The sequence below is a fragment of the Roseivirga sp. genome (assembly GCF_034669765.1).
Taxonomy (GTDB): domain Bacteria; phylum Bacteroidota; class Bacteroidia; order Cytophagales; family Cyclobacteriaceae; genus Roseivirga.
In genome coordinates, this window is sequence record NZ_JAXMOQ010000003.1 from 403,701 (window position 1) to 571,627 (window position 167,927).

Annotated in this window: 151 protein-coding genes and 2 tRNA genes (1 of these 153 only partly in view); 77 read left to right on the forward strand and 76 right to left on the reverse strand. The window is 39.6% G+C overall.

Annotated elements, in window-relative coordinates; translation table 11 throughout:
- Positions 1-1,951, reverse strand: the 5' portion of a protein-coding gene (locus tag VOI17_RS07935) for an ABC transporter permease (RefSeq protein WP_323756711.1). Its footprint begins 464 nt before the window's first position; the window shows 1,951 of its 2,415 coding nt (coding positions 1-1,951); it begins with the start codon at positions 1,949-1,951; the stop codon falls past the left edge of the window.
- An 89-nt stretch (positions 1,952-2,040) separates the two neighbouring features.
- The gene (locus tag VOI17_RS07940; RefSeq protein WP_323756712.1) at positions 2,041-3,216 is read right to left on the reverse strand and encodes an alanine racemase; all 1,176 of its coding nucleotides are present in this window, start codon (positions 3,214-3,216) and stop codon (positions 2,041-2,043) included.
- On the opposite strand from VOI17_RS07940, the gene VOI17_RS07945 reads away from it, so the two are divergent.
- The 5 genes from VOI17_RS07945 (at position 3,185) to VOI17_RS07965 (ending at position 5,835) form a co-directional block, all read left to right on the forward strand.
- Complete coding sequence (locus VOI17_RS07945) at positions 3,185-4,036, forward strand: DUF4349 domain-containing protein (protein ID WP_323756713.1); 852 nt, start codon at positions 3,185-3,187, stop codon at positions 4,034-4,036. The two genes, VOI17_RS07940 and VOI17_RS07945, sit on opposite strands and share 32 nt — an antisense overlap.
- A 188-nt stretch (positions 4,037-4,224) precedes the next feature.
- A complete protein-coding gene (locus VOI17_RS07950; protein ID WP_323756714.1) occupies positions 4,225-5,076 on the forward strand; it encodes an SPFH domain-containing protein in 852 nt (283 codons plus the stop codon).
- A 56-nt stretch (positions 5,077-5,132) separates the two neighbouring features.
- The gene (locus VOI17_RS07955; RefSeq protein ID WP_323756715.1) at positions 5,133-5,279 is read left to right on the forward strand and encodes a hypothetical protein; all 147 of its coding nucleotides are present in this window, start codon (positions 5,133-5,135) and stop codon (positions 5,277-5,279) included.
- A gap of 5 nt (positions 5,280-5,284) precedes the next feature.
- Positions 5,285-5,455, forward strand: a complete 171-nt coding sequence (locus VOI17_RS07960; protein WP_323756716.1) for an Arc family DNA binding domain-containing protein — start codon at positions 5,285-5,287, stop codon at positions 5,453-5,455.
- Positions 5,455-5,835, forward strand: coding sequence for an SdpI family protein (locus tag VOI17_RS07965; protein ID WP_323756717.1), 381 nt, complete (start codon positions 5,455-5,457; stop codon positions 5,833-5,835). Before VOI17_RS07960 ends, VOI17_RS07965 begins: the two co-directional genes overlap by 1 nt.
- A 12-nt stretch (positions 5,836-5,847) precedes the next feature.
- Here VOI17_RS07965 and VOI17_RS07970 read toward each other — a convergent pair whose 3' ends face one another.
- Positions 5,848-7,581, reverse strand: coding sequence for an ArnT family glycosyltransferase (locus VOI17_RS07970; protein WP_323756718.1), 1,734 nt, complete (start codon positions 7,579-7,581; stop codon positions 5,848-5,850).
- A gap of 82 nt (positions 7,582-7,663) precedes the next feature.
- Between VOI17_RS07970 and VOI17_RS07975 the strand changes: the two genes are divergently transcribed.
- From VOI17_RS07975 to VOI17_RS07985, 3 genes are all read left to right on the forward strand, one after another.
- Complete coding sequence (locus VOI17_RS07975; RefSeq protein WP_323756719.1) at positions 7,664-8,050, forward strand: GtrA family protein; 387 nt, start codon at positions 7,664-7,666, stop codon at positions 8,048-8,050.
- Between the two features lie 17 nt (positions 8,051-8,067).
- Positions 8,068-8,607 carry a hypothetical protein gene (locus VOI17_RS07980; RefSeq protein ID WP_323756720.1) on the forward strand — a complete coding sequence of 180 codons (540 nt, stop codon included), beginning with the start codon at positions 8,068-8,070 and terminating at the stop codon, positions 8,605-8,607.
- Positions 8,608-8,743: 136 nt separating this feature from the next.
- On the forward strand, positions 8,744-9,379 hold the full coding sequence (locus VOI17_RS07985; RefSeq protein WP_323756721.1) for a peroxiredoxin: 636 nt from the start codon (positions 8,744-8,746) through the stop codon (positions 9,377-9,379).
- Positions 9,380-9,495: 116 nt separating this feature from the next.
- Here VOI17_RS07985 and VOI17_RS07990 read toward each other — a convergent pair whose 3' ends face one another.
- On the reverse strand, positions 9,496-10,203 hold the full coding sequence (locus tag VOI17_RS07990; RefSeq protein WP_323756722.1) for a DUF4197 domain-containing protein: 708 nt from the start codon (positions 10,201-10,203) through the stop codon (positions 9,496-9,498).
- Between the two features lie 243 nt (positions 10,204-10,446).
- Here VOI17_RS07990 and VOI17_RS07995 point away from each other — a divergent pair, with 243 nt between their 5' ends.
- From VOI17_RS07995 to VOI17_RS08020, 6 genes are all read left to right on the forward strand, one after another.
- Positions 10,447-10,686, forward strand: a complete 240-nt coding sequence (locus VOI17_RS07995; protein WP_323756723.1) for a DUF1059 domain-containing protein — start codon at positions 10,447-10,449, stop codon at positions 10,684-10,686.
- An 18-nt stretch (positions 10,687-10,704) separates the two neighbouring features.
- Positions 10,705-11,049 carry a TfoX/Sxy family protein gene (locus tag VOI17_RS08000; RefSeq protein ID WP_323756724.1) on the forward strand — a complete coding sequence of 115 codons (345 nt, stop codon included), beginning with the start codon at positions 10,705-10,707 and terminating at the stop codon, positions 11,047-11,049.
- 98 nt (positions 11,050-11,147) lie between these two features.
- The gene (locus VOI17_RS08005; RefSeq protein WP_323756725.1) at positions 11,148-11,768 is read left to right on the forward strand and encodes a class I SAM-dependent methyltransferase; all 621 of its coding nucleotides are present in this window, start codon (positions 11,148-11,150) and stop codon (positions 11,766-11,768) included.
- Positions 11,769-11,828: 60 nt separating this feature from the next.
- Positions 11,829-12,206 (forward strand): ester cyclase, encoded by a 378-nt coding sequence (locus VOI17_RS08010; protein WP_323756726.1) that lies wholly within the window; start codon positions 11,829-11,831, stop codon positions 12,204-12,206.
- A 399-nt stretch (positions 12,207-12,605) separates the two neighbouring features.
- Positions 12,606-13,496 carry a J domain-containing protein gene (locus tag VOI17_RS08015; RefSeq protein WP_323756727.1) on the forward strand — a complete coding sequence of 297 codons (891 nt, stop codon included), beginning with the start codon at positions 12,606-12,608 and terminating at the stop codon, positions 13,494-13,496.
- Positions 13,493-13,786 (forward strand): chaperone modulator CbpM, encoded by a 294-nt coding sequence (locus tag VOI17_RS08020; RefSeq protein WP_323756728.1) that lies wholly within the window; start codon positions 13,493-13,495, stop codon positions 13,784-13,786. The genes VOI17_RS08015 and VOI17_RS08020 overlap by 4 nt, the downstream gene beginning before the upstream one ends.
- A gap of 6 nt (positions 13,787-13,792) precedes the next feature.
- Here VOI17_RS08020 and rapA read toward each other — a convergent pair whose 3' ends face one another.
- Positions 13,793-16,618, reverse strand: coding sequence for an RNA polymerase-associated protein RapA (gene rapA, locus VOI17_RS08025; protein WP_323756729.1), 2,826 nt, complete (start codon positions 16,616-16,618; stop codon positions 13,793-13,795).
- Between the two features lie 543 nt (positions 16,619-17,161).
- On the opposite strand from rapA, the gene VOI17_RS08030 reads away from it, so the two are divergent.
- From VOI17_RS08030 to VOI17_RS08040, 3 genes are all read left to right on the forward strand, one after another.
- Positions 17,162-17,350 carry a hypothetical protein gene (locus tag VOI17_RS08030; protein WP_323756730.1) on the forward strand — a complete coding sequence of 63 codons (189 nt, stop codon included), beginning with the start codon at positions 17,162-17,164 and terminating at the stop codon, positions 17,348-17,350.
- Positions 17,338-17,643 (forward strand): type II toxin-antitoxin system RelE/ParE family toxin, encoded by a 306-nt coding sequence (locus VOI17_RS08035; RefSeq protein WP_323756731.1) that lies wholly within the window; start codon positions 17,338-17,340, stop codon positions 17,641-17,643. Before VOI17_RS08030 ends, VOI17_RS08035 begins: the two co-directional genes overlap by 13 nt.
- Before the next feature lie 205 nt (positions 17,644-17,848).
- Positions 17,849-18,346, forward strand: coding sequence for a peptide deformylase (locus tag VOI17_RS08040; protein ID WP_323756732.1), 498 nt, complete (start codon positions 17,849-17,851; stop codon positions 18,344-18,346).
- Positions 18,347-18,466: 120 nt separating this feature from the next.
- On the opposite strand, the gene VOI17_RS08045 is transcribed toward VOI17_RS08040, so the two are convergent.
- Together VOI17_RS08045 and VOI17_RS08050 are read right to left on the reverse strand one after the other, a co-directional pair.
- A complete protein-coding gene (locus tag VOI17_RS08045; protein WP_323756733.1) occupies positions 18,467-20,860 on the reverse strand; it encodes an ABC transporter permease in 2,394 nt (797 codons plus the stop codon).
- A 445-nt stretch (positions 20,861-21,305) separates the two neighbouring features.
- Positions 21,306-22,169: a winged helix-turn-helix domain-containing protein gene (locus VOI17_RS08050; RefSeq protein WP_323756734.1), complete on the reverse strand. Its 864-nt coding sequence runs from the start codon at positions 22,167-22,169 to the stop codon at positions 21,306-21,308.
- A 196-nt stretch (positions 22,170-22,365) separates the two neighbouring features.
- Between VOI17_RS08050 and VOI17_RS08055 the strand changes: the two genes are divergently transcribed.
- Both VOI17_RS08055 and VOI17_RS08060 read left to right on the forward strand, forming a co-directional pair.
- Entirely contained in the window at positions 22,366-22,980 is a 615-nt protein-coding gene (locus VOI17_RS08055) for a hypothetical protein (protein ID WP_323756735.1), read from the forward strand.
- Positions 22,981-23,166: 186 nt separating this feature from the next.
- Positions 23,167-23,676 carry a hypothetical protein gene (locus VOI17_RS08060; RefSeq protein ID WP_323756736.1) on the forward strand — a complete coding sequence of 170 codons (510 nt, stop codon included), beginning with the start codon at positions 23,167-23,169 and terminating at the stop codon, positions 23,674-23,676.
- A 310-nt stretch (positions 23,677-23,986) separates the two neighbouring features.
- Here the strand turns inward: VOI17_RS08060 and VOI17_RS08065 are convergent, their stop codons facing one another.
- Positions 23,987-24,232: a hypothetical protein gene (locus VOI17_RS08065; protein ID WP_062592837.1), complete on the reverse strand. Its 246-nt coding sequence runs from the start codon at positions 24,230-24,232 to the stop codon at positions 23,987-23,989.
- Between the two features lie 129 nt (positions 24,233-24,361).
- Here VOI17_RS08065 and VOI17_RS08070 point away from each other — a divergent pair, with 129 nt between their 5' ends.
- On the forward strand, positions 24,362-27,328 hold the full coding sequence (locus VOI17_RS08070) for a leucine--tRNA ligase (RefSeq protein ID WP_323756737.1): 2,967 nt from the start codon (positions 24,362-24,364) through the stop codon (positions 27,326-27,328).
- 292 nt (positions 27,329-27,620) lie between these two features.
- On the opposite strand, the gene VOI17_RS08075 is transcribed toward VOI17_RS08070, so the two are convergent.
- Positions 27,621-28,505 carry an alpha/beta hydrolase gene (locus VOI17_RS08075; RefSeq protein ID WP_323756738.1) on the reverse strand — a complete coding sequence of 295 codons (885 nt, stop codon included), beginning with the start codon at positions 28,503-28,505 and terminating at the stop codon, positions 27,621-27,623.
- 73 nt (positions 28,506-28,578) lie between these two features.
- Positions 28,579-30,741 (reverse strand): glutamine synthetase III, encoded by a 2,163-nt coding sequence (locus VOI17_RS08080; protein ID WP_323756739.1) that lies wholly within the window; start codon positions 30,739-30,741, stop codon positions 28,579-28,581.
- Positions 30,742-30,974: 233 nt separating this feature from the next.
- Here VOI17_RS08080 and mtaB point away from each other — a divergent pair, with 233 nt between their 5' ends.
- From mtaB to VOI17_RS08095, 3 genes are all read left to right on the forward strand, one after another.
- A complete protein-coding gene (gene mtaB, locus VOI17_RS08085) occupies positions 30,975-32,294 on the forward strand; it encodes a tRNA (N(6)-L-threonylcarbamoyladenosine(37)-C(2))-methylthiotransferase MtaB (protein ID WP_323756740.1) in 1,320 nt (439 codons plus the stop codon).
- A gap of 179 nt (positions 32,295-32,473) precedes the next feature.
- On the forward strand, positions 32,474-32,770 hold the full coding sequence (locus VOI17_RS08090) for a hypothetical protein (RefSeq protein WP_323756741.1): 297 nt from the start codon (positions 32,474-32,476) through the stop codon (positions 32,768-32,770).
- A gap of 129 nt (positions 32,771-32,899) precedes the next feature.
- On the forward strand, positions 32,900-33,379 hold the full coding sequence (locus VOI17_RS08095; protein ID WP_323756742.1) for a heme-binding domain-containing protein: 480 nt from the start codon (positions 32,900-32,902) through the stop codon (positions 33,377-33,379).
- A gap of 101 nt (positions 33,380-33,480) precedes the next feature.
- Here VOI17_RS08095 and VOI17_RS08100 read toward each other — a convergent pair whose 3' ends face one another.
- Positions 33,481-35,886, reverse strand: a complete 2,406-nt coding sequence (locus VOI17_RS08100) for an alpha-ketoacid dehydrogenase subunit alpha/beta (RefSeq protein ID WP_323756743.1) — start codon at positions 35,884-35,886, stop codon at positions 33,481-33,483.
- Positions 35,887-36,221: 335 nt separating this feature from the next.
- On the opposite strand from VOI17_RS08100, the gene ald reads away from it, so the two are divergent.
- Complete coding sequence (ald, locus tag VOI17_RS08105) at positions 36,222-37,337, forward strand: alanine dehydrogenase (RefSeq protein ID WP_323756744.1); 1,116 nt, start codon at positions 36,222-36,224, stop codon at positions 37,335-37,337.
- Positions 37,338-37,557: 220 nt separating this feature from the next.
- Positions 37,558-38,133 (forward strand): hypothetical protein, encoded by a 576-nt coding sequence (locus tag VOI17_RS08110; RefSeq protein ID WP_323756745.1) that lies wholly within the window; start codon positions 37,558-37,560, stop codon positions 38,131-38,133.
- Between the two features lie 174 nt (positions 38,134-38,307).
- Here VOI17_RS08110 and VOI17_RS08115 read toward each other — a convergent pair whose 3' ends face one another.
- The 4 genes from VOI17_RS08115 to VOI17_RS08130 form a co-directional block, all read right to left on the reverse strand.
- On the reverse strand, positions 38,308-39,219 hold the full coding sequence (locus VOI17_RS08115; RefSeq protein WP_323756746.1) for a DUF6607 family protein: 912 nt from the start codon (positions 39,217-39,219) through the stop codon (positions 38,308-38,310).
- 76 nt (positions 39,220-39,295) lie between these two features.
- The gene (locus VOI17_RS08120; RefSeq protein WP_323756747.1) at positions 39,296-40,387 is read right to left on the reverse strand and encodes an HmuY family protein; all 1,092 of its coding nucleotides are present in this window, start codon (positions 40,385-40,387) and stop codon (positions 39,296-39,298) included.
- Positions 40,384-42,657: a TonB-dependent receptor gene (locus VOI17_RS08125; RefSeq protein WP_323756748.1), complete on the reverse strand. Its 2,274-nt coding sequence runs from the start codon at positions 42,655-42,657 to the stop codon at positions 40,384-40,386. The genes VOI17_RS08120 and VOI17_RS08125 overlap by 4 nt, the downstream gene beginning before the upstream one ends.
- Positions 42,658-42,758: 101 nt before the next feature.
- Positions 42,759-43,391: a response regulator transcription factor gene (locus VOI17_RS08130; protein ID WP_323756749.1), complete on the reverse strand. Its 633-nt coding sequence runs from the start codon at positions 43,389-43,391 to the stop codon at positions 42,759-42,761.
- 191 nt (positions 43,392-43,582) lie between these two features.
- On the opposite strand from VOI17_RS08130, the gene VOI17_RS08135 reads away from it, so the two are divergent.
- The 10 genes from VOI17_RS08135 (at position 43,583) to VOI17_RS08180 (ending at position 53,040) form a co-directional block, all read left to right on the forward strand.
- Positions 43,583-44,872 (forward strand): aminopeptidase P N-terminal domain-containing protein, encoded by a 1,290-nt coding sequence (locus VOI17_RS08135; protein ID WP_323756750.1) that lies wholly within the window; start codon positions 43,583-43,585, stop codon positions 44,870-44,872.
- 6 nt (positions 44,873-44,878) lie between these two features.
- Complete coding sequence (locus VOI17_RS08140; protein ID WP_323756751.1) at positions 44,879-45,319, forward strand: GNAT family N-acetyltransferase; 441 nt, start codon at positions 44,879-44,881, stop codon at positions 45,317-45,319.
- Entirely contained in the window at positions 45,316-45,591 is a 276-nt protein-coding gene (locus VOI17_RS08145; RefSeq protein ID WP_323756752.1) for a hypothetical protein, read from the forward strand. The genes VOI17_RS08140 and VOI17_RS08145 overlap by 4 nt, the downstream gene beginning before the upstream one ends.
- Positions 45,592-45,600: 9 nt before the next feature.
- Positions 45,601-46,014 (forward strand): RidA family protein, encoded by a 414-nt coding sequence (locus tag VOI17_RS08150; protein ID WP_323756753.1) that lies wholly within the window; start codon positions 45,601-45,603, stop codon positions 46,012-46,014.
- Between the two features lie 91 nt (positions 46,015-46,105).
- Entirely contained in the window at positions 46,106-48,469 is a 2,364-nt protein-coding gene (locus tag VOI17_RS08155; protein WP_323756754.1) for a hypothetical protein, read from the forward strand.
- Between the two features lie 171 nt (positions 48,470-48,640).
- A complete protein-coding gene (locus VOI17_RS08160; protein ID WP_323756755.1) occupies positions 48,641-49,192 on the forward strand; it encodes a mechanosensitive ion channel family protein in 552 nt (183 codons plus the stop codon).
- Between the two features lie 95 nt (positions 49,193-49,287).
- Positions 49,288-49,662: a co-chaperone GroES family protein gene (locus VOI17_RS08165; protein WP_323756756.1), complete on the forward strand. Its 375-nt coding sequence runs from the start codon at positions 49,288-49,290 to the stop codon at positions 49,660-49,662.
- A 240-nt stretch (positions 49,663-49,902) separates the two neighbouring features.
- Positions 49,903-51,000 carry an acyl-CoA desaturase gene (locus VOI17_RS08170; protein WP_323756757.1) on the forward strand — a complete coding sequence of 366 codons (1,098 nt, stop codon included), beginning with the start codon at positions 49,903-49,905 and terminating at the stop codon, positions 50,998-51,000.
- Between the two features lie 9 nt (positions 51,001-51,009).
- Positions 51,010-51,978, forward strand: coding sequence for an alpha/beta hydrolase (locus VOI17_RS08175; RefSeq protein WP_323756758.1), 969 nt, complete (start codon positions 51,010-51,012; stop codon positions 51,976-51,978).
- 3 nt (positions 51,979-51,981) lie between these two features.
- Complete coding sequence (locus VOI17_RS08180; protein WP_323756759.1) at positions 51,982-53,040, forward strand: flavin monoamine oxidase family protein; 1,059 nt, start codon at positions 51,982-51,984, stop codon at positions 53,038-53,040.
- On the opposite strand, the gene hemB is transcribed toward VOI17_RS08180, so the two are convergent.
- From hemB to VOI17_RS08200, 4 genes are all read right to left on the reverse strand, one after another.
- Entirely contained in the window at positions 53,029-53,997 is a 969-nt protein-coding gene (gene hemB, locus VOI17_RS08185; RefSeq protein WP_323756760.1) for a porphobilinogen synthase, read from the reverse strand. The genes VOI17_RS08180 and hemB overlap by 12 nt on opposite strands.
- 273 nt (positions 53,998-54,270) lie before the next feature.
- Positions 54,271-54,609, reverse strand: a complete 339-nt coding sequence (locus VOI17_RS08190) for a DUF4870 domain-containing protein (RefSeq protein ID WP_323756761.1) — start codon at positions 54,607-54,609, stop codon at positions 54,271-54,273.
- A complete protein-coding gene (locus VOI17_RS08195) occupies positions 54,606-54,821 on the reverse strand; it encodes a helix-turn-helix transcriptional regulator (RefSeq protein WP_323756762.1) in 216 nt (71 codons plus the stop codon). Before VOI17_RS08195 ends, VOI17_RS08190 begins: the two co-directional genes overlap by 4 nt.
- Positions 54,821-55,465 (reverse strand): DUF2975 domain-containing protein, encoded by a 645-nt coding sequence (locus VOI17_RS08200; protein ID WP_323756763.1) that lies wholly within the window; start codon positions 55,463-55,465, stop codon positions 54,821-54,823. Before VOI17_RS08200 ends, VOI17_RS08195 begins: the two co-directional genes overlap by 1 nt.
- 276 nt (positions 55,466-55,741) lie before the next feature.
- Between VOI17_RS08200 and VOI17_RS08205 the strand changes: the two genes are divergently transcribed.
- The gene (locus VOI17_RS08205; RefSeq protein WP_323756764.1) at positions 55,742-58,708 is read left to right on the forward strand and encodes a TonB-dependent receptor; all 2,967 of its coding nucleotides are present in this window, start codon (positions 55,742-55,744) and stop codon (positions 58,706-58,708) included.
- Between the two features lie 103 nt (positions 58,709-58,811).
- Positions 58,812-61,532, forward strand: coding sequence for a TonB-dependent receptor (locus VOI17_RS08210; protein WP_323756765.1), 2,721 nt, complete (start codon positions 58,812-58,814; stop codon positions 61,530-61,532).
- A 9-nt stretch (positions 61,533-61,541) separates the two neighbouring features.
- On the opposite strand, the gene VOI17_RS08215 is transcribed toward VOI17_RS08210, so the two are convergent.
- The 18 genes from VOI17_RS08215 to rocD all read right to left on the reverse strand — a co-directional run bounded on the left by VOI17_RS08215 (position 61,542) and on the right by rocD (position 85,431).
- Positions 61,542-61,697, reverse strand: coding sequence for a hypothetical protein (locus VOI17_RS08215; RefSeq protein WP_323756766.1), 156 nt, complete (start codon positions 61,695-61,697; stop codon positions 61,542-61,544).
- Between the two features lie 101 nt (positions 61,698-61,798).
- Positions 61,799-62,557, reverse strand: a complete 759-nt coding sequence (locus VOI17_RS08220; RefSeq protein ID WP_323756767.1) for a hypothetical protein — start codon at positions 62,555-62,557, stop codon at positions 61,799-61,801.
- Position 62,558: 1 nt separating this feature from the next.
- Positions 62,559-62,948 carry a hypothetical protein gene (locus VOI17_RS08225; protein ID WP_323756768.1) on the reverse strand — a complete coding sequence of 130 codons (390 nt, stop codon included), beginning with the start codon at positions 62,946-62,948 and terminating at the stop codon, positions 62,559-62,561.
- 33 nt (positions 62,949-62,981) lie between these two features.
- Complete coding sequence (locus VOI17_RS08230) at positions 62,982-63,503, reverse strand: hypothetical protein (RefSeq protein WP_323756769.1); 522 nt, start codon at positions 63,501-63,503, stop codon at positions 62,982-62,984.
- Positions 63,504-63,825: 322 nt separating this feature from the next.
- Positions 63,826-64,764, reverse strand: a complete 939-nt coding sequence (locus VOI17_RS08235; protein WP_323756770.1) for a hypothetical protein — start codon at positions 64,762-64,764, stop codon at positions 63,826-63,828.
- Positions 64,765-64,822: 58 nt separating this feature from the next.
- The gene (locus VOI17_RS08240; protein ID WP_323756771.1) at positions 64,823-65,683 is read right to left on the reverse strand and encodes a hypothetical protein; all 861 of its coding nucleotides are present in this window, start codon (positions 65,681-65,683) and stop codon (positions 64,823-64,825) included.
- A gap of 3 nt (positions 65,684-65,686) precedes the next feature.
- Entirely contained in the window at positions 65,687-66,148 is a 462-nt protein-coding gene (locus VOI17_RS08245; RefSeq protein WP_323756772.1) for a hypothetical protein, read from the reverse strand.
- A gap of 100 nt (positions 66,149-66,248) precedes the next feature.
- Positions 66,249-69,143, reverse strand: a complete 2,895-nt coding sequence (locus VOI17_RS08250; protein ID WP_323756773.1) for a CHAT domain-containing protein — start codon at positions 69,141-69,143, stop codon at positions 66,249-66,251.
- Positions 69,144-69,180: 37 nt separating this feature from the next.
- Positions 69,181-69,855, reverse strand: coding sequence for a hypothetical protein (locus tag VOI17_RS08255; protein WP_323756774.1), 675 nt, complete (start codon positions 69,853-69,855; stop codon positions 69,181-69,183).
- Positions 69,856-69,877: 22 nt separating this feature from the next.
- Positions 69,878-71,446, reverse strand: coding sequence for a hypothetical protein (locus VOI17_RS08260; RefSeq protein ID WP_323756775.1), 1,569 nt, complete (start codon positions 71,444-71,446; stop codon positions 69,878-69,880).
- A gap of 257 nt (positions 71,447-71,703) precedes the next feature.
- Entirely contained in the window at positions 71,704-72,519 is an 816-nt protein-coding gene (locus VOI17_RS08265; protein ID WP_323756776.1) for a hypothetical protein, read from the reverse strand.
- Between the two features lie 15 nt (positions 72,520-72,534).
- Positions 72,535-74,172 carry a hypothetical protein gene (locus VOI17_RS08270; protein ID WP_323756777.1) on the reverse strand — a complete coding sequence of 546 codons (1,638 nt, stop codon included), beginning with the start codon at positions 74,170-74,172 and terminating at the stop codon, positions 72,535-72,537.
- A gap of 77 nt (positions 74,173-74,249) precedes the next feature.
- A complete protein-coding gene (locus VOI17_RS08275; RefSeq protein WP_323756778.1) occupies positions 74,250-75,884 on the reverse strand; it encodes a hypothetical protein in 1,635 nt (544 codons plus the stop codon).
- 125 nt (positions 75,885-76,009) lie between these two features.
- Entirely contained in the window at positions 76,010-78,964 is a 2,955-nt protein-coding gene (locus VOI17_RS08280) for a hypothetical protein (RefSeq protein ID WP_323756779.1), read from the reverse strand.
- 168 nt (positions 78,965-79,132) lie between these two features.
- Positions 79,133-79,750, reverse strand: coding sequence for a response regulator transcription factor (locus VOI17_RS08285; RefSeq protein WP_323756780.1), 618 nt, complete (start codon positions 79,748-79,750; stop codon positions 79,133-79,135).
- Positions 79,751-79,838: 88 nt separating this feature from the next.
- Complete coding sequence (locus VOI17_RS08290) at positions 79,839-81,785, reverse strand: sensor histidine kinase (RefSeq protein ID WP_323756781.1); 1,947 nt, start codon at positions 81,783-81,785, stop codon at positions 79,839-79,841.
- Between the two features lie 75 nt (positions 81,786-81,860).
- Entirely contained in the window at positions 81,861-84,002 is a 2,142-nt protein-coding gene (locus VOI17_RS08295; RefSeq protein WP_323756782.1) for a sensor histidine kinase, read from the reverse strand.
- A 193-nt stretch (positions 84,003-84,195) separates the two neighbouring features.
- On the reverse strand, positions 84,196-85,431 hold the full coding sequence (rocD, locus tag VOI17_RS08300) for an ornithine--oxo-acid transaminase (RefSeq protein ID WP_323756783.1): 1,236 nt from the start codon (positions 85,429-85,431) through the stop codon (positions 84,196-84,198).
- Between the two features lie 151 nt (positions 85,432-85,582).
- Here rocD and VOI17_RS08305 point away from each other — a divergent pair, with 151 nt between their 5' ends.
- The 13 genes from VOI17_RS08305 to VOI17_RS08365 all read left to right on the forward strand — a co-directional run bounded on the left by VOI17_RS08305 (position 85,583) and on the right by VOI17_RS08365 (position 96,824).
- Positions 85,583-85,669 carry a DUF5522 domain-containing protein gene (locus tag VOI17_RS08305; RefSeq protein WP_323756859.1) on the forward strand — a complete coding sequence of 29 codons (87 nt, stop codon included), beginning with the start codon at positions 85,583-85,585 and terminating at the stop codon, positions 85,667-85,669.
- Positions 85,666-86,202 carry a PH domain-containing protein gene (locus tag VOI17_RS08310; RefSeq protein ID WP_323756784.1) on the forward strand — a complete coding sequence of 179 codons (537 nt, stop codon included), beginning with the start codon at positions 85,666-85,668 and terminating at the stop codon, positions 86,200-86,202. The genes VOI17_RS08305 and VOI17_RS08310 overlap by 4 nt, the downstream gene beginning before the upstream one ends.
- Positions 86,183-87,691: a PH domain-containing protein gene (locus VOI17_RS08315; RefSeq protein ID WP_323756785.1), complete on the forward strand. Its 1,509-nt coding sequence runs from the start codon at positions 86,183-86,185 to the stop codon at positions 87,689-87,691. Before VOI17_RS08310 ends, VOI17_RS08315 begins: the two co-directional genes overlap by 20 nt.
- A gap of 132 nt (positions 87,692-87,823) precedes the next feature.
- Positions 87,824-89,188, forward strand: coding sequence for a DNA recombination protein RmuC (locus VOI17_RS08320; protein ID WP_323756786.1), 1,365 nt, complete (start codon positions 87,824-87,826; stop codon positions 89,186-89,188).
- 203 nt (positions 89,189-89,391) lie between these two features.
- Positions 89,392-89,631, forward strand: coding sequence for a 50S ribosomal protein L28 (gene rpmB / locus VOI17_RS08325; RefSeq protein ID WP_068414989.1), 240 nt, complete (start codon positions 89,392-89,394; stop codon positions 89,629-89,631).
- A gap of 69 nt (positions 89,632-89,700) precedes the next feature.
- Positions 89,701-91,131, forward strand: a complete 1,431-nt coding sequence (locus VOI17_RS08330; protein WP_323756787.1) for an aminopeptidase P N-terminal domain-containing protein — start codon at positions 89,701-89,703, stop codon at positions 91,129-91,131.
- Between the two features lie 293 nt (positions 91,132-91,424).
- Positions 91,425-91,607, forward strand: coding sequence for a 50S ribosomal protein L33 (gene rpmG, locus VOI17_RS08335; RefSeq protein ID WP_053224769.1), 183 nt, complete (start codon positions 91,425-91,427; stop codon positions 91,605-91,607).
- Positions 91,608-91,609: 2 nt separating this feature from the next.
- Positions 91,610-91,765 carry a DUF4295 domain-containing protein gene (locus VOI17_RS08340; protein WP_084362825.1) on the forward strand — a complete coding sequence of 52 codons (156 nt, stop codon included), beginning with the start codon at positions 91,610-91,612 and terminating at the stop codon, positions 91,763-91,765.
- A 73-nt stretch (positions 91,766-91,838) separates the two neighbouring features.
- Positions 91,839-92,792, forward strand: a complete 954-nt coding sequence (gene ftsY / locus VOI17_RS08345) for a signal recognition particle-docking protein FtsY (protein WP_323756788.1) — start codon at positions 91,839-91,841, stop codon at positions 92,790-92,792.
- Between the two features lie 179 nt (positions 92,793-92,971).
- Positions 92,972-93,232, forward strand: a complete 261-nt coding sequence (locus VOI17_RS08350) for a hypothetical protein (protein WP_062300302.1) — start codon at positions 92,972-92,974, stop codon at positions 93,230-93,232.
- A gap of 50 nt (positions 93,233-93,282) precedes the next feature.
- Positions 93,283-94,593, forward strand: coding sequence for a 30S ribosomal protein S12 methylthiotransferase RimO (gene rimO, locus VOI17_RS08355; RefSeq protein ID WP_323756789.1), 1,311 nt, complete (start codon positions 93,283-93,285; stop codon positions 94,591-94,593).
- An 82-nt stretch (positions 94,594-94,675) separates the two neighbouring features.
- Positions 94,676-96,262, forward strand: coding sequence for a bacillithiol biosynthesis cysteine-adding enzyme BshC (gene bshC, locus VOI17_RS08360; protein WP_323756790.1), 1,587 nt, complete (start codon positions 94,676-94,678; stop codon positions 96,260-96,262).
- Complete coding sequence (locus VOI17_RS08365) at positions 96,255-96,824, forward strand: 5-formyltetrahydrofolate cyclo-ligase (protein ID WP_323756791.1); 570 nt, start codon at positions 96,255-96,257, stop codon at positions 96,822-96,824. Before bshC ends, VOI17_RS08365 begins: the two co-directional genes overlap by 8 nt.
- Positions 96,825-96,886: 62 nt before the next feature.
- On the opposite strand, the gene VOI17_RS08370 is transcribed toward VOI17_RS08365, so the two are convergent.
- From VOI17_RS08370 to VOI17_RS08395, 6 genes are all read right to left on the reverse strand, one after another.
- Positions 96,887-99,859, reverse strand: a complete 2,973-nt coding sequence (locus VOI17_RS08370; protein ID WP_323756792.1) for a T9SS type A sorting domain-containing protein — start codon at positions 99,857-99,859, stop codon at positions 96,887-96,889.
- 124 nt (positions 99,860-99,983) lie between these two features.
- Entirely contained in the window at positions 99,984-104,285 is a 4,302-nt protein-coding gene (locus VOI17_RS08375) for a hypothetical protein (protein WP_323756793.1), read from the reverse strand.
- 6 nt (positions 104,286-104,291) lie between these two features.
- On the reverse strand, positions 104,292-104,729 hold the full coding sequence (locus VOI17_RS08380) for a hypothetical protein (RefSeq protein WP_323756794.1): 438 nt from the start codon (positions 104,727-104,729) through the stop codon (positions 104,292-104,294).
- Positions 104,730-104,809: 80 nt separating this feature from the next.
- The gene (gene mnmD / locus VOI17_RS08385) at positions 104,810-105,487 is read right to left on the reverse strand and encodes a tRNA (5-methylaminomethyl-2-thiouridine)(34)-methyltransferase MnmD (protein WP_323756795.1); all 678 of its coding nucleotides are present in this window, start codon (positions 105,485-105,487) and stop codon (positions 104,810-104,812) included.
- A complete protein-coding gene (gene ispF, locus VOI17_RS08390; protein WP_323756796.1) occupies positions 105,488-105,964 on the reverse strand; it encodes a 2-C-methyl-D-erythritol 2,4-cyclodiphosphate synthase in 477 nt (158 codons plus the stop codon). It abuts the gene before it with no gap.
- Complete coding sequence (locus tag VOI17_RS08395) at positions 105,961-107,205, reverse strand: pitrilysin family protein (RefSeq protein ID WP_323756797.1); 1,245 nt, start codon at positions 107,203-107,205, stop codon at positions 105,961-105,963. The genes ispF and VOI17_RS08395 overlap by 4 nt, the downstream gene beginning before the upstream one ends.
- 98 nt (positions 107,206-107,303) lie before the next feature.
- Here VOI17_RS08395 and VOI17_RS08400 point away from each other — a divergent pair, with 98 nt between their 5' ends.
- The 4 genes from VOI17_RS08400 (at position 107,304) to VOI17_RS08415 (ending at position 112,429) form a co-directional block, all read left to right on the forward strand.
- Positions 107,304-109,277: a dehydrogenase E1 component subunit alpha/beta gene (locus VOI17_RS08400; RefSeq protein WP_323756798.1), complete on the forward strand. Its 1,974-nt coding sequence runs from the start codon at positions 107,304-107,306 to the stop codon at positions 109,275-109,277.
- A 5-nt stretch (positions 109,278-109,282) separates the two neighbouring features.
- On the forward strand, positions 109,283-109,651 hold the full coding sequence (ytxJ, locus tag VOI17_RS08405; protein ID WP_323756799.1) for a bacillithiol system redox-active protein YtxJ: 369 nt from the start codon (positions 109,283-109,285) through the stop codon (positions 109,649-109,651).
- Positions 109,652-110,069: 418 nt separating this feature from the next.
- A complete protein-coding gene (locus VOI17_RS08410) occupies positions 110,070-111,473 on the forward strand; it encodes an AAA family ATPase (protein WP_323756800.1) in 1,404 nt (467 codons plus the stop codon).
- Between the two features lie 2 nt (positions 111,474-111,475).
- Entirely contained in the window at positions 111,476-112,429 is a 954-nt protein-coding gene (locus VOI17_RS08415) for a DUF4435 domain-containing protein (protein ID WP_323756801.1), read from the forward strand.
- 55 nt (positions 112,430-112,484) lie between these two features.
- Here the strand turns inward: VOI17_RS08415 and VOI17_RS08420 are convergent, their stop codons facing one another.
- On the reverse strand, positions 112,485-114,863 hold the full coding sequence (locus tag VOI17_RS08420) for an endonuclease MutS2 (protein WP_323756802.1): 2,379 nt from the start codon (positions 114,861-114,863) through the stop codon (positions 112,485-112,487).
- A gap of 20 nt (positions 114,864-114,883) precedes the next feature.
- Positions 114,884-115,228, reverse strand: coding sequence for a DUF4296 domain-containing protein (locus VOI17_RS08425; protein WP_323756803.1), 345 nt, complete (start codon positions 115,226-115,228; stop codon positions 114,884-114,886).
- A gap of 151 nt (positions 115,229-115,379) precedes the next feature.
- Here VOI17_RS08425 and VOI17_RS08430 point away from each other — a divergent pair, with 151 nt between their 5' ends.
- Genes VOI17_RS08430 through VOI17_RS08440 form a run of 3 tightly spaced genes read left to right on the forward strand, consistent with a single transcriptional unit; the run spans position 115,380 to position 118,192 of the window.
- The gene (locus tag VOI17_RS08430) at positions 115,380-116,258 is read left to right on the forward strand and encodes a DUF58 domain-containing protein (RefSeq protein WP_323756804.1); all 879 of its coding nucleotides are present in this window, start codon (positions 115,380-115,382) and stop codon (positions 116,256-116,258) included.
- On the forward strand, positions 116,251-117,150 hold the full coding sequence (locus VOI17_RS08435; RefSeq protein ID WP_323756805.1) for a hypothetical protein: 900 nt from the start codon (positions 116,251-116,253) through the stop codon (positions 117,148-117,150). Before VOI17_RS08430 ends, VOI17_RS08435 begins: the two co-directional genes overlap by 8 nt.
- The gene (locus VOI17_RS08440) at positions 117,143-118,192 is read left to right on the forward strand and encodes a vWA domain-containing protein (protein WP_323756806.1); all 1,050 of its coding nucleotides are present in this window, start codon (positions 117,143-117,145) and stop codon (positions 118,190-118,192) included. The genes VOI17_RS08435 and VOI17_RS08440 overlap by 8 nt, the downstream gene beginning before the upstream one ends.
- A 39-nt stretch (positions 118,193-118,231) precedes the next feature.
- Here VOI17_RS08440 and VOI17_RS08445 read toward each other — a convergent pair whose 3' ends face one another.
- The 3 genes from VOI17_RS08445 to VOI17_RS08455 are packed head-to-tail and all read right to left on the reverse strand — an operon-like array spanning position 118,232 to position 121,022.
- Complete coding sequence (locus VOI17_RS08445) at positions 118,232-118,828, reverse strand: DUF6992 family protein (RefSeq protein ID WP_323756807.1); 597 nt, start codon at positions 118,826-118,828, stop codon at positions 118,232-118,234.
- 2 nt (positions 118,829-118,830) lie between these two features.
- A complete protein-coding gene (locus VOI17_RS08450; RefSeq protein WP_323756808.1) occupies positions 118,831-119,469 on the reverse strand; it encodes a LysE family translocator in 639 nt (212 codons plus the stop codon).
- Entirely contained in the window at positions 119,469-121,022 is a 1,554-nt protein-coding gene (locus VOI17_RS08455; protein WP_323756809.1) for a GH3 family domain-containing protein, read from the reverse strand. Before VOI17_RS08455 ends, VOI17_RS08450 begins: the two co-directional genes overlap by 1 nt.
- Before the next feature lie 115 nt (positions 121,023-121,137).
- On the opposite strand from VOI17_RS08455, the gene VOI17_RS08460 reads away from it, so the two are divergent.
- Positions 121,138-121,812, forward strand: a complete 675-nt coding sequence (locus VOI17_RS08460) for a YggS family pyridoxal phosphate-dependent enzyme (protein WP_323756810.1) — start codon at positions 121,138-121,140, stop codon at positions 121,810-121,812.
- A gap of 2 nt (positions 121,813-121,814) precedes the next feature.
- Positions 121,815-122,192 carry a DUF423 domain-containing protein gene (locus VOI17_RS08465; protein WP_323756811.1) on the forward strand — a complete coding sequence of 126 codons (378 nt, stop codon included), beginning with the start codon at positions 121,815-121,817 and terminating at the stop codon, positions 122,190-122,192.
- 73 nt (positions 122,193-122,265) lie between these two features.
- On the opposite strand, the gene VOI17_RS08470 is transcribed toward VOI17_RS08465, so the two are convergent.
- Both VOI17_RS08470 and VOI17_RS08475 read right to left on the reverse strand, forming a co-directional pair.
- Positions 122,266-123,666, reverse strand: a complete 1,401-nt coding sequence (locus VOI17_RS08470) for an ATP-dependent DNA helicase (protein WP_323756812.1) — start codon at positions 123,664-123,666, stop codon at positions 122,266-122,268.
- A 28-nt stretch (positions 123,667-123,694) separates the two neighbouring features.
- Complete coding sequence (locus VOI17_RS08475) at positions 123,695-124,126, reverse strand: PaaI family thioesterase (RefSeq protein ID WP_323756813.1); 432 nt, start codon at positions 124,124-124,126, stop codon at positions 123,695-123,697.
- A gap of 38 nt (positions 124,127-124,164) precedes the next feature.
- Between VOI17_RS08475 and VOI17_RS08480 the strand changes: the two genes are divergently transcribed.
- From VOI17_RS08480 to coaD, 5 genes are all read left to right on the forward strand, one after another.
- Entirely contained in the window at positions 124,165-124,656 is a 492-nt protein-coding gene (locus VOI17_RS08480; protein ID WP_323756814.1) for an NUDIX hydrolase, read from the forward strand.
- A gap of 60 nt (positions 124,657-124,716) precedes the next feature.
- A complete protein-coding gene (locus tag VOI17_RS08485) occupies positions 124,717-126,309 on the forward strand; it encodes a TlpA disulfide reductase family protein (RefSeq protein WP_323756815.1) in 1,593 nt (530 codons plus the stop codon).
- 381 nt (positions 126,310-126,690) lie between these two features.
- On the forward strand, positions 126,691-127,269 hold the full coding sequence (locus VOI17_RS08490; RefSeq protein WP_323756816.1) for a hypothetical protein: 579 nt from the start codon (positions 126,691-126,693) through the stop codon (positions 127,267-127,269).
- 60 nt (positions 127,270-127,329) lie between these two features.
- Positions 127,330-128,154, forward strand: coding sequence for a DUF3822 family protein (locus VOI17_RS08495; protein WP_323756817.1), 825 nt, complete (start codon positions 127,330-127,332; stop codon positions 128,152-128,154).
- 17 nt (positions 128,155-128,171) lie between these two features.
- Complete coding sequence (gene coaD / locus VOI17_RS08500) at positions 128,172-128,627, forward strand: pantetheine-phosphate adenylyltransferase (protein ID WP_323756818.1); 456 nt, start codon at positions 128,172-128,174, stop codon at positions 128,625-128,627.
- On the opposite strand, the gene VOI17_RS08505 is transcribed toward coaD, so the two are convergent.
- The gene (locus VOI17_RS08505; RefSeq protein ID WP_323756819.1) at positions 128,624-129,307 is read right to left on the reverse strand and encodes an NUDIX hydrolase; all 684 of its coding nucleotides are present in this window, start codon (positions 129,305-129,307) and stop codon (positions 128,624-128,626) included. The two genes, coaD and VOI17_RS08505, sit on opposite strands and share 4 nt — an antisense overlap.
- 101 nt (positions 129,308-129,408) lie before the next feature.
- On the opposite strand from VOI17_RS08505, the gene pyrE reads away from it, so the two are divergent.
- The 7 genes from pyrE to VOI17_RS08540 all read left to right on the forward strand — a co-directional run bounded on the left by pyrE (position 129,409) and on the right by VOI17_RS08540 (position 137,360).
- Positions 129,409-130,059 carry an orotate phosphoribosyltransferase gene (pyrE, locus tag VOI17_RS08510; protein WP_323756820.1) on the forward strand — a complete coding sequence of 217 codons (651 nt, stop codon included), beginning with the start codon at positions 129,409-129,411 and terminating at the stop codon, positions 130,057-130,059.
- Positions 130,026-131,177, forward strand: a complete 1,152-nt coding sequence (locus VOI17_RS08515; protein WP_323756821.1) for a glycosyltransferase family 4 protein — start codon at positions 130,026-130,028, stop codon at positions 131,175-131,177. The genes pyrE and VOI17_RS08515 overlap by 34 nt, the downstream gene beginning before the upstream one ends.
- Before the next feature lie 215 nt (positions 131,178-131,392).
- Positions 131,393-133,663 carry an ATP-dependent helicase gene (locus VOI17_RS08520; protein WP_323756822.1) on the forward strand — a complete coding sequence of 757 codons (2,271 nt, stop codon included), beginning with the start codon at positions 131,393-131,395 and terminating at the stop codon, positions 133,661-133,663.
- 171 nt (positions 133,664-133,834) lie between these two features.
- Complete coding sequence (locus tag VOI17_RS08525; protein ID WP_323756823.1) at positions 133,835-134,473, forward strand: DUF4290 domain-containing protein; 639 nt, start codon at positions 133,835-133,837, stop codon at positions 134,471-134,473.
- Between the two features lie 3 nt (positions 134,474-134,476).
- Positions 134,477-135,781, forward strand: coding sequence for a UDP-N-acetylglucosamine 1-carboxyvinyltransferase (gene murA, locus VOI17_RS08530; protein WP_323756824.1), 1,305 nt, complete (start codon positions 134,477-134,479; stop codon positions 135,779-135,781).
- 67 nt (positions 135,782-135,848) lie between these two features.
- Positions 135,849-136,583, forward strand: a complete 735-nt coding sequence (locus VOI17_RS08535) for a VIT1/CCC1 transporter family protein (protein WP_323756825.1) — start codon at positions 135,849-135,851, stop codon at positions 136,581-136,583.
- Positions 136,584-136,655: 72 nt separating this feature from the next.
- The gene (locus VOI17_RS08540) at positions 136,656-137,360 is read left to right on the forward strand and encodes a hypothetical protein (RefSeq protein WP_323756826.1); all 705 of its coding nucleotides are present in this window, start codon (positions 136,656-136,658) and stop codon (positions 137,358-137,360) included.
- 41 nt (positions 137,361-137,401) lie between these two features.
- Here VOI17_RS08540 and VOI17_RS08545 read toward each other — a convergent pair whose 3' ends face one another.
- The 11 genes from VOI17_RS08545 to VOI17_RS08595 form a co-directional block, all read right to left on the reverse strand.
- Positions 137,402-138,661 (reverse strand): sulfate adenylyltransferase subunit 1, encoded by a 1,260-nt coding sequence (locus VOI17_RS08545; RefSeq protein ID WP_323756827.1) that lies wholly within the window; start codon positions 138,659-138,661, stop codon positions 137,402-137,404.
- A complete protein-coding gene (gene cysD / locus VOI17_RS08550) occupies positions 138,648-139,553 on the reverse strand; it encodes a sulfate adenylyltransferase subunit CysD (protein WP_323756828.1) in 906 nt (301 codons plus the stop codon). The genes VOI17_RS08545 and cysD overlap by 14 nt, the downstream gene beginning before the upstream one ends.
- Before the next feature lie 6 nt (positions 139,554-139,559).
- A complete protein-coding gene (locus VOI17_RS08555; protein WP_323756829.1) occupies positions 139,560-140,270 on the reverse strand; it encodes a phosphoadenylyl-sulfate reductase in 711 nt (236 codons plus the stop codon).
- A gap of 4 nt (positions 140,271-140,274) precedes the next feature.
- Complete coding sequence (locus VOI17_RS08560; protein ID WP_323756830.1) at positions 140,275-140,520, reverse strand: DUF2061 domain-containing protein; 246 nt, start codon at positions 140,518-140,520, stop codon at positions 140,275-140,277.
- Positions 140,521-140,602: 82 nt separating this feature from the next.
- The gene (locus VOI17_RS08565; protein WP_323756831.1) at positions 140,603-141,016 is read right to left on the reverse strand and encodes an Rrf2 family transcriptional regulator; all 414 of its coding nucleotides are present in this window, start codon (positions 141,014-141,016) and stop codon (positions 140,603-140,605) included.
- 95 nt (positions 141,017-141,111) lie between these two features.
- Positions 141,112-142,233, reverse strand: a complete 1,122-nt coding sequence (gene dnaN / locus VOI17_RS08570; protein ID WP_062594085.1) for a DNA polymerase III subunit beta — start codon at positions 142,231-142,233, stop codon at positions 141,112-141,114.
- Positions 142,234-142,408: 175 nt separating this feature from the next.
- Positions 142,409-143,707: an adenosylmethionine--8-amino-7-oxononanoate transaminase gene (bioA, locus tag VOI17_RS08575; RefSeq protein ID WP_323756832.1), complete on the reverse strand. Its 1,299-nt coding sequence runs from the start codon at positions 143,705-143,707 to the stop codon at positions 142,409-142,411.
- Positions 143,700-144,311 (reverse strand): dethiobiotin synthase, encoded by a 612-nt coding sequence (gene bioD / locus VOI17_RS08580; RefSeq protein WP_323756833.1) that lies wholly within the window; start codon positions 144,309-144,311, stop codon positions 143,700-143,702. The genes bioA and bioD overlap by 8 nt, the downstream gene beginning before the upstream one ends.
- A 22-nt stretch (positions 144,312-144,333) precedes the next feature.
- Positions 144,334-146,403 (reverse strand): ATP-binding protein, encoded by a 2,070-nt coding sequence (locus VOI17_RS08585; protein WP_323756834.1) that lies wholly within the window; start codon positions 146,401-146,403, stop codon positions 144,334-144,336.
- Between the two features lie 94 nt (positions 146,404-146,497).
- On the reverse strand, positions 146,498-146,728 hold the full coding sequence (locus VOI17_RS08590; protein ID WP_323756835.1) for a hypothetical protein: 231 nt from the start codon (positions 146,726-146,728) through the stop codon (positions 146,498-146,500).
- 9 nt (positions 146,729-146,737) lie between these two features.
- Positions 146,738-147,142 carry an OsmC family protein gene (locus VOI17_RS08595; protein ID WP_323756836.1) on the reverse strand — a complete coding sequence of 135 codons (405 nt, stop codon included), beginning with the start codon at positions 147,140-147,142 and terminating at the stop codon, positions 146,738-146,740.
- A 106-nt stretch (positions 147,143-147,248) separates the two neighbouring features.
- Here VOI17_RS08595 and VOI17_RS08600 point away from each other — a divergent pair, with 106 nt between their 5' ends.
- On the forward strand, positions 147,249-148,268 hold the full coding sequence (locus tag VOI17_RS08600) for a VWA domain-containing protein (protein WP_323756837.1): 1,020 nt from the start codon (positions 147,249-147,251) through the stop codon (positions 148,266-148,268).
- A 458-nt stretch (positions 148,269-148,726) separates the two neighbouring features.
- On the opposite strand, the gene VOI17_RS08605 is transcribed toward VOI17_RS08600, so the two are convergent.
- Both VOI17_RS08605 and VOI17_RS08610 read right to left on the reverse strand, forming a co-directional pair.
- Positions 148,727-149,644, reverse strand: a complete 918-nt coding sequence (locus tag VOI17_RS08605; protein ID WP_323756838.1) for a TIGR01777 family oxidoreductase — start codon at positions 149,642-149,644, stop codon at positions 148,727-148,729.
- A gap of 504 nt (positions 149,645-150,148) precedes the next feature.
- Positions 150,149-150,649 (reverse strand): transcriptional regulator, encoded by a 501-nt coding sequence (locus VOI17_RS08610; protein WP_323756839.1) that lies wholly within the window; start codon positions 150,647-150,649, stop codon positions 150,149-150,151.
- A 153-nt stretch (positions 150,650-150,802) separates the two neighbouring features.
- On the opposite strand from VOI17_RS08610, the gene VOI17_RS08615 reads away from it, so the two are divergent.
- Positions 150,803-151,378 carry a TMEM175 family protein gene (locus VOI17_RS08615; protein ID WP_323756840.1) on the forward strand — a complete coding sequence of 192 codons (576 nt, stop codon included), beginning with the start codon at positions 150,803-150,805 and terminating at the stop codon, positions 151,376-151,378.
- A gap of 39 nt (positions 151,379-151,417) precedes the next feature.
- The gene (locus VOI17_RS08620) at positions 151,418-151,951 is read left to right on the forward strand and encodes an NAD(P)H-dependent oxidoreductase (protein WP_323756841.1); all 534 of its coding nucleotides are present in this window, start codon (positions 151,418-151,420) and stop codon (positions 151,949-151,951) included.
- An 11-nt stretch (positions 151,952-151,962) separates the two neighbouring features.
- Here the strand turns inward: VOI17_RS08620 and VOI17_RS08625 are convergent, their stop codons facing one another.
- From VOI17_RS08625 to VOI17_RS08660, 8 genes are all read right to left on the reverse strand, one after another.
- The gene (locus VOI17_RS08625; protein WP_323756842.1) at positions 151,963-152,571 is read right to left on the reverse strand and encodes a DUF1684 domain-containing protein; all 609 of its coding nucleotides are present in this window, start codon (positions 152,569-152,571) and stop codon (positions 151,963-151,965) included.
- A gap of 87 nt (positions 152,572-152,658) precedes the next feature.
- Positions 152,659-153,177: a DUF4199 domain-containing protein gene (locus VOI17_RS08630; RefSeq protein WP_323756843.1), complete on the reverse strand. Its 519-nt coding sequence runs from the start codon at positions 153,175-153,177 to the stop codon at positions 152,659-152,661.
- Positions 153,178-153,302: 125 nt separating this feature from the next.
- A complete protein-coding gene (locus tag VOI17_RS08635) occupies positions 153,303-153,734 on the reverse strand; it encodes a response regulator transcription factor (protein ID WP_323756844.1) in 432 nt (143 codons plus the stop codon).
- A 3-nt stretch (positions 153,735-153,737) separates the two neighbouring features.
- Positions 153,738-154,991, reverse strand: coding sequence for an RNA polymerase sigma factor (locus VOI17_RS08640; protein WP_323756845.1), 1,254 nt, complete (start codon positions 154,989-154,991; stop codon positions 153,738-153,740).
- A 74-nt stretch (positions 154,992-155,065) separates the two neighbouring features.
- A complete protein-coding gene (locus VOI17_RS08645) occupies positions 155,066-156,061 on the reverse strand; it encodes an adenosine kinase (protein ID WP_323756846.1) in 996 nt (331 codons plus the stop codon).
- A 9-nt stretch (positions 156,062-156,070) separates the two neighbouring features.
- On the reverse strand, positions 156,071-157,240 hold the full coding sequence (locus VOI17_RS08650) for a hypothetical protein (protein ID WP_323756847.1): 1,170 nt from the start codon (positions 157,238-157,240) through the stop codon (positions 156,071-156,073).
- Between the two features lie 116 nt (positions 157,241-157,356).
- Positions 157,357-158,235, reverse strand: coding sequence for a glycerophosphodiester phosphodiesterase family protein (locus tag VOI17_RS08655; RefSeq protein ID WP_323756848.1), 879 nt, complete (start codon positions 158,233-158,235; stop codon positions 157,357-157,359).
- A 108-nt stretch (positions 158,236-158,343) separates the two neighbouring features.
- A complete protein-coding gene (locus tag VOI17_RS08660; protein ID WP_323756849.1) occupies positions 158,344-159,366 on the reverse strand; it encodes an alkaline phosphatase D family protein in 1,023 nt (340 codons plus the stop codon).
- A gap of 107 nt (positions 159,367-159,473) precedes the next feature.
- Here VOI17_RS08660 and VOI17_RS08665 point away from each other — a divergent pair, with 107 nt between their 5' ends.
- Positions 159,474-161,690, forward strand: a complete 2,217-nt coding sequence (locus VOI17_RS08665) for a M1 family metallopeptidase (RefSeq protein WP_323756850.1) — start codon at positions 159,474-159,476, stop codon at positions 161,688-161,690.
- 451 nt (positions 161,691-162,141) lie between these two features.
- Here VOI17_RS08665 and VOI17_RS08670 read toward each other — a convergent pair whose 3' ends face one another.
- Both VOI17_RS08670 and VOI17_RS08675 read right to left on the reverse strand, forming a co-directional pair.
- Positions 162,142-163,416 (reverse strand): MFS transporter, encoded by a 1,275-nt coding sequence (locus VOI17_RS08670; protein ID WP_323756851.1) that lies wholly within the window; start codon positions 163,414-163,416, stop codon positions 162,142-162,144.
- A gap of 26 nt (positions 163,417-163,442) precedes the next feature.
- Entirely contained in the window at positions 163,443-164,042 is a 600-nt protein-coding gene (locus VOI17_RS08675) for a TetR/AcrR family transcriptional regulator (protein ID WP_323756852.1), read from the reverse strand.
- Between the two features lie 215 nt (positions 164,043-164,257).
- Here VOI17_RS08675 and VOI17_RS08680 point away from each other — a divergent pair, with 215 nt between their 5' ends.
- Both VOI17_RS08680 and VOI17_RS08685 read left to right on the forward strand, forming a co-directional pair.
- Positions 164,258-164,590, forward strand: coding sequence for a PadR family transcriptional regulator (locus VOI17_RS08680; RefSeq protein WP_323756853.1), 333 nt, complete (start codon positions 164,258-164,260; stop codon positions 164,588-164,590).
- Between the two features lie 3 nt (positions 164,591-164,593).
- The gene (locus VOI17_RS08685) at positions 164,594-167,194 is read left to right on the forward strand and encodes an FtsX-like permease family protein (RefSeq protein ID WP_323756854.1); all 2,601 of its coding nucleotides are present in this window, start codon (positions 164,594-164,596) and stop codon (positions 167,192-167,194) included.
- Between the two features lie 127 nt (positions 167,195-167,321).
- Here VOI17_RS08685 and VOI17_RS08690 read toward each other — a convergent pair.
- Together VOI17_RS08690 and VOI17_RS08695 are read right to left on the reverse strand one after the other, a co-directional pair.
- A tRNA-Val gene (locus VOI17_RS08690) sits at positions 167,322-167,396 on the reverse strand.
- 134 nt (positions 167,397-167,530) lie between these two features.
- A tRNA-Val gene (locus tag VOI17_RS08695) sits at positions 167,531-167,617 on the reverse strand.
- Positions 167,618-167,927: the final 310 nt, after the last annotated feature.

Consider the following 167,927-nt stretch of genomic DNA (forward strand, 5'->3'; position numbering starts at 1 on the left):
CCCACTTAGCTTCGGCATCTTTCACTTGAGAACTGACGTTCTCGCTATTCAATTTAATGCTTAAATAGCCAGTGGTTTTACCCAAGCGCATAATTAAAGGCTCAATTCCGCTTTTTAAAGTTTCAAAATTGAAGTCTTCAATAATTCCAATCACATTATAGCGATCAAGTACTTCTGGATTTTCACCAAACGTACCCACAATCCGGCCATCAATTTCTTCAATCCCAAAATCCTTAGCTGCAGTTTCATTGATAACCATAGCGGTAGAATCCGTTCCATATTCTTTAGAAAAGAACCTTCCTTGTTTCATCTTCATACCAAACACATTGATATAATTTTCATCCACTCTCCAGTTTTGGCAAACCATTCCTCTGTCTTTATCAATTACACCATCAGGAAAAAAAACAGTAGAAGAACGATTGCTCGAAGTCGGTAAGTAACTAGAAAACGATGCTTGCTCTACATCAGGATTCTGCAAAATCATATTTCTAAATGCATCAGAATTATCACCTAACATATAAGCATTGTGGATCACTAAAACCCTATCTCTTTCAAACCCTAACTTCTTATTCTGAATAAAATTCAATTGGTTGAGAATACTGAAAGTAGCAATGATTAGTAGTATAGAAACGAAAAACTGAAAGCTCACCAAGGCTTTCCTCAAGCCGCCAGATTTCCCTCCAGTGCTCACATCTCCCTTTAATACTTTTGCTGGACTGAAAGCCGAAAGGAAAAATGCTGGGTATAGTCCCGCTAAAAACCCAACTAAAACTGACCCGATAGCCACAACTGGTAGGTTCGCAAGAAACTCTAAAACCATCTGTCTATCAGTGAAATCATTAAAGAACGGAATAACCACTACAGCCAACGAAAGCCCTAAAAGACCCGCTATAAAGGTAATCAGTACGGATTCAGAAATAAATTGGCCTATTAACTGAGATTTGAAAGAACCTAACACTTTTCTTACACCTACTTCTTTCGCTCTGTTGGCAGAACGTGCAGTAGATAGGTTCATAAAATTGATACAGGCAATTACAAGAATGAAGATAGCAATCGAAGTAAATATATAAACATAGGTAATATCACCCTCAGGTTCAAAACCACCATAATTATCTGACCTCAAGTGGATATCAGCTAAAGGCTGTAAAAAGTAATTGAAGTTATTGCCTCCAGCTTTAAACTGTTCAAAGCTCATATTGAGGTATTGCTGAAGCTCTAGCCCCATTTTCTGGACTGCTATTTCGTTAATTTTATCCTGAACGGAAGTGAGGTCCGCATTTTTATTAATCACCAAATAGGTGTCAAAATTCTGACTCAGCCATTCTTGATTGTTGTAATCTCCTTCTCTGGTAATAAAAGAGAGGATGAAATCGAAATGAAAGTGACTGTTGTCTGGAATATCTTCATATACCCCACTCACAATCCATTCTTCGTCATTATCCAGTTTTAACACTTTACCCATGGGGTCTTCTTCCCCAAAATATTTTTCGGCTTGGGTTTGGTTCAATACCAAATGGTTTGGCCTTGAAAGTGCTTCGTCAGGGTTACCTTGAATAAGATTTACAGAAAACACTTTAAAAAAAGTCTCATCTGCAAAAACCAAGTCATCTTCATTGAAAACTTTATCGCCATACTGTACCACCCAATCTCCCGTACTTCTAAATCGAAGGCGCTCTTCCACTTCTGGAATTTGCTCCTTAAATGTGGGGCCAGCTGGAGACGGGTTCTGAGAACCAGTGAAATCACGACCATTAAAACGGCCTTCAATAACGACTCTGTAAATCTGTTCTTGGTTTTCGAAGTGCTTATCGAAACTCTGTTCGTAGTTTACATAAGTCATGATTAACAGCACGCAGGAAATGCCAATGGCAAGTCCAGTGATGTTCAGAAATGAAAAGAATTTATCACGCAGAAGACTGCGGAATGCAATTTTGAGGTAATTTTTAAGCATGTGGTTGTTGTTTGAGTTGTTTGACCTGAGCCCGCTATCCAACAGATTCACAAACAAGACGATACCAATGACCCAATGGTTGCATCGACCTAAAAACTTTCTAAATGTTTAATTTCCTGACCATTAAGTGTAGTGTATGACTTCATTAGATTAGCGGTAAGACAGGAATGGATGGGAAGTACGCCCAATACATCACCTACTTCAATGGCTTCAAAAACTTCAGCAGAAGCCCTAAGTACTCCGTGCTCTTGAGAAAGAGACACCAGCTTTATTCCCTCCACAATGGGCGACCAACCCTCTTCTTCCAATACGACTACCTCTCCAAAAAATTTCTCTTCATTCGAATCAAAGAGATGATCTTTTGAAAAGTGAACGGCTCCACCATGAATAATGATTTCATTTCGACTTTCATTCTTGGCCACCACAGGACAGGCCATGGCCACAGCAATGTCACTTTCAGCGCAAACATCTAGATAGTTCATGACCAAATCGTAGAACACAAAATTACCAGGCCCAATTTCGTCCACCCCTTCCATATCTTCTACCAAAACGCAGCCAGGTGTATCTCCAACTCTAATTCTCAATGATTCTCCCGCAACACCCAATGTAGTTTTCACTGCCAGTATGTTTTTGATTACTCCCGCCCAAATGCCTTTAATCTCTTCTACCGAATTGGTGTGATAAGTATTCCCTGGGTGACAATATAAACCATAAAGATTCGTCATACTTCCTGCCTCAATCAATCCAACCAACTCCTTTACTTTGGCGATGTCTTCTGTAGAAACACCAGACCTTCCATAACCCGCATCCATTTCGATAAATAGGTTTGCTGGAGCAGTCAATTCTTCATTCAACCGATGAACAACCTCAGTGTTGACCACAAAAAGAGTGAGGTTGACATGTTGATCTAGCATCTTATTGATTGCTGGAATTTCATGCACATTAAAAGGAAAAGCAATGGTAATATTCTTCCAACCTGAACGAGCAAAAAATTCAGCCATCTTTACGGAAGAAACAGTGATACTTTCAATACCACAAGCCTTAAACCACTCACCTATTTCGGCAGATTGATGTGTTTTAAAGTGAGGAACCAGTTGCACATTCAAACGTTTGGCTTTGTCCACCATTTGCTGAATATTAATTTTGCACTGTTTTTCGTTGAGCAATAAGGTTGGTCTGGTAATTGCAATCATCGGGTTCGAACGATTAGAAACATTAAACATGAATACAGCCATGAAGAAACCACTTTTTTTACTGATGTCCATACTTATTTTAAGTAGTTGTGGCCCAAGTAACAGCGGCTACAACAGACAAGCACCTGATGATTCAGGAGTGCAAGTGGCAGAACAAGCGCCTCGGAGCGAGAGCATGAAGCTTTCTGCCGATAGTTATTCGGGCAGAGCGATGGCCACCTCGAATTTCGCGGAGCAAGACCAAACCTCAAAAATTATTACCACAGCCAACTTAAACATGGAAGTGGAAAGTTTAGAGAAATTCGAAGCCAGCTTAAGTGAGCTTCTGAATAAATACAAGGCCAATGTAACCAATCAGAGTCGAAATGATTCAGACAGAAGGTTAGATGCCTATTTTACTGTTCGTGTGCCAGAAGATCAGTTTGAAACGCTTTTCAACGAGCTTAAATCATTCGCTAAAAAAGTAGAACATCAGGCACTCAATCAGCAAGATGTGACTGAACAGTTTATCGATGTTGAAACCAGATTAAAGAACAGAAAGGCTTTGGAAGCTCGTTATTTGGAACTTTTGAAAAAGGCCAACAATGTGAATGACATGCTGAACATTGAAAGGCAATTGAACCAAGTGCGCTCTGAAATTGAATCTCAAGAAGGAAGGTTAAAATACCTTAACAGCCAAGTTGACATGAGCACTATTCAGCTGAATGCTTATGAAGTAAAACCTTATGTTTATGAGCCTGAAAATCAAGACAACTTTGGCCAACGCATTCTAAAATCCTTGGCCAATGGCTGGGCAGGCCTTATCAACGGAATCATGTGGATCATAGGTTTATGGCCATTATTTCTTGTCATTGGCTTAGTAGTATTGGTGATAAAAAAGAGGAAAGCGTAACAAATATTTTATCTATCAAGATTTTAAAAGTGGCCTTTGCCACTTTTTTTATGCCCAAAAATTGAAGTAGAGGCCACTTTCTAATAGTTAGAAAAAATATTTCAAACCTATTTTTCAGTTCTTCCGTAAAATGAGTTACTTTGATATTATATTGATATCACTTTAAATCAACTCAAAACACAAACATCATGAAAGAAGAAAAAACATTTGAACCAAGATCGGGTTTTCCCATGCTCCTTTTGAGCTTCCTGATTTTATTCGGTACCATAGCCGCGCTGGTCACTACGCATATGCCAATTTTTGCACTATTGTTCATCGTATTTTTCATCATGCTTTTGGGCTTTTTCATTATCAACCCAAATTCATCACGTGTAATGGTATTCTTTGGCGACTATCGCGGAACCGTTAAGAAAAACGGCTTTTTCTGGGCCAATCCATTCTATTCAAAAAAGAAAGTATCACTCAGAGCTTATAATTTTGATAGTGAAAGACTAAAAGTGAATGACAAACTCGGAAACCCTATTATGATTTCGGTGATCTTGGTTTGGCAGGTAAATAACACTTATAAAGCCATGTTTGAAGTAAATGATTACGAACATTTCGTTCGTGTTCAGTCAGATGCCGCAGTACGTAAATTGGGGGGAAGCTATGCTTATGACAATTTTGACAATGATGGCGAAATCACATTGAGAAGTGGTATGAACGAGGTTAATCACGACCTTGAGGAAGAGCTTCGCGAACGATTGGCCATGGCTGGAATTAATGTAATTGAAGCTAGAATCGGTTACTTGGCCTATGCCGAAGAAATTGCAAGTGCCATGTTGCAACGTCAACAAGCCACTGCAATAGTAGCAGCCAGACAGAAAATTGTTGAAGGTGCTGTGGGAATGGTAGAAATGGCCTTGGACGAACTAAATGCGAAAAGCATTGTAGAATTAGACGAAGAAAAGAAAGCCGCAATGGTGTCTAACTTAATGGTAGTACTTTGCTCTGATAGGGCCGTAACACCAGTAGTAAACACAGGAACACTAAATCATTAATTCATTCATTGATACCATAATTCATTCTCTCATTAATTCACTAAAACATTAATTCTATGGAATATAAAATCATATATAAAGGAGCATTCGAGAAAATGGAAAGCTTTGAAAAGAAGCTCAACGCAATGGCAACTTCAGGTTGGCGTGTGGTTACTTCGTACAGTAACGGTGCATACCTCATCTTGGGAAGATCTAAACATTAAAGCTTATGTCAAAGAAAAAGCCATTTGTACTACGACTAGACCCCGAGTTATTGGGTGCTGTTGAAAAGTGGGCTGCGGATGAATTTCGTAGTACAAATGGACAATTGGAATGGTTAATCAATAAGGCGTTGAAAGACGCTGGTAGACTTAAAAACAAACCAAAAACTGAAGAATAATGGAAGGACCCGAACTGCTCATCATACACCTAGTAGTAGCCTTTACCGTCATCCTCCCTGCAATACTGATGAAGCTAGCCGTCAGTGAATATCCAAACACTTTAATGGGCTATAGAACCCCAGCCTCATTAAGAAGCAAAGCAGCCTGGGATTTCGCACAAGCTTATAGCGCCAATCTCCTGCTCTGGTCTTCGGGCATAACATTGCTCGCCCAAGTGGTTACCTATATTATGCTTCCTGATGAAGCCTCAATACTCATTACATCAGGCGTAATGGTGGTAGGTATTGCCTTGGTGATAATTATGACAGAAAGCGGACTTAAAAAACGCTTCGACAAAAAGGGCAATCCAAAATCAAGCACTATTATTAGAGGAAACTAAAAGCAGGGGTGATTATTTAACAATCACCCGCTGTTTTCTACCGTTAATTGGCGCTTCAATTCCTTCCACCTGAATAGAAAAGCGTAAGTCGAACTTCCCTTCTATATCTGGCATTTTTACCTTTACAGTTTTGGTTAATTCTTCGCCAGGTGCAAGGCTTATTATTAAGGCTTCAAGTATATCGGTTGTTACGGGGTTAAGCCCTTTCAGAATATGTGCGTTGAGGTAAACAGCCCTTCCATTGACATCTGAAAAATCTACCGTATAGTCATAGTTGTTTTTCATGGTAATGTTAAAGGTCACTTCTTCACCAGAGGCAAACTCATCGTCTTCAAGTCCGTCAACTTCAACATTTACATTTCGGAACGATCTAAAATTCTCCACTACTCGGTAATGAATTCCCTTGCCAATAGAGGTAGTGAAAGTTTCATACTCCCCTTTTCGGTTATGTCTATCAATTAAGAAAATGGTTTTTCCCTGAAGGTTCTCTTCCAGCGGCCATAAATCGTGCTGTGTTTCTCTATAGTCAAATGTATTGTAGCAATGCACAATATCGCCCGTTAGGTAACTATACCGTGATGCACGCTCATAATGGTTGATAAATACAATCGGAAGACCTCCTGAAAGCTCTTCAACCTCTTCGGCCCAACCGTCCCAGCCATGAAGCACATCCCAACCCTCTGTCCATTTTGAAGGAAGAAAATCATACATCAAATAAATTCGTGCGGGGATAAAAAGCACCAATGAAATCACGCATAGTTTCATCATCCATTTTCTCCAATTTTCTCTACTAGTAATGTATTCATGCCCTAAAAGAATAAGTGGAATCATGACTACACTGGTCCAATGCTTGTGTACTTCTACCCTAAAAGCAGAAATCAAGAAGAAGATCAACACCCCAACAATATTGAACTTTAGGGCCCTGTGAAAAGCAGATTCGGTTTTATGTTTATAGGCAGCAGCAAATAGCATGACGCCAATTAAAGGCCCAAACACAAGTGGCTGAATGCTGATATAATAAAGGATTGTACCGAAGCTAAAGCCTAAATCTATACGATTGTAAAGATGAAATTTAATACTAGCGAAGTCGTGCATATACTGCCAATAGGTATGCGGCAGCATAAACACCACGGTTAAACCAACAATGGCCCAAAACGATTTCTTCTTAAAAAGTCCAAAATTGGAAAGCACCGTAAAGAACACAACCAACACTCCATGGTATTTGCTCATCATCACCAAAGCAATGTTCAAGGCAAGTAGCACTACGGTTTTCCAATTATCTTCTTTCAAATATTGTTTATAGAAATAGAAGAAGGTGGCTGTAAAAAACAAAAGAGGTACATCAGTTTTCACCAATAACCCACCCAAATGCACGGGTAACAAACCAAGCATCATCCATACAAAAAGCTTATCATCCTTGATTTCCAGCGTTCTGCGTAGTACAATGATGGTAAGAATATTGGTAATCAACATCCCCATTCTCAAACCCATATCATTGGGGATAAGCCAATAACCAGGTGCTGTCACTACGCCCACCATTGGCGGATGATCTAGATAGCTCCAATCCAAAAACTGAGAAAACAACCAGTAATAGGCCTCCTCCCCACTTACTTCAGTAAAGTAGTTCTGTATTAGGCCAGCGATTGTCCAAAGGATTAAAAAATAGAAAAAGAACCGTTCGTGTTTACCGTTCTGTTGCGTATCCAGTGAAGTCATTCCAATAGTCAAGTTTAAATCGAGGTTCAAAAGTACAAGTTTTCGCGTTATGAAAATTGTTCAGCATATTTGTATTTGACTTAACCCAAAATATCAGACCTCACCATTCTTAATGTTTGAATTAGGCCTTAAATTTTTAAAATTCAGTTTAGTAGGCCTTTCGGGTCTCGCCATCGACTTCTGCATCACTTTTTTGGTTAAGGAGAAATTGCGTCTGAATAAATACTTTGCCAATAGCCTCGGCTTTGTATTTGCCGCCACCTCCAACTATTTACTTAACAAAACTTGGACTTTTCAAGACACCAATCCAGACGCGGTCACGCAGTTCTCAAAGTACATTCTAATTGCCATCATTGGCCTTATCATCAATAACTTAATCATCTACTTGTTGGTGAATAAAAGGAAGGTGAATTTTTATTGGGCAAAACTAATGGCGATTGGTATTGTGGTTTTGTGGAATTTCATTGCCAATTATAACTTCACTTTTGTTTCTATTTAATCTTTCCAAACCACGCTATGAGAATCAAAACTGCTCTAATCTTAAGCATGTGTTTTAGTTTCTCTATTTCTAAAGCCCAAAAAGCTGAAGGCTATGGTTTGGAAATTCAAGCCTACCCAGCAGGAATGATGTTTCTGGCAAAAACTGCTTTCTCCTTAAATGAACAGAATATTTTGAATGCCCGAATTGGCTACAACATGGCCAGAAGACAAGATTTTGGAGAACATGACAATGAAGAAGGTGGTGGCTTGGGCTTGAATATGGGTTTCAAACATTATCTAAAACCAATTCACAGTGGCTTTTATTACGAACTTAAGTCCAGTATCTGGTTTATGAATATTGATTGGAGAGACAATAACCCGAATAGAAATGGCTCCACTTCCATCACTGTTTTTCAACCTACCGTTATGGCTGGTTACGATTTCAACCTGAGTTCCAAAATGTCTTTTGGACTGTATGCCGGATTTGGCTACGAAATCAATGTAATCTCATCTGGTGAGGATGTCGGGCAAGGCGGGATTTCTCTGGTCGGATTCTCTCTTTCGCGCAAACTTTAAGCAAAAAATTCGCCTCTCTCCAATTTCCTGAATTACTATTAGAATATTTATCCTATTACTTCTATAGACTTTATGTATACCAGTCAAAATGATTAGTTTTGCGTATCAATTAGTTCACAATAAAATATCATTGAACATGAGCATTAGATTAGGAGACATTGCCCCAGATTTTAAAGCAGAAACTACTGAGGGCACCATTAATTTTCACGAGTGGTTAGGCGACAGCTGGGGAATGCTGTTTTCACACCCAGCAGATTATACACCAGTTTGCACCACTGAATTAGGCCGCACTGCTCAATTAAAATCAGAATTCGAGAAACGTAACGTAAAAGTACTAGCCGTTTCAGTCGATGGGTTAGAATCGCACAAAGGCTGGATTAAAGACATTGAGGAGACTCAAAACACAACTGTAAACTTCCCAATCATTGCCGATGAAGATAAAACCGTTGCCAATCTGTATGATATGATCCACCCAAATGCCAACGATACGCTAACTGTACGTTCTGTATTTATTATTGGTCCGGACAAAAAGGTAAAATTAACTTTGACTTATCCGGCTTCAACAGGCAGAAACTTCCACGAGCTTTTAAGGGTGATTGATTCACTTCAATTGACAGCAAATTTTAGCGTAGCTACCCCAGCCGATTGGAAAGATGGAGATGATACTGTTGTTTCACCATCCATTGCTACAGCTGATATTCCAGCAAAATTTCCGAAGGGGCATCGCGTAGTGAAACCTTATTTAAGGTACACCCCACAGCCTAATAAATAAAATTGAGAAAAGTAAAAAGGACTTCGAAATGAAGTCCTTTTATATTTAATCCATTGTTCTAACAGAAGGATCCTGAGACTTCCGAGACTTCGGAGTCAGGATGACTGGCTGATTACCTATTTACCAAACACCTTTTTTAATAATTCTGAAGTTCTTGCTCCCGCATTATCTCTAATGTTAAGCTCTTCTTTGGCGATCATCAAAAATAGACCATCAATGGCTTTGGCTGTAACATAGGCTGTTAAATCAGTCTCTACTTTCTTTACAAATGGCACTTTATTATAAGTCCCCATTACATCTGACCAATACTTAGTAGCGTTTACCTTTTGCAAGGAAGCCTCAATAATTGGATTAAATTTACCTTCTAGCGAAGTAGTTGTTTCCCTTTCTAAGAATTGTGTAGCGGCATCCTTATCTCCTTTTACAATATTGATAGCATCCGTAATGGTGAGTGATTTAATGGCTGCAATAAAAATATCTTTCGCTTCGTTAGCTGCATCCTCAGCCGCACGGTTCAAAGACTCTACCGCTTGATCTACCTGATTGCCCAATCCTAGTGCCCTCAATTTGTTCTCCACGGCTTCTGCTTCTTGCGGAAAAGGGATTTTAATTTCGGGGTTTTTATAATAGCCGTCCGCTTTTGAAAGCAAGTCAACACCCTTGGAGGTTCCTTGTTCTAAAGCTTCTTTCAGGGCATTAGCAGCTTCCTCTTTAGAAAAGACAGCTCCTCCACCAATTAAATCTTTGGCCTTTTTGAAAATTTGGGCCTCAGCAGCACAACTAAAAACAAGAAAAAAGGAAAGTAGTAATGTTAGTTTTTTCATAATGATGATTCTTTGATTTGAACTTAACGAATGGTTTAGCAAAATACACACCAAAACAGGTTAAATTTTTATAAAGTAGAAATGATGAAGACCTAATATTCTTTAATCGTCATCTCTCCCCTTTATTATATATTGTCCCTAAGACTCTAAAACATTGATACTTAAATTAAGACGAAGATTTACTAGATTGAAGGTGCGCGGAGAATAAAACAGAAATAGCCGTCAATTACCAAAATAGAAATTATGAAAACGATGAACTGTAATCAATTGGGAGGGGCATGTGAGCAAGAATTTCATGCAAATACTTTTGAAGAAATGGCAGAAATGGCACAGAAACACGGTATGGAAATGTTTCAGAAAAAAGATGAAGCTCACCTTAAAGCAATGAGAGAAATGCAAGAAATAATGAAATCTCCACAAGAAATGAAAGTATGGTTTGACAACAAGAAATTGGAATTCGAAAATTTACCTGAAGACAAATAGCGCTCAGCTGATTAAAACATGGCTTACGATATTTATTTAGGAGAAAGAATCAGTCAAATCTTAAAATCGAGAGGCGTACCCTTTACCGAAAAGAAAATGATGGGTGCCTTAATTTTCATGGTAAATGAAAAAATGTGCATCGGAATTCATACTAACAAGAAGTACGGTGACAGCTTGGTGATGGCTAAAATTGGGGCCAAAGCCTATGAAACAGAGATTAAAAAAGAGGTTTGTCTGCCCATGGACTTTTCAGGCAGGCCATCGTTAAACTTTATCTATATCATACCCGATGGCTTCGATATGGATGAAGATTTAGAGTACTGGGTTGATCTCGCTGTTGCTTTTAATAAAAATACCCACTAAAATCTTCATTTCAAAGCTAGTAGTACTTCAGATTAAACCTTCCATTGCCACTTATATATAATAGACAACAATATAAAACATATCCGGTTTACTATAGAATGGAATTTTTAGACCAAGAGAAACATTGGAATAACATCTATCAAACCAAAGCACTCAAAGACCTAAGCTGGTACCAACCTACCCCCGAAACGTCTCTCAATTTTTTCAAAGAATTCAAAGTACCTCTCACCGCAAAAATCATTGATATTGGTGGCGGTGATAGCTTTTTAGTCGATCATTTACTTGACTTAGGCTATACCGATATTTCTGTATTAGACATTTCTGAAGCTGCACTCAATAGAGCAAAACAACGACTTGGCAAGCGAAGCGAAAACGTAAAATGGATTGTCGCAAATGCAGCTTCATTCAAACCAAAGGAAAAGTACGATTTCTGGCACGACAGGGCTGCTTTTCACTTTCTAACCGAAGTAGACCAAATCTCTAACTACGTTGACTTTGCAGGTAAAAACATCAATTCAGATGGTATTTTGGTGATCGGTACATTTTCGGAACAAGGCCCTAAAAAATGCAGCGGTATAGATATCAAACAGTACTCTGAAACTTCAATGGAGGAAACCTTTAACCCATTTTTTGAGCGCATCAATTCCGTAACGGTTGATCATAAAACTCCATCCAACACCATCCAAAATTTCACTTTTTGCAGCTTTAGAAAAGCATGAACTAGTAAGATTTAGACGCATTTCTTTAATAAGCTTCATCAACCCATCAAAAACACGAATATGGATTTAGAAAAGAATAAACAAAACGCCATTGCCTTCTATAAAACCGCCTATGAGGGAAATCCTCTAAAAGCAATTGAGGACTATGTTGGTCAAGACTATATTCAGCATAACCCTGATGTTAAGAATGGAACCGAAGGCTTTATCAGCTATTTTGAGCGGATGCAGACCGAATATCCCGTTAAGTCCATTACGTTTGTGCGCTGTATTGCCGAAGGGGATTTAGTGGCGCTACACACCCACCAAACCTGGCCGGGGAATGACCAATACGTCACCATGGACTTTTTCCGTTTTGATGAAAACGGTAAAATCTGTGAGCACTGGGATGCTATTCAACAAATCCCAAGCACCTCTAAGAACCCCAACACCATGTATTAAAACTGACTTTGAGCACCTCTATCTCCCTTTTTAATGCAAGAGAGGTGTTTATTTTCAGAATAGCTCCTCCTCCAAATTGAGCATTTACAGCCCATTTCAGTACAGATACTTCCCTGCTTCTATCTAGCTAGCACTATAGCATTCCTTCACTTTCTTACACCCAACTCCTCATTCTCCAAGGAGGCTGGGAGGATTGGCATTTTGGGAAAAATTCACCAAAGAGATCACTCTTGATAAAGGCCAGAGAACTAAATAGATTCAAAATTCCTTACATTGAAAAGAAACATAGTAAAGCTAAATTAATGGCATTTGCCCATAAAATTATGACCATTTCCCATGTCACTTACGTTGAATACAATTGAACAAACTGAATTAGATTACCCATACAACAACACTTAAATGGAATTTATTGACTACTACAAAATTCTTGGGATTGATAAAAAATCAACCGAAAGCGACATTAAAAAGGCTTATCGGAAATTGGCCCGAAAGTATCACCCTGATCTAAATCCTGACGATAAAGAAGCAGAGAAGAAATTCAAGGAGATCAATGAAGCCAACGAGGTGCTTAGTAATGTAGAAAACCGAAAGAAATACGATAAGTATGGTAAGGATTGGAAGCATGCAGAAGAATTTGAGAAAGCACAACAGCAACAACAATCTCAGCGAGGTCATCAGCAACAACAAGGTCTAGGAGGTTTTTCAGAAAGTGATTATTCAGATTTTTTCGAATCGATGTTTGGAGGTCGAGGTAGTAGATCAGGCAATGTTCAATTCAAAGGACAAGATTACAATGCCGAATTACAGCTTGACCTGAATGATGTTTACACTACCCATAAACGTACATTAACCGTCAACGGTAAAAACATCCGCCTTACCATTCCTGCAGGGGTTAAAAATGGACAGGTCATCAAAATTAAAGGGCATGGCGACCCAGGCATAAACAAGGGGCCAAATGGCGATTTGTACATCCAATTCTCAGTCGAAAACCATTCCAAATTCAAACTTGATAATGATGATTTATATACAAACGTAGACCTTGACTTATACCTCGCCCTTTTAGGAGGAGATCTTATAGTGGATACTTTTGATGGAAAGGTGAAACTAAAAATACAGCCCGAAACTCAAAACGGCACAAAGGTTAAACTTAAAGGAAAGGGCTTCCCTGTATATAAAAAAGAGGGTACGTTTGGAGACCTATACATCACCTATAATGTGACCTTGCCTACCAACCTTACCGACAAGGAAAAAGAATTATTTAATGAACTAGCTAAATTACGATCAGCATGAGCATAGAAAATTTCATTCCGATAAATCAATTGTGTACGCACTATAAAGTTGAAATGTCATTCTTTACTCATTTGAATGAGTTTGGTTTGATCGAAATCGAAACGACAGAAGAATCACTCTACATTCATCAGGATAAAATCACTGATGTAGAAAAAATGATCCGACTACACGTTGAACTGGACATCAATTTTGAAGGAATCGATACCGTGTTTAACTTATTAGAGAAAATCCATGACCTGCAAGCGGAGTTAACCGCTACCAAAAACAGGCTACGATTGTACGAAGACTAAACAGGCTCAAGCTCCTTCTTTAATCAACTGAAGGGCATCCATTCTTACACGGGAGCTTCTGATCAGCCGTGAAAGCATGGCTTCTTCATTAAGGGCAATCTGAATTTCTTCTGGCCGGATGCTTTTGTTTTTCTCGTGAAGCGATGCCAGCCTACCAATTTCATGATTCATGGTAAGGTTCATCTGTTTTAGCCCTTTTATGACTTCTTTCTCTCTATGCCCTTCTACCAATTCTGTGGCGCACTTGATCATATGAGGAAGAATAGTGTCCACCAAATACTCATTCTCCAGCAAATCATTCACTTGCCCTGGCCTTAGTTGCTGATCGAACAATTCAACCGGATACTCTTCCGTAACCTCCTCACCGCTATGATCCACGACAATCCTCAAAGGCGTATTGGGAAGAAAACGATCCACATTGATATTCTTGCCACCCGATGTTTCGAGCACAAAAAGCACTTCCAAAAGAATCATTGAATTCCCAGTTCCGCGAAGCACTCCATAACTGGCGCCTCCTGTTCCTGAGCTCAGCATCATATCTATGGCACCTGTGGCCATCGGGTGATCCCAACTCACAAAACTGATATCTTCCCTACTCAAGGCGCGTTTTCGATCAAAAGTGATTGAAATCCCTTGGTCTGGAATAGAGGGGAATTGAACCGCATTGGCCTGTTGCGGATGTAATAAATAAGTCCTTGGTGCCAAATCTTCCATGTCAACTCCGAATTGCTCAAAAACCTGAGTCATGTACTTCTCCAGATCCATATCCAAGTCTGCCGCTTTGATCCGCTCTACCAATTTTCCAGCAACTCTAGGTCGGAAGGAATTCATTTCGAGCAATCGATCCCGACCATTGGCCAGCATTTCCTTTAGCTTTTGATGATAAGCCGCGGTATCGGAAATCAGCGATTCAAGTTGATTATCAGTGGCTGCTGACGAAACAGACAAGGTGGCTTCCTTCAATCGATGGTAAAACAATTGCACCAGTTGATTTCCACCCTCTAGGTTTTCTTCAAAAGCATTTAACCCTTCGTGAAACCATCGAACAAGCACTTCTTGCGGACTTCCCTCTAGGTACGGCACATGAATTTGAATATCTTCCAATTGCCCAATCCGATCCAATCGCCCAATTCTTTGTTCCAACAATTCTGGATGAACTGGCAAATCAAACAAAATAAGGTGATGTGCGAATTGAAAATTCCTTCCCTCACTCCCTATTTCAGAACAAAGGAGTAAGCGAGCACCATCAGGTTCAGCAAACCAAGCCGCATTCCTATCCCTTTGCACAATGGTAAGGTCTTCGTGAAAAACGGCCACTTTTATGCTACTCAGCTTTTTTAAAGCAGCCTCCAAGGCCAGTACTTTTTCTTTACTTCTGCAAATAAGCACCACTTTTGACGGCTTCAATTGCTTCATCAGTTTCACCAACCAATTCACCCTTGGGTCTTCAGTAAACCAAAACTTTTGCTTCGCAGAACCTGACGGTTCCATATCGATGGCATACTCCTGAGATAAACGTTTTACCCATCGGTCATGCTCTTCTGCTGCTTGAACAGGACTAAGATGAACTTTTCGTTTTGGAAAGCCACTCATGGCTGAGCGTGTGTTTCTAAACACTACTCGTCCTGGGCCATGTTGATCGAGCAAATCTTCAATAAGGTGGTTTTTGGCAGCTTCGCTCCCTTTTGCAAAGGCTTCCATTCTTTCCTTCCCAAACATCGATTCCAATAATTGGACATCAGCTGCTTCTAAGTCTTTTCCAGATAATAATTGCTCTACAATATTCGCTACGGCAGTGTGGTCCTGTGTTTCATTTTTGAAAGTTTCATAATCCGCATACCGCTCTGGGTCGAGCAATCGAAGTCTAGCAAAATGACTTTCAACCCCCAACTGCTCAGGGGTGGCGGTCAATAACAACAAGCCCTTTGCCACTTTACTCAAGAGTTCTACAATCGCATACTCATGGCTTACTTTATCAACAGACCATTCCAAATGATGGGCTTCATCCACCACAAGCATATCCCAACTGGCCGTTAGCGCCTGCCGAGCACGGGTTTGTGAACCCGCCACAAATGAAGTACTGCAAATAATCAACTGATCATCTAAGAACGGATTCCCTTCTGGCGCACTTTTATCGAGCGAAGCACAGCGCTCTTCATCATAAATATGAAACCACAGGTTAAATCGTCTTAGTATTTCCACAAACCATTGGTGTACCAATGAGTCTGGAACAAGGATTAGTACCCTGGAGATTCGTCCGCTCAACAATAGACGATGCAAGATCAAACAGGCCTCTATGGTTTTACCAAGCCCCACTTGATCGGAAAGCAACACGCGGGGCGCATAGCGCGAACTAACCTCATGGGCAATATATAATTGGTGGGGAATAAGGTCGATTCGACCACCCACAAATCCATTGATGGGCGAAATTCTTCTGTGGTGGTCGTATTCGAGTGTTTTTCTGCGTAGCGCAAATGCCTGTGGCGTTTCGACATCCCCCATAAAAAGGCGATCATCCACACCGTGCGTCACGGTTACATCCCCAAGTTGAGCTTCCGATAGGCTTCTATCTTTTCCAAAATAAATAAACAAATCACCCTTCTCTTCCACACGAGCCACCAATAAGGGTTGCTGATTCTTATCTACGATGGTATCTCCTAGTTTGAAAACCACCCTGCGCAAGGGAGCATTCTCCATGGCGTACTGTCGAGTTTCATCCGGCACAGGAAAATGAATAATCACCCTCCCTTTACTGATTCCTGTAACGATTCCTACGCCTAACTCAGGCTCTCCCTCACTTGTCCATCTTTGCTCTGGAAAGAAGTTTCCCATAGAATAATTCTTATTTGGTTAATGTTGAAATTGAGTCAGGCCAAAAGGATTTCCCTCTGGATTGCAGTGCTCTCTTCCTAGTCAGCAAAGTTGACGAACAAATTCAATATAGACTTACAAATATTTGCGAAATGTGATTAAACTGGCTGGGCTAAGCGTATCGCTCAGACCAACTCAAATTTCAATGTATTTCGACACTCCCCTAGCCCCTCTTTTTAGAGGGGAATGGTTCATCATTATTTTCAAGTTCCACAACCAATCTCAAACTAGAGACCTCCAATCTTTATTAACCACCATGGCATTCCCTCCTCGAGGAGGGTTAGGGAGGTGATGGAGTGTGAAAAATTAGCAGAAAATTTACCTCAATGTTCTAATTGATAATTTGAATTAGTCTCGCTCAGACCAACCAAAAACAAAAGTCCAAGCGAGATGGTTGAACTAGCGTTAGGCACTTAAGTCAAAAGCACATTAACCAAACCTTATAATTTAAAGATTTACCGAGAATACAAATCGAATAATAATGACATTCGTTACATTAGTATTATGGAAGCAAAACTTAAAGAGCACTTAATTCAGATTGCGGATCAGCTCACACCCGAGTCAACTCTTGAAGATGTTTTTGAGCAGCTTTCACTTCTTTCAGACATTGAAACCTCTGAGCAACAAGAAAAGGCGGGTGAAACGCTAAGCCACCGAGAAGTTGAAGAAGCCTCAAAAGCATGGTTAAAATAATCTGGACCAAGCGAGCATTCGGTCAACTCGAAAGAGCGATAAAGTATATTAAAGAAGAACAAGGCATTGGCTATGCCGAGCCTGTACTCAACAAAATTCTCAGCCACACCAAACTCTTAGAAGGAAACCCAAGGCTAGGTACTGTCGAACCCCTCCTCGAACACAAAAAGTCAGAATACCGCTTTTTAATCGTTTGGAGTTACAAAATAATTTACCGTGTTGCATCCGACAAAGTGGTGATATCTAGAGTATTCCATATGTCTAGAAACCCCAAAAAACTAAAAGGGGTATAAAACCCAATTAAACAACCTCCACCCACTATTAACCACCACAGCATTCCCTCCTTTTCTTGCGCTCGAAGTTTTCACTGGTGGCGATAGCCTATAGCGAAGGAGCAGAAGCGGATGAAAGAGGTGATGGAATACGAAAAATTGTTAGATTGAGAGAAATATCTGATAACAATATAAATAAATGGACACCGATTTCAAACACAAAAACATGAGCTTAAAAGGACTAAAAGACATTCTCCAACTAGGCCACCCTTTACTTTATGAGAAGTGTGAACCCATTTTGGAATCAGAGCTTCCGCTTATAGCCGATTGGGCAAAGGACTTGGCAAACGCAATGACTGAAATAAGAGAAACCTATCACTTTGGACGTGGCATTGCAGCGCCACAGTTGGGCATAATGAAACGCCTCATCTACATTGACATCGACAATAATCCGAAAATCATAATTAACCCAGAGCTGACCAATTTAAGTGATGAAATTTTCGAAATGTGGGATGACTGCATGAGTTTCCCTAATCTATTAGTGAAGGTAAATCGACATAAAAAACTAACATTGACTTACCGTAATGGGGATTGGCAACTCCAAACTTGGAATGCTGAAAACGATGAATCAGAACTTATTCAACACGAATACGACCATCTTAATGGCATTCTGTGCACTATGCGCGCGATTGATAACAAATCCTTTAAGTGGAGAAATAGTTAAGCTGTATTCAATCTCATCACAGATCTTAACATCTCATTACCATTCCTCCAAACCGTCCTATATAAAAAAGGCTCATTCCATTGACGGAATGAGCCTTTTAGATTTTAATTACTTTACGCCTTATTCACTCCTCAACTTTTCCGCAGGATTAGCGGTGGCTGCTTTAAGGGCATGATAACCAGTGGTAAGCACGGTGACTACAATAGTCCCAATCAATACAGTAGCGAAGATTGTGAATCCTGGAGTTATATGGAATTGGAAATTTTCTAGCCAATCCATCATAGAAAAGTAGCCCAATACTGATGCTGGTATAGCAGCTATCACGATTAGGATCACAAAGTCTTTAATGAGCAGATTAATTAACCCTTGTGTATTAGCGCCAAGCACTTTTCTGATGCTAATTTCCTTAGAGCGCTGTTCCGCTGTGTAGGAAGCCAAGCCCAATAAGCCCAAACAAGCAATTAAGATGGTCATACCTGAAAAACCCAAGAATAATTGACCACGAATTTGATCAGCCGCGTAACTCTTCATGAATTGCTCATCGATAAATACAGGTTCAAATGCTGTGTTAGGATATGTTCTTTCCCATGCTTCCCTGATGTAGGCAACCGTAGGCGCCACATCACCTGTTATTTTAATTAATGCAGAAGGATTGATACGACCTGGGGTAAACATTAAAGCCGCAATTGGCTCGTACAGCGATTTTTGATGGAAATCTTTGACCACACCTACAACTACGGCAGAAGGCAGAGACTCGTCCCCTGATATATTTACTTTTTTTCCGATCGGGTTAGTCCAATTCATTCTACGCACCATGGCCTCATTTACCATTACGGCTTGAGAGGAGTCTGAAGGAAAATCCAATGAAAAGTTTCTGCCTTCAACCACCTCAATACCTAGGGTAGGAAAGAAATCATAATCTACCTGATAATGGTCTAAGCCACGGTTATCCATTGGCCCTTCTTCAGTCTCAATTGGCATTACGTTTTTAGCATAATCATTGCCGGGAGTAGTGCTGGCAGAGGCAATGCCGCCAATATTGGTGTTTTGAGCCAATTCATTTTTAAGAATATTCCATTTCTCCACATCGGCCCTACTTCTAAAGTCAATTTGCATCACCTGCTCTTTGTCAAAACCTAAGTCCTTGTCCCTAAGAAATTGCATTTGACGATAAATAACCATGGTACCAATCAACATGAAAATGGAAATGGTGAACTGTAGAAATACCAAGAATTTCCTTAAGAATTTACTGCCAGATTTTCCGCCACCTCCTTTAAGCACAGCCGCTGGCTGAAAAGATGACAGAAAGAATGCAGGGTAACAGCCACCCAAAATCCCTGTAATAAATACAATACCTATGACTGCCAGTATCACATTAGTATCAAGCAATGCCTCGATAGCTAAATTAGTACCTACAATGTTGTTTATTACAGGAACCACAAGCATCATTACGATAATACTTAAGAACAAAGAGATTAGTGTAATTAGAATTGATTCAGTCAAAAACTGACCTATTAAACCACCTCTTTGAGCCCCCATCACTTTCCTCAAACCAACTTCCATAGACCTTTTGGAAGATCGTGCTGTGGCCATGTTCATATAATTGATACTGGCAATAATGATGAGGAAAATTGCTATTGCTGTGAAAATTTGAACATACTCATTATTGCCCACTGCCACCGGTTCTCCTTCAAAGTCGGATGTCAAATGGATATCCTTTAACGGGACTGGTATCATTTTAACCTTGATATTCAGCGGGTCAAAAATCGGAGCAATATATTTGGTAACAGTCTCATCAAGCTTCACCTGTAAGGCTTCTTGCGTTACCCCCTCATTCACTAAAACATAGGAAAAAACACCCCAGCCTCCCCAGCTACCATCTCCTTGTGTGAAGATGGTCTTCCAAGAGACCAGTGCTTCGGCAATGAGGTGAGAAGTTTGAGGCATGTCTTTGTATACACCAGTAACTTGTAAGGAAATTTCTCTATTCCCATCGCTTCTGAGTGTTTGACCAATGGGGTCTTCATTTTTAAATATTTTTTCAGCCATCGACTGATTGATAACAATCGAATTTGGCGCCTCCAATGCAGTTTTAGGGTTTCCAGCTACGAATTCAAAATCAAATATTTCGAAAACCGTGGAATCTGCAGCATAGACATTCTCTTGATAATATTCAACTTGATTGTAATCGAATCGCCTGCCTCCTTGACCACTTATACCAGACAATCGAGTGGCCTGTACTACTTCTGGGTTTTCATTTTTAATCGTAAACGCAGCGGGGTTTGTCATATTTGCCCACCTAAATGAATTGTCAGGTTCAGTAATTTCTGTCGACAAACGATAGATTCGATCACCCTTAGAGTGCTGTTTATCGAAACTCGTTTCATGAAAGATGTACAGTAGAATTATTAAACTAGAGGCAATACCAACCGTGAGTCCAATAATATTGAGGGCAGTGTAGCCCGGTTGTCTTAGTAGGCTACGGAATGCTACCTTAATGTAATTTTTAAGCATGTTTGTTGTTTATTTAGATTTGAGAATCTGATTAAAAATAATTGACCGTTATAAAAGTAATAAAAAATACGTAACGTGTTACGCAATGAGCAATAGTAGGTTATAAATTGCGAATACCTTGAAAGAAGACGGCAGACACATGCTAAAGACGCACAGAAAAGCAGTAATGTTTTCGGGGAATTAAAAAGTAAAGAGATACAAGCTAGCACTGTCCATTCCCCCTCCCGAAGCTTCGGGATTGAAAAAGGGGGTCAGGGGGATTAGAACTCCAACTTTAACGATATTTAATCCCAAACCTCCCAACCTCCTTCGCCAAGGAGGAGTGTTCGTGCAAACAACCTTCCCCTCCCTGGTATTAGCGTCTCGCTGAGACCATCGTAAGATGAAAGTCCAAGCGAGACGCTTGAACTAGTAATGCAGAGAGCTAAGTCAAGTCAACTTATCACTAACCTACCTCCAGCTTATAGCCTACACCATGCACATTGGTCAATTGAATGGACTTATCCTCTTTTAAGATCTTGCGGAGTTTTGAAATAAACGTATCCAAACTTCTTCCTACAAAAACACCATTGTCTTCCCAAACCCTTTTTGTGAGTTCATCTCTTGTAATAATTTGATTAGGCTTGCTAGAAAAAATCTGCAACAGCTCACATTCTTTTTTGGAAAGACTGATTTCCAGGCCACCCTTCATCAGCTTATTCTGAGCCGGGTAAAAATCAAACATGCCAAGTGCTAAAGATTCTTGGTGAATTTCTTTCTCCTTTACAGGCTGCTTTCTTTTATAAAATGGAAATACAAAGAGTAGTAAAGAGGCTATTGCGGGGGCTATCAGAAGTGCTTTTTGGTTCATAAGAGAAGGTTCCATTTCAGTAAACTTCACTTGTAAATTATAAGCACTTTGAGGCAAGTCTCTGCTTAAACAAGGGATGATGCTGTTTTTACGGTCAAACTTCATTTCATAGCTGTATGCGACTTCTTGATCTGAGTTTTGGATAAGTTCAACACGGTAATAGTTAGGAAGCCCCGAAGCCTGAAAGCTTTCTTCAATTACGGACACCAAGTGATCTGGCGTCAATGAAAGGTCATTCTGAAATGAGAGTTGATACTTCGATTCGTCTAACTCAATGACAGGCAATACCAACGAAGTTGAGTCTTGATTGGAAAGCAGCAGTTGATTTCCCACAGCTCTTAAAGCAACTTTAACTTGCCCCGAAAAGTCTTCCGCTCTTTCGTTTGGGCTAGAGAAAATCCAAGTGAGAAAAATGACAACAGCTAAGGCGCTAAACGAATAAATCTTTCTTCTGCTCATAGTAAGTGTAAATAAGCCATAAAGTGTCGATTTTTTGCTGTCGTTGACACTTCTTTTACATTCATTTGACACTTCTAGTGGCTTTTCGCTTTAGGTTTACTCATAAGGATATAATTATTTCAAATGCCATAGAATTCAGAATTGCCCTGCGTTTAAAATAACACATAACTTTAAATATCAGCAATAAATACGCCCTATGAAAACAACAAGAAACATCCTTCTGACCCTAGTCCTACTCCTCAACTCAATGTTGAGCTTTGGCCAAGAGCAGGAAGCGGAGAAACCAGCGGAAAGACTATTAGAAGCAGACAGCACTTGGGGCAAAGAGCTTTTTCAGTTTCCGATAAGTTTTGCACAGGAAATCAATTTTCAAGGCGCAGAAGTGGCGCTTTTCCCAAAGGGTTGGTCAAATGAGGAAAGCCCTGAGTTCTGGTCATATGCGTTTGTATGGGAAATAGATGTCGACAAGCTAGTGACAAAGTCTGTTCTTGAAAGTAGCTTACAACTCTATTTTGATGGTTTATTGGGTATAGATACTTGGAAAAAAAACAATGCGGGTATTCAGAATACCAAAGCGCTACTGGTCGAGAAAGAAGCCAGTAAAAGCACTTCTCGATTTACGGGACAACTCGATATTTTTGAGAGCCGCTATACACAAAAGCCCATGACACTACAGGTTACCATAGTACAGCGCTATTGCGAGCAAACCAAAGAAGCCGTCATCCTATTTAAGTTTTCACCCAAAGATTTTGACCATAACACTTGGGTGAAATTAGATGAGATCGAGTTGAGGGAAGGCTTGTGCAAGTAATGCACTCCCCACTGGTCTTCGCGTCTCGCTGAGACCGACCTTAAGTTTCGTCAATCACCTCATATTAACCACCATATTACCAAACTCGCCAACGCGAATAAAAGAGCTGGTCAAGTTCAAAAAATCATTAGATTGATGGAAAATACAGAAAGCGTTACACATCAGTGTGTCCCCAAAAATAGACTTATGAAGAAAAATATACTTTTCATTATTGCATTCGTGTCCTGTACATCCGTTTTCGGACAATCTATCGATAAAACATATGCCGAAGATGTTAAGTCTATTGATGCAATTATCAATGCTTATTACGATGTAATTTCGGGCTCAAGCAATGATCCATGGCAATTTGAGCGAGACAAATACATTCATTCCGCTAATGCGGTTATTACGAGGTTAGATGAAAATGGAAATGCTGACTCCCATTCATTGGAGACGGAATACCTTCCAATGGCGCTAGCACCTAGAGAGAGTTTCTATGAAAAAGAACTTAAGCGAGAGACGAGCCATCATGGCAATTTGGCTCAAGTATGGAGTGCTTTCGAAATAAGAACCAATCCAGAAATAGCATCAAATATTAGAGGGTTGAATAGTATTCAGCTTCATTTTGAAAAAGGCAGGTGGTGGATTGATAGCTGGACATGTGAAATGGAGTCTGAGAAAAACCCTTTGGTATCGGATTTCTTGAAAAAGAAGTGAAACCTCCAACTATTATTATACCTCCACAGCATACACTGTCGCAGGTTCTCCGAACCTGTGACTAATTATTAAAAAGGGACTCTGTCCCGTTCAAACTAACTCAACATTTAACAATCTCAATTCTTCTACTGGCCCTCTTTCGCCTCTCGCTGAGACCAAAATAAAAGTCCAAGCGAGACGCATGGACTAGTGGACAGGCTTGGACTAGTAGAGGGCTTGGTATCATACGGACAGAGTCCTAGAAACCATAGTGGGTCACAGGTTTGGAAAACCTGCGACAGTAGCTAAGGGCATTAACAGAAACTTGAACTCAATCCTTCTTCAAAATCACTTTCTGATTTTCCGTAATCGCATCCACCATCCGCACATAACTTACGCGTTCTCCAGTTTCAATCGACTCGTAAAAAAATACCAGTTCTTCTAATACCACTTTACAATCGCCCAAATCATAGCGCAGCGAGGTCACTACATCGCCCTCGTTTATGGGATTGCTATTCAGATCGAGCAGTTTTGGCGCCTGCTTTTCTTTGGGCTTCTTTTTAAATAAACCGAACATAGATTTCTATTCAATGATTAAATATAAGGGCTCTTGCCCAAAAGGCACGAATAATCGCGAAAATGATTTATTCAAGGGCGAAAAACACTATTTTTGCGCACTTTAGATATTAGAAACGGTTAAGCGGCAATGGCAGATTATAATCACAAGCATATAGAGCCTAAATGGCAGGCATTCTGGAACCAAAACCAGACGTTCAAAGCTACAGTAGACAAGAGCAAACCCAAGTTTTACTCGCTCGACATGTTCCCCTACCCTTCGGGCGCTGGACTTCATGTGGGTCATCCGCTGGGCTATATCGCTTCAGATATCGTTTCTAGGTTCAAGAGAAACAAAGGCTTTAATGTATTGCACCCTATGGGCTTCGATGCCTTCGGTTTACCTGCCGAGCAATATGCCATTCAAACTGGGCAGCACCCTGCCATTACCACCAAAGAAAATATCGACCGCTACAAAGAGCAGTTGAAGAACATCGGCTTTTCCTTTGATTGGGACAAAGAAATTCAAACCTGCGACCCTGCGTACTACAAATGGACGCAGTGGATTTTCCTTAGAATTTTCAACAGCTGGTACAACAAAGCCACCGAAAAGGCCGAAACCATCGACCAATTGGTAGCCACCTTTGGCCAATCGGGCAATACCAATGTAAATGCCGCTTGCGATGAAGATACTCCGTCTTTTTCAGCAGACGAATGGAATGCTTGGTCGGAAGAAGAGCAGCAGCGCATGTTGCTCAAATACAGACTCACTTACCTTTCCGAAACCTCGGTAAACTGGTGTCCCGAACTGAAAACCGTATTGTCTAACGATGAAGTAAAAGATGGTTTTTCGGAACGTGGTGGCCACCCTGTAGTAAAGAAAAAAATGAAGCAATGGAGCATGCGCATCACCGCCTATGCCCAAAGATTGCTCGAAGGTTTGGACAACCTAGATTGGTCAGAACCATTGAAAGAAATGCAGCGCAACTGGATTGGTAAATCCATTGGTGCCGAACTAGCCTTCCCCGTAATCGGTCATGATTTGAAAATCAATGTGTTCACCACGCGTATCGATACGATTTTCGGGGTAACATTCTTGTCTTTAGCACCAGAAAGCGAAATGGTGGCCGAATTGACCACAGAAGATCAAAAAGAAGCAGTAGCGGCTTATGTAGAAACGGCCAAAAACCGTTCGGAACGCGACAGAATGAGTGATGTAAAAACCATCTCAGGCGTGTTTACGGGCAGTTATGCGACCAATCCGTTCAACGGAGAAAAAATTCAAATCTGGATTGCTGATTACGTTTTGGCGGGTTATGGTACTGGTGCAGTAATGGCCGTGCCTTGTGGTGACCAACGTGATTACGACTTCGCGAAGCACTTCGATTTACCGATTGTTCCGGTAATTGAGGGCGCAGACATCAGCGAAAAAGCCGACCCGACCAAGGAAGGCGTCATGATGAATTCTGGTTTTTTGAATGGGATGAGTTGTAAAGACGCCATTGCTAAAGCCATTGAGTTTGCAGAAGAAAAGAAAGTCGGAAAAGGCAAAATCAACTTCAGAATTAGAGATGCCATTTTTGCGCGTCAAAGGTATTGGGGCGAACCGGTGCCTGTCTATTTCAAAAACGATTTACCTTATTTGGTAGACGAGGCTGACTTGCCGATTATTCTTCCAGAAATTGATAAATACTTACCTACTGAAGATGGCGATCCTCCATTGGCCAGGGCCGAAAATTTTAATTATACGCCAAAAGGCGAAACCCAAGCTTATCCATTAGAAATGAGCACTATGCCGGGTTGGGCAGGCTCAAGCTGGTATTGGTACCGTTATATGGACGCCAAAAACGATACGGCCTTTGTAGACAAAGACATTCAGGAATATTGGGGGAATGTGGACTTGTACATTGGTGGTTCTGAACACGCCACGGGTCACTTGCTGTACTCTCGTTTCTGGAATAAAATCTTGTTCGATTTAGGCATTGTGAACCAACAAGAGCCTTTCAAGAAATTGATCAACCAAGGCATGATTCAGGGGAGATCGAATTTTGTAAGACGACTGTCTTATAGAGCACTAGAAGATGAGAACCTTACTCTACCACAGATATTTGTGTCTTACGGAATACTACAAAAGTTGAACAATGAATACTCAAAAGACAAGGAAGAGGGGCAGAAATACTATCCTACTGAAGAATTTATATTAAATGAATTTGAAAGAATACTAAGGAGACGATCAAATGAAGCTTATGATAAATACACTTTGGATGTCGGTGGTAAACTGGGTGGATTGGTATCACAAATGCATGTAGATGTCAGTATTGTTTACAATGATGAACTCGACATGGAAGCCTTCCGAAACTGGCGACCTGATTTAGCTGATGCAGAATTTATCACTGAAGAAAATGGTAAATTCACCTGTAGTTGGGAAGTAGAGAAAATGTCCAAGTCGAAGTACAATGTGGTCAACCCAGACGATATTATTGAGCGATACGGTGCCGATACGCTTCGTTTGTATGAGATGTTCCTTGGACCTTTGGAGCAATTCAAGCCTTGGAATACCAATGGCATTGATGGCGTTTCTAAATTCCTAAAGAAGCTTTGGAGACTCTTCTATAACCAAGAAGGTGAGTTTGCAGTAAGCGATGAAGCACCAAGCAAAGCAGAGTTGAAAGTGCTACACAAAACCATCAAAAAAGCGGAAGAAGACATTGAGCGTTATTCGTTCAACACTTCTGTCAGTAGCTTTATGATTTGTGTGAATGAGCTTACCGCATTGAACTGCAATAACCGTCAGGTGTTGGCTGATTTAGTGGTGTTGATCTCGCCTTATGCGCCACACATTACCGAAGAGCTTTGGAGCTTGTTGGGCAATAAGGAAAGTATTGTAAATACGCCTTACCCTGTTCTGAATGAAGAGTTTCTGCAAGAAGACGAGCATGAATACCCAATTGCGTTCAATGGTAAAATGAGGGTAAAAATGAGTTTCGCTGTAGACAAGCCTAATGCTGAAATTCAAGCGGAAGTACTCGCCAACAAAGACGTTCAGAAATGGCTCGAAGGCAAAACCCCTAAAAAGGTAATTGTGGTACCGAAGAAGATTGTGAATATTGTTATTTAGTACGGAGTAGATGGTATTGAGTATTGAGAAAAAAGCCTGATTCGAAAGAATTGGGCTTTTTTTGGTTTAAAATCAACAACAAATCCCCCTCCAACCTCCCCCCCTTGCTTTGCCGAAGCTTTGCGAAGGCAAGAAGGGAGGACAGCGGCAGATGTAAAGAAACTTCAGAAGTAAAACATAAGCTCTGCTGCTTTTATCCCCCGCTGCACGTATGCTGAAGCTTTAGCGCGTGCATGGCGTGGACAGCAAGCAGACCAAGGGCTAGGCGTCAAAAAAGGAGATTAAAACCTACCTAACTCCCACTCCTAATCCCCTCCAACATCTCCAAAATCGTTTCCTTAACCAAGTCAGATTCGTTCCAAGGTAGGAAGTGATTTTGTTTGGGAAGCATAATAATTTTATGGGGTGCGTTTACCAAAACGCTATCTGCAAAAGGCCCATTTCCGGGGTGAACTAGATTATCTTCCTCACCTTGAATAACCACGCTGGGCACAGTGATATTCTTCCAAAGCGGCATCATCAATTCAAGTTCTTCTCGTAAGAAAATAAGCTCTTCATTAGAGACTCTAAAGATTTTAGGGAAAATACCTTCAATGATTGGCAAACGCATGGGGACTCTAAACCAATCTTCATGCGGTTCTAATTCAGCTGAAAGTGCTGGCGCTAACATGATAACTCCATCTACTAATTCCGGATAATCCATCGCCATTCTGGCAACAATTGGCCCTCCTAAAGAATGTCCGATCAGGATTCTTGGAGCAGGATATTCCTCTAAAATAGGTGCTAAATATTTGACTTGGGCTTCTAATGAAGCCACTGGTTTTCCGTAACTCGATTTACCAAAACCTGGGCGGTCAGGAGAAATAATGACCGCTTTATTATAAAGTGTGCTGTCTACAAAATAGTCGATAAAGGCATCCCAAGAACCGGGCGTTCCATGTATAAAAATGAAAGTAGCAGGTTGATTTAAGTCCAACACCTCGTAGTGCATTTTATAGCCGTCAACGATATAAGACTCACTTACTGGTTTTACAGGCTGTTCTTCAAAAAATTCAGCTACCTCCTTATCACTTTTCGAAAAAGAGACACAACCACTTACAACCTGAGATAAAACTATAATGAGCACTACGCTAGAAAGGCAACCTATTCTTACTCTTTTAGACCACTTCTTATTCATAACCATTAGAAACATACCATAAAAAAACCACTCCCTAGCGGAAGTGGTTTTAAAATTTATGAAATCGTTTCTATTATCTCAAGAAAAGCATCTCTCTGTATTTCAATAAAGGCCAATCCTCATCGTCAACCAAAAGTTCGAGTTTATCCACTGCATTACGGATTTCATTAAAGTATTTACCCTTAATTCTATCACAATAAGCAATCGCCCTATCTCTAGACTCTTCAATGTGATTCACCTCTCCTCTCTCTTCATTCATCTCATCCACTTTTGTCTGGATGGTTTTGATATAGCCATTAACCCTACTCACAACTGTCATTACGTGAGTATTATCGAGCCCTAAACCTGCTAGTTTACTAGCATTGTCCATGAGCCTACTTTGGTAATCAACAGAAGCAGGAAGAATCATGTTCATTGCAATTTCACCCATCAACCTGGCTTCGATCTGCAATTTCAAGATATAGTTTTCCAGTTGAATTTCATTTCTTGCTTCAAGTTCAATAGCATTCATCACCTTAAATTCCTCAAACATTTTGATGGAATCTTTGCCAATATATGCATCAAGTGCTCTAGCCGTATCTTTTACATTCGGAAGACCTCTTTTCTTTGCCTCTTCTGCCCATTCTTCAGAATATCCGTCACCTTCAAACAGCACAGATTTAGAATCCTTAATGTACTTTCTCAATACATTAACAATGGCAATTTTCTTATCCTCACCTTTCTTGATCAAACCGCTCACCTCATTGTAGAACTCTTTTAATTGGTTTGCTACAATCAGGTTAAGCACTGTCATTGGCTCGGCCACGTTTTGATCAGAGCCAACAGCTCTAAACTCAAACTTGTTTCCAGTAAAGGCAAAAGGAGAAGTTCTGTTTCTATCTGTGTTATCTAGTATGATTTGAGGTATTTTATCAATCCCCAATTTCATATACATGTTGTCGCCTTTGTCTACTTTAAGGTTTCCGTTGTTCTCTAGCTCTTGTAAAACAGAAGTAAGCTCAGAACCAATAAATACGGACATAATTGCTGGAGGAGCCTCATTGGCACCCAATCTGTGGTCGTTACCCGCAGAAGCAATACTTGCCCTTAGCATTCCCGGATGTTCGTGAATGGCTTTAATAGTCGTTACTAAGAAAGTAAGGAACTGCAAGTTTTCTCTAGCGCTAGAACTTGGCTGGAATACATTCACACCCGTTGTTGTGATGATCGACCAGTTGTTGTGTTTTCCAGAACCGTTAAGGCCAGCAAATGGCTTTTCGTGGAAAATAACCTTCAGATCATGTCTTTCAGCAACACGATCCATCACATCCATCATCAATGAATTGTGGTCGGTTGCAATGTTAATATCTTCGTATAAAGGAGCCACTTCAAACTGAGCTGGAGCCACTTCATTGTGACGGGTCATTACCGGAATCCCCAATTTCAAAGACTCAATTTCAAAGTCTTTCATAAAGTTATAAACACGGCTTGGGATCGCACCAAAGTAATGATCGTCCAACTGCTGTCCTCTTGCAGGGTGGTGACCAAAAATGGTTCTTCCACTCATGACCAAGTCTGGGCGCGCATTGAATAATGCTTTATCGATTACAAAGTATTCTTGTTCAACACCCAATGAAACACTAACACCTGTTACGTTTCTATCAAAAAGCTGGCAAACTTTAGTTGCTGCTTTATCAACCGCCTCAACCGCTTTTAATAAAGGCACTTTATGGTCAAGCGCTTCACCTGTATAGGAAACGAAGATGGTTGGAATACACAAGGTTCTGCCCCAAATAAATATTGGAGAAGTAGGATCCCATGCTGTATAACCACGTGCCTCAAATGTACTTCTAATACCTCCATTAGGAAAAGAAGACGCATCTGGCTCTTGTTGAATCAACGCACTACCTTTCAACACTTCAATACCTTTTTGGGCATCAAAGAAAGAATCATGCTTTTCAGCAGTCGATCCTGTTAATGGCTGAAACCAGTGTGTATAGTGAGTAGTACCTTTAGAAAGGGCCCAAGTTTTAACCGCAGAAGCCACCTCGCTGGCAGTTTCTAGGTCGATCTTTTTTCCTTTTCTAATTACTGCTTCAACTTTCTTGTAAGTTTCTGGGGTCAATGTTGACCTCATTTTATCAAGAGTGAAGACATCATCGGCAAAGAAATCTGAAATTTTGTCTGCTGGGGCGAAAACACGCTCCGTAGTTCTGGTTTGAACGATATTGAGCGCTCGCTGACGTTGATTTAACATACGATAGAACAGGTTGGTTAAAATTTACACCCAAAAGTAAAGGATTTACAGACATTAATTTAGAAACAGGGTATTTTTTTAACCAGTTTTTTATAAAAAAACGAAAACAACCCAAATAACCGACTCCAGACGGTATTACACATTCGAAAAACAGTCACTTTCTCATTTAGCAGGCTATGTAACTAATCAAAACTTCTGATTGAAAACTTAAATGATTAGATTTGCAGCCCGAAATGAGAAAAGTAGCATTCTATACGCTTGGCTGTAAACTGAATTTTTCAGAAACTTCCACCATTTCCCGTCAGTTTGCTGAAAAGGGTTATCAAAAGGTAGAATTCTCTGAAACGCCAGATATTTTTATTATCAACACCTGTTCGGTGACGGATAATGCTGATAAAAAGTGTGCAAAGATTGTTCGTGAAGCCCAAGCTATAAACCCTGACGGCTATGTAGCTATTATTGGTTGCTATGCGCAGTTAAAACCCAAGGAGATTTCGGAAATACCAGGCGTTGATGCCGTTTTAGGTGCTGCAGAAAAATTCCGTCTAATTGAATTACTAGATGGTTTTGTAAAACCAGAAACCACGCAAGTCTTAGCCTCGGAAATTAAAGAAGCTACAGCTTTTAACAATGCCTACTCTATTAATGACAGAACACGCACTTTCTTAAAAGTGCAAGATGGTTGTAATTATCACTGTGCTTTTTGTACCATTCCTTTGGCCCGTGGCAAAAGCAGAAGCGACAGTGTGGAGAATATTTTGAGTTCGGCACGAGAAATTGCAGCTTCAGAAGTAAAGGAAGTAGTGCTGACAGGGGTAAATATTGGTGATTTCGGTATTCAAGACGGTAAAAGAACTGAGCGTTTCGTAGACTTGGTAAAAGCAATAGATGAGGTAGATGGCATTGATCGCATTCGAATTTCTTCTATCGAACCCAATTTGCTTACCAACGAGATCATTGAATTCACTTCAACATCTAAACGCTTTGTCCCTCATTTCCATATTCCACTGCAATCTGGAAACAACAAAACGCTCAGAAGAATGCGCAGGCGTTACTTAAGGGAATTGTACGAGGATAGAATTAACAAGATCAAGCAATTGATGCCCAATTGCTGTATTGGTGTGGATGTGATTGTTGGCTTTCCAGGCGAAACACATGAGGACTTTTTAGATACTTATAACTTCTTAAACGAGTTAAACATATCTTACCTCCACGTTTTTACTTATTCTGAAAGGGCAAATACCGCTGCTCCAGAAATGGAAGGTAGAGTTCCTTTAAAAGAAAGAAAAGAACGTTCAAAAATGCTTCGTATTCTTTCGGAGAAAAAGAAACAACAGTTCTATAGAGAGAACCTAGACTCTACTGCTACTGTACTTTTTGAGAATGATATTGAAAACGGCATGATGCATGGGTTTACTGAAAACTATGTTCGGGTTGCTGCCAAGTATGACCCAATGCTGATCAATGAGCTAAAAACGGTAACACTGAAGTCCATCAATGAGAACGGCACAGTAGCTGTTGAAGAACCAGAAATGGTTTTTGAAACACATTAAGCCCCTTGTTTCACCAAAAGTCAAGAGGTCTGCTTGACCCAATCAGGCTTTCAGCCTTTAAAATGTGACTTTACCCAGTGACTCAAACCCTTTACCTAAGTCTCCTACCACTCACCCTCAGCGAGGAACCCAAACGTCCTTTTTTACGAAAACCTACCTGTAACTAAAATAAAAAGAACATGGCAAGCGGAATAGGTTTTATATTAGATGCGAATAACACAATGTTAAACAATAGGGCTCTATTAAACAGAGGAGGCTCTTTTAACATTAAATCAGCAAACAAATTCATTCAACCATCTGGGCGCAAATACACTTTCAAAAAACTGAGTGCCCTAGGTTCAAAGGAGATCAGAACACAGATTCAACAAGAGCAATTAGAAGAAAGAAAAAAAACACTCCTTCTAATTACGGCTAGCACAGCGGTCTCTCTTTTACTCTTTTGGGGAGGTTTCGAATTCCTGAACTTCATTTTCTAAGAATACTCACAACAGTCGCAGCCTTAAAAGTCTGCGACTTTCTTGTTTTTTACACGAACGCCTAATTTTATACAGATTTATTTTTCATATTTGAGATAGCACCGAATTTTCAACCGCTAATTCTTAACCATGAAAAAAATTATTCGTTATATCCTCCTCTTTATTCTTTTTGCATTTGTTGTCATCCAATTTATCAATCGACCGGAAAAAATCAGTGAGCCAGTTACGGACAGTGACATCATCCTTGCTTTAAATGTAGATCAAGAAATTGCCTCGATGCTGAAATCAGCATGTTATGATTGTCATTCAAATCAACCACGCTACCCTTGGTATGCCAATGTAGCTCCAATAAACTGGTGGATTGGTGACCATATCGAACACGGTAGAGAAGAATTGAACTTCTCACTTTGGAGCACTTTTACGGCCAGAAGAAGAGATCACAAACTCGAGGAAATGGTAGAAATGGTAGAAACGCGTGAAATGCCACTTCCGAATTATCTTCCAATGCACAAAGAAGCCAAGCTATCGGATGAGCAAATTGAAAAACTAAAAAAATGGGCTAATTCGGAAAGAGCAAACATTGCAGCCGAGACAGAAACAGAGAATTAATCAAGAACTGCTGATCAAAAAAGAAGGCTTCAACCAATATTAGTTGAAGCCTTCTTTATTTCTTATAAAACCATTTCAGGTTTCTAATATCACTCAAGTGATTAATACAAATTTGGAAACTTCGTTGGATTCACTTCGCTCATTAGCGCATAAGCAGTATCGAAAACCGTTTCAACGCTTGGCTTAGAGAAATAATCTCCATCAGAAGCATATGCTGGTCTGTGTTCTTTTGCTGCAATCGTTACTGGCTGAGAGTCTAAATGGAAATAAGCGCCTTGCTCCTCCACTACTTTCTGCATCATGTAAGCCGAAGCTCCTCCTGGCACATCTTCATCAGCAAAGATTACCCTGTTGGTCTTCTTAATCGAATCCACAATTGAATGATGAACATCAAATGGAAGTAAGGTTTGAACATCGATCACTTCGACAGAAATGCCAATCTCTTCCAATTCTTCAGCTGCTTGCATTACAATTCTACACATAGAACCATAAGTCACAACCGTCATATCAGCACCTTCTTTTAGTACTTCGGGCACACCCAAAGGCAAAGTGAACTCACCAACATTATTTGGAATTCGTTCTTTTAAACGATATCCATTCAAGCACTCAATAATCAAAGCGGGCTCATCAGCCTTCAGCATGGTATTATAAAAACCTGCCGCTTGCGTCATATTTCGAGGCACTAGCACGTGAATTCCACGAAGACTACTCAAAATCATACCCATTGGAGAGCCTGAATGCCATACTCCTTCAAGTCTGTGACCTCTTGTTCGAATAATCAATGGTGCTTTCTGCCCTCCTGCTGTTCTATATTGCAATGAAGCCAAGTCATCAGAAAGGATTTGTATAGCATAGAGCAAATAATCTAAATACTGAATTTCAGTAATTGGCCTCAAGCCCCTAAGTGCCGCACCAATTCCTTGGCCAATAATAGTGGCTTCGCGAATACCTGTATCAGTAACTCTTAGCTGTCCGTATTTATCTTGCAAACCAGCGAAGGCTTGGTTTACATCTCCGATTTTACCCACATCTTCGCCTATGGCAAAAACTCTTGGATCGCGCGCTAGAGCCGCATCGAAACAAGCTTGAAGTACTTCTCTTCCATCAACCAAAGGAGATTCATCCGAAAAATCTGGTTTTACCTCTTCAACTTTCAAAGCCGATTGCGCAGACTCACTCAATAAGTGAGAGCTAAATCGTTCTTTATTCTTCGCTAAGGCATTATTCAACCATGAAACCAACTCTGCTCTTGTATCCGTATTTTCTGAACGCGTAAGCCTCAGCACTTTTTTAACCGACTTGATGGAATCCAAACGGATTGGATTCATTGTTTTCTTCAAGTCAGAGGCTGCTTGATGTATCTCACCAATGAAATTACTGTCTTCAGCACATTTCTCAATCGCAGCAATCGCCTCGTTTTGCTCGGCTTTTATATCTTCCATAAAGGCATTCCAAGCAGCTGTTTTTGCAAACTTAGCGCCTTCTTTAGCTTCTTTCTCTATGAATTCTAAATCGGCTTCTTGCGCCAATTCATTTTCCAAAATCCACTCCCTCATTTTCTTGAGGCAATCAAAATCAGCTTCCCACTGAAGTCTTTCTTTTGATTTATACCTTTCATGAGAACCCGAGGTGGAGTGCCCTTGAGGCTGTGTCATTTCTATAACATGGATAAATGTAGGCACATGCTCATCTCTGGCTATTTTTGCTGCCTTCTCAAAGGTTTCAACCAAAGCCGCGTAATCCCAGCCTTTCACTACAAACACCTCAAAACCAGGCTTATCCTTAGTGCGTTGAATTCCCGCTAAAAACTCCGAAATACTTCCTTTTGTGGTATGGAATTCTTTAGGAACCGAAATTCCATATTCATCATCCCAAACCGACATCACCATGGGTACTTGAAGCACTCCAGCTGCATTGATTGACTCGAAAAATGGTCCTTCAGAAGTTGAGGCATTACCAATAGTCCCGAAGGCTACTTCATTTCCCGTAATAGAGAAATCCGTAAACTGATGTAATTCTTTATTCTGACGATATAATTTTGAAGCATAAGCCAAACCTAAAAGTCTTGGCATTTGGCCAGCAGTTGGGGAAATGTCAGCGCTGGAATTTTTCATTTCCGTTTGCTTCTTCCACCCTCCGTTTTCGTCTAAAAGTCGAGTACCGAAGTGACCATTCATGGACCTTCCTCCACTAGCAGGTTCTGCTTCAATACTGGTATGCGCATACAACTGCGCAAAATACTCTTGAACGCTAAGCTGACCGATGGCAAACATAAAAGTTTGATCACGATAGTAACCAGAACGGAAATCACCGTTTTTAAAAGCTTTAGCCATGGCTATTTGAGCGACCTCTTTGCCGTCACCAAAAATGCCAAATTTGGCCTTGCCCATGAAAACTTCCTTTCGCCCCATCAAACTCGCTTCTCTGCTTTCGCATGCCAAACGATAATCGTTCAATATCTCCTCTACTCCTATACTCAGTTTTCTATCTGTCTTAGTCGCTCCCAATATCTTAAACGTTAAATTTTCAATGCACCTCTAACTCAAAGGTTAACAAAAATACAACTTTACTGATACGAATCAAATTTGGCTGAGCCTATGTTATGAACGGGCACACAGAATAAAATAAACTAATTTTTAGTTAAACAGAATATTATTTCAAACAAACCAGTAAGCCGAAATTTTATTTCTCTTTATGTTTAAGTTAAAAACTTTCATCTAAGATGCCTACAGTGTAGAGAGCAGAAACCTTTTTTATCAACGGGCGCTTTTTTCTCTAATCTTTGCAATCGTTTGAAGTCTAGCTTACTATATTTGCCCAGTAACATTAAAATTCAGATATCATGATCATTGGTGTACCAATCGAAATTAAAAACAATGAAAACAGGGTTGCTTTAACCCCCGGTGGTGCCTTAGAACTTATTAAGCGTGGTCACACGGTTTATGTTCAGGATAATGCGGGCTTCAATAGTGGTTTCCCAAATGACTTATACGAAAGTATAGGGGCTAAAATATTGCCTACTATCGAAGCTGTATATGACATTGCGGAAATGATCATGAAGGTTAAAGAACCGATTGAAAGCGAGTATAAATTGATCAAAGAAGATCAATTGCTATTCACTTATTTCCACTTTGCTTCTTATGAGCCATTAACGAAAGCAATGATTGAAAATCGTTCAGTTTGTTTGGCCTACGAAACAGTTGAAAAGGCTGACCGCTCATTACCTCTTTTGATTCCTATGTCGGAAGTAGCAGGAAGAATGGCTACTCAACAAGGCGCTAAATACCTTGAAAAACCAATTAAAGGAAAGGGTGTATTGCTTGGTGGGGTACCAGGTGTTAGCCCAGGTAGAGTACTTGTTTTAGGTGGCGGAGTCGTTGGTACTCAAGCTGCTAAAATGGCTGCTGGCCTTGGTGCTCAAGTAACTATTATGGACATTAACCTTGACCGTTTGCGTTATTTGAATGATGTAATGCCGGCAAATGTGGTGACTCGTTATTCTAGTGAAGTAAACATTCGTGAACTTATTCCTATCATGGATTTGATCATTGGTGCGGTATTAATTCCAGGTGCAAAAGCACCTAACTTGATCACAAGAGACATGTTGAAAGACATGCAAAAAGGAACAGTTCTTGTTGACGTTGCTGTTGACCAAGGAGGTTGTATTGAAACTTGTAGACCAACTACTCACGAGGATCCTACTTTCATTATTGACGACATTGTTCACTATTGTGTAGCCAACATGCCAGGTGCAGTACCTTACACTTCTACTGTTGCGCTTACAAACGCAACATTACCTTATGCTATTCAATTGGCCAATAAAGGATGGAAGAAAGCTTGTACTGAAAACAAAGAATTGGAGCTTGGGCTGAACGTAATCAAAGGTGACGTGGTTTATAGAGCCGTTGCTGAAGCTTTTGATTTACCTTACGTAGATGTTAAAAATCATTTGAACTAATCAACGTTCAGTTTTATAAATATTGAAAGGCCGCTTTAAAGTGGCCTTTTTTATTTTCCTACCAACCAAACGACACTGATTATTCACCATTAATAAAGATTTAAGAAGAATTTCATTTCAAACTCTTGCAACATCGTTGCATTTGCACTATTGTTGCATATACAATCATCGTAACAACAGTGATATTTAAGTATATTTAGAAACACAACGTTTAGTAATTATGAAATTTACACGCATCAAGCTTTACTACCTAGCCGTATTTGCAGCTCTTTTGACTACAACGGCATGTGGTTCGGACGATCCTGAACCAGTTAATCAAGAAGAACTTATCACCACTTTAAGAGTAACTTTTACTGGAACTGGCCCAAATGAAGGAGAAACAGTGGTTGCTACTTTCACGGACCTTGATGGTACTGGAGGTGACGATCCCGTAATCACCAACCCAGTAGAATTGACCGCCAATGGCACTTACGATGTGAGTGTAGTTTTCTTAAACGAAGCGGAATCACCTGCACAGAATATTACCTTAGAAGTAAATGCAGAATCAGATGAACATCAAGTATTCTTTGTAGCCAATAATATTAACTTCACTTACCAATATGGAGACGAGGATGTTAACGAACAACCAATTGGCTTGACAGGCTCTGTTTTAGTGGGTGCTGCGGGCACTGGAACTTTACAAGTGCTACTTATTCACGAACCAGACAAAGATGCTTCTGGTGTTAGTACAGGAAGCCCGACCAATGCAGGTGGAGAAACGGACATAAGCGTCACCTTCAATGTAAGCATCCAATAAGAAATCAATCATAGATGATTTAGTTTGTAGTTATTGCACGTATCGATACTCCCATTTCGGTACGTGTTTTTTTTAACATGTATGTAAAAAAAGCACTTCTTTCGAAGCGCTCTTCATGGCAAAAGCATTTCCGTAAAATTTCCTTGACGACTTTTTACCCAGCTTTCACATCATCTAATCCATATATGATTTAATTATCTCTGACACTTTAGTTTGAACTTCCATGCTATTGTAATTATCAGCAGTGGACATTTCATCGCCTAAAGCAAATAAAACTTCATAAAGCATTTTGTCATTAAGGCTTTCAGCGTAGCTAAAATAAGGGTTTGCAGCATATACTTCAGTCCAAACCAACCTTACATCTTCCCAGTACTGCTCATTTTTCTTCCACCACTCTTGCGCAGCAACACATTTACTGTCTTCTACTTTAGTGTAGACATTCATCCCTTTTTCCTCGGCTAAAAGTTCATCTCCTTTTTCAGTACGATTCACTTTGCCATTGTCTTGCTCATGAATCCAACCAAAGTCCGTGAGTTCATGTCTGTTGGTTCGAAGCATCACATTGTAGTCGCTACGCTTTGAATACTCCCTTCTAGGCAAAGGAGAATCAGAAGCGCCTTCCCAATAATGCTTTCCATCTACATGTACCCATGAACCAGAACTCTCATAACGCGGGCTGTCATCTACATGGTAAACCTTCTGCGACCACTGTCCTTTCACTTCTGCTTTTGGCAAAGTGTGAAGCTTCCAGCCATTGTCTTTCACATAGCTGTACAGTTCAGTGTTCTCATAAAGCCAATCCTGCCTCCAGTGTTTTACAATTTGGCCACCCCCAACAATAAGCAAATGTTGAATTGAGATTTCTTCCTTGTCATCCTTTATCAATTGCGCCCACTCAAAGCCTTTGGTTCTGTAATTATCATGAAACTGGTAATCTCTCTGATAATCAAATGTTTCGGCAAAATTGAAAGTGATTTCATAACAACCGCACATTTCTTTGATCGCTTCTTGATCTTGCTTCTTCTTACTTTGTGCCATAGCGATTGTAGACATCACCAGCATTAGGCAAATCAGTGTATTCTTCATTTTACTATTTATTTGAACTTGTATTAATACTTATTTAAACCTGAATGACTTGAGTTTCTGACCTTTGAGTTAGTCCTTACTGAACCAACAAATCATACTGAATTTGTGGGTAGCCCCTTTCTCCAGAAATTGGGTCCAACATTCTGGTGAATTTCAATTTGTAATAGTTGTTATCGCTATCTTGCACCACATAAAAAAGATCAGGATTCACCCCTGTTTCTTGATCAGAACCAGGCTGAGCTACAATTCTCCAGTTGCTTCCAATCGTAGCTAAATCTGAAGAATAGCTCAAATCAGTTGAGTTGGTATAAGTAAAATCTTCATAGGCAAAGTCTGCCACAGCTACCTCTGCTATTTCCACATTGGCCCTATTTTGGATCACAAAATCTTTGTAGGCATAAGGTATTTTCGAAGTCGCGTCAATCGGTAACAGATTCGTAAAAATGGTAAAGCAAATATCCCATTTAGCGCTCTCTGGCTCTACATTCACCAAACCCTGATTGAAGTTGACGTAATTGAAGTTATAGTCACTGTCTTTGTTGATCTGCAACTCGCTAAAAGTGGTAGCATTGATCTCTGCATATTGCATTTTGTATCCACTACCCTCTATTAAGAAGCGGGCTTTCATCCAGCCTCTGGCCGTACCATCAGCATTTTTACCACGATTAATAATGTACACTTTGTTTTGATCGGCTGTTGCTGATATTTCCGCTATGGCTGTTCCTTCCAAAGATCCGTCAGGCTGATCGATCCATGTTTGGGCTTGTGGTAACCATTCCGCTGGCGCACCAAACAATGAACCGAAAATGGCATCAATATCCATTTGAGTACCCATTCCTACGGTATCTTCCGCAGTTACTTGGGTCAAATCATTTTTATCTATGGCCTGAGTAAGCATACTGGCAGGATTATTCAAAATCACTCTGAATTCGTTACCTGCATAAAAACCTAAGTCCCAAGAAGCACGGTTCACCACCGTTTGCCTTTTAGAAGAAAAGTCGATAAAGACTTGATTTGGCTGGTCTGCCCCTCCTACCTCTGCATCTATAATTGCACTGGAAACCGCAGGATCAACTTTAGGCTGATCGTCTTCCCCATCGCAAGCATTTAAGAAGCCAATCGCTACTAAAGCAAGAATTAACTTCAATGTGTATTTACTGTTTGTCATTTTAATTTTAGGTTATAGTTTAATTTTATAAAATAGCTTCTTCCGTAGGAAACAGGTACAGAGGCACCACCAGAGTGCGTTCCGCCTGAAACTCCTGAATTATTGATTCTTTGAATGTCTAGAAGGTTTCTTGCCCCGAGGATCATATCAAAATGGGTGAAAAACGTTTTGGACAAGGTTAAATCCAACCAGTGATATCCCTCCACTTCACCAATGGTTACTTCTTGTTTGCCAGCAGTTTTTTCTGAGAAAATGTAGTTTCTTAATGCCCCTGTATATTTGTAGAAAACATTAATCTTTGTTCTGATTTTAGTCCAATGGTATTGAACATTTCCATTGAGCTCTGGAGTGTAGAAAAACTTATTCAGATCATCTCTCTGATCTTCATCTAGTCGATTAAAGCGCCCGACATAAGAAATCCCGATACTTGTAGAAAGCTTAGCCCATTCCATTTTCTGATTGACACCAAGCCCCAAAGTTTTGTATTTATCTATATTGACATAGGTTGTAGAAGTAGCATCCGTGGCCGATTGTGCGATGCCTATCTGGTCGTCAATTGAATTATAGAAAAGATTAATTCCGGCCTCAGACTTTACATTTCCTACCTCGTAAGGTTTCGTGAAGTTGGAACTGAAATGGTGCGAAAACTCTGGACTAAGGTTCTCATTTCCGAAAATTCTGTGGTTCGAATCGACAAATTCAAAGTAGAGTTCCCTTACTGAAGGGGCACGATAACCTCTTCCGTAGGAGAGCCTTAAATCTGCATTTCCATCGAAAGGTTTTTTGATTTGTACCGAAGGGATTAGCTGCGTTCCGAAGGAACTATTTGTAGCCAAACGCAGCCCTGGACGGACAAGAATATTGTCACTGATTTCCCACTCCAAGGAACCATAAATGGCGATGTCATTGATCTCTTGTTCACCCTCTTGAATTCTTCCACCACCTACTTTTTCAAAACTTAAATTATAGCCAGTTTGCAAGTCGAGTACATCAGAAAATGCCAAATATCCAGTACCGCCAAACTCCCACACTTTATAAGTACTCACATCTTGATCGCCCTCTGAAGTGGTCAAATGTTCTTCACCAGTAACCAAGTTTTTAGACATCTTTCTCTTGACCCTTTCAAAGTCAGAATATGAGACAAAAGCATTGTAACGGCTCAGAAAAGGGAGTTTACCTTCCGCTTGAATATGATGAATAGCACGCTGAGTTAAATACTGTTCATCAATAGCGAAAGGCTGATTTTCTCCCGAGGATAAATAATTATTATTCGACTTACCGAGGCCATTGATCGTCTCATCCAAGAAATCAAATCGATAGTAAAAGGAGTGATTCTTTGGGATAAAACGAATAAGAGCATCGGCCTGATATTGCTCTTTTGGGTTCCATTCCTTTGTCCTTCCTGTTTGGTTTCCCTGAAAACCCTTGAAATCAGTATGTAGCACACCAATTTGCCCAAACCATCGGCTTGCAATCTGCTGCTTTATACCTAAACTTTGAATATGCTTTCCTTCCCCTGTTCCGAACTCAGAACCTACGGTTTCCTCTTGCAAGCCTACCGAGATTTCAGTGGTATTCTCTGCGTCTTTATAGGAAATAAGGTTGATTACCCCAGCCAAAGCATTCGCACCATAATTCACTGCCATAGGTCCTTCAACTATCTCAATTCTTTCAATATTATTCAGGTTGATTTGAGAAAGGTCAGCCGCGTTTCCGTTTCCATTTCGGTTGACCAACGGAATCCCATCCAACAGAATTTTCACGTTCTGACCAGAAATGCCTTGCATGCTAATTCCTGAGCTCCCGATGGCCAGATCCTGAGAGGAGCGAATGTTTAAAGTATTGGAAAGCGCCTCGGATAAAGTCACTGCGCCTCGCGCTTTTATCTCTTCTTGGTCAATCACTTTAACAGTGAAAACCGATTGCTCAGCAGATTGAGGATTGAACTGCCCAGTAACAATAAAATCATCGAGATGAACCTTCTTTGGAACAACGCGAATCGAATAATCTTTAGAAGTCCTTAGGGTATCAGAATATGACTGATAACCGACATGTTGAGTTTTTATTAGGATAGGGAAATCGACTGCTTTGAGTTCAATTGTCCCAAGGTCATTGGAGATTACTTGACCACTGTAAGTACCATTTAAGGTCTGAAATATTAAGACTACTCCTTCAACTGGATCTCCTGAATTTTGATCTCTTATCGTGATCTTTTGCCCAAAAACGAAAGGGTAGATGAGTATAAAAATGAGTGTAATAGCGCTGCGCACAAGTGTTATTTAGATTAATTCTTAATAACACAAAGGTAGCTGGCTTTTAAGTTGACGTACAATCGCTAATGCTAGGGAAAATAATCACTAGCGTTAGTGATTCACCTTCTTTCTAAACTCACCCAACCTTGTTCTGCAGCAAAAATAATGAGCTCTGTGGGCGACTTGAGTTTCAGTTTTTTCAATATGTTTTTACGGTGGGAGTTCACCGTATGAATACTAATGATTAGCGTTTCAGCTATCTCGGACGATGAATTACCGACAGCGATAAGTTTCACCACCTCTTTCTCTCTTTCCGAAAGTTCAAAGTATTCGTTGCCATCATCTACTAGAGCCTTCAACACCCTGTTGCAAAAAAATGTCTTCCCATTTTTAATCGCATTTATGGCTTCGAGGATTTCGGCTTCACTGCAAGATTTGGTCAAAAAACCGCTCACTCCCATTTTCAGTACACTCCTAATCCGATTGCTATCTAAGTCATCAGTGATTACAAGCACATTCAAATTAGGGTGCATCTGAATCCAGCGATTGAGTTCATGCACGAAATTTTCATCTTCATTGAGGTAGTCTAAGATTATAGTTTCTTTGGCATGACTTCCAATGGACTCCTTTAGTTCGGCAGTATGCCTGAACACCTTGATTTCACTATAATACCCACTATTATTGGCCAAAGCCAGCAAACCCTGCTGAATTAAGTATTGGGGGAAACAAATGTACAGCGGGGCGAGACTCAATTAATTATTCTTATTTAGACTAATTCTATACAAAGGTAAAGCAAAAAGGTAAATAAGAAACAGATGAGCTATTTAAAAATCATAGGCAGCAGACGGAATCATAAAAGAATAGTAGATAAGACTTAATGTGGTTTCCTTCCTTTTCTCCCTTTTTCCTAGTTATTTCGTCTGAATTCATAAAAACATAGATTATGAGATACGAAGCAATAGGAAAAGACCTGTTTATCAAGAACAGAGCAAAACTAAAAGCCCGTTTAAAGCCAAACTCAGTTGTTGTAGTTTGCTCTAACGATGTTATGCCTACCAATGCAGATGGTACCATGCCATTCCGCCAAAACAGCAACATGCTTTACCTTTCGGGAATCGATCAAGAAGAATCCGTTTTAGTCATCGCTCCTGATTTTCCAGATCCAAAATTCAGAGAAGTACTCTTTGTACGCGAAACCAATGAGCACATAGCCGTTTGGGAAGGCCATAAATATACGCAAGAAGAGGCCACAGAAGCTTCGGGGATTCAGACCGTCATCTGGACTGACAAGTTTGAAAATACTTTCAATACCATGCTGGCCGAAATAGAGAACATTTATCTCTATCAAAACGAGCATATTCGTAATGCCACAGAAGTAGAAACACGTACTGATAGGTTTAGCAAATGGTGTCATGCCACCTACCCAAATTACGAGTACGAAAGACTAGCTCCGATCATATACGATTTAAGAAACGTAAAAGAGAAGCGTGAAATCGAACTCATGCAAACTGCCTGCAACATTACCGAAAAGGCATTCAGAAAAGTACTCGGGCTAACCAAGCCTGGCGTTTGGGAGTATGAAGTTGAAGCTGAATTTCTATATGAATTTGCGAAGAGTAGATCAAAAGGATTTGCTTACACTCCTATTCTTGGTGGTGGCGCCAATGCTTGCGTGCTCCATTATATTGAAAACAAAGATCAGTTGAAAGATGGTGATGTGATGCTCCTAGATGTTGGAGCCGAATACGCCAATTATAATGCTGACATGACACGTTCAATTCCAGTGAATGGCAGGTTCACGAAAAGACAACGTGAAGTTTATGATGCAGTATTAAGAGTAAAAAAAGAAGCTACTGCCATGTTAACACCGGGAAATAGAATTCCTGAATACCATAAAGAGGTAGGTAAAATCATGAGCAGTGAATTAATCGGTTTAGGCCTAATTGACAAAACCGATGTAGCCAACGAAAACCCAGAATGGCCAGCGTACAAAAAGTACTTTATGCACGGAACATCTCACCACATTGGATTAGATGTTCATGATGTGGCAAGCATTTACACTGAGTTTAAAGAAGGTATGGTATTCACTGTTGAACCAGGGATTTACATTCCAGAAGAAGGGCTTGGTATTCGATTGGAGGATGATGAAGTAATAACGAAGGATGGCACGTTCAACCTAATGCGTAACATCCCGATTGAGGCAGACGAAATCGAAAGCATTATGAACGCTTAGTTTCGAATGGCAATAGAAATACATGAAGGAACACTTTTGGAGGCATTGAAAGTCTTGAAGAGTGTTCCTGAATTTGATCCATTATTGGAATCAGATTACTACGAAGGCAAGGTCAAGAATAAAGTCCATATCATATTATTGGCTAAGATTGGTGAGGCAACGGTAGGCTGCAAAGTCGGTTATCACAAACACAAAGATGGCGCTCTATACAGTTGGTTAGGTGGTGTTTTACCTGATTATAGAAAACTTGGCGTGGCTAAAGCACTGTCAGATGAAATGGAAGTTTGGGCACTGAATAAAGGTTACTCGAAAATTCGTTTCAAAACATTAAATCGACACAAGGCAATGTTGGCTTTCGCACTTAAAAACGGCTTCGATATTTTTAATGTGAAACCAAAAGACGAACTTGAGAATTATCGCATTGAACTTGTAAAGCATTTAAAATGAGTACAGCAGCCGCGGCACAAGCCGCTATTCAACAAGCCATAAAAGCATCTGGCGCTATTGTTAAAATCGAAGCCAATGATTTTAGCCGTATGCTTTCAAAAATGGATGACGGTTTAGTGATTGAGCATCACGGAAAGTTGTTTTTTAAAGATGTTTATAAATACAGTACTTCATACAAAGGATTTGTTTTCTATTGCAAATCGAATGAAAAGATTACGATTCCTTCAAGGTTAGAAAGCATCTCTGCCAGACAAATTTGGGTTCCGCAATAACAATATGTAATGAGTGACAAATTAAATTCAAATAGAGCACCAGAACCGGTAGGTCTATATCCGCATGCGCGAAAAATCGGTAACCTGCTATTCCTTTCTGGAGTTGGACCAAGAGAACGAGGTACAAAAAAAATCCCTGGAGTTGAATTAGATGCCGAGGGTAATATTCTCTCTTACGACATCGAAGCGCAATGCCACTCCGTTTTTAAAAATGTGAAGCTGATTCTTGAAGACTCAGGAAGCAGCTGGGATCAATTGGTAGATGTCACCGTTTTTCTCACCAATATGAAAGCTGACTTTGCCACGTACAATAAAATATACGCGCAATATTTCAGCGAAAATCAACCTTGCCGCACTACGATAGAAATCAATTCCCTCCCTACTCCTATTGCCATTGAGTTGAAATGTATAGCAACCATATGAGTAGTTCTCCTTTTTGAAGCAGGTCCTTATTATAAATCACAGATTTGATAATCAATGATTTATAAGTAGATTTTGGAAACCATATTCCGACATGCGCATTTTTTTTAAACGTATTTTCCAAGCAGTTAAATCCTTCATTTCAAAAACAACGCCAGGGGAAGTTGCCTGGAAAGGAGCAAACAAGGCCATCGCCACCACCGCAGTCGTAATTTGGGTTTTAGGTGCACTCTTTATGTTTGTGCTAGAGCCAGGGACTCCCATCGGCTTAACCCTTATCGTCATCGGGCTGATTCTAGCCTTTCTATGTAGCGCGAGTTTAATCCTCTTACTCCTTATTCTGAAAAAACTACCCAAGAGTTTTCTATGGGTACTGCCAGGCGCTTTCTTTTTAACTACCATGCTTTTTGGAGATAGCTTGGCCATCAAATTCCCTTTGCTCGTCATTGGTTTTTCCGGGCTGGCTGGTGCTGGTTTATTTTCACTCACTAAAAAGAACCGAGACGGCCTTTCTATTTATCAAGTCATTGTATCCAGCTTGGGGAGCCTCATTGGTTTAGCTGGTTTAGTCTGGGGACTAATCTGGTTATTCGACACTGGAAGTTTGCCTGAAATAGCACACATTGACGCAGCCCAAACCTCACCTTACAAAGCTCCATTGATTCAAGCTTCCAATCCTGCCGAAGAAGGCACCTATAAAGTAGGATACCTTACTTACGGTAGTGGGAAAGATAAACAACGCGAGGAATTTGCCGAGGAAGTAACAATCGTTACCGATTCAGTAGACGGATCTCGCTTATTGGATAACTGGAAAGGATTCGCTGGAAAGCTACGAACTCGATTTTGGGGTTTCGATGAAGAAGCACTTCCTATTAATGGACGCGTTTGGTATCCAGAAGGTGATGGCCCTTTTCCTTTGGCATTAATTGTTCATGGCAATCATGGAATGGAAGATTTTTCCGACCCCGGTTATGAATACTTAGGAAAGCTCTTGGCCAGCCAAGGAATGATTATGGTGAGTGTAGATGAAAATTTCATCAATAGCTCTTGGAAAGATATGTTTGGTGATGGTTTGGATGAAGAAAACGATGCCAGAGGCTGGTTGCTTTTAGAACACTTGAAATATTGGAGAAAATGGAACAATGAAACAGACAATGTATTTCAGAATAAGGTAGATATAGAAAATATTGCCGTAATGGGGCATTCACGTGGTGGCGAAGCCGCTGCAGTAGCTGGATTCTTCAATAAGCTACAATTCTACCCTGATGATGCCAAGCAAAAATTCGACTTCGACTTTAATATCAAATCAGTTGTGGCCATTGCTCCAGTTGATGGTCAGTACAAACCTGGAGAAGTTCAAACGCCTTTAGAGAACGTAAACTACTTAGTATTACATGGCGCGAATGATGGTGATGTTCAGTCGTTTGCTGGCCTTAGACAATACGAAAGAGTCAAGTTCACTGACTCTCTCTATCACTTCAAATCGGCTGTCTATATATATGGTGCAAACCATGGACAATTCAATACCACTTGGGGTAATTCAGATTCGGGACAACCTTACGGCTCATTGCTCAATAAGAAGGCACTTTTACCGATGGAAGATCAATTGCAAATTGGCAAAGTATATATAAGTGCATTTCTACAAGCCACATTACAGGGCAAAAAAGAATACGAAACTTTATTCAAAGATCACCGAAGGGGCAACAATTGGCTGCCCCCTACTATTTATCTAAATCAATATGAATCGTCAGATTGGAAGGTAATTGCTGATTTTGAAGAAGACTTAGATCTAACTACCAATTCTAGCGGAGGAAAGGTTACTTCAGAAAATTTAACCGTTTGGCGAGAACAAATGGTAGGCATGAAATGGGGAAACAAAGCAACCCAAGCTGTTTATGTAGGTTGGGACAGCCTGGCGTATGAAGGTCAAACGGCTTGGATTGAATTCTCTATTAATGACAAACTTACATTAGCAGAAACAGCAGCCCTTACTTTTGAATTGGCAGAATCTAAAGAGAACTCCTATCCTGACAAGGACAGAGATGAAAAGAAAAAAGAGGATGGGTCGAATGAGAACAACGAATTGAACAATGGAAATAACAATTCAAATCAGAATGACGATGACTCAGAAGAAAGTGAAAACGAAGAAGAAGACAAAAAAGCACCGGAGCCTATTGACTTCAGTATTCTGCTCACTGATACCGCAGGCAATACGGTACAGCTTACGTTAAGTGAGTACAGTTATTTACAAAGACAACTGACGGTTGACGTTCTAAAAAACCCAAGTCTTCAATCCACTAAAACCTCGGAAGCGGTTTATAACACGTTTTTCCTATCTCAATATATGCTCGTTCGCAAATCACCAGAATTCAATCTCAGTAAATTATTCAAAGTACGTTTTGTCTTTGATAAGAGCCCTAAGGGAGTAATTATCATTGACAAAATGGCCATAAATTAAGCTTATCAGCCGGCTTCTTAATTCCCAAAACGAAAATCACCTCCCAAAATGACACCATATATTAAAGATTAATAAATAATTTGACTATTTTTGGAATATCAGTAGGGTTTGCATACATATATGTGTAGTTGGTATAAGAATTGAAAACAACTTTCATCAAAGTATCTATTTATGAGAACCATAACCCATAAAATGAAAGAGCCATTTTTATCTTCTTTATTTAATCTGTCTGGTGGTATCTTCCTAAAGACGATAAAACCATTTAAAAAAGGTGATTTTATTGAGGTGAATGGAGAGATAGGTTCTGTGACATCAAGTAACTGGACTCGAAGTGAAATAAAAACGATTGATGGTGAAATAATTAAAGTTGGAAATGCTCAATTCTTATTAGGCACATTAAATAACCTAAGTGATAAAAACATCATCAGGTTAGAATTAAAGCTTAATGTTTCTTACTCAGAAAATATGACTGAGGTAAAACAGAGTATCTATAATTTCCTAAAAGGACATTCTAATATATTAAAATCCCCTAAATCAAAAATTACAGTAACCAAACTTCATAAAAACCATGTTGAATTGAAGGTTGCTCCTTGGTGTTTACTAGATCATTTTTTAGAATTAGATTACAAGTTGGAAAACGACATGTATAAACACCTTCTCAATAAAGGTTTTAATATGCCTAACAAAGAGGAATTATTTAGTGAAATAAGAGAGATTGCCTAAAGCTGTTTTTCTTTGCCTAAGCAAAAAACATAGACAGTTTGATAACTGTAAAAATTGCCACTTTGGATCTATCTTTGTAAGAGCAAATATAGACTATGGAATTAACAGCAGACAACAAGCTCAGAAACCTTATCATTGTTGGAGACCGTGTTTTGATTCGACCGAAAAAGCAAGCAGAAAAAACAGCAACTGGCTTGTACCTTCCTCCAGGAATTCAAGAAAAGGAAAAAGTACAAAGCGGGTATATAATCAAAGTTGGGCCTGGCTACCCTATTCCTATGCCGGTTGAAGATAGTGAGCCATGGAAAAACAATGATGAAAAAATAAAATACATCCCTCTACAAGTGGAAGAAGGTGATTTAGCCATTTTTCTACAGAGAGAAGCCATTGAAATAAGGTATGGAAACGAAAAACTTTTCATTGTCCCTCAGTCTTCCATCTTGATGTTAGAAAGAGATGAAACACTTTGAGCAAGTGTTTTCAGCCATTCTAAAATAGGCAAATGTGACCTACAATAAACGCCACATTCGCCTGTTCTTTAACCAATTAAAAAAATCAATTTTGTCATTGCTAAATCAGACTGTTATCTTTGCACCAAAAAGAAACCAATATTTAGTCAGAGTCGTTCTATATGAGTCAACCGTTCTGAGTAAACATTGCGAAACACAACAGGTTCTATTCAACACTCAAAAGCTTGTTAAAAACATCGTATGAAATATAAAGCAATAAAATTTTCAAGGAGCAATCAGGCTGAATTCATCAGCGATCTCCGAAAAAGAGTCAAAGAGCACTTTGAGACTAATAAAATTTCCGTTTACGGAAATGCAACCATGGTCACAAAAACAATAGTGATGTTTTTACTCTATTTTGCTCCTTACGCACTTATGCTTACTGGAGTGATCACCAATACGTGGATCTTACTTTTGATGTGGGCGATTATGGGTATTGGAATGTCCGGCATTGGCTTGGCCGTAATGCACGATGCCAATCATGGTGCCTATTCAAAGAACAAGCATGTGAATAAATACATGGGTTACGTGATGAACGTGATCGGGGCAAGTGCCTTCAACTGGAAAGTTCAACACAATGTGCTTCATCATTCTTTCACCAATATTGAAGGAATGGACGAAGATATTGATCCGGGTAAATTAATGAGGCTTTCTCCGCATGCACCATTATTGAAAGTACACAAACTTCAACATATTTATGGTTGGTTCTTATACGGCCTTATGACCTTCTTATGGCTAACAACAAAAGACTTTAAGCAACTGTACCGTTACAAAAAACTAGGGCTTCTAAAGGCTCAAAAAAGGACTTATACTGGTGTTTTAATCGAAACGATTATTTCTAAAATCGTTTATTATGGATACGCTTTAGTATTACCATTAATCTTTATCCCTGCCCCTACTTGGGTAGTTTTATTAGGCTTCTTTATCATGCATTTTATTACGGGGCTTTCATTGGGATTGATTTTCCAGCCAGCGCACGTAATGCCAACGACAGAGTACCCTATACCTGACGACACTGGGAATTTAGAAACCAACTGGGCAGTTCATCAGCTTTTCACTACCACGAATTTTGCTCCCAAAAGCAAACTATTCTCTTGGTATGTTGGCGGTTTGAACTTCCAAATTGAGCACCATTTATTTCCAAACATTTGCCATGTTCATTATAAAAAGATATCTAAGATTGTGATGGAAACAACCAAAGAGTACGGCCTTCCTTACAATTCGGAAAAAAGCTTCATGGATGCCGTTGTTGCCCATGGCAAAATGCTGAAGAGCTTGGGGCGTAGCCAAGTAGCTTAAAACATTATAATGAAAAAAAATAGACCTACTGAAATCCTTAAAACCTACTTATTGATTTCAGTAGGTTTTTTATTGCTCAATTTTGGCTGTCAATCGCCCAAATCAGAGGGACCCTCTTCTAAAGAAATCAAAAGTGAGCTAGTCAAAAATACAGTGTTGGCCGATGGGCATCCGCTTGCCGTTTGGAGTAAATCCAATCCCAATGCCACAGAAGCTATTTTACTGGTGCATGGAAGAACCTGGAGCGCCCTACCCGACTTTGACCTGCAAGTAGAAAGTGAAGATCTTTCCTTAATGGACGGCTTGGTTGAGCAAGGCTACTCTGTTTATGCAATAGATGGCCGAGGTTACGGTGCTACTCCGCGAGACAGCACAGGTTGGTTCACCCCAGACAGGGCTGCAAAAGATATAGCTGTGGTATTGGAATGGATGGGCCGACAAAAAGATTGGAAGAGCCCTCCTCATCTTTTTGGTTGGTCAATGGGCTCGACAATGTCGCAACTTACCGCCCAACGCCACCCTGAACTCATCTCCTCACTAACTCTGTTTGGTTATTGGAAAGATAGCGATCAAGTGTTCCCAGACGAGCCAAGCGATGCTAAGCCAGACATGAGCCCTACAACGGCAGAGGCGGCAGCCAGTGATTTTATTGTTCCCGGTTCCATTAGTCAAAAGGCGGTAGATGCTTATGTAGAAGCGGCCCTTAAGGCCGATCCTGTACGCGTTGACTTGAACAGGTATGATCAGTTTAACGAACTGGACCCAGCCAAAGTAACAGTCCCTACACTAATTCTTCAAGGTGAATTTGATCCGATTGGCCCCACAGCAACTCAGGCCAAACTTTTCACAAGATTGGGTACTTCACACAAACAATGGACGGTAATTCCAGGAGGTGATCATGCTGCTTTTATGGAAACACCTCGCGATTATTTTATTCGTGCTTTAGTGAACTTTCTACAAGGCACGACCATTCAGTAATTCATGTCTGAAATAGTAATTATTGGGGCGGGTCTGTCTGGTTTAACTGTGGCCTATGAACTAAGTAAACACGGTGTTCCCTCTTTACTTATAGAAGGTAGAAATAGAATTGGTGGTAGAATTAATACCGTTGAAGGCCCTATTGAAATGGGTGCTACATGGTTCGGTCAACAGCATATCACATTAGTAAAGCTTATTGAAGAACTTGGCATTACAAGCTTCGAACAAAATACAGAAGGCAAAATTAGCTTTGACCCCGGCCCAAAAACTGCGCTACAATATTTTGACTATCCTCAAGGGCAAGCACCTTCATTCAGAATAAAAGGAGGCACCTTAGCACTCCTTCAAGAACTAAAATCAAAAACTACAGGGGCAAAGGTTAAATATGATTTGAATGTCATTGGCCTTAAGTTAATTGGCAATTCAGTACAAATATCTACTGATAGTGGCGAAACCCTCACTTCCTCAATAGTCATAAGCACAATCCCACCTCAACTACTGGCCACCAACATAAATATAGAACCCGAAATTGAGAATGAAAGGTTGGAATTAATGTTGCAAACCCACACTTGGATGGGCGAATCAATCAAATTCGCCTTCAGTTATATTAGGCCTTTTTGGAAAGAAAACAGACTCTCAGGAATGGGATTTAGCCAGAGCGGTGTGATTCAAGAAGTACATAATCACTCCAATTTCGAAAATAATTTCTTCGCATTAAAAGGCTTTCTTAATCCTAATTTGGTGCGTTTAAATGAAGAACAAAGAAAAGAATTGGTTGTAAATGCCATGACCAAACTATTTGGTCATGGAGCAAAGGAATTCATTTCGTACAAAGAAACCCTATGGATAAATGAAAAAAACACCTCAATCAAAGAAAGTGCGCCATTAGCGCCTCATCAGAACAATGGACACCCGATACTCGCAGAAACACTTTTAAATGGCCGACTAATTATGGCTGGTAGTGAAACCTCATCCCGATTCCCAGGCTACATGGATGGTGCCGTAAACTCAGGTTTAAGAGCTGCACAAGAGGCCATTAAGTTGACAAAATCAGGAAAATAATTGAGCAAACTCTTTCGCATGATAAGTCAAAATCACGTCTGCCCCCGCCCTCTTAATACTCAAAAGCGTTTCAGCCATGGCGCGGTCATAATCAATCCAACCTTTCATTCCAGCAGCTTTTAGCATGGCATATTCACCACTTACATTATAAGCAGCAATCGGCTGAGCGTAATTATCTTTTAATAGCTTGATTACATCCAAGTAAGCCAAGGCAGGTTTTACCATCAAAAAGTCTGCACCTTCTTCTATATCCAAGTCCGCCTCGATTAAGGCTTCTCTCTGATTAGCAGGATTCATCTGATAGGTTTTCTTATCACCATTCTTAGGAGCCGAATCGAGTGCATCTCTAAAGGGGCCGTAAAAAGCACTGGCATATTTCGCGGTGTACGACATAATGGAAACATTCTTGAAACCATTATCATCTAACACCTCACGAATGTAGCCTACGCGGCCATCCATCATATCAGAAGGACCAATAATATCAATGCCTGTTTCGGCTTGCGCCAAGGCCATTTTCCCCAAAACCTCGAGGGTTTCATCGTTAAGGATTTCGCCATTTTTCACCAAGCCATCGTGCCCATCAGAATTATAAGGATCCAAAGCCACATCCGTCATAATAGCAGCTTCTGGAAATTCAGATTTTATTCTTTTTAAGGCTTTTTGATAAAAGAAATTTGGGTCGAAGCTCTTGGTAGCTGTTTTATCCTTATAGTGCTCTGGCACCACCGGAAACACATCGAAAGCATGGATTCCGAGTTTTAAACAAGCTTCTATTTCCTTCAATATTTTCTCCAAACCTAAGCGGTAAATACCCGGCATTGAGTCTACTTCAATTTTATCATTCGCTCCTTCGAGCAAAAATAAAGGGAAAATAAAATCATCGGTGGCCACTTTGGTTTCTTCCACCATTCGCCTCACGGCTTCTGACTTTCTATTTCTTCTCGGACGGATGTTCATCTAAATATTATTCTCTAATTTTTCAATGTAAATTCAACAAAGTCTTTATTGAATATATTTCCCACTAACCCCTCTTTTTAGCTTCAAACAGACTTTTATCCATTTTTGGAGGATTTCGAAGATCAAAATCATAAGCTACCGAAATGAGATAATTTGCAGCCCTTAGCCTTTCATTAATATCAACCTTAGACCAATATGCCAGATCATTGTTCCGATCCTCAGCTTTAAAACTCTCAGCGCTTGTTCTGTCAAATGAATACATGATCTTAATTCTTACTTCACAAAGTTAATGCAAAGCGGATATTTATACAGTCTACCTTTATCTGCTTCGATAGTAGCTAGAATTACACAGATCAAATTCACAATTGGAATGATGATCAAAAATGGAATTCCAATAAGGAAGAATATTCCAATACCCGCAATAAAAGTATAGAGCAGCATAGACAGCTGAAAATTCAACGATGCCTTGGCATGCATGGCAATCACTTCAGATTCATCTTTTTTTGATAGCCAAATAACTAGTGGCACTATAAAACTCCCCAATGCAACGGCATATCCTATTAGGGTTCCAATATGCGAACCCAAAACCCATGGTCTTTCTTCACTTGTCATAATTCATCATCATTTTTATATTCCAAAATATCACCTGGCTGGCAATCCAACACCTTACAAATCGCTTCGAGCGTACTGAACCTAATCGCCCTTGCCTTCCCTGTTTTTAACACGGAAAGATTGGCCAAAGTAATTCCAATTTGCTCTGCAAGTTCTTTGCTCTGCATTTTTCGCTTGGCCAACATTACATCCAAGTTTACTATAATGGCCACTAGATTGTCAATTCTTTATCTTCTTTCAATTTTAAACCGTGATCAAAGGCCTGAGCCACCACCAGTACAATGAGCCCTACGAAAACCGTACTACTGAAAATATCTGGTGAAAAACTCACTTTTATTGTTTTAGCACCCAGCTTATCAAGTTCAAAATAACTGCCCGCAATATAACTAATCCAAAGATTCATCAATAGGTGTACAGCACCAAGCCCGACTAAAATAAAGCCCATCATACGGACCCTTGTAACATTTTCCAGACTGAAGAAATTCTCTCCCAATGCAGATTTCACAAACTGAAGCAACAGGTGAATAAAATATACAGAAAAGCCCATTACAATAGCCAAAGCAACTAAAATCAGAATACGATATCCTTTATTGAATGATATAACATAATTCTGAGTAGTGGATTTCAGTTTGGCTCCTTTAATAGAATCTTGATATTCTGCTTTTACTTCAAGTTCAAGTGTACTTCCCTCTTCCACCTTATCGAAATTCTCTCGGCTCATCTGAACCGTGAAATATTTCTCTGTATTCTCAAAAATTCCAAAATAGAGCACTATTGCCATTCCAATCACAGTTGCCAAACGAGCAAATGTTAAAAAGACAATGCATATTTTAATCAGTAAATTATTGTTTTTCATATTGTTAGGTCTTTATCCGTTTTAAGTTCTATTCCTTGTTTAAAGGCTTAGGTTATTTGAATGACCAGGAACCGAATAAAGTCAGCCCAACAAACCAGACATTGGCTGCTCCTATCAAAATATTAGTCAGCCATAAAGATGCTTTCGAGACATTCATATTTTTCAATTTTGCCAAATGTAGAAATTAATTATCGATAAACAATAATTAATTACCGCAATACAACGATATAAAAAGCGAAATAAACCTTTTCATAAATCCCATGTCGAAGTGCCAATATGAAAAATCAAGTCATCCGAACCGCAATCATTTTTTTGTTCCTAGCTTTTGCAAGCAACGCCCAAGCTCAGTTTTGGGTAGTGAAAGGAACCGTCCTCGATAGTGCAGACCGTGTACCCATGGTAGCCGCAACTATCAGTATTGTTAACAAAGCAGACGCTACCCTTAAAGCCAAAATAAGTGACTTGAATGGAGAGTTTAGAATTACCGGAATAGCCGATGGTAACTACGCTTTTAAAATTTCATTTGTAGGGTATTTCGATTTCAAAAAAGACATTACCGTAGCAGGAGGAACTCTTGACCTGGGCACAATATTTATGTCGGAAGACATTAAACAGCTAGACGAAGTTACGGTAGAAGGACTTGTAGACAGGGTTGAGCAAAATGGAGATACTACAATCATGAATGCCGCGGCTTACAAAGTAAATCCAGATGCCACAGCTCAAGATCTTTTAGAGAAAATGCCTGGAATTATGATAGTGGACGGACAAGTTCAAGCCCAAGGTGAATCAGTTAAAAAAGTATTGGTAGATGGACGTGAATTTTTCGGTAATGATGCAAGTGCAGCTTTACAAAACTTACCTGCTGAAATTATTGAGAAAATTCAAGTATATGACGAAGGGAGTGATCAATCTCAGTTCACCGGCTTTGTTGATGGAGAAACTTCTAAGGTGTTAAACATTATCACCAAAGCTAGTATGAGCAATGGCGAATTCGGAAAAGTATACGCTGGAGCTGGAACGGACGAAACTTACAATGCTGGAGGTAGCATTAACCTTTTCAGACCTAAAAGCAGAACAACAATATTAGCCCAAACCAATAATATTAACATCCAAAACTTTGCTACAAGTGACTTATTAGGAATTACTTCTGGTGGTGGCCGTGGCGGTGCGGGAGGCGGCAGAGGTGGTGCTGGTGGCGGCAGAGGTGGTGCTGGCGGTGGCCGAGGCGGTGCTGGCGGTGGAGGTTTCTCTAACGGAGGAAACACCAGTGATTTCCTTGTAGGAGCGCAAGGTGGTATTTCAAAAACCACGGCCTTTGGTATCAACTACTCTTATCAACCAAATAACAAATTAGATTTCTCTGGAAGTTACTTCTATAATGAAAGCAGCAATAATTCTAACCAATCTATTTACAGAGAGTATACCCTACCTCAAAATGAAGGTCAGACTTATGAAGAGAATACAATCTCGCCAAGCACAAACATTAACCACAGGTTTAGCGCGAAGATTGATTATACAATCAATGATAAAAACTCATTAACCATTAGGCCACAACTTACGCTACAAGACAATGTTGGTTCTTCCTTTTTAAATGGAACAACAATGTTGAATGATGATATATTGAACACTACCGATACAGAAAATTCAAGCGATTTAACGGCTTACAATTTTTCGAATAATATTCTCTACAGACGCTCATTTGAAAAAAGAGGGAGGACATTCTCGATCAACGTAAATACTGCGCTGAATAAAAGCACAGGTGAAAGTCTTTTGTTGTCTGAAAACGTTTTCTATGACGAACAAGGAAATCCAGAAAGTCAAGATTTCAGACAAAGTGCATCGTTAAACCAGCCTGGTGTAACACTAAGAGCAAATGCAACTTATACTGAACCCTTAACCGAAAAAAGTCAATTATTAATGACCTATCAGTATGGCTATCAATACAATGATTCGAATAAGGAAACTTATGATTTCAGTGAAAGCTCAGGTCAATATTCAGACCTTAATATCCCATTGAGTAATATTTTTAAGAACGACTATATAACACATGGCGCTACTGTGGGTTATAACTTAAGAGGCGACAAAGCAAACCTTTCTGTAAGTGGTAATTATCAAAATGCGACATTAGACAATAACCAAACTTTCCCTACAGATGACAACGTACAGAGAACGTTTAACAACTTTTTACCAAGTTTTAACTACCGATACAGTGTCGGGCGTACAGAAAACGTGAATGTTTCATACAGAACCAGTACACAAGCTCCTTCGGTTAGTCAACTGCAAAATGTAATTGATAACTCGAACCCTCTATTCATTAGCGCAGGTAATCCAAACTTGGATCAAAATTACCAACACAACGCAACAGTGAGGTATACCAAAACAAACGTTGAAAAGTCGACCACATTTTTCGCAACATTGAACACCACTTACTCTGACAATTACATTGGTAACAATACCATTATTGCCTCAAGAGAGAACACAACGGTAGGAGATATTACCTTAGAACCTGGTGCGCAATATTCTCAACCTATGAACTTGGGTGGCTATTACAGTGTTAGAAGTTTCGTTTCATTTGGCCTTCCGATGGCCTCTGTGAAATCTAACTTGAATCTCACGCTTTCTGGAAATTATAGCCGTACACCGGAAATGATTAACGAAGAAATGAACCACTCTTCTTCTCCTAGTTTAGGATTGGGTGCAGTATTCAGCAGTAACATTAGTGAAAAGATTGATTTCACACTTTCAAGTAATTCTAGCTATAGCACAACCAGCAACACGGTTCAAAGCCAAACCAATACAGAAAATTTCACTCAGTCAACACGTTTAAGATTGAACTGGATTTTCGGACCTAGCTTTGTATTTAGATCTGAAGTGAACCACACTGCTAATCCAGGACTTAGCGATGGATTTAATCAAAGCTATTTGGTTTGGAACATGGAATTTGGCAAGAAGTTAATAAAGGACAAAGCCGAATTGAAACTGACCGTTTTTGACCTTTTAAAGCAAAACCAGAGGGTTTCAAGAAGTATCAATGGTTCTTATATTCAGGATACTAACTCACAAATCCTTACCCAGTACGTTATGTTAACCTTCACTTTCAATATCAGAAGTTTTGGCAGTGGAACTGTTCCTAGCCTTAACGAGAACCCAAGACAACGTTTCGGTGGAAATGAAGGAGAGGCAGGTGGAGCTAGAGGTGGCCGTGGTGGAAACGGAGGCATTGGGATAGGTGAAATGTACTAAGCACCATACAGGAATAAGACAAAACCTACTTTCTAATTTTTTAACAAACTAAAATTTAAGTTTTCAATAAATAATAACTAGTTTCATGACAAGGTCATAATTCATGAAACTAGTTATTATTTTTTTATACTCCTTCTTGTGCTTTTCATATTGCATATCACAAGAAGCGACCATTTCAGGAACAGTGCTCGACAGCACAGAACAAAAACCTCTCTATTTGGCGAATGTGATCCTCCTCCAGCAAAACGACAGCCTTTATAAAGCCATGACCACCTCAGAAAAAGGTGAGTTTAGTTTCTCAAAGTTGACCAAAGGCACTTATAAAATTGACATCACTTACGTAGGCTTTAAACCCTATTCTAAAACCTTCGAATTCAATAATAAATCGATCGACTTAGGGAAAATATTTTTGGCAGATGACCTTATGCTGCTGGATTCTGTAAGTGTTGAAGGTATTGCCCCTGCCGTAGTTCTAAAGCAAGACACCGTTGAGTTTAACTCCTCTGCCTATAAAACCACTTCCGAAGCTAACCTTGAAGATTTACTGAAGAAAATGCCCGGCTTGGAAGTAAAAGATGGGAAACTTACCTCACAAGGCGAAGTGATCACAAAAATTATAGTGGATGGAAAACCCTTCTTTCAAAACAGCCCAGAATTTACATTGAAGAATTTACCTGCCGATATGGTAAGTAAAATTCAGGTGATAGATGAAAAAAGTAAGGAAGCCATTTATACCGGCCACGATGATGGTAAAAGGGAGAAAGTGCTTAATGTGGTGACCAAGCCAGAAAAACGGAGAGGTTATTTCTCAACTCTAGGCCTTACTTACAGTCCACCAGAACGCTACCTAGCGAGTGGAAATATTAACTTTATTCGAGGCAAAGACCGTTTTTCTTTTTCTGGAAGTTTTAATAACCTAAGTTCAGGAGGGGGCGAACGGTATATTGATTTGGGTGGAGGTCAAGGAATGGTAAATGTAGAAGGTATTGGCTCAAATGGAGGGATATCACAGCAAAGCACATTTAGAACTTATTATTACTCAGAGATTATTCCAAAACTTACGGCCAACGCCTCCTATTCTTATAGAGGTGCCATCACCAAATCGATTAATGAGACCTCTCAGCAATACATTCAAGCAGCTGATTCTGGCAGGGTTTATAACCAAAGATCTGAACGTGAAAACAATAATATTTCCCACAGTACATCATTGAGTTTAGAGTATAAACCAAGCGACAATAATCGATTTACGCTAAGGCAGAGCTTTTCGTTAAGCGAGGGAAAAAATACCTCTCATGTAACTGGGAATACTTTTATGAATGATGAAGAGATTAATAGTACCAACAATAGGAACTTCTCTGAGCTTGATGGAAATAACTGGAGTAGTAGCTTTAGTTGGTGGCATAAATTCTCCAAAAAAGGAAGAACTATTTCAATCAACTCTAGTCTTGGACAAAGTGAATCGACTGGTATTGACTCTGTGAGGTCGATCAATCGTTTTAGCACTGGAAATGTGAGCAACCAAGATTACGACCAATTCAGTAAACCGGAAGATAATACCAATAGATTTTCCACTCAAGTTTCTTACACCGAACCTATTGGAGAAAAACAAAGCTTGAAACTTTCTTATAAAAGGGATATTAACAAAACCGACAATAAGAACTTACTACTGAACTACAATAACAATGAGTCGAATTATACAGACATCGACACCTTACGCTCAAGTCAGTATAACAACCTATTAACCAAGGATGAATTCAACTCAGGAATTCAATTTAAAGTTGGCGATATCAACATCTCTGCAGGTGCAAAATACCAGCTTCAAAGGATTGAAAATGATCAGACCTTCCCAAGATCTACGGCTTTAGATAGAAGGTTTGATGGTTTCCTTCCCAATGTTAACTTGTCTTTTAGAAATAAGGAAGGCAAACAAATTAGGCTGAATTATTCCAGAAGCATGGGAGTACCGCAAGCCAGCCAATTACAAGATGTGCTAAACAACAGCAACCCTTTATTCCTTAGAAGAGGAAACCCACAACTCTCAGAAAGTTATTCTAACAGGCTCACGTTAACCTACGCCATATTTAACAAGGATACAAAGTCGTACATTTCTTTCAACCTTTCTGGAGGAACCACAGAAAACACAGTAGTAAATAACACGATCATTGGGAATGGATCGAACAGTCCTGATGGTATTGAATTGCCCGTTGGTGCACGTTTAAGTACTCCTGTGAATATGAGTGGGAGAAGAAATATGAATGGCAGTGTTAATATTTCGAAGCCCATTGAAAAATGGAAACTCAATGTTCAAGTTGGCGGTTCTGCCAGTTTTAGCCGAAGCCCTCAATTCTTAAATGGTATCATTCAAGTTTCAGAAAACGCTAACTATGGAATTGGATTTGGGATAAATAGTAATTTTAGCAAAAAGCTCGATATCTCACTTAGTACAAGACCAGGCTTTTCAAATGTGAAAAACCCGAGTAATGAAGCAGGTAACAGGCGCTATTCCCAAATGGCTTCTTCCCTACGTGGAACCTACAAGTCAGAAAGTGGAATTTTTATCACTACTTCACTCACCCATCAACAAAACGGTAAGGTGGGCAACATTGATGGGACAAACCAACTTATTTGGAACATGTCGTTCGGGAAGTCTTTCTTTAAAAAGAAAATGGACTTTAGCATAACAGCGAGTGATTTGCTCCGCCAAAGCTCTGTGATTAATCGGAATGTGACTTCAGAATACATTCAAAACTCTGAAACCAATGTTTTGCGCCAGATTATTAGGTTTAGGCTGGGGTACAAGTTGAATAAATTTGGAGGAAAATAATTTAACGATTTAATGGGGCACGGCTACTTCTTCCTCTAAATCTGAAATCAAATTATCGTTTTGAGGTCCATCCTTAACCAACTCCAAGGCATGGGATTCCTTGGTAGCTCGATTCTTAGAATTGCGCTCTATAAGTCCATAGACTACCGCAGCAATTGCTAGCAAGACAAAACAAAAGTTGATTACTTTTCTCATTTTTAGATTAAGGTTGATAACTAACCAACCATGTTTACAACAACTCTGCCAGTAATCATACTGACTCTAATTTAAGCAATTCCGTTATAATAGGAAGATAGTTTATTTGCTTCTTCCATTTTATCAGCTGGCATCGGAATGGTATAACTATTACTGGACTTCCTATTTCCAATCCCATACTCAACTGTAAATATAATCACCTTCATGTTAAACCTATCTTGAAGTGAAAAGTGTTTGAGTCTGTACCCAAACTCATTTATGAGGATAAGCCTACTGTTGAATATAATAGAGGATTTAGCAAAATGAATATCGGCCACTTCCAATTGACTTTGCCGTTTGAAATCAGACCTAGCTTTCAGTCCTGCTACATACTTTCCAATAAAAAAGAAAAAAACAGCCGTTAACAATGTAAAAGCAACTATTTGGTCTAGATCAAGTCTATCCCAAAGCGAAAAACCCGAGACAAGCCCCATTAAGCAAGCGGCAGCCCAACCGTAACCAGAGGACTCTTTAAGGTCAAATTCATATTTAGATTTACAGAAACTGGTCCACTGCGCTTTGCTTATTTCCCATTGGGTAAAAACGGCCTCATCGCCATTCATAGCCGCGTCTACTCTCTGTTGGCTGTAACTTTGATTTTGTTTAATAATTATCCGTAGGCTAATTACAGTTACAGTCAGACCCAGAAAGAAGATAAAGCCTTTATCGAACGAGACCTCATCAACAGACATCAAAATAAGCATAATGATACAAGCACTAAGGCCTGCAATCATTAAGAGGGTAAACCCGACTATTAAGAGGGTGAAATGGGACTTTTTGGTCGCTTTCATTTCACTTATATACTCGAAGAGTTTCAAAAGTATTCGAACAGGCTTCTAACTCAACAGGGGCGTCATCAAAAACCTGCATTGAGATAAGCATGGCCAAAGCCTTAAAACTTATGTCTTTGGTGCTGTCTTCTGTCACACCATCAATCACTACCATTCTGAACAAATAAGTAGAGTCTCTTTTTGTTAATTGAACGGATTTTCCGTTTCCATCGGCAAACTCAGATTCAACTAAGTATTCACCAAGCTTTTGAGCGTCAGTTTCTGTCACTAAATCTGTATAGTAAACGTCAGTGCCGTTAAATTCAAGTTTTTCTCCGTAGCTAGACGAACTGAAAATGAAATATGCAATTACAGCAATAATAAAGAAGAGTCCTGTTAATACCTTTTTCATGATTTATATTTTTAAGATTTTACAAAATTGATTTTAGGGTAAAATATGGTGAGGTATATGATTGGCCGAAAAAGTCATAGGTCGATTCTTCTTATAATAAGGAATAAGCCTAAAAATGAGCAAAGCCAAAAAACTAAGGGCAACTATCCATGCACCAAACATGACTAGAATAATAAGCATGAGTCCAAAAAAGACTACCGAGGCAATTACTTCTAACCAGTAGCTAGATTGAGATTTTCCCGACTTAAAGTTTGTTAATCCATAAGCATCCAAATTCAGTAATAAGCTCCTTACAAACTGACTGTATTTGGCAGATTGATAATCAAAACTTGCTGGCCCTAAATACCGTCTGTTGCTAAGGGTAATCTTTCCAAATCTAGACTCGATTGTACACTGGTAAATGTTACCATAGTACTTTGTAGGTTTGAAACTCAAATGAACATCTCTAATATCCTGTAAGTCCCACTGACTTTGTCCGTTCGATATACTTCTATCATCTAATGTGTAGACCTGTTCTTTGTCAAAAGCGCCAATTCTATTCAAGTAAGTTTCCATTTTTCAGTATTTGGCTTCACAACCAATTAATTACATGATAAAACTACGTTGGATAACAGTGCTCTAACATCCCACTATAACGGCAAAAGAGCGTCAGTGCTAGCACTGACGCTCAACCATGAAACGAAGAAAGCCTCGCTCCCGAGGCTTTCTGAATCGACCACTATTTAAGGCACCCAACTCGAGCCTAAAATAATCTTGGTAAACTGACAAAACCGTAGCGTAAGCCAACACCAAGAACCTCAATCATAGTGTGGCTTAGCTAAAGTTTCAATCAAAATCAACTACTAATTAGTTTCCTTCTGAGACTTGAGTTAATTATTTATTTCATATTGGCCTTAATTTGGGCTACAATGGCCTTTTGAGCATTAAGTACGATTTGTCTCAGTTCTTCGATGTACTTGGCTTCATCGGCATGGATGGAATACTCTCCTTTTGACGATAAGCCCCAGAAAGAGCCATCTCTAGAGTCAGTTTCAACCAAACCTTTGCTCCAATCGTTGTTGCCTTCTATAGGTTTATCAAAAGTAACACCACCCCATGCACCTTTTGGAGTTGTGATACCAAGAGTTGGCTGAATTGTTAGCCCAGCTTCTGTTGTCAAGCTATTTCTAGTCATACTCTTCTTCCCATCAAACGATGCAAATCGAATCACATAGTTGATATTGATCATGTTTACATCTGCCCTTTTTGCAGCGCTATTGTAAAAATTACCGGGAACCATTGCCCATGTCGTATAAATTGGCATGTCAGTAGGTCTGAAAATATTCTGCTCTTTTATATCTGGCGCATTGTCTAAAACACTAGTTTTATCATAAATAACCTTACCATCGGTTTTACCAATCCATGCATTCTTTCTGTCAGCTTTGCCACTTTCATTTCCATATTCAATCACAGGTTGACCATCGCTAATATTTAAACCAATGCCCTTTAACTCTTGAACAAATTGAGCATGTAGTTCTTCTATGAGCTTTTGAAGTGCTTCTGCACTTACTCCTGCCAGCGAAGCTTCTGCGAATACTGAACCTACACCTTGTTTCTGCATCATACCTGCCTGTGATTTCCCTTTCATTAATGATGCCTGGCTTATGTAATAATCATTAATGAAAGTGGGAGAACCTTTTAGTGCTTTCGCAACACCTCCAGATACCTTTGTCTTCATTTTATACTTCTTGGCGAAATCGACTTTCGACCAGTCTGTTTGTGCATTTAAGCCAATTGCGGCTATTGAAAGCATTAATAATAGAGTTAACTTTTTCATGGTGATGAATTTTAAATGTGTTTACTTTTTATGGTTATTTCATGTGATGTAATGTTTTCTAGAATTTCTTAATGACATAGCCCACTGATAATGTAATCACTGCGCCCTCATAAGGTCGTGTACCCAGTTCACCGATGGCGAACATATTACCGAAGAAGCCTTTCTTCTCTCCGAAATTATTTCCGATCGTGTAAGGACTGTTGTACCATTTCACTCCTAGCCTCCAGCCAATTAAATCCGAATCATCGTATGCTGGATCTTTAATATTCGTGGGTAAAATGAGCACATCTGCATAGAATTTGAAGATGCTTCCGAGGGCAAACTTTTCTTGAGTTTCTTCGCTCTTAAATTGAAAGAATGTGCCTTTAGAAATACCTATCCCTACATAGCCTCCAGTATGTGTAATGGAGCTAATAGTTGAGAAAATCCCTGCATCATCAGGTTCATAACTGCTATTTCTGTAGTAGCCACCTCCACGGACAAACATCTCTGTTCTTACATTCCCAGGCATGGTTAAAGTACTTGATCTAGTGGTTGTAGTTCGATAAGAGCTCGACTGACTGAAACTCATTAGCACTTTGAGTTCTTCTTTTAATTTGGTTTTCGAGAATAGGGTTTTGCTTGCTCCGGCTTCAGCAGCAATGGCCAGGCCTCCAGATGATTCAAACTTCAGCAGCGGTGTTCTTAAACTTCCTTCTAAACCAAGAGAAGGTAACAAAGGGAAATAAGTGTTGACGCCCACCGCCCAAGCATAAGCACCACTTACATTGGCCATTCCAGCATCGACTGTTAAGTACTCTAAGGCCACATGTCCTTTGATCAGTTGCGAAGGGTCGTCCTTTAAAACTTCATAACCTTGGGCAAAAACTGATTGACCAAAAAGACCAATCAAAAAACCGATAAAAAATATCCTTTTCATGGTTTATCTCACAGTAAATTGACCGTAAAAACCAGTTCCACTGGCTTTTTCTAGATTGATTTCGTTAAGGGTACCGTCTGTATTAGCTGAGATATTGAAGGCAATATCTTCAATGCAAGCGGCCTTAAATGTGTAGTTACCAGAAGTTGAAGTTGCTCCAAAACGGTGAACTGGGTTTTCAATACTAAAGCAGTCGCGCCCATCAATAGATACCACTAGTTTAGTAGCTGAAATAGTAAATGTAGCTTCCGTGCCTAAGTCCACTGGCGAATTAGATTCAGCATAAGTAAGTTCTGTAACAAAAGTGCCATGAAGGTTGGTTGGCACTGTAGCAGCTGTTTCGTTTGCACCCACTGTGGCTGTACATACTTCTCCGGTACAATCTTCTGCGGTAGGTTCATCATCTTCTCCACAAGCCATGAAGATTAATGCTGCGAGTGCTAGTATTGCGAATTGCTTTTTCATCACTTAGGTTTTTTAGTACTTCTCAAAATTGGGTGAATTAAAGCCTTGAGAACATACAGCCTAAGTGGTGTTTTTAACTCAGTACTAGCACGGAGTAAAATCAATTACCGTAATGAATAAAGGGAGACCAGAAGCCGGTACCCTTGAAGACTTCTCCAAATTCTCCTCTGATAAACCTTCGTTTCATATCATCAATAGCATCGGCATAGGTCATGTTGGTCTTCCCTACCAATTCGTACATACCTGCCATAAAGTACATGGTAGAAGCATCGTTTACCGCCCAAAGAGAAACTGCTGCGCCATTGGCACCAGCCAAGATCAGAGATTGTGTTAAACCGATTACTCCTTCCCCACCATAAATTTTACCCAAACCTGTTTCGCAGGCAGAGAGTACAACCAAATCTGCATTAAGCTTGAGTGAAGAAATTTCTGGAGCAGTGAGGTACCCATCTTCACCGTCCTTTTCATCTTTAAAAATACTCATGGCCACTCCTGAAAGTTGAGGAATATCAGAAAGTGCAAAGCCATGAGTCGCTAAGTGAACTACTTTGTAGTTCGCAAGTTTTCCTTCCGCAGAAAGCTTTTTCAAAAAAGCTTCATCCATTTCCAAACCAGTGTACACATCTGCACCAGGCACGGTGGCAGCCATCGTTTTCACTTCATTGAGTGTTCCAGGCAGGTAATCCATTTTACCAAAGCCTAAAGCCGCATATACTTCTCGTTGAGATAAGCCCTGTGCAGCATTGTCAATTGCTTTTGCATTCATGTCCTGCATCCGTTCCACGCTTCGAGCTGGTTCTGCAACTGTCGACATCTCATCATAAATGGCACCCCCCATGGCCAGCATAGGTTTTCTAGACGGGCTGTAGTTTCGATCATCAATTATTCCAGCTATACTGGCGGACTGAATATATCGGACTCCATGCTTTTCGATCAGAAACTTTCCGTCACTATCTATCAGCGTTTCGAACGGAATAAAATTCAAAAGGCCATCAGGTGAAATAATCAATTTCTTTTTACCTGAAATCAGGTTGGCAATTGGTGTAATTAGAAATTTGTAATAGTGATCCAAAAACTCTTCTCTAATGGACGCGTGCTCAGGCTTATCACTCTGTAGTAATTCCCTTACCCACTCCCCTAGGGTTTCAAAGTCTTCTTGGTTGAACAAATTAGCGATGTCTTGCTCCACCAATATTCGTTCCCCGGATGTTCTAGCATTGGCCGGAAGCTTAAAGCCAGTTCGTTGCATATCAGCTACACGTTCCGTATCAATGTACTTTTGTTTGAGTGCGACAAACTCCTTAAAAAACTCATTGAGCACAGCATAACTTTTATCCTTAGTCACAACATTAATGGCTACAGCTCCTGGCTCTGCCAAGGTGTAGAAAAGCGCCACTTCATCGTCCTTCAATTTTGATTGAAAGCGTTGCAAAGTGGTTTTTCTCGAATTATTCTTGAGTTTCAAACGGTCTGTTAACACTCTCGCCCGCTGCTTACCAATGGCGTCAAACATGCCCGCTCCATTGCCTGTTCGAGCATAACTGTAGGTCAGAAATTCATAAGCACTTAGCTGAGATTGCAGGAACGTTATGCGGCTTTGTCCATCCAACTCAGCCATTTGCTCCTCACTTATTGCAATTGCTTTTTCAAAGTAGGGGACGGCCTTTGCATATTCCTCCGAAAAGAAATTCATAGTACCCACATTGTTCAGGTTGATAATGGCATCTTGATGACGACCACTTGCTATTAAACTATTTATCAGCGTTTCATAAGTGGATATAGCCTTACCTCTGTCTCCCGATTGCCAATAGGTAATGGCTAAGTTTCCCTGAACAGATTCAGCCAGCCAAGTAAATCCGTTTTGAGTGGCCAAATCATTGGCCTTTTCTAAGTTTGTTTTAGCAGAAGCCCTGCTGGCAGGATCGGTGGAAACTAGGTATGAGGTACCGATGCTATTGTAGGCTTGAGCCATAAAGTAGTTATCCTGTTGTCTCTGACCCAGCTGAAGAAGTTCATTTGCAATAGCCCTTTGTTCAGTACTTTCACCTTGAGCATTTAAGACATTGGCTTTTCTGAGTAACAACTCGCCATGGAGGTAAGTACCAATAAGCTTTTGGCTTGATGGCAAAGTCCTGTCAATTACCTCTTGCGCTCTATCGTAATTTCCTATGTAATAGAGGTAATCTGAATAATAATATCCAACGGTTGCCTTCACATAACTGCCTATAGATGCATCATTAACAATATTCAAATAAGAATTATTGAGCAGCTGCGCCCCCTCCTCCACCAAACCATTGTAGTAAAGTGTGGCACCAATCTCTGCCTGCCATTTATGGATAGTATTATTGGGTTTTGGGCTGATTTTACTAAGTCCATCAAGCGCCTTGTTAAATGAGTTTAATGACTGCTTATTATCCCCATTTCTGGCATGCTCAGAGGCTTTCAAATAGGATTGAAGTGCGTTTGTGAAATTATTATTATCCACTTTCACACTTGGCAGCCAAGCCTTTAATTCACTGAAAGCATCCGTCTTTTTACCAAACTGAATGAAGGTATCCCAAGCATCATTAATGTCCTGAATATCTTCTTCAAGTTCTTGATACTGTAGTGCCATTTGAACTAGTGCTTTGGCTTCATCCGTCTTCCCTTCAAAAACCTTTAGGTTTGCACGCATGAATATAGGATATAGATTAGTTTCTCCCATATCCACAATTTGTTCAAGGTAGCTCTTGGCCTTTCCTAAGTCATCTTTCAACATATAGTTGAATGCGTACATGGCATACACATTTTCGATATAACTATTCATTTGCATGACCTCATCGAGCAACTGAATTGACTGACTTGTTTGGTTCTGTTTTACCAGTTCATAAGCCTTGAGGTATTTGGCATTGAGATCATCCTGCGCTTTTAGCGGAGGTGAAAAAATTGCGCATAGCAAGCATGCCAGAATTGCAATTCTTCTTTGAAGTCGGGACGAAATAATAAACATGTTCATGGCCTGATGCTTTTATGGTTAAACCGAAATTGGCGTATTATTTACCTCCCTTACCTTTTGAAAGCCCTAGGTCTTTATACATCTTATCTAATGCGCTATTTGCAATATCACTTGCTTTTTTATCGTCATAAATATTGATTTCATCCACCATTACTGTTGTTCTTGGGCTCGTTTTAATGGCTATAAAGTCACCAAAGGTTTTAAGATTAGCGGAATAAATTTGTTCTCCATTAATCTCAAAGCTGAACTTCTTACCCTCCTTAATGACCAATAAATCATTGTATTCGAATTTCTTAACCACACCTTCTGCCTTTCCACTAGAAAGCTTTTTCATTTTTTTGTCATACTTATAAACTCCATAAAACCCGGTGTTATCGTATAAGAATGAATAGTAACTTTCACCATCTTCACTCATTCCAAAACGGATTCCTATAAACCCCTCAGCATCTCCTTTTTCAAGAATCATCTTAGCGGATAATCCATAATCTTCTTTATTTACATTGGGGTTAATAAAGGTTTGAATTCCAACATCTGAAGTGCTTTCGATTCTTAAATGACCATTCTGAATGGCGAGAGAATAGCCCTCATGATTACCCAAAAAAGGCCAACCGTTTTTATTGTCATCAAACTTCTCGTTGAAGAAATTGATTTGAGCAGAAAGGCCAGTAGTGACCAACATTGCCATTAAGAGTACTAAAATTCTGTTTTTCATAGTTTCTATTTTAAAGTGTTTTCTAATTGCTGGTGCGAATGATATTGCCAAAGGCATTGATCACCAACTTGTATGAATCAAAGGAATTTCCGTTTTGCTGATTCGCACTGATCACCGTAGTGCTTCCCTCCTTTTTTACATTGAATTCAATTTTATTGGTAATGGCTCCTCTGCTTTTTTGCGTAACTCCAATATTCTCTGTCCGTTTATGCGTTCCGTCTGTTCCAAAAACCGATACCTTAAACCAAGAAACATCAGACCCACTTACAATCCCTCTCCACATTGAGAGTAGAATCAAATCACCATCTTGGGTTTGACCTATTTCCCCAATAGCACTCAGGTTTCCATTATTTCCCGAAATTTCAGAAGCGCCATCTAAACCATCGATTGCTCTGCCTTGAAGCGAATTATAATCCAGTGCCCATGGCAGCCTAAGTAAATTATAGCTGTTCAATAAATTACTATTGTAAACCGGACGTACAGGAGCTGAAGGCTTTGAACTAGGCTCAACGGCACCTTTTGGAGGGAATAGATTTAAATCATCAGTAACTTCATTGCTCCTTAAATCCACCAATAGCATATTGGAATCCCTTATCTGTTTGGTAGGAACTGCCGCAATGTTCACTTCCGAAATCAGTTCATACCTGTATTCCTCCCCTTTCATCAATCCATTAATGGATGAAAAAGACCAAGAAGCGTCTACGATAAATTGATCTCCTTCCCTCTTTAATCGACTGACAACACGGTTTACAGGGTCTACAGAATAGAGTAAACCACCAATGAATTTATAGTCCATTTTAGGTTTGTTTTCATCACCTAAAAAAATAAGTTCATTATTTTCTGCGTCATAGTAATAGTCATTTCTTTCTGGAAAAGTAGGTCTGAATCTACTAATCACAGCTCTTGGTCCATCTATTGTAGACAGCTCCGTCCTGCTATAATTAAAACTTGGCAACTCAGGTACTGCGTTCATTTTCTTTGCATTCAGTAAATCATAAATCTCAAAACCATCTTCATATTTCCATAAAAAATGGTAATCAGGGCTGAACTGATGAGCCTTTTCCAAATATTCACCTAAGTCCACTTTCTCACTCATAATTTGTGTGATTCTTCTAGAACTCGGGTCATAAATATATAGGCCAGATTGTGATTTTATTGCTGGGTATTTTTTCTCAATTTTCACCTTGGTGGCAAGGATTCTTCCGTCATCATAAACCCCAATTATAAAGTGGTCTTCACCCAAGTTTTTTACGCTACTTGACTCTACCTGAACAACCGCACTCACAAAATGATAAGCATTATTCCCCTTCAGTATTCTACTAAAAGCCATATAAGCGAATGCCCCAGAGAAACCGCCATAAATGCTGTTTTTGGCAACGAAAGTGGAGTTTCGGGTATAGGAATCATAGACAACTATATTCTGATGTTGCCCATCAGATGTGCTTAAAGGCCCGTCCGCCAGGATTAAATACCTGCCATCTGTAGTCGTTTTAAAGTGTCGTATCCATCCTTCGAAGGCAATTTTCTGGGCAGAAATTTGAAAAATAGTTAGCCCAAAGAGCAAGAATGTAATGAGATAGCGGTTTTTCATGATTTGGAATCTTATGAAGTAAAACTAGGGCAAAAGAAAAGGTCAGAGCATGCCTAAAAACCCTTGTTTTCATATCCGTACTAACGCGTACTAGCATATAGTTTAAACCACCAAAAACTACTTGCAATACCTCATTCAACAATTGAATCGAAGCGCTGATTTTATCATCTTGTTTAAGCTTACCCTGTGCAAAACCTGAGCTAGAAACAGAAGTATAAACGTCAGTACAATTGCCTGAAACTGCACTAGTAGATTCTTTATTTCCTCATCCTATCCATGTAAAAAAAATCGGGTAATATGATGTGTCCTGCTTCATCGAATTCCTTCACAATGTTAAAGACAATATTTCGGTTGGCTTTTGGGAAAAGTGCTGTATCTCTATTATAAAAAGTGATTTGAATTTTGTCCAAAAACATCTTGAACCGTTTAAGATTCTCCTCATATTCTTCCGTCCCAGCTCTCTTAATTTCAAGTAACGTGTACTGCATAAAAGCAATAGCTAGCTCATTCTGCTGCACGCTACCATAGTAGTATACCAACCAGTTGTTGATGTTGTTTGAATCAATAAAACTCAAATGCATGTGTTGCAGAGAAGTGATGGAAACACCGTTGTCAGAAAAATCAGAGATTGCATGTTTAGCATCTTCTTCTGCATTAAATGTAACTGTCACAGGATAGTCTTTACTTCCTATTTGAGTTGAATAAACAGTCAGGGTCTTATCATTATTAATCGCATCCAGAAGTGCCTTCTCTTCCAAAGAAATTTCACCATCAGCGTTGATAATATTAAGAATGAATAAAGCTGTATTCGCCACAACCCTACCATCTTTTGATCGCATCGACTTACAGAAATTGTAATACCTGACCTCGTCCACCGTAATGGTATCTGGCAGGTTTCCTTCCAAAGCCAGTTTGATCACTTTTGATGGAAATTGCTGCTTGGCGTAGTCACTTTCCAACATTTGTTTCACCTGCTCATAAACCTCCTGTGTTTTTCCAGAGAATTGTGCCTGAGATCTAATGCTCAAACATAAAAGAGACAGACTGAGTAGCGCTAAAGTTATTGACTTCATCGTTTATAAATTTCGTTAATGAATATTCCCACTTGGCTCTATGGTAATTTTAAATGGAGTCTTCCTTTGTTCAAATTGTTGTTCTCCAATAATCGTGAAGGTATTGTTAAGGCCACGCTCGATTTTAAAATTAACCACCGCGTAAACCCTTCCCGCACTGCTTTGCTCTACTTTACCTATTTCTTTACTCGTCTTGTGATTTCCATCTTTATCGAAGACGGAAACATAGTAAGTAGAAGCCACAGAACCATTAGATGCCGTATTTCGAGTAAGTGAAAGTAATATTAGAGATTTGCTAGCCGTGGCGCCAATCTTCCCAATGGCAAACACCTGACCTCCTCCAATACTAGATGCCCCAGAAAGGCCTGTTACCGATCTACCAGAAGGATTGGCCAGGGTATATGGCAAGGATAAATCATCATAGCTATTTAATAGGTCGCTTTTGTAAAGTGTTTTTGTAGAGTAGCTTGACGTTGAGACTGCTTCTTTTAGCTTATCTTTCTTATAGATCGTGAAATTATCCACGACTTCATTGGTCTCAAGGTCATAAATAATTACATCAGTCGCTTCGCCAGTCCTGCTCGTTGGCACAGCCACAAGGTATTTCTCGGAAGCAATCGTGAACTCAAATTCTTCACCTCTCAAGAGGGTTTGTGGAATTTTCGGGAAAAATAGTTTATCACTCACCGGTAAACCCGTACTTGTATTGAACCTCATAACCACTCCGTCTTCATTATCGAACTGATAGATATTGTCATCCTTCATTTGATAGTGCACTGGAGTTTTATGAGTGATATTATTCGACATGGCCAGTTTTTTTCCTGAACTTGCGTGAATAAAATAGTCTTGCCACTGACCTTTATACCTTGTCATTTCACGCCTCATCATTGCAGATTCACCATTGACCGTTAGTATCGTATTTCTAAACAAATAAGTGGTGTCTGAAAAGCTTAACTTAACTTCTTTCTTACTTCCATCTCTTAGATTATAAAAATTGAAAGCTGTAGACCTACCTGAATCCTCATTGTATAAATTCCCTCCCCATGAGCTTAAGTTGTCAGGGCTTAATAGTTGAAAGAACTCTGGATCAGCGTCACGACTGTAATTATCGTAAAAATACTCGTTATCCAGAGGCTCCTTCTTCCCTAGCAACTGTTTACCTTCACCTTCTTCAAGGCTGTATAGATAGAGGGTTGAAAAGCTATCGATCACTGTAGTGATTTTGGAAGTCTTGGCTTTAGTGGCCAATATTTTACCATCATCATAAACCGCTAGGCCAAAATGCTCGTCCCTCCATGATTCTTCTTTATTGTTATTTAGATTTAAAAGAGTGACTTCATAAGGTCCTCTTGCATTATGAGCATAGATCAACTTGGTATTTAAAAAGTAGTTCGCATTGGGCGAAAACCCTCCATAAGGTCCAGCCTGCGAAAAGAATCTGACCTCCCTTGATTCGAAATCATACACTAAGTAATCACGCATATTAGGGCCCGCCCCGGGTTTATGCCAAGCAATTGATTTGATGATAATTTTTTTTCCGTCCAGCGTGGTGTTAACGGACAGAATATTCTTTTGAAAATCAACCTTAGCCTTGTCCTGAGCGAATGATAGATGGGACAGTATGATCAGTAGGAAAAAAAATAAGTACTTCATATAATATGGTTTAACTCTATTATAGTTATCTCTTTAATTGAAATAAGAACATGAAACACGTTCAGGAACTGATTGTACTAATGAATATTCCCACTTGGCTCTATGGTAATTTTAAAAGGGGTCTTCCTTTGTTCAAATTGTTGCTCTCCAATGATAGTGAAGGTATTGTAAGCCTCACGTTGAATTTTAAAATTGACGGCTGCATAGGTTCTTCCAGTATTACTTTGCTGTACACTGCCTATCTCTTTACTGGTTTTGTAATTTCCATCTTTATCGAAAACTGAAACATAATATGTAGAAACTTCTGAACCGTTGGATGCCTTATATCGAGTAAGTGACAGTAATATTGGAGCGTCAGAAGCACCAGCCGCTACACCAATCATTCCAATTGCAAAGACCTCACCTCCTCCAATACTCGAAGCACCCGAAAGGCCTGTCACCTGCCTGCCAGAAGGATCACCCAAAGTATAGGGCAATGACAGGCGATCATAGCTATTCAAGAGGTCACTTTTGTAAAGGGTCTTGGTGGAGTAACTTGATGTAGTTTCTTTGGGCTTGTCTTTCTGATAGAGTGCAAAATTGTCCACAACTGCATTATTTTCAAGGTCATAGATTATGACATCAGCCACTTCACCTGTTCTTTTAGTGGGAGTGGCCACAAGGTACTTTTCAGAGGCGATGGTAAATCTATATTCTTCCCCATTCAGCATGGCTTTGGGAATTTTCGGAAAAAAAAGTTTATCACTCACTGGCAATCCCGAACTTGTATTGAACCTCATAATCACCCCATCTTCATTATCGAACTGATAGATTATGTTATCCTGCATTTGATAGTGTACTGGAGTCTTATGTGTGATATGATTTGACATGGCCAGTTTTTTATCCGAATCAGCACGGATAAAATAGTCTTGCCATTGGTCATCGTTCCTTCTACTAGTTACGCGCATCATAGCCGATTTTCCATCGACCATAAGTACAAGTCTTTCAGGTGAGCTAGTAGTATCATCTGCGAAGCGAATATTAAACGCTTGTTTACTCCCATCTCTGAAGTCATAATAATTCAAAAATTCGGTGTAGTATTTACTATAAAGTTCTCCACCCCAAGAAGAAAGATTATCTGGACTCATTAAATGAAAAAACTTCTGCTCAGCGTCTATTCCATGATCTTTACTATAGAGTTCTTTTTCCAACAGCTCTTTTTTCCCTACAACTTCTCTTTTCCCTTTAGTTTGTGGATCGTATATGTACAATGTTGAAAAACTATCAACACTTGCCCCACCTTTGTAGGTCTTGGCGTTGGAGGCTAAGACTTTCCCATTATCATATACCGCCAATCCAAAATTTTCATTCTTCCAAGATTGCTTTTCATTCGAAGCCATATTCAAAAGTGTGACTTCATAAGGTCCTCTCTTCCTATCCACATAGCTCAGCTCAGTTTCTATAAAATAGTTAGCATTGGGAGAGAACCCACCATATGGCCCAGTTCGAGAAAAGAAGTTGATTGACTTTGATTCGAAATCGTAGATCAAATAATCACGCCAACTTGACCCCAGTGCTGTGTTGCTCCATTTTTTTGATTTGATAATGAGCTTTTTTCCGTCCAATGTAGTTTTAACAGAACGCACATCTTTCTCGAAGTCAACCTTAGCCCTATCCTGAGCAAGTGATAGGTGGGACAGTATGATCAGTAGGAAAAAAACAAAGTATCTCATAGAACTAGATTTTTGTTCCATAAAGTTGCACCTACTAAATTGAGTAAAACATGGTGGATGGCAAGGGTTTTTATATCCGTGTTGGCACTGATGTATATTTCAGTAACCCAGTTTAAATTGCTTTATCAATCATTCCCGCCTTTTTTCTTTGCATCAATTTCTTTTATGATTGCGCTCAACTCCGAATCTGAGAGTATCTCGGGGAAAAGAAGGTCTAAATATTCAGCTTTTTCAAAACCTTTGAATCTATACGCTTTCTTGTTTTCAACACCAGTGACATAAATAAGATCTCCTTGATATATATCAGAGGTGAAGGTTGTACTCTTATCAAGAGTTCCCTCTTTAGCAAAAGAGAATCTACCATCTTTTAACTTAGTTAAAACTACTTTTTCATCGTCTATTGGTAGCTTTTTAATGTCTCCCATAAAGTAACCTGCCTTTTGAGGGTATTCAGCATAATAAGTACTGCCACTAGAAATGTCATACACCAACTCACTCCATGTTTCGGACTCTGGCAGGTTGTTTACATAAATGCGTCTAACATCCAGTTGTGATTCTCCATTTATAAAGAATGCTAGGTTTTTTTCTTCCCATTTCAGCGCCTTGTGGTCGTTTGGTCCGATGGCAATTTTAGTAGCCCCTTCAATATCATCCTGTGTAAAGTAGCCCTCAAGTTGATAGGTAACATTGTTTAGGGTGTCATGGACTAGCGCATCAGAGTCTCCTAGATCACCAAAAAATTGCAAATAGTCATTAATCGGATTCCCCTTTTCATCCCATAAATAATAAGAACCCGCTACTTTTTTAAAGGTATTTGGCTTGGCTCTTACTGCTTCTACATTTTCTTTTGGCTTTGAGGGGTCAACCTTCAACTTGCTCGCCAGACTGGCAACATCCATATCTAACACCATTTCGGCAGGAAGGAATTCACCAAGCTTTATGTCTTTAAACCCTTTAAAACGATAGGCTTTCACTGCATTTGAAGCAGTTGTATAGAAATGGACTACGTCATCCCCATCCATTAGGCTATAATCATAGATACCTAAAGTTTCGCCCTTTGTGAAAATAACCCATTGTTCCTTTTCCAATTTCATGATATAGGTATGAGCAGTATTCCACGGTAACGCCTTCATTGGTCCAACTCTAGCCGTTCCTTTTAAATCGTATTGCATACCGTAACTGGTATTGAAAATTGTGTCATAAACGACAGCCCCATATTTCACCTGATCAGCATAGAGCTTACGGGATCCCAAATTACTATTGACCAATCGCGTGCCGTTAACATAGTAGGTGATGTTTTTATTCTCGTTATACAAATAGTAGATTGATTCTTCTCCTTTAGACAAAACCGTTACAGGCTGATTTGGAAACTCTTTATCATCAGGTTTCTCATAAATACCATCCATTCTTAAATACTCGCCTGTCAGAGAAAAATAAGTTACAAGTTGATCATCAGGAGCTCGGGTAGAAGTTTCTGCAAGATTAGTTACTATAGTGCCGTCAGAAGTTTTTAATCGATACTTGCTATTTGCGAGGTTATCGTAAACAAAATGATTAAAATTAATGGAAGGATAACGCTCTTTTAGTCGCTTTAAAGGCTCCGTTAATTTTGTGGCAACATGAATATCTCCAGGCTTACCATTATCGTATTTAGACCTAAAATCGGTTAATAGATACCACCCGTCCTTGCTGGTACTTGTGCTTATCAATCTACTGCCATCAGGCATTTCTAATTGTTTTCTAACGCCAAGCCCATAGCCCTTTGAAATAAAAGCGTAAGTGCTGTCGGTCATTTTTCCCCAAAACAAATTGTTATCTAGAAATTCAACCTTATGAAGCCCAAATTCTTCATCTGGATCTTTAATGGCTAAAAATGATTTATCTTGACTGTCTAAATAGTTGACGCTATTGGTTCCTACATCATATTTGCTTTTGCCTTTGGTTAGAATAAGTCCCTTTTGGAAAATAGTGAGGTAAGTTGGCCCCCCAGCCCAGAAGATATCCTCTGGATTATGTGACACAATTACACCTTCATACCATGTAGATCTATTTACATTATTGTTGTAGCCCTTTAAGACAATCGTGGCATTTGAGGAGGCCACATAGGTGATATGATCGTTTGTGCCTGATATAAGATTAGGGCTGGTTGCTGATGCTATTTTACCATTAATTGCAACCGAGGATTGAGCAGATGACTGCCTAATATACTGTGCCCTATCATCCTCGGCTGTCATGTCTGTTCTACCTGTAGTTTGACCATCAGCATAGCTGATTTTCCGTAACACCAAACTGGATCTGCCAAACTGCTGATCTAGCACTTCACTTTTTATCCAACTTCCTTGTGCATCGTTTTCAAAATAATGTTTCAGAATAGATTGCTGATTGTTCCCTAAGTTCTTTGTGGTTTCTTGAACTTTCAACTTTGTGGTTTTATCTGTTAACGTGACAATAGAAAATGTTCCATTAGCGGTTGCTCTGGTTTCTGAAGTTATTTCATTTGTACCTTCCTCTTTATACTCAAATGTGGAAATAACCCTAGCTACCTCTTCACCTGTTAATTTCTGGGAAGTTTTAGTAATTCTATTTTGTGCATCTCTTTCGTTGTAGACTACTCCTTTAACCTCTCCATCCTCAGCCACCTCAGTTTCTATAAGCTGACCCTTGTCATTATAGGTATAGTTTTTAACGGTAGTAATTAAGCCTTGCACTTGCGTAGTTGTAGCCAGCAAGCCTTTTTTATAGTCGTACTTGGTGTTGCGCAAGTTTAACCCTGTAGCACCATTTGCAATTTTCTCAACCTCCAAAATTCCCTTTTTATCCAACTCATAGGTGTACGAGTACTTATTACCGGTTAAGAGCTCGTCTCGGCTAATGTTTATTAAGTTGCCGTTTTTGTCAAATCTTTCAATCTCAACTACAGATTTTTGAAGTCCCTTTTCCGCCACAAACTCATAGTAGGTATTTATAATACTGGTGACTTTACCATTTACTCCTTTAGATGCTAAAGTGGTTGTTTCAAATAATTGTGCCTTTGCGGAAAAGGCAAAAACCATAAATAAGAATAGGGCGATTTTTTTCATGAGTACAGCATTTAGTGGTCAATCAAGGCTATTGAAAATCAAGCGTTTGGATTAATGTAAAATTAAAACCACTCTGCGTTTGAAGGAATACGCTAGGCACGGGGTATTTACATCCGTGCTGGTACGGATGGGGAGCATATAAAGATAATTAATGGGATATGAGGGGGATTAGATCAAATTGTTCGCGTAAGCAAATTTGATAAGCCCTACCAAAGAACTGGTTTTTGTTTTGCGAAAAATATTCTTTCGGTGGGTTTCTACGGTGCGCTCACTGATAAAAAGTTCTTCAGCAATTTGCTTGTTGGAATATTCTTGAGAAATCAGTTTTAGAATTTCACGTTCACGCGAAGTCAATAGCTTTCCTTCATCGGGTTCGTAAAGGCTTTTTACTAACATGGCATTAATGTCGGTGGACATGTACATCTTTCCCCCTCTTACCGCATAAATGGCTTCGATCAATTCTGCTTTTGTGTCCTTCTTCAACACATAACCATTTACGCCTTCTTTAAGAATTTCCTTCACCAAATGGGCTTCATCGTGCATACTCAAAATGATGAATTTCATATCTGGAAAAAGACGTTTAGATTTTTGCACTAGGCTCAAACCGTCATCATCGCCTAGGTTGTAATCGGTAATCACCAAGTCGGGTTTGTGCTTGTCGATGGAGCGGATGGCCTCAGGTACAGAGCCCACGGCATCTACCACAGAAAGCATTTCATCTTCTTCTATCAGCTTTATAAGGCCATCTAATAATATGGCATGATCATCGACAAGGAGGATTTTCATCGTTTCTGCTATTTGTTCCCTGCCCACAAAATTGAACAACCATTTCATGGGGACAAGGTATTCCCTCTAATCTATTAAAAATATCCGACTAAGCGGTGATTTCACTTTCAGTACTGGTGGGTATTTTTATGATTGATGCATTGGCCAAATTAACGGTCATCATACTGCCGCATCTGTCTGGGTGGGTATCTAAATCAAACTCTCCTTTGATCAGATTCAATCGAGTTTGGATGTTCTTCCAGCCATTCCCTTTGCCACTATAAAAGAATTCAGCATCAAAGCCCTTTCCGTCATCTTCTACGGTCAAGGTAAGTTCGGTTTCATCCCTGGTCAACTGGATGGTGATGCGACTTGACTCCGCATACTTCATCACATTGTTCACCCATTCTTGACAAATCCTAAAAAGTGAGATCTCAATAAGTTCTGGCAAACGCTCTTCATCACCAAAAACTATTACTTCACAAACCACCTTTTTGCTTTGTGTAATTCTGTCGCCAAACTCCCTTAAGGCAACACTGAGTCCGTTTTTCACCAAAGTTTGGGGCATTAAATCAAAACAAATGGACCGTAGTTCAGCATACATATCATTGATGACTGATTCTCCATTTTGGAATATTTCCAACCTTTTCTCTGGTTGTCGTGCATCCTTATCAGCCAGAGAAGAGAGGTTCAGTTTGAGTACAGAAATTAGCTGACCAAAACCATCGTGCAAATCTCTGGCAAATCGATTCCTTTCCTTTTCTTGAGAGTTAATTACTGCATTTAATTCTGCTTCGCGAAGTTTAAGTTGTGCTTCTTGTTGTATTAATTGTTCTTTCTTCTTGGCCCTATTTCTATTGAGAAGCACCATAATAATCAATAATAAGGCAATGAAAACTAGCCCAATAATCAGGGCTTGATTCCGCTCTAAACGGGCCTCTTGTGCACTTAAAGCAGATTGTTGCAGTTCTATTTGCTGTTCTTTTTCTTTCGTCTCGTACTTGGTGAACAAATCCGACATTGTTCGTTGCTTATCGATGCTCATCAGCGTATCGTTCATCGCAGAGAAATTCTTAAAAGATTCAAATGCATGCGCCTTGTCTCCAATTGAATCATAAGCACTGGCCAACTCATAGTATTGAGCCCTAAGTGCATGATAATCTTTTATTAAGTAACTATGATAAACCCCTTCGTTTAATAGCTCTATAGCCTTCTTAAAGTCTCTTTTTCTAATAAAAACTGCCGAGCTGTTGATACTCACTTGACCAATCCCTTGACTGAAATTGGCTTTTCGGTAGTAGTCCAAAGCTTGCTCAAAATCTACCAAAGCTCTTTCAGGCATCGCCATTTTACCATAAACAGTGGCCCTATTTTGAAGCACAGCTGCTATACCGATAGGGAAATCAAGCTTCTTTTGCACTTCTAGATTCTTCTCTAGGTAATAGAGGCTACTATCATGAATGTCAAGCAGCATGAATTCACCAGTGAGGTAATTAAGTGCAGCAGCCACCTCGCTAATCTCATTAGAGTCCTTTACCTTAGCATAATAATATTGCATCTGTTTAAGGGCCTTTTCATGCTCACCTTGAATAGAGTAAATACGTCCAATTTCTGCCACGGTGCGCAACCTATAAGCTTCGTTCCCTACTTTTTCAGCAACCAGTTGGCCTTCCAAGAAACGGGTCAAGGCTTTGTTATAATTACCCAAACCTGTTTCCATCACTCCTGCCGATATGATTACCCTGATCAACTGTGTAGAATCCTGGATTTGTTTATAAATGGTGATGGCTTCTTCAAAATTATATAATGCAGAATCAGGCTTGGCACTCAACTGATAATAAACACCTATCAACCGATTGCCTTCTCCCAAAAAATAAAGATCATTAGCCCTACTGGCTTGTGTGACTAACTCCTTCGCATAATAAAGTGTACTATCTGGATTAACGTAATAATTAGACTCCGCTTTCTTGACTAGTTGTTTAAAACGTAATGAATCTTGGCCCAACAATATATTTGGCATCAAGACTATTAACAACACATAAAAATACTTCTTCATCAAAAAGAGATTATTGACAGAAAAAGTGATTTGACCAAACCACACACACGGAATAAAACTATTGAAAAAAAATGATTAAACCGTAATACTCCTTTCTGCTCTAGCAGAAACTTCTTTCATTTCTACCTCTAGCAAATTAACCGTCATCATGGTACCTACTCTATTTGGCTGGGTGTCTAGATCGAACTCTCCTTTGATTAAGTTCAGTCGAGTTTGAATATTCTTCCAGCCATTACCTTTGCCGCTATAAAAGAATTCCGCATCAAAGCCTTTACCGTCATCTTCCACAGTAAGTGTAAGTTCGGTTTCATCTCTGGTCAATTGGATTGTGATGTGACTTGCCTCTGCATATTTCATCACATTGTTTACCCATTCTTGGCAAATCCTGAAGAGAGAAATCTCAACAATTTCGGGAAGACGCTCTTTATTGCTGAATACCATCACTTCGCAAACCACCTTCTTACTTTGTGTAATTCGGTCGCCAAATTCCTTTAAGGCGATAGTCACACCTTTTTTCACTAAAGTTTGAGGCATTAAATCGAAACAAATAGATCGCAGTTCAGCATACATGTCATTGATCACAGACTCACCATTTTTGAATACTTCCAGCCTTTTTTCTGGGTACTGCGCATCTTTATCGGTAAGAGAGGAAAGGTTGAGTTTGAGTACAGAAATCAACTGACCAAAGCCATCGTGCAAGTCTCTTGCAAAGCGGCCGCGTTCTTTTTCTTGGGAATTGATTACAGCATTTAGTTCTGTTTCGCGAAGCTTGAGTTGTGCTTGTTGAAGTATAAGTTGTTCGTTCTTTTTTGCACGGTTCCGTACTAAAAAGATAATGGCTAAAAATAGAATGGCAATCAAAACCAAGCCAATCATCAGCAAGCGATTTCGCTCAAGTTTCAACTCCTGCTCACCCAGTTGCGCTTCTTGCAAAGCAATTTGTTGCTCTTTCTTTTCAGTTTCGTATTGGGTATTTAGTTCTGCAATTTTATCTAAGTTTCGATTATTGATCAATGAGTCGTCCAATACCATGAACTTTTCTAGGTAACTTAGAGAGTTCGCAAAATTATTTAGCTCTTTTTGAAAAAGGTACATCTCTTGATAAGCCTTTCGCTTTGTCACCTTATCATCGACTTGTTCTGCTAGCTTAATTCCCTCCAAGTAATATTTATCTGCTTTTTTGTACTCCCCTAAATCCCCATAGGTACTCGCTAAAGTTATACTTACTGAAGCCAAACCTGCTTGATCACCAATTTTAGTTTTTAGTTCGTGCGCTTTATCCAGATAAGTTATTGCAGTTTTATACTCTTGCTTATGCGCATAGGTATCTCCCAAATTATTATAGACCATCGATATCAGGTACTCATTTTGAGCTAACAAGGCATATTTTTCTCCCTCCATAAACATAAGAAGAGCAGAGTCATATAAATCCTTCGCCTGATACACACCACCAATTCCATTATATGAAAAGCCCAATAGTTGAGGGTTTTTATCTCCCTCTATCAGGATATCTTTACTCCTAACAAACCCCTTCTTGGCATCCTCTAAACGGTCGAGTTGTACTGCAACCGTTGCCATGTTGATCAACGCATAAGGCATCATAGACTTCAAATCAAGTGCTTCATACTCTTTCAGTGCATTTTGGAAACTTACATAGGCAGAATCCATAGCGCCTAGACTATTTAGTAGGTTACCTTTATTTAGATATGAGTCTGCCGCACTTCTATTATCATTTGAAGTCAAATAAATAGCTATACTCTTATTGATGTAAATCATCGCTTCGTCATACCTAGAAAGCCGCTGAAGAACAGTGGCAATGTTATTCATAGAAGCTGCCTGTGCTTGTTTATCTCCTGCTTCTATACGATACTCTAATGATTTTTTATTGTAATAGAGGGCACTATCAAAACCTCCGCCATTATTGAAGATGCTTCCATATGTGCTATACACATCCGAAATCACTAATGGGTCATTTCCCAATTGAGCATATTTTAGTGATTTTTGGGCATATAGCTTTGCCGAGTCGAATTGGAATAGATTTTTAAAAGTCCAAGCAATTTGATTTGTAGCAGAACTTTTCTCTGAGTCCGATTTGGCGTAACTCAAGGCTTGCTTAGAGTAAACTAAGGATTGATTAATATCCTGAGACACCTTAGCTAAATTGATCAGAATGACCGTTTTCTCTGAAACGGGAGCCTTTTTTAAAGCTAACTTCAAACTATCTTCAACTGACTGACAATAAGCAAGATTGACTAGTCCAAAAAAGCAAACCAGAAACAACGAAGTTCGAAGTACAACCAGTCTAAAATTCGCATCACTACACATACTACTCACACATAAAAAAACCGACTTAAGATACTCCAATTATACAGAGTTCAAAAGTCGGTTTTTAAAACAATCTTAAAATGGCTTAAGCAGCAAATTCCTTAACCGTCTTTTCAATAATATCACAACATTCATGCAATTGCTCTTCTGTCATTACCAACGGAGGTGCAAAACGAATGATATTGCCATGGGTTGGTTTCGCCAATAATCCATTCTCTTTTAGCGCCATACAAATATCCCAAGCGGTAGAACTGTCTTCGGTATCATTAATGACAATCGCATTCAAAAGCCCTTTACCTCGCACCAAGCTAATCAGGCTGTTAGTCTTGATGAAAGCATTCATTCTCTCTCTGAAAATCTCGCCCAAACGCTGAGCATTTTCAGCAAGCCTTTCATCTTTAATTACTTCTAAAGCCGCAATGGCCACTTTAGCCGCTAACGGGTTCCCACCAAAAGTACTTCCATGCTGACCTGGCTGAATTACTTCCATAATATGGTCATTAGCTAACACAGCCGATACAGGATAAACACCACCAGAAACGGCTTTACCTAAAATCAGTACATCAGGCTTAACATTTTCATGATCACAGGCCAAAAGCTTACCGGTTCTGGCAATACCCGTTTGCACCTCATCGGCAATAAAGAGCACATTGTTTTCTTTACACAAACGATCGGCTTCGGTTAAATAGCCGTTATCTGGCACAAAAACACCTGCTTCGCCTTGAATAGGCTCCACTAAAAAGCCTGCGACATTTTCTTCAGCCAAAGCTGCCTTTAAGGCATCAATATCGTTATAAGGTATTTTAATAAAGCCTTTGGTGTATGGACCAAAATTTTTCTTGGCTACAGGATCGTTTGAGAAAGAAATGATCGTGGTGGTTCTTCCATGAAAATTATCTTCACAAACAATAATTTTCGCTTCGTTTTCAGCAATCCCCTTTCGCTCATAAGCCCATTTTCTACATAGCTTGATGGCTGTTTCTACTGCTTCAGCCCCAGTATTCATAGGTAATATTTTATCAAAACCGAAATACTCGGTCATGTACTTCTCGTACATTCCTAATACATCGTTATAAAAAGCCCTTGAAGTTAAGGTAAGTATTTCCGCCTGATCTTTTAAGGCCTGAACAATTCTTGGGTGGCAATGACCTTGATTTACAGCACTATAGGCAGACAGAAAATCAAAATATTTCCTCCCCTCAACATCCCAAACATATACGCCTTCACCTTTGGCCAAAACTACCGGTAGCGGATGATAGTTATGTGCACCATATTTGTTTTCTAGATTAATCGCTTGTTTACTATTTTGAACTGTTTCCATCTCTTTTAAATTTTATCTTTGCTACCTAAAATCAGGGGTAGGCCAAAGGTAAACAAACTAATTTAGCCCAAAAAAGATGTCGAAGGATTCTAAATCAAAATCAACATTTGTCACAGAAAAAGAAGATTATTACCTTGACGAACTGGGCAGAATGGTTTTTACAGAGAAATACCACCTTAAAAGAGGTTATTGCTGTAAAAATGGTTGTAGACACTGCCCTTACGGCTATAAAAAATGATTAACCATTTCGAGAATCTCTCTATTGATCCCAATGAACTTCCAAGTTTAGCGGGAATCGATTTCAAACCCATTGACCCAAACTATCTTAAGGTAAGCCTTATTTCATCAGCCTTATTTTTTCTTATTCTTATTGGAGGCAGCATCGCCATTATTGAGTTTTCGGATATTGAAGAAAAAACTAACGGCTATCTAATCTCTATGAGTGCCATAATTATTCTGGCTGCGGTTAGTGTTATACTTACTATTCTTGGGTTTAAAAAGAAACAGTACGCCCTCCGCCAACGAGACATCATTTACACCAAGGGCTTAATTTGGTCAGTGCGCACTACCGTGCCTTTTAACAGGATACAGCATGCCGAATTGAAACAAGGACCTATTGAACGTCTCTATAAAATAAATAGCTTGAAGTTATATACTGCTGGAGGTCAGAGTAGCGACTTGGTTATTCCTGGTTTACCCGACAAAGATGCGCTATCCATAAAAGATTTTGTACTCAAGAAAACCGAAGAGGATGGAGCAAACCAATCATGATTTTTCTATCCCTCAACGCCAGCCGTCAGTAGCCATCGGTATTATTCTGATTAAGTTTTTCAGAATGACAATCAAGGCCATCTGGCCTATTCTGGTATCCCTGATTATTGGCCGAAGAGCGGGTTCAACCTTTAATGACATTATCCTTTATGTGGTCATAGGTTTTGCTGCCTATAACCTAATAGGCTCTATACTTACCTATTTTCGTTTTTATTATTATGTGAAAGACAACGCCATTGTTTTAGACAAAGGGGTATTGAGAAAGACTAGGACAAACATCCCTTTTGAGCGAATTCAAACGATCAATTTTAGCCAAAACCTACTCCATCGATTGTTCAATGTGGTAAGTGTAGAAATCGATTCTGCTGGCGCCAATAAATCCGAAATTAGTATTGATGCGCTTAGCAAGGACGAAGCAATCGCATTGAGAGAATACATTATGGCCGAAAAAGAACACCTGATTAGCGAGTCGGGCACGGAGGAAGAAAAAGAAATAAGTGCGGATAGAAGCCCTTCAGAGCTGCTACTTCATTTAACTCCTTCTGATCTTCTAAAAGTTGGAGTAAGCCAAAATCACCTGCGCTCAATGGGGATTATCTTTGCTTTTGTGTTCACCACCATGAATGAACTCACAAACGACATCGGTGATTTTGTGTCTGATCAGTTTACACAATTCGAAAGCTTCGCAGAACACAATACGCTATTCGCTTTTGTTGCTTCTGCTATTCTCGTCACCATAATTTCATTCCTCTTTTCATTAGGGAACTCTCTCCTTAAATATTATGACTTAAAGCTTTGGATGAGCAAAAATGGACTAAAACTCGTGAGAGGGTTATTAAACAGAGAAGAAGTAACCATCAATAGAAACAAAGTTCAGATGGTATCGTGGTCCACTAACCCTATTCGGAAATTATTTAAAATGTACACCTTGCAAATTGCCCAAGCTTCTAGCTCCGAAGTAAATGCACACAAGTCAAAAATTAACGTACCAGGCAGCTACAAAGAGCAGTTAGCAAAGGTGATCAATATGGTTTTCCCTTCAGAGTATTTAGGAACCGAAGTCAAGCATTCTATTAGTCCAGTCATAAAGTTTAGGATTGTGCTATTCTATGGAATTCTTCCTTCATTAGTGGCTTTAAGTGCTTGGTTTTTGATCGAAGATGCTGCTTTCTATTTCTTGCTCGTTTTACCACTTTCCTTCTTCTTGGGGCAGACCTACCACAAAAAACGAAGCTATGAAATTAATGAAGAGTTGATCAGAAGTAACGGAGGAATTGTGGGAACAGAAAACGTATTGACTCAAATCCATAAAATCCAGGCTGTAAAGGTAAAACAAAGCTGGTATCAGCGCAGAAAACGACTCGCCACCATAAAACTATATACCGCAGCAGGTGAAATGAGTATTCCTTATATCACCATTTCGGAAGCCTTACAGTTGGAAAATTTCGTGCTTTATAGGGTTCAAACTGATAAGAGAGAGTGGATGTAAGGAGTATCTCCGATCTATCCAACTAGTATAAAGCGAGTGTTAAGCCACCAATTTCATTCATTTAAACCCAAATTTGGGTAGATTAAACATATAGTGATTGTTCACACATTGTAACCTCAAAAAACACTGTCCATGACCGAAATCCTATTAACGATTCTAGTTGCGCTATTATTGGTCAATATTGGAATCAGTCTGATCAAGAAACCAAAAGTTGACGTCAAACCTCAGCTAAAACAGGTGGAAGATTTGATGGTGAAATTTGATTTGACCCTAGAACGAACTGAGAAATCGATAAAAGATGAGTTTCACAGAAACAGAACGGAATCAAACTATCTATCGAAAACCAACCGAGAAGAATTAACAAACAGCCTCAAATCTTTTGAGGGAAAATTCACCGAAAATATAAAGGAGTTAAATGAATTGCTGCGTCAGAAGTTTGGTGATTTCTCTATTCAGCAAAATGAAATCAATAAACAAACCACAGCGAATGTAAAAGAAGTGAAGCAGTCGGTGGAGAACCAGCTAAAATCAATTCGTGAAGACAACACCAAGCAGCTTGATGAAATGAGAAAGACGGTGGATGAAAAGCTTCAAAAAACATTGAACGAGAGGTTGAGTCAATCCTTTGAAACCGTAGGAAAACAATTACAAGCCGTGCAAGAAGGGCTGGGAGAAATGAGAAGTCTAGCCACAGATGTAGGCGGCCTCAAAAAAGTATTAAGTAACGTGAAAATGCGTGGTGGTATTGGTGAAATACAGCTTTCGATGTTATTAGAACAAATTCTAGCCCCCGACCAGTATGAATCGAATGTAAAAACAAAAGCGAGTAGTGCTGATTTGGTTGAGTTTGCCATTAAGCTCCCAGGTAGAGATGACTCTGGCAAGAACGTATGGCTTCCGATTGATGCCAAATTCCCAAAAGACATTTATGAACAACTCCAAGAGGCCTATGATGAAGGAGATCAAGCCAAGATTCTAATCGCCCAAAAGAACCTTGATAACACTATAAAAAAAATGGCCAAGGATATCAGTGAAAAATATATCGATCCGCCAAATACCACTGATTTTGGCATTATGTTCTTGCCCTTTGAAGGAATTTATGCTGAGGTAGTGCGCAAAGCCGCCTTGCTCGAAGATTTGCAGAAAAATTATAAAATCATAGTCACTGGCCCCACTACCCTAGCTGCTATACTCAACAGTTTACAAATGGGCTTCAGAACTTTGGCGATTCAAAAACGAAGCGGTGAAGTTTGGCAGGTTTTAGGTGCGGTAAAAAAAGAGTTTGAGAATTTTAGCGGAATCATGGAAAAAGCGCAGAAAAACATTCAGTCGGGCCTAAACCAACTTGATGATGTAATGGGCAAAAGAACCCGCGCCATACAAAGAAAACTAAAAGACGTGGAAGCTCTTACCGAAGCCGAAACAAAGAATATTCTACCTGAACTCTCAGAAAGCACCCTGATTTTAGACGATGATGAGGTTAAGGATGAGTCATGAAAGTAGATATATGACATTAAACCTTTATCCCGATACCCTTTCACTCTTTGCAACTGTCTTATGGGTGAGAATAAAAACAGGTTTTTGCCATTCTTAAGGATCACCAAACTTTTAAGTAAAATTTCTCACCTCAGGTTGGTGTCTTTCCAAATAATTACGATATTTGCATTCCGTTTTCAAAAGCGACTAAATTATATTTACCCATGGCAAGAGTTTGTGACATCACCGGAAAGAGAGCACGTACAGGAAACAACGTTTCTCACGCTAAAAATAGAACAAAGAGAAAATTCTACCCGAATCTTCAGAAAAAGAGATTCTATCTTCCTGAAGAAGACAAATGGATCACTTTAAAAGTTGCTACATCAGCTTTAAGAACCATTAATAAAAATGGCATCACCGCTGTATTAAAAAAAGCAAGAGAAAACGGTAACGTTTTAGTATAATAGCGTTCTAAACGTTATTGTACTCCTATGAAGTTTTCATTTAAGACTTTGACAATCCTGATAACGTTTATGTTTTCAGGATTTTTCTTTTTACAGGCCCAAGAAAATGTTCGAAAAGACTACTTGAGCGCTGACTTCCATAAAGGAAGAAGAGATGCTCTACGAGCAAAACTACCAGATAACTCGGTGGCGGTTTTCTTTGCTAGCCCCGTACGCAACCGTGCCAACGATGTAGACTTTATCTACCATCAAGATCCAGATTTATTTTACCTAACAGGGTACAATGAGCCTCATGCTGTTTTATTAGTATTCAAAAACATGCAAACCGACAAAACTGGCAATGACTACAATGAAATTTTCTTTGTGCAAACAAGAAATGCTCAACAAGAGCAGTGGACAGGGCGTAGACTAGGTTCTGCTGGAGCACAAGAGAAGCTAGGAATCATGAACTCCTTTAATAACACAGACTTCAAGGCCTATGATGTCGACTTCAAGAAATTCGATAAAATTCTTTTTTACGAATTTCAAAATGATGTAAGAGACAACGCTCGTGACGAAGGTGATCTTTTCAGTCTTATGCAGCAATTCAAAACCAAAGTAGGTTACGGTGTAGAAGCCAACAGCCTTGGCGCTGAGCCAAAAAAGAACAACCTAGACCTCCGAAGCCTGAATGGAATTATGGGCGAGCTACGTGGCATTAAAACCAAAGATGAATTAGATCTTTTACGTAAGGCAGTATTTATTTCGGCAGTAGGCCAAGCCGAAGTAATGAAAGCCATGCACCCCGGCATGACAGAAACCGAAGTTCAAGGTATCCACGAATTTGTATTCAAGAAATACGGTTCAGAATATGAAGGCTACCCATCGATTGTAGGTGCTGGAAATAACGGCTGTATTCTTCATTATATTGAAAACACGGAAGTCGATATCAAAAGTGACAAAATGATTTTGATGGATTTAGGAGCTGAATACCACGGCTACACTGCCGATGTTACCCGCACCATCCCGATTGACGGTAAATTCTCAAAAGAAGAAAAAGCCATCTACGATTTGGTGTACGAAGCTCAAGAAGAAGCCATTAAAATGGCCAAACCTGGCGTTTCAATGGCCGAAATGAATACCGTTGCCAAAGACATCATCAACAAAGGTTTAGCAAAATTAGGGATTATCGAAAGCGAAACTACTCCCAACAGGTACTTCCCTCATGGCCTTTCTCACCATATTGGTTTAGACGTACACGACAAGGGGCCAAGAGGGCCGCTACAAGAGAATATGGTGATTACGGTAGAACCGGGTATTTACATCCCTGAGGGCAGCAAATGCGACCCAAAATGGTGGAGCATTGCCGTTAGAATTGAAGACGACATTCTTATCACCAAAAACGGTTCTGAGTTACTTTCAGGTTTCGCACCAAGAAAGTCAGAAGATATTGAAGCTTTGATGAAACAAAGCAGCCCGTTGGCGCAGTTTACCTTGCCCGCTTTAAAAGGAAACAAGTAAAGAAGAATCAATTTTAGATCAGAAAAGGCAGGCTATGCTTGCCTTTTCTATTTTCATTCTTAACTATTGGGGTTTGATAAAACCACATGCTACAAATATAGAATTGACTAGTATATTCAAACGTCAACCTATTGGGCTTATTTATTGACATACTTTCAATTTGCACCGATTTGAGATAGCTAAACACCTCCCCTTCAGACACCAAGAAAACACATGAAATATTTCGGCAACATGGGTTTTATTATAAAAAACAGTTAGCTATATTTGCAGTCCGAATTTTAGAAGCAAAAGAAATGGCTAAGAAAGGCAATAGAGTTCAAGTGATCATGGAATGCACTGAGCATAAGACAAGTGGAATGCACGGTACGTCTAGGTACATCACTACTAAGAACCGAAAAAACACCACCGAGAGATTGGAGTTGAAGAAATACAACCCAATTTTGAAGAAATACACTATTCACAAAGAAATTAAGTAATAATGGCTAAGAAAGTAGTTGCAACCCTGAAAGTACAAGGTGGTGTAAAATACGCCAAGGTAATTAAAGCAGTAAGATCTCCAAAAACAGGTGCATATACCTTTAAAGAAGAGATTGTTACTGAAGATATGGTAAAAACAGTGCTTGCTGACAAGTAAGAAATTGCACTTTTAATAAATATATCAAAGTCCCTCTTGAGGGACTTTTTTATTGCTAATTTAACGTACGATTATGGGCTTATTTGGAATCTTCTCTAAAGAAAAAAAAGAATCGCTCGACAAAGGGCTGGAAAAAACCAAAGATGGTTTCTTTTCCAAACTGAGTCGTGTCGTAGCCGGTAAATCCAAAGTTGATGATGAAATACTCGATGAGTTAGAAGAGATTCTAATTACATCTGATGTTGGGGTTGAAACCACCATCAAAATTATTCAGCGTATTGAGGCGCGTGTCGCCAAAGACAAATACCTCAATACAACGGAACTCGATAGAATTCTTCGAGAAGAAATTGCAGAACTCCTTTCTGAAAACAATTCTGAAGACCTTACAGAGTTCACGCTCCCAACTACTCATAAGCCCCACATCATTTTGGTGGTGGGCGTAAATGGAGTAGGAAAAACCACTACCATTGGAAAGTTGGCTGCCCAGTTCAAGAAACAAGGAAAATCCGTTGTTTTAGGTGCTGCCGATACGTTTAGGGCCGCTGCTGTAGATCAATTGAAGCTTTGGGGAGAACGAATCGATGTTCCGGTTGTAGCACACGGCATGAACACCGATCCTTCTGCTGTAGCTTTTGATGCAGTAAAAAAAGGAGTTGAGATGGGGGCTGATCTCATTATCGTTGACACTGCAGGAAGACTACACACCAAAGTGAACTTGATGAACGAGCTGATTAAAATCAAGCGAGTGATGCAGAAGTTCATGCCAGAAGCTCCTCATGAAATTTTATTGGTACTTGACGGTTCTACTGGTCAAAATGCATTTATGCAGGCCAAAGAGTTTACCAAAGCTACCGAAGTAACAGCGTTGGCCATTACAAAACTTGATGGCACAGCCAAAGGTGGAGTAGTAATTGGTATTTCTGACCAGTTCAAAATTCCGGTGAAATATATCGGAGTTGGCGAAAAAGTTGGAGACCTCCAGGTATTCAATAAAGCCGAGTTTGTAGATTCGCTTTTCAAGAAGTAATCTGAACTCCCCCTCCCGTATTTCTGCGCTCGAAACCGAACATTTCACTGCCCTATAACGAGCACTAGTCAATCTATTACTTAATTAAAATACTGGTAATCAATATAATAACTTCTTGGCACTACCCTTGTTAAAATATAAGCGGATAGAAAACATTTGTTCATTAACGTACATAGATTATGGGAGCCATAGCCATTAACATTCCTCAAATCACTGGAGAACAAGACATTGAAGTCGAAGTAAGAATCAACGGTGAGAAAAAATCCTACAATTACAGAGTCGAAGTGTTCCACTGGGCCGACTGCGAAAACCCAAGTGAAGATCGAGTAGACTGCATTCGTCAGATATTAGGCAAATACGACCCTGACTGGGAGCTCTACCAAATTGGAATGCCAACTGACGAAGTTGTTCCAATTACCTTTAGGAAGAAGAGAAAATAAATTACCAAGCCTTTAGAATTCATTACCTTTGCGCATTAATGCAATAAGGAATGAAAACGAAGGGACTGAAGAAAGACAAGGTTAACATTGTAACGCTAGGTTGCTCAAAAAACTTAGTGGATTCAGAAGTGATGCTCACTCAATTGAGGGGTAACGGAATCAAAACAACTCACGAGTCTAAAAAAGACAATGCCAATATCATCATTGTAAACACTTGTGGCTTTATAGATAATGCCAAGCAAGAGTCAATCGATACCATTTTGCGTTATGCGGATGCCAAAGACGATGGTGAAATTGAAAAGCTTTACGTAACAGGCTGCCTTTCTCAACGCTATAAGGATGACCTTGAGGCTGAAATTCCTCAGGTAGACGCCTTCTTCGGCACTATGGAACTACCTGCGCTTCTCAAAAAATTTAAAGCAGATTACAAACACGAATTGGTGGGAGAAAGAATCATCACCACTTCAAATCATTATGCTTATTTAAAAATATCGGAAGGCTGCGACAGACCATGCTCCTTCTGCGCCATTCCTTTAATGCGTGGTGGACATAAGTCTCGCCCTATTGAAGAATTGGTTTTGGAAGCAAAAAACTTAGCCAGAAACGGCACAAAAGAATTGCTGCTTATTGCTCAAGATTCCACCTACTACGGTTTAGATATTTACAAAAAACGAAATCTTGCTGAATTGCTTGAACGTCTTTCTGATGTTGAAGGCATTGAATGGATCCGTTTACACTACGCCTTCCCTACTGGCTTCCCAATGGATGCGCTAAAGGTAATGGCAGAGCGCGACAACATTTGTAGCTACATAGACATCCCACTTCAACACGGTTCTACCAAAATGTTGAAATTGATGCGTAGAGGTACAACCCGTGAAAAAACTGAAGCGCTGATTGAAGAAATCAGAGCTAAAGTTCCGGGTATCGCCATTCGAACTACTTTGATTGCTGGCCACCCTGGCGAAACTGAAGAAGACTTCAATGACATGGTCGATTTCGTGAAGAAAATGCGTTTCGATCGATTGGGTATTTTCAACTATTCGCATGAAGAAAACACTCATGCTTATTCTTATGTTGACGATGTACCCGATGAAGTGAAACAAGAAAGGGCCAATATCGTAATGGGCATACAGGAAGAAATTTCCAACGAAATCAACCAAGAGAAAATTGGCAGGACTTTCAAAACGCTAATCGATAGAAAAGAAAGCGGAAACTACTACGGAAGAACGGAACACGATTCACCAGAAGTAGATAACGAAGTAATCATCGATGCTAAAAAACATCACTTAAGAATTGGCGATTTCGCGAATATTAAAATCACAGATGCTACAGAATTCGATCTTTATGGTGAACCAGTTTAAGCACTTTTCATGTTTATGCTGCATTAGGTTGAATTGCTGTCAAGGCTGATCTAACAAATAAAACCCTTTGTAACCAACGACTATGGCTGTTTCGGAACTATCACAAGTACTATTGAGCAAAATACCTTTCAATAAAACGAACAGCTTTTCAAGGTCATTTTTGGATTACATCGGAGGAAAAGAAGCTTTAACAGACTTCTACAATCGTTTGCCAAGCATTGAAAATTTCAAGCTTCAGATTGAAGAAAAACACTTCAGTAATGAAAACCGAGTGGTTCTATCAGAAGTGCTGAAAAAGCAATATGATGGTTTTGAGTTAAGCGAAGCCACAGCGCAAAACATTGAGCTTCTAAAAGCTGGAACCACTTTTACAGTCACTACAGGTCATCAGTTAAACATATTTACGGGTCCGCTTTATTTCATTTATAAAATTGTAACGGTAATCAATGCTTGCAAAGCGTTGAAGAAGCAATACCCGGACTACGATTTCGTGCCTGTTTATTGGATGGCTTCGGAAGATCATGATTTTGAAGAAATCAGTTACTTCCGTTTTAATGGCAAAAAATTCAGTTGGAAAACTGATCAGACTGGAGCCGTTGGACGGTTTGATCCAAAATCACTTAAGCCGATTTTTGACGAGATCATTAGTCTGCCTGAATTTTTCAAAGAGGCTTATTTAAAGAAAAATACGCTGGCCGAAGCAGGTAGACATTATGTAAATGCACTTTTTGGTAATGAAGGTTTAGTAGTAGTTGATGCCGACAACGCTAATCTTAAAAACATCCTCAAGCCTGTTATGTTTGACGATATCTTCAAGCATTCTGCGAATGACTGCGTTACCGAAACTTCGGCACAGTTAGATAAAGCAGGTTATAAAACACAGGTATTTCCAAGAGAGATCAACTTCTTCTATTTAAAGGAACATGTACGCTCACGTCTTGTAAAAGAAGATGGTAAATTTCATGTGCTGGATACCGAAATACGTTTTTCAGAAAGCGAATTACGGGAAGAGATAGAAAATCACCCTGACCGCTTTAGTCCAAATGTGGTATTAAGACCACTATATCAAGAAATGATTTTGCCGAATTTGGCTTATGTGGGTGGCCCATCTGAATTGGTGTATTGGCTTCAATTGAAAGAGGTATTCACTCATTTTGAAACACCTTTCCCGATGCTAATGCCTCGAAATTTCGCGGGTGTGGTTACTCCAAACATTCAGCGTAAAATTGAAAAATCAGGACTGAGCTTTGAAGATATTTTCAAACCAGAAGAAATCTTAACTCAAGAAAAAGTAAAAGAGAATACGGTAAATCAACTGAGCTTAAATAAAGAGTTAGATCAGTTGAAATCCATTTTTTCAGACATTTTGAAAGTCGCCAAACCCATTGATGTTACGCTCGAAAAGTTAGTGGCAGCTGAGCGTAAAAGAGCAGAGAATTCCATCAATAAAATTGAGAAGAAACTACTGAAAGCAGAAAAGCGAAATCACGAGGTTTTGGTGAATCGTATTTCGGCCATTAAGGAAAGTCTGTTTCCCGGTGGAAGCCCTCAAGAGCGAAAAGACAACTTCTTAAACTTCTATCTGAGCGACCCCGCTTTTATTCAGAATTGCCTGAACAACTTAGATGCCTTCGATTACAAGTTTCATTTAATTTCCGCTCATGACTAAAAAGGTGCTCAGAGAAGTGTTTTTAGACAAGCGTAAAACTCTTACGCATGAAGAACTTGCACTCCGATCGGCATTAGTTTGTGAACAAGCATTCAAGCTCATAACAGAACGCCAGTTTAAAAACATTCATATGTACCTCCCGCTCGCCAAGATGCGAGAAGTAATCACCACCCCACTTTTTAAAAAGCTGATTGGAACATCAGAACATCAAGTTGTGCTACCTAGGGTAAACACGAAAACAAAGACCCTTGAACATATCGCCTACGATTCCACCACCAAACTTATGGTCAGCAACTTTGGAGTGACCGAGCCCCTAGGCGAGGAGCTCTTCAATATTAATCACCTAGACGTGGTGTTTGTCCCACTCATAAGCTTTGATAGAAAAGGATTTAGAATCGGCTATGGTGGTGGTTATTACGACAAGTTCCTCGCACAAGCCGGAGACAAATTAATCAAGGTAGGCTTGGCGATTACACCTCCACTGGACCATATCCCCTATTCTCAACCGTATGACATTCCGCTTGATTTCTGCATTACTCATCATAAAATCTATTCGTTCTAAAACATAAAAACGGCTGCGATTTAAAAATCACAGCCGTTTCAATATTCTCTTTTAAAGCTCCCTTAGTTCGATTGCTTCAATAGTTTAATTATATCTCTACGTTTGTCATTATTGACATTCAGAATATAAAGCCCATCAGGCATTGTACTCAAATTCACTCGAAATCTCTCTTCTGTATTATAAAATTCCTTCTTACCTGTGATTACTTGATTGCCATTGCTATTTACAATGGTATAATCAAAACCAGTAGCGTATGCCGCATCTAAATTCACGTTGAAGACTGCGTTGGACGGATTTGGGCTTACCTGAGCACTCACTTGAATTGGGTCGTCATCTATGCCCGCAACCACATCAAAATTGAAAGCAACTTCATTGGTAAATGCAACAGGCCCCAATTGGTCAGTGACCTCACATTTATAAGTGCCATTAGCGTTTACAATAAGCTCAGCTCCCGTTTGCCCAGATATTACTGAACCATCTTTAAACCACTTAAAACCAAAGCCCTGTCCTTGATTAAACGACTGGTTAGCTCTTAAAACCGCACTACTTTCGCCCGTCATTGAATAATTAATCTCTGGATTAAAGCCAGTATCATAATAACCCACAAACACCCCACTACCATGTGTAGCCGCAATCACTTTTCCATCAATAGGCCTTACCTTAACCATATTAACGATGCTATTGCCTATGATACTAGTAGCCTGCTGCGTCCACACTGTGCTATTTCCATTTAAACTACTTGTCATATATAAACCTGTAGAAGTACCCACAAACATCTTCTCTCCGGAAGTTCCATTTGGCAAAATCTCAATAGACCGAACCGATGGTCCATTCCCACTCCCGTTAGCATTTTCTTCAAGGTTACCAGAGATGGAAGACCAAGTCCCTCCTCCATCTTCTGACATCCAAACACTTATTACTCCATAATTTCCAAAGGTCACGAATACGCGATTGGCATTTCTTGGATCAACTGCAATACTAGTCACCGAAGCACCTTGAGGTAAGTTACTTGCCGATATATTTTCCACTGAAGTGATTTCCTTTGTGTTAGCTATTTTCTGAAGTCTTCCGGTGGTAGTTCCGAAGTAAAGCACCCCTTCTGGTTGAACAGAAGTGGCCAATGCAGCTACCGGTTGACTGGTAATCCCAGTACCACTAATTTCCTCCCATTCCCCCTTACCTGGGTTTTTTCTAACATCGTAGGTGTAATAAATTTTACCTTTAGCCGCTACATACATACGATCTTGATTGACCCTGTCTACAATGAACGGATTTATAAACAGGAATTCATCGCTGTCATCAGTTGGAGCAATATCCTCTGAAGCTTGATAAGTGTTGTCAACAAGCTCAAACCTTCCCATTTGGCCTTCTTGAGCTGAAGCATACAACGAATTATAACTTATTGCTGAATAGGCCCCATCACCACCATAGGCTTGTATCCATACACCTATTGGGTTATTCTGAAAAATTGCCCAAGTTCCGTTATCCTGCATTCCCCCTATGATTTGATTGTCACCACGATCATCGCGGTAAAGATCTACGGTATAAAACTGGCTAGTAACGTAACCATTATTGAGTGAAGTCCAAACCACAGTACTCGCTGTATTGTCATTTGTTATATGAACCCCACCGTCAGAACCCGAAAACATTTTTTTAGGATCAGAAGGCAAAAATGAAAGTGTATGAATATCTGGATGATGATTTTCATAAGGCCCCGCAGTTCCAGTACCGGTATAGCCACCAATGTGTTTTCTATCCGTTTCCAAAGTGAAACCATTTGGCGATCTTAAAAGGTTGGTTCCTCCAATAAATACAGTGTTTTGATTCCCAGGGTGAACAGCCACCTCTAAATTATACCCCCCTTGACCATCAAATCCTTCTACAGACTCACTGTTCACATTAATATTACCTGTAAGTGCAGTCCATGTAGAAGTACTCCTGTCGTATTTATAAAAGAAAGATTCTCCAAGTGCGTAAAAGAAATTACTATCATGCGGATCAAAAGCCAATTCAACCCTTCTGAATGTTGATGGCCATGCGGCTGGTAAGGTTATCGATGTCCAGCTAATGCCATCCGAGGAAATAAATATGCCTTCTTCTGCATTCGAACCATTACTAGACTTGTTAGGTATACTTGCAATTATTGTTCCGTCACTTGCTATCGCAATGTCTGCCGAGTTACCAACTCCTGTATTTGAAAGTCCTAATACTGTGGTAACACTTTGAAAATCGTTTACCGTTCTATATATCTTACTTAATCCTGCGACATAAAGTTCTGTTTCTGTTTGGTTTGAGTAGTCAATCGCCAGCTTATTCACCAAACTAAATTTCCCCAAACTCGAAACTGAGTTGATTGCTGTTCCAGAAATCAAACTCCATGAAACACCTCCATTTGTAGATTTGTAAATACCATCTCCCAAATAGAATGCACCCGTTTCGGAAACAGAGTTACCGATATTCTCACCTGTTGCGTAATACCAATTCGCTGTTTTACCAGTTCTTATGTCCTGAACAATTGTTGTCACTGATGGTATTTGATCGAAATTCGTAGTGCGTGTCCATGAAGTGCCTTGATCTGTACTTCTCCAAACCCCACCTGAAATCCCCCCGGCAAGAAGGATATTCTCATCCGATACATCAATAGCAAGGGCTCTAGTTCTACCTCCAATATTAAAGGGCCCAAAATTCACAAAAGGAGATGCGTTGGTTTGCGAAATACCTGCAGCAGAAGACCTGATATTATTTCTATCAGTTTCATTTAAAGCTCGAACATATGATAATTCTTTATGACGAATGTCAAAGGGAATCTTTCCAGTTGAAGGATCCTTTAACATGTCCATTTCGTATTCAAGCCTTTTTTGAGGATTTTCTGATTCAGCTTCTGCTTCTTCATTTGAATCTTCCGCTTGAGCAATCACGAACTTTGGCTCAGTATTTACATTGAATAACCTTGACGATTGATACTCGAAGTAGATTAAAAACAGCACTACAAACGCTCCAACAACTCCCAAGTTTCGCAATCTAATCTTATTCATATAAGTGTAGTCTAAGGTATTTCTGCTTTCATCTACGTTTATAAGTATACCGTTGGATTATTATTTTTCTCCAAATGGCATAGCTTTCCTAAACGGATTTTCAGATGAACATTAAAGATATATTTTATTGTTGTTGTTTTAACAATTTTGCTTGAATAAAACCGTAATGAGTCTCCATTCTTAACACATATACACCGTTTGCCACAGTACTTAAGTCAAGCTTTATTATGTTATCCATGAAATAACTGACCACTTTTCCATTTAAAACCTCTACTCCTTGGCTGTCAGTAACTATATAATTTAAACCCAAAGGGATATCTGCATTCAATCTAATTCTAAAAACACCTGAAGACGGATTCTCCTCTACTGTAATTGTCAAATCGATCATCAACGGATCATCATCTATTCCAGTAATGATATTTTCTACAGTGTAGGTTTCGTCCAAAGTGAATGTTCCATTAAATCGATTACCTTCGGCATTTTCAATGTTATGAGAAGATTTAATATCTAAATCTATCAGCCCATCAGACTCAATCTGCTCAACAATTACCAAGTAACTAGTATTAGAGACACTAGAGAATATGCCTTGAATCACTGCATCCGCTGAGACTGATGAAAGTTCGAAGTCGCTTAAATCCACATTTGTCACTCCTTCTGAAAATGTGATTTCAAAGGTTACTTCCGTAAGGTTAGTGTTTTCCGTTAAAGGGGATTGTCTTTCAATACTGGCACTGGGCCCTGCTGAAAAATCAACCGTAAAGGTTTCCTCTAGCGTAAGCCCACCCGTAAACACATTTCCTCCATTATTTTCAATTCCTGTATTATTGATGAAGTCAAGGTCGATTAAACCTTCGGTTGAAAATCCATTCACCTTAATAAAGTATTTACTTGGCGAACCCTCTGTGATTTCCGACACTGTAGCCAAAATACTCCCTGAGCTCAATTCAAAATCTGCAATATCAACATTGGTTACATCTTCAGAAAACTCAACCACAAAAAGCACATCCGGACGATTGATTGATGATACGGTTGGTGCATTACGCTTAATTGTAGCGGTTGGTGCCAAGGCAGCGTTGATTATATAGCTTTCTTCCGAAATAAGGTTAGTGTCAAAAACATTGTCAGACATATCCTTAATATCCGTACTAGATTTAAAATCAAGATTCACTGGTCCATTTGTGGAGTAGCCAGTAACAAATACCAAATAGCCTGAAGATGAACTAGAGCTTACACGCTCGATGTTCCCTGAGATTGACGTTGAAGACAGTTCAAAATCTTCTACCCCTACATTTTTAACGGCTTCGTTGAAATCAACAGCAAATGCGACCTCCGCTCTGTTCGTTTCTTCAGAAGTGGGTTGTGATCTTGATATACTAGCCTTAGGCCCTGTTAAATCAACAATAATATAAGTCTCTTCACTTAATATGGATCCACCAAAAGCATTCTTGAATAGATCCATAATCCCAGATTCTAATTTAATATTCAAGTCTAGTAAGCCTGCTCCACTAATATTGTCCACCTGAACATTGAATACCGTAGAGGAAACAGACGAAACTGAAGCAATGTTACCTGATGCTGCTCCAGCGAGTTCAAATGAGCTAGTAGTGAGTCCTTGAACAGGTTCATCAAAAGTAAGCTGAAAACTAACCTCGATAGCCTCAACCTGCTCTTGCGTTGGGTTTAGCCTAACAATAGAGCTTACAACAGGTGCTGTTTTATCTAATTTTAGATTAATAGCATTGGAAACTTCCACTGGCCCTAATTGATCTGTAACCCTCAGTTTATAAATACCAGGCTCTGAAACCAATAATTCTGAACTGGTTGCTCCAGAAATATCTTTGTCGTCTTTAATCCATTGATATGAAAAACCAGCGCCTGTTGTAAATGAAATGGGGCCTCTGAGAGTCGCCTCTTGTGTTGCATAATTGATTGAATAGTTGATGTTTGGAGCAAAAGCTACATCATAACCGGCCTGAAAAACACCATTACCATGTGTAGCCGCCACTACTTGCCCTTCAACAGGCCTGACTTTAATCATGCTGACAATTGAGTTCCCTATAACACTAGAGGCCTCCTGTATCCAAACGGTGTTATCACCATCCAAAACGGAAGTTTTATAAAGCCCTAAAGATGTCCCTGCAAAGTAAATGGGAGAGGCTCCATTTGGCAATATTTCTATATAGCGTACCGAAGGGCCACTCCCCGATCCATTAGTGTTTTCTTCGAGATTTCCTGAAATAGAGCCCCATGTTTGCCCGCCATCTTCACTCATCCAAACACTCACAATTCCGTAGTTTCCGTAAGTGGCAAATACTCGATTTGCATCCGCTGGATCAACAGTTAAACTGGTGATAGTTCCTCCTGGCATATTGCTTCCCGTAATCTCCTTAGGAGTAGGGTCGCTATTTACGTCAGCCACTTTAAATATTTTTCCGTTGCGTGTTCCGAAATAAAGTACTCCTTCAGGCTCAATAGAAGCGCTAAGAGCTGACACAAAATCATTTATTCTTGCCGCACCCATTGAGATTTTAATCCACTCGCCAACCCCAGGATTCTCACGAATATCGTTGGTGTAAAACACTCCACCCTTTGCCCCAACATACATTTGGTCTTGGTTCACAGGATCATAAATAAACGGGTTGACGAACAAAAAGTCAGCATCATCTTTACTCGGAGAGATATCTCCTTTATATTCATAGGTATTGCTTTCAGTATTGACCTCAAACCTCCTTAATTGACCCTCTTGGGCAGAAACATACAATGAATTATAGGTGATCGCATTATATGAACCGTCTCCACCAAAAATTTCAACCCAATCAGTGTTGGCTATGTTTTCATTTGCACCCCAAGTTCCGTTATCCTGCATTCCAGCAATCAAAAGTTCATCTCCTCTATTAAATCGGTAATAGTCAATAGCATAAATCTGTGTGGTGAGGTAACCATTGTTCAGGGACTGCCAAACTACCGGACTACTCGAGCCAGCAACAGCATTATCAAGTGTTACATGAACTCCCCCATCTGATCCTGAAAGCATTTTATTTGGGTCTGACGGATAGAAGACTAAGGCATGAATATCTGGGTGATGGTTATTGTATTTGGGGAAGCTCTCTGAATTATTATCCTCTCTATACCCACCTATATTAACTCGATCAAAACTGTTAGTAAAGGCCGAGGTACTTCGCAAAAGGTTTGTTCCCCCAATAAAAATAGTGTCTGAACTTGAAGGATGAACCTTCATGATTAAATTATAACCTCCTTGAGTGTTATGCCCTTGTCCAGAATCCGTAGAAATACCTAGATTACCAGTCAGTGTAACCCATTCACCAGTACTGATGGTATGTTTAAGTAAAAAACTAGAACCTACAGCATAAAACACGTCTTCGTTTTGAGGGTCAAATGTGACTTCAATTCTTTCATATGAATTTGGTAAACCTGAAGACGGGTTAATATTAACCCAAGTCAAGCCATCGTCAGACTTGTAAATTCCTTCCTGGGCATTTTGTCCGTTATTTACATTATTGGCAATCGCTGCTATTAAAACGCCATTACTGGATATAGTCACATCACTATAGGAAAAGCCAGTATTATTAGCGCCCAACACAGTAGTATAAGTGGCAAAATCATCAGTGGTTCTCACAATATTACCAAGTCTAGCAGCATACATTTCACGTACATCAGCATTAGAATTGTCAATTATTATTTCTCCTACCAAACCGAAATCACCTAGATTGGTATTGTTATTTTGAGTGGTAGTAGGTATTACCGCCCACGAAAGCCCCCCATCTATAGATTTAAAAATACCATCACCAAGATAAAATGCACCATTGGCAGAAGCTGAATTACCGAAAAGTTCACCTGCTGAGTAAAACCATGTACCTGTATTGCCTGTACGTTGATCTTGCACTAAAGCAGAAACTGCTGGCAACTGCATTACAGAAGACGTTCTTGCCCAAGTTTGTCCAGCATCTGCTGATCGCCAAACGCCTCCTGAAATACCCCCAGCCAAAATCACATTTTCATTTGAAATATCAATTGCCAGCGCACGGGTTCTTCCGCCAATATTATAGGGCCCTCGGCTTGCAAAAGAAGACGCTTGAGTTTGACTTGTACCACTTGCTTGCATCCGAATATTCAAATGTGAAATACTCTTCTGCGTCTTAGCAAAAAGAAGTTCCTTTTCTCTTATTCCCAAAGGTATTTTACCTGTTGTAGGATTGGCGAGCATCTCGTATTCAAATTGAAGTCGCTTGATTGGGTTCTCAAATTCAGCCTCGTTCTCCTTAATTTTGAGTGAATCGGGTACGGCTTCAAAGACTATTGTTCGGTGGTACTCCTTAATATGCCATTGACCGTCACTCTTAAAAATAAAGTAGGCGAGTAAAGAAAGTATTACCGTCAGGAATCCTGCCTTCCAGAGTGGTTTCATGGTTGCTTAGTTTTGAACCATTGTAGCGCTAAGCATTTCTTTCGTTTTAGTAATTGGGGTCAAAACATCAATTAACAGCTTATCACCTTTGCTAAATTGGACGTCTGCGGGGGTTTCAATACTTATCTTATCTCCAATTTCAGGCGCCACAGTAGCAAATGTAGCCCCGTATTTCACTATTTCCTCGACAACAAAAACGTAAGTATTACCACGATCGGAAGCACCTTTTACAGACTCTATCTCACCTTTTAGTCTAATTGCATCTTTAATCATATTAGAGGGGGCTACTTCCTTTACTCCTTCGGTATTCAGAGAAAATTCACGCGCCTCTTTCACAGTAAATTCAGGTGAATTCTTCTTTTCGGCAGATTTGCATCCTGCCAATAAAAATAAAACAACAAAAAGATTATAACTGAGTAGTTTGTATGGGTTTGATTTCATCATCAGGAATTAAAAACTGCTTCAATATACGATTTATCAAAATGCAACATGAACTTGAGTACAAATTTAAAGCCAGACAATCCTTAACGTTTCACGGCTCTTACCATTTCCTTTTTGCCCGGTGGGCCAGGAAGAGTCTCAACTGTTAGCCCAACGGTTTTTAAATCCCTTTTCAGTTGACCTTTGGCACAATAGGTGACAAAAACACCATTAACATCGAGCAATTCAGCTGTTTTTTCAATCACATCTAAATCCCACATTTCCGATTGTTTGCTTGGTGCAAAGGCATCGAAAAAGACGATATCGAAAAGTGAACTGGATTCGAAATTCTGAAGTTTAGCTTCGGTTTTCAGGATTGTGAAAAATTCATTTTGCTGAAAATTCTTTTCCCAAGCGACATTATGAAGTTCCAAAAATCGCTCCTTCACGGTTTTATCTTCGAAAAATTCGTGGTAGTTGAGGGCTTCGTATACTTCACTTTTTAAAGGATAAGGCTCTAAGCTGGTGTATTCAATTTTCACCTTATTTTTTGTGGCCCATTCTGAAGTAAGGATGGCATTTAAACCCGTACCGAAGCCAACTTCAAGCACCCTGATTTTATCCAAATCAAAATTTGCAATAAGAAAATCCAGCCCTTCTTTCAGAAACACATAACGCGACTCTTGCACCGCCCCATGAAATGAATGGTAGGTTTCGTTCAATTCGGCATGATACAGAGAATGCGAACCGTCTTCAGTGGTTATAATCTTAACTTCAGCCATCTACTTTTGAATCAGCACTGTGGCATAGGCTGCCACGCCTTCAGCTTTTCCTACGAAACCGAGTTTTTCCGTTGTGGTCGCTTTGATAGAAATATCTTCTTTCTCAATCCCCATTACTTCTGCAAGACAATTTTGCATTTCAGGAATGTGTGGATTTACTTTTGGTAACTCTAAACAAATAGTACTGTCAATATTTCCAATGGAAAAACCTTTGGCCTCTACAAGCGCTACTACTTCCTTCAGTAAAATTTTGCTATCAATCCCTTTAAACTTTGGATCCTTGTCCGAAAAATGAAAACCAATATCTCGTAGATTGGCCGCTCCTAAAAGCGCATCACAAATCACGTGAATCAGTACATCAGCATCAGAATGGCCGACTGCTCCATGCGTATGCGGCACCTTAATTCCGCCCAACCAAAAGTCTTTACCTTCTTCCAAACGGTGTACATCGTACCCAAAACCTACCCTGATTTTCATATTTCGTTTTTTGCTTTATATCTTAATACCGAAGCGTTTGTTTTCACCAGTATTTTATTGGCCTGCTCCTTAATATCTTCTACCGTAACGGCCTGAATTTTCTCGCCTTCATGATTCACTATATCTGGGTCGCCCAAAGTCCAAGCATGCGCCAAATTCATGGCACGGTTCAGTAACTCCACCTCCCCGAAAACAATAGTTGACTCTGCTTTGTTCTTCACCTTCTGCAAAGTGGCGGCTTCAATCGAAGTATTCTTAAATTCTTCAATCAAATCCCACACTGCCTTCTCAGCCTCAGCAAGCGAAACACCAGCACTCAATTGCCCATTAATTACGAGTAAACCTGGGTCGCTAGAACCCATTACATAAGCACCAATTGAACTAAAAAGTCTTTGTTTTTCTACCAACTGATCGTGCAGTAATGAAGATTTACCACGCCCTAAAATATCACTCAGTAAATCGGTTGCATAGTACTTTTCATCCGCTCGACCTTCCATATGAAAAGCTATATAGAGTGAGTCTGCTGGTACTGAGGCTTCTATTTCCAATTCCCTGTACTCCGTTTGGGCAGGCTCTTGAGGTAATTTTCGCTCGTTCGTTTCTCCTTTAGGAATTTCACCAAACCACTTTTCGCTCAGCCGCTTTACTTCTTCCAAAGAAGTATTTCCAGCCACCACTAAAACCGCATTATTTGGTTTGTAGAAACGATAGAAGAAATCTTTGACATCTTCCATAGTGGCCTTTTCGATGTGTTCAATTTCCTTTCCGATGGTTGCCCATTTGTAAGGATGCTCTTTATACACCAATGGTCTCAATTTCAACCAAGCATCGCCATAAGGTTGATTCAAATACCGCTGTTTAAATTCTTCGATCACCACAGAACGCTGCACTTCCAATACTTTTGGGTCAAAAGAAAGGCTAAGCATTCGATCAGACTCTAACCAAAATGCGGTTTCCATGTTTTCGGCTGGAAGCGTGATGTAGTAGTTTGTAATATCTGGACTTGTGAAGGCATTATTCTCGCCCCCAACTTTTTGTAAAGGCTCGTCATAATTGGGCACGTTTAGTGAACCGCCAAACATTAAATGCTCAAAAAGGTGAGCAAATCCAGTACAATGTTCTTCTTCATCTCTGGACCCCACATTGTAAAGCACGTTTACCACCACCATAGGCGAGGTAAGGTCTTCATGATAAATGACCTGAAGGCCGTTTTTTAACTCAAATCGTTCAAATTGGATCATATACAATTGGGTAGGCTGGCAAAAATAAAAATAATGCACATTAATTTCGGCAATTGAGGGTTTACTTTAATTTTGTTGCGCACTCCATGTGAACAATTATGATTTTTAAACGAGAAGGTTACTCCAAGCAAGAACTTTTAAACCTCTACGAGCAAATTCTTAGACCACGCATGATCGAAGAAAAAATGCTCATTCTACTTCGACAAGGAAGAATCACCAAATGGTTCTCTGGGATTGGACAAGAAGCGGTTTCTGTTGGAGCCGTGAATGCCATCGACCAAGAAGAATACATTCTTCCCATGCACCGAAACTTGGGTGTTTTTACGGGTAGAAATATTCCTTACAATCGTCTTTTCGCACAGTTTCAGGGTAAGTTAAGCGGCTTCACAAAAGGAAGAGACCGCTCCTTCCACTTCGGAACAAGGGAATTTAACATTGTAGGGATGATTTCGCATTTAGGCCCGCAAATGGCTTTGGCGGATGGAATTGCTTTAGCCGACAAACTTAAAGAAAGCAAAAAAGCCACTTTGGTGTTTACGGGGGATGGCGCTAGTTCAGAAGGTGATTTCCACGAAGCGCTTAACGTGGCTGCTGTTTGGGACTTGCCTGTAATTTTCGTGATTGAAAACAACGGTTATGGTCTATCCACTCCAAGTGAACAGCAGTTCAGGTTCAAGAATTTTGTAGATAAAGGCCCAGGATACGGCATTAAAGCGGTAAAAGTAGATGGTAATAATTTGCTTGAAGTACATTCTACCATAAAGCAATTGGCGGAAGAAATTAGAAAAGACCCTAAGCCAGTGATTGTGGAATGCATGACATTCAGGATGCGCGGGCACGAAGAAGCCAGCGGCACAAAATATGTCCCGAAAGCTTTGATGGAAGAATGGGCGAAAAAAGATCCTGTTGAAAATTATGAGTCCTTTTTAAAGAAGGAAAAAATACTGACCGCAAAAGCGGAAAAAGAAATCAGAGCCAAAATCAAAGCCGACATTGAAGAAGGTTTAGAATTGGCTTATGCAGAAGAATTACCTCCTGCCACTCAAATGGAAATTGACGATATGCATGCGCCATTTGTTCAGGAAGTAATTGAACCAAAAACCGATGCCACTTCTGAAAAGCGTTTTGTAGATGCTATTTCGGATGGTTTGAAGCAAAGCATGGAACGTTTCGACAACCTTGTGTTGATGGGGCAAGACATTGCCGAATATGGTGGTGTTTTCAAAATCACTGATGGCTTCTTAGATAAATTCGGAAGCGGAAGGGTGCGTAACACGCCTTTGTGTGAATCAGCCATTATTGGTACGGGGCTCGGCCTTTGCATTAATGGCTACAAAGCCATGGTAGAAATGCAGTTTGCCGATTTCGTTACTTGTGGTTTCAACCAAATTGTGAACAACCTCGCGAAAAGTCATTACCGCTGGGGGCAAAATGCCGATGTCGTGGTACGAATGCCGACCGGGGCTGGTGTTGGGGCTGGGCCATTCCACTCACAGTCCAACGAAGCCTGGTTCTTCCACACTCCTGGCTTGAAAATCGTTTACCCTTCTAACCCAAGAGATGCTAAAGGACTTTTGGCTGCGGCCATTGAAGACCCGAACCCTTACTTGTTCTTTGAACACAAAGTCATGTACCGTTCTGTAATCGAAAATATTCCGGATGATTACTATACTGTTGAAGTAGGGAAAGCTGCCATTGCTCAAGAAGGTGAAGACATCTCTATCATTACTTATGGTATGGGTGTGCACTGGGCGAAAGAATTGGCTGCTACTTCTGAGGCCTCAATTGAAATTATAGACTTAAGAACTTTACTGCCCTGGGACAAGGAAGCGGTGGAAGCTACGGTAAAGAAAACCAATAAGGTAATTGTATTGCACGAAGACACACTGACTGGTGGTGTTGGTGCCGAAATAGCCGCATGGATTGGCGAAAACTGTTTCCAATATTTGGATGCTCCAGTAGCAAGAATAGGCAGCTTGGATACCGCTGTTCCTTTCGGAAAACACTTAGAAGAGAACTTTTTACCAAAACAAAGACTTGTAGAGAAGTTGAATGACTTGATAAATTACTAAGCTTTATGTTTTGGAATAAAAAGAAGGAAGACACTGTTGAAGTGCCATGGAATAGATTGGAGCGTTTGGATCAGATTTCTGAAATAATTGAAGAGAGTAAAAACCAAACGGTGGTGATTTATAAGCACAGTACCCGTTGCAGCATTAGCAGCATGGCGCTGAACCGTTTGGAACGCAACTGGACAGCAGAGGGAAACCAATTGAAAGTTTATTACTTAGACTTGATTCAGTTTAGAGAAATCTCAAACGCTGTGGCTGAACAATTTCGCGTACAGCACGAATCACCACAAGCCATTGTCATCAAAAACGGGAAGGCTGTTCATAACAGTTCTCATATGTCTATTGACTATGATGCGATGTTGAAGTTGGTTTGATCTAACCGCAGAGAGCACGAAGAAACGCAAAGCATAAATCAAGATCGTCACTGCGAACGCTTACTCTTTAGCTTCAGCGTTGGCGCAGAAGCAGGCCATGCGTTAGCAATGGGCTGTAACGAAGCAGTCTCTAGCCAGCAGTCTTTGTCAATTGAGCGGGGAGATTGCTTCACGTACATTCATCCACTCCGATATACACTTTCAGGTTCGCAATGACGAAAAATTGATCTTCATTGCGTGGTGTCGCTATTTGAAACGAGAGCGAAAGAGCCCCTCCAATCAAGGCATTTTTCTAATTGTTTAAAACACTAACATCGTAATTAATTGCCAATTGTAGTATTTCAATTAATTTTAGCTATAATCGCAAGGTCTTTCAACTATTAGAAGTTTAAGCTTTAATTACAACTTAATAGAAAACATGAACCGAATTAATAGTTACAAAATCAAGAAGCTTTTCGGATACCAAAATGTCAATCTTTCATTCGAAAATAATATTTTGATTTTGATGGGGGAAAATGGCCTAGGTAAAACATCTATTCTCAACTCATTGTATTTTACCTTAACAAAAAAATGGAAAAAGCTCCAGAAAATTAACTTTGAAAGTATTGAAATTAAAATTGATAATATTCAGTTTAGTTTCACTCGAGAGCAACTGTCATGGTATATCGAAAATCAAGGAAACAAGAGGTTAAATAAATATAAAAACTTAAAATCTGAGCTCTTAAACACATTGGATTTTTCGGAATTAATCTCTTTCATAGAAGAACGATCCCAAAAAAAAATAGATCGACACAGGATTATTTACGAATATGTAAGGAAGAATAAGACTGCTCAAAATATTAATGCCCCGATAGGGCTAGTTATTGAAATAATAGATCGAATAACGCAGCAGCCAGACTTATCAAGCTTAGAAAATTTGGTTGACTATTTGGATAATACCCCAAACCCTATAAACATACTCTATTTCCCAACCTACAGACGAGTTGAAGAGGAATTGCATAACCTCGGTCGGTTAAAAGGGATTAGCCCACACGAAATTGCTAATGATTTTTGGGAGGAAGATGATGAAGAAAGTGATGACCTGGAGGAAGAAACCTTAATCCAGTTTGGAATGGAAGATGTTGTGCAAAGGATAAAAGACATAATATCGAGAATTAATGATTCATCAATAAAAGGGTTTGCGAAGGTTACCGGAGAGATGCTTCATCAACTTCAAGAGGGTTTTCCTAAGTTGTCAAAAGATGACATTCTAAATATTAATGGTAATAATATCGAAATTATACTCAATAGAGTTAAAAATAATCTCTCAGAAGCAGACCGGAATAATATTCTTGAATTGCTGCGAACACAGGAATTACAAAAGAAACAAGAACTAGCGTATTTTTTAATCAAACTAGAAGACATATATCTCCAACAACAGTCATTAGATAATTCGATTAAAAAATTTGAAAAGGTTTGTAATGAATACCTTGTTGGGAAGATGTTCTACTTTGATGAAAGTTCAGTAACATTAGTAATACAAAATAATATAACTGGCGAAAAAGTCGAACTCAATCAGCTTTCCTCCGGTGAGAAACAAATAGTCTCCCTATTTTCTAAGTTATATCTCGAAGATAAGTCCAACTTATTAGTATTTTTTGATGAACCTGAACTTTCTCTTTCCATTAAATGGCAAAAGCAATTACTACCGCACATTCTTGAAACTGAAAAATGCGATTTCTTACTTGCCGTAACACACTCGCCTTTTATCTTCAATAATTCTCTAGAAAATTTTGCCGTTGGAATGAACCTTTTTGTTGAGCAGTCAGAAGTCAATCATTAAATATGAGTATTATCGAAGAAGCCAAAGCAGAACTTGGATCAGGTTTGGTAGCATACACAGAATTTGTCTTAGATTTTAAGAAAGGTTCAAAAGCAGTTTATTGCTTCTATGAAGGGAAAGAAGATAGAAGTTTTTATTCACATAGAGTCAAAATGCTTCATCCCCAAAATGACTACTTGGACTACATATGTTTAGGTAAAGACAACGTAATCAAAGTTCGTTCTCTAATTAACCATCAGAAGGGATACAGCGAGTGCAATATTGGGTACTTTATTGATAGTGATTTTGATCCTAAAAACACAATACAAGACATATACAGTACACCATGCTATAGTATTGAGAATCTCTTTGTTGTAGACTCCGCCTTCGAGAATATTTTATTAAACGAATTTAACATTTCGAGACAGTGTCAGTGCTTCAATCAGATCATTTCGTTTTACAAGAGTTCTCAGCATCAATTTCATGAACAGTCAATTTTACTGAATAGCTGGCTGGCTTGTCAAGCCGATTATAGAAGTGAAAACAAGATCAGTACTCGGCTAGGTATTGACGACAAAATTAAATCTATCATTAAAAATGAAGATTTTAATAAAGTAGTTTCCCCAGACCTAAAATCGATAAATTTCCCTGCGGATTTACTAAGTCAAGATAAAATTGAGGGGCTATTTCCAGACGCCCCCAAAATCCCAAAAAAGAAGCTTGATGATAAAATATTAGAATTTGATCAAGTGCAAAAGGAACTAACATTCAGAGGAAAGTTCGAGCTCCGCTTCTTAATTTCATTTCTTAATCGATTACAAAGTGAAATTGGAAAGACTAAGGGTTCTTTATTCAAAAAAAAGTACTCCTGTAGTTTACGCTTTGAGTATACTACTGCTATTTCTCAATTAACAAATAACTCAGAGACACCCCCGTGTTTAGTTAGCTACATTAATGGGCTGAAAAAATCAGCCTAAATACTCAACCCATCTCAGGTATTCATTTAAGAGCATGAAAAAACATATCACACCCCTACCTCATTGTAACTACAGTGATTCCTGCTCCTCCACGGTCTACGTGTTCGTCTTTCATTTGGGCAATTTCTTTATAGGATGATAGGTGAGTTCGCACGATTTGCCTTAACACACCATTGCCCTTTCCATGCAGGATATGAAGTTCGTTAAAGCCAAGCAAAATGGCTTCGTCTATGTATTGTTCTAGTTTTGGAATTACTTCTTCGGCACGATAACCACGGATATCTAACTTCTGTGAGAAATTGGCCATTTTATCGTTTAAGGAAACTCCTGCTTTACCCAGCATCACATTGGCTTTTTCACGAGTTTCTTTACGGGTAATTTTCTCTAAACGATTAAGTTTGACCATAGAGCTTAATGCTCCGATACTTAACTCAACATCCTTGCCCTTGATGGAAACCACTTTACCTGAGGTCTCTTGTCCCTTAATACGGACATAGCTTCCTACCTCAATGGCACCCGTTTCGGTTTGAACCTCCTCCTTTTCTTGTGAAGTGATTTTTGTTTTCTTCTTAGCAACTTCCAAACTTTCGCGGGCTTGTTTTACTTTTTCCTTGTCCGCTTGGGCTTCTTTGATCTCACGAATAACGCGCTCTACTTCCTTATTAGCACTATCCAGAAGCACTTTGGCTTCGCGCTTGGCCGTATTCAGTATTTTTTTCTCTTGATTTTCGAGGTGAGATTTGAGTTCGGCATATTGAGTAGTTAACTCATCTAGTTCCTTCTCTTTGGTCTTCACCCGCTTCTCCGCCTTTTCAACTTCGTACTGTTGACTTTCCAACTGACCGAGAAGTTGATCTACAGAAACTTGCTTTACACCTACTTTAGATTTCGCGTATTCTATGGTCTGATTTGAAAGGCCAATTTTTCTAGCAATTTCTAAAGCGAAAGAACTTCCAGGTTTGCCAATTTCTAGTTGATAAATGGGTTGAAGGTTCTTTAAATCGTATTTCATAGCCCCATTCACCAAGCCATGCTGCTTGTCGGCATATTCCTTTAGGTTGCCATAGTGCGTAGTTATAACGCCCATGCCTTTTGAGCTGCGGAGTTCATCCAAAATGGCCTCGGCAATGGCTCCACCAAACTGCGGTTCAGTACCCGTTCCAAATTCATCAATCAGGAATAAACTGCCCTTATTAACATGCCCCAAAAGGTTTTTCATGTTCACTAAGTGCGAACTGTAAGTACTTAAGTCATTTTCGATGGATTGTTCATCACCGATATCAATAAATAGGTCGTTGTAAATAGTGAAACGTGAAGTTTCATTTACAGAAACAAGCAAGCCACATTGGAACATGTACTGCAATAAGCCAACGGTTTTCAGACAGACACTCTTTCCTCCGGCATTTGGCCCAGAAATCACCAAGATTCGTTTTTCTGCATCCAGTGAAATATTCAGTGGTACCACTTTTTTACCCAAGCTCTTAAAGGACAGGTAAAGTGACGGGTGTCGAGCTTCTTGCCAATTAAAGCCTTTCTCTTCATTCCAAATTGGTTTTATGGCATCGATATCAATTCCGAAACGGGCTTTGGCACGAATAAAATCGATGATGCCCAAGAACTTCATAATCCCTGAAAGGTTACCCAACTCTGGACGTACCTCATCGGTTAATGAAGTTAAGATTCGTGTGACTTCGCGTTTTTCAGCATACTCCAATTCACGAACTTCATTATTGATTTCGAGTACTTCGCTGGGTTCTAAATAAACAGTTTGGCCAGTAGCAGATTCACCATGAACAAAGCCGCGCACCCTTCTTTTGTATTCCGCCAATACAGGAATTACCATTCGGCCTTCACGAATCGTAATGGACACATCATCAGGAGTAAAGCCATCTTTCTGTGCCCGTCTTAAAATACCATCAAGTACTTTTCTAAGTCTTTGTTGCTCGGTGAAAATCCCTTTCCTTATCTCCGCCAATAAAGCAGACGCGTTGTCTTTTAATTTTCCTCGTTCGTCAAATTTCCGATCTATGGACCAGAGCAATTCATCATTCCAAAGCAATGGATGAGTGAGCTGAACTAGCTCAGGGTAGTCGTCTCGCTTTTGGCTAAAAAATCCCAAACATTGGTCGGCAGTTTTGAAAACAAGCAACAAATCAAAAAACTCATCTTCCGAAAGAAATGAATTTTCCATCTGCACTTTTTTCAAGTGCGAAGAAACATCGATGTAGTTTGCATTGGGGAAAAGCTCACCACTTTGGATAATTCTGGTGAATTCGTGGGTTTGCTCCAACCACTTATCTATAGAATTGCGATCTATAGCGTATTTAATTTTTGAAACGAACTGGGCACCTAAGTTACTCTCACATTTTTCGAGCAAAATGGCCCTGATTTTATCAAAACCTAACTTTTCTTCTAAATTTGGGGGATAAAGCATTCAGTAAATGGGGATTGTTCTTATCTCTGATTGGTAACTCTTTCTTTCATAACATTGAGGCTATCCAAGGTGGCCGAGAATATAACAGAGGCCTTTTCTGGATGAAGCAAATAGTACTGATAGCTACTTTTATAAGCTACAGTATCCACATTATGTTCCTCGAAAATCCTCTTTTCCAACACCTTAAACACCTGTTTAGCGGAGTCAGGCTTAAGCAACAAGTGGGTTACCTTACCCTCTGCTACTCTGATGTCGATCATGATGTCGATCATCTCAGATTCTGACAATAATCCTTCAGGCAACTCTTCTTTACTACCGCAGGTAAAAAACAAGCAACTAACCGCCAACAAAAAAAGCTTTTTCACACTCAATACTCAATTTTATTTTCAACTTCGATTTTCAAACGAATTTGTCAAAGGTAACGTATTCTGCACGGTAGCGGAATGCTTCTTAACCAAATTTAAGATAGTTGACGCTGAATAAAACCGATTTAATTCTATTTTTGGCCTTTTAGATATGGAGCACATAATTTCCAAGCTTAGGAAGTACGAAATACAAATCAGAAAAGCCATCAATTCCCGGATGCAAGGGGATTTCCATTCCATTTTTAAAGGATCGGGGATGGAGTTTGATGGAGTGCGTGAATACCACTATGGCGATGACGTCCGAAATATTGACTGGAACACTTCGGCCAAAGGACATGGAACCTTTGTAAAGACGTTTAAGGAAGAAAAAGAACAGACAGTTTTCTTCTTGCTTGACGTGAGTGGTTCGCAAGAAATAGGAAACCCAGGCGCCCAAAAGGTAGATGTGGGAAAGGAAATTGCTGCGGTTTTAACGCTCTCTGCAATTAAGGAACAAAACAGAGTGGGTCTCATTTGCTTTTCAGATCAAAAAGAAAAATTTGTGAAATCTGGAAAAGGCAGTAAGCACGGTTATGCCATTATTCATGAACTCTATAACCTGAAACCAAAATCAGGCAAAACGAATATCAGTAAGGCGATTGGTTTAGCACTTGAAGCCATTAATAAAAAGAGTGTGGTAATTTTGATTTCGGATTTTATTGACACCGATTACGAGAAAAACCTAAGAACACTTTCTAATAAGCATGACCTGGTAGTGATTCATTTAAAAGACGACAGAGAAACTAATTTACCTAACTTGGGAATAATTCCTGTTTACGACAAAGAAAGCCGTAAAACCGTGTGGGTAAATACTTCGTCAAGGGATTTCAGAAATAAGCTAGAAAAACGATATTCTACTAATAAAGATGACTTACAGCTGTTTTGTAGAAAGCACCAGATCAATTATGTAGAAATCAACACTAAGGATTATTACATTCCTCAACTCATCAAACTTTTCAAACTGCGAAATAAATCAATGAAGCGTGATTAAGATCGTTAAACTTACCATTCTAGCCGCCTTAATTTTTTCTGGAAGTCAGGCAATTCACGCTCAGGAAACCAAGCCTATCGGTTTTTTCCTGAAAGACAGTGTGAAAATCGGTGAGCCGGTTCCGTTTATTTTCAGTTATAAAGACAAGAAAAACAGGTCCGTTATATTTCCTGATTCACTCTATAATTTCGCTCCCTTTGAGCTGGTTAAAAAGGAATATTTCAATACGCAGTCTGACGATCTAAATAGTATCGACAGTGCGGTGTATTACCTCACTACTTTTGAAATCGATACCGTTCAGAGACTGTCCTTACCTGTGTTTTTAATTACGGCAAGCGACAGCATTCCGAATTTCAGTTTAATGGATTCTATTATTCTCGATCAGGTGGTTACACAAATGCCTGATAGCGTAAGCATGGAAGAAAACTCCTATTATAGACCTGTTTCGCTTGAATTCAATTATCCGTATTTCATTATTGCTTTAATAGTTTTAGGAGTTCTGGCCATAATTGTTTTAGTGGTATGGGGTAAAGAGATTAGAAAACGAATAAGGCTATACAGGTTGAATAAAGGCCTTGAAAAGTTCAAAGCAGGCTTCGAGCAACAGATTGATGCCCTGAGCAACGACACTACAAAGTTGAACATTGAAAAGACTTTAAAGTACTGGAAGAGCTACATGGAAGGTTTGGAAAATCTACCATATACCAAACTAACCACCAAGGAAATTGTATTACTGACACAAAGTTCCAGTTTGGATGAAACGCTTAAATCCATTGATAAAAACATATACAGCAGGGCTACCGTTTCTGCTTTGCAGAACGATTTTGAGTTTTTGAAAGACTATACTCAAGACCGATACAATCACATTTCAGAAGTAATTAAAAATGCTTGACGAATCGAAATATAGTTGGCTTTCACTGGAGTGGTTCACTCCTACGGGTTTCAAATCCTTTGATTGGGCGTTTCCGATATTTCTATACGCCCTTCCATTAGTTCTGATTCTGTTTCTTCTTAAATGGCTAATAGGCACTAAAATAAAGCAAAAACTCCCTGTTGCGCTCCCTAAACAAGACATTGAACGCAGCTGGACAAGCTATTTAAGAGTGATCCCTAACCTATTCACTGCTTTGGCATTAACCATGTTGATTGTTGCACTCGCTCGCCCTCAGCGCACCAATGAAGAGGTGGAGCAATGGACAGAAGGAATTGACATTGTGTTGATTATTGATACCTCTGAATCAATGCAGATTGAAGATTTCAAGCCGAACCGACTTGAGGCGGCTAAACAGACGGCACGTGACTTTATCAATGGCCGTTTTCAAGACAGAATTGGACTTGTAATCTTCTCTGGTGATGCTTATTCTCTTTCTCCATTGACGACAGATTATGAATTACTGGGTAGTTTTATTGACACAGAGGTAGACTTCGGTAAAATAGAGAACCGAGGTACGGCCATTGGTAGCGCCATTGCTACAGGAACCAACCGAATGACGGAATCATCTGCTGCTTCTAAAGTGATGATTTTATTAAGTGATGGAGACAATACTGCCGGAAATATTGACCCAATTACTGCAGCTGAATTGGCCGCTGCTTATGGTATTAAAATCTACACCATTGGTATTGGTAAGGATGGAAAAGTACCTTACGGAAAAGACTTCTTTGGTAGACCCAATTACATAGAGAACACATTGGATGAAACCACGCTAAGAAAGATTGCTGAAATTGGTGATGGCCAGTTTTATCGTGCTTCTGATAACGAAGCGCTTTCAAATGTTTTTAGCCTAATTGACCAATACGAAAAAGCCGAAATCAAAGAAACCCGTTACAAGAACACTACGGATTTCTATCCTATTTACGCCAAATGGGGCTTGGTTTTCTTTATTCTATTTATGCTTTCAAAAAGTACTTTTGTAAGTAATGTGTTGGAGGATTAGCCAATTACTGTTAGCCTATTTTCGAAACTTCATACTTACTTAAAACCTAAAAGCCAGACTCAAGCCGTCAGCATTTACGGTTACTGTTTCCAGTATTTTATTCAGGCTCTCACTCTTGGCTTGCAGTAAGCCATACATCACTACATCAAAAGCGAAGAGAAATCCTCCTTGTAGCATTAAAGACTTACCATACCCATTTAGTAAGTCTTGTTTGTTTGGTCGTGACTTGGCCATTTCTTTCATTAAGAAACCACCAGTAATATAGGCTACATCTAGCCCAGCATTGATCAAAAGTACTTTACCCATTTGGTGATAATCGCCAATAGATTCCGTTAGACTGATTGAGCTTGGGTCAGTAATTATCGAGTTGCGTAAACCAGGAACGGCCAGCGCTAAATTCACCACATTCCAATAGATATTCATTCTATAAAAATGACCCTGTTCTTTAGAACTTGGGTTTTTCAATAAAGCCGCATTGGTAGCAAAGTTGCCAATGGCCCAACTGCCGAGCACAATCATTCCCACTTTATTCAGCTCCAATCGGTCTGTATTAAATGCTGTGAGTTCAGAAGATTGCCCAAGCGCCTGAAAGGTGATAAAAACAAAAAAAACAGTAAGAAACAATGATTTCTTCATGGCTAAGCAAAGAGTTCAATACCAAAACCTTCGAGCAAGAAATTAAGCAAACGTAGGGCAAAAAGGATTAATGCCACACCTACAGTGCGGTTCATTATTCTCATAAAACGAGCTGTAACTATCTCTCTGAGTTTGGTAGCGAAATAAGACTTAATAACATCTACAATAAACACCGTACCGACCAAGGCAACAAAAAAGGCCAAGGCCTGATTTGAAGTATATTCAAAATCGATAGATACTTTACTCATGATCCCAATCCAAAAGAACAATACAAAAGGGTTTACACCATTTAGAAAAAAGCCTTTTAAAATTTGTTTGAAACCATCTCTATTACCGTTGGTGTTCTTCATCACCACTGTTTTGGGCACTGATTTAAACAAATAGAAAAGTCCAAAGCCCAACATTATGACACCTCCTACTCCGCCCAACCACATTTTAAAGTTTTCACTTTCCACAAGCTGAGAAATTCCGAAGTAGGTGATTAAAATATAAAATGCATCGCTTAGCGCCACTCCAATGGCCATAAAGAACCCTGACCAAAAACCCTTTTCTATGCTGTTTTGAATAAGTGCAAAGAAAACTGGGCCAATGAGTACACAGAGTAATAAACCAAACAATAAACCATTGAGTATAGGATGCATCAGGACTTCTTAGGTTGTTGAGAAAGAAAGTCTAACCAACTGCTAAGATGATTTCCTTTTAGCACTCTCGGAAACTTAGATTGACCACCTTCTTTACCCTCTGAACGCATCCAGTCATAAAAAACCGAAGTAGGTATAATATCTAACGTTACATTCTTCAAGGCATGCTTTCGTTCTACGGAATAGTCGTCATTTACAACTTTAAGGTGGGCGTCAATTAGCGCACATAGCGCAGTGCTATCCACTACATCATCAGTACCCACGTACCATTTATGAGAAAACAATGAACCATCAGGAATACCTGTTACGGTAAATTCCTTAACACAAATATTTAACTCTTCGGCAGCCAACTCAATGGCATGATTCATATTATCTACAGAAAGATGTTCACCACAAAGGCTCAAGAAATGCTTTGTTCGGCCTGTGATGATAATTTCCGAGTTTCTTTTATCTACGAATCTAACAGTATCTCCAATTTGGTAACGCCATGCCCCAGCGCAAGTAGAAATCAACAAGGCATAGTCTTTACCTTCTTCTACACCATCTATCATCACAGTTTCTGGATTGTCAACGATCACCCCATCAGGGCTGAAGTTCTTATCATTAAAAGGGACAAACTCATAGAAAACACCATTATTGAGCACCAACCTCATGGATTTTTTATTGGGCTCGGATTGGAAGGCCAAAAAACCTTCGGAAGCCAAATAGGTTTCTATGTAATGAACCGGCTTTCCCAAAAGCTTTTCAAAACCTTTTTTATAGGGTTCGAATGACACACCGCCATGCACAAAGGCCTGCAGGTTTGGCCAAATCTCATGTATATCCTTTACATGGTACCTTTCAATAATTCGTTCTAAAAGAATTTGCATCCATGCGGGCACGCCCACGATCATCCCGATATTCCATTTTGGAGCCGAGTCCACAATTTCATCCAGCTTGGCCGCCCAATCTTTGTTCTTTTTAATCTTTGGTGTGGGTCTTGAAAAACCTTGCACCCAAAGTGGTAACTGCCCAGTGGTGATACCACTCAGGTCACCATAATAATAGTTTCCAGAGAAATTAAGTGAGGTACTCCCTCCCAGCATAAGCATTCCAGATTGGAAGAATTTATCAGGTAAATCGTATTTAGAAAGTGTATAGATGTGCCTTGTTCCTGTTCTTCTGATCTGGCGAATCATATCCTTGGTGACAGGTATATATTTTGAGGCTGCGCCCGAAGTACCAGAGCTTAAAGCAAAAAATTTGGTTTTACCCGGCCAGCAAACATCCTCTTCACCCTCTCTGATTTTGTGCCACCAATCTGCATTTATTTTTTCATAGTCGCAGACAGGCACATTGGCTTTAAACCTATCTAAAAAATCGTGTCCACCATGATTTCTGAAAGACTCAAGTATGCTTACAAAATCATATTCTCTACCAAATTGCGTATTTCTTGCGCTAATAAGCAGTTTCGACAGTTCCTTTTTTTGAAGCTCATAGGGTGTAGTATAATCTTGTTCAAGTGTTTCCCTAAGCTTTATTCCTTTTTTAAGTATAGTCCCTAATATGGCCATTCAATTAATTTCATATGATCAACAAGCCCTGTTCAAAGCGAATTTATCCTAACTTTGGAGCCTACTGAGAGTTTCAAATATAAACAAAAGTACTACTGAAAATAAGGCAACTCAAATGAGTGTAGAAAACAACATAAAAAAATACCGCGAGATTCTAAAGCCATTTGGTGCTCAATTGATTGCCGTAAGTAAGACTAAGCCAAAGGAAGATTTGTTACAGGCTTATGAGACGGGCCAACGTGCCTTTGGTGAAAACAAAGTGCAAGAGCTTACGGAAAAAGCCGAAGCACTACCAAAGGACATTGAGTGGCACATGATTGGCCACTTGCAAAGAAATAAAGTAAAGTACATCGCTCCTTTTGTTCACCTCATTCATGCCGTAGACAGCGATCGCCTTTTAAAAGAAATCGATAAGCAAGCAGAGAAAAACGAACGTATCATTCCTTGTTTGCTGCAAGTTTTTATTGCCAAGGAAGAAAGCAAGTTTGGGTTTTCAGAAGAGGAATTACTTGACTTCTTAAAATCAGAAGCCTTTAAAGACCTAAAGCATATTAAAGTTGTTGGGCTGATGGGTATGGCCACCAATACTGATGATATGCAAAGGGTGAAGAATGAATTTACTGGACTGAAAGAGCTTTTCGATCAAATTAAAGTTGAGATTCATTCTGGAAATATCGAAATGAAGGAATTATCAATGGGCATGACAAGTGATTACCAAGTAGCCTGTGAAGCAGGAAGTACTATGGTGAGGATTGGATCTGCTATTTTTGGAGGAAGAAACTACAATTAACAATGAGCGCAAAAACAGTTTTAATCTTAGCAGGAATATTTGGAATGTTATCCGTAGCCATTGGCGCCTTTGGTGCGCATGCTTTGGAAAGCACATTGACCGCCAATAATCGATTGGCCACTTTTGAAACAGGCGTGAAATACCAGTTTTACCATACCTTGGCGCTTTTAGTTTTGGGCTTCTTAATGATCAACTATCAAAGTAACTATTTCGGTTATGCAGCCATCTGCTTTGTAGTGGGCATATTCATTTTTAGCGGATCGCTGTACACCTTATCATTGACCAATGTTACATGGTTGGGCGCCATTACTCCAATTGGAGGCCTGGGCTTTATTATGGGTTGGCTGTTTTTGGTTTTAGGGGTGAAGAATAGCCTGTAAGAGCTGCGAAAACTTAACCTTTGGTGAATTGATTCACCAAAAAGACAATAAATAACTTCTGAAGAGAAGCGAATCAGAAGAATTTCTGATGAAAATTAACGAGGAAGAGCTCCTTTGAAGCACGCGTGACTGCGGTATATAACCAGCGCAAATAATCTTGATCGATCATATCTTCATTGAGGTAACCTTGATCTACAAACACCGCCTCCCATTGCCCCCCTTGAGATTTATGGCAGGTAAGTGCATAAGCAAACTTCACTTGCAGGGCATTCAGATAGGGGTCTTTCTTAATCAGTTTTATCCGCTCTCCTTTCGATTCCACATCCGCATAATCTTCTACCACTTGCTCGTAAAGCCTTTTCTGCTCGGTACTTGGCAACGATGCTTCTGGAGTATAAAGGGTGTCCAAAATCACTTTCGCCTCAAAAGGTTCATGGTCAGGGTAATCGAGTAATCGCAAGTTCAGGGTGGCGAAGCGCAATCCGTAAACATCTTCGAAGCGAACGATTTTCATCACCTCTACAAAGTCCCCATTGGCCAAAAAGCCACCGGGCGTATTTTCCGGCAAGTAATGATAGTTGTTCCGAACAATCATCAATATATCTCCGGCCTCCAATTCGTCTTCTCTATATTGAATAGCCCTTCGGATGTACTGATTGTACTGCACTGCATTTTTATTCGAGCGACAAACAATTACCGTATTCTCGGTACCATATTTATCATAAGCATAACGCAGGCCGTCTTCCAGCTTTTCACCAGTCATTTTAAAAATATCCTTGAACTGACCTGTGGTGAATTTTATATCAAACTTCTCCTTACCAAGTTCCCGCCTCAGCTGAGTAGCATTATAAAGTATTCCTGACGATTCTTCTTGTCGCATTACTTCAGTAAGCTCAATAGAAAAATTATCGGTTTTGAAATTGTGTTTCAGGTATGAGGCTTCCAAAGCTGGGCTTTCGGTACTACCTACTGGTGGAAGCTGGGCCACATCACCAATGAGCAAAAGCCTGTTTCCTTCCTTTTCAAAAACATAATCCATCAACTCGGTCAAAAGCCCTTTTGTGCCGTAGTCCGATTGATCCGAGAGCATTGAAGCTTCATCGACTATAAAGAGCGTATTGGTGTGGTAATTCTTCTGACGCGAAAAACGGAGACTTCCCCCTGGCTCTTCCGTTTGCTGGAAGATCTTTTTATGGATCGTAAAAGCCGTTCGTTTTGAATAAGTAGACATCACTTTCGCGGCACGCCCAGTCGGTGCCATCAGCACATACTTCATATTGAAGAAGGGAAGCATATTCACCACCGCTCCAATGACAGTAGTTTTTCCCGTTCCCGCATAACCTCGAATGGTCAGCGTTGGCTTTACTAAATCTTTGTCCAGAAGAAATTCATCGAACATACGAAAAAGCTCCTTTTGACCAGAAGTGGGCTCAAAAGGGAATTTGCTCAATAATATTTCAGAAGGTTTTGCCAATAGTTATTGCTTAGCGCGTGAAATGTCTTCAGGAAAAAATAGTGGCCATTGTCGTGGTGGCTTTAGCAATCAATGTTCTTTTCTCTCCATCTAAGCACCATACTTCCGCTTCACAAAAGTTCAGTTTTCTACCTTGTTTAATCACTTTACCAATAGCATGTAGCCTATCTCCCTTTCCTTTAGAGAAATAAGAGATTTTGATCTCGCCAGTCACTACATGGTGATCTTCTGGCACAACCGTATATGCAGCAAAGCCTGCAACAATATCGGCCACGGTAGCCGTAACACCCCCATGCACCAAACCTGTTTGCTGCTGATGCTCTTGTTTTAAAGTCAACCAACCTTCCGTAGTTCCAGCTTCAATCACATTCAATTCAAAGCCCACCAGCTTCATGAAATATTGCCTTTCGAGGAATTTCTCGATTCTTGATTTAAAGTTGGGATTCAATACCTTTATCATCTTTTCAATTTTGGACAAATATATCGTATCTCCTACTTATGGACTCACTGGAATCCAAAATCAAATCTAATTATGGCGAAAAACTTCGGGTTCGGGTTTGCGGAATATGCATTACCGTAGAAGGCCTACTGATGGTTCTCCATACCGCTTTGGGAAAAGATGGCTCTTTATGGGCTCCACCAGGCGGAGGCATGGAATATGGAGAAAATGCCCATGAAGCACTAAAGCGTGAGTTTATGGAAGAAACCCATTTAGACATTGAAGTGGAGAGATTCCTTTTTGTGCATGAATACCTCGACCCACCGCTCCACGGTATCGAATTATTTTTTGAGGTGAAAATACTGAGTGGAAAGCTCAAAACAGGCACTGACCCAGAAATGGAGGCTGATGCACAAATCATCACACAGGTCGAATTTAAATCCTTTGAAGAAATACAACAACTCCCAAAAGCGCATTTGCATTACGCTATTCAAAACATAAGCAGCTTTGATAGCCTTTTAAAAAGGACTGGTTATTCCATAAATTATTAACTAATTAATTAGTTTTTAGATGTGGTTTATTTTATATATTTATAGAATAAACCACAGGATATGAACAAGTACCTCATTTTATTAATCCTAACATCAACTTTAGGTTGTAGTCAAAACAAAGTCAAATTAGCAGATGAGCCCCAGCTGCCAGATCAGGTCGTTCTAATTTTCAAGAATCCTCAATCGCATGCTAAATACACTTTTCCTTCATTTTATGATCAATCTGTTGGGAATCTTGCTTCAGGTAATGGTTACCAAATCCAAACTATCAATGATGCTTTAATACCTACTCGCTATCGTTTTGAAGTTAACTCTCCTTCAGATACAGTGACCATAAGCACAAAGCGTGATTTGCTTGAAGTTAAGCTTACCTATAAAGCCTTGGATGAACTCACCTATTATTTCAGGAAAGGAGATACGGTTATCTTTAATTATGAGGGCACAAAACCAATCGCAGAAATCATTAACCGAAAAGAAAATACGGAGGTTACAAACTTTAGCCTAAACCAACGAGACTCTGTATACCAAGACGACTTACCTGCTATGATTATATTTAATCACTCTCTACTGGGCTTTAGACTATACTCAAGAGGTGAAGACAAGACCATTAGCTCACAAGAGTTCGATAGAAACTACAGAATCAAGATGGGGAAAGTATTGAATCAAGAGTTAACGGAAGACATGAAACGAGTCAATTCCTTCAAAGAACAGGGTTTAATCACTGACCAGCACTATAATGCCATGCTAAGTGACTTGTATTGGAAGCTAACCAATAAAGTGACCGAATTAAGGTTTGTCCCCGAGGAAGAGAACTTCGAATATTTGCGTCAAATTTTAATAGACTTAGAAAGAGATCACCCCGTGCTTGCCGTTAGAAACGATTCACTCCTAGTTTCAGGCGTCTACCAAAGTTTCATAGAAACCAAAGCCAAACGGCTCTATCCTCTACCCAAGCTAGTGATGAAAGGTAGAGGGAGCGGAAGCAGTATTCGGGATTACGCCACCTCATACGATTCTATTCAAGCATCTAAAGCGTTCAGTCCCACAGAAAGAAAACTTCTTCAGTATAAAAACTTAGACAAAATACTTTCTGAGACTGGAGATTTTAACATTGAAACAAGGCTTAAGTACCTCACCAAATTTAAAAATGACTATCAAGACACTGTGCTATTTAATGACTTTGTAAAGAAGTATAATGTCAAGTTTGAAATTGATGATGATGTTCAATTGGTAGACAACAGCGGCAAGACTGGAACACTAAATGAATTTATTTCGGCCAACAAAGGGAAAGTCATTTATGTAGATTATTGGGCCAGCTGGTGTGCCCCTTGCATTGCTGAAATGCCAAGTTCTAAAAAAATACAAAGCGAGTTAAACAACGAAAACATTGTCTACCTATACCTTTCCACAGACCGCACCGAAGAACCATGGCAAAAGGCTTTAAAGAAGTTAGAACTAGAAGGAGGTATTAACTACCGAATCATGAATGCAGACAATTCATTACAAATGGATGATTTAGAAATTCAATTCATTCCGCGCTACATGATTTACGATACCAATGGACGACTAGTAAACAAGGATGCTCCAAGACCAAGTGAATCGGAACTTCTGAAAGCCCAGTTGATGAAAGCTCTTAATGCTTCGAACAACTAGTACTTGGAAGTATTGCTCCTCTGGTTTTGATCATTGGAATCTGAAAAACCTTATTTGACTACATGAGTGCCTCGATCAACTGATAAATAGTAAAAAATATTATTGAGTGCTAAAAAACCAGAAAACACTAAAAAAGGCGTATACACTGAAACAGAAGCTGATTCTCAAATCATCACTCATACCGATTTTAAACCCTTTGAAGAAATAAAACGAATCACTAACCATCGATTGCATTATGTTATACAAAATATTACTAGTTTCGAAAGCCTTTTAAATCAGACAGGCTATTTCAAATTTCATTAGAATTGCATAAAATAGCAGTTCAATTTATTTCAGTTACCTAATAAAATAGTTATTTTCGCAAAAAGATCAACCTTAAAAATGAGCCTAACTAAAATTCTTACCGTAGTCATATTCCTTGGAGCCCTCACGTTTGGCTACTTCCTGTATGACAGTATCAACTCAACTATTGAGAAAGCAAAAGAAATTGAAAGAGTAGAAAACACGGTGAAAGCCAAGCTTGGGCTCATTCGTGATGCCCAAATTGCTTACCAAGTTGCCTACGGTGATTATGCCGATACTTGGGAGAAATTAATCGCCTATGTAGACAGCGGTAAAATCTGGCTAATACAAAGAACGGAAACCATTACTCCTCAAGCTTACGGAGAAGAAATTTCTACATTCGCTTATGACACCTTAGGTTATAGAACCGTAAGAGATTCATTGTTTAAAATACCGAATTTCAACCCTATGAATCTACCAAGGCTACCGCACGCACCGGACAAATATTTTTCGCTTTACGCAAAAGATTCGGTTCGTTCAGGGGTTAGCGTAGACTATGTTGAAGTCGTTGATACTTATCCTTTCGACAGATCAAGAACAGAGGATAACGAAATTAAAAACAGAAGACCCTTACGTTTCGGTTCTAGAACTGAAATTACCACTTCAGGTAACTGGTAGTAAATCATTATAGTGAGTACTGTTACAAACCAACAACTCATAAAAATTAAAGACGAAAGAATGAACATTGATCATATTGATCAATGTCGTCTTTCGTTTTTTATTGGGGAGCATGACTGTCAAATCACTGTATTTGACGAACAAAAGCAGAAGCTTCTGTTATTCGAAAATTATCTCATTGAATCATCCCCAATTGATTTCCTAAACAAAATCCATGATCAGCACGAGTTAGTTCCGGCTGGATTTTGGCCTACTATCCATATCCATATTAGAAATAATCAATTCTGTTTGGTGCCTAGTTTCTTGTTTGATGAAGATTCGGCTTACAATTACATAAGACTCAACACCGACAGTAATCCTGATTTGGATAACTACGCAATACAGCAACACAAATCACTAGCAGCCACTTATGTTTTTGGCTACCCAGCAGCGATTCAAGATTGGTTTTTCTCAAAATATAAAAAGGCAAGCATCCATGTTTTCCATGAAGGTTCTACCTTTTTGAATAGCATTGAAAACCAACTACTTAAAGTTGCAAAACCAGCTTTATATCTGAATTGCAATTCCGATACTTTAATGCTAGCGGGTTTTAATGGGCAAAAATTGATGATTTACAATCAGTTTAAAATTGGTGATATCAAGCAGTTACCTAAGTTGGTTCTAATGTCTATTCAGCAATTCAGTCAAGAAGGTCAGGACACTCCTATTGTGCTTTGGGCTGTTCAGGACAAAATAAAAAGCTTGGAGCCATTGCTGAAAAAGTACTTTAAAAACCTTAGCTTAGGCAAAAGGTCTACCCAAATAAAAATGAGTCATCAGTTTGATGAAATAGAGCTTTACGAACACGTAGAAATATTCGGGAGTCTCACTACCACTAATTCATAACAAACACCCCCATTGCTATGAAGCGCATTGCTATTTTTCCCGGTTCTTTCGATCCTTTCACCAAAGGACATCAAGACATCGTGATGAGGTCTTTAGATATTTTTGATGAAGTGGTGATTGCCATTGGTTACAATACAGCCAAACATAACAGATACTTCGATATCGAGTTCATGGTAAAGAAAATCGAAGAAACTTTCAGTAAAATACCAAGAGTTTCTGTGGTGGTTTATAATGAACTCACAGCCACATTGGCCAGCAGAATGGGTGCGAAATACCTCGTTAGAGGTTTAAGAAACACAACAGATTTTGAATACGAGAATAGTATATCTCAGGTGAATCGACACCTAAACGATGAACTTGAAACTGTATTTTTGATTACATCTCCCGAGCTATCATCGGTCAACTCTACTATTATCAGAGAAGTCCATCGCTATGGTGGTGATGTTCAGGAATTTATACCTTACGAGCTTTAAACAGCTTTCTTTCTTCTTTTTTTCTTGTACTTTTTATAAACATGCTTGATTGAACGGTAGGTATGATAGAGCGCCACGTTTACTTCATTAGAATTCATCCATTTTACATCATCAATATCTTCGTCTGCTTGAGGTTTCATTTTAGAATCATCAAGATTATCCATCAAAAACCAACTTGTTTTCTTTAGAATATCTTTACCTCCACGCACATAAGTATGCCAGGTAACGCAAATCTCTTCCTTCACTAGCACCTTTACGCTACACTCTTCTTCTACTTCTCTCTTAGCTCCATCCTCAACGCTTTCTTTTCCTTCAATTTTACCTTTCGGAAAATCCCACATCCCTAACCGATGGATCATCAAGACCTTGTTGTCCTTTTCCACCACTCCACCTGCCGCTTTGATTATCTTAAACTTATCCTTAATCAAACGAATAGTTTCCTCATACTCAGGAGTAATAAGTGTAACCGATTTGAAGCCTTTTAATTTGCTATGGTGCAAAATGAAAAGCAATGACTTTATCATTCCTTGCGAAGCATTGGTAATCAACATATCACCCCTGAATGCTTTCTCATTCAGGATAACGTCATCCACGTTTATAACAAGGTCGAATTTAGAATGATCCTTAACTTCCTCTGGCCGTTTGATTCGGAGAGGTTTATCTTTGATGTATATCCTCATCTATTGTGAGTACTAATTTTTGCTAATATGAAATATTTTTTAAGAACAATACCTCTGTTGGGTTTATAAATTTCAGAAAAAAATTCCCTTAAATTCGTGCCATGGAAAAAATAGGCACCCCTAAAGATACAGCACTAAGAGTTGCTTCCGATTTATTAGAAATTAAAGCAATTCAACTAAATAAGTCTCAACCCTTTACATGGAGTTCAGGTTGGAAATCTCCAATCTATTGCGATAACCGCTTATCGCTTTCATTTCCTGAAACCAGAACTTATATAAAGAAGGCGCTTGCCGAAGCCTGCAAATTATTGTACCCAGAAGCCCAGTCCGTTGCTGGAGTAGCCACTGCTGGTATTCCACAAGGGGCTTTACTTGCTGATGAATTAGGACTTCCATTCATCTATGTGCGCTCTTCGCCAAAAGGACACGGCATGGAAAACCTAATTGAAGGAAAAGTGGCCCCAGGTCAAAAAGTGGTTATTGTGGAAGATCTTGTTTCCACAGGAGGAAGTTCCCTAAAAGCAGCAGAAGCACTAAAGTCAGCGGGCTATGAAGTACTCGGAATGGTGGCCATTTTCACCTACGGTTTCCCTTTAGCTGATGATAATTTTGAAAAAGCAGGAATTAAACTTCATTGCTTAAGTAACTACTCTGTTATGCTCGAAAAGGCTAAAGAACTTGGTTATGTGAACCAAGACGACTTAGCCTCTTTGGAAAAATGGAGACAAGATCCAGCCAGCTGGAAAGGTTAATCAACAAAGCACCCATCTCAAACATGCCTAACGACAAGCTGAGGCTTCTTTTCATCACCTACCAAGGCGGCTTGGCAGGTTCTACCAACTCTATTGCTTATTTGGCAAAAGGCTTGGCTGAAAAAGGGCATGAGGTCTTTGTTGGTTGTAGGCAAGACATGCTCATTTGGGATTTACTGGAAGGTAGCAAAGCCCAGCGAATCCCGATGACATTCAAAGGGAAATTCGATACAGAAAACTGGCGACAGATCAGGGATGCAGTTCAAAAACATGACATTCAGGTGATCAATGCCCAGTCGAGCTATGATCGGTATACAGCCGTTTTTGCTAAGCTGCGATACAAACTCAAAGTGAAAATTGTTCATACCCGAAGACAAAACCCTTTAAGTGCTGGCGGCTGGTTACAGAAATGGTTTTATGTCAAAAATACGGCTGGAATTGTGGTGATTAGCGAAGGACTAAAGGCCATTTTTGTTGATAAAGGATACCCAAAAGATCATCTAAAAGTAATTCATAACGGTATCCCCCCTGAGCGCCTATCACAATGGAATGAGGGAACCGTAGAGAAATTCAAACAACAGTTGAATATCAAAGCGGGAGAAAAAGTGATCGGCTGCGTTTCTCGCTTCAAAGAACAGCCACAAATTATTGAGGCGGTGGCTCAACTCAATGAACCAAGTATTAAACTGGTTTTTGCAGGAATCGAACAAAGTCAACTTGAACCTTACATTGAGCAATTCGGCCTTAAGAATGAAGTCATTTGCTTAGGCGATGTTTCTGGAAAAGAAGTACTCAATCTCTACCGCTTGTTCGATATCAATATTCTTGCTTCTACCATGGATGGTTTCGGTTTGGTGTTAATTGAAGCCATGGCCATGAAATGCCCCGTAATTGCCACCAACTTTGGCGGCATAGCCGATGTAGTTCAAAACGATTATAATGGCTTCCTCTTCGAAAATGAGAATACTACTGAACTCTCTACAAAAATAAAGCAGCTCCTCTCCGATCAGCCTACCAGAGATAAGTTTATCGAAAACGGATTAACCACCGCCTTCGAGACTTTCAGCATGGAGAATACAATTCTGAATTATGAGGAATACTTCTGTAGTTTAACCTGAATTACGCATTGGATTTCGTGATGAAGAGATAAAGTCAAAAAAAAGAGTCACTTATATCCAAGAGACATAGCATAGCTATGGGGATTCAATAAATGTATGTTAAGGGACTCTTTTGAAGTAATTTATCTTTGGAATAGAAAGTCTAACGCATAATTCAGGTTTATTAGCCAAAAACTAGAATCAAAGCTTAAATTGCAGGTTGAAAACTGTGCAGAATGGATTACCTCTCTTCCCTTAATGAACCTCAATACGAAGGAGTAGTGAACACGGAAGGCCCCACCATGATTATTGCTGGTGCCGGCTCCGGAAAAACAAGGGTGCTTACCTACCGCATCGCTTACTTAATGCAGGAAAAAGGGGTTGATCCATTCAATATTCTTTCCCTCACCTTTACCAATAAGGCGGCAAAAGAAATGCGCGAGAGGATTGAAAGCGTAGTAGGCTCCAATGCCAGAAACCTTTGGATGGGAACTTTTCACTCGGTCTTTGCAAGAATCCTAAGGGCCGAAGCGGGAAAGCTAGGCTACCCAAGCAACTTTACTATTTACGATACAGACGACTCTAAGTCTCTGATCAGAAACATTGTAAAAGAATATGGCTTAGACGACAAAGTGTATAAGCCCAACACCGTACTCAGCAGAATATCGAGTGCGAAGAACAGGTTAATCTCTTGGCAAGAATACACCACCAACCCTATTTATAAGGCGGACGATGACACCGCTATGAAGCCAGAAATGGGCATGCTTTACAAGGCTTATAGTTTGCGCTGTAAAAAGGCAGACGCTATGGATTTTGACGATTTACTCTTCAATACCAATGTGCTTTTCAGAGATCATTTAGATGTGCTTAACAAATACCAACATCGCTTCAGGTACGTGCTGGTGGATGAGTTTCAAGACACCAACGTTTCCCAATATTTGATTACCAAGAAGCTTTCAGCAGTCAACCAAAACATTGCGGTAGTTGGCGATGACGCTCAAAGTATTTATGCTTTTCGAGGAGCGGACATTGAAAACATTCTGAATTTTGAAAAAGACTTTCCAGACCTGAAGGTGATCAAACTGGAACAGAATTACCGTTCTACCCAAAACATAGTTAACGCGGCAAATTCTGTAATTGGAAGAAATAAAGGCCAGCTAAAAAAAACCGTATGGACAGCCAACAACGATGGCAACCAAATTGAATTGATCAAGTCGGTTTCCGATAATGAGGAAGGTCGTTTTGTAGCCTCAGAAATTTTTGAACAAAAGGCCAATCGCAATTATAAAAACGAAGATTTCGCTATTCTGTACCGAACAAATAGCCAGTCTAGATCCATTGAAGAAGCCTTAAGAAAATCAGGCATTGCTTATCGTATTTACGGTGGCCTGTCGTTCTACCAAAGAAAAGAAATTAAGGATTTGATGGGCTATCTTCGATTTGCCATCAATTCCAACGATGAGCAATCCTTCCGAAGAATTATCAATTTACCAAAACGAGGTATAGGCCCCACTTCAGTAGAAAAAATAGTAGTTGCAGCTTTTGAACATGACATTCCACTTTGGGAAGTGCTTGTCAACATCAACTCCTTTTTACCCGGCCGAGCTGCAAATGCGATCAACGACTTTGTTACGCTAATAAAAAGCTTCAAGGTTTATGTTGAAACCAAAGATGCTTTTGAGACCGCCAGCCATATTGCCAAAAACTCTGGTCTATTAAAAGAGCTTTACGAAGACAAAACCATAGAGGGCTTGAACCGCTATGAGAACGTTCAAGAATTATTGAACGCCATGAAAGAGTTTGTCGACACACCAGAAGTTGAGGATAAATCGCTCAACAACTTTATGCAAGACATCGCCTTGTTAACCGACAGTGACAAGGACAACCAAGAAACTGATGTCGTGACTTTAATGACCATTCATTCGGCTAAAGGACTTGAATTTAAAAACGTATTCATTGTGGGCATGGAAGAAGATCTTTTTCCTTCGCAAATGATGATGAGCAGTAGGGCTGATTTAGAAGAAGAGAGGCGTTTATTCTATGTGGCCATTACCCGGGCAAAAGAAAACCTCTATTTCTCTTATGCACTATCACGTTATCGTTATGGGCGTTTGCTCAATTGCGAACCTAGCCGATTTATTGAAGAAGTAGACCCTAGCTATATTAAGGTAAACACAAAATACGGAAGCCGAGAACAAAAATCATCAAGCCTTAGCCCTAGTAGAAATGCTCCGGAAGTGGGTTCAAACTATGCGCGAAACTTAATAGCGAATAGAAATGCTGCGCCTAAAAAGCCCATGTCCTACCATAAGCCTTCCGATAATTTCACCCCGAGCGATATTTCAAACCTTAAAGAAGGCATGAAGGTGGAACACCCTAAATTCGGTTTTGGTAAGGTTCATAAAATGGACGTGGAAGGTTCGAACAAAAAAGCGAAAGTCATATTTGAGAACTTTGGTGAAAAAACGCTGCTATTGAGCTTCGCAAAGTTGAGGATTGTCGAATAAAAAAGAATTAACTTACCGTCATAACAACCTTGCACATTACGCGTTGAGTTTATAGTAAGTCCGAACGAAGGATCAATTTTATAAAACGGTGCTCAAACCGATGAATATCTACGATCAAATAGACCTTCTTCTTCCAGAATAATTGTTAATTTCGTAGTGAAAAGTAAAAACATGAGTTTAGAATATAATACCCAAAGAGAAGATGTAATCCAGAAGGAATACGGTAGAAACGTACAAAAACTGGTTGAATATATCAAAACCGTTGAAGACAAAGAAAAGCGCAACCAATACGCGCAAACACTAACTGACCTTATGCGTCAGATCAACCCTAATTTGCTTCGCGAAAATGCTGAGTACGATCAAAAAGTATGGGATGATTTATACATCATGTCGCGCTTTGATTTAGACGTGGAATCGCCTTTCCCAATGCCTGAGAAAGAATCTATTGGTAAAAAGCCACAGCGTATGGCATACAAAACGGATGAAATTAAGTTTCGTCACTATGGTAGAAACCTAGAGATGATGGTGAAATTGGCGGTTGAAATGGAAGATGAAGATTCTAAGGAGAATGCCATTATTCACATCGGTCGCTTAATGAAAAGCTTCTTTTCTAACTGGAACAAAGACAATATTGAAGACGAAGTAATTGCTCAACACATTCACAGAATGTCGAAAGGCCAATTGGTTGTAAACATCGAGAAAATAAAAGAAGAAGGCCTTTTCAACACCAGCGTAAGAGAAAGAAGACCGTCTTCTGGGCCATCTAACCAAAACAGAAAAAAGAATTACACAAAACGCAGACGCACATAATTAATGGCATCTTTTGTAATTGAAGGCGGTACCAAACTGAATGGAGAAATTACTCCACAGGGTGCCAAAAACGAAGCATTACAAATCCTGTGTGCTGTTTTAATCACTTCTGAACCTGTTACACTTCATAAAGTCCCCGACATTCGTGATGTAAACAAACTCATTGAATTACTTGGCGCCATGGGTGTCGAAGTGCAATTCTTGGGGGCTGAGAGTTACCGCTTTTGTGCAAAAAATGTAAACATTGATTACCTAGAAACTGAAGAGTTCCGAACCAAGGCTTCATCGCTCCGTGGTTCGGTAATGATTCTAGGGCCGCTTTTAGCCCGTTTTGGAAAAGCAAAAATATCTAAACCAGGAGGTGATAAAATTGGCCGAAGAAGGCTGGATACTCACTTTATTGGTTTCCAAAAATTAGGTGCCCGTTTTCTGTACGAATCAGAAACTGGTATGTATCATATTGATGCTTCCCAACTGAAAGGCACTTATATGCTTTTAGAAGAAGCCTCGGTTACTGGTACCGCCAATATTTTAATGGCTGCCGTAATGGCAAAGGGTAAAACCACCATTTACAATGCTGCTTGCGAGCCATACTTGCAACAGCTTTGCGCCATGCTCAACAGAATGGGAGCGAAAATTACTGGTGTTGGGTCTAATCTATTACATATTGAAGGTGTTGATTCGCTTATCGGAACCGAGCATACAATGCTGCCTGATATGATTGAAATTGGGAGTTTCATTGGCATGGCGGCTATGACGCAATCCGAAATTACTATTAAGGATTGTCGAATCGATCAACTTGGTTTAATTCCAGATACTTTTAGGAAAATGGGAGTTCAAATGGAGTTTAGAGGTGATGATATCTTTATCCCAGGTCAAGATCATTATGAAATAGAAACCTTTATTGACGGTTCTATTATGACCATTTCCGATGCCATTTGGCCAGGGCTAACCCCTGACCTTTTGAGTATAATTTTGGTAATGGCGACACAAGCCAAAGGAACCGTTTTAGTACATCAGAAAATGTTCGAAAGCCGTTTGTTCTTTGTAGACAAACTGATTGACATGGGTGCTCAGATCATTCTTTGCGATCCACACAGAGCAACTGTTATTGGCTTGAACCGTCAGCAAAAGCTCAAGGGAATAAGAATGACTTCTCCTGATATTCGTGCAGGTCAAGCCTTGCTTATTGCAGCGCTTTCTGCCGAAGGCACCAGTGTGATTGACAATGTTGAGCAAATCGACAGAGGCTACCAACACATTGACCAAAGATTAAATGCTTTAGGGGCCAAAATCCAAAGACAGTAGGGTTTAAAAAATCAATCGTGCTATATTGAGCTAATATTGAGGTTCAACCTAAATACTCAAAAACTGCATGAGCAAAAAACACCACGAAGCCCATTTACACGGTAAGACATCGATCTTCTCAAAATTTCACGATTACATTGGTGAATTTATTTATGGAGGAATTGATGGTAGTGTCACCACTTTTGCTGTTGTAGCAGGAGCTGCAGGCGCTCACTTGGACAGTTCCGTAGTCATCATCCTCGGTTTTGCCAACCTATTTGCCGATGGTTTCGCCATGTCCGTTGGGAGTTACCTTTCTACCAAATCAGAAAAACAGAATTACGATAAACATAAAGCTATTGAATACTGGGAAGTGGATCACTTGCCAGAAAAAGAACGCGAGGAAATTAGAGAAATCTATCAAGCCAAGGGCTTTGAAGGTGAACTTTTGGAACAAGTGGTGGATAAAATCACTGAAGACAAAGATCGCTGGGTAGACGTAATGATGAAGGAAGAGTTGGAGATGATAGAAGAAACCAAGTCGCCTTTTCAAATGGGACTTGTGACTTTCATCTCTTTCTTATTCATGGGCTTTATTCCACTCATTGTTTATGTAATTGATTACACCCGAGGACTCGATGCCGATCTATTCCTTTATTCCTCGATTCTGACCTTTGTTGCTTTTGGTGCCATAGGCTATGCGAAGAGTTATGTAACTTCTACCAGCCGTGTACGGGGCGTTTTAGAAACACTTTTCTTAGGTGGATCTGCCGCTGTTTTGGCCTATTACGTAGGTGTGATACTCGAAAGAATGATTTCCTAAGCATCCTTGGACAACTTTCCTTGTCAATAATAAAGCAATTGCTTTATATTCAATGTCAAACCTTATTATCAAATGAAATTTGGAACTTCTCGCAGGCTTGCCAAAGTCAAAAAAGCAGATGTAATCACTTACATGATAGAGATCTTCATTGTGATTTTCGGAATTACAGTGGCCTATCAACTCAACGTAGTTTATGAAGATTCAAAAGACCTAAAGCTCGAAAAAGGTGCAATCGAAAAGGTGCACACAGAGCTTGAATTGAATATAATTGAGTTTGAATCGTTGGCAGATGAACGTTTGGAACTACTTGAAAATGAGAACCAGTTAGCTCAAATTCTATACTCTGATGGTTACCTTTATACTGAAGGTAGCTTAGAAAATGAAGAAATATCTAAATACCTCTTCGCTATCAATAAAACATATAAGTCCAACCTCCAGTTCGAGGGACTCAACTTTTACCTGAATACCAACTACACCACCAGTAATTCCGACCTCAAGAATGATTTGATCACTTTAAAAAACAAATACACAGCCTTAAAAGAAGTGTCGCAATATCACGCCAGCATGAAAGAGAAATATTACAACGACTTTCTGATTAAAGATGTAGATTTCGGTTTACAAAAAGTAGTAAGCTTTGATCGAATCAAAAGTGTAGAATTCAAGAACTTAATCCTTAATCTGATTGAAAATGAAATTGAGTTAAACAGGCTTTTACAAGAAGCGCATGAGGTTGCTCTAGATATAGACGAAAACCTAGAAGCCAAAATACGTAAATAAGTCTATCCCTCCTTTCTGTTGGGATTTATTCAATTGAAAACCTAAGCTACAAAACCCACACCTACCGTATTGTTGGTGAATTCATCAATTAAAATGAAGGCACCATTGTTCCTATTTTGCCAATAAGAGTCCGCTAAAACTGGTTTAGAAGATCTCAAAACCACTTCTCCGATATCATTTAATTGGAAATCTGAGATCCCCGATTCCACCAACAGACTCTCCGTATTTACCTTGTGGTTTAAACCGAGTACTTTAACTCTCGATTCACTTACTCCATGTTGCAATTTGTAGGTCTTTCCAGCTACCAGTGGATTACTATCCATCCAGCAAACATCAGAAGTAATCTCATTACCAAAGTTTATACTACCCTCCTTCACTAACATATCACCCCTGCTGGCTCCAATGTCATCTTTCAATAGAACGCTTACTGACTCACCCGCAATTGCCTCATTCAGCTCCGTTCTGTATTTCTGAACGGCACAAATCTCCGATACCGCACCTGAAGGTAAAACAGTGACCATATCTCCCACTTTAAAGACACCACTAGCCACTTTGCCTGCATAGCCTCTGTAATCGTGATACTTTTGAGTTTTGGGTCTGATTACATATTGAACAGGAAACCTTGACGGCAACTCTCTTTGCTGAACTTTGACTTCAATAGCCTCCAATACTTCAATAAGGGAATTACCCAAGTACCAAGGCATTTCTTGACTCCCTTCCACTATGTTTTCGCCATAAAGTGAACTAATGGGTAGGAAAGAAATATCAAAGCCTGCTAATGAAGCGCTAGTCACCAAGGCTTTCACCTCATATACGATGCTTTTAAAACGCGCATGGTCATAACCTACTAAATCCATTTTATTGATACAAACCACGACTTTAGGCACACGCAAAAGGTGTGCTATGTATAAGTGACGTCTCGTCTGTTCTACTAATCCATTTCTGGCATCAATCAGAATCAACGATGCGTCTGCATTACTTGCACCCGTCACCATATTTCGGGTATATTCAATATGACCTGGCGTATCGGCAATGATGTATTTTCTCGACTTCGTAGCAAAATAAATATGTGCCACATCAATCGTAATTCCTTGCTCTCTTTCTGCCACCAACCCATCTGTCAGTAATGAAAGGTCTATATAATCAAGTCCCTTTCTTCGGCTGCTTTTTTCAATGGCCAATAGCTTATCAGAAGTAATGGATTTGGTATCGAAGAGCAGTCTGCCAATAAGGGTACTTTTCCCATCGTCTACGCTCCCAGCTGTAGCAATGCGCAATACTTGTTTGTTAGAAATATCCATACTGTTTTCTTTTTTCCATAGCGGATTCCGAACGTTTGTCATCAATTCTAGCGCCTCGTTCGGAAATGGTGGCACTCAAAATCTCTTCAATTACTGTTTCAATCTGGTCGGCATCAGACTCTACGGCTGCCGTACAGGTCATGTCACCTACAGTGCGAAAGCGGACTGTACGCGTTTCTATTTTTTCGTTTTCATCTTTATTGATGAAAGTTGAATTTGGCCAAATCATGCCGTCACGTTGAAAAACTTCGCGTTGATGGGCGTAATAAATGGACGGGATTTCAAGACCTTCTTCTCTGATGTAATTCCAAACATCAATTTCCGTCCAGTTAGAGATCGGGAATGCACGCACATTTTCACCCACATTGATTCTCCCATTGAGCATATCAAAAAGTTCAGGGCGTTGTTTCTTGGAGTCCCATTGCCCAAAATCATCTCGCACTGAAAATACTCGCTCTTTGGCCCGGGCCTTTTCCTCATCTCGTCTAGCGCCACCTATGCAAGCATCGAATTTGAACTCTTCAATAGCTGCTAGTAATGTCACGGTTTGAAGTGCATTTCTGCTGGCATATTTCCCTGACTCTTCCACTGCTATTTTCTTGTCAATGGAATCTTGCACATAACGTACGTGCAATTCGAGCCCTAACTCTTCTACCAATGCATCGCGAAAGGCAATGGTTTCAGGAAAGTTATGTCCAGTATCCACATGCAATAAAGGAAAGGGGATTTTACCTGGGTAAAACGCCTTTTCGGCCAAACGCACTAAGGTGATGGAATCCTTTCCTCCAGAAAATAATAATACAGGCCGCTCAAACTGAGCCGCCACTTCCCTCATGATGTAAATGGACTCATCTTCCAACTCACGTGGAAATTGTCCGTCAAAAACATTCATAACTACTTATCTCTTAATTGTAACTGTATGTAAACCACATTCCTTTTGTGAACTCTCCCACCACCAACGCCCTGCTCTTGGAGATTCGTCAGGAGTAATTGACCTAGTGCAGGGTTGGCAACCTATACTCACAAAACCTTTATCATGAAGCGTGTTATAAGGCACTTTGTACTCATCCAAATAAGCCAACATGGCTTCATAAGTCCAGTTCAAAATAGGATTGTACTTAATCACCTGATTTCCCTCATCCCATTCAAATAAATCTAAATGTTGACGATTATCTGATTGAGCTGCACGCATGCCGGTAATCCAAACTTTGGTGTTTCTCAGCGCACGTTTTAAGGGTGCCACTTTCCTTATGTAACAGCATTCCTTTCTGTTTTCAACTGATTCGTAAAAGCTAAAAAAACCCTTCTCGCTCACCAGCGGCTCAACATCTTCTGACTTCGGGAAGTAGGTCGTTATTTCCGGTTTATAGCGCATTCTGGTCTTTTCCATCAGCTCATAGGTTTCAGAAAACAAACGCCCTGTATCCAAAGTAAAGACTTCCACAGGCAGTTGATTACGAAAAATAATATCTGTGATGACTTGATCCTCTTGCCCAAAAGCACTCGAAAACTTAACCTGCGCAGGGAATTCTTGAGCAAGACAGCTGATTACCTCTGCAACAGAGAGCTCCGCAAACCGGCTATTATATTCTTGAATTCTGTCTTTCACCCTTCTACTTTTTTAGTTTAACAGAAGACCAAGCACGCTCATGAAAATAATAGAGCACTATTTTGCTAAAAACCTCAATCGAGCCTATGGAAAGGGCCAAACTCACCTCGCCAGTAATAAAATAAGAGATCATTATGGTATCGATCGTACCTACAATTCGCCAGCTTACGGTTTTCAGAATACTTTTGAGATTACTATCGCTTAGCTCCTGCTTTTCTATTTTTCCTTTTACCACCGAGTCTAAAAACATAGTAGTTCACTTTTGTTCAAACATTGATATCACAAAAGTATACATTCCCTACCGTTTTAATAGAGTAATAGAGCAATTTTTTTTAATGCTTTCGGAGAACGTCCTTTAAAGACTTATGCTCTAGCACTTTAAGGGTGTTATCCCTTACCTCACTCATCACTACATTCAGCCCACAAATGTCTTCTTGACAGTTTTCGCACCTTTCATAATAGTTTAGACTAACACAAGGAAGCAGTGCAATGGGGCCATCGAGTAATCGAATAATTTTAGCTAATCCAATATCCTCCGGAGCTTTAATCAGGTAGTATCCTCCACCTTTTCCCTTCTTGCTACCAAGAATTCCTGACTTCTTCAGCTCCAACAGAATATTCTCTAAGAATTTCAATGAGATCTTTCTCTCTTCTGAAATTTCAGAAATGAGAATTGGTCCTTTCTCTTGATTCTCGGCCAAGTAGGTTAAAGCGTGGAAAGCGTATTGGGTTTTTTTAGACAGCACTTTGTGTATTTAATTGACGAAGTTATCAAAAATAAAGATTGAAAATAAAAAAGGAGCCTAAAGCTCCTTTCCTTATCTTTTTGCTCAATGATGAATTAGTAGTTATTCAACATTACTGGCATTACCAGCATTAGAATATCTTCACTTTCATCTTTATCACCAGGAATCAACAAACCGGCACGGTTAGGTGCTGACATTTGAAGCGTAACTTCTTTAGAATGAAGGTTACTCAACATTTCCACCAAGAATTTCGCATTGAACCCAATTTCGATATCTTCTCCTTCATGCTCGCAAGCCAAAGTTTCCTTTGCTTCGTTAGAGAAATCTAAATCTTCGGCAGAAACTGTAAGTTCACTACCTGTGATTTTCAATCTAATTTGGTGCGTAGTTTTGTTGGCGTAAATCGAAATCCTTTTCAACGAACCTAAAAGCTCGCTCTTGTTGATTTTCATTTCGATTGGGTTGTCAGAAGGAATCACGTTTTCATAATCCGGAAAACGCTCATCGATCAAACGACAAATCATTTTAATCGCATTGAAGTGGAAGTAAGCATTAGATGCATTGTATTCCACTACTACATTTGAGTTTTCAGAAGGCAAAGTAGATTTTAACAAGTTCAGCGCCTTGCGAGGAATAATGATTGACATCCCAGTATCAGAAGCTACATCTACTCTTCTATAACGTACCAAACGGTGACCATCTGTAGCTACGAAAGTAGTGTTTGTTTCTGCGAGTTTTACGTAAACACCGGTCATTGCTGGTCGCAACTCATCATTGCTGGTGGCAAAGATTGTATTGTTAATCGCGCTGCTGAGCACCTCTGTAGACATATCTACTTGGTAGGCATCAGTCACCTCTGGTACTTTAGGAAAATCAGTAGCGTTTTCGCCAGCCAATTTATATCTACCATTATCAGAGTTGATTTCAACGCTGTAAGTCTCATTGTCAATAGTAAACGTAACAGGCTGCTCTGGTAAATTCTTAAGGGTATCCATAAGGATACGAGCAGGAACAGCAATGCTTCCATTTTCTTTTGCCTCCACATCAATCTCTGTAATCATAGAGGTTTGAAGATCGGAAGCCGTGATGGTCAAAAGTCCATCTTTAATTTCAAATAAAAAGTTTTCAAGGATTGGCACTACTGGATTAGTAGTGATTACTCCATTGATATTGGAAAGGCGTTTTAGCAATTCTGCTGAAGAAACGATAAACTTCATAAAAACCGGGTTTATTACTGTGGGTACTTTAAGCGCATAAAGTTAAAAATAAAATCAATACTCGGTATCAAAACCTAGCTTTTTGGCACAAAGGATAAATTTACTTGTTCACTTATCTGAAACCTAGTACTTACCTCCTTTTAAAACTCTTTTTCATCAGCACTCATGAGGCTTACTAAGATGTAATTTTCTCTGGTTTTGGTGGATGATTTAAGAAATCTAATATGGTTTGATACACATAATCTAAATCTTCCTCACTAATTACATAGGGAGGAATCAAATAGAGTACATTCCCTAATGGACGTAGTAAAACACCTTTGCTAATAAAATATGGGTAGAGGTAATGGCGCGCCTCGTTGAAATAAGAAGTATCCTTTTCAGTATTCATTTCAAAGGCTAGGATTGTACCGAGGACTCTCGCATTTCTCACCATAGAATGACTTTCTATTATTTTCATGAATGAAAGGTGACTATGGTTTAGTCTCAATCTATTCTCTTCACTTTCTTTGGTAAGCAACAAATCTAATGAAGCATTTGCGGCTGCACATGTCATTGGATTGGCAGTAAATGAGTGTCCGTGAAAGAAGGTTTTCATCAAGTCATTTGAACGATAAGCAGCTTGAATTTTTTCCGTGCATGTGGTGACCCCCATGGCAATAGCACCCCCCGTCAGTCCTTTTGATAAACAGAATATATCTGGTTTATTGGTGAGCCAATCCGAAGCAAACAGCTTTCCCGTTCTTCCAAAGCCTGTCATCACTTCATCTGCAATGCAGATCACTTCAAAACGATGTGCCAAAGCAATCATCTTATCGAGTAAAACTTTGCTGTACACGCGCATTCCTGATGCACCTTGAATAATAGGCTCAAAAATAAAGGCAGCAACATCGTCCTTTTCAACTAGGGCCTTGAACTGCTTATAAACAGCTTCCTCTTGACCTTCTTCAGGAAAATCAATAAAATCAACATCGAACAAATAAGGATCGAATGGCTCGGTAAATGGCCCTCTCTCCCCTACCGACATTGCGCCAAAAGTGTCGCCATGGTATGCGCCATCGATGGCTATAATTTTTCTTTTATCGATTCCTTGATTATAGAAATACTGAAAAGCCATTTTGATTGCTACTTCCGTAGCCGTACTTCCATTATCGGAGTAAAATACTTTCGATTGATTCTCTGGCAATATTTCTAATAAACGCTCTGCCAATCGAATGGCAGGTTCGTGGGTAAAACCAGCGAAGATTACGTGTTCCAATTTTGTGGCTTGATCGGTAATGGCTTTGGCTATGTGCGGATGACTATGTCCATGTAAGTTCACCCACCAAGAGGATATGGCATCAATTATTTTTGCTCCGCCACTGGTATATAAATTGACTCCTTCTGCCCGCTCTATCATTAGTGGGCTTTCCATTCCCCTTAGAGGAGTAAATGGATGCCAGATTGACTCGTTATCTCTTTTTATCCAATCACTCATACCAACTCAACATCAATTCGTCTGCCCAATACTTCACTATCTCTTTATTGATCAAACTTAGCTTTGGCAATCTTAGCAATACTTTGTAGCCAGATTTCTGCTCGATAATGCTTTCACTTTCAAAATTAGATTCTCCATTAAAAACCATTCCCAACACAGGGATTTCATTTCTTTTTAAATAGTCTACGGTCAGTAAAGTATGATTAATACAGCCGAGATAGAGATTCACTACCAAAATAACCGGGGCTGATAATTCTCGGGCGATGTCAATCACATAGTTATCTTGATTAATCGGCACCAAAACACCACCAGCACCTTCAATTACAATATCATTAGTAGTTTCTGGAAGCACAAAGTCGTCCAGTTCTATAGCTAAATGTTCAAATTTTGCAGCAGCATGAGGAGAAGCCGGAATTCTGAAGATGTGCGTTTCGGGATGGAATCGTGTAATCTCATTGCTTACCAATTCTTTAACTGTAGTGGTATCCAATGGTGTTCCTGCTTGGACAGGCTTCCAATAATCGGCTTTCAATGCTTCGGTTAAAATCGCAGAAACCAAGGTTTTTCCACTGTCGGTACCTATGGCAGTAACAAAATAATTCATGGCGTAAAGCTATGAACGAAACTCAAGACACAAAAGGAAAACGCCTTTGCCCTACTTCAATAAGTTTATTTCTTAAGGCATCGAGTTTAATGGGTTTTATCAAGTAATCGTCCATTCCATTTTCGATTGCATTTTTAACATCCTCATCAAATGCACTGGCTGAAATGCCGATAATATATGGAGAAGAATTGAGGTTAAGTTCACGGATTTTCCTAGTGGCTTCAATACCATCCATTGCTGGCATTTGAACATCCATTAAAATTACGTCATACGAATTATCCAGCATTTGAGATAAGGCTTCTAGTCCTGTTTTGGCTAAATCAGGGATATAGCCCATACGCTCTAAAATTAGGCAAATAAGCTTACTATTAATCTTATTATCTTCTGCCAAAAGAATTTTTAAAGGGTATTTTCCTGAAAGGACATCTCCCAATTTATCCACTTCATAACGACTTGACCCAATCGATATTTCTCTTTCGTGCTCTGTCATTTCACCAATAGCTAGCCTCATGAATACATTAAAAGTGAATAGAGAGCCTTTCCCTAATTCGCTTTGAACCGAAACCTTACCGTTATACAATTTCAATAGGTTTTTGACAATCGCCAATCCTAAACCACTCCCCCCAAACCTCCTCGAGTTAGATGATTCTACTTGGGTGAATTCTTTAAAGAGGTTTTTAATTTCCTCTTTCGCCACTCCTATGCCTGTATCTTGAATTTTGAACTCTATATTGGCTGTATCGCCTTTTAATTCAATCATAGAAACTCTAACTGACACAAAACCTCTCTCAGTAAACTTAACTGCATTGGAGAGTAAATTGACCAGTATTTGTCCAAGCCTATTTCTATCAGCATAGAAAAACTCAGGCACATTTTCATTAATATTCAAATTCAACCCTACCTTCTTACCCTTGGCTTCATAGGCTACAAGATTTAAAGACTCCTCCACAATCCTCTTCAAACCAAACACCGATTCTTCTAACATCACTTTTCCCGATTCAATTCTTGAATAGTCAAGAATATCATTGATGATTCGAAGTAATGTTTCTCCACTTACTTTTATGGTTTCTACATAATCACGTTGTTCTGCGTTAAGCAATGTTTCATTTAAGAGATTCGTCATTCCTATTACTCCATTCATCGGAGTTCTGATCTCATGACTCATGGTAGCCAAAAAGGTGCTCTTGGCCTGATTTGCGCTTTCCGCGGCTTCCTTGGCCAGTTTCAAGCCCTCTTCCAATTGCTTTTGAGCTGATATATCACGCATCATCAAAAGGATTCTATCATCGGTAAGTTTAATAAACCTTCCTTCGCAAACATGCTGCTTTTTGTTCAGTACCAGTTTAAATTCAACAGTTTGCATCACTTCAGTATGGTGTGCCTTTTCTAAACTTTCAGTCATAAGTGAGACAATATCTTGTGGGAAAACATTTACTATATTCTCTCCCAATTGCTTTTCGACAGAAAGCTGTGTGGTTATCTCATTCTTCGCATGATAGTTCAGAAGGAACCCTCTTTTATCAAAAGTAAACATCGTGTCAGGAATCGCATCCAAGATCAAGATCTGTTCTTTTTCAAACTTCTTTATTTCTAATTCTGCATTGTAAATACCTGTAATGTTTTTCGCGATTCCTGTTACGGTAACCAACTTGCCTTGATCATTAAAAATGGGTTTATGAAACACTTCCAGCATATGTGGAAGCCCTCTAGCATCATTAACTTCTACAAAATAAGGAGGAACAGAATCATACTTTCCAGAAAGAAATCCATCGATTCTTTCTCGCGCTTTTCGATTAATAGGGTTGTCAGAATAGCTTGAACTATAGTGAGCAAGTCTTACATTCGGGTTTCTCCCCATTACCCTGACCACGTTCATTGATGAATAGTTCACTATCCCCTTTGTGTCGAATTTAAATAGGAAGTCAGACGTGTGCTCTAGAAAAAAATCTAAGTGGAACTGATTCTCTTCATACTTCTCTTTTAATTCATTAAACTCCTTTTGTAAGTGAGACTTACTTTTATATGTTTGGAATAGAAAATAGGCTAAGACAAATGATAAGATTACGGCTAAAGAGAGTAGAAAATAAATCATGTTACGTCTAGCAAAAGCAGATGTTAAAGAACAACAATAATAAAAATACGCAACTACTTACGCATTCAAACCCAAAAATTAATCGTCTTTCAATCTAAGGAATAGCTTTACGAAGGGATTTAGCCATTTCGTCAAAACGTTGAATGGCTTCAGTAATAAAGCTATCGTTCAGTATTTCGTCAAGCTCCTCTTCTAGCACATCAAGCTCGCTCACCTTAAAAGTTTGTTCAAAACCACCGTTTTCCAACTTTATCAGGAATTTTCCATTCCAGGAAAAAACAGTGATTTTGCACTCACTATTCGGTATTTCTTTTACAATTCTCATTGGCGATGCTTAGGCTCTATTAACGATAAATTTATGATCTACCTCAGCGCTTAAAGTACCAGCCACTGAACAGTATTTTGTGGCCGCTAAATGCCCCATTTTTTCAAACTCTGCTTCAGCAACATCTGGCGAATCCACTGTAAAAGTGAGTGTAATATGAGTAAAGCCTCTTGGGTGTTCATCTCTACGGGTTCCGTCAGCTACTACAGTGAGTCCATTCACCGTTTTCTTACGTTTTTTCAACATTTGAACCAAGTCAACAGAAGCGCAAGCAGCCAAACTAGAAAGCAACAATTGTGTAGGAGACATGTGCTTTTTCTTCTCGGCAGAATACATGTCAATGTCTAAAACATTGCCTTCTTCATTAACCGACTGAAATTCATAATCATCCTTGAACGTAGTAGTAACTCTCATATTGCATGGTTTTATTATTGTTCGAAATTAAATCATTTATACGGTTAACCACACAATATTGGCATAAGTTTCATGGTTGTGTGAGAAGTACCAACCTAGAGATAACATGACTCAAATACGTATTACCGCAAGCTTAATGGCTGCATTTTTATTTATGATCATACAAAGTTGTGGTGGAAACAGCGACACCACCCCACAACTACAAGTTACTATTGAAAACCAATTCACCAACCTTCCCTCTAATGTCTCTGTATTTTTTAAAGTACAGGATGGCGCAGGAAAAGGAAAGGCTGGTTTAAAAGAAGCCGATTTTAATATTTACGAAAACGGAAGTCTAATTTCAGAGTTTGAGGCGGTACGAAAAATACAGCCCAACGAGCAAGTTTTGGACTACAATATTATGCTCTTACTCGATTTAAGTGGCAGTATTTTAAGTAGTCAGAACTTGGCTCCATTAAAATCAGCGGCCAAAAGCTTTATTGATGAAGTGGTCCCCTCTGAAGGGGAGGCATCATCTGGAGCAGTAAAAGTAGAAATATGGTGGTTTGATGGTTCTCAAAACATTAAGCAGTTGCAGCCCATTACCTCCAATACCACTACCTTGAAAAATGCCATAGACAATATTAACGCCTCTATGAGCTCAGACAATTCCACCAACCTTTATGGTGCGGTGATACAAAGTGTTGGAATTGCAACACAGCGACTCAGTCAGTCTCAAGAACTGGATAAATTTGGTTCGAACTCGGTAGTGATTTTTACTGATGGAACTGATCAAGCCAACCGGTCAACCAAAGGACAGGCATTAGAAGCCGTGAGAAAAGCAGATCCTTCCATTTCCTTCTACACCATTGGCCTTGGAGGCGAAATTGACGAGCCAGTATTGAAAGAGATAGGAAAAACGAGCTTTGTTTCTGCCATAAACATTGGCGAGTTGCTGGACAAATTTAAAGAAATTGGGGACTTGATTAACAGCAAAGCCAACAGCTACTATCTATTGGAGTACTGCTCTCCCAAACGTTCTGGAAGTAACCAACTCACCATTGAGGTGGTGCAGGGTAATTTAAAAGGAAGTGCCAAAACTATTTTTGACGCCTCAGATTTCAACGGTAGTTGTAACATACAGTAACGAGTATTCTAAAAATCTTATCAAGCGTTCTACAATTTCAGTATTGGAGAACGCTTTTTTATTGCGGAAGCCCCTTACTTAATTCGAATCGATATAACCGGAACACAAAGTAGAATTGAAAAATAGCGATAGGCCAAGGCACTACAAAAAACCAAATTTGTATTACAAAATTTTCATATTCATAGAACCTAAATAATATATATAGCCCAACAAAATAAGCGAAGACAAGCCACCAATAGGTTCTTATAAAGTCTTGAAACCAAATAGGAAAGGGTTTAAGGCTAGTAACATAGTGTAAACCTGATGTCAACTGCATAAACCCCAAGGGCAATTGTAAAAGCATTAGATACAGTAAACCCTCGTGATCAGAGTAAAACAAAAATAATGACGCATTATAAATTGCCAAAACACCTATAATGATTGAGATTGAAAAATATACTTTATACTGTCCCATAGCCTTAATTTTCTTTGCTGCTGAATAAGTTATCAAATGCCTGACTCAAGTCGGGGTAATTAAAAGTAAACCTCTCCTCTTCCAATCTCTTCGACTTCACATACCTACCATAAATCGCTAACTCAGGGTCAGTTTTAAAGACATATTTGGCTCCGAATTTTATCATAAACAATGGCAATGAAAACGCAATAAATGACCTCATTGCTCCTCTCAGCTCTTTCATAAACTCTTGATTTGATACTGGGTTTGGAGCACTGGCTATGTAAAAGCCATCATATTTATCATTGGTAATAGCCTCGTAAATCAGGTTATTCAAATCAGACTCGTGGATCCAACTCATCCCCTGCTTTCCACTACCCACTTTACCTCCTAAACCAAGGTTTACGATTCTTTTTAAACTCGACAATGCACCTCCGTTTCGCCCAATTACAAAGCTTGTTCGTAACCTGACACCTCTAGTGTTTTCAGGCAAGGCGGCTAAAAATATTTTCTCCCAAGCCTTCCCAACAAATGGTGCTAATCCATAACCAGTAGAAGAACCTTCATCGCAAACTTGAGCAACAGAATCACCATAGATGTGAGCTGTGGACATTTGAACCCAAACTTTTGGAGGGTTCTTTACCGATTTTAATGCTTCTCCAATCACTTTTGTAGAATCTACCCTGGACCTCAATATTTCGTCACAATGGTCAGGCGTTTTGATGCAATCGACAGACCTGCCAGCTAGATTCACTATAGCAATAGCTCCTTCTAAAACTTCACACCAATCACCAAGAGTAACACCATCCCATTGCGCGAACTCAAAGTCCAAATTAGGTTTGTGGCGAGCTACCAAAATTGGCTGATAACCTTTCTCTTTTAAGAATTTAGCCAAGCTAATTCCTAAAAAACCCGTTCCTCCTGTAATTACGATCCTTTTCATAGTGCTCTGTTTAATATTAAAAACCATTGCCCGCTGTATTTTGAAGATTGTCCAAGTCTCTTTCTAGGTTTGAGAGAGCTTTGTGATTTTATATTTTTCATACTTTCAATATTTTATGAAAGTTAATAATCAATTTTTTTTACGCTCTGAAAATGTACCAATTCATATTAACCAATTGAGCCATGCCTATTAAAATGCCTATTACAATGATGTAAACAAAATCATCTAGCCAAATAGGTACAAAGAAAGCTATTATATAGATTAAGGTCGTAACCCAATAAATCCGCATATTCCTTTTAAACCACTTAGGTCTAAGCTCCCATTTTAAGGAAAGATAAACAGAGTAGGCAACCATCATAATGCTAAAGCCTGTCAAAAACATTAGTCCAAGAATAGAATTAATCAGACCGCTATTATCTGACTCCACAAAATAACTATCAATTAACAGCCCCAACATAAACAGGAACGTCACGTCAAGTATTATAACTATGAAACCCGAAACTCTCATTTTATCATTTTCATCAAAACCTGAAAGAACCAGTTTTTATCTGAGCGGATAAACTTGTCCAGTACCCCATCCACTTGCTTGGTAAAACCTTCTAAGTCTTTGGTCACTGTTTTGAAATGGGCAACTTCAGCCGTATCTCCTTCTACTTGCTGCATTTCTTCTAGTACACGCATCACAGGTTCAATCTCACGCCTCCTACGTTCTCTTGATACTTGGCGTGCTAGCTCTAGCACATCCTTGCCTGTAGTGAAATACTCTTTACGTTCACCCGGCTTGTAGGCTTTAGATACAATACCCCAATCCATCAAGGCCCTGATGTTCATATTTGCATTCCCCCTAGAAATCTGAAGCTGTTCCATAACCTCTTCTGTAGAAAGCGCTTCTTCAGAAATTAATAGCAAGGCATGAATTTGGCCCATGGCTTTGTTTATTCCCCAAGCAGAACCTAAAGTGCCCCAAGCTTGAATAAATTTCTCTTTCCCTTCATCGTAATGCATGTTCAAATGTAATACAATTTATTTAACTTTCAATAATTATTGAAAGTTAAATAATGAAAATTATCTCTTTGAACATAAAACGAAATACTGGACAAGTTAAACTAAGCGTGTATATTGTTCTACTGAACATAAAGCAGAAAACCATAATCAACTATGACCACCAACCGACTTGAAGCCTTTAGCGATGGCGTAATGGCCATTATTATCACCATTTTTGTATTGGAAATGGAAGTGCCAGAAGGCGCTGATTTAGAAAGTTTACAACACGTGCTTCCCACATTTTTAACCTATGTACTCAGCTTTGTTTATATCGGTATTTACTGGAACAACCACCATCATTTATGGCAAGCCGTTGAAAAGGTAAGCGGCAAAGTGCTTTGGGCAAACCTCCACTTATTGTTTTGGCTATCATTACTCCCATTCGCTACGGGCTGGATGGGACAAAATCATTTTACTGAAATTCCAGTAGCGCTTTATGGCGTTGTTTTGCTGATGGCGAGTGTAGCCTGGTACATTTTAGGTCAAAAAGTGGTCAAAAATGAGGGTATTGAATCTAAAGTGGGCAAGGCCTATCAAAAGGACCGTAAAACTAAATTGTCGATCCTTATTTATACTGTTGCTGTGGCCATTGCATTTTTTCAACCGATAGTAAGTTGTGCCATGTACATTTTACTTGCTGCTGCTTGGTTTATTCCCGATAGAAGGATAGAAAAAGCACTAGAAAATTGAAATTTCGAACAAACCTTACCCTTTAGAGCTTTAAATAGTATGAAGAAAATAGTCGCATTTGCAGGCAGTAACAGCAGCACATCCATCAACAAACAATTGGTAGAATTTGCACTTACCTATTTCGAAGGTTTTGAAATCCGGTTATTGGACCTCAATGATTTTGAAATGCCTATGTTTTCGGTAGACCGAGAAAAAGAAAAGGGACATCCTGACGCGGCTTATAGGTTCAGAGAAGCAATGGAACAAGCCGATGCTATTATTTGCTCTTTGGCAGAACACAACAGAAACTATACAGCAGTTTTTAAAAATACCATCGATTGGTGCAGCAGAATAGATATCAATATCTTTGGAGATAAGCCCACCTTATTAATGAGCACTTCTCCTGGTGGCTATGGCGCTGGAAATGCCATGAACTCAGGTAAAATCATTTTACCTCGTTGTGGTGCAGAAATCATTGAGACTTTTTCGCTTCCATCCTTCGAACAAAATTTTTCTGAAGGAAAGGTCACAAACGAGGCCTTGAGAACTGAATTGGAAGAGAAGATTTCCACTTTTAAAAACAAACTCCATTAGTCTAAAGTAAATTAGTACCCCTTCACCCCTGCCTCTATAGCAATGGGTAAATGATTTGGCTCGGGCACCATTGGGCATTCATACTTATCGCTATAAGCACAATATGGGTTGTATAGTTTATTGAAGTCGATGACCCACGCTGTTCCTTCTGGAACACCCTCATAGTGCAAATAACGCCCCGCGCCATAAGTATCCTCCCCTGTAGTTGCATCCACCAAGGGTAAAAACACATAGGTCTTTTGGCCAGGGATAGCGAAGCTTTGGATTCGGAGATAAGCCTCCAAAGTATACGGTTTACCCTTTAATTCGAAATGAAGGATACCGATTCGCTTATACAGCTGACTTGTTCCTTTACTAGTATTGAGGGGGAATGGCTTTGAATCAGGAGTAGGCTCAAACTTCGCATTAACGCGATAAGCTTCATCTATATCAAAGAAATCGTGCCCTTTAAATTCCTTTTGCTCATTAGCGGTCAAAGGGGATTTATCGGGATTCAAAAACTCTTCGTTTAACTCCTTTTGGTAGGCTTGAATTTCCTTGATATAACTCGCACTTTGAGCATTTAAACCTACAAACGGAAACAGGCCGAAAAGAAGAACAGACAGCAGTAAGAAACGCATAAAACTTAGGTTTTAATCAATACTGCCTGTTCAAAATTGATACCAGCGCAGTGATGTGCTAAGGTAAACAAACATTCATAATTACGATTACACCGCTATTACTTGTTTGCGTTGAAGTATAAGTGACGAAATCACACTCATAATAAAACCAATCAGAAATACGGTGGCGAACATCAATATTGTTCCTCCTAATACACTAAACATAAAGCCATTGCTTTCCATCATGGCAGCAAACTTGGCTTCAAATTCGGGAGTTCCCAACTCCAGACCTTCAGCATAAGCGAAGTACTGCTCATTGAAGTCGGGCATAATGAAAGTTACAAAAACCACATTGTAAATAGCAAAGGCAATCCCAGCCAGGACAGAAATGAGAGAGCCAATTTTCAGCCCCAAACCAAAGCTCAGCATCCCATTATTGATTTGATCTCGGTAATGACGCATGGCGAAATAAACGGTGGTCATGGCCACTATCATGGAAGTGTAACCCACAATTTCGCCCATGGCAAAACTATCCATCCCAAAGCCGATGATCAGCCCCGAAAGCAAAGGCACTCCTACCACAATTAGACTGGCAATAACTCCGTAACGAACTACAATATTTTTCATGGTTTTCATTTTTAGTACGTTCAAATCAAGCTCAGAATGGCCAGAACCTATTCATACTTTAGTACCAAAATACACATTCCTACTTTAGTACTAAGTTAGAACATGGAACTAAACAGCCTAAAAAGTTAAGGTATAATACGCCACTCATTCGCTCTAATTACGGCCTGCGTTCTGCGTTTTACATCGAGCTTTACAAAGAGGTTGGAAATGTGAGTTTTGATGGTGCTTTCTGATACAAAAAGCTTTTCTCCAATTTCTTGATTAGACAAACCTTCTGAAATCAACTGCAACACTTCCAATTCTCTGGGACTAATACCAAGGCTAAGTATTCTTTCTTCATCAATAACCGAGGAAGGTTTCACTTCCACTACCTTCTCTTTTCTGACTGCCTTGCCTAAATAAACACCTAAAGCAATAAGGATAATCGCGGCTATTCCAATGACAAAATCAGCCGAAATTGAAGGAATGAAGAGGGAAGCGTTTGTTAACTGAAATAAAATAAGCAGCGCAAGAATAATTAAGCCAAACCGCAACACTGTTTTTAATAATGGGGACATGGGTTAAGCAGATTTAGCGGTTTTCCAATTGAGCAACTTGGCTTCCAAGAATCTCTTTTCTGCAATATTCTGTGCTTGACCTATGGCCTTTTTTAGATGAATACGAGCATTATCAAAATCTCCCGCTTCAGCATACAGTTCAGCTTTCAAGGCTTGGAAAGATTGTACTTCAGAAGATTCACCTTCAATTTCAGCCATGGCTTCTAATGCTTTTTTAGCGCCAAGGACTTTACTCATTACAAATACCCGGCTCATTTTCACAACGGGAGATGGTTTCAGTTTTATTAAGCCATCATACAACTTGAAAATCACTTTCCAATTGGTCTTTTCATAGCTAGCGGCCACAGTATAATAGCTGGCAATGGCGGCTTCTAGCTGATATACAGAAGTGTTTTCAGTTTTGCTTGATTCATGCATAAACTTCCAGCCCCATTGAATATAATCCTCTCTGTACAGACTTCGGTCTTGGTGTTCCAAAGTGATCAAGGCACCATTCTCTCCAGTTCTTGCGGGGAAACGTGCTGCCTTAAACAGCATCATGGCAATTAAGGCATTCAGTTCGCTAGTGTGGCAATCTTTAGCATTGGTAAGGATAAAAGCCAATCGAATGGCTTCTTCACAAAGTTCGTGACGAATCAATTCATCTCCTTCTGTGGCCTTATAACCTTCATTAAACAAAAGGTAAATCACTTGAAGGACGGCACCCAGTCTTTCATTAATCGCTTCTCCTTCTGGAACCGAAAGTTCTCCTACTTCTGTCTTGAATTTTTGTTTTGCTCTGGTAATGGCTTTTTTAGACGCATCCTCTTTCTTTAAAAGTGCCCTAGCAATTTCCTTTACACTGAGTCCGCAAAGTAATTTCAGGCTCAGCATCAATTGTTCTTGAATTTTCATTGAAGGGTGGCAGCAGGCGAAAATCATTCTCAGCTGACCATCGACCAATTCTCCTTCTTCCAATTGAAAGTCTGAAGTATTTTCATCTGCACTTTGTTGAGCCTCGTATGCCACCGACTTATTTTGTCTTCTCAATTGATCAATCAACTGATTGTTGGCCACCCGATACAACCATGCTGAAGGATTCTCTGGCATGGGCTGAAAACTCCAGAGTTTCGCTGCTTTAAGCAAAGACTCCTGAACAGCATCTTCGATTTGATCAATCAAATCTGATGAATACCGATTCGTAAAAAGCGATACCATTTTGGTATACTCTTGCCGGAAAAGGTGATCGAGAGTATTGTTAATTTCGGGCTTTGACATTGATGCAAAATAACGAAAAAAGCCATCCGTCAGGCGACAGATGGCTTCTTGTTCAATCTATTTATATTGAAGAATTACTTTAGATGTCTCAAAATTTCGTGTACCTCTGGTGTTTTCAACCTTGGTCCATATTGGCTCACAATTTTTGAACTGGCTAAACTGGCTAATTTACCAGCTTCGGCATAAGACATACCATTAGTAATGCCGTACAAGAACGCTCCAGCGTACATATCTCCAGCGCCATTGGTATCAATTGCCTTTACGTCATAGGCTTCGATATCGATAAAAGTATCACCATCGAAAATCATGGCTCCGTTCTTACCCTGAGTAATCACAAATCTCCTAGCATCCTTCTTCATGGCCTGCCGTGCTTCCTCCAAGTTATCCTTTCCTGTATAGGTTTTAGCCTCTTCTTCGTTGCAGAAAATCAAATCTACAGAAGCACCAATAACTTCTGTAAACTGTGCTTTGAAAAAATTCGCAATCGCAGGATCTGAAAGCGTAATTGAAGTTTTCACACCATAATCTTCGGCAATTTTCTTGCCTTTCATCATCGCCTCCACTCCATTTGGAGAAGTAGTCAAATAACCTTCTAAGTAGATATACTGTGAATCTTTAATGGCATTCTCATCCAATTCCTTTACCGAGAAATTTGAAGTAGCACCTAAGAAAGTGTTCATGGTTCTGTCGGCATCTGGTGTAATCATCACCAAACATTTACCTGTAATTCCTTCTTCCCTTTCTTGCTTGTCGAGGTTGGTTTCTACACCCGCTTCACGCATATCTTTCATATAGAAATCGCCAAATTCATCGTTAGCCACCTTACATGAATAGAAAGACTTTCCTCCAAACTGACTGATAGCAATCATAGAATTGGCCGCAGAACCACCCGACTTGCGAACTGTATCCGTCTGCATCATCGAGTTGATTAATCTGAACTGAGTTTCTTCATCCACTAAGGTCATTAAGCCTTTTTCAACCTTATGTTCGGTCAAAAATTGTTCGTCAATTTTGAACTCAAGATCAACCAAGGCATTTCCAATACCATATACATCGTACTTCTTTTTCATATGCTATTATTAAATAAAGGATGCTCTTTTAAACTCCTTTGTTTCGTCAAATAATTTCCGGTATGTAATGTGTGTTTTTGCGATTTCGGCACCGATTTGCTCAGCCACCCGCATCATTTTAGGGTTGAAATCACCAATCCAGTTCATTTCCATGTTTTCGTATTGAAAGCCCTTTTTCCAAGCAAGGGTTTTCACAAATGAAACGACTAAACCTCCTTCAACTCCTTTTCTCTGATGTGTTGGCACAACGCCAAACACGATCCCCAAAGCCTTTTTACATACACCTGTTTTGAGCATATACATGAATTTAATCTTCGACCATAAATTCCATTGTCCATTCAGGTGTTTATATAGCTGATTCAACTCTGGAATTGAAATGAAAAAAGCGACTGGCTCTCCTTTGTAAAAGGCAAACCAAACAATTTTAACATCGGTAATTGGTTTGAGTTGTTTGAAGATGTTGTGTGCCTGCGCTTCGGTCATAGATTTCACTCCATTATGACCCGTCCAAGCCTCATTATAAACCTTCAAAAAGTATTTATGGGCAACTTTAAATTCATCCTTCCTGATATGTCTAAACTCATAATCAGGGTTATCTAAGCTACTTTGAGCTTTTGCATAAAAGCGATTGTCTAGCTCTACTTGACTTCCCACAGGGCGCTCGTAAGTGAATTGTTTAAAGTATTCTTTAAAGCCATAAGCTTCAAAGAGGTCTTTGTAATAGAGAAAGTTATAAGGCATTTGATAGTTCGGTTCTGAAAACCCATCAATCAACAGTCCCCACCAATTGTTTCGGTCACCAAAGTTGATTGGCCCGTCCATAGCTTCCATACCACGCTCTTCAAGCCATTCTTTTCCTGCATCAAATAGCATAAATGCCGCGGCTTGATTATCAATGCACTCAAAAAAGCCAATCCCGCCAGTAGGTTGTTCTTGTGCAGCAGCTACTTTTTTGATGATAAAGGCCGCAACCCTGCCAATCACCTCGCCCTTATCATTCTTTAGAATCCAACGAATGGCCTCGCCATTTCTATAGTTCTTGTTTTTGATTGGATCGAAAACCGCCTTAATATCCTTATCAAGGGGTCTTATCCAGTTTTCTTCATTCCTATAAAGCCTTACTGGCAATTGGATGAATTCTTTTTCAGAATGGCTATCGGTAACTTCGAATATCTGCATGTACGAATTGGGCAGCCCAAAAATAAATAGATATACCCAACATCAAAATGTTATCCGCAGGCTTTTGAAAAGAATGTGATTGAAGGTAATTTTTTGTACCTAAAAATTAACACAAGTTATTTTTTAAGTCCCTTTGCTAAATTAGGGTAGTCAGTAATGACACCATCCACTCCATCGACCACCAATCGTTCCATGTCTTTGCGGTCATTCACGGTCCAAGGAATCACTTTCATTCCCTTTTCATGAATCAAATCAATGTCCTTTTTCACTAGGAGGACATAGTAAGGGCTATAAACTTCTGGGGTAAAACCCAAAGCTTCCAAATTGGCATTCACGCCTTTGTCGTTTTCTACCAAAGCCACCAAGCGTACATTTGGGTTAGATTTATGCAAATGCTTGAGCACATTAAAATCAAATGACTGAATGGTGAATCGATCATTGGTAAGCCTTTCTCTAATGATTGCTAAGACTAACTTTGAAAACTCGTCCACTTCCGGTTGACTCACATTGTATTCACTCTCTACGCTCTTGATTTCAATATTGTAACCCACCTTTGGAAGGTTGTTTTCTTTCAAGTGATCTTCTACCAATGAAATTAGATCCGCCAATAATGGCTTTACCGTTTCTGTTTTTTCCTGTTCAGGAAAACGGGCGTTACCTCTCGATCCGCAATCATAGCCCACCACCTCTGCATAGTCCATCTGATAAATATTCAGTTCTTGCTCTTCTTCCTTTGTGACAGGTTCGCCATTGGGCTTGCTACAAATTCCAGAGAGCATATATGGGTCATGTGAAACCACCACTTGTTTGTCTTTTGTAATCACTACATCCAGCTCCAAAGTAGTTACTCCTTCCTCTAAAGCCTTCATAAAAGCAGGAATTGAGTTTTCAGGCATTAAACCTCTAGCGCCTCTATGTCCTTGCACATCGAGTGGTTCTTGGACTTTGGTACAACTTAAGGAAAGACAAAAAAGAAGGAATACGGAAGTTTTCATAAGTACAATTTGAATCAAATTACGCAAAGGAAATTTAAAAAGGGATTTCGTAACTGATTAAGGTTGTAAAACAAACCGCTTTTCGATCAAAAGCGGTTTGTTTAATATTTATTTACCCCAATCTACTTTATGAGAATCGATCAGAACATTTGCTAACCCTCTCATTTCAAAGGTCACTTGAGGTTCAGTCTCAGACCAATCGATCTTAATCAGACCAAAGCTTTTTACATCTACTAATTTACTCACCCTAAACCCATTGGGCTCAGAAGTATTTCCTTCAGAGCTATGTGTCAAACCACTTGAAGTGAAATCGTAGAAAGCACCATAGCCAGGAATCACTGTTTTTGATATTTCAGAAATATGACGGTCTCCGCTTAAGTAGAAAGCATTTTTTGGCTGTGTAGTGGCGATCAAGTTCATTAATCTTTGTTTCGCTTTTGGGAAGTTATTCCACTTTTCGTAAGGATGTTCTTCTGGTAACAACTGTACTCCTCCAGCCAAAATATGAATATCAGCATCACTATTGGTCAGCTCATTTTCAAGCCACTTCCATTGGGCTTCACCCAAAACATCTCCTTCCAAATTTGGCACATACTTTCTGTCCACACGCTTCAACTCATCTCTGAAATAACGTGCATCTAACAGCAGTATCTTTACCTTTTTGCCGTCCACGCCATATTCATAGGATTGGTAACCGCCCTCCCTCTTCCAAGCCGGATTATTGCGTTCAACATCTAAAAACTCAAACATTAAGTCCCGGCTTTCTTCTCGCTTTACAAACTCTTTACCGCCATCATTCACACCATAATCATGATCGTCCCAAATGCCGATGATATCCATTTGCTTCATCATCTTCTGATAATCAGCATTCGACTTTTGTACTTGATACTTTTCTGCCATGAGTGCCATATCTTGGGTATCACCATAGATATTATCACCTAACCAAATCCATAGGTCTGGGTTGTTTTTTAACACTTCTGGCCATAAATACTGCGGTGCTTCTTGGCGACTGCAAGAACCGATAGCAATGGTAGTCAGTACTTTATCTCGGCTAGCCTCTTGAGCGAAACCATTGATGGTCAAGAACAAAGCAATTGCTGTGAATTTTACGATTGTCAGTTTAGTTTTCATATTGTAAAACTTCATTTTTTACTTAGCTGAAAGTGAAAATCATTATTAATAAATTGTTACAATTGAATCACAAATCGTTAATTTTCGAAGCATAAAATCTTTAACCCATGAGAAAGACAATTCTATTATTGATGTGCCTCTTTCCGCTCATGATCTTTGCCCAACAAAACTGGGGAGCAAAATTCGAACAGCTAGGCACAACCCTCCCAACACCAAACGAATACAGAACGGGATCGGGAGAACCTGGGCCAGCCTACTGGCAGCAAAAAGCAGATTACAAAATCGCAGTAACACTAGACGACAAGAACCAGAAAGTTTCTGGTTCTGAAACGGTAACCTACACCAACAATTCACCTTCTACCCTAAAGTACATTTGGGTTCAGTTGGACCAAAACGTAAGAAAAGCCGATAACACTGGTTCGCTCACCAACGGTTTCGGACAACTGAGAGACAATACTTCTAGCTTAGCGACCAGCAGAGCGGCATCCATGATTGATGCGGGTTTTGATGGTGGTTTCAAACTAGAAAAAGTGACAGACACCAAGGGTAAGCCATTGACCTATTTGATCAATGATACCATGATGAAAATCACCTTACCAGCCCCTTTAAAAACTGGCGAATCTTTCAGTTTCAATACTGCGTGGTGGTACAATGTGAATGATAGAGCTCAGCTTGGCGGGCGTTCTGGCTACGAGCATTTTGTAGAAGATGACAACTATTTGTACACCATAGCCCAGTTCTATCCGAGAATGGCCGTGTATGACGATGTCAACGGATGGCAGCACAAGCAATTCTTAGGTTCAGGAGAATTTGCCCTTACTTTTGGCGATTTCGAGGTATCTATCACAGTTCCTTCTGACCACATTGTAGCGGCTACGGGTACTTTACAAAATCCTTCAGATGTATTGACCAAAACAGAATTACAGCGTTTTGAGCAAGCCAAAAAGAGTTTTGATAAACCAGTGATCATTACCACTCAAAAGGAAGCAGAAGCCAAAGAAAAGAAAAGAGCATCGACTCAATCCACTTGGACTTTCAAAGCGGAGAACGTAAGAGATTTTGCTTTTGCCAGCTCTAGAAAATTTATTTGGGATGCACAGGCGGTTAAACTAAAAAACAATACGCCTTTGGCCATGTCTTATTATCCAAAAGAAGGCAACCCGCTCTGGGAAAAAGAATCAACTAAGGCAGTGGTAAACACCTTGATTTCTTACTCCAACATGTCTATCGACTACCCTTACCCAAAAGCCATTTCGGTACATGCTGCTAGTATTGGTATGGAATACCCTATGATCTGCTTCAACTTTGGTCGTCCGCGCCCTGATGGAACTTACGATGACTTTATTACTACCAACATAGTTTCTGTAATTGTTCACGAAGTAGGACACAACTTCTTCCCGATGATTGTGAATTCAGACGAAAGACAATGGGCTTGGATGGATGAAGGTTTGAATTCATTCTTAGAATATAGAACCATGCACGAGTACTATGATTACTTGCCATACACCTCAAATTCACCTGCTGCTATTGTACCTTATATGAAAGGTAGCAAGGATTTTATGCGTCCTATCATGACCAACCCAGAGCAATCATTACAATTAGGGCCAGAAGCTTATTCAAAGCCATCGGCTGCTTTGGTTGTGTTAAGAGAAACTGTAATGGGACCAGAATTATTCGATGCCGCTTTCAAGGAGTATTCAGAACGTTGGGCATTTAAACACCCAAAACCAGCTGACTTCTTCCGCACCATGGAAGACGCCTCAGGCGTTGATTTAGACTGGTTCTGGAAAGGATGGTTCTATTCTACCGACAATGTGGAAGTAGATGTAAGCGATGTGAAATGGTTTAAAATCAAAGGTGAAAACCAACAAATTGAAAAAACAGTGAATGCGCAAGCTGGAACCCTTGGTAACGAGCAAAATGCCGACAATCCATTCTACGCAAGCCCTCAAGAAATTGAGTTGACCGACAGTCGTGTAAGAGGTGAATACAGAAGTGAAATCCCGAACGATGCCATCAGAAAACGATTGGCAGGCAAAAACCTTTATCAAGTAACTTTCAAAAATACTGGAGGTTTAATTACTCCATTATTAATTGAGTGGACTTATAAAGATGGCACTAAGGAAATCGAGAAAATTCCTGCTGAAATTTGGAGACTTAGCGAAAGCCAAGTGACTCATATTTTTGCCAAAGACAAGGAAGTCGCCAGTATGGTGTTTGACCCCAACAAGGAATTGGCGGATGTGAATACAGAAAACAATGCCTTCCCAAGAAGTGAAACCAAAAGTGCTTTTGATAAGGCCAAAGAAAAAGGAGGAAACTAGTTTTCCTGCTCAGAACAGCAAACCGAACCCCGAAGCCCCTGGCTTTGGGGTTTTCTTTTTTATGCTAAAAAGGTATTTCTACCAAAAAACAAGCAGATTCCCCTTTCGTAAAAGCGGTATAACCTTTTGAACCCACCACCAGTATAGGAAAGCGGTTACTTTTTAATAGCATTTTGGAAGAGAAAACATTTGAACTGAAGGCACAACCCGCATACAAAATAGCCGTGCCTCTATTTTTACTTACAGCCCTCTGTTACTTTATCCCAATTGGGTATTTCTACTTTAGCTGCTGCGAGACCGACAGCACCTTTATTTGGTTTGGTGGATTCTATTTAGCGCTCGGCCTTATTTATTTGGTCAGAAAGTACACTCATAATTAGTCCCGTTAAAACCTGACCATGATCCTTCCCTTTCCCAGAAAATTCATGCTTTTTTTGAAACTCTTTTTCCTCTAACCCTCTGTAATAGGAACCTCAACCAACCCTGGCTCTGATTTTAAAGCATCAGGTGCTTCCTGCTTATCAAATATCATTTTATTAATGAAATAGACAAGTATAATGGTAATCAGAATGGTTCCTGTAACCACCACCCCCAAAAGCGGATAATGTAAAAGCTTCCCATCTTCACCTTGCACCACAATTACCCCTGCCAAGGCCGCTGCAAAGCCTCCCGAGATCTGCATCACAGAAGAGTTGATCCCCATAAAGGCCCCTCGGTCTTTCGGCTCTGGAATGGCAGTCAGCAAAGCCTGAGACGAAATCATTCTTAGGCTTATGCCCAAGAACAAAACCACGTTGATCGCGATTACCATCCAAAGTGGTGTGACATCAAGGTTGGTATATAATAAAATAAGCCCGGCTGCCAACAATGAACCAATGGTGAACATTCTAAACTTACCATACTTGTCGCTCAATTTACCTGACAACGGCCCAGAAATCATAGTGAAAATACCAGTCACCAAATACACCATAGGTAACAAATCAATAGAAATACCAAGATTATTCACCGCGAAAGCGGCACCAAAAGGCATTAACATAAAACCGCCAGTGGCCAACAAAGTAGTGGCAGAGAAGCCTCTCAGGTAGCGTCTTTTGCTCAGCGTTTTGGCCATGTGCACAAAAGCATTTTGCTTAGTTTGCAGTTTCAGGTGGTCATTCACAGGCTTCATCTTGACCATGATGATGATACCAACTACTACACTCAGCCCTACAATTAAGAAGAAGGGAGAATGCCAACCCAAATGGTTCGCTAGGTAGAGCCCAATAGGAATTCCCAAAATTTGACTGGCCGCAAAAGCCATCTGAACAAAGCCCATTACCCTGCCTCTCTTTTCCAACACAAAGAGATCTGTTATGATGGCATAAACAATAGACCCAATTACGCCACCAAAAATCCCGGTAACAATTCTTGCTATCAGTAAGAAATGGTAATTAGGGGCTAAACCGCAAAACAGGGTTCCTAAAATAAACCCTGAATAGAAAAAGACAAGCAGCTTCTTTCGATCGAAGCGATCGGCAAAACCAGCCGCTAGAAAACCCGCTGCTCCGGCACTAAAGGCGTAAGCTGAAACCACCATTCCAAATTGCTGTGTAGTGATAGATAGTTCATCTAATAAAATGGCGCTCAATGGCGATAACACCATAAAGTCGAGAATAACCGTAAACTGCGAAAAAGCCAAAATGGCAATAATCAGTTTTTGGTAAGAGGTAAATGTTTGTGTTTTCAAAAGTTCAAATAATTTGACGTTGTTGTTTATTGAATTGTTGGTTTTAGACCTTTGAGCACGATTGAAAGCGCCAAATGAATACTCTGGGCATCGAGTACGTATGGGCTTCCCGTAATTCCCTTTTTATTAATATGAAATTTGACGAGCTGATATAATGGAGCAAACGAAATGGCCCAAAAAACCTCGATTGGGAGCGGCACCAACTCCTTATTATCAATGGCTTTATGAACAAATTGGGACATCAATTTTGAAAAATTTGACTTGACCTGGGAACCAATTTCATGATGATAAGGAGAGTGTTTTAACTGCTCCATAAAGTTCATCTGATCAGGGTTCTCTAAGAAATAATAGGCCCTATTCATCCATTGAACTCGCATACCCTCTTCAAAAGACATACTTGCGTCAAAGCCCTTTAGCGTAGCATCGAACATTTTTAGCTCTTCTTCCAAACCTGTCTGAATAATCAGGTCATCTCTGTCGTTGAAATAGATATAGATAGTGGCAGGAGAAACCCCTGCAGCCTTGGCCAGCTTGTGCATGCTTAGGCCATCAAAGCCGTGCTTCACAATCATCTCAATGGCTTTCCTCTTAATGACCCTCTCTTTATCCGCGTCCCTTGGTCTCATTTCAGTAGAATAATAAAACGCAAACTTAAATGAACGAACGTTCACTTACTAATGTCGGCCTAATTTTTTATGATATTATCTGGCGAAATTAGACCAAGTTTTCTTGATCACTGTTGATAGACGCAATCTCCTAATCTATATTCCTTACATTTATATATTTAATTATCTTAGAGACTTTATTTTACTTACATTCATATAAATAATAACACAGATACATGAAAGGTACTTTTTTAGGCGAATTTGAAGAAGTGGTATTATTATCCACCTGTGTATTAAATGAAAATGCTTACGCCAATTTGGTGAAAGACGAAGTAGAAAAACACACAGAGCGAAACATCAACCTCAGCGCTATTCACTCCTCATTATACAGGCTGGAAAAGAAAGGCTTTTTATCATCGGAGCTGGGTGAAGCAAGTAAAAAAAGAGGCGGCAAACGCAAGCGCTTATTCAAACCTACCCCTTATGGGCTTCAGGCAGTTCAGCAAATCAAGGAAATACGTGAGGCGCTCTGGAACAACATGCCTCAAACGCTTTTCCAAAATTCCTGAGCTATGCAGCAGCCACCTAAGCTACCCTTGAAAATCCTTCGATTCTTCTGTGCTGAACATCGATTAGAAGAAATTGAAGGTGATTTATTCGAGGAATTCCAAGACCAAGTTCAATCCTATGGTTACAGAAAAGCTCGAAGATTATACTACTGGACTGTCATCCGGTCTTTTCGAAGTTACCTTTTCGACTACCAAAGCAATCCCACTCACCCTTTAAGCTTTATTACCATGATAAGACATTATTTCAAAACAGCATTTAGGGGTATGTATAAGCATAAGAGCTTTACGGCTATCAATCTTTTTGGTTTGAGCATAGGGTTGGCAAGTAGTCTTATGCTTTTCCTGGTAGTCATTGAGCAATTGCGGAAAGACTATGACCTCCCAGATAAGGATCAAATCTTTAGGGTAGAATCCAATTCAGGATTGAGACCATCCGAGGGATACAAAGACAGAACCCCTGCCGCAGTTGGCCCTTTTCTCAAGCAGTCATTCCCTCAAGTGGAGGAATGCACTGTTCTCAATAAAATAAAATGGGATGTGACTATCATAAATGGAGATGAAAGTGATTACGTCACTGAGGATTTCTTAATTGCCGATAGTACTTTCTTCAATATTTTTCCACAAACATTCATTATTGGAAGTGCTAAAACGGCCCTCAATGACCCCAAAAACATAGTATTAACTGAATCGGCTGCTTTTAAATACTTCGGAAGCGACAGTCCAATAGGGCAAGAAATTCGAACCATTAATAACAGAAGAACCCGGTTTATAGTCAGCGCCATTATCAAGGATCCACCACCACATGCCAGTATTCAGTTTAATATTATGATCGCTCAGGATATTCAATTTGACATTACTTCCCCAGGTTATGACATGACTCATGTTTACCTCAAGCTGGCAAAAAACGCGTCCATTGCTGAGTTTGAAAAAAGAGCAAACCGAGAAATCTCGACCGTTGTCACGGGAAACCTAATGAAGTCTATTCAGTATAGATTAAGGTCGTTTGAGGAAGTTAAATACGATTTAGAAATTCCGAGCGATCTTATAGAACCAACAGACAAAAGGTTATACATCATCTTTACCACTATCGCTTTGGCTATTCTTCTCTTGGCCATCATCAACTATATTAATCTATCAACTATAAGAGCACTCAAACGTGGCCATGAGGCTGGTATAAGAAAGATCATTGGTGCGGGCAAAGGAAGCTTCATGATTCAATTTCTCACTGAATCTTGGCTGATTTCTTTTGCAGCTTTACCGATAGCTATTTTAATGGTTGAGTCTTTTATGCCTTACTTTGAGAGGGCACTAAATACATCACTGAGCTTTAATTACCTGACCAACCCAACCTTCATTCTGATTGTTTTTGGAATAGTATTTATAGTGGGGTTGATTGCAGGGCTATATCCAGCGCTACTCGTATCTCGCTTCAAATTCACCGAATTCATCAAAGGAAACCTTACGAGCAGTAATAAGGGACAAACCATACGTAGGGTTTTAGTAATATTTCAGTTTGCCATCTCTATTGTCTTGGTGGTTGGGGCAGTGGTTATACAACGACAGCTGAAAATGTTTCAAAATCAAAAACTTACTTACAACCCTGAACAGGTGATAGTACTTGACAAAGGGTTCAGTTCTAACTTCGATTTGATTAGAACCGACCTAGAAAACCTGCCTTCAGTATTAACTTCTTCCATTACCTCAAGCCCTCCCGCTGGCGACAGTTATAGATTCAATACCGACAATATGAAATTAGGCGAGCTAGTCTATGGTCATGACATTGATCATCACTATGTGGAGCTATTAAACTTAGAGTTCGTAAGGGGTGAAAATTTCGACCCAGAAAAAACATCTAACTTCTCTCCCAGTGTATTGATCAATGAGACTATGGCCAAGCTATTGGAAACGGTTAACCCTAAACAGTCCCCAAACCCTCTAGAAGAAAAGTATGCATTCCTATATGAGCAGGCCAAAATCCAAGGAGTTGTAAAGGATTTTCATCTACAGTCTTTACATGAAAAAATCAAACCAATGGTTCTTTTCTACGAGTCGTTCAATGGCCGGAATGGTGCCTATACTCTAATCAAAATCAATACAACCAATATCGAGGGAACACTGGAATCTATTGAGAAAATATGGGACACACATATTCCTGACAATCCCTTCAGATATCAATTTCTAGACACACTATTCGACCACCTATACACCACTGAAATGCGTCTGGGCAAAATCTTTCAGCTGTTTACTGCCATTGCTCTGATTGTTTCTTGCCTAGGTCTTTTTGGCTTAGTCAGTTTCATAGTACAATCAAAGGTACGGGAGATTGCGATACGCAAAGTTTTTGGCGCCAAAGTCGTTCAGATTGTTTCATTGTTCCTAAAAGAAATTTGTTGGCTTATCGTGATTGCTAGCTTGATTGGCCTGCCCATCGCCTACTGGACCATGAACCTATGGCTGGAGGACTTTGCCTACCATACAAATATCCCGACATCGCTGATTATAACCACCTTTTTAGCCATGATATTGGTTGCCTGTATCACTGTCTTCACTAATACATTTAAAACCGCCAAACAGAACCCAGTAGATGCATTAAGGAGCGAGTAAGGATTAGCGCAATAATTAAACAAAAAAACAGTCACTCTTTCGAATGACTGTTTTTTTGTTTCAAGTGGGACATACTGCCCCGAAACTTTGGGGCGAACGATGACCATTTAAATTAGTCACATTTAAGTGGGACATACTGGATTCGAACCAGTGACCTCTGCCCTGTCAAGGCAGCGCTCTAAACCAACTGAGCTAATACCCCAAGGGTGTGCAATATTAATAAAAAGATTCATTTAATCGGAGATTGTAGCCATTAGAAAAATCGACAATCACTTTTCTTGAGATTCAAAACACTCATCTGCATTTCGGAGGTTCTCGATCTAAAAATACGTTTTGTGGGAAATACTGCCCCGAAGCTTCGGGGCGAACCAGTGACCTCTGCCCTGTCAAGGCAGCGCTCTAAACCAACTGAGCTAATACCCCAAGGGTCTGCAATATTAATAAAAAGATTCATTTAATCAGAGATTGAAGGCATTAGAAAAATCGACAATCACTTTTCTTGAGATTCAAAACACTCATCTGCATTTTGGAGGTTCTCGATCTAAAAATACGTTTTGTGGGAAATACTGCCCCGAAGCTTCGGGCGAACCAGTGACCTCTGCCCTGTTGTATCGTCCTGAAATAGGTTGACTATAATCTTATGGAAAAGTCAACTAAAAACAGGATTCTCAAGAAGCCAGATTATTACTCAGAAGAGTTCAAATGGCAGGTTGTACAAGATGTATTATCAGGT

Bases quoted from the DNA above. Each gene is read 5' to 3' on its own strand.
- VOI17_RS08290 (WP_323756781.1), bottom strand. From the start codon at position 81,785: ATGAAGAAGTATTTTTATGTGTTGTTAATAGTCTTGATGCCAAATATA.
- VOI17_RS08095 (WP_323756742.1), top strand. From the start codon at position 32,900: ATGAAAAAAATTATTCGTTATATCCTCCTCTTTATTCTTTTTGCATTT.
- rpmB (WP_068414989.1), top strand. From the start codon at position 89,392: ATGGCAAGAGTTTGTGACATCACCGGAAAGAGAGCACGTACAGGAAAC.
- VOI17_RS08165 (WP_323756756.1), top strand. From the start codon at position 49,288: ATGGAATTAACAGCAGACAACAAGCTCAGAAACCTTATCATTGTTGGA.
- VOI17_RS08505 (WP_323756819.1), bottom strand. From the start codon at position 129,307: ATGAGGATATACATCAAAGATAAACCTCTCCGAATCAAACGGCCAGAG.
- VOI17_RS08415 (WP_323756801.1), top strand. From the start codon at position 111,476: ATGAGTATTATCGAAGAAGCCAAAGCAGAACTTGGATCAGGTTTGGTA.
- VOI17_RS08150 (WP_323756753.1), top strand. From the start codon at position 45,601: ATGAGTGACAAATTAAATTCAAATAGAGCACCAGAACCGGTAGGTCTA.
- VOI17_RS08605 (WP_323756838.1), bottom strand. From the start codon at position 149,644: ATGAAAAGGATCGTAATTACAGGAGGAACGGGTTTTTTAGGAATTAGC.
- VOI17_RS08030 (WP_323756730.1), top strand. From the start codon at position 17,162: ATGGAAGCAAAACTTAAAGAGCACTTAATTCAGATTGCGGATCAGCTC.
- VOI17_RS07950 (WP_323756714.1), top strand. From the start codon at position 4,225: ATGAAAGAAGAAAAAACATTTGAACCAAGATCGGGTTTTCCCATGCTC.
- VOI17_RS08375 (WP_323756793.1), bottom strand. From the start codon at position 104,285: ATGAAACCACTCTGGAAGGCAGGATTCCTGACGGTAATACTTTCTTTA.
- VOI17_RS08045 (WP_323756733.1), bottom strand. From the start codon at position 20,860: ATGCTTAAAAATTACATTAAGGTAGCATTCCGTAGCCTACTAAGACAA.
- VOI17_RS08455 (WP_323756809.1), bottom strand. From the start codon at position 121,022: ATGGCCATATTAGGGACTATACTTAAAAAAGGAATAAAGCTTAGGGAA.
- VOI17_RS08065 (WP_062592837.1), bottom strand. From the start codon at position 24,232: ATGTTCGGTTTATTTAAAAAGAAGCCCAAAGAAAAGCAGGCGCCAAAA.
- VOI17_RS08635 (WP_323756844.1), bottom strand. From the start codon at position 153,734: ATGTCCCCATTATTAAAAACAGTGTTGCGGTTTGGCTTAATTATTCTT.
- VOI17_RS08460 (WP_323756810.1), top strand. From the start codon at position 121,138: ATGAGTGTAGAAAACAACATAAAAAAATACCGCGAGATTCTAAAGCCA.
- bioD (WP_323756833.1), bottom strand. From the start codon at position 144,311: ATGAATTATTTTGTTACTGCCATAGGTACCGACAGTGGAAAAACCTTG.
- VOI17_RS08220 (WP_323756767.1), bottom strand. From the start codon at position 62,557: ATGAAAGCGACCAAAAAGTCCCATTTCACCCTCTTAATAGTCGGGTTT.
- VOI17_RS08535 (WP_323756825.1), top strand. From the start codon at position 135,849: ATGAGCAAAAAACACCACGAAGCCCATTTACACGGTAAGACATCGATC.
- coaD (WP_323756818.1), top strand. From the start codon at position 128,172: ATGAAGCGCATTGCTATTTTTCCCGGTTCTTTCGATCCTTTCACCAAA.
- VOI17_RS08010 (WP_323756726.1), top strand. From the start codon at position 11,829: ATGGATTTAGAAAAGAATAAACAAAACGCCATTGCCTTCTATAAAACC.
- VOI17_RS08070 (WP_323756737.1), top strand. From the start codon at position 24,362: ATGGCAGATTATAATCACAAGCATATAGAGCCTAAATGGCAGGCATTC.
- VOI17_RS08275 (WP_323756778.1), bottom strand. From the start codon at position 75,884: ATGAGATACTTTGTTTTTTTCCTACTGATCATACTGTCCCACCTATCA.
- VOI17_RS08430 (WP_323756804.1), top strand. From the start codon at position 115,380: ATGGAGCACATAATTTCCAAGCTTAGGAAGTACGAAATACAAATCAGA.
- VOI17_RS08200 (WP_323756763.1), bottom strand. From the start codon at position 55,465: ATGAAAAACAATAATTTACTGATTAAAATATGCATTGTCTTTTTAACA.
- VOI17_RS08225 (WP_323756768.1), bottom strand. From the start codon at position 62,948: ATGAAAAAGGTATTAACAGGACTCTTCTTTATTATTGCTGTAATTGCA.
- VOI17_RS08585 (WP_323756834.1), bottom strand. From the start codon at position 146,403: ATGATTTATTTTCTACTCTCTTTAGCCGTAATCTTATCATTTGTCTTA.
- VOI17_RS07965 (WP_323756717.1), top strand. From the start codon at position 5,455: ATGGAAGGACCCGAACTGCTCATCATACACCTAGTAGTAGCCTTTACC.
- VOI17_RS08485 (WP_323756815.1), top strand. From the start codon at position 124,717: ATGAACAAGTACCTCATTTTATTAATCCTAACATCAACTTTAGGTTGT.
- VOI17_RS08175 (WP_323756758.1), top strand. From the start codon at position 51,010: ATGAAAAAAAATAGACCTACTGAAATCCTTAAAACCTACTTATTGATT.
- VOI17_RS08120 (WP_323756747.1), bottom strand. From the start codon at position 40,387: ATGACAAACAGTAAATACACATTGAAGTTAATTCTTGCTTTAGTAGCG.
- VOI17_RS08665 (WP_323756850.1), top strand. From the start codon at position 159,474: ATGAGAAAGACAATTCTATTATTGATGTGCCTCTTTCCGCTCATGATC.
- rapA (WP_323756729.1), bottom strand. From the start codon at position 16,618: ATGGGAAACTTCTTTCCAGAGCAAAGATGGACAAGTGAGGGAGAGCCT.
- VOI17_RS08420 (WP_323756802.1), bottom strand. From the start codon at position 114,863: ATGCTTTATCCCCCAAATTTAGAAGAAAAGTTAGGTTTTGATAAAATC.
- VOI17_RS08270 (WP_323756777.1), bottom strand. From the start codon at position 74,172: ATGAAGTACTTATTTTTTTTCCTACTGATCATACTGTCCCATCTATCA.
- murA (WP_323756824.1), top strand. From the start codon at position 134,477: ATGGCATCTTTTGTAATTGAAGGCGGTACCAAACTGAATGGAGAAATT.
- rimO (WP_323756789.1), top strand. From the start codon at position 93,283: ATGAAAACGAAGGGACTGAAGAAAGACAAGGTTAACATTGTAACGCTA.
- mnmD (WP_323756795.1), bottom strand. From the start codon at position 105,487: ATGGCTGAAGTTAAGATTATAACCACTGAAGACGGTTCGCATTCTCTG.
- VOI17_RS08060 (WP_323756736.1), top strand. From the start codon at position 23,167: ATGAAGAAAAATATACTTTTCATTATTGCATTCGTGTCCTGTACATCC.
- VOI17_RS08250 (WP_323756773.1), bottom strand. From the start codon at position 69,143: ATGAACATGTTTATTATTTCGTCCCGACTTCAAAGAAGAATTGCAATT.
- VOI17_RS08305 (WP_323756859.1), top strand. From the start codon at position 85,583: ATGGTTTTTACAGAGAAATACCACCTTAAAAGAGGTTATTGCTGTAAA.
- VOI17_RS08685 (WP_323756854.1), top strand. From the start codon at position 164,594: ATGCAGCAGCCACCTAAGCTACCCTTGAAAATCCTTCGATTCTTCTGT.
- VOI17_RS08210 (WP_323756765.1), top strand. From the start codon at position 58,812: ATGAAACTAGTTATTATTTTTTTATACTCCTTCTTGTGCTTTTCATAT.
- VOI17_RS08370 (WP_323756792.1), bottom strand. From the start codon at position 99,859: ATGAATAAGATTAGATTGCGAAACTTGGGAGTTGTTGGAGCGTTTGTA.
- VOI17_RS08660 (WP_323756849.1), bottom strand. From the start codon at position 159,366: ATGAAAACTAAACTGACAATCGTAAAATTCACAGCAATTGCTTTGTTC.
- VOI17_RS08155 (WP_323756754.1), top strand. From the start codon at position 46,106: ATGCGCATTTTTTTTAAACGTATTTTCCAAGCAGTTAAATCCTTCATT.
- VOI17_RS08245 (WP_323756772.1), bottom strand. From the start codon at position 66,148: ATGAAAAAGCAATTCGCAATACTAGCACTCGCAGCATTAATCTTCATG.
- VOI17_RS08650 (WP_323756847.1), bottom strand. From the start codon at position 157,240: ATGCAGATATTCGAAGTTACCGATAGCCATTCTGAAAAAGAATTCATC.
- ftsY (WP_323756788.1), top strand. From the start codon at position 91,839: ATGGGCTTATTTGGAATCTTCTCTAAAGAAAAAAAAGAATCGCTCGAC.
- VOI17_RS08475 (WP_323756813.1), bottom strand. From the start codon at position 124,126: ATGATAAAGGTATTGAATCCCAACTTTAAATCAAGAATCGAGAAATTC.
- VOI17_RS07940 (WP_323756712.1), bottom strand. From the start codon at position 3,216: ATGGACATCAGTAAAAAAAGTGGTTTCTTCATGGCTGTATTCATGTTT.
- VOI17_RS08480 (WP_323756814.1), top strand. From the start codon at position 124,165: ATGGACTCACTGGAATCCAAAATCAAATCTAATTATGGCGAAAAACTT.
- VOI17_RS08630 (WP_323756843.1), bottom strand. From the start codon at position 153,177: ATGAAAAATATTGTAGTTCGTTACGGAGTTATTGCCAGTCTAATTGTG.
- pyrE (WP_323756820.1), top strand. From the start codon at position 129,409: ATGGAAAAAATAGGCACCCCTAAAGATACAGCACTAAGAGTTGCTTCC.
- VOI17_RS08035 (WP_323756731.1), top strand. From the start codon at position 17,338: ATGGTTAAAATAATCTGGACCAAGCGAGCATTCGGTCAACTCGAAAGA.
- VOI17_RS08365 (WP_323756791.1), top strand. From the start codon at position 96,255: ATGACTAAAAAGGTGCTCAGAGAAGTGTTTTTAGACAAGCGTAAAACT.
- VOI17_RS08495 (WP_323756817.1), top strand. From the start codon at position 127,330: ATGAACATTGATCATATTGATCAATGTCGTCTTTCGTTTTTTATTGGG.
- VOI17_RS08180 (WP_323756759.1), top strand. From the start codon at position 51,982: ATGTCTGAAATAGTAATTATTGGGGCGGGTCTGTCTGGTTTAACTGTG.
- bioA (WP_323756832.1), bottom strand. From the start codon at position 143,707: ATGAGTGATTGGATAAAAAGAGATAACGAGTCAATCTGGCATCCATTT.
- VOI17_RS08080 (WP_323756739.1), bottom strand. From the start codon at position 30,741: ATGTTAAATCAACGTCAGCGAGCGCTCAATATCGTTCAAACCAGAACT.
- VOI17_RS08380 (WP_323756794.1), bottom strand. From the start codon at position 104,729: ATGATGAAATCAAACCCATACAAACTACTCAGTTATAATCTTTTTGTT.
- VOI17_RS08615 (WP_323756840.1), top strand. From the start codon at position 150,803: ATGACCACCAACCGACTTGAAGCCTTTAGCGATGGCGTAATGGCCATT.
- VOI17_RS07985 (WP_323756721.1), top strand. From the start codon at position 8,744: ATGAGCATTAGATTAGGAGACATTGCCCCAGATTTTAAAGCAGAAACT.
- bshC (WP_323756790.1), top strand. From the start codon at position 94,676: ATGGCTGTTTCGGAACTATCACAAGTACTATTGAGCAAAATACCTTTC.
- VOI17_RS08005 (WP_323756725.1), top strand. From the start codon at position 11,148: ATGGAATTTTTAGACCAAGAGAAACATTGGAATAACATCTATCAAACC.
- VOI17_RS08400 (WP_323756798.1), top strand. From the start codon at position 107,304: ATGATTTTTAAACGAGAAGGTTACTCCAAGCAAGAACTTTTAAACCTC.
- VOI17_RS08090 (WP_323756741.1), top strand. From the start codon at position 32,474: ATGGCAAGCGGAATAGGTTTTATATTAGATGCGAATAACACAATGTTA.
- VOI17_RS08285 (WP_323756780.1), bottom strand. From the start codon at position 79,750: ATGAAAATCCTCCTTGTCGATGATCATGCCATATTATTAGATGGCCTT.
- VOI17_RS08240 (WP_323756771.1), bottom strand. From the start codon at position 65,683: ATGAAAAGGATATTTTTTATCGGTTTTTTGATTGGTCTTTTTGGTCAA.
- VOI17_RS08310 (WP_323756784.1), top strand. From the start codon at position 85,666: ATGATTAACCATTTCGAGAATCTCTCTATTGATCCCAATGAACTTCCA.
- VOI17_RS08265 (WP_323756776.1), bottom strand. From the start codon at position 72,519: ATGAAGTCAATAACTTTAGCGCTACTCAGTCTGTCTCTTTTATGTTTG.
- VOI17_RS08600 (WP_323756837.1), top strand. From the start codon at position 147,249: ATGACTCAAATACGTATTACCGCAAGCTTAATGGCTGCATTTTTATTT.
- ytxJ (WP_323756799.1), top strand. From the start codon at position 109,283: ATGTTTTGGAATAAAAAGAAGGAAGACACTGTTGAAGTGCCATGGAAT.
- VOI17_RS07975 (WP_323756719.1), top strand. From the start codon at position 7,664: ATGTTTGAATTAGGCCTTAAATTTTTAAAATTCAGTTTAGTAGGCCTT.
- VOI17_RS08465 (WP_323756811.1), top strand. From the start codon at position 121,815: ATGAGCGCAAAAACAGTTTTAATCTTAGCAGGAATATTTGGAATGTTA.
- VOI17_RS08450 (WP_323756808.1), bottom strand. From the start codon at position 119,469: ATGCATCCTATACTCAATGGTTTATTGTTTGGTTTATTACTCTGTGTA.
- VOI17_RS08020 (WP_323756728.1), top strand. From the start codon at position 13,493: ATGAGCATAGAAAATTTCATTCCGATAAATCAATTGTGTACGCACTAT.
- VOI17_RS08445 (WP_323756807.1), bottom strand. From the start codon at position 118,828: ATGAAGAAATCATTGTTTCTTACTGTTTTTTTTGTTTTTATCACCTTT.
- VOI17_RS08680 (WP_323756853.1), top strand. From the start codon at position 164,258: ATGAAAGGTACTTTTTTAGGCGAATTTGAAGAAGTGGTATTATTATCC.
- VOI17_RS07995 (WP_323756723.1), top strand. From the start codon at position 10,447: ATGAAAACGATGAACTGTAATCAATTGGGAGGGGCATGTGAGCAAGAA.
- VOI17_RS08515 (WP_323756821.1), top strand. From the start codon at position 130,026: ATGGAGACAAGATCCAGCCAGCTGGAAAGGTTAATCAACAAAGCACCC.
- VOI17_RS08395 (WP_323756797.1), bottom strand. From the start codon at position 107,205: ATGATCCAATTTGAACGATTTGAGTTAAAAAACGGCCTTCAGGTCATT.
- VOI17_RS08625 (WP_323756842.1), bottom strand. From the start codon at position 152,571: ATGCGTTTCTTACTGCTGTCTGTTCTTCTTTTCGGCCTGTTTCCGTTT.
- VOI17_RS08075 (WP_323756738.1), bottom strand. From the start codon at position 28,505: ATGAATAAGAAGTGGTCTAAAAGAGTAAGAATAGGTTGCCTTTCTAGC.
- VOI17_RS08525 (WP_323756823.1), top strand. From the start codon at position 133,835: ATGAGTTTAGAATATAATACCCAAAGAGAAGATGTAATCCAGAAGGAA.
- VOI17_RS08675 (WP_323756852.1), bottom strand. From the start codon at position 164,042: ATGAGACCAAGGGACGCGGATAAAGAGAGGGTCATTAAGAGGAAAGCC.
- VOI17_RS08315 (WP_323756785.1), top strand. From the start codon at position 86,183: ATGGAGCAAACCAATCATGATTTTTCTATCCCTCAACGCCAGCCGTCA.
- VOI17_RS08330 (WP_323756787.1), top strand. From the start codon at position 89,701: ATGTTTTCAGGATTTTTCTTTTTACAGGCCCAAGAAAATGTTCGAAAA.
- VOI17_RS08205 (WP_323756764.1), top strand. From the start codon at position 55,742: ATGAAAAATCAAGTCATCCGAACCGCAATCATTTTTTTGTTCCTAGCT.
- VOI17_RS08015 (WP_323756727.1), top strand. From the start codon at position 12,606: ATGGAATTTATTGACTACTACAAAATTCTTGGGATTGATAAAAAATCA.
- VOI17_RS08055 (WP_323756735.1), top strand. From the start codon at position 22,366: ATGAAAACAACAAGAAACATCCTTCTGACCCTAGTCCTACTCCTCAAC.
- VOI17_RS08520 (WP_323756822.1), top strand. From the start codon at position 131,393: ATGGATTACCTCTCTTCCCTTAATGAACCTCAATACGAAGGAGTAGTG.
- cysD (WP_323756828.1), bottom strand. From the start codon at position 139,553: ATGAATGTTTTTGACGGACAATTTCCACGTGAGTTGGAAGATGAGTCC.
- VOI17_RS08440 (WP_323756806.1), top strand. From the start codon at position 117,143: ATGCTTGACGAATCGAAATATAGTTGGCTTTCACTGGAGTGGTTCACT.
- rpmG (WP_053224769.1), top strand. From the start codon at position 91,425: ATGGCTAAGAAAGGCAATAGAGTTCAAGTGATCATGGAATGCACTGAG.
- VOI17_RS08110 (WP_323756745.1), top strand. From the start codon at position 37,558: ATGAAATTTACACGCATCAAGCTTTACTACCTAGCCGTATTTGCAGCT.
- hemB (WP_323756760.1), bottom strand. From the start codon at position 53,997: ATGAACATCCGTCCGAGAAGAAATAGAAAGTCAGAAGCCGTGAGGCGA.
- mtaB (WP_323756740.1), top strand. From the start codon at position 30,975: ATGAGAAAAGTAGCATTCTATACGCTTGGCTGTAAACTGAATTTTTCA.
- VOI17_RS08115 (WP_323756746.1), bottom strand. From the start codon at position 39,219: ATGAAGAATACACTGATTTGCCTAATGCTGGTGATGTCTACAATCGCT.
- VOI17_RS08160 (WP_323756755.1), top strand. From the start codon at position 48,641: ATGAGAACCATAACCCATAAAATGAAAGAGCCATTTTTATCTTCTTTA.
- VOI17_RS08320 (WP_323756786.1), top strand. From the start codon at position 87,824: ATGACCGAAATCCTATTAACGATTCTAGTTGCGCTATTATTGGTCAAT.
- VOI17_RS08170 (WP_323756757.1), top strand. From the start codon at position 49,903: ATGAAATATAAAGCAATAAAATTTTCAAGGAGCAATCAGGCTGAATTC.
- dnaN (WP_062594085.1), bottom strand. From the start codon at position 142,233: ATGAAGTTTATCGTTTCTTCAGCAGAATTGCTAAAACGCCTTTCCAAT.
- VOI17_RS08350 (WP_062300302.1), top strand. From the start codon at position 92,972: ATGGGAGCCATAGCCATTAACATTCCTCAAATCACTGGAGAACAAGAC.
- VOI17_RS08640 (WP_323756845.1), bottom strand. From the start codon at position 154,991: ATGTCAAAGCCCGAAATTAACAATACTCTCGATCACCTTTTCCGGCAA.
- VOI17_RS08340 (WP_084362825.1), top strand. From the start codon at position 91,610: ATGGCTAAGAAAGTAGTTGCAACCCTGAAAGTACAAGGTGGTGTAAAA.
- VOI17_RS07955 (WP_323756715.1), top strand. From the start codon at position 5,133: ATGGAATATAAAATCATATATAAAGGAGCATTCGAGAAAATGGAAAGC.
- VOI17_RS08190 (WP_323756761.1), bottom strand. From the start codon at position 54,609: ATGACAAGTGAAGAAAGACCATGGGTTTTGGGTTCGCATATTGGAACC.
- VOI17_RS08595 (WP_323756836.1), bottom strand. From the start codon at position 147,142: ATGAGAGTTACTACTACGTTCAAGGATGATTATGAATTTCAGTCGGTT.
- VOI17_RS08135 (WP_323756750.1), top strand. From the start codon at position 43,583: ATGAGATACGAAGCAATAGGAAAAGACCTGTTTATCAAGAACAGAGCA.
- VOI17_RS08645 (WP_323756846.1), bottom strand. From the start codon at position 156,061: ATGAAAAAGAAGTACGATGTATATGGTATTGGAAATGCCTTGGTTGAT.
- VOI17_RS08620 (WP_323756841.1), top strand. From the start codon at position 151,418: ATGAAGAAAATAGTCGCATTTGCAGGCAGTAACAGCAGCACATCCATC.
- VOI17_RS08545 (WP_323756827.1), bottom strand. From the start codon at position 138,661: ATGGATATTTCTAACAAACAAGTATTGCGCATTGCTACAGCTGGGAGC.
- VOI17_RS08540 (WP_323756826.1), top strand. From the start codon at position 136,656: ATGAAATTTGGAACTTCTCGCAGGCTTGCCAAAGTCAAAAAAGCAGAT.
- VOI17_RS08590 (WP_323756835.1), bottom strand. From the start codon at position 146,728: ATGAGAATTGTAAAAGAAATACCGAATAGTGAGTGCAAAATCACTGTT.
- VOI17_RS08655 (WP_323756848.1), bottom strand. From the start codon at position 158,235: ATGAAAACTTCCGTATTCCTTCTTTTTTGTCTTTCCTTAAGTTGTACC.
- ald (WP_323756744.1), top strand. From the start codon at position 36,222: ATGATCATTGGTGTACCAATCGAAATTAAAAACAATGAAAACAGGGTT.
- rocD (WP_323756783.1), bottom strand. From the start codon at position 85,431: ATGGAAACAGTTCAAAATAGTAAACAAGCGATTAATCTAGAAAACAAA.
- VOI17_RS08145 (WP_323756752.1), top strand. From the start codon at position 45,316: ATGAGTACAGCAGCCGCGGCACAAGCCGCTATTCAACAAGCCATAAAA.
- VOI17_RS07990 (WP_323756722.1), bottom strand. From the start codon at position 10,203: ATGAAAAAACTAACATTACTACTTTCCTTTTTTCTTGTTTTTAGTTGT.
- ispF (WP_323756796.1), bottom strand. From the start codon at position 105,964: ATGAAAATCAGGGTAGGTTTTGGGTACGATGTACACCGTTTGGAAGAA.
- VOI17_RS08560 (WP_323756830.1), bottom strand. From the start codon at position 140,520: ATGTTTTTAGACTCGGTGGTAAAAGGAAAAATAGAAAAGCAGGAGCTA.
- VOI17_RS08040 (WP_323756732.1), top strand. From the start codon at position 17,849: ATGAGCTTAAAAGGACTAAAAGACATTCTCCAACTAGGCCACCCTTTA.
- VOI17_RS08280 (WP_323756779.1), bottom strand. From the start codon at position 78,964: ATGAAAAAAATCGCCCTATTCTTATTTATGGTTTTTGCCTTTTCCGCA.
- VOI17_RS08410 (WP_323756800.1), top strand. From the start codon at position 110,070: ATGAACCGAATTAATAGTTACAAAATCAAGAAGCTTTTCGGATACCAA.
- VOI17_RS08140 (WP_323756751.1), top strand. From the start codon at position 44,879: ATGGCAATAGAAATACATGAAGGAACACTTTTGGAGGCATTGAAAGTC.
- VOI17_RS08230 (WP_323756769.1), bottom strand. From the start codon at position 63,503: ATGGAAACTTACTTGAATAGAATTGGCGCTTTTGACAAAGAACAGGTC.
- VOI17_RS08235 (WP_323756770.1), bottom strand. From the start codon at position 64,764: ATGAAAAAGTTAACTCTATTATTAATGCTTTCAATAGCCGCAATTGGC.
- VOI17_RS08260 (WP_323756775.1), bottom strand. From the start codon at position 71,446: ATGAAAAACCGCTATCTCATTACATTCTTGCTCTTTGGGCTAACTATT.
- VOI17_RS08000 (WP_323756724.1), top strand. From the start codon at position 10,705: ATGGCTTACGATATTTATTTAGGAGAAAGAATCAGTCAAATCTTAAAA.
- VOI17_RS08490 (WP_323756816.1), top strand. From the start codon at position 126,691: ATGAGCCTAACTAAAATTCTTACCGTAGTCATATTCCTTGGAGCCCTC.
- VOI17_RS08050 (WP_323756734.1), bottom strand. From the start codon at position 22,169: ATGAGCAGAAGAAAGATTTATTCGTTTAGCGCCTTAGCTGTTGTCATT.
- VOI17_RS08610 (WP_323756839.1), bottom strand. From the start codon at position 150,649: ATGCATTACGATGAAGGGAAAGAGAAATTTATTCAAGCTTGGGGCACT.
- VOI17_RS07980 (WP_323756720.1), top strand. From the start codon at position 8,068: ATGAGAATCAAAACTGCTCTAATCTTAAGCATGTGTTTTAGTTTCTCT.
- VOI17_RS08255 (WP_323756774.1), bottom strand. From the start codon at position 69,855: ATGAAAAACAGAATTTTAGTACTCTTAATGGCAATGTTGGTCACTACT.
- VOI17_RS07945 (WP_323756713.1), top strand. From the start codon at position 3,185: ATGAAGAAACCACTTTTTTTACTGATGTCCATACTTATTTTAAGTAGT.
- VOI17_RS07960 (WP_323756716.1), top strand. From the start codon at position 5,285: ATGTCAAAGAAAAAGCCATTTGTACTACGACTAGACCCCGAGTTATTG.